This is a genomic window from Cytobacillus sp. EB106-05-05-XG126, assembly GCF_058791715.1.
On record NZ_JBYTDU010000001.1, the window covers coordinates 1,783,719 to 2,014,404 of the forward strand.

Annotated in this window: 220 protein-coding genes, 2 tRNA genes, 1 pseudogene, 2 riboswitches and 1 other annotated feature (2 of these 226 only partly in view); of the genes and pseudogenes, 76 read left to right on the forward strand and 147 right to left on the reverse strand. The window is 40.8% G+C overall.

Going from position 1 to position 230,686, the window contains the following annotated elements; genetic code table 11:
* Positions 1–138: the final stretch of a CPBP family intramembrane glutamic endopeptidase gene (locus AC3WTL_RS08855; RefSeq protein WP_248346814.1), read on the forward strand. The gene continues 474 nt to the left of window position 1, outside the view; only the last 138 of its 612 coding nucleotides appear in the window; its start codon lies beyond the left edge, outside the window; the stop codon is at positions 136–138.
* A gap of 292 nt (positions 139–430) precedes the next feature.
* On the forward strand, positions 431–1,114 hold the full coding sequence (locus AC3WTL_RS08860) for a DUF8580 domain-containing lipoprotein (RefSeq protein WP_492369294.1): 684 nt from the start codon (positions 431–433) through the stop codon (positions 1,112–1,114).
* A 44-nt stretch (positions 1,115–1,158) separates the two neighbouring features.
* Here the strand turns inward: AC3WTL_RS08860 and AC3WTL_RS08865 are convergent, their stop codons facing one another.
* Complete coding sequence (locus tag AC3WTL_RS08865; protein ID WP_048008075.1) at positions 1,159–2,217, reverse strand: YkvI family membrane protein; 1,059 nt, start codon at positions 2,215–2,217, stop codon at positions 1,159–1,161.
* 197 nt (positions 2,218–2,414) lie between these two features.
* Between AC3WTL_RS08865 and AC3WTL_RS08870 the strand changes: the two genes are divergently transcribed.
* Complete coding sequence (locus AC3WTL_RS08870; protein WP_248346811.1) at positions 2,415–4,565, forward strand: ATP-dependent Clp protease ATP-binding subunit; 2,151 nt, start codon at positions 2,415–2,417, stop codon at positions 4,563–4,565.
* Positions 4,566–4,611: 46 nt separating this feature from the next.
* Here the strand turns inward: AC3WTL_RS08870 and AC3WTL_RS08875 are convergent, their stop codons facing one another.
* The 3 genes from AC3WTL_RS08875 to AC3WTL_RS08885 form a co-directional block, all read right to left on the reverse strand.
* Complete coding sequence (locus AC3WTL_RS08875; RefSeq protein ID WP_248346809.1) at positions 4,612–6,306, reverse strand: M3 family oligoendopeptidase; 1,695 nt, start codon at positions 6,304–6,306, stop codon at positions 4,612–4,614.
* A 137-nt stretch (positions 6,307–6,443) separates the two neighbouring features.
* A complete protein-coding gene (locus tag AC3WTL_RS08880) occupies positions 6,444–6,899 on the reverse strand; it encodes a MarR family winged helix-turn-helix transcriptional regulator (protein WP_048008072.1) in 456 nt (151 codons plus the stop codon).
* A 101-nt stretch (positions 6,900–7,000) separates the two neighbouring features.
* A complete protein-coding gene (locus AC3WTL_RS08885; RefSeq protein WP_197214743.1) occupies positions 7,001–8,584 on the reverse strand; it encodes a bifunctional metallophosphatase/5'-nucleotidase in 1,584 nt (527 codons plus the stop codon).
* A gap of 131 nt (positions 8,585–8,715) precedes the next feature.
* Here AC3WTL_RS08885 and AC3WTL_RS08890 point away from each other — a divergent pair, with 131 nt between their 5' ends.
* Positions 8,716–10,215, forward strand: a complete 1,500-nt coding sequence (locus AC3WTL_RS08890) for an ATP-binding protein (RefSeq protein ID WP_492369295.1) — start codon at positions 8,716–8,718, stop codon at positions 10,213–10,215.
* A 35-nt stretch (positions 10,216–10,250) separates the two neighbouring features.
* On the opposite strand, the gene AC3WTL_RS08895 is transcribed toward AC3WTL_RS08890, so the two are convergent.
* Entirely contained in the window at positions 10,251–11,243 is a 993-nt protein-coding gene (locus tag AC3WTL_RS08895) for a phosphotransferase enzyme family protein (protein ID WP_492369296.1), read from the reverse strand.
* Between the two features lie 144 nt (positions 11,244–11,387).
* Here AC3WTL_RS08895 and AC3WTL_RS08900 point away from each other — a divergent pair, with 144 nt between their 5' ends.
* A complete protein-coding gene (locus AC3WTL_RS08900; RefSeq protein ID WP_048008068.1) occupies positions 11,388–12,623 on the forward strand; it encodes an MFS transporter in 1,236 nt (411 codons plus the stop codon).
* Positions 12,624–12,934: 311 nt separating this feature from the next.
* Here the strand turns inward: AC3WTL_RS08900 and AC3WTL_RS08905 are convergent, their stop codons facing one another.
* Positions 12,935–13,456, reverse strand: coding sequence for a hemerythrin domain-containing protein (locus AC3WTL_RS08905; RefSeq protein ID WP_492369297.1), 522 nt, complete (start codon positions 13,454–13,456; stop codon positions 12,935–12,937).
* Between the two features lie 204 nt (positions 13,457–13,660).
* Between AC3WTL_RS08905 and AC3WTL_RS08910 the strand changes: the two genes are divergently transcribed.
* A complete protein-coding gene (locus tag AC3WTL_RS08910) occupies positions 13,661–13,981 on the forward strand; it encodes a hypothetical protein (RefSeq protein WP_197214738.1) in 321 nt (106 codons plus the stop codon).
* A 425-nt stretch (positions 13,982–14,406) separates the two neighbouring features.
* Here the strand turns inward: AC3WTL_RS08910 and AC3WTL_RS08915 are convergent, their stop codons facing one another.
* The 10 genes from AC3WTL_RS08915 to AC3WTL_RS08960 form a co-directional block, all read right to left on the reverse strand.
* Positions 14,407–14,691 carry a ferredoxin family protein gene (locus AC3WTL_RS08915; RefSeq protein ID WP_019381639.1) on the reverse strand — a complete coding sequence of 95 codons (285 nt, stop codon included), beginning with the start codon at positions 14,689–14,691 and terminating at the stop codon, positions 14,407–14,409.
* Entirely contained in the window at positions 14,691–15,986 is a 1,296-nt protein-coding gene (locus AC3WTL_RS08920; protein WP_197245587.1) for an FAD-dependent oxidoreductase, read from the reverse strand. The genes AC3WTL_RS08915 and AC3WTL_RS08920 overlap by 1 nt, the downstream gene beginning before the upstream one ends.
* A complete protein-coding gene (locus AC3WTL_RS08925) occupies positions 15,979–17,004 on the reverse strand; it encodes an electron transfer flavoprotein subunit alpha/FixB family protein (protein ID WP_197245585.1) in 1,026 nt (341 codons plus the stop codon). The genes AC3WTL_RS08920 and AC3WTL_RS08925 overlap by 8 nt, the downstream gene beginning before the upstream one ends.
* Positions 17,005–17,015: 11 nt before the next feature.
* The gene (locus AC3WTL_RS08930) at positions 17,016–17,843 is read right to left on the reverse strand and encodes an electron transfer flavoprotein subunit beta/FixA family protein (RefSeq protein ID WP_197214735.1); all 828 of its coding nucleotides are present in this window, start codon (positions 17,841–17,843) and stop codon (positions 17,016–17,018) included.
* A gap of 231 nt (positions 17,844–18,074) precedes the next feature.
* Positions 18,075–18,308, reverse strand: coding sequence for an aspartyl-phosphate phosphatase Spo0E family protein (locus AC3WTL_RS08935; RefSeq protein WP_197214734.1), 234 nt, complete (start codon positions 18,306–18,308; stop codon positions 18,075–18,077).
* A gap of 288 nt (positions 18,309–18,596) precedes the next feature.
* Positions 18,597–19,130 carry a 1,2-dihydroxy-3-keto-5-methylthiopentene dioxygenase gene (locus tag AC3WTL_RS08940; RefSeq protein WP_222497203.1) on the reverse strand — a complete coding sequence of 178 codons (534 nt, stop codon included), beginning with the start codon at positions 19,128–19,130 and terminating at the stop codon, positions 18,597–18,599.
* Positions 19,131–19,184: 54 nt separating this feature from the next.
* Positions 19,185–19,820 (reverse strand): methylthioribulose 1-phosphate dehydratase, encoded by a 636-nt coding sequence (locus AC3WTL_RS08945; RefSeq protein ID WP_048008061.1) that lies wholly within the window; start codon positions 19,818–19,820, stop codon positions 19,185–19,187.
* Positions 19,817–20,479: a 2-hydroxy-3-keto-5-methylthiopentenyl-1-phosphate phosphatase gene (locus AC3WTL_RS08950; RefSeq protein ID WP_197214732.1), complete on the reverse strand. Its 663-nt coding sequence runs from the start codon at positions 20,477–20,479 to the stop codon at positions 19,817–19,819. Before AC3WTL_RS08950 ends, AC3WTL_RS08945 begins: the two co-directional genes overlap by 4 nt.
* Complete coding sequence (locus AC3WTL_RS08955; protein ID WP_492369298.1) at positions 20,472–21,704, reverse strand: 2,3-diketo-5-methylthiopentyl-1-phosphate enolase; 1,233 nt, start codon at positions 21,702–21,704, stop codon at positions 20,472–20,474. The genes AC3WTL_RS08950 and AC3WTL_RS08955 overlap by 8 nt, the downstream gene beginning before the upstream one ends.
* An 85-nt stretch (positions 21,705–21,789) precedes the next feature.
* Positions 21,790–21,893: riboswitch (SAM riboswitch) on the reverse strand.
* A gap of 87 nt (positions 21,894–21,980) precedes the next feature.
* The gene (locus tag AC3WTL_RS08960) at positions 21,981–23,153 is read right to left on the reverse strand and encodes a pyridoxal phosphate-dependent aminotransferase (RefSeq protein ID WP_261391092.1); all 1,173 of its coding nucleotides are present in this window, start codon (positions 23,151–23,153) and stop codon (positions 21,981–21,983) included.
* 144 nt (positions 23,154–23,297) lie between these two features.
* Here AC3WTL_RS08960 and AC3WTL_RS08965 point away from each other — a divergent pair, with 144 nt between their 5' ends.
* Complete coding sequence (locus AC3WTL_RS08965) at positions 23,298–24,086, forward strand: carbon-nitrogen family hydrolase (RefSeq protein ID WP_492369299.1); 789 nt, start codon at positions 23,298–23,300, stop codon at positions 24,084–24,086.
* Positions 24,087–24,116: 30 nt separating this feature from the next.
* Here AC3WTL_RS08965 and AC3WTL_RS08970 read toward each other — a convergent pair whose 3' ends face one another.
* The 4 genes from AC3WTL_RS08970 to AC3WTL_RS08985 all read right to left on the reverse strand — a co-directional run bounded on the left by AC3WTL_RS08970 (position 24,117) and on the right by AC3WTL_RS08985 (position 29,110).
* On the reverse strand, positions 24,117–24,698 hold the full coding sequence (locus AC3WTL_RS08970) for a DUF2087 domain-containing protein (protein WP_222497207.1): 582 nt from the start codon (positions 24,696–24,698) through the stop codon (positions 24,117–24,119).
* Between the two features lie 111 nt (positions 24,699–24,809).
* Positions 24,810–25,310, reverse strand: coding sequence for a methylated-DNA--[protein]-cysteine S-methyltransferase (locus AC3WTL_RS08975; RefSeq protein WP_197245577.1), 501 nt, complete (start codon positions 25,308–25,310; stop codon positions 24,810–24,812).
* A gap of 16 nt (positions 25,311–25,326) precedes the next feature.
* Positions 25,327–27,141: a PAS domain-containing sensor histidine kinase gene (locus AC3WTL_RS08980; protein ID WP_492369385.1), complete on the reverse strand. Its 1,815-nt coding sequence runs from the start codon at positions 27,139–27,141 to the stop codon at positions 25,327–25,329.
* Positions 27,142–27,307: 166 nt separating this feature from the next.
* Entirely contained in the window at positions 27,308–29,110 is a 1,803-nt protein-coding gene (locus AC3WTL_RS08985; RefSeq protein WP_261391093.1) for a methyl-accepting chemotaxis protein, read from the reverse strand.
* A gap of 497 nt (positions 29,111–29,607) precedes the next feature.
* Between AC3WTL_RS08985 and AC3WTL_RS08990 the strand changes: the two genes are divergently transcribed.
* Positions 29,608–30,648, forward strand: coding sequence for an acyltransferase family protein (locus AC3WTL_RS08990; protein ID WP_163142899.1), 1,041 nt, complete (start codon positions 29,608–29,610; stop codon positions 30,646–30,648).
* A 265-nt stretch (positions 30,649–30,913) separates the two neighbouring features.
* Positions 30,914–30,987: transfer RNA gene (locus AC3WTL_RS08995), tRNA-Arg, on the forward strand.
* Positions 30,988–31,477: 490 nt separating this feature from the next.
* Here AC3WTL_RS08995 and AC3WTL_RS09000 read toward each other — a convergent pair.
* The 6 genes from AC3WTL_RS09000 to AC3WTL_RS09025 form a co-directional block, all read right to left on the reverse strand.
* Positions 31,478–31,747, reverse strand: a complete 270-nt coding sequence (locus AC3WTL_RS09000; RefSeq protein WP_197214727.1) for a DUF3986 family protein — start codon at positions 31,745–31,747, stop codon at positions 31,478–31,480.
* Between the two features lie 14 nt (positions 31,748–31,761).
* Positions 31,762–32,349 carry a hypothetical protein gene (locus AC3WTL_RS09005; protein ID WP_222497214.1) on the reverse strand — a complete coding sequence of 196 codons (588 nt, stop codon included), beginning with the start codon at positions 32,347–32,349 and terminating at the stop codon, positions 31,762–31,764.
* A gap of 9 nt (positions 32,350–32,358) precedes the next feature.
* On the reverse strand, positions 32,359–32,508 hold the full coding sequence (locus AC3WTL_RS09010; protein ID WP_222497217.1) for a hypothetical protein: 150 nt from the start codon (positions 32,506–32,508) through the stop codon (positions 32,359–32,361).
* Between the two features lie 120 nt (positions 32,509–32,628).
* Positions 32,629–33,348 (reverse strand): LutC/YkgG family protein, encoded by a 720-nt coding sequence (locus AC3WTL_RS09015; protein WP_222497218.1) that lies wholly within the window; start codon positions 33,346–33,348, stop codon positions 32,629–32,631.
* The gene (locus tag AC3WTL_RS09020) at positions 33,345–34,775 is read right to left on the reverse strand and encodes a LutB/LldF family L-lactate oxidation iron-sulfur protein (RefSeq protein WP_248346763.1); all 1,431 of its coding nucleotides are present in this window, start codon (positions 34,773–34,775) and stop codon (positions 33,345–33,347) included. The genes AC3WTL_RS09015 and AC3WTL_RS09020 overlap by 4 nt, the downstream gene beginning before the upstream one ends.
* 38 nt (positions 34,776–34,813) lie before the next feature.
* On the reverse strand, positions 34,814–35,530 hold the full coding sequence (locus tag AC3WTL_RS09025) for a (Fe-S)-binding protein (RefSeq protein ID WP_222497226.1): 717 nt from the start codon (positions 35,528–35,530) through the stop codon (positions 34,814–34,816).
* Between the two features lie 206 nt (positions 35,531–35,736).
* Here AC3WTL_RS09025 and AC3WTL_RS09030 point away from each other — a divergent pair, with 206 nt between their 5' ends.
* Complete coding sequence (locus tag AC3WTL_RS09030) at positions 35,737–37,482, forward strand: B12-binding domain-containing radical SAM protein (protein WP_492369300.1); 1,746 nt, start codon at positions 35,737–35,739, stop codon at positions 37,480–37,482.
* A 34-nt stretch (positions 37,483–37,516) separates the two neighbouring features.
* Here AC3WTL_RS09030 and AC3WTL_RS09035 read toward each other — a convergent pair whose 3' ends face one another.
* Entirely contained in the window at positions 37,517–37,672 is a 156-nt protein-coding gene (locus AC3WTL_RS09035) for a protein YkzE (RefSeq protein WP_197087781.1), read from the reverse strand.
* Positions 37,672–37,833, reverse strand: a complete 162-nt coding sequence (ykzP, locus tag AC3WTL_RS09040; protein ID WP_166672519.1) for a protein YkzP — start codon at positions 37,831–37,833, stop codon at positions 37,672–37,674. The genes AC3WTL_RS09035 and ykzP overlap by 1 nt, the downstream gene beginning before the upstream one ends.
* Positions 37,834–38,001: 168 nt before the next feature.
* Here ykzP and AC3WTL_RS09045 point away from each other — a divergent pair, with 168 nt between their 5' ends.
* A complete protein-coding gene (locus AC3WTL_RS09045) occupies positions 38,002–38,349 on the forward strand; it encodes a DUF3905 domain-containing protein (RefSeq protein ID WP_076256918.1) in 348 nt (115 codons plus the stop codon).
* 102 nt (positions 38,350–38,451) lie between these two features.
* Here AC3WTL_RS09045 and AC3WTL_RS09050 read toward each other — a convergent pair whose 3' ends face one another.
* A complete protein-coding gene (locus AC3WTL_RS09050; protein WP_197214712.1) occupies positions 38,452–39,816 on the reverse strand; it encodes a TrkH family potassium uptake protein in 1,365 nt (454 codons plus the stop codon).
* 137 nt (positions 39,817–39,953) lie between these two features.
* Here AC3WTL_RS09050 and AC3WTL_RS09055 point away from each other — a divergent pair, with 137 nt between their 5' ends.
* The 4 genes from AC3WTL_RS09055 to AC3WTL_RS09070 all read left to right on the forward strand — a co-directional run bounded on the left by AC3WTL_RS09055 (position 39,954) and on the right by AC3WTL_RS09070 (position 44,224).
* Positions 39,954–41,072: a sugar diacid recognition domain-containing protein gene (locus AC3WTL_RS09055; protein ID WP_248346760.1), complete on the forward strand. Its 1,119-nt coding sequence runs from the start codon at positions 39,954–39,956 to the stop codon at positions 41,070–41,072.
* Positions 41,073–41,177: 105 nt separating this feature from the next.
* Positions 41,178–42,590: a glycolate oxidase subunit GlcD gene (gene glcD / locus AC3WTL_RS09060; protein WP_248346758.1), complete on the forward strand. Its 1,413-nt coding sequence runs from the start codon at positions 41,178–41,180 to the stop codon at positions 42,588–42,590.
* Positions 42,587–43,912, forward strand: coding sequence for a (Fe-S)-binding protein (locus AC3WTL_RS09065; protein ID WP_248346756.1), 1,326 nt, complete (start codon positions 42,587–42,589; stop codon positions 43,910–43,912). Before glcD ends, AC3WTL_RS09065 begins: the two co-directional genes overlap by 4 nt.
* Positions 43,913–44,023: 111 nt before the next feature.
* Positions 44,024–44,224: an alpha/beta-type small acid-soluble spore protein gene (locus tag AC3WTL_RS09070; RefSeq protein WP_048011658.1), complete on the forward strand. Its 201-nt coding sequence runs from the start codon at positions 44,024–44,026 to the stop codon at positions 44,222–44,224.
* A 52-nt stretch (positions 44,225–44,276) separates the two neighbouring features.
* On the opposite strand, the gene AC3WTL_RS09075 is transcribed toward AC3WTL_RS09070, so the two are convergent.
* From AC3WTL_RS09075 to AC3WTL_RS09105, 7 genes are all read right to left on the reverse strand, one after another.
* Entirely contained in the window at positions 44,277–45,428 is a 1,152-nt protein-coding gene (locus AC3WTL_RS09075) for an anti-sigma factor domain-containing protein (RefSeq protein WP_492369301.1), read from the reverse strand.
* On the reverse strand, positions 45,425–46,171 hold the full coding sequence (gene sigI / locus AC3WTL_RS09080) for an RNA polymerase sigma factor SigI (protein WP_048011656.1): 747 nt from the start codon (positions 46,169–46,171) through the stop codon (positions 45,425–45,427). The genes AC3WTL_RS09075 and sigI overlap by 4 nt, the downstream gene beginning before the upstream one ends.
* Before the next feature lie 117 nt (positions 46,172–46,288).
* A complete protein-coding gene (locus AC3WTL_RS09085) occupies positions 46,289–47,572 on the reverse strand; it encodes a DUF5667 domain-containing protein (RefSeq protein WP_492369302.1) in 1,284 nt (427 codons plus the stop codon).
* Positions 47,573–47,778: 206 nt separating this feature from the next.
* Positions 47,779–48,255: a hypothetical protein gene (locus AC3WTL_RS09090; protein WP_492369303.1), complete on the reverse strand. Its 477-nt coding sequence runs from the start codon at positions 48,253–48,255 to the stop codon at positions 47,779–47,781.
* A 155-nt stretch (positions 48,256–48,410) separates the two neighbouring features.
* Complete coding sequence (locus tag AC3WTL_RS09095) at positions 48,411–51,695, reverse strand: efflux RND transporter permease subunit (RefSeq protein ID WP_492369304.1); 3,285 nt, start codon at positions 51,693–51,695, stop codon at positions 48,411–48,413.
* Positions 51,696–51,881: 186 nt separating this feature from the next.
* Positions 51,882–53,261 (reverse strand): Na+/H+ antiporter NhaC, encoded by a 1,380-nt coding sequence (nhaC, locus tag AC3WTL_RS09100; protein WP_492369305.1) that lies wholly within the window; start codon positions 53,259–53,261, stop codon positions 51,882–51,884.
* Between the two features lie 393 nt (positions 53,262–53,654).
* Positions 53,655–55,232 carry a peptide chain release factor 3 gene (locus tag AC3WTL_RS09105; protein ID WP_197214703.1) on the reverse strand — a complete coding sequence of 526 codons (1,578 nt, stop codon included), beginning with the start codon at positions 55,230–55,232 and terminating at the stop codon, positions 53,655–53,657.
* A 189-nt stretch (positions 55,233–55,421) separates the two neighbouring features.
* Here AC3WTL_RS09105 and AC3WTL_RS09110 point away from each other — a divergent pair, with 189 nt between their 5' ends.
* Together AC3WTL_RS09110 and AC3WTL_RS09115 are read left to right on the forward strand one after the other, a co-directional pair.
* Entirely contained in the window at positions 55,422–56,297 is an 876-nt protein-coding gene (locus AC3WTL_RS09110; RefSeq protein ID WP_248346748.1) for a metal-dependent hydrolase, read from the forward strand.
* Positions 56,298–56,491: 194 nt separating this feature from the next.
* Positions 56,492–57,709, forward strand: a complete 1,218-nt coding sequence (locus AC3WTL_RS09115; RefSeq protein WP_252221368.1) for a NupC/NupG family nucleoside CNT transporter — start codon at positions 56,492–56,494, stop codon at positions 57,707–57,709.
* A 145-nt stretch (positions 57,710–57,854) separates the two neighbouring features.
* Here AC3WTL_RS09115 and AC3WTL_RS09120 read toward each other — a convergent pair.
* From AC3WTL_RS09120 to AC3WTL_RS09145, 6 genes and pseudogenes are all read right to left on the reverse strand, one after another.
* Positions 57,855–57,983: pseudogene (locus tag AC3WTL_RS09120) on the reverse strand (transposase); the annotation flags it as partial.
* A gap of 311 nt (positions 57,984–58,294) precedes the next feature.
* Entirely contained in the window at positions 58,295–59,980 is a 1,686-nt protein-coding gene (gene treC / locus AC3WTL_RS09125; RefSeq protein WP_248346746.1) for an alpha,alpha-phosphotrehalase, read from the reverse strand.
* Positions 59,981–60,301: 321 nt separating this feature from the next.
* Positions 60,302–61,978, reverse strand: coding sequence for a glycoside hydrolase family 13 protein (locus tag AC3WTL_RS09130; protein ID WP_248346745.1), 1,677 nt, complete (start codon positions 61,976–61,978; stop codon positions 60,302–60,304).
* Positions 61,979–62,068: 90 nt separating this feature from the next.
* Positions 62,069–63,472, reverse strand: a complete 1,404-nt coding sequence (gene treP / locus AC3WTL_RS09135) for a PTS system trehalose-specific EIIBC component (RefSeq protein ID WP_248346743.1) — start codon at positions 63,470–63,472, stop codon at positions 62,069–62,071.
* Positions 63,473–63,751: 279 nt separating this feature from the next.
* On the reverse strand, positions 63,752–63,922 hold the full coding sequence (tatA, locus tag AC3WTL_RS09140; RefSeq protein ID WP_248346742.1) for a twin-arginine translocase TatA/TatE family subunit: 171 nt from the start codon (positions 63,920–63,922) through the stop codon (positions 63,752–63,754).
* 91 nt (positions 63,923–64,013) lie between these two features.
* The gene (locus AC3WTL_RS09145; protein ID WP_492369306.1) at positions 64,014–64,748 is read right to left on the reverse strand and encodes an NAD-dependent deacylase; all 735 of its coding nucleotides are present in this window, start codon (positions 64,746–64,748) and stop codon (positions 64,014–64,016) included.
* Positions 64,749–64,895: 147 nt separating this feature from the next.
* Between AC3WTL_RS09145 and AC3WTL_RS09150 the strand changes: the two genes are divergently transcribed.
* The 7 genes from AC3WTL_RS09150 to AC3WTL_RS09180 all read left to right on the forward strand — a co-directional run bounded on the left by AC3WTL_RS09150 (position 64,896) and on the right by AC3WTL_RS09180 (position 70,085).
* The gene (locus AC3WTL_RS09150; RefSeq protein WP_163142747.1) at positions 64,896–65,309 is read left to right on the forward strand and encodes a YkvA family protein; all 414 of its coding nucleotides are present in this window, start codon (positions 64,896–64,898) and stop codon (positions 65,307–65,309) included.
* Between the two features lie 79 nt (positions 65,310–65,388).
* A riboswitch (TPP riboswitch) is annotated at positions 65,389–65,497 on the forward strand.
* Positions 65,498–65,609: 112 nt separating this feature from the next.
* Complete coding sequence (locus AC3WTL_RS09155) at positions 65,610–66,614, forward strand: ABC transporter substrate-binding protein (RefSeq protein WP_492369307.1); 1,005 nt, start codon at positions 65,610–65,612, stop codon at positions 66,612–66,614.
* Between the two features lie 13 nt (positions 66,615–66,627).
* Positions 66,628–66,921, forward strand: coding sequence for a thiamine-binding protein (locus AC3WTL_RS09160; protein WP_048009122.1), 294 nt, complete (start codon positions 66,628–66,630; stop codon positions 66,919–66,921).
* The gene (locus AC3WTL_RS09165) at positions 66,918–67,685 is read left to right on the forward strand and encodes an ABC transporter permease (protein WP_048009121.1); all 768 of its coding nucleotides are present in this window, start codon (positions 66,918–66,920) and stop codon (positions 67,683–67,685) included. Before AC3WTL_RS09160 ends, AC3WTL_RS09165 begins: the two co-directional genes overlap by 4 nt.
* On the forward strand, positions 67,682–68,416 hold the full coding sequence (locus AC3WTL_RS09170; RefSeq protein ID WP_222497276.1) for an ABC transporter ATP-binding protein: 735 nt from the start codon (positions 67,682–67,684) through the stop codon (positions 68,414–68,416). Before AC3WTL_RS09165 ends, AC3WTL_RS09170 begins: the two co-directional genes overlap by 4 nt.
* Positions 68,417–68,427: 11 nt before the next feature.
* A complete protein-coding gene (locus tag AC3WTL_RS09175) occupies positions 68,428–69,195 on the forward strand; it encodes a TatD family hydrolase (protein WP_222497278.1) in 768 nt (255 codons plus the stop codon).
* A 149-nt stretch (positions 69,196–69,344) separates the two neighbouring features.
* Positions 69,345–70,085, forward strand: a complete 741-nt coding sequence (locus tag AC3WTL_RS09180; protein WP_248346741.1) for a hypothetical protein — start codon at positions 69,345–69,347, stop codon at positions 70,083–70,085.
* 35 nt (positions 70,086–70,120) lie between these two features.
* Here AC3WTL_RS09180 and AC3WTL_RS09185 read toward each other — a convergent pair whose 3' ends face one another.
* From AC3WTL_RS09185 to AC3WTL_RS09205, 5 genes are all read right to left on the reverse strand, one after another.
* A complete protein-coding gene (locus AC3WTL_RS09185; RefSeq protein ID WP_222497288.1) occupies positions 70,121–70,990 on the reverse strand; it encodes a carbohydrate ABC transporter permease in 870 nt (289 codons plus the stop codon).
* A complete protein-coding gene (locus AC3WTL_RS09190; RefSeq protein ID WP_315900290.1) occupies positions 70,987–71,967 on the reverse strand; it encodes a carbohydrate ABC transporter permease in 981 nt (326 codons plus the stop codon). Before AC3WTL_RS09190 ends, AC3WTL_RS09185 begins: the two co-directional genes overlap by 4 nt.
* A 61-nt stretch (positions 71,968–72,028) precedes the next feature.
* Positions 72,029–73,321 carry an ABC transporter substrate-binding protein gene (locus AC3WTL_RS09195; protein WP_248346739.1) on the reverse strand — a complete coding sequence of 431 codons (1,293 nt, stop codon included), beginning with the start codon at positions 73,319–73,321 and terminating at the stop codon, positions 72,029–72,031.
* Positions 73,322–73,525: 204 nt separating this feature from the next.
* On the reverse strand, positions 73,526–74,134 hold the full coding sequence (locus AC3WTL_RS09200; RefSeq protein WP_222497291.1) for a hypothetical protein: 609 nt from the start codon (positions 74,132–74,134) through the stop codon (positions 73,526–73,528).
* Positions 74,109–74,645 (reverse strand): RNA polymerase sigma factor, encoded by a 537-nt coding sequence (locus AC3WTL_RS09205; protein WP_252221360.1) that lies wholly within the window; start codon positions 74,643–74,645, stop codon positions 74,109–74,111. Before AC3WTL_RS09205 ends, AC3WTL_RS09200 begins: the two co-directional genes overlap by 26 nt.
* Before the next feature lie 689 nt (positions 74,646–75,334).
* On the opposite strand from AC3WTL_RS09205, the gene AC3WTL_RS09210 reads away from it, so the two are divergent.
* Positions 75,335–79,630 (forward strand): S8 family peptidase, encoded by a 4,296-nt coding sequence (locus AC3WTL_RS09210; protein WP_248348147.1) that lies wholly within the window; start codon positions 75,335–75,337, stop codon positions 79,628–79,630.
* Positions 79,631–79,683: 53 nt separating this feature from the next.
* On the opposite strand, the gene abc-f is transcribed toward AC3WTL_RS09210, so the two are convergent.
* The 6 genes from abc-f to AC3WTL_RS09240 all read right to left on the reverse strand — a co-directional run bounded on the left by abc-f (position 79,684) and on the right by AC3WTL_RS09240 (position 84,713).
* Complete coding sequence (gene abc-f, locus AC3WTL_RS09215; protein WP_248346734.1) at positions 79,684–81,441, reverse strand: ribosomal protection-like ABC-F family protein; 1,758 nt, start codon at positions 81,439–81,441, stop codon at positions 79,684–79,686.
* 336 nt (positions 81,442–81,777) lie between these two features.
* Entirely contained in the window at positions 81,778–81,978 is a 201-nt protein-coding gene (locus tag AC3WTL_RS09220) for a hypothetical protein (protein WP_492369308.1), read from the reverse strand.
* Between the two features lie 192 nt (positions 81,979–82,170).
* Complete coding sequence (locus AC3WTL_RS09225; protein ID WP_076256871.1) at positions 82,171–82,293, reverse strand: YjcZ family sporulation protein; 123 nt, start codon at positions 82,291–82,293, stop codon at positions 82,171–82,173.
* Between the two features lie 45 nt (positions 82,294–82,338).
* Complete coding sequence (locus AC3WTL_RS09230; protein WP_076256869.1) at positions 82,339–82,443, reverse strand: YjcZ family sporulation protein; 105 nt, start codon at positions 82,441–82,443, stop codon at positions 82,339–82,341.
* Between the two features lie 176 nt (positions 82,444–82,619).
* A complete protein-coding gene (gene floT / locus AC3WTL_RS09235; protein ID WP_222497300.1) occupies positions 82,620–84,176 on the reverse strand; it encodes a flotillin lipid rafts scaffold protein FloT in 1,557 nt (518 codons plus the stop codon).
* 15 nt (positions 84,177–84,191) lie between these two features.
* Entirely contained in the window at positions 84,192–84,713 is a 522-nt protein-coding gene (locus tag AC3WTL_RS09240; RefSeq protein WP_248346732.1) for an NfeD family protein, read from the reverse strand.
* Between the two features lie 293 nt (positions 84,714–85,006).
* Between AC3WTL_RS09240 and AC3WTL_RS09245 the strand changes: the two genes are divergently transcribed.
* Entirely contained in the window at positions 85,007–85,309 is a 303-nt protein-coding gene (locus tag AC3WTL_RS09245; RefSeq protein ID WP_048009108.1) for a hypothetical protein, read from the forward strand.
* 82 nt (positions 85,310–85,391) lie between these two features.
* Complete coding sequence (locus AC3WTL_RS09250) at positions 85,392–86,198, forward strand: glycerophosphodiester phosphodiesterase (RefSeq protein ID WP_252221358.1); 807 nt, start codon at positions 85,392–85,394, stop codon at positions 86,196–86,198.
* A gap of 41 nt (positions 86,199–86,239) precedes the next feature.
* On the opposite strand, the gene AC3WTL_RS09255 is transcribed toward AC3WTL_RS09250, so the two are convergent.
* Complete coding sequence (locus AC3WTL_RS09255; RefSeq protein WP_222497303.1) at positions 86,240–87,700, reverse strand: UDP-N-acetylmuramoyl-L-alanyl-D-glutamate--2,6-diaminopimelate ligase; 1,461 nt, start codon at positions 87,698–87,700, stop codon at positions 86,240–86,242.
* A 224-nt stretch (positions 87,701–87,924) separates the two neighbouring features.
* Positions 87,925–88,665 carry a TGL-type protein-glutamine gamma-glutamyltransferase gene (locus tag AC3WTL_RS09260; protein WP_197214681.1) on the reverse strand — a complete coding sequence of 247 codons (741 nt, stop codon included), beginning with the start codon at positions 88,663–88,665 and terminating at the stop codon, positions 87,925–87,927.
* Between the two features lie 228 nt (positions 88,666–88,893).
* Between AC3WTL_RS09260 and AC3WTL_RS09265 the strand changes: the two genes are divergently transcribed.
* The 3 genes from AC3WTL_RS09265 (at position 88,894) to AC3WTL_RS09275 (ending at position 90,904) form a co-directional block, all read left to right on the forward strand.
* Positions 88,894–90,330, forward strand: a complete 1,437-nt coding sequence (locus AC3WTL_RS09265; RefSeq protein ID WP_222497305.1) for a carbon starvation CstA family protein — start codon at positions 88,894–88,896, stop codon at positions 90,328–90,330.
* Between the two features lie 169 nt (positions 90,331–90,499).
* The gene (locus AC3WTL_RS09270) at positions 90,500–90,622 is read left to right on the forward strand and encodes a 3-methyladenine DNA glycosylase (RefSeq protein ID WP_222497307.1); all 123 of its coding nucleotides are present in this window, start codon (positions 90,500–90,502) and stop codon (positions 90,620–90,622) included.
* A 15-nt stretch (positions 90,623–90,637) separates the two neighbouring features.
* On the forward strand, positions 90,638–90,904 hold the full coding sequence (locus AC3WTL_RS09275; RefSeq protein ID WP_315900291.1) for a YczO family protein: 267 nt from the start codon (positions 90,638–90,640) through the stop codon (positions 90,902–90,904).
* 89 nt (positions 90,905–90,993) lie between these two features.
* On the opposite strand, the gene AC3WTL_RS09280 is transcribed toward AC3WTL_RS09275, so the two are convergent.
* A complete protein-coding gene (locus AC3WTL_RS09280; protein WP_248346730.1) occupies positions 90,994–91,563 on the reverse strand; it encodes an HAD-IA family hydrolase in 570 nt (189 codons plus the stop codon).
* Between the two features lie 191 nt (positions 91,564–91,754).
* Between AC3WTL_RS09280 and AC3WTL_RS09285 the strand changes: the two genes are divergently transcribed.
* Together AC3WTL_RS09285 and AC3WTL_RS09290 are read left to right on the forward strand one after the other, a co-directional pair.
* Positions 91,755–91,988, forward strand: a complete 234-nt coding sequence (locus AC3WTL_RS09285) for a helix-turn-helix domain-containing protein (RefSeq protein WP_061793064.1) — start codon at positions 91,755–91,757, stop codon at positions 91,986–91,988.
* Between the two features lie 153 nt (positions 91,989–92,141).
* On the forward strand, positions 92,142–92,474 hold the full coding sequence (locus tag AC3WTL_RS09290; RefSeq protein WP_048009100.1) for a hypothetical protein: 333 nt from the start codon (positions 92,142–92,144) through the stop codon (positions 92,472–92,474).
* Positions 92,475–92,776: 302 nt separating this feature from the next.
* On the opposite strand, the gene AC3WTL_RS09295 is transcribed toward AC3WTL_RS09290, so the two are convergent.
* Genes AC3WTL_RS09295 through AC3WTL_RS09305 form a run of 3 tightly spaced genes read right to left on the reverse strand, consistent with a single transcriptional unit; the run spans position 92,777 to position 95,792 of the window.
* Positions 92,777–93,505 carry an exonuclease domain-containing protein gene (locus AC3WTL_RS09295; protein WP_248346729.1) on the reverse strand — a complete coding sequence of 243 codons (729 nt, stop codon included), beginning with the start codon at positions 93,503–93,505 and terminating at the stop codon, positions 92,777–92,779.
* On the reverse strand, positions 93,505–94,488 hold the full coding sequence (locus AC3WTL_RS09300; protein WP_248346727.1) for a DUF294 nucleotidyltransferase-like domain-containing protein: 984 nt from the start codon (positions 94,486–94,488) through the stop codon (positions 93,505–93,507). Before AC3WTL_RS09300 ends, AC3WTL_RS09295 begins: the two co-directional genes overlap by 1 nt.
* 35 nt (positions 94,489–94,523) lie before the next feature.
* Complete coding sequence (locus AC3WTL_RS09305; protein ID WP_248346725.1) at positions 94,524–95,792, reverse strand: ammonium transporter; 1,269 nt, start codon at positions 95,790–95,792, stop codon at positions 94,524–94,526.
* Positions 95,793–96,060: 268 nt separating this feature from the next.
* Between AC3WTL_RS09305 and AC3WTL_RS09310 the strand changes: the two genes are divergently transcribed.
* Positions 96,061–96,255 carry an alpha/beta-type small acid-soluble spore protein gene (locus tag AC3WTL_RS09310; RefSeq protein ID WP_076256841.1) on the forward strand — a complete coding sequence of 65 codons (195 nt, stop codon included), beginning with the start codon at positions 96,061–96,063 and terminating at the stop codon, positions 96,253–96,255.
* A gap of 81 nt (positions 96,256–96,336) precedes the next feature.
* On the forward strand, positions 96,337–96,462 hold the full coding sequence (locus tag AC3WTL_RS09315; protein WP_258750025.1) for a hypothetical protein: 126 nt from the start codon (positions 96,337–96,339) through the stop codon (positions 96,460–96,462).
* A gap of 49 nt (positions 96,463–96,511) precedes the next feature.
* Here the strand turns inward: AC3WTL_RS09315 and AC3WTL_RS09320 are convergent, their stop codons facing one another.
* The 5 genes from AC3WTL_RS09320 to AC3WTL_RS09340 form a co-directional block, all read right to left on the reverse strand.
* Complete coding sequence (locus AC3WTL_RS09320) at positions 96,512–97,420, reverse strand: COX15/CtaA family protein (RefSeq protein WP_248346723.1); 909 nt, start codon at positions 97,418–97,420, stop codon at positions 96,512–96,514.
* Between the two features lie 211 nt (positions 97,421–97,631).
* The gene (gene menC, locus AC3WTL_RS09325; protein WP_248346722.1) at positions 97,632–98,741 is read right to left on the reverse strand and encodes an o-succinylbenzoate synthase; all 1,110 of its coding nucleotides are present in this window, start codon (positions 98,739–98,741) and stop codon (positions 97,632–97,634) included.
* An 18-nt stretch (positions 98,742–98,759) separates the two neighbouring features.
* Complete coding sequence (locus AC3WTL_RS09330) at positions 98,760–99,566, reverse strand: GNAT family N-acetyltransferase (RefSeq protein ID WP_248346721.1); 807 nt, start codon at positions 99,564–99,566, stop codon at positions 98,760–98,762.
* Positions 99,567–99,601: 35 nt separating this feature from the next.
* A complete protein-coding gene (locus tag AC3WTL_RS09335; protein WP_248348146.1) occupies positions 99,602–100,984 on the reverse strand; it encodes a YjiH family protein in 1,383 nt (460 codons plus the stop codon).
* 49 nt (positions 100,985–101,033) lie between these two features.
* Positions 101,034–101,888, reverse strand: a complete 855-nt coding sequence (locus tag AC3WTL_RS09340) for a MurR/RpiR family transcriptional regulator (RefSeq protein WP_248346720.1) — start codon at positions 101,886–101,888, stop codon at positions 101,034–101,036.
* A 490-nt stretch (positions 101,889–102,378) separates the two neighbouring features.
* Between AC3WTL_RS09340 and AC3WTL_RS09345 the strand changes: the two genes are divergently transcribed.
* Positions 102,379–104,019 carry a PTS transporter subunit IIBC gene (locus AC3WTL_RS09345; RefSeq protein WP_492369309.1) on the forward strand — a complete coding sequence of 547 codons (1,641 nt, stop codon included), beginning with the start codon at positions 102,379–102,381 and terminating at the stop codon, positions 104,017–104,019.
* A gap of 2 nt (positions 104,020–104,021) precedes the next feature.
* On the forward strand, positions 104,022–104,807 hold the full coding sequence (locus AC3WTL_RS09350; RefSeq protein WP_222497325.1) for an endonuclease/exonuclease/phosphatase family protein: 786 nt from the start codon (positions 104,022–104,024) through the stop codon (positions 104,805–104,807).
* Positions 104,808–104,847: 40 nt separating this feature from the next.
* On the opposite strand, the gene AC3WTL_RS09355 is transcribed toward AC3WTL_RS09350, so the two are convergent.
* From AC3WTL_RS09355 to AC3WTL_RS09365, 3 genes are all read right to left on the reverse strand, one after another.
* Positions 104,848–105,312, reverse strand: coding sequence for a GNAT family N-acetyltransferase (locus AC3WTL_RS09355; protein WP_222497327.1), 465 nt, complete (start codon positions 105,310–105,312; stop codon positions 104,848–104,850).
* 119 nt (positions 105,313–105,431) lie between these two features.
* Complete coding sequence (locus AC3WTL_RS09360) at positions 105,432–106,406, reverse strand: proline dehydrogenase family protein (RefSeq protein WP_248346717.1); 975 nt, start codon at positions 106,404–106,406, stop codon at positions 105,432–105,434.
* A 196-nt stretch (positions 106,407–106,602) separates the two neighbouring features.
* Positions 106,603–106,675 (reverse strand) — tRNA-Val (locus tag AC3WTL_RS09365).
* A gap of 247 nt (positions 106,676–106,922) precedes the next feature.
* On the opposite strand from AC3WTL_RS09365, the gene AC3WTL_RS09370 reads away from it, so the two are divergent.
* The 4 genes from AC3WTL_RS09370 to AC3WTL_RS09385 all read left to right on the forward strand — a co-directional run bounded on the left by AC3WTL_RS09370 (position 106,923) and on the right by AC3WTL_RS09385 (position 109,500).
* On the forward strand, positions 106,923–107,687 hold the full coding sequence (locus AC3WTL_RS09370; RefSeq protein WP_248346715.1) for a SurA N-terminal domain-containing protein: 765 nt from the start codon (positions 106,923–106,925) through the stop codon (positions 107,685–107,687).
* 128 nt (positions 107,688–107,815) lie between these two features.
* Positions 107,816–108,430 carry a YczE/YyaS/YitT family protein gene (locus tag AC3WTL_RS09375; RefSeq protein ID WP_222497330.1) on the forward strand — a complete coding sequence of 205 codons (615 nt, stop codon included), beginning with the start codon at positions 107,816–107,818 and terminating at the stop codon, positions 108,428–108,430.
* 109 nt (positions 108,431–108,539) lie between these two features.
* The gene (locus AC3WTL_RS09380) at positions 108,540–108,758 is read left to right on the forward strand and encodes a hypothetical protein (RefSeq protein WP_048009084.1); all 219 of its coding nucleotides are present in this window, start codon (positions 108,540–108,542) and stop codon (positions 108,756–108,758) included.
* A 157-nt stretch (positions 108,759–108,915) separates the two neighbouring features.
* Positions 108,916–109,500, forward strand: a complete 585-nt coding sequence (locus AC3WTL_RS09385; RefSeq protein ID WP_222497331.1) for a hypothetical protein — start codon at positions 108,916–108,918, stop codon at positions 109,498–109,500.
* Positions 109,501–109,621: 121 nt separating this feature from the next.
* Here AC3WTL_RS09385 and AC3WTL_RS09390 read toward each other — a convergent pair whose 3' ends face one another.
* The 3 genes from AC3WTL_RS09390 to AC3WTL_RS09400 form a co-directional block, all read right to left on the reverse strand.
* Positions 109,622–111,580 (reverse strand): TRAP transporter permease, encoded by a 1,959-nt coding sequence (locus AC3WTL_RS09390; RefSeq protein ID WP_048009082.1) that lies wholly within the window; start codon positions 111,578–111,580, stop codon positions 109,622–109,624.
* A complete protein-coding gene (locus tag AC3WTL_RS09395; protein WP_222497332.1) occupies positions 111,570–112,100 on the reverse strand; it encodes a DUF1850 domain-containing protein in 531 nt (176 codons plus the stop codon). The genes AC3WTL_RS09390 and AC3WTL_RS09395 overlap by 11 nt, the downstream gene beginning before the upstream one ends.
* A 138-nt stretch (positions 112,101–112,238) precedes the next feature.
* On the reverse strand, positions 112,239–113,231 hold the full coding sequence (locus tag AC3WTL_RS09400) for a TAXI family TRAP transporter solute-binding subunit (RefSeq protein WP_222497333.1): 993 nt from the start codon (positions 113,229–113,231) through the stop codon (positions 112,239–112,241).
* A gap of 229 nt (positions 113,232–113,460) precedes the next feature.
* Between AC3WTL_RS09400 and AC3WTL_RS09405 the strand changes: the two genes are divergently transcribed.
* The 4 genes from AC3WTL_RS09405 (at position 113,461) to AC3WTL_RS09420 (ending at position 116,142) form a co-directional block, all read left to right on the forward strand.
* Positions 113,461–114,183 carry an alpha/beta hydrolase gene (locus AC3WTL_RS09405; protein WP_222497335.1) on the forward strand — a complete coding sequence of 241 codons (723 nt, stop codon included), beginning with the start codon at positions 113,461–113,463 and terminating at the stop codon, positions 114,181–114,183.
* Positions 114,184–114,372: 189 nt separating this feature from the next.
* Positions 114,373–114,891, forward strand: coding sequence for a YjcG family protein (locus tag AC3WTL_RS09410; protein WP_222497337.1), 519 nt, complete (start codon positions 114,373–114,375; stop codon positions 114,889–114,891).
* Positions 114,892–114,895: 4 nt separating this feature from the next.
* Positions 114,896–115,318: a GNAT family N-acetyltransferase gene (locus AC3WTL_RS09415; protein ID WP_197207630.1), complete on the forward strand. Its 423-nt coding sequence runs from the start codon at positions 114,896–114,898 to the stop codon at positions 115,316–115,318.
* A 149-nt stretch (positions 115,319–115,467) separates the two neighbouring features.
* Positions 115,468–116,142 carry a DUF421 domain-containing protein gene (locus AC3WTL_RS09420; protein ID WP_048009076.1) on the forward strand — a complete coding sequence of 225 codons (675 nt, stop codon included), beginning with the start codon at positions 115,468–115,470 and terminating at the stop codon, positions 116,140–116,142.
* 31 nt (positions 116,143–116,173) lie between these two features.
* On the opposite strand, the gene AC3WTL_RS09425 is transcribed toward AC3WTL_RS09420, so the two are convergent.
* Positions 116,174–116,458: a hypothetical protein gene (locus tag AC3WTL_RS09425; protein ID WP_222497346.1), complete on the reverse strand. Its 285-nt coding sequence runs from the start codon at positions 116,456–116,458 to the stop codon at positions 116,174–116,176.
* 357 nt (positions 116,459–116,815) lie between these two features.
* Here AC3WTL_RS09425 and AC3WTL_RS09430 point away from each other — a divergent pair, with 357 nt between their 5' ends.
* On the forward strand, positions 116,816–119,134 hold the full coding sequence (locus tag AC3WTL_RS09430) for a UvrD-helicase domain-containing protein (RefSeq protein WP_222497348.1): 2,319 nt from the start codon (positions 116,816–116,818) through the stop codon (positions 119,132–119,134).
* Positions 119,135–119,172: 38 nt separating this feature from the next.
* Here AC3WTL_RS09430 and spoVIF read toward each other — a convergent pair whose 3' ends face one another.
* The 7 genes from spoVIF to AC3WTL_RS09465 form a co-directional block, all read right to left on the reverse strand.
* On the reverse strand, positions 119,173–119,427 hold the full coding sequence (spoVIF, locus tag AC3WTL_RS09435; protein ID WP_076256981.1) for a sporulation-specific transcription regulator SpoVIF: 255 nt from the start codon (positions 119,425–119,427) through the stop codon (positions 119,173–119,175).
* A 538-nt stretch (positions 119,428–119,965) separates the two neighbouring features.
* Entirely contained in the window at positions 119,966–120,079 is a 114-nt protein-coding gene (locus AC3WTL_RS09440) for a YjcZ family sporulation protein (RefSeq protein WP_019381501.1), read from the reverse strand.
* Between the two features lie 161 nt (positions 120,080–120,240).
* Positions 120,241–120,597, reverse strand: a complete 357-nt coding sequence (gene spoVAE, locus AC3WTL_RS09445) for a stage V sporulation protein AE (RefSeq protein WP_048008282.1) — start codon at positions 120,595–120,597, stop codon at positions 120,241–120,243.
* Between the two features lie 13 nt (positions 120,598–120,610).
* The gene (spoVAD, locus tag AC3WTL_RS09450) at positions 120,611–121,624 is read right to left on the reverse strand and encodes a stage V sporulation protein AD (RefSeq protein ID WP_248346705.1); all 1,014 of its coding nucleotides are present in this window, start codon (positions 121,622–121,624) and stop codon (positions 120,611–120,613) included.
* Positions 121,624–122,097 (reverse strand): stage V sporulation protein AC, encoded by a 474-nt coding sequence (spoVAC, locus tag AC3WTL_RS09455; RefSeq protein WP_197214659.1) that lies wholly within the window; start codon positions 122,095–122,097, stop codon positions 121,624–121,626. The genes spoVAD and spoVAC overlap by 1 nt, the downstream gene beginning before the upstream one ends.
* Positions 122,098–122,112: 15 nt before the next feature.
* Complete coding sequence (locus tag AC3WTL_RS09460; protein WP_048008285.1) at positions 122,113–122,586, reverse strand: YhcN/YlaJ family sporulation lipoprotein; 474 nt, start codon at positions 122,584–122,586, stop codon at positions 122,113–122,115.
* Positions 122,587–122,922: 336 nt separating this feature from the next.
* A complete protein-coding gene (locus tag AC3WTL_RS09465; protein ID WP_222497352.1) occupies positions 122,923–123,276 on the reverse strand; it encodes a DUF1360 domain-containing protein in 354 nt (117 codons plus the stop codon).
* A gap of 136 nt (positions 123,277–123,412) precedes the next feature.
* Between AC3WTL_RS09465 and AC3WTL_RS09470 the strand changes: the two genes are divergently transcribed.
* A complete protein-coding gene (locus AC3WTL_RS09470; protein WP_048008286.1) occupies positions 123,413–123,916 on the forward strand; it encodes a CotY/CotZ family spore coat protein in 504 nt (167 codons plus the stop codon).
* Positions 123,917–123,977: 61 nt separating this feature from the next.
* Here the strand turns inward: AC3WTL_RS09470 and AC3WTL_RS09475 are convergent, their stop codons facing one another.
* From AC3WTL_RS09475 to mgtE, 4 genes are all read right to left on the reverse strand, one after another.
* A complete protein-coding gene (locus tag AC3WTL_RS09475) occupies positions 123,978–124,514 on the reverse strand; it encodes a CotO family spore coat protein (RefSeq protein WP_492369310.1) in 537 nt (178 codons plus the stop codon).
* Between the two features lie 113 nt (positions 124,515–124,627).
* On the reverse strand, positions 124,628–125,398 hold the full coding sequence (gene fabI, locus AC3WTL_RS09480; protein WP_197207641.1) for an enoyl-ACP reductase FabI: 771 nt from the start codon (positions 125,396–125,398) through the stop codon (positions 124,628–124,630).
* 140 nt (positions 125,399–125,538) lie between these two features.
* Positions 125,539–127,398, reverse strand: a complete 1,860-nt coding sequence (locus AC3WTL_RS09485) for a monovalent cation:proton antiporter family protein (RefSeq protein WP_222497356.1) — start codon at positions 127,396–127,398, stop codon at positions 125,539–125,541.
* A gap of 12 nt (positions 127,399–127,410) precedes the next feature.
* Positions 127,411–128,790 carry a magnesium transporter gene (mgtE, locus tag AC3WTL_RS09490; protein WP_048008290.1) on the reverse strand — a complete coding sequence of 460 codons (1,380 nt, stop codon included), beginning with the start codon at positions 128,788–128,790 and terminating at the stop codon, positions 127,411–127,413.
* 600 nt (positions 128,791–129,390) lie between these two features.
* On the opposite strand from mgtE, the gene prpE reads away from it, so the two are divergent.
* Entirely contained in the window at positions 129,391–130,125 is a 735-nt protein-coding gene (gene prpE / locus AC3WTL_RS09495) for a bis(5'-nucleosyl)-tetraphosphatase PrpE (RefSeq protein ID WP_222497358.1), read from the forward strand.
* A gap of 611 nt (positions 130,126–130,736) precedes the next feature.
* Here the strand turns inward: prpE and AC3WTL_RS09500 are convergent.
* The 4 genes from AC3WTL_RS09500 to AC3WTL_RS09515 form a co-directional block, all read right to left on the reverse strand.
* Complete coding sequence (locus tag AC3WTL_RS09500; RefSeq protein WP_492369311.1) at positions 130,737–131,639, reverse strand: RluA family pseudouridine synthase; 903 nt, start codon at positions 131,637–131,639, stop codon at positions 130,737–130,739.
* A gap of 39 nt (positions 131,640–131,678) precedes the next feature.
* Entirely contained in the window at positions 131,679–132,473 is a 795-nt protein-coding gene (locus AC3WTL_RS09505) for an NAD kinase (RefSeq protein WP_009331194.1), read from the reverse strand.
* 26 nt (positions 132,474–132,499) lie between these two features.
* A complete protein-coding gene (gene yjbM / locus AC3WTL_RS09510) occupies positions 132,500–133,138 on the reverse strand; it encodes a GTP diphosphokinase (protein ID WP_048010943.1) in 639 nt (212 codons plus the stop codon).
* A 119-nt stretch (positions 133,139–133,257) separates the two neighbouring features.
* Positions 133,258–133,635, reverse strand: a complete 378-nt coding sequence (locus tag AC3WTL_RS09515) for a UPF0738 family protein (protein ID WP_048010944.1) — start codon at positions 133,633–133,635, stop codon at positions 133,258–133,260.
* Between the two features lie 197 nt (positions 133,636–133,832).
* Between AC3WTL_RS09515 and AC3WTL_RS09520 the strand changes: the two genes are divergently transcribed.
* The 5 genes from AC3WTL_RS09520 to AC3WTL_RS09540 all read left to right on the forward strand — a co-directional run bounded on the left by AC3WTL_RS09520 (position 133,833) and on the right by AC3WTL_RS09540 (position 137,095).
* Positions 133,833–134,423: a CYTH domain-containing protein gene (locus AC3WTL_RS09520; protein WP_222497361.1), complete on the forward strand. Its 591-nt coding sequence runs from the start codon at positions 133,833–133,835 to the stop codon at positions 134,421–134,423.
* 32 nt (positions 134,424–134,455) lie between these two features.
* Positions 134,456–135,097 (forward strand): lytic transglycosylase domain-containing protein, encoded by a 642-nt coding sequence (locus tag AC3WTL_RS09525; RefSeq protein ID WP_197214652.1) that lies wholly within the window; start codon positions 134,456–134,458, stop codon positions 135,095–135,097.
* 247 nt (positions 135,098–135,344) lie between these two features.
* Positions 135,345–135,749, forward strand: coding sequence for a globin domain-containing protein (locus tag AC3WTL_RS09530; RefSeq protein ID WP_222497363.1), 405 nt, complete (start codon positions 135,345–135,347; stop codon positions 135,747–135,749).
* 2 nt (positions 135,750–135,751) lie between these two features.
* Positions 135,752–136,621 carry a ClpXP adapter SpxH family protein gene (locus AC3WTL_RS09535; RefSeq protein WP_048010986.1) on the forward strand — a complete coding sequence of 290 codons (870 nt, stop codon included), beginning with the start codon at positions 135,752–135,754 and terminating at the stop codon, positions 136,619–136,621.
* A 330-nt stretch (positions 136,622–136,951) separates the two neighbouring features.
* The gene (locus AC3WTL_RS09540; protein ID WP_492369386.1) at positions 136,952–137,095 is read left to right on the forward strand and encodes a hypothetical protein; all 144 of its coding nucleotides are present in this window, start codon (positions 136,952–136,954) and stop codon (positions 137,093–137,095) included.
* Positions 137,096–137,138: 43 nt separating this feature from the next.
* Here AC3WTL_RS09540 and pepF read toward each other — a convergent pair whose 3' ends face one another.
* The 5 genes from pepF to AC3WTL_RS09565 all read right to left on the reverse strand — a co-directional run bounded on the left by pepF (position 137,139) and on the right by AC3WTL_RS09565 (position 143,109).
* Complete coding sequence (gene pepF, locus AC3WTL_RS09545) at positions 137,139–138,956, reverse strand: oligoendopeptidase F (RefSeq protein WP_048010949.1); 1,818 nt, start codon at positions 138,954–138,956, stop codon at positions 137,139–137,141.
* 123 nt (positions 138,957–139,079) lie between these two features.
* A complete protein-coding gene (locus AC3WTL_RS09550; protein ID WP_248348144.1) occupies positions 139,080–140,243 on the reverse strand; it encodes a competence protein CoiA in 1,164 nt (387 codons plus the stop codon).
* Positions 140,244–140,650: 407 nt separating this feature from the next.
* On the reverse strand, positions 140,651–141,316 hold the full coding sequence (gene mecA, locus AC3WTL_RS09555) for an adaptor protein MecA (protein WP_048010951.1): 666 nt from the start codon (positions 141,314–141,316) through the stop codon (positions 140,651–140,653).
* Positions 141,317–141,663: 347 nt separating this feature from the next.
* Complete coding sequence (spxA, locus tag AC3WTL_RS09560) at positions 141,664–142,059, reverse strand: transcriptional regulator SpxA (RefSeq protein WP_009331204.1); 396 nt, start codon at positions 142,057–142,059, stop codon at positions 141,664–141,666.
* Positions 142,060–142,533: 474 nt separating this feature from the next.
* Positions 142,534–143,109 (reverse strand): GNAT family N-acetyltransferase, encoded by a 576-nt coding sequence (locus tag AC3WTL_RS09565; RefSeq protein WP_197214649.1) that lies wholly within the window; start codon positions 143,107–143,109, stop codon positions 142,534–142,536.
* A gap of 244 nt (positions 143,110–143,353) precedes the next feature.
* Here AC3WTL_RS09565 and AC3WTL_RS09570 point away from each other — a divergent pair, with 244 nt between their 5' ends.
* The gene (locus tag AC3WTL_RS09570; RefSeq protein WP_076256698.1) at positions 143,354–143,542 is read left to right on the forward strand and encodes a hypothetical protein; all 189 of its coding nucleotides are present in this window, start codon (positions 143,354–143,356) and stop codon (positions 143,540–143,542) included.
* Between the two features lie 113 nt (positions 143,543–143,655).
* Here the strand turns inward: AC3WTL_RS09570 and AC3WTL_RS09575 are convergent, their stop codons facing one another.
* The 6 genes from AC3WTL_RS09575 to AC3WTL_RS09600 form a co-directional block, all read right to left on the reverse strand.
* The gene (locus AC3WTL_RS09575) at positions 143,656–144,825 is read right to left on the reverse strand and encodes a putative glycoside hydrolase (RefSeq protein WP_492369387.1); all 1,170 of its coding nucleotides are present in this window, start codon (positions 144,823–144,825) and stop codon (positions 143,656–143,658) included.
* Positions 144,826–145,223: 398 nt separating this feature from the next.
* Entirely contained in the window at positions 145,224–146,159 is a 936-nt protein-coding gene (locus AC3WTL_RS09580) for an ABC transporter ATP-binding protein (RefSeq protein WP_048010955.1), read from the reverse strand.
* A 2-nt stretch (positions 146,160–146,161) separates the two neighbouring features.
* Positions 146,162–147,229, reverse strand: coding sequence for an ABC transporter ATP-binding protein (locus tag AC3WTL_RS09585; RefSeq protein ID WP_048010956.1), 1,068 nt, complete (start codon positions 147,227–147,229; stop codon positions 146,162–146,164).
* A gap of 11 nt (positions 147,230–147,240) precedes the next feature.
* Positions 147,241–148,158, reverse strand: a complete 918-nt coding sequence (locus tag AC3WTL_RS09590; RefSeq protein WP_492369388.1) for an ABC transporter permease — start codon at positions 148,156–148,158, stop codon at positions 147,241–147,243.
* Positions 148,158–149,093: an ABC transporter permease gene (locus AC3WTL_RS09595; protein WP_048010958.1), complete on the reverse strand. Its 936-nt coding sequence runs from the start codon at positions 149,091–149,093 to the stop codon at positions 148,158–148,160. Before AC3WTL_RS09595 ends, AC3WTL_RS09590 begins: the two co-directional genes overlap by 1 nt.
* A gap of 95 nt (positions 149,094–149,188) precedes the next feature.
* A complete protein-coding gene (locus AC3WTL_RS09600) occupies positions 149,189–150,835 on the reverse strand; it encodes a peptide ABC transporter substrate-binding protein (RefSeq protein WP_048010959.1) in 1,647 nt (548 codons plus the stop codon).
* A 611-nt stretch (positions 150,836–151,446) separates the two neighbouring features.
* Positions 151,447–151,664: a binding site (T-box leader), on the forward strand.
* A 110-nt stretch (positions 151,665–151,774) separates the two neighbouring features.
* Between AC3WTL_RS09600 and trpS the strand changes: the two genes are divergently transcribed.
* Entirely contained in the window at positions 151,775–152,764 is a 990-nt protein-coding gene (gene trpS / locus AC3WTL_RS09605) for a tryptophan--tRNA ligase (RefSeq protein ID WP_248346693.1), read from the forward strand.
* 24 nt (positions 152,765–152,788) lie between these two features.
* On the opposite strand, the gene AC3WTL_RS09610 is transcribed toward trpS, so the two are convergent.
* The 10 genes from AC3WTL_RS09610 to AC3WTL_RS09655 all read right to left on the reverse strand — a co-directional run bounded on the left by AC3WTL_RS09610 (position 152,789) and on the right by AC3WTL_RS09655 (position 163,109).
* Positions 152,789–153,535, reverse strand: a complete 747-nt coding sequence (locus AC3WTL_RS09610) for a YjbA family protein (RefSeq protein ID WP_048010961.1) — start codon at positions 153,533–153,535, stop codon at positions 152,789–152,791.
* Positions 153,536–153,662: 127 nt separating this feature from the next.
* Positions 153,663–153,878, reverse strand: coding sequence for a YuzI family membrane protein (locus tag AC3WTL_RS09615; RefSeq protein ID WP_076256683.1), 216 nt, complete (start codon positions 153,876–153,878; stop codon positions 153,663–153,665).
* A 158-nt stretch (positions 153,879–154,036) separates the two neighbouring features.
* Positions 154,037–154,957 carry an oligopeptide ABC transporter permease gene (gene opp4C, locus AC3WTL_RS09620; RefSeq protein ID WP_035327219.1) on the reverse strand — a complete coding sequence of 307 codons (921 nt, stop codon included), beginning with the start codon at positions 154,955–154,957 and terminating at the stop codon, positions 154,037–154,039.
* Between the two features lie 12 nt (positions 154,958–154,969).
* On the reverse strand, positions 154,970–155,935 hold the full coding sequence (gene opp4B, locus AC3WTL_RS09625; protein ID WP_048010963.1) for an oligopeptide ABC transporter permease: 966 nt from the start codon (positions 155,933–155,935) through the stop codon (positions 154,970–154,972).
* A 97-nt stretch (positions 155,936–156,032) separates the two neighbouring features.
* Positions 156,033–157,763, reverse strand: coding sequence for an oligopeptide ABC transporter substrate-binding protein (opp4A, locus tag AC3WTL_RS09630; protein ID WP_048010964.1), 1,731 nt, complete (start codon positions 157,761–157,763; stop codon positions 156,033–156,035).
* A 35-nt stretch (positions 157,764–157,798) separates the two neighbouring features.
* Positions 157,799–158,815, reverse strand: coding sequence for a dipeptide ABC transporter ATP-binding protein (locus AC3WTL_RS09635; RefSeq protein WP_248346689.1), 1,017 nt, complete (start codon positions 158,813–158,815; stop codon positions 157,799–157,801).
* Positions 158,815–159,840 (reverse strand): ABC transporter ATP-binding protein, encoded by a 1,026-nt coding sequence (locus tag AC3WTL_RS09640; RefSeq protein WP_048010966.1) that lies wholly within the window; start codon positions 159,838–159,840, stop codon positions 158,815–158,817. Before AC3WTL_RS09640 ends, AC3WTL_RS09635 begins: the two co-directional genes overlap by 1 nt.
* 147 nt (positions 159,841–159,987) lie before the next feature.
* Positions 159,988–160,653 carry a DUF2268 domain-containing putative Zn-dependent protease gene (locus AC3WTL_RS09645; protein WP_261391110.1) on the reverse strand — a complete coding sequence of 222 codons (666 nt, stop codon included), beginning with the start codon at positions 160,651–160,653 and terminating at the stop codon, positions 159,988–159,990.
* A 238-nt stretch (positions 160,654–160,891) separates the two neighbouring features.
* A complete protein-coding gene (gene fabF, locus AC3WTL_RS09650) occupies positions 160,892–162,130 on the reverse strand; it encodes a beta-ketoacyl-ACP synthase II (RefSeq protein ID WP_222497374.1) in 1,239 nt (412 codons plus the stop codon).
* Positions 162,131–162,176: 46 nt separating this feature from the next.
* Positions 162,177–163,109 (reverse strand): beta-ketoacyl-ACP synthase III, encoded by a 933-nt coding sequence (locus AC3WTL_RS09655; protein WP_222497376.1) that lies wholly within the window; start codon positions 163,107–163,109, stop codon positions 162,177–162,179.
* Positions 163,110–163,324: 215 nt separating this feature from the next.
* Between AC3WTL_RS09655 and AC3WTL_RS09660 the strand changes: the two genes are divergently transcribed.
* The gene (locus tag AC3WTL_RS09660) at positions 163,325–163,711 is read left to right on the forward strand and encodes a hypothetical protein (protein WP_492369312.1); all 387 of its coding nucleotides are present in this window, start codon (positions 163,325–163,327) and stop codon (positions 163,709–163,711) included.
* A gap of 55 nt (positions 163,712–163,766) precedes the next feature.
* Here AC3WTL_RS09660 and AC3WTL_RS09665 read toward each other — a convergent pair whose 3' ends face one another.
* The 4 genes from AC3WTL_RS09665 to AC3WTL_RS09680 form a co-directional block, all read right to left on the reverse strand.
* Entirely contained in the window at positions 163,767–163,955 is a 189-nt protein-coding gene (locus AC3WTL_RS09665) for a ComZ family protein (RefSeq protein ID WP_197245493.1), read from the reverse strand.
* 29 nt (positions 163,956–163,984) lie between these two features.
* Positions 163,985–164,941 (reverse strand): BMP family ABC transporter substrate-binding protein, encoded by a 957-nt coding sequence (locus AC3WTL_RS09670; RefSeq protein WP_048010972.1) that lies wholly within the window; start codon positions 164,939–164,941, stop codon positions 163,985–163,987.
* A gap of 109 nt (positions 164,942–165,050) precedes the next feature.
* A complete protein-coding gene (locus tag AC3WTL_RS09675) occupies positions 165,051–165,878 on the reverse strand; it encodes a hypothetical protein (RefSeq protein ID WP_492369313.1) in 828 nt (275 codons plus the stop codon).
* Between the two features lie 80 nt (positions 165,879–165,958).
* Positions 165,959–166,696, reverse strand: coding sequence for an alpha/beta fold hydrolase (locus AC3WTL_RS09680; protein WP_248346682.1), 738 nt, complete (start codon positions 166,694–166,696; stop codon positions 165,959–165,961).
* A 181-nt stretch (positions 166,697–166,877) separates the two neighbouring features.
* On the opposite strand from AC3WTL_RS09680, the gene AC3WTL_RS09685 reads away from it, so the two are divergent.
* Complete coding sequence (locus AC3WTL_RS09685; protein ID WP_048010975.1) at positions 166,878–167,069, forward strand: DUF2929 family protein; 192 nt, start codon at positions 166,878–166,880, stop codon at positions 167,067–167,069.
* 69 nt (positions 167,070–167,138) lie between these two features.
* Here AC3WTL_RS09685 and clpB read toward each other — a convergent pair whose 3' ends face one another.
* Together clpB and AC3WTL_RS09695 are read right to left on the reverse strand one after the other, a co-directional pair.
* Positions 167,139–169,736 carry an ATP-dependent chaperone ClpB gene (gene clpB, locus AC3WTL_RS09690; protein WP_222497382.1) on the reverse strand — a complete coding sequence of 866 codons (2,598 nt, stop codon included), beginning with the start codon at positions 169,734–169,736 and terminating at the stop codon, positions 167,139–167,141.
* 151 nt (positions 169,737–169,887) lie between these two features.
* Positions 169,888–170,067 carry a YjzC family protein gene (locus AC3WTL_RS09695; RefSeq protein ID WP_048010977.1) on the reverse strand — a complete coding sequence of 60 codons (180 nt, stop codon included), beginning with the start codon at positions 170,065–170,067 and terminating at the stop codon, positions 169,888–169,890.
* 171 nt (positions 170,068–170,238) lie between these two features.
* On the opposite strand from AC3WTL_RS09695, the gene AC3WTL_RS09700 reads away from it, so the two are divergent.
* Positions 170,239–171,051: an undecaprenyl-diphosphate phosphatase gene (locus AC3WTL_RS09700; RefSeq protein WP_396021329.1), complete on the forward strand. Its 813-nt coding sequence runs from the start codon at positions 170,239–170,241 to the stop codon at positions 171,049–171,051.
* A gap of 36 nt (positions 171,052–171,087) precedes the next feature.
* On the opposite strand, the gene argF is transcribed toward AC3WTL_RS09700, so the two are convergent.
* The 10 genes from argF to AC3WTL_RS09750 form a co-directional block, all read right to left on the reverse strand.
* Entirely contained in the window at positions 171,088–172,044 is a 957-nt protein-coding gene (gene argF, locus AC3WTL_RS09705) for an ornithine carbamoyltransferase (RefSeq protein ID WP_197214638.1), read from the reverse strand.
* Positions 172,041–175,166, reverse strand: a complete 3,126-nt coding sequence (gene carB, locus AC3WTL_RS09710) for a carbamoyl-phosphate synthase (glutamine-hydrolyzing) large subunit (RefSeq protein WP_492369314.1) — start codon at positions 175,164–175,166, stop codon at positions 172,041–172,043. Before carB ends, argF begins: the two co-directional genes overlap by 4 nt.
* Positions 175,159–176,238, reverse strand: coding sequence for a carbamoyl phosphate synthase small subunit (locus tag AC3WTL_RS09715; RefSeq protein ID WP_492369315.1), 1,080 nt, complete (start codon positions 176,236–176,238; stop codon positions 175,159–175,161). Before AC3WTL_RS09715 ends, carB begins: the two co-directional genes overlap by 8 nt.
* Before the next feature lie 77 nt (positions 176,239–176,315).
* Positions 176,316–177,473, reverse strand: a complete 1,158-nt coding sequence (argD, locus tag AC3WTL_RS09720; RefSeq protein WP_492369316.1) for an acetylornithine transaminase — start codon at positions 177,471–177,473, stop codon at positions 176,316–176,318.
* Entirely contained in the window at positions 177,470–178,243 is a 774-nt protein-coding gene (argB, locus tag AC3WTL_RS09725; RefSeq protein ID WP_252221287.1) for an acetylglutamate kinase, read from the reverse strand. Before argB ends, argD begins: the two co-directional genes overlap by 4 nt.
* 12 nt (positions 178,244–178,255) lie before the next feature.
* Positions 178,256–179,485: a bifunctional ornithine acetyltransferase/N-acetylglutamate synthase gene (gene argJ, locus AC3WTL_RS09730; protein ID WP_492369317.1), complete on the reverse strand. Its 1,230-nt coding sequence runs from the start codon at positions 179,483–179,485 to the stop codon at positions 178,256–178,258.
* 13 nt (positions 179,486–179,498) lie between these two features.
* Complete coding sequence (gene argC, locus AC3WTL_RS09735; protein ID WP_252221283.1) at positions 179,499–180,530, reverse strand: N-acetyl-gamma-glutamyl-phosphate reductase; 1,032 nt, start codon at positions 180,528–180,530, stop codon at positions 179,499–179,501.
* A gap of 186 nt (positions 180,531–180,716) precedes the next feature.
* Positions 180,717–181,436, reverse strand: a complete 720-nt coding sequence (locus AC3WTL_RS09740) for a YwiC-like family protein (RefSeq protein ID WP_252221281.1) — start codon at positions 181,434–181,436, stop codon at positions 180,717–180,719.
* Positions 181,437–181,746: 310 nt separating this feature from the next.
* On the reverse strand, positions 181,747–182,283 hold the full coding sequence (gene mobB / locus AC3WTL_RS09745) for a molybdopterin-guanine dinucleotide biosynthesis protein B (protein WP_252221279.1): 537 nt from the start codon (positions 182,281–182,283) through the stop codon (positions 181,747–181,749).
* Positions 182,271–183,536 carry a molybdopterin molybdotransferase MoeA gene (locus tag AC3WTL_RS09750; RefSeq protein ID WP_248346668.1) on the reverse strand — a complete coding sequence of 422 codons (1,266 nt, stop codon included), beginning with the start codon at positions 183,534–183,536 and terminating at the stop codon, positions 182,271–182,273. The genes mobB and AC3WTL_RS09750 overlap by 13 nt, the downstream gene beginning before the upstream one ends.
* A gap of 514 nt (positions 183,537–184,050) precedes the next feature.
* Between AC3WTL_RS09750 and ric the strand changes: the two genes are divergently transcribed.
* A complete protein-coding gene (ric, locus tag AC3WTL_RS09755; RefSeq protein WP_222497402.1) occupies positions 184,051–184,743 on the forward strand; it encodes an iron-sulfur cluster repair di-iron protein in 693 nt (230 codons plus the stop codon).
* Between the two features lie 112 nt (positions 184,744–184,855).
* Here the strand turns inward: ric and moaA are convergent, their stop codons facing one another.
* A complete protein-coding gene (gene moaA, locus AC3WTL_RS09760; RefSeq protein WP_222497403.1) occupies positions 184,856–185,872 on the reverse strand; it encodes a GTP 3',8-cyclase MoaA in 1,017 nt (338 codons plus the stop codon).
* A 285-nt stretch (positions 185,873–186,157) separates the two neighbouring features.
* Between moaA and AC3WTL_RS09765 the strand changes: the two genes are divergently transcribed.
* A complete protein-coding gene (locus AC3WTL_RS09765; RefSeq protein WP_197214628.1) occupies positions 186,158–186,859 on the forward strand; it encodes a Crp/Fnr family transcriptional regulator in 702 nt (233 codons plus the stop codon).
* A gap of 31 nt (positions 186,860–186,890) precedes the next feature.
* Here the strand turns inward: AC3WTL_RS09765 and AC3WTL_RS09770 are convergent, their stop codons facing one another.
* The 3 genes from AC3WTL_RS09770 to AC3WTL_RS09780 all read right to left on the reverse strand — a co-directional run bounded on the left by AC3WTL_RS09770 (position 186,891) and on the right by AC3WTL_RS09780 (position 189,335).
* Complete coding sequence (locus AC3WTL_RS09770; RefSeq protein WP_163143761.1) at positions 186,891–188,018, reverse strand: TIGR04053 family radical SAM/SPASM domain-containing protein; 1,128 nt, start codon at positions 188,016–188,018, stop codon at positions 186,891–186,893.
* A 169-nt stretch (positions 188,019–188,187) separates the two neighbouring features.
* A complete protein-coding gene (locus tag AC3WTL_RS09775; protein WP_048011912.1) occupies positions 188,188–188,496 on the reverse strand; it encodes a metal-sulfur cluster assembly factor in 309 nt (102 codons plus the stop codon).
* Between the two features lie 71 nt (positions 188,497–188,567).
* Complete coding sequence (locus tag AC3WTL_RS09780; protein WP_197214627.1) at positions 188,568–189,335, reverse strand: alpha/beta fold hydrolase; 768 nt, start codon at positions 189,333–189,335, stop codon at positions 188,568–188,570.
* Positions 189,336–189,614: 279 nt separating this feature from the next.
* Between AC3WTL_RS09780 and AC3WTL_RS09785 the strand changes: the two genes are divergently transcribed.
* From AC3WTL_RS09785 to AC3WTL_RS09795, 3 genes are all read left to right on the forward strand, one after another.
* Positions 189,615–190,433 carry a Cof-type HAD-IIB family hydrolase gene (locus tag AC3WTL_RS09785; RefSeq protein ID WP_048011910.1) on the forward strand — a complete coding sequence of 273 codons (819 nt, stop codon included), beginning with the start codon at positions 189,615–189,617 and terminating at the stop codon, positions 190,431–190,433.
* A gap of 123 nt (positions 190,434–190,556) precedes the next feature.
* Positions 190,557–190,709 carry a hypothetical protein gene (locus AC3WTL_RS09790; protein ID WP_174750431.1) on the forward strand — a complete coding sequence of 51 codons (153 nt, stop codon included), beginning with the start codon at positions 190,557–190,559 and terminating at the stop codon, positions 190,707–190,709.
* Positions 190,710–190,711: 2 nt separating this feature from the next.
* Positions 190,712–190,897, forward strand: coding sequence for a DUF3813 domain-containing protein (locus AC3WTL_RS09795; protein WP_248346666.1), 186 nt, complete (start codon positions 190,712–190,714; stop codon positions 190,895–190,897).
* A 35-nt stretch (positions 190,898–190,932) separates the two neighbouring features.
* Here AC3WTL_RS09795 and AC3WTL_RS09800 read toward each other — a convergent pair whose 3' ends face one another.
* Positions 190,933–191,682, reverse strand: a complete 750-nt coding sequence (locus AC3WTL_RS09800) for a BsuPI-related putative proteinase inhibitor (protein ID WP_197214625.1) — start codon at positions 191,680–191,682, stop codon at positions 190,933–190,935.
* Positions 191,683–191,701: 19 nt separating this feature from the next.
* Entirely contained in the window at positions 191,702–192,532 is an 831-nt protein-coding gene (locus AC3WTL_RS09805; RefSeq protein WP_048011907.1) for a YitT family protein, read from the reverse strand.
* Positions 192,533–192,657: 125 nt separating this feature from the next.
* Here AC3WTL_RS09805 and AC3WTL_RS09810 point away from each other — a divergent pair, with 125 nt between their 5' ends.
* Together AC3WTL_RS09810 and AC3WTL_RS09815 are read left to right on the forward strand one after the other, a co-directional pair.
* Positions 192,658–193,512 (forward strand): DegV family protein, encoded by an 855-nt coding sequence (locus AC3WTL_RS09810; protein WP_492369318.1) that lies wholly within the window; start codon positions 192,658–192,660, stop codon positions 193,510–193,512.
* 109 nt (positions 193,513–193,621) lie between these two features.
* A complete protein-coding gene (locus AC3WTL_RS09815; RefSeq protein WP_009331260.1) occupies positions 193,622–193,753 on the forward strand; it encodes a DUF3941 domain-containing protein in 132 nt (43 codons plus the stop codon).
* 52 nt (positions 193,754–193,805) lie between these two features.
* On the opposite strand, the gene AC3WTL_RS09820 is transcribed toward AC3WTL_RS09815, so the two are convergent.
* Entirely contained in the window at positions 193,806–194,669 is an 864-nt protein-coding gene (locus AC3WTL_RS09820) for a CvfB family protein (RefSeq protein ID WP_492369319.1), read from the reverse strand.
* Between the two features lie 157 nt (positions 194,670–194,826).
* Between AC3WTL_RS09820 and AC3WTL_RS09825 the strand changes: the two genes are divergently transcribed.
* Positions 194,827–195,318 carry a YajQ family cyclic di-GMP-binding protein gene (locus AC3WTL_RS09825; RefSeq protein ID WP_035327116.1) on the forward strand — a complete coding sequence of 164 codons (492 nt, stop codon included), beginning with the start codon at positions 194,827–194,829 and terminating at the stop codon, positions 195,316–195,318.
* A 446-nt stretch (positions 195,319–195,764) separates the two neighbouring features.
* On the opposite strand, the gene AC3WTL_RS09830 is transcribed toward AC3WTL_RS09825, so the two are convergent.
* Positions 195,765–195,965 carry a GNAT family N-acetyltransferase gene (locus AC3WTL_RS09830; protein WP_492369320.1) on the reverse strand — a complete coding sequence of 67 codons (201 nt, stop codon included), beginning with the start codon at positions 195,963–195,965 and terminating at the stop codon, positions 195,765–195,767.
* A 128-nt stretch (positions 195,966–196,093) separates the two neighbouring features.
* The gene (locus AC3WTL_RS09835) at positions 196,094–196,267 is read right to left on the reverse strand and encodes a hypothetical protein (protein ID WP_492369321.1); all 174 of its coding nucleotides are present in this window, start codon (positions 196,265–196,267) and stop codon (positions 196,094–196,096) included.
* A gap of 119 nt (positions 196,268–196,386) precedes the next feature.
* Between AC3WTL_RS09835 and AC3WTL_RS09840 the strand changes: the two genes are divergently transcribed.
* Entirely contained in the window at positions 196,387–197,256 is an 870-nt protein-coding gene (locus AC3WTL_RS09840) for an SDR family oxidoreductase (protein ID WP_095243880.1), read from the forward strand.
* A gap of 396 nt (positions 197,257–197,652) precedes the next feature.
* Here the strand turns inward: AC3WTL_RS09840 and AC3WTL_RS09845 are convergent, their stop codons facing one another.
* The 6 genes from AC3WTL_RS09845 to AC3WTL_RS09870 all read right to left on the reverse strand — a co-directional run bounded on the left by AC3WTL_RS09845 (position 197,653) and on the right by AC3WTL_RS09870 (position 206,348).
* Positions 197,653–198,699: a LacI family DNA-binding transcriptional regulator gene (locus AC3WTL_RS09845; RefSeq protein WP_076261251.1), complete on the reverse strand. Its 1,047-nt coding sequence runs from the start codon at positions 198,697–198,699 to the stop codon at positions 197,653–197,655.
* Positions 198,700–198,741: 42 nt separating this feature from the next.
* Positions 198,742–201,105, reverse strand: coding sequence for a glycoside hydrolase family 31 protein (locus AC3WTL_RS09850; protein WP_252221262.1), 2,364 nt, complete (start codon positions 201,103–201,105; stop codon positions 198,742–198,744).
* A 71-nt stretch (positions 201,106–201,176) separates the two neighbouring features.
* Positions 201,177–202,721 (reverse strand): alpha-amylase family glycosyl hydrolase, encoded by a 1,545-nt coding sequence (locus AC3WTL_RS09855; RefSeq protein ID WP_252221260.1) that lies wholly within the window; start codon positions 202,719–202,721, stop codon positions 201,177–201,179.
* Positions 202,722–202,796: 75 nt separating this feature from the next.
* Complete coding sequence (locus AC3WTL_RS09860) at positions 202,797–203,639, reverse strand: sugar ABC transporter permease (RefSeq protein WP_061794119.1); 843 nt, start codon at positions 203,637–203,639, stop codon at positions 202,797–202,799.
* Positions 203,640–204,944, reverse strand: a complete 1,305-nt coding sequence (locus AC3WTL_RS09865; protein ID WP_386852630.1) for an ABC transporter permease subunit — start codon at positions 204,942–204,944, stop codon at positions 203,640–203,642.
* Between the two features lie 126 nt (positions 204,945–205,070).
* Positions 205,071–206,348 (reverse strand): sugar ABC transporter substrate-binding protein, encoded by a 1,278-nt coding sequence (locus AC3WTL_RS09870; RefSeq protein ID WP_061792812.1) that lies wholly within the window; start codon positions 206,346–206,348, stop codon positions 205,071–205,073.
* A gap of 311 nt (positions 206,349–206,659) precedes the next feature.
* Between AC3WTL_RS09870 and AC3WTL_RS09875 the strand changes: the two genes are divergently transcribed.
* On the forward strand, positions 206,660–208,429 hold the full coding sequence (locus tag AC3WTL_RS09875; RefSeq protein ID WP_492369322.1) for an alpha-glycosidase: 1,770 nt from the start codon (positions 206,660–206,662) through the stop codon (positions 208,427–208,429).
* A 125-nt stretch (positions 208,430–208,554) separates the two neighbouring features.
* A complete protein-coding gene (locus AC3WTL_RS09880; protein WP_252221256.1) occupies positions 208,555–209,904 on the forward strand; it encodes an MATE family efflux transporter in 1,350 nt (449 codons plus the stop codon).
* Between the two features lie 37 nt (positions 209,905–209,941).
* On the opposite strand, the gene asnB is transcribed toward AC3WTL_RS09880, so the two are convergent.
* The gene (gene asnB, locus AC3WTL_RS09885; protein ID WP_335450118.1) at positions 209,942–211,789 is read right to left on the reverse strand and encodes an asparagine synthase (glutamine-hydrolyzing); all 1,848 of its coding nucleotides are present in this window, start codon (positions 211,787–211,789) and stop codon (positions 209,942–209,944) included.
* A gap of 157 nt (positions 211,790–211,946) precedes the next feature.
* Here asnB and AC3WTL_RS09890 point away from each other — a divergent pair, with 157 nt between their 5' ends.
* A complete protein-coding gene (locus tag AC3WTL_RS09890) occupies positions 211,947–212,510 on the forward strand; it encodes a DUF2777 domain-containing protein (RefSeq protein ID WP_048008486.1) in 564 nt (187 codons plus the stop codon).
* 49 nt (positions 212,511–212,559) lie between these two features.
* On the opposite strand, the gene AC3WTL_RS09895 is transcribed toward AC3WTL_RS09890, so the two are convergent.
* From AC3WTL_RS09895 to AC3WTL_RS09915, 5 genes are all read right to left on the reverse strand, one after another.
* The gene (locus tag AC3WTL_RS09895; RefSeq protein ID WP_492369323.1) at positions 212,560–215,481 is read right to left on the reverse strand and encodes an EAL domain-containing protein; all 2,922 of its coding nucleotides are present in this window, start codon (positions 215,479–215,481) and stop codon (positions 212,560–212,562) included.
* Positions 215,482–215,672: 191 nt separating this feature from the next.
* On the reverse strand, positions 215,673–216,029 hold the full coding sequence (locus AC3WTL_RS09900; protein WP_076261232.1) for a YisL family protein: 357 nt from the start codon (positions 216,027–216,029) through the stop codon (positions 215,673–215,675).
* A 476-nt stretch (positions 216,030–216,505) separates the two neighbouring features.
* Positions 216,506–217,414, reverse strand: coding sequence for a fumarylacetoacetate hydrolase family protein (locus AC3WTL_RS09905; protein ID WP_492369324.1), 909 nt, complete (start codon positions 217,412–217,414; stop codon positions 216,506–216,508).
* A gap of 66 nt (positions 217,415–217,480) precedes the next feature.
* Positions 217,481–218,668, reverse strand: coding sequence for a DUF418 domain-containing protein (locus AC3WTL_RS09910; protein WP_492369325.1), 1,188 nt, complete (start codon positions 218,666–218,668; stop codon positions 217,481–217,483).
* A gap of 142 nt (positions 218,669–218,810) precedes the next feature.
* Positions 218,811–220,403 (reverse strand): long-chain-fatty-acid--CoA ligase, encoded by a 1,593-nt coding sequence (locus AC3WTL_RS09915; protein ID WP_492369326.1) that lies wholly within the window; start codon positions 220,401–220,403, stop codon positions 218,811–218,813.
* A 200-nt stretch (positions 220,404–220,603) separates the two neighbouring features.
* Here AC3WTL_RS09915 and AC3WTL_RS09920 point away from each other — a divergent pair, with 200 nt between their 5' ends.
* The 6 genes from AC3WTL_RS09920 to AC3WTL_RS09945 are packed head-to-tail and all read left to right on the forward strand — an operon-like array spanning position 220,604 to position 222,525.
* Complete coding sequence (locus AC3WTL_RS09920; protein WP_082139024.1) at positions 220,604–220,825, forward strand: spore germination protein; 222 nt, start codon at positions 220,604–220,606, stop codon at positions 220,823–220,825.
* A gap of 13 nt (positions 220,826–220,838) precedes the next feature.
* Positions 220,839–221,063, forward strand: a complete 225-nt coding sequence (locus AC3WTL_RS09925; protein ID WP_048011210.1) for a spore germination protein GerPB — start codon at positions 220,839–220,841, stop codon at positions 221,061–221,063.
* Positions 221,064–221,101: 38 nt separating this feature from the next.
* On the forward strand, positions 221,102–221,713 hold the full coding sequence (gerPC, locus tag AC3WTL_RS09930; protein ID WP_492369327.1) for a spore germination protein GerPC: 612 nt from the start codon (positions 221,102–221,104) through the stop codon (positions 221,711–221,713).
* Positions 221,710–221,886 carry a spore germination protein GerPD gene (locus tag AC3WTL_RS09935; RefSeq protein ID WP_048011204.1) on the forward strand — a complete coding sequence of 59 codons (177 nt, stop codon included), beginning with the start codon at positions 221,710–221,712 and terminating at the stop codon, positions 221,884–221,886. Before gerPC ends, AC3WTL_RS09935 begins: the two co-directional genes overlap by 4 nt.
* Before the next feature lie 6 nt (positions 221,887–221,892).
* Complete coding sequence (locus AC3WTL_RS09940) at positions 221,893–222,279, forward strand: spore germination protein GerPE (RefSeq protein ID WP_226619902.1); 387 nt, start codon at positions 221,893–221,895, stop codon at positions 222,277–222,279.
* Between the two features lie 27 nt (positions 222,280–222,306).
* Entirely contained in the window at positions 222,307–222,525 is a 219-nt protein-coding gene (locus AC3WTL_RS09945) for a spore germination protein (protein WP_226619901.1), read from the forward strand.
* Positions 222,526–222,559: 34 nt separating this feature from the next.
* Here the strand turns inward: AC3WTL_RS09945 and hlpB are convergent, their stop codons facing one another.
* The 3 genes from hlpB to addB form a co-directional block, all read right to left on the reverse strand.
* The gene (gene hlpB / locus AC3WTL_RS09950; protein WP_492369328.1) at positions 222,560–222,871 is read right to left on the reverse strand and encodes an HNH nuclease-like protein HlpB; all 312 of its coding nucleotides are present in this window, start codon (positions 222,869–222,871) and stop codon (positions 222,560–222,562) included.
* Between the two features lie 148 nt (positions 222,872–223,019).
* On the reverse strand, positions 223,020–226,778 hold the full coding sequence (addA, locus tag AC3WTL_RS09955) for a helicase-exonuclease AddAB subunit AddA (RefSeq protein WP_492369329.1): 3,759 nt from the start codon (positions 226,776–226,778) through the stop codon (positions 223,020–223,022).
* A complete protein-coding gene (addB, locus tag AC3WTL_RS09960) occupies positions 226,756–230,262 on the reverse strand; it encodes a helicase-exonuclease AddAB subunit AddB (protein ID WP_492369330.1) in 3,507 nt (1,168 codons plus the stop codon). Before addB ends, addA begins: the two co-directional genes overlap by 23 nt.
* A gap of 146 nt (positions 230,263–230,408) precedes the next feature.
* Between addB and AC3WTL_RS09965 the strand changes: the two genes are divergently transcribed.
* Positions 230,409–230,686, forward strand: the 5' portion of a protein-coding gene (locus tag AC3WTL_RS09965; RefSeq protein ID WP_492369331.1) for an MFS transporter. 874 nt of this gene lie beyond the right edge of the window; the window shows 278 of its 1,152 coding nt (coding positions 1–278); it begins with the start codon at positions 230,409–230,411; the stop codon falls past the right edge of the window.

Consider the following 230,686-nt stretch of genomic DNA (forward strand, 5'->3'; position numbering starts at 1 on the left):
TGGATGCTCGCTTTTGCAGCATTAATCGCAGGTCTCTTCTGGGGATGGCTATATGCCTGGAAAAGAAGCATTCCCTTAGTAATCGTCTCCCATCTTATTTTTGACTTGTTATTATTCGTTCTGCTCCCATTTAATTAGAATTCCACAGACGCAGAGATGATCAGACAATTCTTCAAGAATTGTCTTTTTTTAAGCTCTTTTCTTATGAATTGTTGTTATTGACCTATAATGTTGTCCGTTAATTTCCACTCCAATCAACTCAGCAAATAATACACAAAAAGCAAACAGTCTTTTTTCAATTCTTGTTGAGCGTTGTCGATGTTTTACATAAATGGTAATGTACAAGTAAATAGGAATTTATATGTAACTCTTTCACTTCAAATACGTCTAATAATGCAAAAGCGCTGAGACAACGGGAGGATGGAACAAGATGAAAATTTTGGCGAAATTTATGCTAATGCTGGGAGTTGCAGCTGCTATCCTGGCAGGTTGCGGAACAGCTCAGGATGATTCTGGCAATGGAGCAGGATCTGGGCAAAATGAAGAAGAAACAGGTTCGGAAGGACAGGATGGACAAGAACAAAGTAAAGAAGAAGAATCATCAGAAGATGGCACAGATGGAGAAGGAAATAGTGTAATAAGGATCCTTGAGCAGAATATGACTTATACAGTTGAGGGTGAAACGAAGGAAGACACAGCCTTCCTGAAACATAGTGATAATCAAAATTATTCGATGTATGTTCTCCCGGAATATGAGCTCACTGCCGAGGAACCAAATAAGGATGTATTGTACCTCTCGGAAAATGATCAGATATTCATGCGGATTGAACTCCTTCCGAATGATGCAGATTGGGATATGATTGAAGAAAACACAAAAGCACAGCTTGAAGCTGTCAGCGAAAACGTACAAACATCCAAAGCTCCTTCAGATGATTTTTACAAAAATGCCTCTGTAATGAAAGCAGAAGGAAACGGCGAGAAGGTTTCTGCCTATCTTATGAAAAATGATAATCTTTCTCTTAAGCTCACCATATTCAATAAAGAAGACGCTGACCATGAAGATGCTTTCCTTCAGATGGCGAAAACCATTATGAAAGAGAAGCCGCAAGAATAATATAAATCGAAAGAGATCCATGGAAAAGGATCTCTTTTCTTTTTTCAGGCTTTTTTCCCCTTACTTCCATCATCAAACGGTTTCATCCAAAGAAGAATAATAAAGGTCAGACTTACATATCCAAATAGCGGATATAAGTAGGATAGCAATGTCCCATAATTGATTAAACTGATAAAGTAACAAACGAGAAAGATAAAGCCCACAATAATAATACTTGGTACGGAAAAGTGTTTTTTCACCTGTCTCTCAATTCCAAACACATTCCCAATAACAGATGTGAAAATCTCTCCATAGATGACAAACACAAAAATCCAATAGAACGATGATGCCAATGTCTTTACAATAGCGGCCATCGGGATATCATATGCTTCCAGATTAGGCAGCATCATCAGTGTTAAATGGCTGGAAAGCAGGATGAGTGTCAGCGCAGCTCCCCCAAGGTATCCTCCCCATTTAATTGTCCGGTCATCATTTATTTCAGAAGCCACAGGCACCAGGACTGCCTGCGCCAATGTTAAATTCAGGGCAGTATAAGAAAACGGAGCCACAACTGCCTTCCATCCATCTTCGGCATAGGGTATAAACAGAACCTGTTCTGCAAAATCAGGAAGCTTCATGCTTATAAACAATAAAATAAAGCTAAATGCAATCATCATCGGAACAACAAATGTATTAACAGCAAATAATCCGCGAATACCCACTATCATTGTAATGATTGTTAACCCTATCGTTACGAGCAATCCTGCAGTCTTGCTGATGCCAATCTGTTCCTCAAACACGGCTCCTGCACCTGACAGCATAACTGCGCATACGCCAAGGAGCATAAACAGCATCAATATATTAATGGCAGACCCAAAAAATCTTCCAAATAAATACTCATTTAATTCCTGATAGGATGCTGCCTTTATACGTGCAGAGATTCTCATTAATTTGGAGCCGAGAAAAATAAAGATATAACCGCTCATCAGTATCCCAATTAAACCGATAAAACCAAATCGGGAAAAAAACTCTACAATCTCCCTGCCAGTGGCAAAGCCCGCTCCCACCACGGTTCCCACATAAACGGCAGCGATCTGGAAAGCTGCCCCCCAATTCGTCTTCACTTAATCTCCTCCTTCCTTTCCAATATATGTAGGCTAGTACAAACAAAGACGAGCTTTTTTGCAATAAGGCTAAACTTCAATTTTGGGTAAAAATACCAAAACAAATTACTTGAAAGTCAAAGAAGGTCAAATTATAATGCGGATATAAGGTCAAATATAGTCAAAGTCAGACCGAACTTTTAATGGAGGTATGCAAAATGCTTTGTCAAAAATGTCAAACAAAACAAGCAAATGTACAAATAAGACTGAAATTGAACGGAAATGAACGAGATCTAAACCTATGCCATAGCTGTTATCAAACTGAAAAGCAACATAGCCTTACTTCCTTTGGGCCTGCTTTGAGTGGTATTTCAGGTTTTGGCCAACTGCCTTTAGATGATTTCTTCAAGAAGCTGGCTGCCTCTCAAGGAAATGAAAATTATGGTCTAAAAGAAGCGCCTGGACACAATCATGGCAACGGCGGATTTATTGATCAATTCGGACGAAATCTTACACAGCTTGCAAAAGCTGGTTTAATTGACCCGGTCATCGGACGGGACGAAGAAATAAATCGTGTGACAGAAATATTAAATAGAAGAAGCAAAAATAATCCTGTCTTAATCGGTGAACCAGGAGTAGGTAAAACAGCTATTGCCGAAGGACTAGCCATTAAGATTGCCGAGGGAAATGCACCAAAGAAACTTCAAAATAAAGAAGTCTATTTGCTGGATGTGGCATCCCTGGTTGCAAATACAGGCATTCGCGGCCAATTTGAGGAACGCATGAAGCAGTTGATCTCAGAGCTTCAAACCCGGAAGAACATTATTCTCTTTATAGACGAAATCCATTTGCTTGTCGGGGCAGGATCAGCTGAAGGGTCGATGGATGCCGGCAATATACTAAAGCCTGCCCTTGCACGGGGTGAGCTGCAAGTAGTCGGAGCCACCACATTGAAAGAATATCGCCAGATTGAAAAGGATCCGGCGCTTGAGCGCAGATTCCAGCCTGTACAAGTAAATGAACCGACTGCTGATGAGGCAGTTGACATCTTAATGGGGCTGAAACAAAAATATGAAGACTATCACGAAGTTTCTTTTACAGAAGATGCCATAAGAGCGTGTGTGCAGCTGTCAAGCCGCTATATTCAGGACAGGTTCCTTCCTGACAAAGCTATTGATCTAATGGATGAAGCAGGTTCAAAAATGAATCTTCAGTCAGGATATATACCGGCAGAAGATATTGAAAAACAGCTGAAAGAAATCAGCAGGCAGAAAGAAATTGTCTTAAAAGAAGAAAAATATGAAGAGGCTGCAAAACTCCGTGAAGAGGAATTAAAACTCCAGCAGGCATTAAATGGAGAAAACAAGGCTGAAAGGCCAGTTATCGAAACAAGCCTTATTCAGGAGATTATTGAGAAAAAAACAGGGATTCCCGTCGGAAAATTAGCTGAAAATGAACAGGAGAAGATGCAAAACCTAGAGGAAAATCTTGCACAAAAAGTAATTGGACAGCGCGAAGCCGTACAAAAAGTTGCAAAAGCCATCCGCAGAAGCCGTGCGGGACTTAAATCCAAGCACCGTCCAATTGGATCTTTCCTATTTGTCGGGCCAACAGGTGTCGGGAAGACTGAATTAACCAAAACACTTGCGGAGGAGCTGTTCGGGTCAAAAGACAGCATGATCAGGCTAGATATGAGTGAATATATGGAAAAGCATAGCGTGTCTAAAATTATCGGTTCCCCTCCGGGATATGTAGGTCATGAAGAAGCAGGGCAGCTGACCGAGAAGGTGCGCAGAAATCCTTACAGCATTATTCTGCTTGATGAAATAGAAAAAGCACATCCAGATGTACAGCACATGTTCCTTCAAATACTGGAAGATGGACGCCTGACAGATAGCCAGGGCCGCACTGTCAGCTTTAAGGATACAATCATTATCATGACAAGCAACGCAGGAGTTGGACAAAAAGAAGTCCATGTTGGATTTGGTGCAGCAGATGCCGTCAAAGAATCCAATATTCTGGACTCGCTCGGCAGCTTCTTTAAGCCGGAATTTCTGAACCGATTTGATAGCATTATTGAATTTAAAGCTCTGGAAAATGAGCATTTACTAAAAATTGTTGACTTAATGCTCAATGAGTTGCAGGAAACATTAAATGATCAGGAGCTTGAATTGACTATTAGCCAAGAAGTTAAGGAAAAATTTGCAGAAGACGGATACCACCCTGCTTTTGGCGCAAGGCCATTAAGAAGAATCATCCAGGATGAACTGGAAGACAAAATTGCAGATTTCATCATCGACAATGGCGGGAATAGCCATTTACAGGCTGAGCTGGAAAACGGCTTAATTGTCATTAAACCAATGCTCTAATAGGATGGAAAAGAGCCGGAGTTCATGACCGGCTCTCTTTTTTATTTTATAAACCTTTATCAGTCACTGAATTCAGCCAATTCTCAATTTCCCCGATAACTGACTCGACACAACCCTCTTCAAAAGGAGAAATCAATCCAGCTTCTTTTACAAGTCCAGTAAACGGCTTGCTGCCGCCAAGCTGGCATAGTTTTAAATAATCCTTCCAAGCCTCTTCCTGATTCTCCCTGGATCTTTTCCAAAATTGGAATGCACAGATTTGGGCCAATGTATAATCAATATAATAGAATGGTGAATTGTAAATATGACCCTGGCGCTGCCAGAATCCTCCGTTCTCTAAATACTCGTTGCCATCATAATCTTTATGAGGCAAGTATTTCTTCTCAATCTCTCTCCAAGCCTGTTTTCTTTCCTGCGGTGCTGCTTCCGGATTTTCATACACCCAATGCTGGAATTCATCAACTGATACGCCATAAGGCAGGAAAAGAAGTCCCCCGCTCAAGTGTGAAAACTTGTATTTTTCCGTATCCTCTTTAAAGAAGCCTTCCATCCAGGGCCATGTGAAAAATTCCATGCTCATGGAATGAATTTCAGCTGCTTCATAGGTTGGCCAGTTATATTCAGGTATTTCAAAATGTCTGCTTGAATAGACCTGGAATGCATGTCCTGCTTCATGGGTAAGAACATCAATATCTCCTGAAGTCCCATTAAAATTAGAGAAAATGAATGGGGATTTATAGTTTTCAATGTAAGTGCAATAGCCGCCCCCTGCTTTTCCCTTTTTGGCTACCAGATCCATAAGATTATTTTCTCTCATGTATGAGAAAAATTCACTTGTTTCACCGGATAACTCATCATACATTTTTTGGCCATTTTCAATAATCCAGTCAGGATCTCCTTTTGGTATGGCATTACCCGTTTTAAATTCAAATCCTTCATCGTAAAATTTGAGCTTATCAATGCCAATGCGCTCTCTTTGCCTTTCCTTAAGCCTTGTGGCGATTGGAACGATGAAATCCTTCACCTGCTTACGGAAATTTGCAACCATTTCCGCGTTATAATCGGTCCGGTACATGCGGAAGTACGCCAGTTCAACGAAATTCTTGTATCCAAGCTTATGGGCGATCTCTGTTCTAACACTGACAAGCTCATCATATATACGGTCAAGTTCATCTTCATTTTCAGCCAGAAAACCAAAGCGGGCCTCACTTGCTTTTTTACGCATTTCACGATCTGTAGATTGTGTGAATGGCTCCAATTGGGCAAGTGTGCGTTCTTCACCTTCAAAATCAATCTTGGCTGAAGCAATCAATTTCGTATATTCAGAAGAAAGCTTATTTTCTTTTTGCAAAAGCGGAACAATCTCTGGCGAGAACACCTTCAATTGGGCTTCCGCAAGTGCAAACAGCTGATTCCCCCAGCGCTCTTCAAGCTCTGCCCTGAACCTGGAATCAACCAAAGCCTGATAATACTTTGTAACAAACCCTTCTACTTCAGGCTGAATCTCATCCATATAATCCTGTTCTGCTTTGTAAAATTCATCATTCGTATCTACTGAATGCCGGATATAGCATAGGTTGAACATGGTACCGACATCATTGCGAATATCATTAATTTCTTTCATAGCCTGATTTTGCTGTTCTGCAGAAGCTGCATCTTCGAACTTTTCAAGCGCTGCTTCAAATTGCCCCTTTATTTTCTCAAGATTCGGACGAACATATGTATAGTCTTCAAATCTCACATTACTGCCCCCTCGTGTATATGTATATCGATTTATAAACAAACCACTAAACTATTTCGACAATATTTGGATAATTCCTTCCCTAAACATATCTTATCTTTCACAAAATAAAAAACAGCCAATCAAGGCTGTTTTGATTAATTCCCCCCATTTTTGTCATGGGAGATTGAAAGTCCAAGCTTCTTTAATAGACCAATGGCTGCAGCTTTTTCTTCTGAAGTCAGCTCGTTCATAAGTGAATGTATATGTTTTTCATGGTCAGGAAAGATATTTTCAATAAATGCTTTTCCCTCATCTGTAATTTGTGCAAAGGTAACTCTTCTGTCAGTCGGGCATGCGACCCTTTTTAACAGGCCTTTCTGCTCAAGCTTGTCCACTACATATGTGATGCTTCCGCTGGCCAATAGTATTTTCCCGCCTATCTGCTGCAGGGGCTGGTCACCTTTATGATACAGAAGCTCCAAAACTGCAAATTCAGTTGGGTTTACTCCGTAAGTTTGTATTCGTTTATTTACATTTTCATTTATAGCCCGGTATGCCCTGGACAGGACGATAAATAATTTCAACGATTGGTCAATTTGTTCAGAACCCATTTTATCCAATCCCTTTACCATTTATTGAGTAGCGTTTACATCAATCAATTCTCAATCATTATAGAAAACAGTAAGAAAGCTGTCAATTTAACAAATCAGGATCATTTGCCGGCTGAAACCTCCCAATTGCAGTTCAGTGTCGGGATTACCTTTCCCTTTTCAGAAAAATAGCCGGCAATCAATTCAGTCATATCGGTTAATATTTCTTTTTCTACGGGTTTGTCCTTAAACATATAATATCCTCCGCCTCCTGCTGCCCGGTAATTGTTCATTACTGCATGGTACTCGCCATCCTCCCTGATAGGATGTCCCTTATAAAGAAGCTCGGTGATCCGGCTGCCCTTTGGGCGTGAAACATCTATTTTATATTCAATTCCTTCCCACATGTCGTAATTATAATGTTGTGGCTTCGGATATGAAAATTCAGGATTCACTATAATTCCCCCATCACTGTTCAATTCAAAATAAGATGCTGACCGCTCTAAAGCATCCTTAATGTCCTTTCCGAAAATTCTTAGGACGCATAGCGAATTAGGATATATATAATTAGAAACAATTTCTCTCATCGTTACTTTAGATTTGAAACCTGGTGCTCCCTCATGAAACAGCGCCGTACAGGAAATATCAGCACCAGAAGCTTCCATTTGCACTTTATTAATGAATTCAATCAGTGGATGCTCCTTAAGGCGCGCTTCGAAAATATCGTCAATCACCATGTCTCCTTCAATTTCACCTATAACTGTATCAAGCCAATTTTGGGTTTTGGATTCATAATACCCGGCAAGCTGAAGGACCTCATGATCAGGCATGATTCCATTGGGGTAAATTAAGGCAGATTTTTTTTCATCAATCAGCCAATCATTGTGTTTTTTTCTGAATTTTACTGTAACCTTTGCAAGTGCCTGGCCGTTAAATCCCGGCTGGACAATAGATACACCATTCACTTGCTCCCCTTCAATAAAACGGTGCTGGTGCCCGGTAATCAGAACATCAATACCCGGGACATCTGTACAGATTCTGTATGCTTCGTTTTCTCCTGTTTGTTCTTCCGTCAGTTCACCTGTTTTTATATCCTTTTCAAAGCCCCCATGGTATGAGACGATAATCAAGTCCGGCTTTTCTTCCTCCTGGATATAGGAAACCCACCTTTTTAAACTGACCACCGCAGATTCGAATGAAAGCTGCTCAATATGCTGCCTTTTCTCCCAATTTGGAATATACTGTGTCGTGACACCTATTACCGCAGTTTTCAAACCATTTGCAAAGGTTTTTATTTTATAAGGAAGCCCGAAATAAGTTTCTTTTGTTGAATTGAATAAGATATTAGCCGAAAGCCAAGGAAAATTTGATTCACTGACCGCTCTTGCAAGTGTACTCTTTCCATAGTTAAATTCGTGATTTCCGATAACAGCTGCATCATATTCAAGTTTATTTAAAATCTGGATCATAGGATTTTTTTGATTTTTCAGGTTTCTGGAATAATAATAAGTAAGAGGAGTTCCCTGGATCAAATCACCATTATCAATAAGAATGGATATCTCAGATTGTTCCTTTTCTCTCTTTATTAACGCTGCAAGCTTGCCCAGACCATGCTCAGCGTTTTCATCCGTTCCATAAAAATATGGATAAACATGTCCGTGGACATCACTTGTAGCTAAAATGGTGAGTAACGCTTCCGATTTCATCAAAACCCCTCCTTACATATAAAATAACATTCCTTTGAAAGAATTAAACCTCTTTTAACACATAATGGTATAATATTGTTAATGTCAGTTAGCTAAGGACAAATTAACCTAATTAATCTGGAGTTAACCTCATGAACAATCGAAACAGAAACTTCCTGCTTTATTTATTCGCAGTAATTATTCCCACTTTAGCCGGCAGCATCTTTTTGTTTATGGATTCTGTTAAACAAAATGATATGGAAAGACTTGAAGAAGCAAAATGGATAGGCTCGATACACCAAAGAAGCTGGGACCAGTTTATTTCCGAGACCGTGACCACACTTGAGATGCTTTCGCTGACTGCTGGAAGTGCTGACACACCTTCCGAAAAGCTTGAGCCTCTGCTCCAAAAAGCCAATCAAATGGATCCTCGTTATGGAGGAATTTACCTTCTTGATCCCAGCGGAATGGTTCTTACAGGATCAAATCAATTCTTAGCAAACTCTGATTTATCTGAAAAGAAATTTCTTAAAGAGATATTGGTAACAAAAGATATTGTTATTTCCAATACTCCTGAAACACTGACAAATGGACAAACAGTCGTTGGGATAGGAAAGCCGGTACTGAATGACGATGGAGATGTAATCTCTATTATTGTGGCTCATATGAGAGTGGATTACGTACAAAATATTATGAGGCTTCTCACTCCTGATGCCCGGCTTTCCGTTCTTAATTCTAAAAGAAAAACGATTATGGACATCAATATGAATGGAGATTCCTCATTTTCCAGTCAAAATAGCATTACAATCCCGATTGACAGGCTGCCCTGGAGTGTAAAAGTGGAATTTCCGCCAAGAGACATGCTGAAAATTATTAAGGATGCTTTTCGGGCAATCCTGGTTTTAACGATTATAATCCATATTTTATTTCTCTTCATAAAATATTTAAGGCTAAAAAAACAAGCTGAAAAGGAAAAAAAGGAAAATGAACTGCAAAAACTTGAACTGGTAGGTACCCTGGCTGCCAGCACAGCCCATGAAATCAGGAACCCTTTAACAGGAATAAAAGGGCTTATACAGCTATTGAGTGAAAAATATACGAATACTCATGACCAGTATTATTTTTCGGTCATAAATGATGAGATAATCAGAATTAATGAGATTGTCAGTGAATTTTTAATTCTGGGTAAACCCACTGCTCAAAAAATGGAAGCTATGGATTTGAGAAGTGTTATAAAGGAATTAGAACCTTTAATACTCTCTGAAGCTAATTTACACAATGTCACTTTTGAATCTGTTTTTTCAGATGAACCCGTCATAGTCGATTGCACGAAAGATCAGATGAAACAAGTGATCCTGAATTTAACGAAAAACGCTTTTGAATCAATGCAGGGCGGCGGAAAGCTAACAATAAAGCTAAATAAACTGCAATCCAGGTGTCAGCTTAAAATCGCGGATACAGGCTCCGGCATTCCAGAAGACAAAATAGAACAAATATTTCATCCATTTTATACTTCAAAGGAAATGGGTACAGGGCTTGGGCTTGTGGTCTGCAGGCGCATTGTGCATTCTTTTGGCGGTGAAATATTTATTACAAGCGAAGAAACAAAGGGTACTCATGTAGATATTTTTCTGCCGATCAAAAACCCATAAAAAGGGAAGGTGCGTGATCCCAGGCACCTTCCCTTTTAGCCTAAGTATATTGGAGAGTTTCTCTCAATTCGATCCTTTATCGACTTCATCATTTCTAATAGCTGAGGATTCCTGTCCACAGGTGCGATTTTTTTATGGAGAACGGAATACAGTGTGATATCCCTTAGCCTCAGGAATAAAGGCAGCTGTTTTTCCAGGTCACCGGGAATTTCATTCTCCAGCTGATAACCATCCAAAAAGGGGGCCAGGAATATCCTGCCAAAAATATTTAGTTCTGCCGGGTCAGCTTCTTTAAACTTATATAAAATTGAATAATACAGGGGAATGGCGATATCAGACGCGAACCAATGATAACAGCAGTCATCAAAATCAAACACTTGTACATCTTTTCCGTCATAAAAAAAGTTTCCGGAGTGTATATCCGTATGAATAAGACCATAGTTGTCTATATTCTTTGGCAATGTATGAAGCAGATTCAATAAATCCTTCGTATTCTTAACGATTAATTGATCTTCTTTAGGTATATATTTTTCAACAGTCAGGAGCTCTTCTTCCTCCCATTGCATGCGCTTTACAATGCCAGGAGAAGGAACATATGATTTTGTGGCTGCATGCATTTTCCCCACTGCTCTTCCCCATGCATGAAATAACTCCTGATTGAATTCCGGTGTACGAACACTGATTGGTTTTCCCTCTGCTTTTGAAAACAGGCTTGCATAAAAGACAGAGCCATCACCTGCTTCCAAGGCTTCAACCTCATTCTCATTTTGTGAAGGGATTACCTTTGGAACCTTCACACCTTCTGATCTTAAATAACTCATCCAGTCAACTTCAGATAAAAGCTCCTCCAGCTTGCGATGTGTCGAATGGGTAATTCTCAAAATTAGCTCTTTCCCATCTTTCGAAGCTAGAAAGACATAGTTTTCAAAGTCACCCAGCTTTTTATAATTCACGGTATTCAAAGAATAGATACTTAAGAAATGATGGAGGACATTGTCCGTCATTAAAGCATCAACTGCTTTTTCCATTAGCTCCCCTGCTCTCGTCTTTATTCTGAATAATGTAAATTATATAATATTTAACAGATTCAAAATAGCTATTTTGATAAACTCGTGAATAAGGTACACTATATTTAGTTTCACGAAATGTTCAGAAAGAAGGAGACTTACATTATGAGTGCTACCGCTGCTACAATCAAGCCAAATTCTGATCCGCAGCAGAAAACAGCCTATCGGATATTATTCATCATTGGCCTTTGCCACCTATTGAATGATTCCATTCAATCCGTTATCCCAGCTATGTTTCCGATTTTGGAAAAGTCTATGGGGCTTACCTACTCACAGCTGGGAATGATTGCTTTTTCGTTAAATATGGTTTCTTCCATCATGCAGCCTGTCATTGGGATGGCCACTGATAAAAAACCGTTCCCTTTTGCCTTGCCAATCGGCCTCACCTCAACTTTATTTGGTGTATTAGGCCTGGCTTTTGCTCCAGATTATAAATGGATCATTCTTTCAGTTCTATTCATTGGTTTGGGTTCGGCTGTGTTCCATCCTGAAGGTTCAAGGGTAGCCTATATGGCAGCAGGCCAGCGCAGGGGTCTTGCTCAATCGATTTATCAAGTTGGCGGCAACACCGGACAGGCACTTGCTCCCATCATTACAGCCCTCATACTTGTTCCGCTGGGCCAAATAGGGGCTGCCTGGTTTACCGCAGTTGCGGCAATTGCAGTTGGACTGCTGATTTATATTGCATTCTGGTATACAGGACGTCTTCAGCAGGAACTGACCGCCACTAAACCGCGGAAAGATTCAGGTGCTCACCAAAACAAAAGAATTCCCAGAAAGGTGTGGGGAGCCCTCCTCCTGGTTCTTTTTTTGATATTTGCCCGTTCATGGTATATCTCTGGGATGACAAATTTCTATGCTTTTTATGCCATTGAGAAATATTCTTTCTCTATAAGTCAGGCACAGATCTTCTTATTTGCGTTTTTAGTATCAGGTGCGCTGGGTACGTTTTTTGGCGGACCGCTCGCAGATCGGTTTGGAAAGAAACAGATTATTTTTCTTTCAATGATCCTTACTGTTCCCCTTTCCCTCCTGATTCCTTTTGTGCCTTCCGCTATTGCATTTATCATGCTGGTGGCGGGTGGATTTATACTTATGTCAAGCTTTTCTGTGACTGTTGTATACGCACAGGAACTCGTTCCCGGGAAAATCGGCACAATGGCTGGACTTACAGTAGGGCTGGCATTTGGCATGGGGGCGATAGGCTCCGTTGCTTTGGGCTATCTAGCCGACACTCTTGGACTGGCCAATATGATAATATTTACAGGGTTTCTTCCCGTTTTGGGATTGCTGACTTTATTGCTTCCGGCTGATGAAAGGGTTTCTGAGTGGAATAAATAAGAAATGCGTAAGCGCCTTGCCCACCTAAGAAACGCAGACTAAGAACGCCACATCGCACGACCAAAAGCTGTCCTTTTGGTCGTGCGATGTTTATGCTGACGAAGCCTTCCTTGTCCTGTTGGCCTCAAGCACAAGATGAGCCCTGCAAGAAGGTGTTCTTTCCTTCTGGAAGGGATTGGCTAGTCTTTCGTCCCTAGGAGCCGAAACAAGACAGACTTGTGACCTCGAGGGGGCAGGCGCTTAAGCTAGACAGTCTCTAAGTTTATATGATTCTTTCTTATATTAAAAAAAAGAGGAGGTGCCCCCTCCTCTTAAATTTGCTGAATTTTAATATATAACTCTTCTTTCTCGTCTTCAGTAAGAAGATTTTCTGCCATAGGAAATAGGACGTTTTCTTCTTTAGAAAAGTGCTGTGTCAGAGTATAGTATGCCTTTTTAATCAGCCCGGAATGTTCGGCCATTTCTCCTTCAGTCAACTGCTCTTTTCCTTCCGCTGCTCCTAAAAAAGCTTTAATACAGCTTTTAGCCTGGTCATGCTCATACTCCATAACCGCAATAGGGCCTGTTCCTTTTCCAAGGTATTGTTCCATCATTCGGAAAAGCACGCCTTCCTCCCTTTCTGAGTGTGGATCCAGCTTACTGCAGAAATATCGTACATGTTCAGTTAACTTTTGAAAAAGAGCTCTGTCTGGAGATTCCTCCATTATAATTGTGATCTGAAGCAGCTCTTCAAGCATTGCCAAAAGAGGAGGATGCTCCTCTTTCAGCTGTTTCAGCCCTTTGCTAAGCTTGATTGGTCCATTTCCCATCATGGAACTCATACAGCCTTCCATCCCTAAACCCCTCCTATCTATTATAGGTTCAGTATAAAAAATGGCAGTCAGGATTGTTGTGATGCCCATCACTTTTTGCATTTCTAAAAAATTTTCTAAAAATTTAAATAATTTTGCAATCTTCTCGTTTTTTGCCATATAATAAAGGTAAGTTATCTTTATATCGGCGCAGCTAAACCCTGTAAATTGTTAGGAGGGATTAAAATGCATCTGCCAACTTTCTATGATTTTTATCAAAAGTGCCTCATTCCGGCCAATTCAGAAGACTCATACCTTTCCACGGGGCACACCCATTGGCTTATCGCTCTGGAAGGACAGCTTAAAGAACAGGAAAAAGAGTTTTATTGCTGGAAAGTAACCATTTATCCATCAGATTCGGAAGGGTGCTTTTCATGGAATGAAGTACTATATTCTTCATCCCTTCATGAATGCATCCACAAAGCATTTGAACATGCCAGAGAAATTGAAGCCAATGTCAAAGATTCACAGTTCAATTTTTTAAATAGACAAGAAAAAATCAGCTAGCCTCAAAAAAACATTCTCCTTCGCTCCATCTTTTTTTACCCTCGCATGTGAAATAACATACATATAGGTAAATTCTACTTCTAAACAAAATCCAATAATAAAGCATTCTGAATGCAATAAAAAAAAGAGCCTAGAAAAACTAAGCTCTCCAGATTATAGGGGGTCAACTATAATAGTTCGACCACATTTAGTTTAACAAATTATTCCTGAAAAATTAAGTTACTAAAGCACTATTACTCAAATGCATTAACGCGTCAGATTAGAAAACCCTTTTAGAATTCATAGTTTATATATACCTTGTTAACAGTTTCTTAATATTTTAAATTTATAATGTGCATGTACCGAAAGATAAAGCCTTTTTCATACCCCCCTTTTCAAAACCGGCCAATTCGATGGCCGGTTTTTGTATGTTCCTGAGGGCTGATTTATGCAAGCCTGAATACTATTCCATGGCCGCCTTTCGGATATTCCCATTTAATATTCTGATACGGGCATCCTATCCTGCAGCTGCCGCACTCGTGACATCCTTCGTAGCCGACCTGCATTCTTAACCCTTCCCACTTATAGACCTCAGCCGGGCAGAAAATGGTGCATATTTTATCGGGGCATTTTGTCATACAGATATCATGATCCAATACGGTAAGATGCGATTTTGTATCTGCCTTAAAACGAACTAAATATTGCTTTTCTTCGATCGTTTTCGTTGACATTATTTCACCGCCTTCCATGCCCTGTACATGTCTTGAAGCACACGAATTGTCCCGCGTTCACTGGTGAAGCTCTTCATAATTTCTTTTTGCTTTTCTTTCTTCGGAGTTCCATCAACGGTAAAGAATTTGTTCGCTGCCCTGTTCAGCATTGGAACATATTCCTTAAAATACTGCGGGTAGTGTTCAAACGTGTGAGCTGCATCTTTATATTTTTCCAGGTCCTTAATTATAAAGCTTTGATACAGTTTTTCCCTGTACTGATTCAAGCTGGTTTCGCTAAAATCACCCCGTTCTTTGGCTGCAATGATGGTCTCTGCAGCCATCGTTCCGGAAGCCATGGCCATATTGGAGCCCTCCCGGTGAATGGCATTAACAAGTTGTGCCGCATCACCTGCAAGGAGAACACCATTACCGGCCACTTTCGGCACCGAATGGTACCCGCCTTCAGGAATTAAATGAGCCAGATATTCAGCGGACTCTCCCCCTTCTATTAAAGGTCTTACCATAGGGTGTGTTTTTAAATAATCCAGCAGGTCATATGGTTTAAGCTTTGCCTTGATCATGCTTGAGAGCGTTGTTCCTACACCAATATTGATACTATCTTTATTGGTGTAAATGAAAGCTGTACCGAGATTGCCTTTCGTGGAGTCCCCGAAAATTTCAATCGTACATCCCTGGTTGTCTTCCAGGTTGAAGCGGTCATTAATTTTGTCTTTAGAAAGATTAATGACTTCCATTACTGTCAGCGCCACTTCATCAGGACGGAATTCTTTATGGTAGCCAAGCTGCTTTGCCAGCAGTGAATTCACACCATCTGCCAAAACCACTACATCTGCATATATATCCCCATCCGGACGGTCTGTTCTTACCCCAACCACTTTTCCATTCTCAGTCAGACACTCAAGCACGACCGTCTCATTTATTAATAGAACGCCCTGCTCAACCCCTTTCTTTGCAAACCATTGGTCAAAAGGTGCGCGGAGCACTGTGAAATTATTATATGGCTCCTTCCCCCACTCAAGACCTTTATAGCCAAAACTTACTGCCGATTCTTTATCCATCATCCAGAATCGCTGTTCTATGACTGGCCGTTCGAGTGGTGCCTCATTCCAAAACTCAGGAATGATTTCCTCCATTTGTTTGCGGTATAACACACCGCCCATTACGTTTTTGCTGCCCGGATATTCTCCTCTTTCAATTTGCAGGACTTTTAGGCCGTTTTTAGCACAGGTGTAAGCACAGGAAGTTCCTGCAGGCCCTGCACCGACCACAATGACATCAAACTTTTCAGACATAGCTCATCTCACCCCCTCTTTCTCTTGCTTCCTTGAACTCTTTAATCAGCTTCGGAACAATTTCAAGTGCATCACCTACGATACCGTAGGTTGCTACATCGAATATAGGGGCTTGCGGATCCTTGTTAATCGCAATGATAAACTCTGAATTTTTCATGCCTACAACATGCTGAATTGCCCCTGAAATCCCAATAGCAAAATAGATCTTTGGTGTAATGGTTTCTCCTGTCTGTCCCACCTGCTGTTCATGCGGAAGCCATCCTGCCTCCACTACATCCCTTGTACCCCCTACGGTCGCTCCAATAGTGTCAGCCAGCTCATGGATCAGCTGGAAGTTTTGAAGATCACCCATTCCTTTTCCGCCTGCAACGACAACATGGGCTTCAGCTAAGTTCACTTTTTTTGTGACATCTTTCACAATTTTAATCACCTTTGTGCGCATGTCATCTTCTCTAAGGGTAATCGGTTCCTCTATAACCTCACCATGCCTATCAGGATTCGGCTCCATTGCCTTCATAACTTTAGGGCGGACAGTAGCCATCTGCGGCCGGTGTTTTTTGCATAGGATGGTTGCCATTATATTTCCGCCAAAAGCCGGGCGGCTTGCTTCAAGCAGCCTTTTTTCCACTTCGACATCCAGCATGGTTGTATCCGCTGTCAATCCAGTACTGAGATCTGTAGCAACCGCGCTGGCTAAGTCTTTACCATTGGAGGTAGCCCCATAGAGAAAAATTTCAGGTTTATATTTTTCGGCAAGATGGATAACTGCCTTCATATAAGATTCTGTCCGGTAATCCTTCATTACTTCGTGGTCAATTACATAAACCTGATCAGCACCATAGGCGATGACCTCCCGGCTTAAAGACTTAATTTCATACCCAAGCAGCACACCGGAAAGAGGCACCTCAAGTTTATCTGCCAGCTTTCTGCCGGCCCCGAGCAATTCAAGGGAAACCCCCTCAATTTTCCCATCATTTTGTTCTATGAATACCCATACTCCCCGGTACTCATCCATCATGTAAATCCCCCCTATTTATTACTGTTTGGCTGCAAAAGCTCACTTTTATCATTAAGAAGCTCCATCAGCTGCTGAATCTGTTCGTCTGCATTCCCTTCCAGTCTTTTTCCGCCTTCCGGCTTTGGAGGGGTAAACATTTTACCCACTATCGTAGGAGATCCCTTCAACCCCAGCTGTGTCCGATCCACACCTTCAAGGTCATTAACAGACCAGATAACCGGCTCATATCTGGCAGCTTTTATCATATTAGGCATAGGGGAATATTCTATGCTATTAATCTCTTTTTCAACGGTCAGCAGGCAAGGGATTTGAGCTTGAATTAATTCATATCCGTTCGTGATTTTCCTTTTGATCAGAATCGTCTTTTCACTTTCATTAACTTCAGCTACTTCGATCACATTGGTGACAGGCGGAATATCGAGCCGCCTTGCTATACCTGGTCCAACCTGGCCGGTATCTCCATCAATGGCATGCTTTCCGCATAGAATTAAATCCACAGGCATATCTTTTGAAATACGTTCTAAAGCTTTAGACAGAGCATAGCTTGTTGCCAGTGTGTCGGCACCGGCAAACGCACGGTCAGAAATTAAAAATCCGCGGTCCGCCCCAATTTCGATACTTTTCTTAATAACTGCCACGGCCTGTGGAGGTCCCATGGATAAGACTGATATGGTGCCTTTTCCCAGGGCCTTTATAATTTTCACAGCCTCCTGCACTGCATGAGCATCATAAGGGTTCAAAATGGCAGGAGCACTGCGCCGGTCAAGGGTATTGGTTTTGGGATTGATTTTAATGATTTTTGTATCAGGCACTTGCTTGACACACACAACTATGTGCATTTTTTACTTTCCCTCCTCTTAACTTAAAGCTTGTATGAGTATTGAGCACTTTAAGAAATAAAAAAAGCTTTGTATTACGATATATGATTCTCTAAAGAGGCATAGTACTTCTTTAATGAATTAATATGTTTATTACTAGAATTGCAGCAGACTGAAAAAAAAAGAACCCTTCACGGATCCTTTTTGACTTCCTTTTTATATATGCTCAATAAATATACTCAGTTATTTTAATTATACAACTGCTTTCTTCCATGATAGAATCATTTCCCTGAATGAAACTCTCATACTTTTCTTTTGTTCCTTCTCCCGTTTAATAAAGCATTGATATTCAAAAATCAATTGATCGAGTTCCTGGCTGCAGCGAACCGTTTCCTGGCTAGCCATTCCGTTTCTCCTGGCCGTTTCTATCATTTTTTCCCTTTTTTGCTGGATTTCAGTCAGCAGCTGTATTCTTTTATAGCGCAACTTTCTTCCTCCTAATCCTATCCCTTTTATCCGATATAAATGTGTCTACTTGAAGCATTATTACAAGAATTTCTATAAATGTAAATAGATTCGCAATATTAGACAATCTTTTTCCCAATTAATTTTAATCGACAATAATCTCATATCAGCCCTATTGGTTTTCGACACCTTCTGCTAATTAAAACTACTTAAACCAACAGTATTTGATAAAAAACTTGATGTAAAAAAAATCCATTTATTATAGCGGAAAAATAAAAAAACCCAATGCCGGAGCAATGGGTCAACAGATTATTGATGAACTTCCTTTTCTTCATAAATTGGCACCCATCCTTCTGCAGATACAAAGATTCGGATGGCTACTACCTTTCTGTCATCCTGCAGAGTAAAATAATGACGAATGTTTTCAGGAACGGATATTAAATCGCCGGGATTCAGGAATACCTCAAAGAATTCCCCATCTTTTCCTTGTATAATAAAAACCCCGTGGCCGCTGACAATAAATCTCACCTCATCGTCTGTATGATGGTGTTCCCGCTGGAAATTTTGAAGAAGCTGTTCCAAATTCGGCGTATTGTCTGAAAGGGAAATGACATCCTGTGCCCTGTATCCTCTTCTTTCTGAAATATCCTTAATTTCTGCAGCAAACGTATCCAGGATTTCTTGTTTTTCATCATCGGAAAGCAAATATCTCTCCCGGAGGCTTTCAGGCAATTTATCTATTGACCATTGCTCATAAATAACCTCCTGTTTTTCCAGAAAAGAAGCAACTTCTTCCTGATTCCTGATTTCTTTTTTTGAATTTTGAAATACGATATATGCCAAACTGATCAACCCTCTCTATTAAAATTTTTTTCTGCATTATTTTGAACTATTGAATTACACTACTTTTGATAATTGTTTGGCTCTATGTTCCAGAAGCTTGAGCTGATATCGGAACAGAAATTCTGAAGCCTCCAGGATCTTTTTAGCCTCAAAAGAGGTTTTGCCCCATACTGTAATTCCGTGGTTTCTAATTAAAATTGCACCTGAATCTTCATGTACATGGGAAGAAAAACACTTTGCCAGCGCAGGAATATGCGCATAATTAGGAATAATCGGAATCCTAAGGACAGCATCCTCTTCCCATTTATCAAATGCTTTAATGAGCTCTTGTCCTTTAAAGGTTACTGCCTCCTGGTCGCCATAAATTTCTGAGATGACGTTATTATCAATTGTATGTACATGGAGACTGCATTCAGCTTTTGTTCTTCTGTATATTTCTGTATGCAGAAGTGTTTCAGCGGATGGCTTTAAATGGGTTTCGCCCACCGGCCGGCCAAATTCATCCACCAGCAGAAAGTCTTCTGCAGTCCGTTTCCGCTTATCCTTTCCGCTTGCAGTTACAAGGAATTGAAGCGGGCTTGCGCTGACTTTAATAGCCAGATTTCCGCTCGTTCCCATAAACCAGTCCCTTTCCGCGAGCTCCGCTTTAATATCTGCAAGCTCATTCCATTTTTCCTCAAGTCTGCTCATACTCTCACCTCATTCAAATTTTTTAAGACTTCAATGCAATCATAGAACGTATCAAAAGAATTATGTTTAAGGTTCATTTCTTTGCTTTTCTCCAGCAGCAGGTCTCTTGCTATGACAAAGTCCGCCTGTTTTGCAGCCTCAAGGTCAGTTACAGAATCTCCGATTACCACTTTAAATGTGTCCTCATCCTCTAATTTTCTCATAATGGAAGGCTTGCAGCAGCCGCAACTATTTTCACATTTTTCATCACAGCTATGGGGCCATAAAATTTTTATTGTTTCCCCGCTAAAATCTGAACCATTGCAGAACACTGCTTCAAAGGGTCCATACTTATCCAAAACGGGAGCTACAAAAAAGTCTATTCCCCCGCTTACTATATAAAGCGGTATATCTTTTTCTGCCAGATAATTGACAAACGGCTGGAATCCCTCTCTTATCTTTGCATTTTTTAAGGTGAAATCAGTAAGATCACTTTTCAGATTGCTTGGGAGAAGGGAAAACATCTTTCCTACTCCCTCTTTAATAGAAATTTCCTGCTGCAGGACTTGATTTTTTATCCCCTCCCACCCAGAAGGAGCAAAATGCTTCATAATATTGATGATGTTATCTTTTTCGGTAATAGTTCCATCAAAGTCGCAAAATACCGCTATTTTAGCCATTGTGTACATCCGCCTTTTTGTATCCCCACAAATCAATCGCTTTTTTTAATTCAGGGAAGTCTGATGGAGCATCGGCTAAAGAAGCTCCCTTTAAAGTTAAATCAATCGCCTGGCGGAATGCCAAACCGCCTCCTCTTGCCCCATCCGGATGCCCGTGTACGCCGCCTCCGGCATTGATGACACTGTCTATTCCGAAGTCTTCGAATAGCAATGGCACTAAACCCGGATGGATGCCGGCTGAGGGTACCGGAAAAGTTCTTTTGCAAAAATCCTTCCCAGTCAGGCTATCCGCAATTGATAATGCCTGTGTTTTTTCAAGGGCTACTGACCCATAAGGTGATGGGAAAAGAGACAAGTCTGCCCCTGCATACCTGAGCAGTTTGCCTAAAAGTAAAGGATAGGAGATCCCATAAACACTTGAAGCTGAAAGGGCTCCGCTGACTGCAGGATGTGCCATGATTGGCAGTTCAATCTCATCATCTTCCCTCAAAGCCTGCAATACATCGAGCCCATAAGAGAATACATTGAAAAGAAGAAGATCAGCCCCAAGAATGGATGCCTTTCTTGCCTTATCTCTTAATTCAAACGACCTGCCTGTTAAATTTACAGCATATAAGGTCCGATGGCCCGTTTCTTCATAAACCTGTCTCAACACCTTTTTTCCTTCCTTTATCCGCGCTTCTGACGGTGTAAGGCTGTTTTCAAATAAAATTTCATCGTCTTTTACAAGGTCTATGCCGCCCATAGCCTGTTCCCGCAGCTGTGAAGTCAAAAAATCCATATCTTTGCCGAGCACTCCTTTGAAGATGCTCATCAGAAGAGGCCTGTCATATACATTCAATTTTCCCCTTAACCCTTCAATCCCAAATCGAGGTCCGGGGAAAAAATTTTTTAGTTCATTGGAAAACTGTAAATCCAAAAGTTTAATCTTTCCGTCGAGAGACAGTTTCCCAAAGACTGTTGTTAATATTGCCGGTAAATCCGGACTAAAATTTACAGCAGGATAGGCGATCTTAATAATTGCTGCTGTTTCCTTACTTTTTGCATCTTTTGTAACGGTTTCAACAGAAACGACCCTGCCTTTATGCTTCGCCATCTGCTGCTTTTCAAGCTCCGGCAGATGGGTCCATGATCCCACCGTTAAACCTATAGCAATCTCCTCCGCTTTTTTCTCCGGATTATGTTTTTCATCATGTATTAGGTACACTGCAATAATTTCGCTCATGAATCTTCTTCCTTTCAATATCAAAGAATGAGAAAAATAAAAAACCTCTTCAAATAAGAAGAGGTTAGCATAGCAATCTAACATCTTCTTATCTTTCAGCTATAAGCTGCAAGATTTAGCACCGTGCTTAAGTTTAAGTCGGTTGCCGGGCTTCATAGGGCTAGTCCCTCCGCCTGCTCTTGATAAGAAAACGAAATCTATTATTCAGTTAATTTAGAAATTTAATTAGAATTATGACAGTGCTTAATACTTTTGTCAATTTAATTTTTGAAAAAATTAAAATAGGTCTAATTTTTGCATTCGCCTTACCGCTTCTTTAAGTCTTTCTTCAGATGTCAGCAAACCGGCTCTCACAAATCCTTCTCCAAATTGGCCGAACCCATTGCCTGGTGCAACTGCAATATGCGCTTTTTCCAGGAGATACTCAGAAAACTCTTCAGATGTAAATGATTCCGGGACCTTAAGCCATGCAAAAAAGGAGCCTTGAGGAGCTTGTACATCCCACCCGATTTCCCTGAGACCGGAAATGAATGTATTTCGTCTGGATTCGTAGATCGAATTCAACTCTTTTACACAATCCTGTGAGCCTGACAGAGCAGCTGCCGCAGCTTCCTGAACAGCTCCAAACAAGCTGACGTAAAGATGATCCTGCATCAGGTTCAGTGCTGCAATAACGCTTGCATTTCCAGCGGCAAACCCTACTCTCCAGCCAGCCATATTAAAGGTCTTTGAAAGAGTATAAATTTCAATTCCGACCTCTTTTGCCCCTTCTGCCTGAAGAAAACTTACAGGTTTTTTTTCATCAAATCCAATACCGCCATATGCAAAGTCATGAACGATGCAAATACCATGCTTTCGGCTCAATTCGACTGTTTCCTGAAAAAAATCAATGTTTGCCACTGCTCCAGTAGGGTTATTTGGATAATTAAGAAACATTAATTTGGCTGAATTAAGCTTTTCAGCAGGCAACTCACTGTAAACAGGCAAGAAGTTATTTTCCTCTCTCAGAGGCATTGTTACCATTTTTGCTTTAGCAAGCGCAACTCCTGACCAGTAATCAGGATATCCCGGGTCGGGAACCAATACGCTGTCCCCGGGATTTAAAAGGCATTGAGGAATTTCAACAAGCCCTGCTTTTCCTCCAAAAAGGATGGCTATTTCAGTATCGGGGTCCAAATCCACATTATATTCCCTTTTATAAAAGTCAGCTGCTGCCTTTTTAAAATACGGGTAACCCTGAAAAGGAGAGTACTTATGGTTTTGAGGGTTTTCGGCTGCACTTTGAAGACGCTTGACAATATGCTCCGGGGTAGGCAGATCAGGATTTCCCTGTCCCAGGTTGATGACATCATGACCCTGTTCAAGCTTTTTCCCCACCTTAGCTGTCAATGAGGCAAAAAACTGTTTTGGCAGACTTTTTAATAGTTCTGATTGCGAATAATTAATCAAATTGATCACCTGCTTAAAAAAAATGATTGAAAATATAGTCACAAATGATATAACGTAAATGATAAGTTGTAAAGTAAAATTTAGAAAATTTCTATCTATCGGACTAATCATAACATAAGGAAAAGATGATTGCGGGGGAGTTAAATGAAATTAAAGGTTGCCTGTTTACAAATGGATATTGCCTTTGGAAAACCTGAGAAGAATTTTATAGCGGCTGAAGCCATGATTCATAAAGCGCTCAAGTCTAATCCGGACGTTTTGGTTCTTCCGGAGCTTTGGACGACAGGCTATGATTTGACCAGATTGGATGAAATTGCGGACCAGGATGCAGCCTTCGCACTGGCTTTTTTGAAAGAGATTGCTCAAAAAAATAAGGTCCATCTGATTGGCGGTTCTGTTGCAAAGAAAACAGCTGAGGGCATTTACAATACGCTGCTGATTGTAGATAACAATGGAGACCTTATACATGAATACAGCAAGCTGCACTTATTTAAGCTTATGAATGAGCATCTCTATTTGAAAGGAGGGTCAGCCAGAGGAGAATTTTCTCTGGACAATAGGAAATTTGCAGGAATGATCTGTTATGATATCCGTTTTCCTGAGTGGATACGGTCCCATACAGCGGAAGGGGCAGAAGCTTTATTCGTAGTAGCACAATGGCCATTGGCCCGGCTTTCCCATTGGCGTACACTTTTGATTGCGCGCGCCATTGAAAACCAATGCTATGTCATTGCATGCAACCGTTCCGGCTCTGATCCTGCTAATGTCTTTGCAGGCCATTCGATGATTATAGATCCTTGGGGTGATGTGCTTGCTGAAGGCTCTGAAACCGAAGAAATCCTGCATGCTGAAATTGACCTGGATAAAGTGAAGGAAGTCCGCAGCTTAATTCCGATTTTTGATGACCGCAAACCGGATTTTTACCGTGGATGACATTGCAGAGGGCCCTGTCAGGGCCCCTGCTTACCCTTCTATTTTTGCCCACATTTCAGGAGGGTTTAACTCGTAAATTCCATTTTCACGGTACATATAATGGTTGATTATAAATTCTCTGCGTATAGTAGCATAGTCTTCATGATATTGTTTGATATATTCGTTAAGCTCTTTTTCTTGATATTTTTTGCCCATTTTCAACCCTTTAATTAAGTGCTCAAAAACCATAAGTTTCTTCTTTCTCTGGGCTGGAATGTTCTTCAGCTTTCCATCCCGTGTAAAGAAATTTTCAATAACCTTCTGGTTTTCTGAATTTAGTTCCTCCATTTTTTTAACCTCCTCTTTGTCTGCCAATTTTTCAAGAACACCTGACTGTTGTTTCAGTACAGATTCGTTCAGGTAAAAATAAACAGTATTTTTATCTCTCCTTTGATAAACAAGGTTTATTTCCCGCAGTTTATTTAGGTGATGCGTAATAGTTGGCGGAGTTAAGCCAAGCTTTCCGGCTATCGCCTGGCCATGCAGCGGCCCTTTGGCAAGGAGAAATACAATCCGGATTCTGGTGGGGTCTCCCATAGTTTTATAAAAAGCTACTAAACGATTTAATTGCATAATGCAGCACCTCATTTCGATTGTCATCTAATTAGATACTAATCGAATACATTTCTCTCGTCAACAAAATTTAAAAAACAAAAAAATCACCTTAAGGGGTGATTTTGACAACTATTTTGCATAATTAGCCCCTTCAAGGGATAATAATATTTCTTTAATTTCTGTCCTGCTTCCTGCATACCCGGTTAGAGATTTATTTTTGCCGATAACTCGATGGCAAGGAATAATAATTGGAAGGCGATTGGCCTTATTTGCCTGTCCAATGGCCCGCACAGCTTTGTCTTTCCCTATTTTAACAGCAATGTCCTGATAGCTTCTTGTCTCGCCAAATGGGATGAGGCAAAGCTCTTTCCATACTGTTTTTTGAAATTCAGTGCCATGAGGCTCTATAGGGATATCAAACTCTTTCCTATATCCGTCAAAATATTCCTCAAGCTGGAGAGCGCACTTTTTTAACAAAGAGTCAGAGGGATTAAGATGCAATGATGAGACCTCTTCCCCTTCCAGAAAATCAGCTTCCCCCATGTATAAAGCCAAAAGGATTCCATTTTGTGCTACGATGTAAATGTCTCCAGCCGGTGTCATTTTTTTAGAATACACTCTGCCTGTCATTTCATTCCCGCCTTTATTATATGGGCAAATAAATGTGGAAAACAGTTCCTTCACCCAGTTTGCTTTCCACTTCAATTGTGCCCTTGTGTTCTTCTATAATTTTATATGTAACCATTAAGCCAAGTCCAGTACCTCTTTCCTTTGTAGTATAGAAAGGCTCACCTAGCTTTTTTATTTTATGTGCAGGAATTCCAGTGCCTTCATCCCCTATGGATATGTGAATTCTTTGTTCCGATTCTTTTTGAATGGATACTGTAATATATCCACCCTTAGGCATGACTTCAATTGCATTTTTTATTATATTGATAAAAACCTTTTTCATTTGATTGGATTCACAGAAAACCCTGGGCAAATTCTGTTCATAATAAGTTCTGAATTGAACATTGTGCAGCACGGCTTGGGCACTAAGGAGATCGACTGTTTCTTTCATGATTTGTGATATGTCTTTTTCTACAAATTTGACAGCTTGAGGCTTTGCAAGAATAAGAAATTCATTAATAATTGAATCTATCCTGCTGAGCTCTGTGGTTATCACATTGAAATACATCGTATGATCTTCTTTTACACTGCCCTCCAAAAGCTGTATGAAGCCTTTAAGGGCCGTCATCGGATTTCTGATCTCATGTGCAATCCCCGCTGCCAATTCTCCAATGACATTTAAGGTATCTGATTTCCGAAGCTGTTCTTCCATTTCCAGCTTCTCAGTTATATCTTTAAATGTCGTCATACTGATATTAGAAAAAATATTCAGCTTGTTGGAAAACTCGAAGAATTTCTTTCTGCCTGATTTTAGAGTAATGGAAAGGTTCCCGTCTGATTGCCCATCTGAGTGTATGCTTCTTATCTGCTCTTTTAACTCATCATCAGTTATATTGCAGTCATTCAAAATACTGTGAAGTGATATCCCTACAAGATCTTCTTTTGACATCTGCAGCATTCTCTGGCCTGATTGATTAATATCGACTATTTGAAATTGATCGTTCCAGAGAAGAATACCTTCAAGAGCCCCTTCAAATACCATCCGAAATTTTTGCTCGCTTTCCCTTAAGCTTTTTTCCATGGCGTGGCGCTCACTGACATTTCTGAAGATGGTCATATGGTAGCCTTCAACAGAGTTCAATTTCACTGTAAATTCCAAAGATTTAAACTGTCCGTTTGGCATTAGAAAAACAAGCTCATCCCTTATTGAGCCTTTAATGAACATCTCTTTAACAATATTTCTGTATCTTTCCGATTTTTCATAAACAAAATCTTTTACCTGTCTTTTGATCAGTTCATCATGTGTACATTCAAAAATTCGGCAAGCAGCCTCATTAGCATCGATGATTTCGCCATTACTACACCAAAAAATGATGCCATCCAGAGCTTCTATAAATAGGTCCGCATACAGCTCTTCATTCTTTTTCACTTTCCGTTCAAGGCGCCGCTTACTCGTGACATCTCTTAATATACACATAAAAAGACCGCTCTCATTAAGAGTGCTGGTAGCAAAATCAAACTCTATAATACTACTGCCGCTATATACTGGAAGGATGCCCCTGACACTATTATTCTTTTTCAATAGCTCCTTTTGCTTTTCTAGCTTGAAATGCTTATTATCCGGCACGATTTCACACAGGCTCCTGCCTATCAGCTGCTGTTTATCCATCTTTATACTCTCAGCAAATGATGGGTTGACATCAACTATTGTCTCCTCGCTGTCAAAAATTAAAATTCCATCTTTTGAGTGAGAGAATAGATCCAATCCAGATGAATTGCCATTAGCCAATATATTATTTTCCTTTTCCAAAGTCTCAATCCTGGCATAGAGTTTCCTGATTTCCTGATTCATAATGACCACTCTATTTCCTCCTATTGGGATTTGCAATTAATTAAATATTTCTACAAAATTAGACTAAAACCTTTAAATCTCAGGGAAAACTATCTTAAATTATTTTTTATATAAGTGCTCTGGATAGAAAGGAAGAGGCATACCCTATCAAGAGTATGCCTGGATTTTACAGTTTGAATTTTGTAATCATTTCATTTAACTGTTCTGCCAATTCCGACAGAGACAGTGCATTATCTGAAATTTCCTCCATTGAATGGTTAGTCTGAGCCATTGATGCACTCGTTTGTTCGATGCCTGCAGCAGATTCCTCAGATACTGCAGCAATATTGCCAATAGACTGGTTCATATGTGAAGAGTTAATTGATACCTGCTCTAGGCTGCGGGAAATATCGCTGACATTGGCAGACATCGAGTTAATTGCCTCATAAATTTTCTGGAATGTTTGTCCTGTCAGTTGGATTTGCTCCGTTCCCTTTTCAACCTGAACATAGCCTGCTTGAAGTGACACGGCTACACTGTTAGACTCTGCTTGAATACCTCCGACAATCTTGGTGATATCCGATACTGAATAGGATACCTGCTCAGCCAGCTTCCTCACCTCATCTGCCACAACTGCAAAACCTCTTCCGTGCTCACCGGCTCTGGCAGCTTCAATTGCTGCGTTTAATGCGAGCAGGTTGGTCTGGTCAGCAATTTCCTTGATAACTTTAACCAGCCTCGAGATTTGTTTGGTCTGATCATCCAGCCCATTAACCTTGTCCACAGACGACTTCATAATCCCATTAATTAATCCCATTTGTTCCTGGGATTTTTTCATAAGCTTGTTTCCATCCTCAGTAAGCGATAACACCTCTGTAGAAGCACTCTTAATTTCATTCCCGCTGTATGCCGCTTCTTTCACTTTTTCCAGGTACTCGTCCATCAATAAGGACAAACGTGTTGCAGATCCAGCCTGATCTTCAGCCCCTCCTGAAAGCTCCTGCATGGTTGAAGCAACCTGCTGACTGGCTGCTTTTACTTCATTTGCCGCAATATTCAGTTCTCCGCTTCTTTCTGTAACATATCCAGAAACTGCATTAATTTCCTGAATCATAGTCTGCAGTTTTTCTTTCATGGAATTCATGGCTCTGCTAAGCTGTGCCACTTCATCATTACCCTCATATACTACTGAATCTGCATTGAGGCTTCCTTTTGCAATTTCATTTGAGAACTGTACGATTGAAGTTAACTTTTTTGAAATAATACGTCCTATAAAAACAATACTTGCGACTCCAAGAAAAGCGGAAACGATGATTGAAATGCCAAGTGCTATCAAAGTTAGGATCAGACTGGATTTAGCAGAAGATACAGCTTTTTGCTGATCCTCTTTCATCATGCTGCTAAGGGTATTCAATTTCTCAACCGTTTCAGAAATAATATTATCTGCCTGCAATTTCCCAAGCCTATATTCTCTTTCATGCTGAAGTTTGACTTTTGGCTCAATGACATCATGAAATAAACTGGTGATTTTTTGATCATTTTCATCAATTTGCTTAAAAAGATCTTTGGATTTTGTATTTCTAAGATCCGGAGAAATTTCCTTCTTTAATTTATTAAATTCCTCTGTCAGCTGGTCAAATGTCTTTAAATGTTTTGGATTGGAGTCAATGATAAAGTTTCCAATCGTGCTCCCTTTATGATGGAATGTGACCGCTGATTCAGTAATTTTAATGGCTTTTTCTCCTGAATCCCTAACAGTCTCCATTTTTGAATTGGCAATTGTAAGCAGAAAAAAAGTAAGGACGGTTGAAACTGTGAATAGACCAATGGTCACAAAAAGCGCGACCCCATATTTCTGTCCAAGCTTCAGGTTCTTCCACCAGCTTGTGCCGGCCATTTTATTAAAAAACTTGCCTATATCAGGCTTTTTAGACTTTGATGAAGCTTTTCGTTCCTTCTTTCCTGATATGAATTTCCTTACCCCTTTCAATATACTTCCCCCTTTGTGATTTAACCGGCTGCAACAATTGAACTAGATTAATTCCTAATTCTTTTTTACTATTCTTTCAATTCATTATAATAGAACAAAAAAGACATTTGAAGATTATTTTTCCAATTTATTTTTAACTGGCAATTCTCCGGGCTATTCCCATTAGGATTTCTTTCCTAGGGAGTGCATCTATTTATGGCTTGGCAGACTATACGTACTGCTACCATTTATCTGAAACAAAAGTGACAATCAGCTCAAAAATTTTGAAACAGGCTTGCAAAAGGTATTTTCATCCTTATAATATATGAGTTGGTTGGCCGATTTTTTTATACAACAGAGTTTTAATTAGTATGTTACAGCCATTTAAAAAAAATTTTTAATTTACTTTTTCTGTAAATAAAACCTCCTATTTACACGAGAAATGAAGTTTGCTTCATGTTAAAGTGGGTAAAGACAGATAGAGTATTTTTTTGGGGGTCTTTAATAGAGGAGGACATATGAAACAACGTGACTATTACTTCGACAATGCTAAGTTTATCCTGATCTTCTTTGTCGTTTTCGGGCATTTGCTCCGCTCTTTTATTGAAGATAATGAGACAATTTATACAGTATATAAAGTGATTTATACGTTCCATATGCCGGCATTTATATTGGTATCCGGTTTTTTTGCAAAAGGCTTTTATAAAAAAGGCTATATAAAGAAAATTGCCAAAAAACTTATACTGCCATATATCATTTTCCAGGTTATTTATTCTGTTTTTTATTACTTTTTATATAATAAAGGCACCTTTGAGCTGGATCCTTTTAACCCGCATTGGTCATTATGGTTCCTGATCAGCATGTTCTGCTGGAATATCATGCTTTTATTCTTCGCAAAGTATAAAGCGGTTTACTCCCTGGCAGCTGCTTTTATCATAGGGCTTGCTGTCGGATATGCTGATTGGATTTCAAACTATTTAAGTTTATCAAGGACGTTTGTCTTCTTCCCTTTATTTTTATTGGGATATTATTTAAAGAAAGAGCATTTATATGCTCTATTCCAGCCGAAGTTCAGGATTAGTGCATTTGCTATTTTTGCTGTCGTCTTTATCGGCTTTTACCTTTACCCTGAAGTGGATTACAAATGGCTGCTTGGATCGAAGCCATATACAGAAATGGGGGCAGCATCCATTGGAGCAGTCTTTACGAGATTGGGCTTTTATATCCTAAGCTTGATCATGGTATTTAGCTTCTTTGCTTTTGTGCCGCGCAAACAATATTTCTTTACTAATTTAGGAAAGAATACACTTTATGTATATCTGCTTCACGGGTTCTTTGTACGGGTATTCAGAGAAAGTGAAGTACAGGGTTTCTTCACTAAACCTGAAAACTTTCTGCTGCTTGCCGGTATATCGCTGCTGCTGACCTTGCTTCTCTCAAGCAAATTGATTACTTCATTTGCACAGCCAATCATTGAACTGAAGACTTCACAGCTAAAGAAGCTGAAAGATAGATCAAGGGCTTATGCAAGATTTTATCGTAAAAAACTAACTAGTTAGATCGGAAGCCGGTCATGTATTATTGGCCGGTTTTTACTGTTAGGCATAACCATTGACCATTTTTGATTATGCGGTTATAATAAGTAACTGTGTTACCAATTTAATTATGCCATCATGTCTCAGTAGCTCAGCTAAGAGTAAACTTCACTGAAATACATCTCTGCAGCTTTGTTTCGACGCATTTGCTCCTTGTATAGGCTTGCAGAGGAAGAAACAGGATATGCTAATCATATTTGTACTGCAACCAATTTAATTATTCCAACATGTCTCAGTAGCTCAGCTGGATAGAGCGACAGCCTCCTAAGCTGTAGGTCGTGAGTTCGAATCTCGCCTGGGACGCTACAAAAGAAAAGCGCGAAACCCATGTATATCAAGGGGGTTCGCGCTTTTTATTTTATTCGATTTGTTTATCCATAATCTTTAAAACTCCTAGTTTGGGGTCGGTTTGGGGTCGAATCGATTTTATTTATAATTTCATACCTCTATTCAGGCAACTTCAAATCAGTGAATTCTACCCTGTCAAAGTGGCAAACAGTCACGGAATCAATAAAGTTATTATGGAAAATCTCTTATATGTCAAGGTTTCAGAAGGAATAAAGTTTGTTCCTACAAGTTTAAAAAGGACCGTTATTGACTTTTTTCGTCAACAGTTCGTCAACACATCAAAATTTAAACATAACTTTAAAGTTAAATAATTATCTAATTTTATGTTAGTAATATAAGAAAAAGACTGTCACCTTTATATAGGTGTCAGTCTTTTCAGTTAGGATCAATTATACAGAAAATGTAAATGTACTTAATACTCATTTCCGAGATGCAGTTAAAGATTTTATATGACGTTTTCCTCTATTAAAAAATCCTTAAGTAGTTGTGAACCTTTTTCAAAAGTCAAATCATCATTAATATGATACTCTCTTACGAGTAGACCAAAGCCCTCATAAAACTTATAATCCTTATTATTAAGAATTTTTTTATAATAATCATTATCGAAAAACAGGCACCATTTCTCTCCGTTTTTCTCTTTCATAAAAATACCTTCTATATCATGTCCATCTTCATAATAACCTACATGTAAATGGTATCTGTCATCAAAAATCATATTATCCCTACCCTTTAGAATTTAATTACATGATGATCTTTTAAATTAGGTGGTACATGGTAGTGAAGTACAGGATCTCTGCCATGTTTTATTGGGGCATAATCAAGCCTGAATAAAGTAGTTGAGCCTTTCTTCCTTAGCTGAATAATTCTTCCCCCGCTACCAGGACCATCCAAGTCATACTTTGATGGTGCATCTACAAACTTCTTTACATACGGTCTTGCTAATGCCCACCCCTTTTCCATTCCTTTTTTACCAACTTTCGATGTAAGAAGTCGAATTGCAGCAGCTGCAACAGGAATCCACTGACCGCTTACACTGTTATCTTCAATAGAAACATCTTGATCAGTAAGGATAAAATGTTCTTCCATCTCCATAAAAATAGGGTCGTTTACTAGAAAGTCAAAATCTTCTTCATATGTAGTTAAATCTTGCCCTGTTACATCAATTCCTGTAGTTTCAGTTATTTCTTCTACTACAGTATCTTCTAATACTAATCCTTCATCTACAATAACTTCTGATGTCTCTGCTCCTGAAATAGTAGGGGACAGGATAGAGAAAAGCATAACAAATGTCAATACAATGGTAACAAATTTTTTCATTACAATCTCCTATTCTTCTTTTAATAGCATATCGGGCTTGAGAATTAAGTACTCTTCAACTCTATCATTTTCTTCCATAAATTTCCATATTTTTTCATTCATTTTACTTTCATTTTTAGATTTATTGGTTTGTACATATAAAGAGGCTAACCCAGCCATATAAGCTGAAGCCTCCTAAGCTGTAGGTCGTGAGTTCGAATCTCGCTTGGGACGCTGCAAAAAAACGCCAACAAAAGTTTGGCGTTTTTTCTCGTTCTTATGATGCCAGGTGCTCAGGCATTATAAATCATCTATAACAATATAAGCAGCCTTTACAGGCCCATGGACTCCCACAACGAGGTTCATCTCAATATCTGCTGAATTGCTTGGTCCGGTTATGAAATTAATGCATGAAGGAGCCAGCTCCCCTCTGCTTACTCTTTCCCTGATGATCCTTGCAGCCTGTGTCATGCGCGGAACCAGGGTGCTTTTCGGAATAAGGATAATGGAAGCAGCAGGCAGAAAACTGACTGACCGTCCATGGTCTCTGCTGCTGAACAGGACTGCTGTTCCGGATTCAGCCAGAGTAATTTCACTGATGGTGATGCCGATATTTGCCTTTTCTGCGTAATCAACATTAGTTTCTCCAGCAGAATAATCCCATTCATATACTTCCACATTCTCTTTTGGCCAAATTTCCTCAAATAGCTGCGTAAGCCCAAACTGTCTATAACGGTCATCCTTCCAGGTTACTACTGGACCGCCTCCGTACTGGGCTGCAATCTCTTTAAGAGTATCCGGCAAATTGGCGGCTTTTGTTACAAGAAGGTCAGTGTGAATTTTCGTGCACTGTGTTTTTAAAGCTTCAAGAAGCTCATCTGCATCTGCTTCTTTAAAGATGGCGTCTTGAGGATTATAGCTCCACTTTGGCCTTTCAGCTCCGGAAATTCTCTTTTCCCTTCCCAGTCTGCCTGCAATTTTATTTAAAAAAGCGTCCCGATTCTGAATAGTTCCGTTCACTGCTGTCCGCCTCCTTTTGGCCGGTTGTTGAACCAATCACGAAATCTTTCTTTATTAGGAGCTGGAAAATCCCTGATTTCTGTCCATGCCTTTAAAGGGCCGGGCCCCTTTGTAATTTTGTCGCCAGCTGTAAATGGATTCATGGCTGCCGGTGCCAGTTTAGAACCCAATTTATAAAGGGAAGGTGAAGCTGCCCCCAGTCCAAAGGCCTTCATCGTCATCTTTTCCGATATTGGAGCCCTTCCTTCTTTTTCGACAATTACCTGCCGGTGTTTGTGAAGCAGCTCATGCAGAGGGATTTTGACTGGACATGCTTCTGTACAGGCCCCGCAAAGGGTTGATGCATAAGGCAATTCTTTATAATCATCATAGCCGCCTAAAAGGGGTGACAGAACCGCTCCGATCGGGCCTGAATAAATCGATCCGTAGGAATGGCCTCCAACATGCCTGTACACTGGACAAACATTCACACATGCAGCGCAGCGGATACATTGCAGAATGGACTGAAACTCCCCTCCTAATATCGATGAGCGGCCATTGTCTACAATGACAAGGTGGAATTCCTCGGGTCCATCAACATCAAGTTCTTCTTTTGGACCAGTCAAAACAGTTATATAACTCGTTAGCTTTTGTCCAACCGCGCTTCTGGTCAGCATGCTGACTAACACTTCCATTTCCTCGTAAGTCGGGACCAGCCTTTCCATGCCCATTACCGTAATTTGTGTCTTAGGCAAGGCAGTCACAAGATCTGCATTGCCTTCATTAGTCACTAATGTAATTGAACCTGTTTCAGCCACAGCGAAGTTGCAGCCCGTAATGCCAACATCAGCGGTTAAGTATTCGTGGCGAAGCATTTCTCTCGCATGCCAAGCAAGCTCTTCCGGCTTTTCTGTGTTCTGATAGTTTAGTTTTTCTGTAAAAACATCCCGAATCTGCTCTTTATTCTTATGAAGGGCAGGCGCCACAATATGTGATGGGGGATCATGGTCGTCCACCTGAAGAATGTATTCTCCCAAATCTGTTTCAATGACCTGGCACCCCGCCTCTTCCAATGTGGCATTTAAATGAATCTCTTCGGTTACCATTGATTTTGATTTAACCACTTTTCTTGCATTCTTCTTTTCAATTACTTCCCGTATATAAGCAGAGGCTTCTTCAGCAGTTTCAGCAAAGTAAACGTGCCCTCCCCTTTTAGCTACATTTTCGCTGAGCTGGTATAAGTAAAAATCAAGATTTTCAAGTACATGCTGGCGAATTTCTTCTGATAGCGAACGCCATTCTTCCCAATTTCCAAGTTCTGCGGCAGCATCAAGTCTTCTAGTCTGAAGCCTTTCCTGTGCACCTGACACTGCCCCTCTCATAAAGGAATTGTTTATTCCGGAATCTACACGATCCTTAAAGTCGTTTGTTCCTATTTTCATAGCCATAACTATTCCTCCTGTAACATAGCATGTCCATTAATTTCTCAGCGGCAATTCAACACTTCAGCAATATGCATAACTCTTATGGGTTTTCCCTGCCTTCCAATCCTGCCTCCAATATTCATCAGGCACCCTGCATCAGCTCCAATAAGAATTTCCGCTTCAGTCTCCTCTATATGCCCAACCTTTTCATCTACCATTTGTTCCGATATTTGTGCCATTTTCACGGAGAAAGTACCCCCAAAACCGCAGCATTGCTCTTTGCCTGGAAGCTCTTCAAATTCAAGGCCCTTCACATTTTTCAATAGTCTCATGGGAGCTTCTTTAACTCCAAGGAGCCGGGTCATATGGCAGGATGTATGATAGGTGGCCTTCCCTTTTAAACTTGCCCCGACGTCGTCCACGTTTAGAACTTCAACGATAAATTGAGTAAGTTCGTATGTTTTCTCTGCCAGCTTTTTTGCTTTGGGTTCCCATACAGAGTCTCCTTTAAAAACATACGGATACTCATGAAACATATAGGCGCAGGATCCGGAAGGGGAAACAACATATTCTGCATGTTCAAATGCCGTGATCATCCTTTTCATGGCTTCCTTTGATTCCTTCACATACCCGCTGTTGTAGGCAGGCTGGCCGCAGCAGACCTGTGCTTCGGGGAAATCTATTTCACACCCCAGCCGCTCGAGCAGTTCAACTGCTGCCTTGCCTGCATTTCCCTGAAACATATCTACCAGACATGTTGCAAAAAGACTTACCTTCATCTCTATTCCCTCTCCCAGCTAATTATTTTATTTTCTATTATCTTACTATAGTTATAATGCGAATTGTTGTATTTTTATAAATATTATAATAATTGGTATAGTTTATCTTCTTTAACATATGTCAATGTTTTACTTCCTTTTTTTCAGTCAAAAATATGTTACAATTATATGATGTTTAAGTTGCTAACAAGGGAGTTCAGAAATAAATGAAAGTTATCGCCAGTACGCTTAATGCCAAATATATTCATACAAATATAGCGATCCGGTATCTCAAGGCATACGCTCAGCCTGATTTCGATGTGGAATTAGCCGAATATACAATTAAAGATCCGGTAATGAATATCGTTACAGATCTGGTCCGCAAAAAGCCTGATGTGATCGGATTCAGCTGTTATATATGGAATATCGAGGAAACCATTAAGGTCATTAAGATGATTAAAAAGATTGATCCCTCCATTTATATTGTAGTCGGAGGACCAGAAGTGACTTATGATGTTGCAGATTGGATGAACAATATACAAGAATTTGATTACATTGTGATCGGAGAAGGTGAGGAAACCTTCAAACAGCTGCTGACGGAGCTGAACAGCACCATGAATATGGAAAATGTGCATGGTCTTGCTTTCAGGGAAAACGGCCAGGTTCGCATTAATCCACAGCGGAATAAGCTGGACTTGCGCGATCTGCCTTCACCGTTCCGCTTTGAAGAAGATATTCCCCACCTTTCTAAACGTGTCACTTATATAGAAACCAGCCGGGGATGTCCATTCAGCTGCCAGTTTTGCCTTTCCTCTATTGAAGTAGGTGTGCGGTACTTTGACAGGGAAAAAATCAAGAACGATATCCGATATTTAATGAAGAATGGTGCAAAAACCCTAAAATTTGTGGACCGCACATTCAACATTAGCCGCAGTTATGCCTTGGAAATGTTCCAATTTTTGATTGATGAGCATCTGCCGGGAACTGTCTTTCAATTTGAGATCACCGCAGATATTATGAGACCTGAGGTAATTGAATTTCTGAATAAGGAAGCACCACGAGGATTATTCCGATTCGAAATTGGCGTACAGTCGACAAACGACTATACAAATGAATTGGTCATGAGGAAGCAGAATTTTGACAAGCTTTGCCGAACAGTCACAATGGTAAAGGATGGAGGAAAAATCGATCAGCATCTCGACTTAATTGCCGGACTGCCTGAGGAAGATTATGATTCCTTCAAAAGAACATTTAACGATGTATTTGCCATGCGGCCGGAAGAGCTCCAGCTCGGCTTCTTAAAAATGCTGAGAGGCACGGGACTTCGCTTAAGAGCAGAAGATCATCAATATATTTATATGGACCATTCACCATATGAAATATTAGGAAATAATGTTTTGTCCTTCGATGACATCATTCGCATTAAACAGGTCGAAGATGTATTAGAGAAATATTGGAATGACCATAGAATGGATGCAACTGTTGAATATTTGGTTACAAAAGTATTTCCGACTCCCTTCGATTTTTTCCAGGAGTTCGGCAGCTATTGGGAGCAAAAAGGCTGGTCCCGAATTGGGCATCAGCTTGAGGATTTATTCAAACGACTTTTTGAATTTCTTCAAACAAAAGAAATTGCTGATTTGGATATAGCCGAAGGACTAATGAAGTTTGACTATATTTCAAAACAAAAATATAAGCCCAGAAAACCATGGTGGCAGCCAAGCTTTGAAAAATCCGAAAGATCAAAGCTTTACCAGTCTCTGCTCGAAAACCCAAACCAGCTGGGAGAAAGCTTCTTAAATCTTCAGCTGAATGAAAAAGAAATATACAAACATACCTTAAGTGAAAGATTATCCTTTGATATCGAAAGGTATATTAACGAGGGATTAATTGAAAAGAAAGACTCTGTTCTGCTTGCCTATTTCGATTCAAGCTCTGAAGAAGTCTCTATCTTTTCGGGTCCTTTACAATAATGAAAAAAACCGGCAGAAAAAAACTGCCGGTTTTTTAGCATTTATCCCGATCTTTCTTTTTATCTTTATCACGGTTCATAAAGGGCAGCTCATAAAATTTTCCGGCATTTATATCACCAAACTCCATGCCGAATTCTACGTTGGCAGAGTCATTCTGCCGGCTTGTTTTTCGTGGTTTATTTTGATCCACTAAGCTCTTCCCTCTCTCCCATGTTTGGAGTTGCGGTTAGCCATTTTCATGGGATTCTCTCCCTGGCTGAATTCTGCTGAAAACTCCGATTCCTGAAGGTTCTTCTTAGGAGTCTTACTGTATTTTTCAACAGCATTATACTCAGCTTTTCGTTTTGCCATCCCAATCTCCTCCTGACAAAATTTTTCCGTGTTAAATTAATTTTCAGTTTTAACACAGGTTTATTTTTAGTAAAATAAGCGGTTTCATTCCTCACTGTGCCTTCCTTATTTTGCATTCATAAATTTTTCTTCAGAACAAAAAATAGAGTAAAAAGGAATGAGCCGCTTATGACAAATGAAAAGAAGTTAAATAAAAGCATTGGCATTGACGAGACACTTCCACATCAAATTGAAGCTCCGAGCTTTAAGGACACAGGCATGAAGCTTCAGCCTCCTTTCAAAAATTCTTTTGGCGTAACGATCGGGGACAGTCATTATTCCTCAAACAGTTCACCGCTGGAAAACTGGAGTGATGAAACAGATCCTGCAGTTATGGCTGGAGACGAATGGATTCATCCTACAAATGATATCGGCTGGAATACAACAGAAAACAAAGAACTCCTTGAAAGCAAAAAGCCGCCTCAAGCCTACCCTTTCATGCATCCGACTAAGGATGTCAGCCGCGGAACAGATTGAAAATAGGGAATCGCTTTGACTCAAAAGATCGGAGCGTACTTACCTAACTGCAGGAAATTCTAAAAAAAAGCAGGCCGGAAAAAAATATTCCGGCCTGCTTTTTTAGCCAATGATAACTCGCTCTTTTGGATAATGGTAATTTGGCTGTTTTTCTTTTCCGCCTATAATAAATAAGAAAGAGGTTAATCCAATTCTTCCAATAAACATTAAGGCCATTATGATACATTTCCCAATCATTGATAAATCAGGTGTGATTCCTAACGAAAGGCCCGTAGTACCAAAAGCTGAACAGACCTCGAAAATAATTTCAATAAGCTCCATCTGCTTTTCTGTAATGCTTAGAATGACTACAGAGAAAAAACACATTCCAATAGCAAGCAGTGTGATGGCAAGAGACTTCAGAATATCATCTTCATGAATTTCTCTTTTAAATATTTTTATATCCCTGTTTCCTTTTGCAAAGTGATAGATAAAAAGGATATTTACAGCAAAGGTAGTCGTCCTGATGCCCCCGCCGACAGAACTGGGTGACGCCCCGATGAACATTAAAATGCTCATTATGACGAGTGTAGGCATTGTAAACTCGTTAACATCCATGGTTGAAAGACCGCCGCTCCGGGTGGTAGCGGATTGGAAGAATGCATAAAAGAAGCTCTCATGCCAGTTCATGCCTTTAAAATATTGATTAAATTCCATGATAAGCAAAATAACCGTTCCAAACACAAGAAGAGCTGCATACGTAACAGTCGTCAATTTTGAAAATAAGGAGAATCGAAAAGATGGCTCCTGATCCCATTTATTCCGAAATAGAAATTGCTTTAATTCGATGAGGACAGGAAAACCAATAGCTCCTAACGTAATCAGAATAATATTGATCAGCTGCACGAAATAATCGCCGGCATAAGGTTTAAGAGAGGCTCCCGTTATATCCATGCCACCGTTAGTTGTTGCACTGACAGATGCGAACAGCGCGTGCAGGAATGCATCATCCCATGCCGGATAATATTTAAGAAAATGAAAACCCAATATGAGTGCACCCAGCGTTTCAATCACCAATATTATTTTAATGATTTCTTTGACTAAATTTACTAGTCCTGACAAGGCATATTGATTATGATCGACCATTATGAGGCGGCGCCCTCTTAAGCCAATCCTGCGGCCCAGCAGGAGCCAAAAGAAGGTGCCCAGCGCCATGATCCCTATTCCGCCAAACTGAAGGATGAACATTATGACAAAATAACCAAAAACACTGTATGTCTCTGATATATCCACCACTGTCAGACCGGTAACACTGACTGCACTTACAGCAGTGAAAACCGTATCAATAAATGCAACCTCCACTCCCGGCTTATGTACAGCCGGTATTCTTAATAAAAGTACCGATACAGATACTGCCAATAAATAATATCCGGATATTACTTGGGCAGGTGTTAGTTTATCAAGCCAGCTTCTTACGTCCTTCCACATATCATACCTGTCCCCTTCAAAATTTTTCTAACCCTTATCATAATGAATATACCCGGTTTTTAAAAGGGATATTAGAAAATTCGCAGGAAGTTTTTTATTTATATATAATTAAATCAAAAACCAAAGGGAGATTTAATATGCTGCTGCCTGATCTGGCTGAAAAAATCATAGCTGAAGTGCGTCAGTTTCTTCAGGAAGATATCATAGTTGCCAATACCTGCGGAGTGATCATTGCAAGCACAGACGCCGGCAGAATAGGCAATTTTCACGAAGGAGCATTGCTTACTATAAAACATAAAGAAAAGCTGATTATTACCAGGAAGGATCAATCACGCCTTCAGGGTGTAAAAGCTGGCATTAACCTGCCGATATTTTTCAAAGGGGAAACTGTTGGTGTAATTGGCATTACCGGTAATCCCGATGAAATATCCCCATTCGCAGAAATCATCCGCAAACTGACAGAGTTGTTTATCAGCGAAAGTTACTTTGCTGAGCAGCTCGATTGGCAGGCCCGAGCAATGGAGGGTTTTATGTTTGACTGGCTGCAGACTAAGGAGTGGGATCCCGCATTCAAAGAACGGGCCCATCTGCTGAAAATAAACCTCTCAGTGGATAGACAGGCATCTATCGCAGAATTCAGGCAAAATAGCCAGTTGCTTCATCGTGATCTTTGGAACAGAATATTATCCTGGAAGGAAGCAGGGCCCAATGATATTCTGATTCGCTGGGGCAATGATCGAATTGTCCTTTTAGCAGGGGTTTCTTCAGCAGAAAAAGATCGCAGCATAAGGGAAAAGATCACACGATTCCATCGTTTTCTGGAAAACCTGCTCGCTGCCAAAGTAAGTATCGGCACCGGAAAACCATTGCCTCCCATCAGTCTGTCCGAATCATTTATGCAGGCAGAACGAGCTTTAAAAATCGCAAAAGACCGGGGCAACATCATATTTGATCAGGATTTGACCATTGAAATGATATTTGATGACCTTTCTCCGGAAACTAAGAAGGACTTTATAGAAAGAACCATCGGCACTTTTATGTATGAAGAGGATCTTATGGTTACTCTTAAGGAGCTATTCAGGCAAAATCACTCTTTGAAAAATACTGCTGAGGCCCTGCATATACATATAAACACCCTTCATTACAGGCTAAAGAAAATATCAGAGCTTTCAGGACTGTATCCTTCAAATTTGAATGATTTAATGAAATTATTCATTGCTGTAAAGCTTTTGGAGGAAGGCACAAAAAATAATTAAAATACACCTTAATATTTGTATAATTATCTATAGCAGGGTGCTCCCTGCTTTTTTTATACTTAAAGAATAGATATTGCCAGCCTGCTAGTAAAGGAGAGGATCTATTTGGTTGACGTTCAAATAAAAGAAAAATTTGTCGCCATTGTTGGCGCAAAAAATTATGATGACTCAAAAGCCGGGCGCCTCGTTTATTCTTATGATGCAACTCCCAATTTCCAATCGATGCCCGATGCGGTGATCAGTCCGCGAAACGCTCAGGAAATTTCCCAAATCCTCAAAATTTGCAGCAGCAGAGGAATTCCAATCGTACCAAGAGGATCAGGCACCAATTTATGTGCAGGCACCTGTCCTACAGAAGGCGGAATTGTTCTCCTGTTTAAGCATATGAATAATATTATTGAAATCGATGAAGAAAACCTGACAGCTACAGTGCAGCCGGGTGTTATCACGCTTGATATGATTAATCAGGTTGAAGCAAGAGGGCTTTTTTATCCCCCTGATCCAAGTTCAATGAAGATAAGCACAATCGGCGGAAACATCAATGAAAATTCGGGCGGACTGCGCGGATTAAAATATGGTGTTACAAGGGACTATGTGATGGGACTGGAAGCTGTACTAGCGAACGGAGACATTATCAGAACGGGAGGCAAGCTTGCAAAGGACGTGGCAGGATATGATTTTACCAGGCTGCTGGTTGGATCTGAAGGAACTTTAGGAATTATTACAGAAGCCACATTAAAGTTAATCCCGCTTCCTGAAGCAAAACAGACAATGCTTGCTCTCTTTCAGGATCTGGAACAAGCTGCGAAATCCGTCTCAAAGATCATCGCTGACAAAATCATTCCGGCCACGCTTGAATTTTTAGATCAGCCAACACTAAAAGCAGTAGAAGATTTCGCACAAATCGGTTTGCCGACTGATGTTAAAGCTGTACTTCTTATCGAACAGGATGGGCCGGTTGACGTTGTGGAAAAGGATATGCAAAAAATGGCTGAAATCTGTCAAAAGCAAGGAGCTGTATCGGTACAGCTTGCAAAATCTGAACAAGAAGCCGAAGCCTTAAGGACAGCAAGACGTGCCGCCTTATCGGCTCTTGCACGCTTAAAGCCGACAACCATTCTTGAAGATGCTACAGTGCCAAGATCTGAAATTGCCAATATGGTAAAAGCCATAAATGAAATTTCCCAAAAATACGGGCTCTCCATCTGTACCTTTGGCCATGCGGGTGATGGAAACCTTCATCCGACATGCCCTGCAGATGCCCGGGATAAAAACGAAATGGAACGGGTTGAAAAAGCTTTTGAAGAGATTTTTATCAAGGCGATAGAATTAGGAGGAACTATAACAGGAGAACATGGAGTAGGAGTCATGAAAGCTCCTTATCTGGAACTGAAGCTGGGCCAGGCAGGGATCGATGCCATGAAGGCTGTAAAGACTGGCTTAGACCCCAATAATATTCTTAATCCCGGCAAAATTTTTGCCAAGGACAATAGAAAACGTGTGGTGGTTACACAATGACAACATTAAAAGAACAGACAGTCATTCAGGAAGAATTTGAGAAGCGAATGGATGAAGATGAGCTCCTGAATTGCATGCGCTGTGGGTTTTGTCTCCCTTCATGCCCTACTTATGTCGAGTCAGGCTTTAAAGAAGCGCACTCTCCAAGGGGACGGATTGCATTAATGAAAGCTGTTGCTGACGGATTGATTGAACCGGATGAAGATGTTGAGAGATCTCTTGATCTTTGCCTTGGCTGCCGGGCATGCGAACCTGTATGTCCTTCTGGGGTAAAATATGGACACTTGCTGGAAGAAGCGAGGGATATTATTAACCAGAATAAGAAACACTCACTTCCGGTCAGAGCGGTTCGCAATTTGGTCTTTAATGGGCTTTTCCCCCATCAGAACAGAATGAGGGCAGCTGCAGGGCTGTTGGGCTTTTATCAGCGTTCAGGCCTGCAATCGGCCGCCAGAAAAACAGGGATGCTGAATTGGCTTCCAAAAAACTTCGGTGCAATGGAAAAGGTACTTCCTCAAGTACCAAAATTAAAAAAAATGAAAAATAGACCATCCTATTTCCCAGCAGAAAAGCCAGTAAAGAAAGCCGCTTTTTTTACCGGGTGTTTAATGGACACGATGTTCCTTGAAACCAATAATGCAACAATAAAGCTTCTCCAGCTTGCCGGATGTGAAATTCATATTCCTCAAAATCAGGCTTGCTGCGGTGCTCTTCACGGTCATAGCGGTGAAAAGCAGACAGCTAAAGATCTGGCAAAGCGGAACATAGAAGCTTTTGAAAAACTGGACGCAGACTATATCATCACAAATGCAGGAGGATGCGGTGCATTCCTTATTGACTATGGCCACCTGCTTAAAGATGACCGGGAATGGCATGAAAGAGCTGTAAAGTTTTCGGAAAAACTCAAAGATATCAGCCAAATTCTATATGAACTTGAATTTCATAAAAAAGTTCAACTTGAGCTTCCGGGGCAGGTCGTAACCTATCAGGATTCCTGCCATTTGCGCAATGTCATGAAAACCTCCATAGCACCTCGTACGCTTCTGAATTCAATCAGGGGCATTGAATTCAGGGAAATGAAAGATGCGGACAGATGCTGCGGTTCTGCCGGTATTTATAATATTGTTGAATCTGAAATGTCTATGCAAATACTTGATCATAAAATGATTCAGGCCAAGTCAGCAAATGCTGCAGTGATCGTGACCTCTAATCCAGGCTGTCTTCTGCAGATGAAGCTGGGGATCGAACGGGAAGGTTTGCAGCATAAGATTAAAGCAGTTCACATCGCAGACATCCTATTAGAGGCTGCCTGTGCAAAATAGCTATGCTGCTTATGCCGAAATATTACCACTTATGAAAACTCCTTTTTAATTCATACTACAAATACAGAGGGATGGTAACTCTGTAAGACCAATAAAAAGGAGTTGAATACAATGGCAAGAAGCAGCAATAAGCTTTTAGTTCCTGGCATTGAACAATACATGGACCAGGTTAAATATGAAATTGCCCAGGAATTTGGTGTTCAATTAGGCTCTGATACAGTATCCCGGGCTAACGGATCTGTAGGCGGAGAAATTACTAAGCGGCTTGTCCAGCAAGCTCAAGCCCAAATGTCCGGCCAGAATAAACAATAACAACTTCATATAAATGGAAAAAGTCCGGAGCCTGCTCCGGACTTTGATTTTATCATTTTCCTCTATCATCATGCTTCCCTTGATTGTTTCCGCTGCCTTTATTGGAATTGTCACTATTCTTCTGGTTTTTCTCATGACCTTTCCAGCCTCTGTTTTTCCCATTATCATGTTCTTTGGAACTTCTCTCAGGATTATTTCTATTTTCAATACCCTTGTTATTTTTTTTTTCGCTTGGATGATTCGGATGTTCTTGGACTTTTATCTTATTTCCCTGATCATTCTTTCCATCATGATCGTGTCTTTTTTCATGATTATTTCCATTGTTTTTCCCGCTGTTATTCTGCTGTTTTTGCTGGTTCTCAGATTTCTTTAATTGCCCCGGAACAGCAGGTTCTTCTTTATTAACTCCTTTATTCCCCTGCTTTTTTAATTGGCTTTGGGTATTTTCTGCAGGTTTTGGAGGAGATTGTGTTTCTTTATCTGCCTGTTTATTAGGATTTACAGGTTCAGAATATTCCTTCCTGTCATCGTCAGCCTTTAATTTACTTTCTTTATATATCCCGGCTGACAGTCCTTTTTCAATAGCGGCTTCTCTTTCCTCTTCACTTGCTTCCAGTAAAGTTACTTCAAGCTGCTCTTTTTGTGCAGCTTGTTTTATATCTGCTAACTCTTTCTGAATGTGCTCATCCGCTTCTTTAATCTGTTCTGTATAAACGGCTGCAATGACTATTTCGTTATTTTCCTTTAAATAGCCCTGCTTCTTTATCTGAAGGAGAATTTTGTCAGCCACTTCATGAATGCTGTTCTTTTTCCAGTTCTTGATGTTCTGGATAATAAGTTTTCCTTCTTCATTATAAGGAATGAGTTCTACTACCTGATATTCCTGATTGACCCCTAATTCAATACTCGGATTGACGTCTATTGACATATAAGCGTACACTTCGTCGTTTTGCAAAAACGGCAGAAAAGACACGATTGCGAGCATCAACGCAAATGCTGTTGCCATTAATCCTTTTCCTCTGGACAATCTAAAAATTAATAGAGGACGCGACAACTTTCCGTCTTTCAGTTCTATTGGGAAGAAGGCAATTTCCTGGCCTATTGCGTATGCCCGATCTTGTTTTCGGGCACGCAGAAATTCTCCTTCCGGGGTTAATAGTGTTAAAAAACGTTCGTTTATTTCCATGATTATACCTGTTTTCACGTTTCCAACACCCCTTTGATATAATCCTTTAAAAAGACATAATCGCCAGTTAATATCAGTGATATGGCAATTATATATTTTCTATTTCTCTCTATTGTTTTTCTGCTTAAAGATACATAACCCTCCAGCTGCTTTATTGGCAGCTTTTTTTTGTCAAAAAGAATACTTTTGAGTTCTTCATTTTCAACCAGAATTTTGGCTACAGTCATCGCATTTTTTCGTGCATCCGCATGTTTTGGGGATTGTTCGATCAGATCGCTGAAGGTAAGGCCGAATTCCTGAAGAATCTGTGTAAACTGGAAAATTTCTTCTTTCCTCAGTTCTTCATCTGTTTTTTTTCTGTAATCTTCAATGGACAATTCGTCTTCTATTGCCGAGCTGGCCGTATCATCATCTTCCAGTTTAGAGACTCCATTAAAGCTGAGATTTTGAAATTTGGATTGCTTACGGATATAATCAATAACCCGCCTTTTAATAAGTACTTCCGAAAAACTGATCAATGAACTACCCTTATCAGGACTGTACTTTTGAATAGCTTCATTAAAGGCTATGAGGCCAATGCTAAATTCATCATCAGATTCATGAATATATCTCTTGCAGACTGATGATACTGTTTTAGCAATAAACGGCTTATATGACTCTATTAGCTCATTATTTAATGCTGTATCTCCCTGCTGTATTAACTCTACCGTTTCTTCGAGCGATTTCTTCCGCTTCTTCGCCATAAACAATAAGCTTAGCAATAGCCCCACCTCTTTTCAAAACACATTATACCATACGGTGTCCAGATTATTTTTTTTTGGGTGGTTTTATTGGCTAAGGAAAAGAAAGCCTTGCAGTGCTTTCCTTTCCAGATAAAATTAGTTGCCTTTATTCTCTTTCCCTTGACCTTTTGCCTGTTCAGCTCTCTCTTTTCCCTTGCTGGCATGGCTTTTTGCCTCAGTCTGCTTTTCTTCAACTTTCTTTGCCTGCTGTTCTTTTGCTGCTTTTCTAGCTGCCTCACGTGCTTCTCTTTCAGCTTCTTTAGCTGCTTCGCGTGCTTCTTTTGCTGCTTTTCTAGCTTCTTCACGTGCAGCCTTTGCTTCCGCTCTCTTATTGGCTTCTAAAACTTTTGCTTCTTCATGTGCCTTTTTCTTCTCAGCCTTGGCTGCATTTTTTGATTCTTTAGACACCTTCACGGGAACTGCACGTGTCACAGCTTCTTCTTCAGAAGCTGATTCATCAATTTCTTTCGCTGAATCGTCTGCTGATTCCATTTCTGAAAAAGCTTCTTCAGATTTAACTGGTTCAGGCTCTTCTGCAGCCTGCCCATCCTGGTCATTTCCTGCATATCCTTTTTCCAGGCCGATCAATTGGTCAGACCATTTTTCAGAGAACTTAGCAATGTTCTTTTGCATCGCTAAAATAGCAGGATGATTTTCATCGAACCTATCTGAAAACTTAGCCAGATTTGCCTTTAGGGTAATGATATTTTGAGCAAGGATTTCTTTTACTTCTTCTTCCGTTTCCTTGTCCACTGTGTCATTATCAGAATCAAGCTCATCATCGACATCATCCTCAGCCTGAACATCCTCTTCAGATGCCTCATCCTCAGCTGATTCGTCTTCGCTAATTAGATCACTGCTGTTCTCATCATCTGATTTAGACTGTTCAGAGTCTTCATTAGCTTCTTCAACAATGTTTTCAGCATTTTCCATTTGTTCTAATGCTTTTTCTATTGCTGCTAATGCTTCTTCTTCCTTTCCTTCAGCAAAAAGGGCTTCTGCTTCAGCCATACGCTCTGCAGCATAACCGGCAAGCAATTTTGCCTCTTTAACATCATCAAAAGTTAGAGCAAGCTTTACTTTTTCCAAAGCCAGCTTCGCAAAGTAGAAAAAGCTTCCAGGCAATAAAGATGGTGTTTCTGATTCAATCTCATCAAGCTTTTCTGTAGAATCGTCAATGGCTTCTGCTTCAACATTATTTGTTTCAGCTATCGCTTTGGCTGATTGGTCATTTTTTAATTCAACTGTTTCAAAATCTGCTTCTTCGCTATTTTCACTTGCAAAGGCTGCTGTTCCTGAGAATGTGAATGCTCCTGCAATCACTACTGCCAATGTACTCTTTGCCATTTTATTCATTTCTTTGCCGGATAAAAATTTCAATGATTTCACCTCATGATTTAATCACAAGCGGCCGCTTTGTTCATTACAACTGTACGGATTCATGGAAGAGATTTTTGGGGGTTCTAGAAAATTATTTATTAAAAAAAGAAAAAAAGCTTTAACAAACACTAAATTGATTAGTGTGCTAAAGCTTTTTTAAATTAAGGAGTCAAATGGTTACCGTCTTTATATAGGAATGTGCCGCCTTAACTTTGTACCTGATGCTTTCTCCATTTCAAAATGACCCACCTGATCAAAAGACCGGTTACTACACCTGGAATAACAAAGATCATAGGAAGAAAGACCGGCCCAAAAAAAATCCCAAACAATTTGAGTTTTGTTGAGTACATTAGACCTACTGTGACAAAATAGGCACTGAATACAAAAGGAAGGAATGATAATTCTTCCTTTTCCGGCATAGCACTGCGGTATGCATCCCACATTGCAAACATGTAAAGACAAGGATAAAACATGAGCCACTGATAATTAAGGACATGAACAGCTTTATCAATTTCGCCCATGAAACTGTACATGATGGCCGAATTAAAATGGCTGTAAACATTAATGATAAATTCAAGGACGACAAACAATGTCCCCTTCCACAGCTGCCCCGCCAATAATTGGCTAAAACCCGGCAATGCAATACTCCAAAAAACCGCTTCTAATTTACTGAGTTTTTTCATTTCATTACCACCAGCTACAAGTCGATGCTTTTATTGTGCTCTGAAAATTGGTCAATTATCAATTTATTTTCCAGATTTTTTCCTGAAACACCATCTAAAAATTAGGCTTCAGTGCAAAAATAAGACCCCTTCATTAGAAGGAGCCTTTATCAGATCTAGAAATTATCATCCCGTTTCTGGTTTTTCTTATCATCATCATCCCTTTTTACAATTTTTAACAACTCCTCCAGCATGGCTGCCATATCATCTCTGCTGTAGGATTTAGCCTCAGAGGATTGAAGCTGTTTTTTGTCTTCGTCATTATCGTGATTCCAGTTTTTGTCCACTCTTTCTTCAAGCAGGTAAGCTGGCACTAAGTGTCCATCCGGTGTTGCATACATTTTATTTAATCGCCGTGTATCCTTGTCAAAAAAGCTATATACAACTGGTATGACAAATAGTGTCAGGAATGTACTGCTGATCAGCCCGCCAATAAGAGTAATTCCCATGGGCTGGTTAATTTCTGTTCCTTCTCCAATGCCAAGTGCTAAAGGCACTAAGCCAAGTATAGTAGTTAAGGCCGTCATGAATATTGGCCTTGCACGGTCCTTAACTGAAATAATTATGGCATCGTAGCTCTTAAGACCCTGCTCTTTCTTTTGGTTAATATAATCGACAATCACTATTGCATTATTAACTACAATTCCTGCAAGCACAATAATCCCGATTATGGCTGTTAAACTAATAGGTGTTTGGGTTGCTGTAAGAGCAATTGCCACGCCTATCACCATGAGCGGCACAGTAAACATGATAACCAGCGGATACTTAAGCGACTCAAATTGGGCTGCCATGACAAGATAAATAAACACGATTGCCAGTACAAATGCCAGAATCAGGTCATCAATGGATGATTCCAGCAATTCTCTGTCACCGCTAAAAACGATTTCTGTTTCATCCGGCAATTTCAGATCGGCAATTTCTTTATCCACTTCTTTTGACATGGCACCCATGTTTGTTGAAGATTTGTACTTTAATGTAAATTGGACAGCATCCTGCTGATTAATGCGCTGAATATTTACCGGTCCTTCTCCTCGCTCAATATTGGCTACATCACTCAGAGCGGCATAATTGCCATCAGGTTTTTTAATAAGCAATTTCTTCAAATTCTCTATATCCTGTGTGACTTCCCGATCGTACTCAACAAAAACGCCATAGATATTCGATTCATCATCTATCATTTGTGTAGCCCGATTGCCCCGGGTTACATCATTTACTGCCATGGCTACCTGGGCGGGAGCCAGACCCTCTTCAAGAGCCTTTTCACGGTCCACAGTAATTTGAATTTCTTCAACAGTATCCATGAGATCAGTCGATAATTCGGTTACATCCTCAAGGTCTTTCAATGCATTATAGATTTTATCAACATTTTCCTTTAGTCGGTTGGGATCTGTTTCCCTCACACTGAAGGTCAGTGTATTCGGTGATGTACCTGCTGTAGACTGTGTATTAAATGAGAGTTCTGCAGTTTCATTAACCTTTGATGCAGCACTTTCCAGATCCTTTTTCACCTCATCGACAAATTCAAAAGTAGACCTTTCCCTCTGGTCCAGCTCTTTCATTTTGATATACAATTCAGCGATATTGGCATTTTTCGAGCCCCGGAAGGACCCTTCCTGTGTAGTTCCGATTAGACTGACAAAGGTATCAACTTCTTCTTCATCCTTTAGTTCATCCTCTAAAGCTGATACAGCCTTTTCTGTTTCTGAAAGTGCAGTGCCGTTCTCAAGCTCCATACGCACCGTAAAAAAGCCCTCATCTGCATTTGGCAAGAATTGTGTGCCTACTGTGGTCAATCCAAAGCTGCCCGCTGCCAATAACAGCATGGTAATAGCTATTACCGCTGCACGATTCCGCAAAGACCACTTGATCGATTTTTCAAGTGATCGCATTAAGCCTGTTTCCTGCCTTTTTGCCTCCGTGTTTGTTCTTGGAGACTTCAGAAGCCTGCTCGCAAGCATTGGCACTATTGTCAGGGCAACAACCAAAGATGCAAATAAGCTAAAGGAAATGGTCAGGGCAAACTCCTTAAACAATTCTCCGATTATTCCAGTTATAAATACCACTGGGAGGAATACTGCAACTGTTGTCAGGGTGGAAGCCGTAATTGCACTTCCTACTTCTTTTGCCCCAACACTTGCCGCCGTTTTCGGATCTTTTCCCATTGATAAGTGGCGGTATATGTTCTCAATAACCACGATGGAATTATCCACCAGCATGCCTATTCCAAGCGCCAATCCGCCAAGAGTCATAATATTTAAGGTGAAATCGGAAAAATACATTAACACAAATGTGAAAATAACTGAATAAGGAATAGAAATTCCGATGATGAGTGGACTTTTGACATTTTTCAAAAAGAAAAACAGCACAATCATAGCAAAAATACCGCCGAGAATCAGTGAATTGGAGATATTTCCTATTGCAAGACTTATGTAATCCCCCTGGTCGAAAAGAATTTCTGATTCAATATTTTCAAACTGTTCCTTTTCAAGAAGATTATCCAATTGCTTTATAAATTGGTCTGAAACCTCTGCCGTATTAGCATCGGACTGCTGGAGGACACTCAGTAAGACAGATGGAGCCTGGTTTGTGCGTGTAATGGTTCGATCATCCTGGCTGGCCAGCTGAACCTCTGAGATATCATCAAGGCTTACTTTATTGCCTGTTGCAGGATCAATTGTTACCGTAAGTTTTTTCAGTGTATCGAGGGAATCAATGGAGCTGATAATTCTGGTTGTCAGCTCTTTTCCCTCAGTCAAAACAGGATCACCCGGCATTGATATATTATTGGATTCAACTACATCCACAACATCAGCCTGGCTAAGTTTGAAATCTCTCAGCTTTTCCTGGTCCAGCTCCACTCTTACTTCCTTAATCGCAGTTCCGGAGAGATTTACGCTTGCTACTCCTTCAACTTTAGACAGCTCGAGGTTCAGTTCTTCAGCAAGCCTTCTTAATGCTTCAGGCTCCTCATCTGCACTAAGAGATAATTGAATAATCGGAAACTGAGCAGGATCGAACTTCATAAATCGCGGTTTATCAGCTTCTTCAGGAAGCTGTGTCTGATCCAGTCTTTGAATGACCTCACTTTGTATTTCATCAATATCTGTAGTCCAGGAAAATTGCATCAAAATGAAGTTTGCGCTCTCCTGTGAGGTAGAAGTCAAGGTTTTAATCCCCGGCAATGTTGCCAGATTTTCTTCCAGCGGCTTTGTTACTTTTTCCACCACTTCATCGGGACTTGCTCCAGGATACGAAGTGACTACTACTCCTACAGGAGGATTAAGATCTGGTATAAGTTTTAATGGAATATTTAAGAGGGAGACTACTCCTAAAATAAGCACTAAGAACATCGTAACCAATGTAAAAATTGGCCTTTTGATTGAAAAATCGCTTATTCGCACACATTCTGCTCCTTTCAATGACTGGATGAGATAATCTTGGGATCGATGGATGTAGAAATTAACACATTTTAACTATATTAAAGCAGCTATTGCGATGCAAGCAATCAGTGTGCTGTCAATTATAATATGAAAAATTACAGCAGCTCCTAATCCACAGAAAAAAGCAGCCTAAGCAGCTGCTTTCCTCTATAATTTTTCGATTTTCAAACCAGTAAATCCATAGATTAAGGTGATTACAGGACTGAGCAGACAGAATAATGCAAATGGCATATAAGCTGTTGTTTCTACACCTAAAACACCTGTCAGAAATACTCCGCAGACACTCCACGGAACTAATGGGTTTACTACCGTGCCTGCATCTTCAAGGATTCTGGAAAGATTCTTTGGGTGCAGCCCGGCTTTTTCAAAAGGCTCTCTGAAAGCATTTCCTGTTAGAAGAATAGACAGGTACTGCTCGCCAAGGAGGAAATTAATCCCAATCGCTGTTCCTGCTGCTGCCGCCACTAGAGCTGATATCCGATTCAAAAACCCTTTGACCCCTTCCAGAAGAGCTGGAAGGATTCCAAGCTTAAAGAATAAACCGCCCATAGAAAGCGCGAGTAATACCAAAGAAATCGAAAACATCATGCTCTCCATGCCGCCTCTTGATAAAAGGGCGTCAATTTCCTCTGAACCGCTATTTGAAGCATATCCTGAAAACAGCAATGTCAAAACTTTTTGTAAGCTGAAGCTGCTTTGAACGATAACGGCAAAGATTAATGCAGATACGATGCCAGCAGATAGCGTAATAATTGCCGGTACTCTTTTAATGGCCATTATAGTCAAAATGGCAAATGGAATGAGGGAGTACCAATGCACCAGTCCCTCATCCAGCAAAGTTTTTTTCAGCTGGGCAATCTTTGAGAAATCAGATGCTGCCTCCGATGGTGACAGGAAAGCAAAGATTGCCAGAGAAATGATAAATGAAGGAATTGTTGTCCAGGCCATCGTCTTGATATGCTCAAATAAATCCACCTTAACTGTTGATGATGCCAGGTTGGTTGTATCGGATAGGGGGGACATTTTATCGCCAAAAAATGCGCCGGAAATAACTGCACCTGCCGTAATTGCATCCGAGAGCCCCAAAGCAGAGCTGACTCCCATAAAGGCCACTCCCAATGTAGCAGCTGTTGTAAGTGAGCTTCCTATACTCATGCCGATCACTGATGCTACCACAAAAACAATGGCATAAAAGAACTCTCCATTAACAACTTCCAAAGCCATGTAAATGAATGTAGGAATCGTGCCGCTCGCCATCCAGCTGCTTATCAGCATTCCGATTAAAAAGAAGATGAAAATAGCCCCTAATCCGGACTGGGCACCTTCAATAAGCCCCTTTTCCAGCTGTGTTATAGATACTTTTCTTATTAAACCGTAAGCTATTAACCCCATTATCGCGAAAACAACCGGAATATGAGGAACTGCCCCGGCAAAAATAATCGAGTAGCTGATTCCGCCTAAAATGATGAAAGTGACAATGAGTGCCTCCAGGGGCTTTAAATTTAATGCTGACTGATCATGATGCATAATGTATTCCTCCTAAATTTGCCTGTAATTTTATACAAACAAAAAGAGCCCTCTCGCCTATAGGGACGAAGGAGCTCCGCGGTACCACCCTAATTGATAAGCTAATGCTGCTTACCCACTTAAAAAGTATTGTCCATATTGAATGCAGTTGTATTTCGACCATTGCTGCCTGGATTTTCATCAGCCATCCAGTTTCTATTTGCTGCCGGCAATTACTCTACTTATGCTGCGGACAAGATCTTTGATTGAGATTACACTTTCTGCTTTTTAACTTAAACGCTTTTTAGCGTTAAAGTGTGCGTGTTACTACTATATTATCAATTGATAGATATGTCAATAGTAATGAGAAAGGAATAAATGGAAGCTAAAACGGCCCATAAAGGGCCGCCAGCTTTATTCCGAGTCCATCGGATTATATAATTTTACATCAGGATTCTTTTCCTGGAACCATCTGAGTGCAAAGTCATTTTCAAATAGAAAGACATTTTTGCCGTAACGGTCTTTAACCAGGAGGCTTCTTCCGCTGGAAAGGTTTTCGTTGACCTCATCGCCTTCTACCCAGCGTGCGATCTTGGAGCCCTGTCTTTCCATATATACTTCTGTGTTATACTCATTTTTCATGCGGTGTTCAAAAACTTCAAACTGCAGCTGCCCCACTGCACCCAGGAGGTATTCTTCCATTTTGACTGTCTTAAACAGCTGGATGGCACCTTCCTGAACCAGCTGCTGAATGCCCTTATGAAAATGTTTTTGCTTCATGACATTTTTTGCTGTTACTTTAACAAAAAGCTCAGGTGTAAATTGAGGAAGACGCTCATATTGGAAGTTATTTTTTCCGGCTGTTAATGTATCGCCTATTTGATAAGTTCCCGGATCATAAATTCCGATGATATCTCCGCTGACTGCAGAATCAACTGTACTTCTGTCATCAGCCATGAATTGAGTGGACTGCGCAAGCTTAATGGACTTGCCGATTCTTGGTATATTCACAGCCATGCCCCGCTCAAATTGGCCTGAACAAATTCTTAAGAATGCAATCCGGTCGCGATGTGCAGGGTTCATATTGGCCTGAATTTTAAATATAAAGCCAGAAAATTCTTCTGACAGCGGATCTATTTCCCCTGCAGTCGAATTTCTCGGCTGCGGCGGCGGTGCAAATTGCAGATAAGACTCCAGGAAAGTCTGTACACCAAAGTTGGTCAGCGCGCTTCCAAAAAACACAGGAGTCAGTTCCCCATTTGCAATTCTCTCTCTTGAAAACTCATTGCCCGCTTCATTTAACAGCATAATCTCTTCAAGCGTCTGATCATATAGGCCAGAATCCTTAATGGAATGGTTCCCCTCTATTTCACCTTCCTGATTTAAAGAAATAAAGCGGTCCTCTTCCTCTACTCTAAATTGCTCAATTCGATTATTAAACCTATCATAGATCCCAAGGAATTCTTTTCCCATCCCGATTGGCCAATTCATTGGGTATGATTCAATTCCCATAACTTCTTCTAATTCAGCAAGGAGCTCAAGGGGTGCTTTACCCTGACGGTCAAGCTTATTCATAAAAGTAAATATCGGAATTCCTCTCATGCGGCAGACCTTGAATAATTTAAGTGTCTGCTCCTCAATACCTTTAGCTGAGTCGATGATCATAACGGCACTGTCAACGGCTGTCAGCGTGCGATACGTATCTTCACTGAAATCCTGGTGACCAGGCGTATCAAGAATATTAACACGCGCTCCCTCATATTCAAACTGCATCACGCTGGAGGTTACTGAAATTCCGCGCTGCTTCTCAATCTCCATCCAGTCACTTGTCGCATATTTGCCTGTCTTCTTCCCTTTAACTGTACCTGCATCACGAATGGCACCACCGAACAATAGGAGCTTTTCGGTAAGCGTCGTTTTACCGGCATCCGGATGGGAAATAATCGCAAACGTGCGGCGGGATAAAACTTCTTCATTAAAATTTTTGGGCATAGTAGTTCCTCACTTACTTATATGAAAATTTGTTGATCAAGCAATCAATGCGTCACTTAATTATTGCAATACCTTCAATTTTATCGCTCTCAAGTCAAGTTTGCAACGCATTTAAGATTGCATATTTCTTTTTATTACTCTTTTTGAGGCTTATAATAGGGAAACTAAATGTAAAAAGGGAGGTTAAAAATGGACACAATTACTCATACTTTATTTGGCTTGAGCCTATATGGTGCAGTTGATAAACAGAGGATGGATAAGAACTCCAGGAAAGCGTATCTGCTTACCGCTGTAGGGGCAAGTCAAATTCCCGATATTGATGTCATCTCGCGCTTCTGGGATACAGAAGGACTTTATCAGATGTGGCACAGGGGGATTACCCATTCTGTTTTCCTGACTCCGGTGTGGGCTCTGCTGTTTTTGCTGCTGTCCTTCCTGCTTTTCAGAGTCAAGGATAAGAAGCTTTTCTTGCTGGGATGGCTTGCAGTTTTCATACATAATACAAGCGATTTATTCAATGCATGGGGCACAGGTTATTTGGAGCCATTTTCAACTATGAGAGTTACTTTTGGTACGATTCCAATTGTTGATTTAGTATTTTGGATCATAATGGGAGCAGCCTTTTTCTTTACAAAAAGGAATAAATCAAAATCTCCCTATTATTTTAAAATGGCTTGGGCTTTTATGCTTCTTCACGTGGTAATCCAAAGCACACAGGGATACCTCATTTATAAGCAGTATAACGATCACTATGAACAAGTTGCCCTATCGGCAGAGTTTATACCATGGACTTATTCGGTTATTACAAAGAAAGATGACGAAGTGACCATATTCAATGATACTCTTTTCACCGAAAAGAAGGCCCAATATGTGCTTCAATCAAAAGAAGCTGCGGATTTGGACAAATTGTTTTCTGAGCGTCCTGAAGCTAAAACCCTTTATGAATGGTCTCCATTTGTCGTTCTAGTTGATGATGATGAAAGGCTTGGACTCTACGATCCCCGGTTTTACAGGAACGGCCAGTCATTTTTATTCGAGTATATTGAAAAAAATACGGAAAGATGAGCGCCGTGCTCATCTTTTTCCGTTTATCCCCATTATTTTCTTCATGCATAGTATTTTCATGAATTTATTCCTTTTGCACATAATATAACTATTGAGCTTTACAAGCAGTTTCATAAGGGAATAGGATTACTGGTCAGAACTCTCCCTGCTGATTTTTGCCGGGAAAAACTACTACATATTGAAGAGGTGTAAACATGAATTTTATTTGGGGGATATTCGGTATTATTGTCGTTTTAGGGATAGCCTTCCTGCTTTCAAGCAATAGAAGGGCGATAAGTTTAAGAACAGTAGCGGGAGGGCTTGCCATTCAGCTGATTTTCGCCTTTCTCGTTTTAAAGTGGGAAGGCGGCAGAAAGGGATTGGAATGGCTCACAATGAAGGTAAACGACATAATCAATTACGCCAATCAGGGTATAAATTTTTTATTTGGCGGCCTTTTTACAGATGAATCGGGCATTGCCTTCGTTTTCGCATTTCAGGTTTTGCCTGTTGTAATCTTTTTTTCATCACTGATTTCCGTCCTCTATTACTTAAGGATTATGCAGTTTTTCATTAAAATCCTCGGCGGGGGACTGGCTAAGCTTCTCGGGACCAGAAAAGCGGAATCCATGTCGGCAGCAGCCAATATATTCGTGGGCCAAACGGAGGCACCGCTAGTGGTCCGCCCTTATATTGCTAATATGACAAAATCCGAGTTATTTGCGGTCATGACCGGAGGCCTCGCTTCTGTGGCGGGATCTGTTTTAATTGGGTACTCTTTATTGGGAGTGCCTCTCGAATACCTTCTGGCTGCAAGCTTTATGGCTGCACCCGCTGGATTGATCCTGGCCAAAATAATGCTTCCTGAAACGGAAGATAAAGAAGAGCCTAAGGAATTTGATATGGAAGTCGATAGCGATTCTGCAAATGTCATTGATGCAGCCGCAAAAGGAGCAAGTGTCGGACTGGAGCTCGCTTTAAATATCGGCGCGATGCTGCTGGCCTTTATTGCTTTAGTTGCTTTAATTAACGGGCTTCTTGGATGGGTTGGAGGGTTATTTGGGTTAGAAGGATTGACACTCGAAATCATACTTGGATATGTGTTTTCTCCACTCGCGTTTGCTATAGGAGTTCCATGGTCAGAAGCCGTACAGGCAGGAAATTATATTGGCCAGAAGCTAATATTGAATGAGTTTGTTGCTTATTCTGCTTTTGCGCCGGATATCCCGACTTTATCTGATAAAACGGTGGCGATCGTAAGCTTCGCCCTTTGCGGATTTGCCAATATTTCTTCATTGGGTATTTTGCTGGGAGGACTTGGCGGATTGGCTCCGAACCGCAGGCAGGACATTGCACGGCTTGGCTTGAAGGCAGTTGCTGCAGGTGCCCTGGCATCTATGCTAAGTGCCGCCATAGCAGGAATGCTGTTTTAATGAGCTATGGAATATGGAAAATCCTCCCGTATACCGGGGAGGATTCAGTTTGTCGACAAAAGGGCTTCGGAATGGTCTCATTCCGAAGCCCTTTTGTGAATTTCACTCATTTTCCTTTATATACCGATCTTCCTCTGGCCTCCTTCTAGACCTTTTTAGGCTCCGTCCATGTCCAGCTGGCCATCTTTTTTAAATTGATGGTAGCGAAAGTAAGCATCGCCTGCGCCGACAATTTTTTAAGCCCTCTCAGGGTTGTCCAGCGCATGCCATGCTTTAAAAGCATCTTCTTACCTCAAGCAATTGATATTCCTATTCTATCAAGACTTGGAGAACATGCGATACAAAATTCAGAAAGCCTGTTGATTGGAGTGGAAGGCGCGAAGACTCCCCGGGAGTGCTGGACAGGTGAGACCCCGCAGGCGCGAACGCGCCGAGGAGGCTCAGCGCCGGCCCGCAGGAAAGCGAAGCGCCTGGAACGGAAATCAACAGCCTCGATTACACGCTAAATAAAAAAACTGCAGACAATCTCGTTTTTCATCGAGTTTGTCCACAGTCTGAACCCTCCCGTATACCGGGGGGATTTTTCTATTTCTTTAAATAATAGATAACGGATTCATATGGCCTTAACTGGATGGTCTCCGCAGCTGAAGGTGACTGCTCGTAATTGGCAAGTAAAATTTCTCTTATATATTCATCTGCTTGAATGTGTTCAGGAAGGGTAAATGATGTTTCTTTCCCATAAAAATTATTTACGACCAAAAGTTTTTCATTATCACCATTTCGAACATAAGCAAATACATCAGGATGATCTTCAGAAATCAGTTCATAATCACCATAGGTAATTATATCGTACTGCTTTCGAAGCTGGATCAGCTTTTTATAATGATAGAAAATAGAATTCTCGTCCTTCAATGCGTTTTCGGCATTGATTTTCCTGTAATTGGATGCGACAGGAATCCATGGGGTTCCATCGGAGAATCCGGCATTTTCAGTACTATTCCACTGAACAGGCGTCCGGGAATTATCGCGAGATTTGCTTTTAAGAATGTTAATTATTTCTTCCTCTGTCATTCCTTTTTCCTTAAGAATAGAATAAACATTCAGTGATTCTACATCTCTGTAGTCTTCAATCCTCTCAAAGCCGGGGTTTGTCATGCCAAACTCTTCACCCTGATAAATATACGGAGTTCCCTGCATCATATGAATGGCTGTCGCCAGCATTTTAGCAGATTCACGATGATAATGTTTGTCATCTCCATATCTTGAAACAACCCGGGGCTGATCATGATTGCACCAGAATAAAGCATTCCAGCCTCCCCCAGTGTGCATTTCAGTTTGCCATTTTGATAAAATTTGCTTTAATGCCGTAAAATTAAAATCAGCGAGTGCCCATTTCTCTCCATTAGGGTAGTCCACTTTTAAATGATGAAAGTTGAAAGTCATGCTTAATTCTTCCCGCTCGGGGTTGGAATACTTTATACAATGATCAATTGTAGTGGATGACATTTCCCCAACTGTCATACTATCGTATTTTGAGAATACTTTATCATTCATTTCACGCATAAATTCGTGTACACGAGGGCCGTCGGTATAGAATTTTCTGCCGTCACCCGGAGGTACAGAGCCGTCATCATCCGGAAAATCCTGATCTTTGGAAATCAGATTGATTACATCAAGCCTAAAGCCATCTACACCTTTTTTAAACCAGAATTCCATCATGTCATACACTTTGCGGCGAAGGCCTTCATTTTCCCAATTTAGATCAGCCTGTGTAACATCAAAAAGATGAAGATAGTATTGGCCTGTTGCTTCATCATATTGCCATGCATTTCCGCCAAATTTGGATTCCCAGTTTGTCGGCTCGCTTCCATCTTCCTTAGGATCTTTCCAGATATAAAAATCCCGGAATGGATTGTCTTTTGATTTTTTTGCTTCCTGGAACCATTGATGTTCGGTGGAAGTATGGTTAACAACGATATCCATAATAATTTTAATGTCCCGATTATGGGCTTCTTCAAGGAGCTTATCAAAGTCTGCCATCGTTCCATATTCCTCATGGATGCTGAAATAGTCGCTAATGTCATATCCGTTATCCCGCTGTGGAGATCTATAAATGGGTGTCAGCCAGACGACGTCCACACCTAATTCTTTTAAGTAATCAAGCTTGGCAATAATTCCAGGAATGTCTCCGACTCCATTTCCTGTCGTGTCGTTAAAGCTTTTCGGATAAATTTGATAGACTACTGCTTTTTTCCACCACGGTTGTTTCATTTAGAATCACCCTGTTTAAGTATTTTTAGATGTTTTTCCAGAACTGTTGGCTTATAAATTAAGCACAAATGCTTGTATTCTGCCCGTTGATTTCCGCTTCAGGCACTCAGCAAACCCGCGGTGCGGGCGGTGAGCCTACTCAACGCCCTGCGTCTGCGGGGTCTCACCTGTCCCGCTGCTCCCGCAGGACACTGGATAAGCTCCTTAGGATGTGCACCGCACAAAGAAAATGCGAAAGCATTTTCGAGGATCTCGCGCCTTCCGCTCCTATCAACTCAGTAAAGTATTTAAATATGGGTAGCGTTTTACAAAACTCACATTTTAACCGTTAAAGAGAAGCACTTGAGCTTCATATGGACGAAGTTTCATTGTTCTGCTGATTTGTATATCTTTATAATTCCCAATCAGCAATTCGAATTTTTTCCCCTGGAGGTTTGCAGGGAGTTCTGCTTCAGTGTTTCCGCCATAGAAGTTGCACATGACAAGAAGAGTCTGATTGCCCAGTGTTCTTGTATAGGCGTAGACTTCAGAATGATGATCAAGTATAAGGTTATATTTTCCGTAAATAATAATTTCATTTTTCTTCCTAAGTTCAATAAGCTTTTTATAATAATGAAAGACAGAGTCAGGGTTTTCCATGGCCTTTTCGATATTAATATCTTTATAGTTAGGATTCACTTTTATCCATGGGGTTCCTTTCGTAAACCCTCCGTGCCTGGAAGAATCCCATTGCATTGGCGTTCTTGCATTGTCACGCCCTTTTGCATAGATGGCCTTCAGTGCCTTTTCCTCTGTCCAGCCATCGTTAAGAGCTTCTTTATAAAAATTAAGTGTTTCTATATCTCTGTATTCATCAATGCTTGAGTAACGGACATTCGTCATTCCTATTTCTTCGCCCTGATAAATATATGGAGTTCCCTTCATCATATGCAACAATGTTGCCAGCATCTTTGCTGACTTATCCCAATACTCTCCATCATTCCCGAATCTTGAAACAGAGCGGGGCTGATCATGATTATTAAAGTAAAGGCTGTTCCAGCCAACCTCATCCAGTTCATTTTGCCATTTGGTCAGATTTGTTTTTAAGTCAAATAGATTGAGGGGTTTGAGGTCCCATTTGCCATTTGGCCCGTTATCGAGGCTAACATGTTCAAATTGGAAGACCATATTCAGCTCATTGCGTGATTCCCCCGTATACTGCCGAGCCCACTCCGGATTTACACCAGGCATTTCGCCGACAGTCATCACATCATACTTCGATAACGCCTTTTCATTCATCTCCTGCAGGTATTCATGAATTTTCGGGCCGTTTCGATAATACTTGCTTCCAGAAGCATATTTCTTACCGGGCTTTGGTTCATCATCAGGAAGTCCCTCCACTTTGGAGATAAAGTTGACTACATCCATTCTGAACCCGTCAATCCCTTTTTCAAGCCACCAGGTCATCATGTCGTATATTTCTTTTCTCAGTTTCGGATTCTCCCAGTTTAGATCAGGCTGTTTTTTTGAAAACAGATGCAAATAATATTCTCCTGTACTTTCGTCAAACTCCCAGGCAGATCCCCCGAAATTACTGCCCCAGTTATTCGGTTCCTTTCCATTCTTTCCTTCACACCATATATAGTAGTCCCTGTATGGATTATCTTTCGATTTCCTTGCTTCTGAAAACCAGATATGCTCGTCTGAACTATGGTTCACCACCAGATCCATAATGAGTTTGATGTCTCTTTTATGCAGCTCTCCAAGAAGCTGTTCCCAATCCTTCATAGTTCCAAACTCACGCATAATTTCCTGATAATCACTGATATCATAGCCATTATCATCATTTGGTGATTTATAAACTGGAGAAAGCCAGACCACATCAATTCCAAGCTCTTTCAAGTAATCAAGCCTTGAGATAATTCCCTGCAGATCTCCTATTCCATCTCCATTGCTGTCCATGAAGCTTCGAGGGTAGATTTGGTAAACTACACTCTCTTTCCACCATTGCTTCTTCATAATGCAACCTCCGGTATAATAAAATATTGAGCAAGCCTAAAAATGGCGATACCATGGAATCATAGAACTCCATGGCATCAATCATTTTATTTAAGCTTTTTTAAATTTCGAGAAAGCTAGAGTTAATACGAACGGCACTACAAGTGCAATTCCCATTCCAATAAAGAAAGCACCCCAGTTTTCCGCAAAGATGGAGAAGAATGCCGGCAAGCCGCCTACTCCAATTGACGGTGCCTTAACTCCATTAATAGTGATGAATATGCCTGCTGCAGCTGATCCAATAATCGCTGCAAAGAACGGATACTTAAAGCGAAGATTAACCCCAAACATCGCCGGCTCCGTTACACCCAGCCACGCTGAAATGGAAGAAGTGAGCGCAAGCCCTTTCAGCTTTTCGTTCCCTTTGCTTAACAGCATCATGGCAAAAGCGGCTGAACCCTGTGCAATATTGGATAGTGCCACCATCGGCCACAAAAACGTGCCGCCAATGCTGCCGATTAGCTGAAGATCGACTGCCAGGAATGTATGATGCATGCCAGTGATAACAAGAGGTGCATATAATCCTCCGTAAATCAAACCTCCAAGGGCCGGAACAGCATCAAAGATTCCGACAACTCCATTTGTAATCCAGCTGCCGATCGTGAATGTAATTGGTCCGATGGCAATAAAAGAAAGAAATCCAGTAATAAGCAAAGCGATTGGCGCGACAGTCAGAAGCTGAAACGCATCAGGAATTCTTTTTCGCAGAAATACTTCTATCTTGGCCAATACATATGAAGCAAATAATACAGGCAACACCTGGCCCTGGTAACCTACTTTTTCAATTTCAAAACCAAATAAATTCCACTTCGGAACTTCCTCTGCTGCACCATAGCCCCATGCATTTAAAAGATCTGGGTGCACCAGCATCAAACCAAGTACCATACCAAGTAGCGGACTGCCGCCAAACCGGTTTACAGCACTCCATCCAATCAGGCCTGGAAGAAATACGAAAGCAGTATTGGCAATCAGGTTAATGATGCTCGCCAGATCAGCCCAGTTTGTATAAACTTCAACAAACGACTTATCATCGAAGAAAATATCCGGCGCTGTCATAATGTTGTTGATTCCCATCAGCAAACCAGCTGTTACGATAGCCGGAAGGATTGGAATAAAAATATCAGCCAGTGTTTTAATTCCACGCTGCAGGGGATTTAAGTTTTCGGCAGCTGCACTTTTGGTTTCTTCTTTTGACGATTCGCCAATACCGGATGCATCTGTCATTTCTTTATATACTTTATCAACGAGTCCTTGTCCAATTACAACCTGGAATTGTCCATTGGTGGAAAATGAACCTTTTACAATATCAATATCTTCGAGCTTTTCTTTATTGACTTTTCCTTCATCTTTTAATGCAAAACGCAGCCTTGTTACGCAATGAGTGGCCGCAGCGATATTATCCCTTCCCCCGATAGCTTCTACGATTTGCTCTGCTGACTCTTTATTTGTGGCCATTCTACACTCTCCTCCTGTTACCGTTTTCATATTAAAGAAAAAAACAGTTATAAGGTTCTTATTATCGTTCTCGATTTTTATAAATCTATCCATTACACACAAACTAACTTGTATATACATGAACTGTTTACGCTTTCATTCTATCTTGTATATACATGTTAGTCAACTATTTTTTCTTTTCCTTTTTTTCTATACCCATTCACTCGGTTCGAAGCCAAAAAGTAGAAAAACCGGCTTCGAAGACTAATCGTCTGCAAAGCCGGTTTCTAAACCAGTAGGCTATTTTCTTTTATCATCATCATCTTTAGTGAGATCACGGGTAGATTTCTTAAATTCTTTTAAGGTCTCCCCGAATGCTCTCCCTATTTCAGGAAGTTTTTTAGGACCAAAAATAATAAGAGCAAGAACCAGGATGAGAATTAAGCCTGGAATACCGATGTTTGATAACATGCTGAACACTCCTTATATATCATATCGCTTGAAACAGCAGTAATCATGTTCATTGTCCATTATAGGGGATTGGCTCAAAAAATCATAGTTTTTATAATTTCTCATTCTCCCGCTGCATTAAGGCACGATCAAGTTCTTCGAGAACTTCACCAATTTTGCGCTCATGGATCACTTCATCAGCATAAAAGTCAAAATCAGTGGGTTCCATATTAATAATCACCAGTTTTGCTCCGTTTTGTTTTGCTATCAGCGGAAACTGATTGGCTGGTGTCACAGTCAGGGATGATCCGAGAACAATAAATAGTTCTGCCTTTTCTGATTCTTCCGCTGCAAAATCTAAAGCCTGCTCAGGCAGCATCTCCCCAAACAGAACTATTGAAGGACGAAGCAGCCCCCCGCAATTACATTGAACGTGTCCATGCAAATATCCCTCGCTTGGGAACTCTTTTTTGCATTCCTGGCAATGGAGTGTCTGCAGATTCCCATGAAGCTCTGATACATTTTCACTCCCTGCCAGCCGATGAAATCCATCCACATTCTGGGTGATAATACTCTTTAAAATGCCTCTCTTTTCCCAATCAGCAAGAATATAGTGGCCTTTATGAGGGCTGCACTCCTTGAGCCCGATTACCCGGTGCCGATAAAATTCTATAAACTCCCTCACATTTTCATTCAATGCTTCAGTACTGGCAATTTTCCCAGGGTCTTTCCCGTTCCATAAGCCATCATTGGCTGACCTGAAATCAGGCAGACCGCTTTCAGTTGACATACCTGCTCCAGATAGTATTACTGTATAATTTGATTCCTTCAGCCATTTCTCAAGCATAAATACCAGCTCCCACTAAAATATTTTCACAGGTTTGAAGGCTATTTCCATTTTTTTCTCCTGGTTAAATGTTTATGTCATGTCAGGTATGCGGTAAATAATAGATTATAACTGTTTTTACGAATTATCAATATAGGAGTGATGGCTATGCCTGAAATAGAAACGAAAGATTATAAGGACGGCTATAAAAAATTTTCTTCCAGGGCACAACGCTATGCGGATGATCCCGAAAAAACAAAAGGCCTGCTAAAAAAAGCTACACTTAAAGCTGAGAAAAACAAATCTTCGTTAAGTGATATATGGGAAAAGTTTCAGCTGCTGATCGATTTAGTTAAGGCATGGTCAAAAGGCGATTACCGGCATATCTCCAAAAAATCAATTATCTTTATTATTGCATCCATCCTATACTTTGTCTCTCCTATCGACCTGGTTCCAGACTTTTTGATCGGAATGGGTATCCTTGATGATGCAGCAGTACTTGGTTTTGCCGTCAGCCAGATTACAGGTGAAATTGAGAAATTCAAAACCTGGAAAGAGAGCCGGACTATTGAAATGAAATAACGTTCAAAATGATGTCCATTTTGATATTGTCTGCTATAATAAATAATGGAAAGTATTCATGCCTGTTAAAATTAAATAGCAAGAAATGTAGGGGAACCGGTGTGCCGGTTGAGACTTCATCCTTAAGATGCTGACCCTTTGAACCTGATCTGGCTAATACCGGCGTAGGGAACATATTCTTAAACATAATAAAATGTTTTTTTATATGCGTCCCGGTATTATGCCGGGGCGTTTTTTATTTTTCAGGGCAGACTAATATCAACTTTCCTTATTACATAAAGGTTTTTAGGAGGATTACTTATGAAAAAGTGGATTGCAGTTATCTGTACACTGCTGCTTCTTTCAGGCTGTGCCGGTAATGGAACGGATAATCAGACTGGAGGCAAAGATGCAGACAGCAAAGAAGGTTTGAAAAAAGTTACTGTTGTATTGGATTGGACACCCAATACCAATCATACCGGCTTATATGCCGCAAAGGAAAAAGGCTATTTTAAAGAAGAAGGGCTCGATGTCGAAATTATCATGCCAGGTGAAGCAGGTGCAGATCAATTGACTGCATCAGGCAAGGCAGATTTCGGTGTCAGCTATCAGGAAAGCATTACGGAAGCCCGTGTACAGGGTGTGCCTCTGGTTTCAATAGCAGCTGTTATTCAGCACAATACTTCCGGCTTTGCATCCCCTGCTGAAAAAAACATTGAATCGCCGAAAGATTTTGAAGGGAAAACTTATGGCGGCTGGGGAGCTCCTGTAGAAAAATCGGTAATAGACTCCCTAATGAAGAAGGAAAACGCCAATGTTGATAAGGTCTCAATCGTTAACATGGGGGATGCGGATTTTTTTACCGCTGTTAAAAGAGATATAGACTTCGCATGGATTTATTACGGATGGACAGGTGTAGAAGCTGAGCTTCGGGGGGAAAAGATTAATATGGTCTACCTCACAGACTACTCAGAAAAACTGGATTACTATACGCCTGTTCTGGCAACGAGTGAAAAAATGATTGAAGATGATCCGGAAACTGTTAAAGCATTTGTAAATGCTGCATCCAAAGGATATGAATTTGCAATCGACCAGCCTGAGGAAGCAGCTGATATCTTGTTAAAGAATGCTCCCGACCTGGACAGCGAATTGGTCAAAAAGAGCCAGGAGTGGCTATCACCGCGCTATCAGGATGATGCTGCCAGATGGGGAGAACAAAAGCTTGAGGTCTGGGAAAACTATGCAGACTGGATGCATGAAAATGGTCTTTTAGATAAAGAATTAGATGCCGGCAAAGCATTTACAAATGACTTCCTGCCGGAATAAGGAGAGTTATTAAATGGCAAACGCACTTGTAAGCATTCAAATCATACCAAAAACAAAAGATGGGGAAAATGTTATACCATACGTTGATGAAGCAATCAGTATCATTCAGCAATCCGGTGTTAAGTACGAAGTGCATCCCCTTGAAACAACGATGGAAGGCGATTTAGAACACTTATTGAAAATCATTGCTGACATGAACAGAAAAATGATTGAAAAAGGCAGCAGCAACGTAATCTCACAGGTTAAGATTCTCTATCAGCCCGCTGGAATTGAAATGAGTGATTTAACGGAGAAGTACCGTCCATGATCAATGTATTCAGAAAAGGGTGGAGGCCGGCTGCGGTTCTCCTCCTTTTATTCATTCTCTGGGAGATGGCGGTAAATCTGGCAGAAGTCCCTGCTTGGCTCCTGCCTCCCCCGACAGATATCATTCAGGAGGCAGTTTTGGGCTGGGAGGGCTTCCGCCCGCATCTTCAATCGACAGTCCTGCTTTCACTATGTGGATTTGCCATTGGCACTGCCATCGGATTGCTTACAGCTGTTATATTGCACTTATTGCCTTTTATAAGAGAGTCTGTTTACCCGCTTCTCATCCTTTCACAGAATGTGCCAATAATTGTTCTGGCTCCTTTACTGGTTGTATGGTTTGGATTTGGCATACTTCCAAAACTTATTGTCATTACGCTGGTATGCTTCTTCCCCATTACTGTTGCAGCATTGGATGGTTTTCGGCAAACTCCAGGAGATCTCAGGCATTATATGCTGATGGCTGGAGCCGGCAGAGGACAGCTGTTTTGGAAGCTGGAGCTTCCCCATTCCCTTCCATCTTTATTTTCCGGGCTAAAGATCTCTGCGACCTATAGTGTGATGGGTGCTGTAATATCTGAATGGCTCGGAGCCAAAGCCGGAATAGGGGTTTATATGACTCTAGCGTCTTCTTCCTTTCGGACAGACCGTGTTTTTGTAGCCATACTTGCGATTATGCTGTTAAGTTTGCTGCTTTTTGGAGGTATATTACTTTCAGAACGTTTGCTTATTAAATGGAAGTCCAGGGAGAGTGGGAGGAAATGATACAATTATCGGTTAATTCTCTAACGAAAAATTTTGATTCAAATCAGGTTTTAAGCAATTTGAGTTTTCAAGTAAATGAAGGGGAGTTTGTTTCGATTTTAGGGCCATCAGGCAGCGGAAAGAGCACTATCTTTAACCTGATTGGCGGGATGCTACTGCCTGATGAAGGGTCCATCATGCTAGGGAAGGCCGAAATCAGCGGCAAACGCGGTTCAATTAGCTATATGCCCCAGACACCTTCCCTGATGCCTTGGAGAACTATCCTTCAGAATGTACTGCTTGGCCAGGAAATTATGGGGAAACCCGATCCCGAAACAGCCAGAAAAATGCTTCAAAAAGCCGGACTCGGTGACTATGAAAATGCGTTTCCGCATGAATTATCAGGAGGCATGAAGCAAAGGGCCGCCTTCATCCGGGCACTATTAAGCCCGCAGCCAATCATACTGCTGGATGAACCTTTTTCAGCTTTGGATGAGCTTACCCGTCTTGATATGCAAAAATGGCTTCTCAATATTTGGAATGAACATAAGCCGACGATTCTGTTTGTCACTCACAATATCGAAGAAGCCATTTACCTCTCTGATCGAATATTAATACTCGGCAGCAAGCCTGCTAGAGTGGTTCAAGAATACAAAATGCCTTTTGGGCGGCCGCGAATGGAGGAAATTTTCCTGGATGAAAATTTCCTTGAATGCAAAAGAAGCATTCATCATGTGCTGAAAAATCATTAGGAGGCAGCAGCATGGATAATTATATTGATGCCCATATTCATCTTGATAAGTACAGCGATATTGATTTAGAAAAAATGTTTCATAAATTGCCGTTTAAGCTTTCACTGGTTACAGTTTCAAGCGATTTAAACTCCTGCAAAAGAAACCTTGCTCTTGCAGAAATCTATCCCTTTGTTAAACCTGCCTTTGGTTTTCACCCTGAACAGGTACTGCCCAATGATCATGATATTTCAGATCTTTTCAGCTGGATAAAGATTCACACAGAGCAGATGGCTGCTATTGGCGAGGTTGGCCTTCCATACTATTTGAGACCTAAGGGGAGCAAGATCCCAGGCGGATATATTGAACTTCTCGAAGAATTCATAAAGCTTGCAAAAAAACAGGATAAGCCCATCGTCCTCCATGCAATTTATGATGATGCACAGATTGTGTGCAATTTATTGGAAAAGCATTCGATTAAAAAGGCTCATTTCCACTGGTTTAAAGGTGACACTGCAGCAGCAAGCAGGCTGATTTCCAATGGCTATTACATATCCTTTACTCCAGATATCGTGTATGAAAAAGAAATACAGGGCCTCGTACGGAATTACCCGATGGATAAGTTGATGGCAGAAACAGACGGCCCATGGGAATTCGAGGGCCCTTTTAAAAACAAACCTACCCACCCTTCCATGATGGCCCATTCCATCAGTGCCCTTGCTGAACTAAAAGAAATATCTTTCAGCAGCGCCCTTAAGAAGCTTTATGATAATACAAAAAGCTTCTATAATATTGATTAATCTGCCTAAATAAGGCTTTTACCAAATAGGCAGTTTTTTTATTTAGATTAGATAAAATATACTAAATAAATATAATCACATCGCACCATTCCTAATTATGGAAATATAGGTTAATCTTATATTGGACAATACTTTTTAGGAGGCATGTGATGAAAAAGTATATTTTCTTATTATTGACTATTTTACTAGTTTTCTCAGGCAATGTTTCTGCACAGCCCAAAAGTAATTCGGCTGGTTTGACTGAGAAAGATTTCATGAAAGCCGTGTTAAAATCTGATGAGTTTAAGGAATTCAAATCTTCTATATTAAAAGATGCCTCCACCCAGCCAAAAGCTCTTATTGATGAAAAAGGAAAACAATATGGCTGGACAGTGCAATATGAAATTGAATACAACGAAAAAAACATTTCCTTAGATGAAAAAGCTCTCGTAAATTTCTCGTCCCTACTATCTTTCTCATTTGAGTCCGGGAAGGAATTAAAAGTGCGGCTGGTTGATTTCAGCAGGCTTATTGAGGATCAGGCTTTTTATGTAAAAGACCTGAAATCTGAGGAAGAGACCAAAATAGATATCTCAAAAGACAGCACCTTTACTGATTATTTAGCAGAAGTAGAATTGAAAAAAACACAGCTGATTAAAGAAGCGGCTAAAAGCAATGCAGTCTCTTCCGATAAAGCCACAGCATCCGGCCAGCTATGCTACTACTGTACAAAGTATGAATGGCGCGGAGGGTATCCCTGCTCATCCGCTAACACTGAGTCCGAAGCTTCAGTATCATCCCAGCTTGAAGAAAACGGGCTGAATCCGGATTCTGTGATCATTGAATGCTATGTTCCCCGCCATAAGGTGTGTGTTGACGGGGAATGGAGAACCTACTGCCCTATACAATGAAAAGAACGGCTAAGCGAATGGCTTAGCCGTTTTTGTTATCCTTTCGTGCCCGATGCGATATTCGAACCTTCTATAAAGTGCTTCTGGAAGAAGAAAAATAACAGCACTACTGGCAATAATACCATGACTGACATGGCCATCAGGTAATGCCATTGTGTCTGTACAGTTCCTTTGAAGGTTTGAAGACCGATTTGAAGAGTGTAGAGACTTTCATCATTTAAATATAATAACGGGCCAAGAAGATCATTCCATGCGCCATTAAATGAGAAAATGGCTACAGTAATAAGCGCCGGCTTCGTCAATGGCAGCATGATATGCCACCATATCTGAATATGATTAGCACCGTCCAGAACAGCTGCTTCAATAAGTTCATTCGGAATGGTCATCATAAACTGGCGAAGCAGGAAGATGAAAAAGGCACTCCCTAAAAAGGCCGGAACAATCAGAGGCAGATACGTATTTACCCAGCCAAGCTTGGAGAATAAAATGTACTGAGGCACCATGGTGACAAACCCTGGGATCAGCATGGTTGATAACACAACTATAAACAAAGCATTCCTTCCTTTAAAACGGATCTTTGCGAATGCATAAGCAACCAGCGAATTGACAATAACGCTTCCCGCCATTCCGCAAAAGGCAATAAAGAATGTATTCATAGCCCAGCGGGTAAACGGTGCTGTTTTCCAGGCGTCAACATAATTGGAAAAATGGAATTCTTTTGGCATAAAGGTCGGCGGATATTGAGCTATCTCTGCAGGGGATTTCAAAGAAGTCGAAATCATCCACCAAAGCGGAGATATTACCAGTACACTTCCTGCTAATAAAACGATGAAAACAATCGCCTGCTTTACTTTATCTTTGAATTTTTTCGTCTCATAAAACTTCGGTGCTGCAGCAGTTCTCATTTATCATCTCCTCCCTCATAATAAACCCATTTTTTACCAATTTTCATATTAATGATTGTCAGTATCATAACGACAATAAACAGCAGCCAGGCCATTGCAGAGGCATAGCCCATGTCAAACACCTCAAACGCATTATTCCACATATGAAGATTATAGAACAGAAGTGAATTTCCAGGTCCGCCGCTTCCATTCTCCGTCATGACATAAGCCTCCTGGAAAATTTGAAATGAACCGATCGTACTTGTCAGCACATCAAAGAAAATGATCGGCGAAATCATCGGCAATGTGATATAAAAAAATTTCTGCATTACACCGGCCCCATCCAGATCCGCTGCTTCATAAAGAGAATTTGATACCCCCTGCAGACTTGCCAGATATAGAAGCATACCTCCGCCGACACTCCACATTTTCATCAAAAGTAAAGCAGGCTTTGTCCATTCAGGGTCAAACAGCCATGCTGGCCCCTCAATTCCAAACCATGCCAGGAACGTATTAACCAGACCTGTTGACGGGCTCAGCAGCTGCATCCATAAAAAGTAAACTGCAACACCTGAGAGGATAGCAGGCAGATAATAAAGTGTGCGGAAAAATTTCATGCCTTTTACTTTCTGATTTAGAAGAACCGACAGAAAAATCGCCCCTGCTGTGGTCAGCGGGACAGAGAATAAAACGTAATATAACGTGTTCCATAGTGACGTTTTAAATAGGTCATCAATCGTAAACATGCGTTTGAAATTATCAAGGCCGATAAAATTCATTTTTGAAGTGATATTATAGTCTGTAAAACTGGCAAATAAGGAAAATAATAACGGGCCAAGTGTCAGTCCCAGAAATCCGATTATCCACGGGCTGATAAATAGATAGCCAAAGATATTTTCTCTTGTTTGGCGTGACAGCCGTCTGTGTGATGATGCCTTCCCTTTTTTTCCTGCAAAATCTGCTCCCCGGCGCTCAATCGTTGTCTCATATGATTTCAACCCTTACACCTTCTTTTTATAGTATTTATAAAGAGAGAAGGATTGCCCTTCTCTCTTTGTTCTAATTTTTCTTTAGTTTTTCAACATCTTCTTCTGCTTTTTCCAGCGCTTTTTCAGGCTTGGTTTTACCTAGCAGAACATTGTCTATATGGGGATTAATGCGATTCTGGTAATCGGGATACTCTGTCGGGACTGGGAATAATTGTGTCTGATCCAGGTTTTTCACAGTCGCTTCATATACATATTGATCATCACCTTTAAGTTCCTTTACCACGGCCTCTGCAGCTTCTTTATTTGCGACATTATCATAATTTTTCATAGCCCAATATTTTTGAGCTTCTGGACCTGTAAGATACTCGATAAACTTCATAGCTTCCTCAGGGTGTTTGGCTCCTTTAGGAATTTCAGCTACGAACCCACCTCCATCACTCCAGTTCCCGGAACCTTCTTTATATGCAGGAATCGGGGCAACCCCAAAATTTATATCATTGCCATAATCACGAATTTGTGTGTAAAATGTACCGATATCCACCCACATTGCCACTTTGCCGGCAATGAACGGATTTGACTGTTCACTTCCAAATTCAGCTTCAAATGACTGAACTGTTTTCTCGCCGAGACGCTCCTTCCATCCCAGCAGCCATTGAAGCGCTTCCTGCTTTTTAGGAGTATTGATATAAAGCTTGCCATCTTGAATGAATCCTTTTCCGCCATCAGCGCTTGTCATCCAGCTTGCTGCACCGATACTGCCCCAAAGCGGGTAAAAGCCAACCCGCTCATAGCGATCTCCATTTTTAACATCCAGCTTCTGAGCATACTCCTCCAGTTCAGCCCATGTAGCAGGCGGCTTTTCCGGGTCAAGGCCTGCTTCTTTGAAAGCATCTTTATTGTAAAATAGCAATCTGGTATCTGTATTAAATGGAACTGCATAAGCCTTGTCCTCGTACATTACCGTTTCCCATAAATGCGGGTAAAACTGGTCTTTAAACGAATCATCGATATACTTGCTCAAATCTTCAGATTGTCCATTTTCTGCCCGCTGGCCGACCGAATTAATATCGTTAATGATAACATCAGCAGGGTTACCGGCAGCAACGGATGCCAGGTTCTTTGTCCAAATATCTCCCCAAGGCAAATATGTATGCTTAACAAAAACCTCATCCTGTGATTTGTTAAAATCATCTATGATTTTTTCAATAATTGGCCTTCTTGTTTCTGAACCCCAAAAACTCCAAAAATCAACAACAACCTTTCCATCCTTCGTCTTTTCTGCCTGAGCACTTTCCCCGGAACAGCCTGCTAATGTTCCAATAAGCAGGAATGCGGAAATAATAAAAAGAAGTCCTTTTTTCATGATGCTCCCCCTAATATTTATAATTTTCAGCTTTAATCTTCTGCCTATTCCCTGCCTGCAGGAATCAAGCGAATAAAAATTTTTATTAACTAAGTAAGTACTACCCTTTTAATCTGGGATAAAACATTTATTTGAAAAAATTCTCGATATTTGTCAAAATCCAACCCTTTCAGCCTAAAAAAATGACCCCTTACAGGAGTCAAATTAAGGAGTATTTTGAATGCTTTGTGCGATTGCCTTTATATATTCAATAAATATAGAGCCCTCCGCAGGAGGAACTGAATAAATTTCTTCACTGTCAATTAGCTTAAAGTAAACTTCGCCTTGCTCGTTCCAGACTTTCATCTTTACCGGTTCTTTTCCCTTTAAATTAAATTGGATATCATAGGTTGGTTTGGCATCAATGACTGCCTCTGAAGGGATTGCCGAATTTATGGCATTTCTTGCCGTGTTTTCCCACTTTGGATCTTTTACAGTCGCGATTTCAGCCGAATACTTTCCATCGGCAGAGAAGCTTTTCTCGGTTTCTGATATAGCAATAGTTGTTTGGCTTATAAAGCTATTCCCAAGCATCTCTGAACTGCTGCTGCCATTGGTAATAGTATCCTCAGAAAAAATAATGAAAGCGAACATGACACAAGCAGCCATTACAGCGGCAGCAGATAAAAATCTCGGGAAAATAGCTTTCTTTCTTTCAGGTTTTTCCTCTATGCTCCTCAATATTTTTTGCAGACTCTCCTGCTTTTGCTTTTGAGACCGCGGAATTCGTCCTAATTCTCGAAAGGAATTATCGGATCCGAATGAGCTCTTCATGGACTTCCCCCCTTTTCTGCAATTCTTTTTTTAGCGCTGCGAGTGCCCTGGAAGTGGTGATTTTCACTTTATTTTCAGACCAATTCAAGATTTCAGCCGTTTCCTTAATGGAAAACTCCTTTATTTTTCTCAAAATCAGCACTTCTTGATAGCTTAATTTCAAATGGCGAATTGCTTCATATAAGAGTGTAACTTTTTCACCCTTAATTATTATCTCTGTAGGAGTATCTTCATCTGATTGGAGTTGGAATTTTTCTATAGAGAAAAATTTGAATCTGCTTTTTTTGCGCAAATAATCAATGGCTACATTTCTGGATATCCGGACAAGCCACGTAAAGATCTGGGACTCCCCATTAAATTGATTCATATATTTGTAGGCTTTGATAAAGGTGTCTTGTGTCAGATCTTCCGCCACTTCCTTATCATTTACGAGAAGAAATATGTATCCATAAATTCGATCGCTGTACTCGCTGTATATATCTTCAAACGCTTCTGCCGTTATTCTCTCCATTGTGGCGCCCCCTCGCATATTATTAGACGAATAAAAATCAGAAAAGAAACACTTTTCTATTGTTTATGTAAAACATTTGGTAAAACCATAATCCAGAACCTGTTCATTTATCCTATATTTTAAAACAATCTGATTCCTTAGCATCAAATTTGAGAAAAATCCGAGAAAGCGCCTTTTTAACCGTAACTTTTTTCAATCTCTTTTCACCTGTAAAAAGATGAATAAAGTTACACCCCAGACTACCCATCTTCGATTCATTTTTTGCAATTTTGAGTAAAGGTTTCCTTTATGTTCTCCACCCTTTTAATTTATTTTATCATTCTGTGAAAATACTTCCTCCCCCCTTTTCCTTATTTTTTCCAAGATTCATTTGACTATATGGAAAAATAATACTTTTACTCTATTAATAACCATAAAAAGTTCATTCTTTAAGCCTGTAACCCTTATTGACCTATGAAGCCTTATAGCCATTTTCATAAAAGCACTGCAAAAAACTTTATTTTTCGACAATCTCCAACCTTTAATTTAGCTAAAGTACAGGGTAACGGCAGGGTTTTCCATTTTTGGAAAGTACCCATAGGAGGTGGTTGAGTTCTTCATTGCAAACTAGCAGTTTAAATGAATTAACAAAACAAGGAGGGAATTTTTTGAAAAGAAAAAGAAAATCATTGAATCGCATTCTTTATGTGATGCTGACAGCTTTTCTGATTTTGCCGCTGATGTTCCCAGGCATGGGCTCGGCAGAAAGCAAGAGCTCTCCGCATACTTCAGTTAAGAAAGCTGCTCCTCAGACAGCAAAAAGCAAAATTAACAGCTCACTGCTTAAACAATTTGATAAAGAAGATAAAGTAACATTCCTGATTAAATTCAAAGAACAGGCCGATACTTCAGCAGCAGTCAAGAAGGCTGAAAAAGCGGCTGCATCACAAAAACTGACACCCTCTAAATCAAAATACATGAAACGCTCTGCAGTCCTATCCTCACTAAGATCTACAGCTATTGAAACTCAAGGCCATGTCGCCGACTTCCTTCAAAAACAGGAAAAAGACGGCAAGGCAAAAGATGTTCAATCCTTCTACATCGTCAATGCAATTGCAGTAACAGCTACAAAAGACGTTATGGAGCAAATCGCAGTATTCCCTGAAGTAGAAAAGATTCTTCCAAATGAAACAAGACAGCTTCATAAACCTGTTAAAGAGGCTGTAAAATCTCTTAAAACACAAGCAGAAACCAGCTCGATCGAATGGAACATTGACCGCGTCGGAGCTCCTGCTGTATGGGAAATGGGAATTGACGGATCCGGTACCGTCGTTGCATCCATTGATACAGGTGTTCAGTGGAATCACCCGGCATTAAAAGAAAAGTACCGGGGCTATAACCCTGCACAGCCTGATTCTCCAGTACATGAATTCAGCTGGTTTGATGCCACTGCAGGCCAGACAGTTCCTTACGATGATCAGGGTCACGGAACCCACGTAACTGGAACTATGGTTGGTGCCGAGCCGAATGGAGGCAATCAGATCGGTGTTGCACCTGGTGCGAAATGGATCGCAGTAAAAGCCTTTACTGCAAACGGCGGAACTGATGTAGACCTTCTTGAAGCCGGTGAATGGATCCTGGCTCCAAAGGATGCTGAAGGAAATCCCCATCCTGAGAAAGCGCCTGATGTTGTCAATAATTCTTGGGGCGGCGGACCTGGACTGGATGAATGGTATCGTCCAATGGTGCAGGCATGGCGTGCAGCTGAAATTTTCCCGGAATTCTCTGCAGGAAACACTACTTTGTTTAATCCAGGCGGACCTGGTTCAGTTGCAACCCCTGCAAACTACCCGGAATCATTTGCTACTGGTGCGACTGATATTAACAATGGCTTAGCAAGCTTTTCACTGCAAGGGCCATCTCCATATCAGGAAGTTAAGCCTGATGTATCTGCACCAGGCGTTAACATACGTTCCTCAGTTCCCGGAAGCGGATATGAAGGCGGCTGGAACGGAACCTCCATGGCTGGGCCGCATGTTTCTGCGGTTGCCGCGCTGCTCCGCCAGGTTGACTCAAGTCTGACTGTTGAAGAAATGGAGGAAATTCTGCTGACCACCTCTACTCCTTTGACAAATGGTACTTATCCTGAGACACCAAATAATGGATTTGGCTACGGACTCGTAAATGCCTTTGATGCGGTTTCTTCCGTACTGACCGGTCTTGGAAAAATCAAAGGGCAGGTTGCAAAAGAAGGAGATGACTCCGAAGCTCCTGAAGCCAATCATGAAGCACCTCAGGAAACATATGCAGGAATGGATCTAGCACTTGAATTGACTGCATCAGATAATGTAAGCGTCACAAGAGTGGATCTTGAATACTTAAAAGCTGACGGCAGCTGGGCCGCTATTAAGGCCGAAAGAACATTAGGCAACTATAAAGATGGTACGTATCAGGCAGTTATTCCTGGAGAAGACATCGCCGAACCTTCTGTAACTTATAAATGGAAGGTCAATGATTTTGGCGGGAATTTAACTGAAACAGACTCCTATGAAGTGGCAGTAAGACCAGGAATCAGCATTGGCTATTCTCAGGACTTCGAATCACAGCCGGCCGGCTGGACTTCGTATGGACCGGAAAATAGCTGGGAATGGGGAGTTCCATCTTCAGGTCCTGGCAATGCAGCATCCGGGGAAAAAGTATATGCAACTAAACTTGACGGCAACTATGCAAATAGAGCAAACATGAATCTCCAGATGCCTCCTATCGACCTGCCGGAAGGAAATGCCTACCTTCAATTCAAGCAATGGCACGAGCTTGAAAACCGTTATGATTATGGTCACGTTTTTGTATCAACAGATATGGAAAACTGGGAACAGGCTCTTCGCGTAAACGGCAATACAACAGGCTGGGTTAATGGAGAAGTAGATTTAAGTGCGTATGCTGGACAGAGAATTTATGTAGCCTTCAATGTGACTACCGATGGCTCTGTTCAGAAGCAAGGCTGGTATATTGATGATGTAAGGTTATCTGATACTCCAGCAGAACCTGCAGGCAAAGCACAGCTTGGTCTCAGCAAGGATAAACCTTCTGCAGAATTAAAGAAGGAAAAGGTAAATCCTGATAAAATTGTTCCTAAAAAGGATAGTCTTGCAAAAGATGATGAAAAACAGCAGCAGCCGGCCCCAGTGCTTCTTCCGCTTACTGCCGAAGTAAGTGTGCTGGAATCAGGCAGGTCTGTATTTACTAATCCTCAAAACGGATCTTTTGAGATGACACATGCTTCAGGTGATTTCACTGTAAAAGCGGAAGCTTACGGCTATCGTTCTCAAACACAAAATGTAAATATACCGCAGGATGGAGAAGCGACTGCAAATTTCGTCCTTGAGGAAATACCAAAAGGCACTGTCACAGGTGTTGTGACAAATGAAGCAACTGGAGAGCCTGTTGCAAATACTACGCTTCTTTTAATTGAAGATGCGGCAGTACAGCCAGTAACAACAAATGAAAACGGTGAATATACACTCACAGCCTACGAAGGCACATACACTTTAAAAGCAATGGCACCTTCCTACTACAGCAAAGAGCAGAGCATCATGATCGAAGGCGGCTCAACTCTTGAGCAAAACATTGAGCTTAAGCCATTTATCGGTTATCCGGGTGAAATCGGATATGACGATGGTACAGCTGAAAATGCACGTGCATTCTACGATGCCGGCAATGGCTGGGCAGTTAAGATGTCCCTTGCATCCGGCCATGACAGCGCAATGGTTACCGGCGGATTATTCCGCTTCTGGGATACAAGCTGGCCGACTCCGGGCGGTACAGACTTCAAAGTGGAAGTATACGATGCAAGCGGACCGGATGGAGCCCCAGGCAAGAAACTTGCAGGCCCATTTGAAGCGACAGCATTAAGAAACGGCGAATGGACACATGTAGATCTAAGTGACGAAGGAATCGTTACAAATGGAGACTTCTATATGGTCTATATCCAATCATCACCAAATCCTAATGCTCCTGGTCTTGGCACAGATGAGGATGGAGAGAATGCAGGACGCAGCTGGCAGCTTGTAGGCGGAGCATGGTCACCGTCGCCTGAAGATGAAGGAAACTATATGATCCGCGCGACAGTCAACTATGAAGTTACAGCACCTGTCATTACTTCTCCTTCGGATGGAACATTTACGAATCAGGGTAAAGTTACAATTGAAGGTACTTCCGCTCCTACCACAACTGTAAAAGTATTTAATAATGGAGAAGAAGTCGCATCGGCTGATAGTACAGACGAAGGCACTTTCTCAGCAGAGATTTCACTTACTGAAGGGGAAAACACACTTACTGCCAAAGCATCAACAGAGTCAGGGTCCACAGATGCTTCTGAACCTGTAAAAGTAATATATGATAAAACAAAACCGGAACTGTCCATTACAAGCCCTGCAGATAAATCCAAAACAAATAAAGAAACAGTCACTGTTAAAGGAACCGTTTCTGACGATAACCTTGATTGGGTAAAAGTAAACGGCCAGACAGCTAAGGTTACAGACGGTGAATACTCTCTTCGCATCCTGCTGGATGAAGGTGAAAACACCATTACGGTAACAGCACAGGATAAAGCGAAAAACAGCGAAGAGAAAACAATCACAGTGGATGCTAAATATACCGCTCCTTCCATAGAAAATCTTCTTCCTGCAGAAGACAAGGAGCTTAAAAAAGGCGAATCGGTAAAAATCCAATTTGATAGTGAACCAGGGTTAAAAGCGACCTTTGCCATCAGAATGCCTTTAACAAATGCTGGCGGCCAGCTGAATAACGCAACTGAGCTTCCAATGATGGAAACTTCCCCGGGCCATTATGTCGGCTACTATACTGCCACTTCAAATGTAAAAGCACCTGGTGCCGAAATTGAAGTGAAAGTGATGGATGACTACGGCAATGAAGCCCGCAAGACTGCAGATGGAAAACTGTGGATTAATGCAAAAAAGAAGAATAATAACAGCACTAAAAAGTAGTAAAATCAGATGTAAAGGCAGGCCCGTTATTATAGGGGCCTGCCTTTTTGCACTTATTGATTTAACAATGTTCTTTTTTCATTTACTAATCCATTAAACTCCTTATCCAATTGGGCATATTTGCTGTCACCCGGAACAAGCAGACTGAGTTCTCCAAGTATCGCATTGATGCGGTTATCAATCACCATGATCTGGTCTTTTGTGGAATCATGAGCTTTTTCCTGCTGGGACCTTCTGGATTTCATACGATATTCCTTAAGATTCATATCAAATCTGGTGATTTTATTTTTTTCAAATACAAGCAATCTTGTGCTTAACTTTTCCAAAAAGTATAAGTCATGCGAAATAATGATGAGTGTTCCTGAAAATTCCCTGAGCGTTTTTTCAAATTGCTCCCTGCTCGGCAAATCCAAGTGATTAGTCGGTTCATCTAATATTAAGACGTCGTATTCCTTTAAAAGCATGTCTGTAAGCTTAACCCTGATTCGCTCTCCCATGCTCAGCTGTCCAATCGGCCGCTTTAACTTCGCTTCCTTCATACCCAGGTTTGCTAATAGGGTCCTCGCCCTGTAAATCTGCTCCCGTTCGCTGAGATCAAGTGCTTCAAGGGCGTTTTTTGTTAGCGGTAGATCATTAATATCCTGGTTTAAATAGGCAATCTTTAAAGTGCTGCTAATCCAAAGTTCCCCATCTGAAGGGGAAATCTCTTCCAGCAGCATACGGATAAAAGTGGTCTTGCCAGTCCCGTTGGGTCCAAGAATCCCAATTTTTTCGCCATGCTTTATATAAAACTGGCTATCCTTGAAAAGAGTCCGGTCTCCAAAGCATTTTGAGAGGTTTTTAGCTTCAATGATCCTTTTTCCCCGTTTGCCTGATGAATCGAATTGAAAGTGCACTTTTGCCTCTTCTGCCGGCTTCTCAATTTTATTCTTATCCAGTTCCTGCTGAAGCCTTTTCATTTTTGACTTCACCTGCTGATCCATCTTTTTGGCTTTTACTCTGTGGTATTCTTTAAAGCCCATCTGCCTATTCTCAGAAGGACTTCCTCCTTTAGTTGATTCCCTGTGAGCTTTTTCAGACCATTTTTTTAAATTGGCCATCTGATTTTCGATCCTATCAATTTCTCTTTGCTGAACATTAAATTGATGAAGCTGATCGTCATAATTTTTCTGTTTTTGCTCCCGGTAGGCTGTGTAATTCCCGTCATACATGGTTAAAGTGCCCTCCTGCAGTTCAAAAATCCTGCGGACAGCCTGATCAAGGAAGTGACGGTCATGGGAAATGATCATGACAGGACCGCTGAATTGGCCAATCTCCCTAATAAGCCACTCGATTCCCTGTAAATCCAAATGATTGGTGGGTTCATCCAAAATCAGCATATCCGGTTTTGATGACCAAACCTTGGCTAAGGAGAGCTTCAATCTTTCTCCCCCGCTTAAAGAATCAAGCCTTTCCGGTTTCCATTCATGGAGTTTTGAGAGTCCTAATCTGCTTGCCTGATGGAAAATTTCTTCTTCCGGGCTTTGGTCAGGAGCATGAATATCACTCACAGAATAATCTGCTGACTGGTGCAGATAGGCGATTCTATATGGCTCCTTCATCCGCTCGATTGTCCCTTTATCCGCCTGTATACTGCCGAATAAAATATTGGCCAATGTAGTTTTCCCCGTGCCATTTAAGCCAACAAGACCAATTCGATCCTGCTGATAAATATCGAATTCCAAATTAGAAAAAACCCTTTTATCTCCGAATGACTTTTGAAGATCTCTGGCCATGATAACCGGTATACTGCTGATTTTATTTGCACACATAAAAAAACCTCCCCATACCCGGAGAGGACTGTGCACCCATCATTGGAAATGGTGCAAACACATAAAAAACGCGCGCCTAAATAAAATCTAAACCGCTTAAAGACAAATAAGCAGACATCACTTCCGATAAGGAATGATTAAAAAAGGGCACACTAATCCTATGTTCTCCGGGTTAAACTTTTTAAATGTAAAAAGATACCAGAAAAAATAAGATTATAACTTCATGCCCCTAAATCATCCTTTCAACCTGTTTGATTGTAGTATATAAGCTTCTGGCTTTTATTGTCAATAGGCTTATGTTCAGCAATCGAATACATGCATCTGCCCAGGATATCCTTATTCAATTCGGATATGCTTATTGGTAAGCTCCTTGAGCATATTTAATATCGTAGCTCTTTCCTCCAGATTAAAACCGCTTACCCATTCCGAAACAAGCTTGTACTCCTTTTGATGCATTTCCCGCTGAAGTCCGCCCTCCAATATGGAGTAAATTTCCCTCATTGTGTTTTCCCGATCCTGTGTTTTTAGTTCATCCATTTTGCAACCCTCCCTATTTCTTGTATGCTGCTTCTTTTCCCCATTTGGCACATTTGGAAACACACGATCAAAGTTTAGTACGCTAAAGGGAATTCTTTTGTGCGCGGTGAGGATTCCCATCTTTCAGGCACACTTTAAATTATGTATGCATACAAAAGAAAAGCAGGTTCCCCTGCTTTTCTTTTTAATCTATTACCACTTAAAGCAAGAAGCACCTACGATAATCAATAGAATGAATAGAACCACAATTAGCGCAAAGCCCCCGCCGTATCCAGCACCACCGTATCCGCAGCCGCCATATCCGTAGCCATACATTATAAAATCCCCTCCCTTGCCAATTAAATGTGTCTGCTTGTTTTATTAGTAGAATCCACCGTAACCCCAAGAAGCACCGATAATAATCAGTAAAATAAACAATACAACTAAAAGGGCGAAACCGCCGCCGTATCCGCAACCGTCTGACATAGTCAATTACCTCCTTTGTTTGATTCAATATATCCTATTCAATTTACCCAGATTGTGCGATAGACAAATACACAGTTTTCTGCGCAAAAAAGAAGCCTTCGGTGTGAAGGCTTCGGATTTTTGTTGATATAACGGCATTTCCAGGTTATCTCCCCAGATAAAAATAGGCAATTTCATTATTTCTTATCAGCCAGAGTGGCCTGGATACCTTTAGAAGGCTGGACGGGTTCTTTTTCTTTTATTTCCTCAGTCAGCTGCTCCAGGCCTTGGCGGACGTTTCCTTTGCCTGAAAAGTTTTGGAGAAGCTCCTTCACATCAATGCCGGATGAAGCTTTCAGGCTTTCCTGCATCGTGGACATCAGGTTGGTGGCATAACCGGTTACTTTATTGGCACCGCCATTAGTGCTGTCACTCCCTGTATCAACCACTGTAATCTTATCAATATTCGATAACGGGCTTGCAAGCTGTTTCGCATATTCCGGAAGCATGTTAATGACCATATCCATCATAGCCGCCTGGCCATACTGTTCAAATGCCTCGGCGATTTTTCTCTTTGCCTCTGCTTCCGCCAGACCTTTTAGGCGAATGATTTCGGCTTCAGATTCACCTTGGGCGCGCTGTGAATCAGCCTTGGCCATCCCATCTGCCCTAACCCTTTCAGCTTCTGCACGGGCCTGTGATTCAATCCTATATTGGTTTGCATCCGCTTCCGCAATTTGCTTTTTCTTTTCTGCCTCTGCTGCCTGCTCAACAGCATATCTGTCTGCATCTGCTTTTTTCTTCACTTCGGAATCATATTGGCGTTCTCTTCTTAAGATTTCTTTTTCTTCAAGCTCAATTTGCTTTTGGCGTTCTATAATCCTGATTTGCATTTCATGCTCGGTAACTTCCTGCTTTGCTCTGGCTGTCTCAAGATCATATGCCTGGTCAGCCCGTGCTTTAGCAATATCCTGTTCCCTTCTGTAGTCAGCCATTTTCATTTGATTTTCTTTCTCGGCTTCAGCTATTTCAGTTGCCCTTTCAAGTTCTGCCTTTTGGGCATCCTTTGCTGCTTCTGCCCGTTTAATCCGGGTTTCCTTTTCAGCTTCAGCCGTGGCAATATCCGCATCCCTCTTAACCTGCGCTATTCTTGGCCTTCCCAGTGAATCAAGATATCCATTTTTGTCACGGACATCTTTGATTGTAAAAGAAACAATGATCAAACCCATTTTGGCCAGATCCTGTGACGCTACCCTTTGAACCTCCTGGGAAAATTTATCCCTGTTTTTATATATTTCTTCGACCGTCATAGATCCCAGAATTGACCGCAAATGTCCTTCAAGAACTTCTTTCGCTTCATTTTCCCGATCTTCCTTAGATTTACCAAGGAACTGTTCTGCAGCAGTAGCAATTTCCCCAATACTTCCGCCGATTTTAATAATTGCAGTTCCATCTGCCATAACAGGAACTCCCTGTTCGGTATATACTTCCGGAGTGGTAACCTCCAGTTTGCTTGACAGGAGGCTCAAGGGCTCTGCCTGTTGAAAGACAGGAAGTACAAATGTTCCTCCGCCTCTGATTATTTTTATCTTATTTCCTGATTCGTCCACATGGACATTTTTACTTCCCAAGTAACTGCCAGTTACAATTAACGCTTCATCCGGCCCTGCAGTCCGATATTTTGTAATGAACACACCTAGCAGAGCAATCAGCAAAAATGCTGCGATTCCAATTACAACCCAAACCATTAACATATTGTGTCCCCCTGTCTATAATTCTTTATAATCAATCACTTTAATAACTCCATTTGCGACTTCAACAATCAGCACTTTGCTTCCTTCTGGTATGACCGTATTTTCATAGCTTGAAGCAGACTTGGATATTCTCCCGCTTATATTTTCAATTAAAACCTCACCGAAACCATTCTCCGGTATAGGAATTAATACCGTACCTACTCTCCCCCTTAAGGATTCATCTGTGTAAACGAGAGATTCTTCAGCAGAAGCTAATGGTATAAGAACAAAGATATTCAGCAATATATCCAGCAAAACCGCAATAACAGCCGCTATCAAAAGAATGACTGAGCTATTAAGAGAGGTTGTCATTTCAAAGATATAGCCTGCAGCGGAGAGAAAAGTAATAAATGCCAGAATCAGTACTGGATTTAGAAAGCTGCCCTCCCCAATTCCGTCTGCCATATCTCCAAAAAACACATACAAAATAATTAAGATACCAGAAAAAATAAGTGTGCTTAGATAAATTGTCTGAATAGGCAAACCAAAAAATTCCATAAAATGCACCCTATCCATTTTTATAGTCAGGCTATCTATCCCGTGCCTCCTTCCTTTTTTACTATTAAAGCTTAAATTATATACGGACAGAGACCAGTAATTGTTTCATTTTTCTTAACTTTCTCTAAATCAATACTGCTGCTTCTTCAGCTTGTCTAACTTTCACCCTGTTATAGTCATTTTCATAACTATTCCTGCATACCATATTTGAGGATTTAAAATCCTATTTAGGATTAAATGGTGAAAAATGGTGGAATAGACCAATATATCTGGTTAGCGGAGGGATAGGAATCATGACAAGATCTGAATTGCATATGGAGAAGCCTAAAAGCAAATTTATGCTGGTGTCAATTGTCCTATTGGGATGTTTAGCTGCTATCTTTACAGCATTATATTTTTATTCTCAAAGCCTCATTACTATAGAAGCCCCCAAAAAAGAACTGGGTGAGAAAATTATCATCCAGCTTCCTTCCGGAAAGAGTGTATTTACATATGAAAACCTTATAGTTGAAGAAGAAGGAAAACTTTTTTATAAAGGAGAAAGAAATACCCTGGATTTGACTGGCGGTACAATTGTTTATGAGGATTGGGAATGAACAGGGATCAAAACTCGTTAATCCTCTGCAGTTGACAAAATGTTTTCACATCCTTTAAGATGAGCAAAAATGGCGAGGAGAAATGACTTTGAAGGTAATAAAAAATGTGATTTTTACAGCTTTAGCTACAGTTATTTCATTTTTCGGCATTAAGAAAATAGCAAATAATTCACATAAGATAAAAAGAATTGGCCATCGGGGAGTTGCCGGCTACTGCCCTGAAAATACTTTTCCTTCATATGACCGTGCAGTCGAAATGGGAGCAGATTATCTGGAAATTGATGTGCAATTAAGCAAGGATGGAAGGCTGGTCGTGATTCACGATTCCCTTGTAGACCGCACAACCGACCATAAAGGAAAAGTCTCTGACTTTACCTTTGATGAGCTCAGAAAAATGGATGCCGGCAGCTGGTTTTCTACAAAATTCAGCGGTGCCTGTATCCCTTCATTTGAAGAGGTCTTGGACAAATATGCGGATCGTGTCGGGCTTTTAATTGAGTTAAAAAAACCGTCCCTATATCCGGGCATTGAAAAGATGATCGCCGAGGAACTAAAAAAAAGAAAGCTCGATTCAAAAGGTAAAGACCATATTATTGTGCAGTCATTTGAAACAACTTCAATGAGATTATTTCATGAACTGATGCCGGAAATTCCTGTCGCCATCTTAATCAACTATCCTCCTGACAAAATGGAGATAAAAAATATTGCCAAATATGCAAGCTACCTGAATCCTAAGTGGACAGTGGTTAATAAGCGGGTGATCGATCTAATACATGCGAATGGCATGAAAGCAATTGCCTGGACTGTGCGTTCAAAGAAAGAAGCAGATAAATTAAAGCATTATCCACTGGATGGAATTGTAGCTGATTATTTAGACCTTATTGAATAACAAAAAGGGTGCAGTCCGAGTCATGGTCTGCACCCTTTTTGTTATAAGACTGCCTGTTTTCTTCCGGTTTTCAGCAGCTTTAAGGTTTCCAAATCATTATCTGCCGGTAAAGCAAATGACTGTTGATAAGCTTCAGGCCCCTTCCCTGTAATAAAGATCCAGTCATTCTCTTTTGCTTCAGCCCAAGCTTTCCGGATAGCCAATGTCCGGTCGGGGATCACTTCACCCTTACCGTCTCCATATTCATTATTCAGAGAGATTAATTGGCTTAACATTTCATTTTCACACTCATCGTTGAGGTCATCAGCGGTCAAATAAAATTTATGGCAGTATTTTGCCGAAACTTTAATCATATCCACACGTTTTGATTGATCTCTTCCGCCCCGGAATCCATAAATTTGAAAGATTCTTTCAGCCCTCTGCTGCTTCGCTGTGTCCAGACAATATTCAAACGCATCCACTGTATGAGCATAATCCACGACAAATTTAGCTCCTGATGGATGAATAATCATTTCAAAACGGCCAGGTATACCCGGAAATGAAGCCAAAGCCTTTATCATATCTTCCGGGTCTATCCCTAAATCAATACCTGTCAAAAAAGCCATTGCTGCATTATAAACATTGTGGTGGCCCGGAAGAGGAAATTCAATTTCAAACGATTTCCCTCTCACCTCGAGAATAAAAACAGTCTTCCCATTAATAGCAGTGTCTTTTATTGAACAGCACTTCTCATCACCCAGCATAATCAAAGGTATCTTTTCATTTTGCAGATGCTCTGCCATTTTTTCTCCCCATGAATTATAAAGATTGACGACTCCTTTACCGTTTTCTTTTAACAAGGTAAAGATCTTCTTTTTATCATAAAAATACTGATCCATACTGTCATGATAATCCAGATGGTCATGAGCCAGATTAGTAAATAGCCCGTAGTCTAATTCCAGACCTTCAGTTCTTGACTGTTCCAGCGCATGAGAAGAAATCTCCATAACTACAAACTCATCATGGCTTTTACTCAGCATTTTTTGAATCTGAAGGGCATCCGGTGTCGTGTTGCAGGTCTTATATTCCTTGTTATTAATAATGTTTGAGACAGTACCCAAGAGGGAGCAGGTCCTGCCTGCAGTCTCCAGTATATGCTTTAAAATATAGGCAGTGGTCGTTTTCCCATTAGTTCCTGTAATACCTATTATTTTATGCTTTCTTGATGGGCGATCATAGAAGCAGTTCGCCAGTTTCCCCAGACTGGTTCTGCTATCCGTTACTTTTATGTAAGGCACATTTAACTCAATTGCTTCCTCACCCACTACAGCAGCCGCACCATTTTCAACAGCTTGTCCAATGAAATCATGCCCGTCTGCCTGAAAACCTTTAATTGCAACAAAAAGGCTTCCTTTCCCCACTTTGCGTGAATCCATTTCGATCCCTGTAATATCAGGATCGCCTGTAAGTACACCCATCTCCCCGCTATCCTTTAGGCAATTAATAACCTGGGATAATTTCATATTTCTGTCTCCTTTAATGTTTAAACATCAAGTAATTTGGTGTATATATCTATAATCATTATCTTTTGTTTTCCCACATTCACAGGAAATATGCCTTCTTAAGGATACAAATATCGGGGTATGCAGAAAATCGTCTTAATATACTAGAATTGAGGATAAAATTGGGTGAATGGCTTCTGAAAAATAAGCGATTCACCCTATTGATATGTCAGATTAATTGCGTTTTACACTATAGACAATGGCCGCTTGGCAAACTGGGATAGATACTTCACATTCAATCGGCTATGCTGTGAAATAAGATAAGCATCTCTTGTAGCACCTGGCTTTCTAAGCGTGTTAAGAGCTCTTATCATCCCTGCTTCGCTTTCCATTCCTACCCCATGCCCAAAGAACATGCCCCCGCCCAAATAAACGGAATTCTCACCTGTCCAAACTGGATGATCATAATCAGGATTGTAAAAATAAACGACGTCTCCAGGTATGAAATTCCGGCCTCTTTTTGTAACAATCGACAGGTCATGATCATAATTCCAGTCCCAAACAAGAAGTCCCTGAAATAATGTATTGAAGCGGCTGACAGAAATGGAGTCCAATACAGCTTTATAAAAAATCAGCACAATGGCTGTTGTACATTCAAAAGCATATTCCCAGCTGTTCGTGAACACATCCATGATTGCATCTGACGGTAAAACAGATGGATCAAGCAGGTATCCATATTTTGTCCTTCTCCATATGCGCGGATTGAAGCGTGATGTGTTAAAGGGTGCAAACTCCACACGGCTCCCATGAAGCTGCCTGGCTGCTTTAATAATATTCTCCCTCAAAAGGATATCAAATAGCAGTTCATGCATTGAATCGTATTGATGAGTTTCAGGACTGCTCTCCAGCGCCAGATATATCTCACGCTGAACTCCAAAAAAGCTGGAAGCCCCCGGTTTTTTCTGATTATTCGAAAGGATAATCATTGTCTTCCCCCCTTCAAATGAACTTATAGTAGCTTATGGTTTCATTTGCAGGAGGGTTCCTTCAATATTTGACCCTTCACGGTATCCAATCCGAGTTATTTATTATCGGAAAATATCTTTTTTTCTGAAATAAGCTTGCTTTTAATTCCAGTTTCCCTGTACAATATTCAACATATTCTTAAGTTTCAGACTATACTTATATTTATTTTACAACAGGGGGATTTTTTCATGGCGACTTTTCTAGGTTCAATTGTTTTGCTGATTGCAGGTTATGCCATTTATTCCAAGGTAGTCGAGCGTATATTTGGTATAAATGACAGCAGCCCTACACCTGCTTATACGGAAAAAGACGGAATGGACTTTATTCCGATGAGCTGGTGGAAAGGCAGCTTGATTCAGCTTTTGAATATTGCAGGTTTAGGTCCCATTTTCGGTGCAATTATGGGCGCATTATACGGGCCTGCAGCTTTTATCTGGATTGTTGCCGGTTCCATTTTTGCCGGGGCGGTTCATGATTATTTTTCAGGAATGCTTTCTCTAAGGCATAAAGGAGAGCAATTTCCAAGCATTGTCGGAAGATATTTAGGAAAACCAGCCAAAACGTTCATTAATTTATTTTCAATACTCTTAATGGTTTTAGTTGCCGCAGCATTTACTGCCGGTCCGGCACAGCTGATTTCAAGCATAACTCCATTAAGTTTTATGGCATCCTTGCTCATTATTTTTGCTTACTTTATCCTGGCAGCAGTTTTGCCTGTAAACCGTATAATCGGTAAGATTTATCCTCTATTTGGAGCAATATTAATCTTTATGGCAGTTTCCATTGCAGTCGCAATGCTTTTCAGCGAAAAATCCATACCGAATGTAACACTGTCTAATCTTCATCCCGGTGAACTTCCAATCTGGCCACTACTGATGGTCACCATTTCATGCGGAGCGATCTCAGGTTTCCATTCAACACAAAGTCCGATTGTCTCACGGACATTAAAAAAGGAAAGTGATGGAAGAAAGGTTTTCTATGGCGCCATGATTGCCGAAGGGATTATTGCCTTAATCTGGGCAGCAGCGGGCATGACCTTTTTCGGTGGAACAGGAGGGCTTCAAGATGCATTAGCGGCTGGTGGTCCAGCGGGAGTGGTTAATGAAATTTCCGGAAGCCTCCTTGGTACGCTGGGAGGAATCCTTGCTATACTAGGTGTAATCATCTTGCCGATTACTACTGGAGATACCGCCCTTCGTTCTTCAAGAATGATGCTGGCAGAATCACTTTCATCTATAATAAAAATGGATGGGAAATGGAAGGCTGTCATCACCACTTTACCTGTGGCTCTCCCTACTTTATATCTGGCAACAATCGATTACTCATTCCTTTGGCGATATGTCGGATGGACAAATCAGGTTACAGCGGCGGTCATGCTTTGGACAGCCACTATGTATCTTTTGAAAAATAACAAATTCCATTGGATCAGCGGTGTTCCTGCATTGTTTATGACCGGTGTAGTATCCACCTATATCTTCTATGCCCCTGAAGGCTTTCAAATGGATTATCAACCATCAATGATGATCGGATCATTCATTACACTCTTAATTACAGGCTGGTATGTTTATCAAATCGTTAAACAAAAGCAGCTGCGTAAGAATAAACCCAACCTAAAAGCTGCTTAAAGCGTTAAAAAATGCACCTCACATAATAGTGAAGGTGCATTTTTTTGTGGTCTTACAGAGCAATTTCTCCTATTTCAGTTTAAACCGTTAAACTCTTGCAATCCGTCATTTAGGTTTTGCTCCACTGCCAGAGGGTAATGAATACTAACAGTTTAAGGAGGGTTTAACTATGGCGGATAATAACAATTCAGAAAAAAATAATTCGATAGAACAAAATAATAAGAAAGAAAACGATAGAGATATCGAACCCCAAAGAGAACCTGAGAAACCTCAGGAAGAAAACAGGAAATAAGGAGGAGGAATAATAGTGGCTGACAAAAACATTCAGGATGGAAAGATGGATAATCCCGAACAATATAAAACCGAGAAGGAAAGTTTATTTGATAAGTATGAGAGCGAAAGAAATGTTGATCCTTTACCAATAGAAGACTTAAAACAGGAGAAGGAAGAAGAAAAAAATGGATCAAAAATAAAGAGCAGTTCTTCAACAGAGGAAAAGTACAAAGCAGACTTTGAAACAATAAAAAAGAAAAAGCTGTTTGGCGATAAATATGACGATGGAACAAGAACATAAAAAATGCATGATACTATTAATGACAAAATAAGCGTTAAAAGAAATATGCAAATTAAACTCCTGGCACCCAAAAGTGCCAGGTTTCTTTTCTAATATGGCTTTATTGTCTTATTAAAATCCTTATAGTGGTTCAGATAGTAATCTGCTCCCGGGGTTTCATTCTGAAAAAGACAAGTCCTGATGCCAAGTTTCTTTGCCGGCAAAATGTCTATTTTCCTGTCCCCTATTGCTAAATCCACCTTATGCTTTTCATGCAGGAATTCATAAGAAGCTGTGTGAGGCTTGCGCGGATAGCCATCGTCTCCTGCTACCATATCGGTAAAGTATCCATCTAATTTATGAAAGGTTAATATAGAAAGAACATCATCTCTTTCCTTGTGAGTCATGATCACATTCTTATCAGCCTGCTTTAATACCTGCTCCACATCAGGAAAAGGCTTTAGATCATTTGGACGCAGCTGTCTCGCCCTCATCCTTATTGTTTTTATTTGTTCTTCATTTAACTTGAAATGTTGAAAAGCATCGCTGAAAGAAACCTTTAGCTGACAAAAAATCTCTTCATCCGAAACCTTTTTATCATTCATAACCCCTCTGACGATCGCCGTATAAGCTGGATATGTATCAAATAAAGTGCCATCAAAATCCCAAAGTATATTCAACAGGCAAAGCTCCCTTCCATTTTCTTTTTATCCCCTTATATTAGTTATTATACTTCCAGCCAATCTATTAAACTGCTTTTCCATTGTCATTAAATTACTTTGACAAAGCTATAGCACAATGCTAATTTAATAGCTATAAGACAAAAACATAGCCCTGAGAAAATGGGTGAATTGTTAAAGGATGAATAAGAATGAACAAAGAAATTATTAAGTTAATCAGAAAGAGCTACAACATGACACAGCGCGATTTCGCAAGAGTTGTCAGCTGCAGCTTCTCTTTAATAGCTCTGGTTGAGGTGGGCAAGAGAAGAGTAACAGCTGATCTGGAAAACAAGATTAAAATTGCTTTTGACCTCGATGACCAGCAGATGCAGTCACTTTCTTCTCTTGTTTCAGAAATCAGCAAAGTTCCCCCTTTTATGTAAACAGAGGCAGCCGTTTTAAGACCTTACCTTCTAAGCTAAATCAACCACAAAGTAGCAGCCCGCCATTAAAATAGGCATTTGCCGTGTCTCTCCGCCCATTTATGCATAGATTATAAAGAGTTTTAGGATTTTTGCATAAAAGGAGAGTGCCCAATGTATCCATATGGCTATTATCAAGGTTATCTTCCTCAGCCAGCAGCCCACTTCACCCCAGAATATGAAATTCAGCAGTTCGAACAATATGATACTGACAGACAGCCCCCGCAGCTAGAGAGAAGAGTTACCGCTTTGGAAAGGCAAAATCAGGAGCAATCCAGAGAGATTACCCGCCTTAACAGGCAGCTGGTCAATTTGACTGACCAGGTCAGAATGCTAAATCAGACCGTTGACCGCCATACACGAAGGCTGAACCGGCTAAACCAAAGACTAAGAGCAGTTGAGAATAGACTTAACATTCCTTTTACTCCATTTGACGGGGAATTCTAAGGGGGAATTTTGTACTTTTTGCCCTGGGATTTAGGATACCAAATTTGCCCCAATCTTATCGTGATTGGGGCATTGATTTTGATTAAACGGAAGGGTTTTTGTGACTGCCAGGGGTTCGGACTCAAACTCCTTTACAATCAGGTTTCTGTCCGAAGTTGCCCCTGCTTCAGACTCAAACCTCCTTTAACCTTTGATTTGTGTCCGAAGTTCATCCTGCTTCAGACTCAAACTTCCTTTAACCTTGATTTGTGTCCGAAGTTACCTCAGTTGGCTTCATCTTCTCCCGTCCAACCTTCCTTGTGTTACCTTAACCTGGCCAGGCGCTCGTAAACCTCTTGTAAGTTTGAGCACCCTGATTTATGAACTTCCTCGATTAAGCAGCACCACAGGAAAGCTGTCAGTTTTGCATCTCCCAGAGCATGATGGCGGCCCTTAACAGGGATGCCATAAAATTCACAGAGGTCTTCTAATTTTCTTAATGGTTTATTAGGATCGGCTATTCTATAAAGGAAGGAAGTATCTAATATCCTAAGCTTAAATGGCGTGCGAAAAAGCTTCCAGCTGCTATACTGCATAAAGCTTTTCTCGTGGTTCGCATGATGGGCAACCAGCGGCATTTCCTTTACAAATTCAAGAAAGTTAATCAATACCTCCGAGAGGGGAGGAGCTTTTTCTAAATCAGCCTCAGATAGACCTGTCAGCTCCTTTATTTCACTTGACAGAGGCTTATCAAAATAAACAAGTGAATAAAAACTGTCTTCACTGACTTTCCCGCTAATAATTTTAACCGCACCAATCGAAATAATTTGATCCCCTTTATCCGGATAAAATCCAGTTGTCTCAATATCAAAGACAGCCACATTCAAATTCCCTAAGGGGATAGGCATTAAATCAGCATTCTGCAGCTCCCTCTGCATTTGTCTAATAAATGCTATATGATGCGGATTTTGACCATTCATTCCACCTAACATGTTAGTCTGAAGTTTGCCCTGAATACCTCTGACAAATTGGACAAAAGGATGGAACCTCATTAACCTGCACCCTTTTGAATGGTCCTGACCACAAATTGATGAAGCTTTTTGGCATCCTTTAAAATATCCTTCAGTTCATTTCGCTCTGATATTGATAAGGTTTTAAGCTGAATGTAGTGAGTATCATCATAGGCATCTGTTTGCCTGTATGACTGAAGCCTCCATTTTAACAAGACAGCAAAATTATTTCGATATTTACCTAATCCCCCATAGCCATTTATGTTCATAATCTTATTCATTCGGGCAATAGTAGATGTGTCCAGGATTCCTTCCTTCACAGCAAGAATTCTTACCGCATTTACATAAGGTATAAATGCAGCGTATTTTAGATCCAGCTCCCCTTGATGGCTTCCCTTTTCCTCTGCCAAAAGCTGGCCAAATGGACCTACTGATTTTTTCATATGCATGCTGGTCTCCACCATTCTGGTAAGCAGATGCGGGCTTTTTCGGAGATTCACGTGAATAAAGGATTTCAATTCTGCTATATACCCTTCCTCTCCTGCCAGCACTCTGCTGTCATAAAAAATGTGGAGATTCCTGATCGTCTGCAGACTTTCCTCCTGCATCCATACATGGATTTGTTCTTTCCATTCAGAAAGTGATTTGCACCATAGCGGATTAGAGCTCATCACATTCCCTTCGCAAAATGGATAGCCAACAGCCTGTAAACCTTTTGAAACTTCCTCCCCCAGCTCTAAAAAATACTTTTCCGCTTCAGCAGCCCCTGATTCAAACACCAATCCGTGATCCTGGTCACTCAGAAAGCCCTGCTCCCTTCTCCCCGAGCTTCCCATTGTGAACCAGGCAAATTTCCATGAGGATGGCCTTTCAATTTTTTTGGTTCTTTCCAACGCCATACGAATAACAGCTTTCATGATCATGTCGTGAAAATCATTCAGCGCACTGATATCTGAGCGGTATTTTAAGATCTGTTCCTCTTTCCACTTTTTTAGGGATTGATAAGAGTTAAATGTTGATTCCATCCAGGCACTCCCTTTAAAAGAAGCTCCAGTCTTGCTTACGAGCTTAACTTTTTGTTTTCATCAGCCATAAAGACTTCGGGATATCCATAGCTTCCATGTTCACTTAAATCCAATCCCATAATTTCTTCTTCCTCTGTTACCCGAAGTCCATTCAATACCTTCTTGGCAGCTGCCAAAATTATGAAGGATACAGCAAAAGCATAAAGGCCGGAAACAGCGACACCCATAAACTGTACTCCCAGCTGTTCAAAACCTCCCCCATAAAACAGCCCAGGATTACCGACTGATGCCAATTCAGGTGTAGCAAAGAATCCAGTTGATAATGTTCCCCATACCCCGGCAGCACCATGAACAGATAGAGCAAAGATTGGATCATCGATTTTTCGCTTTTCAAAGAAACGCACACTATAGAATACAAGGATTCCTGATACAAACCCTATAACGACAGCCGCCCATGTATCAACAAAAGCACAGGAAGCTGTAATTGCGACCAGACCTGCCAGGGCACCGTTAAGCATTGTCGGAACATCGGATTTACCCATAACCATCCATGAAATAATCAGGGCAGCAACTGCTCCTGCTCCGGCAGCAAGATTTGTGTTAAGAGCTACAAATCCAAAAAAACCATCTTCCACTGTCAAGGTACTGCCGGCGTTAAACCCAAACCAGCCAACCCACAGAATCAGCACACCCAAGGCTGTATATACCTGGTTATGGCCATAGATATTGTTAGCGGAACCATCTTTATTAAATTTTCCAATTCGGGGCTTAAGTAAAATGGTAGCTGCCAACGCTGCCATAGCACCCGTTAAGTGGACAACTGTTGAACCAGCGAAGTCCTGCTTGCCGTGTTCAGCAAGCCAGCCTCCTCCCCAAATCCAATGTGCGACGACAGGATAAACAATAGCAGAAAACAGTACGGTAAAGATGAGGTAAACGGAAAGTTTTGCACGTTCAGCAAATCCGCCTAATGCAATCGTAATGGAAATACCGGCAAATGCCATCTGAAATACGAAGAATACAGAAGAAGATAAGTTCATTCCCTCAAGCTCAGCACCTGAGTAAAAGAAATTTGATAACCCAACCAATATATTTGCTTGATCGCCGAAGATGAAACCAAAGCCAATGGCCCAAAATACCAATGATGATAAACCAAAGGTAAAAATCGTTTTACCGGCAATATGCCCCGCATTTTTCATCCTGGTCGAACCTGCTTCGAGCATAACGAAACCGCCAAGCATAAAAATGACTAAAATGGCTCCCAGCATTACCCAAAGACTATTCATTAAAAATGTGGCATCCAATTGTAATTCCTCCCTTTCTTGATTAATGTAAGGTTAATATTTAAATTCATGTTATATTTCCTTACATCATATAAATTTAATCTTTATTTTACTCTTTTTTACACTGATGTCAATAAGTTTTTTGAAAATTTATAACTTTTATGTTATAAAACCTTACATAATTAGATTATTTGGATTGGCAATTTTATAGTTGCATCTGCTGTTCTTTAATCGGTTAAGTTAAAAACGAGCATTTATTTGCTCAAATCATCGTCGGGAGTGATGTATCATGGCAAGAAACAAACTTTTGGTACCCGGTGCAGGAACTGTATTGGATCAAATGAAACAGGAAATTGCCAATGAGTTTGGAGTTCAGCTTGGTGCTGATACAACCGCACGAGCAAACGGTTCTGTCGGCGGGGAAATGACAAAGCGCCTTGTCGCGATGGCAGAGCAGCAGCTTAAAAACCAGCAAAATCAGTAAGATTGCTTGCTGGGATACCGGCCCTGCCCTAGGGCCGGTCTTTCACTCACCTAAACAGCACATTACAATGGAGGCATACCTATGACCAACAAAAATGACAACCGCGAAAGAAAAAACAAATATCCAAATAATAAAAAGCAGGATGCAGAGTTCTCAAGAGAAGCAGATATCCGAAGCGAAATTACTAAAAAAGATCTGCAAAAATAACAAAAAACAAAAAGGCATGTCACCTGACTGCCTTTTTTAAATATTGCTATTATCCGTAATAAGGATTACTGCTCTTTTCCTCAAGCCTGCTGATCCTGCTAGATGAGGAGGCAAATACTCCCGCCTCACAAATAATTGCAAATAATGCTGTTCCAAAAGCAAGATGGAGAACAGCCCAGGATATTTCAATGTAACTTATAATTATCAGTATACCGATAATGATTTGCCCTAGTACCAGCAGGGAGGCAGCCATAAGCCGATTTTGCAATCCAGCCTCCCATCTATTCTTTAATGAAAGATATGTAAGAATAAATATGTAAAAAGCCAAAAACCCGGCCGCAAGCCTGTGTCCAGTCTGGATTATTTCCGGAGAAGATACTGGCATAAAGCCATTTGTGCATTCAAGCCAGCTGCAGGCCAATCCGTATGATTGGTGTTTAATATAAGCACCAAGAAATAAAGTAATAAGCAGCAAGAGCAACACTACTCTAAACTTACTTTGAATACTCTGGTCTTTTCTTGTTTTAGTCCGCGATGGCTGTTCATCAGCACGTCGCCAGATCCAGATTAGCACAGCAAGAAAAACCATCGCCACCATAAGGTGAACTGACACAATTATAGCAGGCAAGTCCAGCCAAACCACAGCCGCCCCCAGTAAAATTTGAACTAATAAAAGCAGAATCATCACCTTAGAAGCTTTATCAAGTTCCCGCACCGGATTTGATTTTTGAATTCTAAAGTACAATACAGCTGTCATTATTCCAAGTACTGCACCAATGACTCTGTGAGCAAATTCAATTAAGGTATCTCCTTTCAATACCGGGATCACCAGCCCATTGCATAATGGCCACTCCGGCCCGCATCCCATGCCAGATTCCGAAGATGCGACATACCCGCCAAATACAATTAAAATATAGGTAAGGATAATGGTTAATAACGCCTGACGTTTTACCTTCAAACTGCACACTCCTTATATTGCAAGATTCTAAATTTTGCAATCAGTTTATCAGAACCCCGACAAACTTTCGGTGATATGTATCACAATACAAAAATATAGGGAGCAAGTTGCAATTCACACAGTAAAACGCCAGAGTTCCCTCTGGCGCTGAATGGTATTTTATCGCAGTCTAAAGGGCAGTAACACCCACACTGGTTGAAGTTTCACTTTATTATTTTGTAAAAGTCCGGCTATAAAGAGTTACATCCTCTATTTTAGAGCGATTAGGCTCATAGCCTATTCCTGGGCCCTGAGGCACGAATATAAACCCATCTTCCATAGTGACTTCAGGATCGATGATATCTTTTTTCCAATAGTGGGAAGACGGGGCTGTATCACCAGGAAGTATAAAATTGGATAGAGAAGTTATGGCTATATTATGTGCACGTCCTATTCCAGCTTCAAGCATTCCTCCGCACCACATCGGAATGTTATGATCTTTGCAAAGGTCGTGAATTTTTCTTGACTCTGTAAGCCCGCCAACCCGGCCAATTTTTAAGTTCATGATTCTGCAGCTTCCAAGCTCGATCGCCTTTCTGGCATCCTCAAAGGTATGTATACTTTCATCCAGGCAAATTGGTGTTTTCAAATGGCTTTGAAGCTTGGCATGGTCAATAATATCATCATGATCCAAAGGCTGCTCAATCATCATTAGATTAAACTCTTCCATCCTTTGAAGGTGACCAATATCATTAAGTGTATAGGCGCAATTAGCATCAGCCATAAGCTTAATATCAGGAAACTGGGCTCGGATGGCTTTTAAGATATGCACATCCCAGCCAGGCTTAATTTTCACTTTGATCCGCTGGTAGCCCTCTTTTACATATCCTTCAATTTGTTTAAGCATCTTTATTTCTGACTCCTGAATGCCGACACTAACGCCCACTTCTATTTTTTCCTTTTCTCCGCCCAGAGCTTTTGAGAGCGAGACCCCTCTCTCCCTTGCATAAAGGTCCCAGACAGCCCCCTCCAGCGCTGCTTTGGCATTAAAATTTCCCCTGATTGGCCTGAAAGCCTCTGAAACATCATCAGGGTGACGAATCTCTGAGGCAAAAAGGATCGGTATTAAATGATCACTCATAATATGCCAATTTGTTTTAACTGTTTCTTCATTGTAGATTGGCTCCATAATGGAAACCGACTCCGCCCAGCCGGACTGCCCGCTTTTTGATTTTACTTCAACCAGAATAAAGTCCTTATCCACTTCTGTTCCGACACTTGTAGTAAACGGATTCAGCAGCTCCATTTTCACGTGCCTTAAAATGACGCTTTTAATTTCCATATTCCCATTCTCCCGGCATTATCTCTTTTCCAAGAGATATAAGTATTGGTTTTCCGCAGCCTCGTGCTTTATAAGATCTGTTACAATCCAGCCTTTGCTGAGATAATGAGCAAACGCTTCTTTCGTGCTCTTTCTCCATTTCAGAGCCAATTCAAAATCCCGCTTTTTTATGTCCTGAAAATTCCCTGGGACCGGTATAAGAATTGTTTCATTTTCATAGTCTAAATTTACTTTTTCAGGGACTGCCAAACCATAAGCGGCCCCTGTTTCTATTGCCCTTGGCAGAACTTCAGCAGACAATTGGCGCACAGGAACCTCATCTTGAATTTGCCACTCCACTAAAAATCGATCAGATGGTATGCCTGCATTCATATGGTCTGACATTTCACCATAAGCATTTTCTATATATTGAGTGCATACAGCCCCGAGCTTATGGAGATTGAGATTCCCATTTACGGTTTCAAGAGGGTCGTATGTCCAGGAAATGAGATCATAGCCTTTTTCAAGTGCAGTCTGTTTTTGCGCATTTTTCAGCTTTTCACCAATCCCCAACGCCCGGTAATCCGGGTGAATCCCCAGGCTGTGGGAGCAAAGATATACCTTTGTGCCGTCAAAGCCGGGAAAGCTGTATTGAAAACCGATCAGTTCCTCTCCCAGGAACGCACCTAACACAAACCCTCCATTTTTAACCGTTGCAACTGTATGATTAACCGGCACAGCTTCTTCCACACTCCATATTCTGGCTTCAAGTTCGTATACTGCTTCGAGATCCTTAACTGTGTGAAGGTTTTTAATGGCCAGTGATGTTAATGCTTCTTGCTTCATAACCTTCCCCTTTCCCTAAAATTGCGATTAAACCCCTAAAATATAATATGAGCTACAGCAGCTACAATCGGCAGCGTGATAATAGTACGGAGAAGGAATATAAGAATTAAATCCTTTATGCTGACAGGGAGATTTGACCCTAAAAGCAGGCCGCCCATTTCAGACATGTAAACGAGCTGTGTTACAGAGACACAGGCAATGACAAATCTCGTCATTTCACTTTCAATGCCGCTGCCGATGACTGCCGGAAGGAACATGTCTGCAAATCCAACCACCATTGTCTGGGCCGCTTCTGCCGCTTCCGGAATTTGCATTAGAGCCAGGATTGGCTCAAACGGCTTGCCAAGAATCGTAAAAGCTGGGGTGAATTCAGCAATCACGAGGGCAACCGTTCCAATTGCCATAACAATCGGCAGAACTCCCATCCACATGTCTAAGACATTCTCCAAACCTTCTTTTACAACAGCGACTGCACTATTATTTGTACGCGCTTTCTTAATAGCATTATTTAATCCCCATTTAACAGGTGTAGTATGTGAAGGAATAGAAGTTTCCTCTTTCATCACTGTTCCTTCATAAGCAGTATCAGCTTTTCTGGACAATGGCGGAATCCGCGGCATTACTACAGCTGCCACCAGACCAGCAAAGATAATTGTTAAATAGTAATGTATGAAATATTGCTCTAAATTTAAATATTGAATAATGACAATCGTAAACGTTATGGAAACAACCGAGAAGGTAGTTGCAACAACTGCTGCCTCCCGCTTTGTATAATATCCTTCTTCATATTGTTTTGTCGTTAGCAGGACTCCAATTGTTCCATCACCTACCCATGATGCCAGACAATCAAGCGAAGAACGTCCCGGCAACTTAAAAACAGGTCTCATCACTTTAATCAATAATGCACCAAAAAATTCAAGCAGGCCAAAATTTAATAAAAGCGGCAGCAATAAACCTGCCAGAAGAAAGGTAGTAAACAAGATCGGAATTAGATCATAGATTAAGAGTGCGCCAGTGTTCTCTGAATATACTGGTTCCAGACCAATCTCAAATAAAGTAATAATAGCAAAGACTGTTCCAAGCAAACGGGCTGCTACCCAAAATTTACTTACATTTAGCAATTTGTTCAAATAAGGGCTGTTCAAGATAAAGCCCGGTTTAAAAGCTACTGCTATCAGTGAACCAATAACTGATAGAGCCATTATAGTAACAGTAATCGCAGGTATGGAAGCACCCAGCAGCCCGTTAATTTGATTTGCTAAATATGCAACCGGGATTGTAATCCCTTCTTCTCCTTGAATCGGCACCATAAATAGTAAAACCCCGATCAGAGAAGGAATTAAAAATTTTAAATAGTCCCCGGTTGTGTAGGCTTGCCTTTCCTCCTGCTGAATTAATTTCTTTGAAAGACTGCTCATACGTATGCCCCCTTTTATTTTTCTGATTTTAACACCCTGCTGTTCAGCTTTATTCAACAAATAACTCCTGATCAGCGTATAAGATTTCCAGTTCCTGCTGTCTCTTGGCAATCCTTTCACGATCCTGTTCATCGATACCCGCGATCAGCACTTCCAGTAAACTAATAACCGATGCAATTGAATGATGTCCGGTATCCATTAGTTCATCAGTAGTAAGTGTGACTGCAGCCATCTGCCCAATTGGCGAAAGCTGCCTGTCTGTTATGGCAATCATCCTGGATCCCTTCCTCTCAGCGAATGAGGCCAGCTTTATGGTTTCCTTTCGATAGCGAGGGAAAGAAAAAATGACAACTGCTGACTGTTCTGTCAAATCACACACATCCTCAGGAAGAAAACCGTGAGGGCCAGAGATATAAACATTTACCCTCATTTGTTTAAGAGTGTAATAGAACCAGTATGCGGCCGCAAAAGAGCTGCCAAAACCCCCAATATAAACCCTGTCTGCCTGAATTAAGGCATCAATTGCTTTCCAAAGTTCTCTTTCATCAACTTGATCAAGCAATTGCCGAAGTATTTTCCTCTCTTGATCAATGACTCTCTTAAACAGGTTCTCTTTCGCTGCATTTATTATGTAAGAGTCATTTTCCTCTGCAGCCTGCTGTTTCCCTGCTAGCCAGTCTTTTCTGATTTGTTCCTGCATTTGGGAATAACCGCTGAACCCAAGTGCATATGCAAGCCGAATGACCGTTGTCTCACTGACTCCTGCATTTCTGCCAACTTGAAATGCGGTTAACAACACCGCCTCATTAGCATGCTCCATAATAAATTCAGCTGCTTTCCTCTGTCCTGGCGAGAGGGATGAATAGCTTTCTTTAATCATGTGGTTCATTGTTTTCTTATCCATGCCGTCTCCTCATGAATAGTGAAGGAAAAACTTCTTATGCAAATTATAAAGCATGAAATGCTTCTCAAACAAGAAGATTTTCTACTATTCAAAATTATTTTTATTTAAATTTCGTTTAGAAATCCACTCTATTATGTGAAGGTAATCCTTCTTTTAGTAAATTCTAAAGGATGAAATACTTCTTTAGCAAGAGAAAAATGTATTTTTAAAAATAAAAATTTATTTTTATGCATAAACCATATTTCCTTATGATGTATGACTTATAAAATATTTTTCAATGCTAACCTTTGATATACTTAAACGTCTAAAATAATTTTTAGGCAAACGGTTGCATCATTTTCCCGCCCGTGTTAACTTAAGATAATAATTAAACTAAATAGTATTTTCATAGAATAAATTCATGCATTCATCGATATTTTTTTCGTGAAATTATGGGAATGCTTTTTTAGTCCACATAATGAAAGCCCATACAATAAGGGAGAGAAGAACAATGAAAAAATTATTTTCTTTTGATTTCTGGCAAAAGTTTGGAAAGGCATTACTTGTAGTAGTGGCTGTAATGCCAGCTGCAGGTATTATGATTTCACTTGGCAAGCTTGTTGGCATGACAGGTACTGACATAGCATATGTGCAAGCGATTGCACGAGTTTTGGAGGATATCGGCTGGGCCATTATTACAAATCTTCATATCTTATTTGCAGTTGCAATTGGCGGTTCCTGGGCTAAGGAGCGTGCAGGCGGAGCGTTTGCAGCTCTTATTGCTTTCATTCTGATTAATAGAATTACAGGCGCCATATTCGGAGTAAAGTCCGACATGTTAGGTAATTCCGGGGCCACGGTAAAATCCCTTTTTGGACAAGATCTTATTGTCCCGGACTATTTCACTTCTGTTTTAGGTGCACCAGCATTAAATATGGGAGTATTCGTCGGGATTATTTCAGGTTTTCTTGGCGCAAATTTATTTAACAAGTATTATAACTATGATAAATTGCCAAATTCACTTTCCTTTTTCAATGGAAAGCGATTTGTACCCTTCACTGTAATCGGCGGCTCTGTTGCAGCAGCCTTGGTCTTATCAATTGTTTGGCCATTTATTCAAGGATTATTAAATGATTTCGGACAATGGATTGCTACATCACGGAATACAGCACCTGTTATCGCTCCATTTGTTTTTGGCGCACTGGAAAGATTGCTTCTTCCATTTGGATTGCATCATATGCTGACAGTCCCAATTAATTATACAGAGCTCGGCGGAACTTATAAAATCCTTACAGGCTCTAATGCAGGTTCAACGGTCGCTGGACAAGATCCGCTATGGCTCGCATGGATTGCCGACCTGAATAACTTTTTGGCTGCAGGAGATACAGAAAGCTATAAGCAATTGCTGAATGACGTTACCCCTGCCCGCTTTAAAGTTGGCCAAATGATTCTGTCCGCTGCTGCCTTAATGGGAATTGCGCTTGCAATGTACCGCAATGTAGATCCTGAGAAAAAGAAGAAATACAAATCGATGTTCTTCTCCGCTGGTTTGGCAGTATTCTTAACTGGAGTAACAGAACCGATTGAATTTATGTTCATGTTTGCTGCTCCACTTCTTTATATCGTGTATGCAGTTATGACAGGTCTGGCATTTGCAGTCGTTGACATTATTAATATCCGTGTTCATTCTTTTGGCATCATTGAATTGATTACAAGAACACCAATGATTATAAAAGCTGGCTTATGGCTGGATCTTGTAAACTTTGTAATTGCCTGCCTCGTATTCTTCGGACTAAACTTTTGGGTTGCCAATTTTATGATCAGAAAATTTAACTTCCCTACACCAGGACGCAATGGAAACTATATTGAAGAAGAAAATAATGCTTCATCTTCAGAAACTTCAGTCAAGAAAAATTCACTAGCTCCTGTGTTAATCGAATTATTAGGCGGAAAAGAAAATATTGAAGACGTTGATGCCTGTATGACCCGCTTGCGTGTCACAGTAAAGGACACTGCATCAGTTGCTGGTGAACAGGACTGGAAGAAGAATGGAGCTTTAGGTCTTATCGTTAAGGACAAAGGCGTTCAGGCAATTTATGGACCAAAAGCAGATGTCCTTAAATCTGATATCCAAGACCTTCTGGGAGCTTAACAATGAAATTATTAACTCTAAACTGTCACTCATGGCAGGAGGAACAGCAGCTGGAAAAAATCAAAATTCTTGCTGAGGCTATTAAGGAGAACCGCTATGATGTCATCGCTCTGCAGGAGGTCAGCCAGCATATCAAAGCCCCTTTAATAGATGGCCATATTAAAAAAGATAACTATGCACTGCTGTTAATTGAAGAATTGAGAAAAATAGGTGTGGAAGATTACGTTTTTAAATGGGATTTCTCACATATTGGATATGATATTTACGAAGAGGGTCTTGCCATATTGACAAAGCATGAAATAAAGGAGGATTTTTCCTTCTTTATTACCCAAAATAAAGACCAGGCACACTGGAAGACACGAAAAATTATTGGTGTTAAATTAGTTTACAAAAACAGACCAATTACCTTTTATTCTTGTCACCTTGGCTGGTGGGATGATGAAGAAGAATCCTTTAAGTTTCAGGCTGAATCTCTTCTTGCACTTGCATCTAAAGATGAACCCGCCATCTTTATGGGTGATTTCAACAGCTCGGCGTATGTCCGCAATGAAGGTTATGACTTTCTCATCGGCAAAGGGCTTTATGACACTTTTGAATTAGCAGACAAGCAGGATTCAGGAGTGACGGTTAAAGGCAAAATTGCCGGCTGGGACGAAAATAAACATGAGATGCGCATCGACTTGATTTTATCATCGTATCCGATCCATCCAAAATATTCACGAGTTATTTTTAATGGCATAAACAAACCCATCATTTCCGATCATTATGGAGTGGAAATTGAAATTTAGCCATAAAGAAAATCCCTGACAATGAAGTCAGGGATTTTCTTTATACCGTCAGCCTGTAAACCGGTTCGGGATGAAAGGCCTGAAAAATCTCCCCTGTCGGTTCAAAACCAACTTTCTCATATACACGAACAGCCGGCTCGTTCTCCTTGATGACAGATAGGTAGATTTCATGGCACCCATATTTCTCTTTCATTTCCTCAATTACAAGTTTAATAGCCGGTATGCCATAGCCTTTCCCCTGAAATTGATGTCCAAGCATCAGACTGACAAGTTCATAGCGGCCATGCTCTTTATCCAGACCATGAGTCGCAAAGCCAATTAATGATTCGCTATCGTATATACCTTTACATGTCCAGCCATTGACTGAAGCCAGAGCAATGAAAAAAGCATTGGAACCGACAAACCTTTCGAAAATTTGAAACTTCTTTTCCTGCTCTTCTTCAGATTTCAAATTTATAATCTCAAAAAAATTTTTCTCTGTAACAGGTTTCAGTTGTAAATCCATGTCATCTTTCCTCTCATTCCAAATCATTCCTAAAAATAAATTCGCAGCCATAGCCAAGAATTCCTTTATAAAAAGATAAAAAGCCTCCCGTTAAAATTTATAGGGAGGCTCCTGCATTATTATTTTTTCCGTTTCTTTGTCAATCTGCCTAATAAGAAAGCTCCTGCTGCAACACCAATGACTGTATTTGTTTTCTTGGTAAATACCTGCTTGGCCACAAGGTTTAAGTTCTGCGGCCGTTCTGCCAGGCGTCTCATGAAGTAGCCATACCAGTCATGTCCAAAAGGAACATATGTGCAGAAATTATAGCCTTCACCAGCAAGCTTCAGCTGCATATCCTTGCGGAAGCCATAGAGCATTTGGAATTCAAATTTATCTTTAGGGATATTGTTAGCCCTTACAAAATCTTTTACATGATTAATTACATTATGGTCATGTGTTGCAATAGACGTGAATTTGCCATTCAACAGATGCCATTCTATTAATTTAATAAAGTTAGCGTCAATGTCATTTTTGTCCTGATAAGCAATTTCTTCAGGCTCCTTGTAAGCACCTTTGACAATCCGCAGCCGGAAATTCTGATATTTCTTCAGGTCTTCTTCAGCATCCAGGAAATATGCCTGAATAACTGTACCGAAGTTATTGTATTCCTTAGATAATTCATCCAGAATGTCAAAGGAAGGCTGCAAGCGCTTGGAGTCTTCCATATCCATATTCACAAATATACCATACTGGCTTGCTCTCTCTACTATCTCCCTAACATTTTCCAGGCAGAAAGAGTAGTCAATATCAAGGCCTAATTGAGAAGGCTTTAAAGAGATATGTGCATCCACCTGATTTTCATGAATCGCCTCTATCACTTCTATTATTTGTTTTTTCGCTTCTGCCGCCTCTTCTTTTTTATATACAAATTCCCCGAGGTTATCGACAGTACAAGAGATGCCATGAGCATTAAGCTCTTTTATGCTCTGAATAGCTTCTTCTAAATTTGTCCCCGCAACTACATTCTGCGCACCCAATTTCAATCCATATTTCTTTGCGGCACTATTCAGAAATTCGTTTTGGGAAAGGCCTATAAACAGATCTTTCAACATAGAAATATCCCCTAACTCTTGTAATTTCACAATAAAATTATAGCATAGATTTTCAATAAAAATTATTTTGTGAATTTTTATATTTTAACGATTCCCTATCACTGTTTCGTTAAAACATCGGGGTAGTTCTCAGTTCAAAAACAAATTTCCTATCAACAAAAAAATGCCTGGCTACGGCAGCCAGGCATTTTAAGTATGATTCCGACTGGGTTCGAACCAGCGACCTCTACCCTGTCAAGGTAGCGCTCTCCCAGCTGAGCTACGGAATCGTTATGAATATTGCCCTGTATTGGGGACAATATAAAATATACTTCTTTCCAACATAAAAGTCAATACCTATATTTCATCCATAGACTATAAAGTTAGCAGCCGGGAAGCTAGATTACATTCCCATTACAATTTATGCATTTATGCCTTAAAGGTATCTTTTTGAGAATTTTTGCTTTATAATGCCCTCTATATGATTCATTTGTTAGTTGAATCAAACTATACAGGGTTACGGAAGGAGAAATATCAATGAAGAAACTAATGTATCCCTTTTTACTAGTATTAATATCTGCTGTTTTAGCTGCTTGCGGAGCTGACGATAAAAGCAAGAGTGCAGATAAAAAAGAAGAGCCGAAAACAGCTGAAGCCGATCAGCAGGACCAGCAAAAGCAAATGGAAGAAATGCAAAAGAAAATGGATAAGCAAAAGCTTGATGAAGAAAAGACAGTTGCAATTGTGAATGACCAGGAAGTTCTTGGACGTGAGTATAACAGTGTCCTTACTTCTTCACAAATGATGTATCAGCAAATGGGACAAGACCCTACTACAAAAGATGCTGCCGAGAAAATTAAGAAGCAGACACTTGATAGTCTTGTGGGCCAGACACTCCTTCTCCAGGAGGCTGATAAAAAAGGCTATAAAGCTTCTGATGAAGAAGTCAAAAAGCAGCTCGAAGAAACAAAAGGACAATTCAAAAATGATAAGGAATTTGAAACAGCAATGAAACAGGCTGGCCTTAATCCCGATTCATTAGAGAAGGAAATTGCCAACAATATTAAATATACGAAATACATCGAAGGCGAGATTAAACCTGAGAATGTTACAGATGCTGAAATTCAAAAATTCTATGAAGAATATGCAAGCCAGGGTGGTGCTGAAGGACAGGAGCCCCCTAAATTGGAAGAAGTAAAACCGCAGATCAAACAGCAGCTCGAACAGCAAAAACAGCAGGAAATGCTCGTTAAGCATGTAGAAGATTTGAAGAAAAATGCAAAAATTGATATTAAAGTATAATTATCATTGAGCAGCTCCCATTTATGGGAGCTGTTTTTCTATGTTTATTCATCATGGAATCTATTGGATATCTTCTTCCCCTTGAGTAATTATTTAAATGCTGTAATATGTATTGGGGAGGATTCTACATGATTAAACACACTACATTCATTCAAATAATTGCAGGTTATTTAATTCTCACTCTTGGTGTTTCACTAATCATCTTATCCAATCTTGGTGCAGGTGCCTGGGACACTGTTTATGTTGGGCTTTTCAATAAATTCGGTCTTACCATTGGAACCTGGTCATTCCTGGTTACGGCTTCCCTTATATTTTTCAATGCCATACTTTCCTGGGAAAAGCCGCAGTTTAAATCATTTATTGGAACCATTTTAGCGAGTCTGGGGATCGATTTTTGGATGGAGCTTGTTTTTAGCGGCTTCACCGTTACACACTATCCCTATCAGATACTTGCCTTCTTTACTGGTATTATACTTCTGGGCTTCGGAGTATCTATCTATATCCGACCGCAATTATTCAGCGGCCCCATTGATGGATTAATGATCGCAACTGCCAAAAGGCTCAATATCAGTATGAAGACTGCACGTATTATTAATGAATTTTTAGCACTGGCCATTGGCCTTCTCTTAGGCGGTCCGGTCGGAATGGGTACTTTGTTAGTAGCCATCTTTTTAGGCTATGCCATACAATATGGGACTGTCCTTCTAAATCACTTAAAAGATAAGGGATTAAAGATTATTTAAAAGACTTCATTTATGAGGTCTTTTTTTATGCGAACAAATTTTCGCATTCCACTTGATCAGGAACGCACGTTCGTTTATAATGTAAATAAAAGTAAGGAGGGGTTTCTCTATGAAAGGAATTCTTTATCGAGCTATGGAAGAGAGAAAGCCTGTGGAAATCATTTATCTCTCCAAACGCAATTCATTTTCACAAAGAAAAATATTAATCAAAGAACTTCGAGGCAGCACGATTTTAGCCTATTGTTTATATAGAAAACAAATGCGTATCTTTAATTTGAATCATATCATGTCCATTTTACCCGAAAAGAAGGCTCGCCAGATAAGCTAAAAGACCAGTTCACTTCATTCATCAAGGCTGTATTTCACAAAAGAAGTACGGCTTTTTATTATGCCTCCTTCCCGATTATCCTGCTCCCTTTGGGGTATATATTCTCTAACTGGGAATGGACACTAAAATTCCCCATGATTAGGAAAGGAAGGATGTTATGAAAACTAACTCTTTAATTACTGCATTGTTTGCAGGCAGCCTTTTACTGGCAGGCTGTAATCAGACTGAAGAGCAAATTGTAGAGGAGGAAGACAAAAACAACCCTTCTACGGAAGAACAGCGGGCAGAAACGGAGGAAACACCCGAAGAAAACAAAAGAATAACTGAAGAAGTTGGCTTGGGAGACACTCGAGACCTTTTCACAGAGGCTTATGGTGAAAATAAAAACAACGAGGAGATAGCCCGCTTTAATGGAGACAGTATGCTGGTAGAGTTTAAAACCCATCGCGCAGTTAATGTTGAGCTGCAATTTGAAGATATGGAAAAAGATATGAGTAATGAAGAGGCTCTTGCATTTATCGAAAAAAGGATTCCGAAAGATGCTGAGGAAGTTAACAGAGTTAAAGATGATAATAACCAGCGTGAAATCATTGAGTATAAAAGCAAACTATTAAAAGAAACCCTCAGTGAAGAAGTATATGAAGGTGATGAACCCGGTACATTCACTGTTCTATTAACAAGCAGCGGAGAAGACTATGTCAGTGCCACACTTTCTATCGGCCATAGCGACCAAGGAGCTTGACATCCCCAGCAAACAGAAGCAAAAAGGAAGGATCTCATATGAGCATCCTTCCTTTTTTTCTGTAAATTATCTTTGTACTTCGGGAAATTCCTGATCAAGCGCGTGAGCTTTTTTTAACAAATTAAGCTGTTTGCGGCTTGGCCTGATCGTCTTTTTTTATGAAAACCTGCAATGCAATTAACAGGATAAAGATACATAATCCTACAATATCAGTAACCCCTTCAGGGTAAATAAGCAGCAGGCCTCCTGCAATTCCAAGCAGTCTTTCAAAAATATTCAATTTACGCAGCCAGTAGCCAATTACACCCGCGCCAATAGCCATCATACCTGCCAAAGCGGTGAATACTACCCAGATTAAGTAATACCAAGTGGTGTCGATCATCAATAACTCCGGTGACAGGACAAACATGTATGGGATAATAAAAGCTCCGATGGCAAGCTTGGATGCTGTTACTCCTGTCTTTATCGGATCTCCGCCGGATACTCCAGCTGCAGCAAATGCTGCAAGAGCAACTGGAGGTGTGACATCTGCCACAATACCGAAGTAGAATACAAATAAGTGAGCAGATAAATCAGGTACGCCCAGGAGAATGATTGCCGGGGCGGCTATTGTTGATGTAATAACATAGTTTGCCGTTGTAGGTGATCCCATTCCAAGGATAATTGCTGCAACCATTGTCAGCATCAAAGTAGGAATCAACAGCCCTCCGGAGAGATCAAGAAGGCCATTCGCCATCTTTAATCCAAGACCTGTCTTTACAACTACCCCAACAATAATACCTGCCGCAGCTGTTGCTGCAGCAACGCCCAAAGCTGTGCGTGCACCATCAACTAAAGCATCGATTGCATCTCTGAATCCAATACGTGTTTCCTTGCTAATCATACTTACCGCAACCGTAATGACAATTGACCAAAGAGCAGCACGAATTACGCTCATTCCGCTCATCAGCAGGATGATAACTGCTAAAATCGGCAGCAGCAGATAAATTTTCTTCATTACTTCTTTGCGGTTAGGCATCTCTTCGTCTTTAAGGCCCCTAAGACCTACACGTTTCGCTTCAAAGTGAGTCATGATCCAGACTCCTGCAAAATATAGAAGAGCAGGAATTGCAGCTGCCTTTGCAATATCCCAATATGTAATTCCGCCGCCAATAAACTCAACCATGAGGAATGCAGCAGCACCCATAATTGGAGGCATTATCTGGCCGCCAGTTGATGCAGTCGCTTCAACTGCGCCAGCGAATTCTTTTTTGTAGCCAAGCTTTTTCATCATAGGGATGGTAAAAGAGCCTGAAGTTACTACGTTAGCTACAGAACTTCCGCTAATCGTTCCCTGTAGTGCACTTGAGAAAATGGCAACCTTCGCAGGTCCGCCTGTTCTCTTTCCAGCGATGGATACGGCCAAATCATTAAAATACTGGCCAACCCCCGTTTTTACAAGGAACGAACCAAATAACAAGAATAGGAAAATAAACGTAGCAGATACGCCTAAAGGGGTACCCAGGATTCCCTCGGTCGTAAAGAACATGGTCTGCACCAATCTTTCTAAATCAAGACCCCGGTGCGCCAAAAATGCCGGCATATATGGCCCGAACATTGCATAGGCAAGAAAAATGACGGCAATAATGGTGATGGGAAGACCAACCGCACGCCTGGTTGCTTCCAGAACCAGAAGAACTGCAATTAGACCAACATAAAAATCAATCTCGGTCAGACGCCCGGCCCTCATGACAATTTCATCAATAAAAAGTGGCCAATAAGCTCCTACAGCAATACCCAGTATAGCTAAAATGATATCATACCAGGCAACCTTATGCTTTCGTCCCCTGTCTTTCTTCCTTGCAGGGAATAACAGAAAGATTAAGGCTAATGCAAAACCTAAATGAATCGAACGCTGCAGTTGGGCTGTAAGCATCCCGAAAACCCCTGTATATAAGTGGAAAAGCGAAAATGCTAAAAGCCCAAAAAAGACGATCCAGCCTAATACTCCTCCTAATTTCCTTGTACCAGCCTCTGGATCATATTTCTCCAGCAATTTCTGCTGTTCCTCAAGAGATAATGTTTCCCCTTTATTTTCCAAGGATATTCACTCCTTTCAATACCTCGAATAAGTTTATTTTTTTTGCCTTTATTCTTACCCATGTACCGGGTTCGATATAATCTGTAAGGACATATTCCTGGCCTTGCAAAATCAATCTGTGATTCGCTCTGACCTTACCCAGCCTTAAGTCAAATGAAGGAAAAACCCTATTCATATTCTTAATATAATATTTGCCGTTCTTTTGTTCAAATGTTTCTCCATCTGAAGCATTTTCAGGCATGCCAATGGCAAAATCCTCATACATGAGTTCGAACAATTTAATACTTCCATCTCCGGTTATAGTATAGCTTTCTACAACATCCGTAAGGTGGATGGAATGTGTATACTTTATCTTAAATGTTCTGTTCTCTTTAATCGGGAAATAAGCAATCACCTTTCCTTTGTTTTGATACTCAAAAACACCTGCCTGCTTAATGGGTATGAAGAACATGATTGCGATGGTTATGATTACGAGGAGTGCCAGGACCGCCTTTTTATACCCTGGCTTATTAAAGTTCATGAAACCTCCGCCTAAAAAAATTTGTCAGCTTTTACAATTGATTGCCACTTCATTTAAAAAAATTAATTGACCGGCGCAATAACCTTATCAGGTTTTACAGCCGGCCAGATTTCATCATTTGATTATGTTAGTGAAAGGTTATTCAGCTTTAAAGCCTTTTTCGTCAAAGTACTTTTTAGCACCAGGGTGCAGTTCAATACCAGTACCTTTAACAGCATTTTCAGCCTTAATCATTTTTCCTTTGGCATGTGTAACTTTATCAAGGTTCTCAAAGATTGCTTTCGTAACATCGTAAACTACATCCTCTGAAAGGTCATTTGAAACAACAAGCATTGCCTGTACTGCTACTGTCGGCACAGCTTCTGCAAGCTTATATGTTCCAGATGGCACTTCATCCTTCACATAGTAAGGGTATTTCTCAATTAATGCATCGATTTTATCCTGCTCAATCGGAACAATCACAACGTCTTCAGTTGCAGAAAGTCCTTCTACAGCACCTGTAGGAGTTCCTGCTGTAACGAATGCTGCATCAATAGTGCCATCCTGAATTCCGGCAGTTGACTCATCAAAAGAAAGATCCTGTTTTTGGATGTCATCCAATTTGATTCCATGCACTTCAAGAATCTGTTCTGCGTTTGCAGCAGTTCCTGAACCAGGTGCTCCGATTGAAACTTTTTTGCCTTTTAAGTCTTCAACAGATTTAATGCCAGATTTTGCAGTAGTAACGATCTGGATCGTTTCAGGATAAAGTGTACCGATCGCACTTACATTGTCAACTGCTGCACCTTCAAACATTAATTTACCTTCTTGCGCATATGAAGCAATGTCAGTTTGAGAGAATGCAATCTCTGCATTGCCATCTTTCAGTGTGTTCATGTTCTCTGCAGATGCACCTGAAACTTCAGCATTTGTATCAATGCCTGTTGCATCAGAAATAATCTCAGCGAATGATCCGCCCAGCGGATAGTATGTACCGCCTGTTCCACCAGTCACGATGCTCATAAACTTAGGCTTGTCTGCTCCGCCTTCTCCATCTCCGCCGCCTTCATCTTTTCCGCCGCCGCAGGCTGCAAGAACCATAGAAAGCGCTAACAGCAGAGCTGTGGCCAGGAATATACTTCTCTTTTTCATCCTATTTCCCCCTTATAAAGTTTAGATTTTATCAATTATATACTAACATAAACCTTATTAGAATTGTCAAATGATTCCTAGCTGCATTATGATATAGAAACTTACTTACTCCAATAAAATTGTATCCCGGTCTATGAATGAGAATGCAAGTAAAAAGCAATTCCTATATATATATGATAAAATCATCATGTAAACTCTTACATAAAGACTAAACGGAGGAACAGACATTATGGATTACCCTAGAGGATCAATACAGGATATCAGGATTCAAAGCAAAGAACTGGGTGAAGAAGTTGAACTGCTCATTTATTTGCCCGCTTCCTTCTCACCTTTATATAAATACACTGTTGTTATAGCTCAGGACGGGAAGGATTACTTCCAGCTGGGAAGAGTCGGACGCATCGCAGATGAATTATTAGATGGAAAAGAAATCGAAAACATCATTATTGTTGGTGTCCCTTATAAAAACGTCAAGGACAGATGGGAGAAATATCATCCGGACGGTGGACAGCATAATGCATATATCCGTTTTCTTGCACATGAACTTGTTCCATATCTTGACCGTGAATTCCCTACCTATCAAATGGGAATGGGACGAGCACTTATGGGAGATTCCCTTGCTGCAACTGTTTCCTTAATGGCGGCCCTTCAATACCCTAATACTTTCGGGAGGTTAATTCTTCAATCACCTTATGTTGATAACTCCGTTTCAGTAGCAGTAGAGGAATTTACGCATCCTCACCTTCTTAATATTTATCATGTTATCGGGAAAGGCGAGACATCTGTAAAAACCACAGGAGGGGAAGAGAAAGATTTTCTTACTCCAAACCGGGATCTTTCCAATTTGTTTAAGCAAAGGAAATTTCCTTACTTCTATGATGAATTCGATGGAGATCATACCTGGACATACTGGCAGCCTGATTTAAAAAGGGCATTAAAGTTTATGTTTTAACTGGAAATTGAGTGAAAAGAACTATACTCCGCTATAAAAAGATTACCTAAGCTCACTGCTTTTTATTGTGAAAAAAGGTATAATTATATAGTGAATTTCGAAAATTTGCTATAATAGTTCAACAAAGTGTTTTTCATTTAAGTTAACCTGCAAATTATAAAAATTATTAATAAACATGGAGGTTGTTGTATGGAGACTAATTACGGCATCGTTATTTTCCCGTCAAAAAAGCTGCAGGATTTGGCCAATTCTTATAGAAAGCGGTATGACCCGCATTATGCTCTAATTTCTCCGCATATAACTTTAAGATCGCGCTTTGAAGCATCTGAAGAAGAAATAAAGCGGCTGACAGAAACGCTTTATGAAATTGCTAAGAAACACGAACCATTTCAAATAAATGCATCAAAAATCAGCTCTTTCCAGCCTGTCAACAATGTGATTTATTTCAAAATTGAGCCTTCAGCACAGCTCGAAGAGTTACATGTTGAACTAAATGATCATATTAGCGGAGAAACACCCGAGTATAATTTTGTCCCACATATTACCATCGGGCAAAAACTCTCCAATGATGAGCATTCAGATGTTTATGGAAGCTTAAGGATGCAGCCCGTGAATCATGAAGAGGTTATCGATCGTTTTCACCTTCTGTATCAGCTGGAAAATGGTTCTTGGACCGTTTATGAAACATTCAGGCTAGGAAAGGAATAGTGAAATGGAAGTAAAAGTTGTATCATCTGAGCAAGAACTGCAAGATGCTTTCTCAGTAAGGAAACACGTTTTTGTCAGCGAGCAAAATGTTCCTGAAGAAGAGGAAATCGATCAGTTCGAGGACGAAGCAGTCCATTTTGTACTTTATAATAATGGCATGCCTGCAGGTGCCGGAAGGTTTCGTACCGTTGACGGCAATGGCAAAGTGGAAAGAATTTGCGTATTGAAGGAACACCGCAAGAGCGGATCCGGAAAAGCAATAATGGATAAAATTGAGGAACATGCTTTGAAACAGGGATTGTCTGCCTTAAAATTAAATGCCCAGACTCAGGCCATACCTTTTTATGAAAAACTGGGCTATAAGGTGATCTCTGAAGAATTTATGGATGCCGGAATCCCGCACCGTACAATGAAGAAAACGATATAACGGACAAGCTCCTGCCATGATGGCGGGAGCTTTTTTGATGCCTCATCCCAGACAAAACGCGTTAGAAGCTGCTTTGAAAGTTATTTGCAATAATTATCGGGCTTTCTGCAAACACTATTTGGGATACAGCATTCTAAGGAGTGGTTTGAATGGAATATTTACATATCTTAAGTGTACTTGTGGTAGGATATATTTTCTTGTTTATTATGGCAAAACTCCTGGGAAAAACACAAATTACACAAATTACTCCTTTTGATTTTATCTCAGCCATCGTGCTAGGCGAGCTGGTTGGCAATGCTTTATACGACCAGGAGACTGGAATACCCGAGATTTTCTTTGCTGTTACAGTATGGGGAACTTTAATTTACGCGACGGAAATCATTACTCAGAAATATAAACGGGCACGCAAGCTTCTTGAAGGTGAACCCTCAATAGTTATAAAAAAAGGGAAAATTATTTACGAAGAACTGAAGAAAAATCATCTTGATATCAATCAGCTTCAGCACCTCCTCCGATCAAAAGATGTTTTTTCAATCAGGGAATGTGAATATGCCATTCTGGAAACAGATGGAACGGTCAGCGCATTAAAAAAGCCGCTTTTCGCAGCACCAACCATTCAGGATTTAAATCTCCCAATAAATAATGCAGAACTGCCTGTAACATTAATTTTAGACGGAGAGGTGGTTTGGGATAATCTGAAGAGCATTAATTGGGACGAAAAGATACTAAAGAATGAAATAAAAAAATTGGGAGCGAGCGGTGTCAAAGATGTTCTGTATGCTGAATGGAAAAAAGGAGAGGCATTGCACGTGCAAACGTACTAAGCCTCTCCTTTTTCTGCCTGATGGCTCTTTCTTATATGCATTCACTAATAAAACGCCCTTTTCCTGTCAGCTCTCCATATGTTTCTTCTGCTATTTTCCTTGTGTTGCGTGTTTGGGTGTTTTCCCGCTCCTTAGTAATTGATTTAGTTGACCTTCTTTGAAAATCAAGGGGAAGTTCGTGGCGGAAAGCTTTTTCATTGGATTGTGCTGATATCCTGGCAACTGGCACGAACCGAAAAGGATCATACTTTGTGCCAATCTCTCTTTCTGCATACTGATTATATTGATATGAAGCTACAGGCAGAATATAGCCCATGAAGACTCCCCTTTCGATTATGTATTTATCGCAGTCTAACGGGCAGTAAGACCCCCACTTCATGACTCAGAGGAATCAAAGGAGGATAAGTGGGGCTCAAACTGCCCGTAAAGGCCCGATTGGTTCAACTAACAATCAGTGGGGGATAAGGAAAACCCCCACTGATTGAAGTTTCACTTTATCTGATTATTAAGAGAATACGTAACTATTTTTCATTTTATGTACCCGTTTCCATGAAATTTTAAACAGAAAAGCACTTTAGAATCCTCTACCGGTTTGTTATGATTAAATTTGTCTTGTTGTTAAAAAGAAATAATATTGTTAAACTCGGCAATTTATATATAATGGGGTATTTTTATGAAAACAGCAAAGTTACATAATAAGACTGTGAATCTGGAACAATTGAACAGAGAAAGTTTTCAGCATATTTATGAAGAGGGCAAAAAAGGAAAGCTGTTCTGCCCTGAATGCGGAGCTTCTGTCCGTTTGTATTTGGGAATTCTTGATGAACCTCATTTTTATCATATTCATCAAGACAGCAGAACGTGCAGAGATATAATTCTTAACCCCGAACCAGTCCAGACTGAGAATGAAGAATATATAGAAAGAAATGGGTTTAAAATTCCTGTTTCGAGGTCAATTGCTTCAGCCGCAATAAAGGAAACCGAATCAGCCTTTAAAAAAGCTCAGCCGGTAAAAAATATCCCCCCCTATAGAAAAGAAGGTACTGCCAGTCCCAGTTTCCCTGATGAATACCTAAAGTCCCTTTTACAGGCAGGTGTATTCTTGGATAAACAGCAGGCAGCGGCTGTGTCTCATTTAGATGGCCCGCTGCTCGTTCTGGCAGGTGCAGGCAGCGGCAAAACCCGTGTTTTAACAACACGGACTGCTTTTATGCTTCGCGAGAAAAATATCGACCCTAAATCCATTATGCTTGTTACATTTACAGCTAAGGCTGCTGCTGAAATGAAGGAGCGTCTTATCCAATACCCCGGAATGGATTCCCGAAAGGTTAGGCAAATCGTTTCAGGCACTTTTCACAGTTTATTCTATCGGATACTTTCCTTCCACAATCCCAATAAATGGACTTCAGGAAAGCTCCTTAATAAAGAATGGCAACGGGAACAGATTATTAAAGAATCCAGCAAAGACTTAAAACTCGATGAAAAGGAATTTGCCTTTGATCTTGCCCTCCAGCAAATCAGCTATTGGAAAAATTCTCTTATCGTACCTGGCAAGGTTAACCCAAAGAATGATTGGGAGGAACAAACTGCGATTCTTTATCAAAGGTATGAACAAACTAAAACAAAAAAAGAATTATTTGATTTCGATGATATGCTCACAGGCTGCCATGCCCTTTTTCTGGAAGAACCTGAGATTCTGGAACAATATCAAAACCGCTTTCATTATTTCCTGATTGATGAATTCCAGGATATTAATAATGTTCAATATGAGCTAATGAAAATGCTGTCTGATAGAACTAAAAATGTCTGTGCCGTGGGAGACGATGATCAATCTATATATGCCTTCAGAGGAAGCGATCCCCAGTATCTTTTGGATTTCGAGAAAGATTTCCCTGGTGCCAAGGTAATAACATTGAATCAGAATTACCGCTCTGCTCATGAGATTGTATCAGCTGCAAACAAAATTATTTCTCTGAATAAATTTAGACGTCCCAAAAGCATGAGTGCTCAATTTTCCGGTGGACAGCACCCCTTCCTCTTTTTTCCTTATGATGAGGAAGAAGAAGCTACGATGATCCTGACTGATATCCGGGAAAAAATTGAAGAAGGATATGAACCGGGGGATTTTGCAGTATTATTCCGTACCCATACCGGGAGCAGAGCCATTTTTGAGCGGCTGGCTAATTCCAGCCTTCCTTTTAAATTGGATCAAGATGCCGAATCATTTTATGATCGATTTATTGTTCGAAGCATGCTTGCTTTTCTAAAGCTATCGGTAAATGAGGATGACCAAAATGCTTTAAAGGATATGCTGCCTTCATTGTTTATTAAACAATCCGTCCTTCAGGATATTAAGGCAGAAAGCATCTTACAGGATTGCTCATTGCTGGAGAGCCTGAAGTTTATAAAAACAGGCTTTGCTTTTCAGGAAAGCAAATTGAAAAAAGTGATCCCTGTTACAAGATCAATCTCAGGGCTTACTCCAACCACCGCAATTGAAACGGTTGAAAAAGAATTGGGATTTCAGGACTTTATAAAAAAACGAGGCAATGAAGGCAATAAAATGGATAAAGGCTCTGATGATATAAAAGATTTGAAGGTCGCTGCACGTAATTTCCAGTCTCTTCAAGAGTTTCTGGAGCATACTGAACATATGAAAGCCATGAACAAAGAAATCAAGCGCCTAAGCAGAAATAATGATAATGCCGTTACATTAAGCACTATCCACCGTGCAAAAGGGCTTGAATATAATGTGGTATATGTGGCCGGTGCAGTTGAAGGAAACCTTCCGCATGACCATGCTTTGGAAGCTTACCGTTCAGGTGAGTCTGCCCCTTTAGAGGAAGAAAGAAGATTAATGTATGTTGCTGTAACAAGGGCCAGGAAGGATTTGTATATATCTGTTCCGGAAAAAAGGCGTGGACGGAAGGCATATCCATCAAGGTTCCTTGCCCCCATCACAAGAAGCGGCAGAAACAAAGACGAAAAATAAACAGAAGACCTGGCTGCTAACCCGGCCAGGCCCTTCTGTTATTTTTTATTCATCATCTGGGAAATGGTATTAAAGTCAAGCTGCTTACCATCAGCAACGATCGATTTGACAATCTTATCTTCCATATCCTTAGAGACGGGTTTGTTTGCAATCTGCGAAACCCTTTTGATTACATTTCGCACTGTTTTCTCATCTTTAAAATTTGCACTCTGCAAAGAGCCGGCCAGTTCAAATACATCCTTCATATTTACGCCTGTTTTCTTTTCAAGGTTTTTAAAAAAGTTGTTATCCATGCTGCTCAATCACGCTCCTTCATTTACTCTTTTATATCTTATGAAGGTGGGCGAAAAACGTGAAATGTATTAATCATTTATCGCAGTCTCACGGGCAGTAAGACCCCCGCTTCAAGATTCAGAGGAATCAAAAGAGGATAAGTGGTGGTCAAACTGCCCAATCCAGCTGCGGCTCCTAGGGGCTCGCTTGTCACCCCTGGGCAAGTCGCCTCGCTTGATAATGTAAAGGCCCGAAATAAGGACAAAGACTAAGAACGCCACGTCCTCCCAAAAGCTGCCGCTTTCGGTCGTGCGATGTATTGCTGCCGCAGATTCCCTTGTCCTGTGGCAACGTCTTTGTGACCCGCTTCCTCCCAAAAGCTGTCGCATTTGGTCGTGCGATGCTCATGCTGACGAAGCCTTCCTTGTCCTGTGGGCCTCAACTAACAATCAGTGGGGATAAGGAACACCCCCACTGATTGAAGTTCACTTTATGTACATTATATGCAAAAAAGCCGACACAAAACCTGCTGCCGGTTCTGAGTCAGCTCTTTACAATCTAGTTGTAGAAACTTGCTCCGACGATAATGAGTAAAATGAATAGGACGACGATTAAAACAAACGTATTTCCATAGCCCCCGCCATATCCGCAGCCTCCATAGCCATAGCCCATGCCTCTCACCTCACTTGGATTTCTCCCTACACAATATGTGATAAATAAGCAGGGTGTATGGGCAAGCTCCCAAGACGTGCTTGGTTTATTCATTCAGATTGGAATAAGGGGCTTGTTTTATATAACTAAAATAGCATTCCTGTGTATTTTCCTAATGTCATTTAGCCTTTCGGCTTGAAAATTAGTGCACCAATAAAGCCGAAGATTATCGCAGCTGAAATACCGGAGCTGGTCACTTCGAACATTCCTGTTAACACGCCGACCAGCCCATGTTGATCAGCTTCCTGCAGGGCTCCATGAACAAGGGAATTGCCAAAGCTTGTTATCGGGATGGTCGCCCCTGCCCCGGCAAAGTCAGCAAGCGGCTCATACAGGCCAATTCCATCAAGTACAGCTCCTAATACAACTAAAAGACTTAAAGTATGGCCTGGTGTCAGCTTAAAAACATCAAACATTATTTGGCCAAATACACAAAATAGGCCACCAATTACAAAAGCCCAGAAAAACATAGGCAGCATTCAATTTCCTCCTCTAATTCATTTCGATAGATACAGCATGGGCAATACAGGGAATACTTTCACTCTGCTGGAATGTCAAAGGCGATAATAGCGCACCCGTTGCGACCACAAGGATTCTTCTATAAGCCCCTTGCTTCATTTGATTTAAGAGATGACCGTACAAAACAGTAGCCGAGCACCCTGCACCGCTCCCGCCGGACTGGACTGGCTGATCATCTTTATAAATCATTAATCCGCAATCTTTAAATTTTTCTCTGTCTATTTTCAACCCATTATTTGTGAGCAGTTCATAAGCCGTTTCCTGGCCAATTCTGCCAAGGTCCCCTGTGACAATCAAATCGTAATGGGATGGATCGAGCTGCATGTCCTTAAAATGTGCAGTAATGGTATCGGCTGCTGCAGGCGCCATTGCTCCTCCCATATTAAAAGGATCTGTCAAACCCATGTCGATTACTTTGCCGATGGTGGCTGAAGTGGTAACCGGCATATTGGGTCCGGCTGCTTTCGCGGATACCAGAGCCACACCTGCACCAGTTACTGTCCATTGGGCTGTTGGCGGCTTCTGGCCTCCGTATTCTGTTGGATATCTAAATTGCTTTTCAACAGCGGCATTATGACTGGAAGCTCCTGTCAAAACGTAATCTGCACCCCGGTAATTGACAATGAAGGACGCCAGAGCAAGTCCTTCCATTGAAGTTGAACAAGCTCCAAAAATCCCGAAATAAGGGATTTGAATTGTTCTTGCACTTAAACTTGAAGGTGTTATCTGATTAATTAAATCCCCTGCAATATAAAACTGAACATCCTCCTTTTGGACATTTGCTTTATTTAAGGCCGTTTGACCGGCCTCTTCCAAAAGGATCCGGTGTGCTTTCTCATAAGAATCTTCACCCATCCATAAATCATCATGAAGAACATCAAAATCCTCTGACAGATTGCCATTTGCCTCAAAAGGCCCGCCTGAAACACCGGCTGCTGCGATGACGGGGAGATTTTGAAAGACCCAGGATTGTTTTCCTTTTAGCATTAAATAACCCCCCAAATAATTAATAGCGTTTTTATCAGGGCTACTACAAAAGCCGAAAATACCCCAAAAAGAATAACTGAGCCAGCGAGCTTAAACATATTCCCGCCAACACCCAGCACAAATCCTTCGGTGCGGTGTTCAATAGCAGCTGAGATCATAGCATTTCCAAATCCTGTAACAGGAACAGCACTCCCAGCTCCGGCGAACTGGCCTAAACGGTCATAAACCCCAAAACCTGTCAGCAGCATGGATATAAAAATCATGGTTGCAACAGTGGGATTTCCGGCTGTCTGTTCAGTGAAATTAAAGAAGTAGATATAAAAATACGTTATTGCCTGTCCAACGATACAGATGAGACCTCCCACCCAGAAAGCACGAATACAATTTTTCAGGACCGGGCGTTTAAGTTCATGCTTTTGCTCAAGTTTCTCATATTGCTGCTGTTCAGGGGTTTTATTACTTTTTTTGCTCATGATTCCCGCTCCCTTCTATGTCATTTCATTTTTAAGTTTAATGATTTTATCAAGCTTCTTTTTTGCCTTTTTGTCTGTAAAATCGGGATCTTTCATTTTTTCCTGAAGTTCTACTGCCTCTATAAAGATTTTATAATCGCTTGAAACAATGAAGTTCTCATCCGGGTATTTCTCCTCAAGCATTTTTGTCATCTTTTTTTCAATTTTTTTCATGTGGAATCGCTGCAGGTGCTTCACTTTATAAGCAACTAGTGTGTCCCCATTGCTCTTAACAACTGCAACATCATATAGTTCTTTCATTTTTTCGACGTCATGCTCAATGTTTTCAACTAAATTCAAATTTTCCTTTGTATTTTTATCAATTAATACTGCTGGGGGATTAGTCGTTTTGAGGAGTGCAAGGTCGCTGTCCGTCACCTCTCCATCACCGCTGCATCCTGATAATAAGATCAGTGAAAATGCAATAAACAATAAAAGTTTCTTTTTCATAATAGTCCCTTCCTATGTAAAATCTTTAATTATATTGTCCTCGAAATGTTTTAGATTTATGAACATTAATATCCATCCTATTTTTTCCAGAAGAACCCCAATAAAAAAAGCCGGAAACACCGGCTCCTGATTTTTTATCGTTTTTTTCCGCAGCCGCATCCCTTTTTCTTCTTCTTTTTCTTGCTGACCGGCTGTGATTTTTCCGTTTGCTGATCTTTGTCCTTATTTAACATTGATGAGGCCCTCCATTTACAATAATTTTCCTCTAATTAATTTATGCAGAGCCTCAGGAGCTTGTGTAAATCAAATGCCCAAATAAATATAAATAGACATAAGCTAATCAATCAGCTTTTGCATAAGAGTTTCTATAATGGCAGCCAGTCCGGCAACCGCTAAAATGAGCAGCACCGGAGCTGCAAAGGATGCATAGAAGTAATAGGAAGCATATAAAAATAAGGCACTCCACATGCCAGTACACCAATAACAGCTTAGAAGCTCCCCGAAGAATCCACGCACCCTTCCTTCTTTCACAATCCAATAAACTTCCATTTCCCCGTTCTCATCTGTTTCTTCCACTTCTTCCAAAAAAGGCTTTCGCAAAAAAACAGTAATTTTATCAAATACAATCAGTCTGGTCAGTCTGAAGCTTGCAAGAGCCAAAATCAGCAGCTCCATAGGTGTTATGTCCATTTTTTTCATTTCACCTCAAATGTAAAAAAATAGCCTATTTTTTGAAAAAACAAGGCGTTTGTCCGTAACCCATAGGGCACTTCGGCAATATGTTAGTAGTGTAGACCACAAGAAACAAACAAGGAGGAAAACAAAAATGGGTTGTGGAAAAAAAGACGACTTCAAAGGCAAAAGCTGTGTATGTGAAGTAGTTCGTGCTATAAAAGATATTCAAGATAACGCAGAAGATGTGTGCGAATGCCCTTCAAACTGTTTCCTGGAGCCGCTTGGAGCGATTTCACCTTCAAACAGAAAGCGGCATAAGCGCCCGGATACACGCGTATTCACACTAAAAACAGCAGATGGGTCACCATTCCATGCATTCTTTACAGGAAATGACTGTGCTTGTGTATCAATCTTCTTTAGAGTAGAAGAAGTATTTGATAACTGCTGTGCAGTGCTTCGCGTTCTAGAGCCAATTAACAGAAAACCTGGCCCGGACAAAACAGTAAACCTTGTTGATGACTGCTGCATCGACTTGAAAAAGGTTTGCGAAGTTGACTACTTCCGCAGTACAAATGACTGCGTAACTGTTGACTTAACATGCTTCTGCGCTGTTCAATGTATTGCCGATGTTGACCTGGATATTTGCGAAGACTAATCAAAGAGGCCAGCCGAACCATTCGGCTGGCTATTTTTTGGCCTGCCTCCCCGATTTCAGGTTACCTTCTTAGGCCGATCATTTTGATTGCATTTAAAGATTGCAGATTTATTTTCTCAATACGTTCATCAAATAACTTTACCTCAATCCATTCTTCATTTTTTGAAACAAGAAATCCCCTTATTGCCTTTTCCCCTGTTTCAAATGTGCATGGTATGGGCGGAAGCTGTTTTGGGAAATCAATTAAATAATCCAGACGCTCAAGTGTGTCCATTTCCTTAAAACTCTTTACTCGATTGAAAGATGGTTTTCTTTTTTCTGTCGTAAAAGCAAAGGATGCACCTTTTTTCTCTTCTCTCCCGGATTCAAACTCTTCAATTGCTTCCTGCACCTCCATTTGCCCAGCAGTCTTTTCGACTTTTTCTTCCGGCACATTTTGTACCTCTTTAGGGACAGCGAAATCAAGCAGGTTTTCCTTTTGTTTTCGTTCCTGCCCTGCTTTCCTGCTCGAATAGATTGTTTGCATCCTGTTTTCAGGAATTTGAAAATTAGGCTGCTGTATATAGAATAGCGGCTCCTTTTCTCTTTTCTCAGTCACTATGCCCACCTCCGCAATCGTTATGGTTCGTCGTATTATATGTATGCAGAAAATGGGCTTTCGTTTCTGAGGAAATAAAAAAAGCCCGCTCACATTGGAGCGGACAAATTCTATTAAATGATATGATAACCGGAGTCTACGTGGATATTTTCACCCGTTATTCCTCTCGACAGACTGCTGAATAAGAATAGAGCAGTATCTCCTACTTCTTCAGGAGTTGTGGTTTTGCGGAGCGGAGCTTTTTCTTCAATTTCTTTAAGAATCGAATTAAATTCGCTTATTCCTTTAGCAGAAAGAGTCCTGATTGGACCGGCTGAAATGGAATTAACCCGGATTCCATCCTTTCCAAGGTCGTTAGCCAAATATTTGACGCTTGCATCAAGGGATGCTTTTGCCACACCCATAACATTATAATTCTTCACAACCTTTTCCCCGCCAAGATATGTAAGAGTCACAATGCTTCCGCCTTCTGCCATTAATCCCCTTGCTTCCTTTGCAACAGCAGTCAGCGAATAAGAACTGATATTGTGGGCCAACAGGAACCCGTCTCTTGTTGTGTTCATGTATTCTCCCTGAAGCTCTTCCTTATGGGCAAAGGCGATGCAATGGGCAATCCCATGAATTACACCTGCTTCTTCCTTAATTGTGCTGAAACATTTAGCGATGTCATCATCACTTGTTACATCACACGGAAGCACTAATGAATGTGCATCCTCCAATGATTCAGCCAATTCACGAACACTTTTCTCCAGTCTTTCTCCCGCATATGTAAAGATTAAACGGGCACCGGCATCATGAAGGGATTTGGCTATTCCCCATGCAATGCTTCTTTTATTAGCTACACCCATTACGACGAATGTTTTTCCATTTAAAGAAAGAGTCATTATTAAATCCTCCTGAGTTTATTATTACATGTTATTAGTACCTAGTACTAATTGTACATCAATTCGCTGCAAAAGAAAAGCCGAAAAAAATCCTCTTGTCATTGAAGGATTTTTTTCGGCAAGATGATGTCAATCAGATTCTAACACCATTCACAAAATTCAAGTTCCCGTTTTAATTCATCAACGTATTCCTTAGATCCTGTAACAATCAAGCGATCATTGACATGAAGTTCAGTATCTCCGTGAGGAACAATGGAATCCTTTCCTCTAAATATCCGGACGAATATTACATCCCCCGTAAACGGGAATCTCCGAAGCATCATGCCTTCAAACTGCTCATTCATCAATCGGATTTCATATAAAGCAGTCTCCTGGTTCGTTAATATGTTCACCACGCTTGGTGACTCAATTAATGCACGAAGCAGCGCCTTAGAGGAAAGAATAGTTGAAAACAATTCAATGTCATGTTCCCGAAGCGTTTCTTCCATATCAGGGCTTTCCATCCGGCAAATGACCCGGTCCACTCCCTTATCTTTAAAAGCTATGGATAATGTAGCATTTGTCTCTTCATCCCCTGTGGAGATTACAACAATATCAGACTCAAAAGCCTCTGTTCCTTCGAAATTTTCAATATCAAACTCATCAACTTCAATGATGTCGAACAAAGAGTCAGCTATCTGCTTTTCCGCCTTTTCCTGTTTCTTATGATATAAAGCCGGCTCGTAAAGGGATGACTTAAGCTCATTATAGATCGGCATAGTCATTTGGTTTGCACCAATAAAGGATACTTTAAACTTCTTCTCCTCAGCAGCTTCCTGAGGAAATAGCTTTTTAAAGACAACGGGTGTGAATATACTTGTTATGACAGCGACCAAAATTAATGTGCCGCTCATCTCTGCAGTTATAACATCCATTCTTTCACCTATTGTTGCTGCAGCAATTACAAGGGAAAGAGTTGACGTTAACAAGAAACCTGAGGCGATAACCGTTTTGGTGTCATACCATCTTTTTAAAATATATATCGGTATAAGCTTTGACAGCAGCAGAGCAATCAGCAGCAATGGTATAAGCATAAGCATCTTGGGGTCTCCAAACAAAGTCCATACATCGAGCTCTACCCCTACCATTACAAAGAAAATCGGTATAAGGAACCCGTATCCAAAAGAATCCAGCTTATGGATCATTTCCTGATTTGGCGCCAGCAGTGATACAAGAACCCCAGCAAGGAATGCACCTAAAATATTTTCTGCTCCGACTGTTTCTGATAATGCCACAAGAAAAATAATTAGTGCAAATACTGCTCTTGTTCCAATCTGAACTGTTCCTGTCGACATCGCTTCAAGAAAATTAAGGTTCTTAAACCTTCTGCCGAGGAAATACAGCAATACGCCTACTCCAAATAAGATTAGGAGCAGCCATGTATTACCTCCGCCTTTATCATTTAGAGATACAAATACAGCCAGTAAAATCATTGTAGCCAAATCTGCAATAACTGCGATTAAAAGAATAATTTGGCCAATGCCTGTTTTCATTAAGTGTGCTTCCTTAAGAGTAGGAACCACAACTCCCAGAGAGATGGTGGATATAATTAAAGTCATTAAAAAAGCATTATCAATGAATCCTGCCCAGACAAATAAATAAGACAGTCCTAATGAAACAAAAAATATACCTATAAAAACAATTGAAGACACTGCAAATGAATTTGGCTCAAGTTTTCCGCTGGGCAGCTTTTCTCTCTTCTTTGAAGAAGAAAAAGCTGTAAAGTCAATCTCAAGTCCGCTCAGGAACATTAAAAAAATAAATCCAAGTGTCGAAAGAGTTTCAAGCCACATATCCTCATGGACAATATCAAAGCCGCTTTTACCGATAATTAAACCAATAAGAATCTCGGCCACCACTACCGGTATAAAATTAACCTTCAGCCGATGCAGTATAATCGGCGTTATAAAAGCGGCAAGAATAACAATGACAAGCGATGCTACTGATGCGCCATGTTCCATAATATAACCCCCTTAACCTGTTAAATAACTCATAAATAATGTCGCCATTCCAAAATAAATTAAAATACTGATCAGATCATTAATGGTTGTAATAAATGGACCTGACGCCACTGCCGGATCAATTTTCATCCTGTGCATTAGTAAAGGAATCAGTGCACCTGCCAGGGTGGCAACGATCAATGTAAACAAAATTGAGACGCCAACTAAAACACCCAGAAAGAAATTTCCTTTCCAGAAATAAACAATGAAAGTAACAAGAATACCGCAAATACCTCCATTGATTAAGCCGGTCCCTGCTTCCCTTATCACCAATTTCCATTTGTTTTCTTTCTCAAGGTCTCCAGTAGCAATTCCCCGGACAGCAACGGCTAATGCCTGAGTCCCGGTATTTCCGGCCATCCCTGCAATAAGAGGAATGAAAACAGCCAGTATGGCCACCTTATCCAATGTGTTCTCAAACCTTCCGATAAGGCTTGCAGTTAACATACCCAAAAACAGCAGGATGATAAGCCATGGAAGCCGTTTACGCGCAGCTGAAACTGGATTCCGGTCAATATGATCCATATCTGATACGGCAGCTAATTTGGAGTAATCATCAGATGCTTCTTCTTCCATGACATCCATAACATCATCAACTGTAATAATACCCAGCAAGTGATTTTGAAAATCGACAACCGGAACAGCCAGGAAGTTATAGTCCTTAATTTTTCTTGCGACTTCTTCCTGATCTTCACCCACAGATACGGAAACTACTCTGTCATTGGTGATTTCTGAAATCATCGTGTCATCGTCACTTACTATTAAATCCCTTAATGAAATGACGCCAATAAGCTTCTTTTCGTCATTTACAACGTACACATAATAAATGGTTTCAGCCCTTGGCGCTTCATTCTTTAAGATATACATAGCAGAACGAACCGTCTGATTGGCTGACAGAGAGACAAATTCAGTTGTCATAATACTTCCTGCTGTATATTCTTCGTAATGAAGCAAATCCTTAATTTCTTTTGCCGATTCATCATCCATAATTGTTAAATAGCTGACAACCTGGTCTTTATCAAGTTCATTTAAAACATCAACCGCATCATCGGCATACATTTCTGAAAGCATATCTGCTGCATAGTGGGGATTCATCTCGGCAAGAACGTCTTTATAATCTTCTTCCTCAATCTCCAGGTTTTCAAAAAGAGCCGCCATTTCTTCTGGAGATAGATAAAGATAAATTTTTGCACGGATGTCCTCATCCAGATCTTTAAAAAATGAAGCCTGATCATATGGGTGCATATCAAGAAATTCATTTCTGAAGATATCAATTTCTTCATTTTGTAAAGATTGGATTAAAAGACTGGCATTGATTTGAGATCCTGATCTTTCCTCTGCATGATCTTCCATACAAAATTAACCTCCTCTCATAAAGCATCCATACCCTGTTGGCTAACAGGAAAATGTACTTAACTATACTAGCAAATCTTTGTTTTTTTGTCGTCTCTGAGCAATCCATAAAGTGAAACTTCAATCAGTGGAGAGTGATTTTCTCCCCGCTGATTATTAGTTAAGGGCCACAGGACAAGGAAGGCTTCGTCAGCATGAGCATCGCACGACCAAATGCGACAGCTTTTGGGAGGATGTGGCGTTCTTAGTCTTTGTCCTTATTTCGGGCCTTTACATTATAAAGCGAGGCGACTTGCCCAGGGGTGACAAGCATAAGACGGGCAGATGGCGGGAAGTGCCTTTCTTCCCAACAGCTAATTGACTTAGCCCCTAGGAGCTGCAGCTAGTTTGGGCAGTTTGACCCCCACTTATCCTCCAGTGGTTCCTTTGGTTCTTTGAAGTGGGGGTCTTACCCTGCCCGTTAGACTGCGATAAATTTAATTTTCCCATTCTTTAAACTTAAAATCGTTAAAGCTTTATCTGCTGCGGAAAAATAATGCGTTATGATAAATATTATGAAAATTGATATGATAACAGTAGAACTTTAAAGGAGCCTAAAAAATGAGACTAGATATTATCGGTGATATTCACGGCTGCTTTGCTGAATTTAAGGAGCTGACTTTTAAACTGGACTATATCTGGGAAAAGGGATTTCCTGTCCATCCAAGCGGCAGAAAACTGGCCTTTGTGGGAGACTTAACTGACAGAGGCCCAGATTCACTTGCAGTCATTGAAGCAGTATATAACCTTGCAGCAAACAACTTGGGATACTATGTCCCGGGCAACCATTGCAATAAACTCTACCGCTTCTTTTTAGGGAATAAAGTGCAAATTACACATGGACTTGAAACAACAGTCGCTGAATATGAGCAGCTGTCTCCCAAAACACAGGATGAGGTCAGACAGAAATTTATGGAGTTATATGAAAACGCACCTCTATATCATGTAATCGATAATAACAAACTGGTTATCGCACATGCTGGAATTAAGGAAAGCTATATTGGGAAGCATTCTTCAAAAGTAAAAACTTTTGTTCTGTATGGTGATATTACAGGAGAAAAAAATCCGGACGGCACACCTGTAAGACGTGATTGGGCAAGAGAGTATAAGGGCGAAGCTGTAATCGTCTATGGCCATACTCCCTTAAAGGAAGTGAGGAGAATTAATAACACCTATAATATTGATACAGGCGCTGTTTTTGGCAATAAGTTAACCGCGCTTAGATATCCGGAAATGCAATTGCTATCTGTCCAATCCCGCATGCCTTATGTTGAAGAGAAATTCAGGAAGATGTAACCAAAAAAGCCGGCAAATGCCGGCTTTTATAAAGTGAAACTTCTATCAGTGGGGAGCTCTTTATCCTCCACTGATTGTTAGTTGAGGCCCACAGGACAAGGAAGGCTTCGTCAGCATGAGCATCGCACGACCAAATGCGACAGCTTTTGGGAGGAAGCGGGTCACAAAGACTTTGCCACAGGACAAGGAAAGCTACGGCAGCGATACATCGCACGACCGAAAGCGTCAGCTTTTGGGAGGATGTGGCGTTCTTAGTCTTTGTCCTTCTTTCGGGCCTTTACATTATAAAGCGAGGCGACTTGCCCAGGGGTGACAAGCATAAGACGAGCAGATGGTGGGAAGTGCTTTTCTTCCCATCAGCTGATTGGCTTATGACCTCGAGCCCCTAGGAGCCGCAGCTAGATTGGGCAGTTTGACTCCCACTTATCCTCCTTTGATTCCTCTGAGTCTTGAAGTGGGGGTCTTACTGCCCGTTAGACTGCGATAAAGTGAAACTTCAATCAGTGAGGGGGCTTTATCCCCCACTGATTGTTAGTTGAACCAATCGGGCCTTTACGGGCAGTTTGACCCCACTTATCCTCCATTGATTCCGCTGAGTTTGAAGCGGGGTCTTACTGCCCGTTAGACTGCGACAAAAGACAATTCATGTCTTCCGGAAGCGGTTGATCAAATATAAGGGGTTTGTGCAGGAATGGATGTTCGAAGGAAAGGCTGCAGCAGTGCAGCGCCTGCCGCCTGATGAACCGCCTTGTGCCCCCGTATAATTCGTCACCTGCAAGAGGAAAACCAAGCCATGCCAAATGAACTCTGATCTGATGAGTTCTGCCAGTTTCAAGTTTCAGTTTTACGTGTGTAAATTCTTTATGCCGGCCGATGACCTGATAATGTGTACATGCATATTGGCCTTCCTCACTGACTTCCCGCTCAATTATACTGTCTCTCTTTCGAGCAATCGGCTGTTCTATTGTTCCTGCATCCGGGCAGATTGAGCCTTCAGCAAAGGCTTGATACATGCGATGGATTTTTCGTGAGCGCTGCTGTTCACTGAACAAATGATGTACATGCCTGTGTTTAGCAATCAGAACCAGGCCAGATGTATCTCTATCCAGTCGAGTCACAATATGGGCAGCAGACTTTAAGCCGATTCGCTGATAATATCCAATCAGCCGATTAGCCAGACTCCCGGAAGGATGTTCTCTAGAAGGAATGGAATTCACACCTGCGGGCTTGTTTACTACAAGAAGATAATCATCTTCATAAAGAATATTCAGGGGCAAGTCTTCCCCCTTCATGCCTTCACTTGGAACTTCTTCAGGGAATCCAACCTGAAGAACATCACCTTCTCTTAACACATAACGGACATTTACTTCCTGACCATTCACCTGAATAAAGCCGCCGTCAAATTTTATATCTGTCAGTGCAGTTTTGGAAATATGATTGTCTTTTAAAAACTCCCTGATTAATAAGCCCGCCTCCCGGGCAGTAATTTTCCATTGTAATTCAAAACATGCCATGAGCTGCAGGCTCCTGTTCTGTCATATGGTGACCTTTCTTCAATCAGCAACAAAAGAATCGTGGACCCTTTTCCAGAATGGAAATGGCCTGAACCTCGCAAAACGGATCTTTTCATCTGCCACTCTGAATTGAATTGACTTTACATCTTTATGAAGAAGTGTCAAATGATCAATAGTAATTTGGAAATCCGGTTCATTCACCGGCTTCAGCATGCATGTATGGTGGGCCGGCAGTACGAGCGGCGAGCCCACTGTACGGAATACCTTATTATTAATGGAAGCCATTTCAGCAAGCTGGATGGCAGGCAAAGAAGGGTGCAGAATTGCCCCTCCAAGCGCCTTATTATATGCTGTGCTTCCTGATGGTGTAGAAACACACAGGCCATCTCCGCGGAACCGTTCAAAATGCTGGCCTCGTATTTCCACATCCATAACTAAGGTACCTTCTACAGCCTTGACCGTAGATTCATTTAATGCAAGATAACGGGTTTCTTTGCCGCCATGCTGGTAGCGGATAATCACTTCAAGGAGCGGATATTCAATTACCTGATACGGGGTTTTGGCAATTGCAATGACAAGCTTTTCGATTTCCTCCGGAACCCAGTCTGCATAAAAGCCAAGATGGCCTGTGTGTATACCAACAAAGGCGGTCTTGTCCAGGCGGCTGCTGTATCGGTGAAAGGCATAGAGTAAAGTGCCATCCCCGCCTACCGATATGACTATATCAGGCTCTTCTTCATCATATGTAAGCTCGAAGTCCAATAAATAGGTTCTCATTTTGTGCATGAGTGTATTCGATTTTGAATCTCCTTTTGAGGTAATGGCAAATTTCATCTTATCCAAGCTCCTCTTTTATACTGTTAGTTTTCTCCCTTTTGCTGTTTTTCTTTTTTTCTTGTAAAGAATGCCTGGGCATCCTGGATTTCACCGCGAATGAGTGACATTTCTTCATCAAGCCTGAAAGCAGCCTCTGCCGCCCGCTGAAGCCTCATCTGAATATCCTCAGGAAATTGGCCCTTATATTTGTAGTTCAGGGAATGTTCAACCGTGGCCCAGAAATTCATGGCAAGAGTTCTGATCTGAATCTCCGCAAGTATTTTCTTTTCTCCCTTGATCGTCTGAACTGGATAACGGATCACGACGTGGTAAGAACGATAACCGCTTGCTTTTTTATGAGATATATAATCTCTTTCTTCAACAATTTCAAAGTCATTTCTTTGTCTTAATAGTTCAACCACTCTCTTAATATCATCAACAAATTGGCACATCATTCTTACACCGGCAATATCCTGCATTTCTGATTCCAATCTGTCGAGTGGAATGCCTTTTTGATTTGCCTTATCTAAAATGCTGGCAATTGGCTTTACCCTTCCGGTAACAAATTCAATCGGAGAATGGGAAGAATCCATTTCAAATTGGCTTCTCATGCCTTTTAGCTTTATTTTCAACTCTTCAACCGCCTGCTTATATGGCGCCAAAAATAAGTCCCAATGCTTCACCTGCAACACCACCAAATATCCGAAATAAAAAAGACGGCAACCGTACTGCACCTGTAAATCAGCAAAATTGATCTCTGTTCAAATACATAGCCTATCTCTATATCCAAGTATTAAGCCGCTTAAACATTCAGCTGGAATACATTCTCTACTTTTTCTACCATTTCATTTCCGTAATTGCTGTTCCCTCGGATATTTTCGATTAAGTCTCCTAATTCCTCATGAAATCCTGCAAGCTCAAGGCGAGCTTGATTAATGTCAGAAGCATAAACCCTCATGTGGCCATCAAGTGCCTTTTTTAATTCCGGCCAGACTGTTTCCGGAAGGGAAATATATGTATAGTCATCGTTTTTCTCTGCTATATAAATAAATGAAAGATTGTCGGAATCAGCTAATATTTGCTGCATAGCGGTTAAACCTGAAACGGTCCCAGACTCTATTCCCAAGATTAATTCATTTCCTATCCATTCTGCATTTACAATTGTAAGTTTCTGTTTCATTTTTCTACCTCCATTGTCATATCTATTCTATCGCAGATTTTATGGACAGTAAAACCCCTGCTGCAATTTTTACAGCAGCAGGAAGCAAACTCCCCTGAATGAATTTATCACAAGCCTAAAAAGATCTTCAAAGGATTGAAGTCCATGCTTAATAAGGAGATAATACAGATAATTACTTATAGCTGAGGTGTACAGGCTTGTCTAATAAAAATATTGAAATCGAATTTAAAAACATGATCACCACAGATGAATTTACCGCTTTAATGAATTTTTTGAATCTAAGAAGTGAAGATTTTTTGGAACAGGAGAATCATTATTTCGATACACCTGATTTTTTATTGAAGGAAAAAGGAAGTGCCTTAAGGATCAGGCAGAAGTACGGCTCGTTTGAATTGACTCTTAAACAGCCCCACCCTGAAGGGCTGTTGGAGACGAATGAAGATCTTTCTGAGTCCGAAGCAGCAGAGATGATTCAGACCGGGAAAATCCCAAGGGAACAGATAAAAAAGTCCTTAGAAGAGCTTGGCATAAAGACAGATAACCTTCGATACTTTGGCACTCTCACAACAAAACGTGCAGAAAAGGAATACAATAAAGGATTGGCTGTTCTTGATCACAGCCGCTATTTAGATAAGGAAGATTTTGAGATAGAATTTGAAGTAGATGATCGGAAGGAAGGCCAATTGGTTTTTCTTAATTTACTTCAGCAGCTTAACATTCCTGTCAGGAAGACCGAAAATAAAATTAAGAGGTTTTATAACGAAAAATACAGACAGCAAAAGGCCTAATAGAAACTGGCCTTTTGCCAAGGAGCAATACAATGAACATAGATCAGCTAAAACTATTGATGGAGCTGCAGGCACTGCAAGGATTAAATAACTCTAAACAAACAAATGCTTCTAACCCTCTGTTTCAAGAGCTGCTGGCAGGGCTGGTTTCGGAAAACAATGGTTCATCACATCAAACCACCGGCGGACTTGGAGCAGTTGCGTCTTTAAAGCCTTATATTAGCGCTTTACAAACCGATTCTCCTGCAGCTGCTGCTCTACCGCCTGTTAAGCTAACCAAGTTAGCCGAATCTTCAAAAAGTGATTTTGATGATCTGATTCAAAAAGCATCAGATATGTTTAATGTACCTGTTAATCTGATTAAGTCAGTCATTAAGCAGGAGTCAAACTTTAATCCGAATGCCGTCAGTCATGCAGGTGCTTCCGGCTTGATGCAGCTAATGCCGGAAACAGCCAGGGGGCTTGGTGTTAGAAATATCTTCGACCCTGCAGAAAATATTTTTGCAGGAGTCAAATATTTACGGCAAATGATGGACAGATATGGGGATAATGTAGAACTGGCACTGGCAGCTTATAATGCCGGACCTGGAAATGTGGATAAATACGGGGGTATACCGCCTTTTAGAGAAACCCTAAATTACATAAAGAAGGTTACCACTTCGTTTATGGCTTAAGCTTCCTGACTGCCGCCCGATTTACCGGGCGGCTTTTTCATGTGCTTTTTTAGAAAATGTTCCGGATTGACAGAAAGGGCTTAACCCATACTAAAAAATAAGCTGGCCAAGGAAACGTTAATAGGGCACAGTAAGCTATTTGTTTGAGATATAAATCCCTCATTGATAAAATAAAAAGAGATTACAGCAATTAATATTAAATAGGAAGTTTTTTTACAATGATTAACTCATAAAAGGAGTTTTAAATATGGCCGAGAAAATGCACACTCCCTTCGACGCTATTGGTGAGGAAAAGCTTCACCAGCTAATTGACGCTTTTTACCTGCGCGTAGGACAACATCCTGATCTCGTTCCTATTTTTCCAGATGACCTGACAGAAACAGCCAGAAAACAAAAACAATTTATGACTCAGTATTTAGGGGGACCTCCTTTATATACTTCAGAACATGGACATCCTATGCTTCGTGCGCGGCACATGCCATTTCCTATAACAGAAACCCGGGCAAGGGCCTGGCTTTCATGCATGAATGAAGCGATGGACCATATCGGGCTGGATGGACAATTGAGGGAAGACTTTTTCTCCAGGCTTGTGCTCACTGCTCAGCATATGATCAATACACCCGAGGACGGAGTGAAAGGTGATAGCCCGTGAATATGCGAGAATCCAATGAAAGCAAGTTCACGTCACCACATTGCTATGGCAGTGAAAAAAAACCCATAGAAGTTTATATGTTTGTTGACCCACTTTGCCCTGAATGCTGGGCTCTGGAGCCAACCTTAAAAAAGCTTCTGATTGAATACGGCCGCTATTTCTCCATAAAGCATGTATTAAGCGGCAGACTGGCAACTTTAAATATGGGGAAAAGACAAAACTACGAAAACATTGCTGATTTGTGGGAAAAAACCGCAAGCCGCTCTGGAATGTCATGTGATGGAAACCTCTGGTTCGAAAATCCAATTTCTTCCCCGCATCTGGCTTCAGTTGCAATTAAAGCGGCTGAATTACAGGGGAGAAAAGCTGGCATCAGATTTTTACGCAAGCTCCAGGAAGTTTTATTTCTTGAAAAGCAGAATGTGTCAAATTTTGAGGTCCTAAAGGATTGTGCTAAGGAAGTCGGTCTTGATGTAGTAGAATTTGTTTCTGATATTCATTCAGATAGTGCAGCCAAAGCTTTTCAATGCGATTTAAAAATAACTTCTGAAATGGATGTTCAAGAAATACCAACTCTTGTCTTTTTCAATGAAAACATAGAAGATGAAGGCATCAAAGTAACCGGGTATTATCCTTATGAAATTTATGAACAGATTTTGGAAGAAATGCTGCCTGCTAAACCTGAGCGTGCTCCTCTTCCGCCCCTGGAATATTTCTTAAAATATTTTAAGCTGGTGGCCAGTAAGGAGATCTCCGTAGTATACGATATGACAGACAGCGAAGTGAACAAGGAAATGAAAAAGCTTCAGCTAAAGCAAATCGCTGAATATGTACCTGCAAAATATGGTAATTTCTGGAGATATTCCGGGTAATCTCAAAGCTGTGCAAAATGCACAGCTTTATTTTTTTCATGAAAAAACCATGCAGTCTAATGCACGGTTCTTTCACAATATATTTTTTTACGAACAAAGGGGATGGGAGAAATTTTTCACGTCCAAACAAAAGGGGTAAATGCTTGAATGTGATCAACTTCACATCTGTACTATATCATGACGAAAATGAACAAGGCAATTAGTTTGTGCCCTTTTTCACAATATTGTCAAAATCAAGTCATGACACTCTGGACAACCGCATAAAATAGTTGTAAATAAGCACAAGGAGGAGACTGCAAAATGAAAAAGCTGCCTGTATTTCTGATGCTGATGCTCATTTTAGTCTCCTTTATTTTGAATATTTTTGGCCTCATGAAGCTTATTCCCCTTTTCATTACGTCACCTATTCTATTTATTTCACTCCTGGTCTTATGTTTATATTTAAATGACCGAAGGAGATTTAAGGGTTTTTAACATCAAAAAAGGTGCCGGGCAATATAGCCTGGCACCTTTACTGTTAAGAAAGCAAGTTTTCCATTTCTTTAAGCTTTTCTTCAAATACTTTGCAGGCATCCTCAATCGGCTTGCTGCTCGTCATATCTACACCGGCTTTCTTTAGTACTTCAATTGGGTAGTCCGAGCTGCCGGATTTCAGGAACTCAATATATCTGTCAACTGCAGGCTGGCCTTCCTGGAGAATTTGCTTGCTTAATGCCGTAGCCGCACTGAAGCCTGTTGCATATTGATAAACATAATAATTATAGTAGAAATGCGGGATTCTGGACCATTCCAGGCCGATTTCCTCATCAATTACGATATCTTCATCCCCAAAATACTTTTTATTAAGTTCATAATATTCTTTAGTCAATGAATCAGCAGTCAAGGCTTCATTGTTTTGTGCCTTTTGATGAATAAGATGTTCAAATTCTGCAAACATGGTCTGGCGGAAAACAGTGCCTCTAAAGCCTTCAAGATAGTGATTAAGCAGATACAGCCGCTTCTTATCATCATCAATTGTTTTTAGCAGATAATCGTTTAAGAGGGCTTCATTACAAGTCGAGGCAACCTCTGCAACAAAAATTGAGTAGTTTCCATAAGGGTATGGCTGATATTTTCTTGTGTAATAGCTGTGTACCGAATGGCCAAATTCATGAGCAAGAGTAAATAAGTTGTTCACATTATCCTGCCAGTTCATTAGTATATAAGGGTTGGTGCCATATGTTCCCGAAGAATAAGCACCGCTCCTTTTGCCCTTATTCTCATGAACATCCACCCATCTATTTTCAAAACCCTCTTTTAAAATATTTAAATAGTCTTCACCAAGCGGCTTTAATCCTTTTAAAATCAGATCTTTTGCTTCATTATATGGTATCTCCATTTTTACTTCCTTCACTAAAGGAGTGTAGAGATCGTACATATGAAGCTCCTTTACCCCAAGAACCTTCTTGCGGAGTTTGACATAGCGATGCAGCAAATGCAGGTTATCGTTAATGGTATTGACCAGATTTTCATAAACACTTTCAGGAATATTGTCCGCAGAAAGGGCAGCATGGCGCGCGGAGTCATAATTCCGGATCTTAGCGTTGAAGTTATCTTTTTTTACGTTTCCGCTTAGAGTGCTGGCAAATGTATTACGAAACTTCCCATAAGTCTCATATACAGCTTTGAAAGCATCATGCCGGACACGCTGCTCGTCACTTTCAAGAAAACGGATGAATCGTCCGTGAGTAATTTCGACTTCTTCCCCATTTTCATCTTTAATGGACGGAAACTCCAAATCCGCATTATTCAGCATTCCAAATGTATTACTGGAAGCCCCAAGCACCTCGGAAGCCTGAGCAAGCAGGGATTCCTGCTCAGCAGATAATACATGAGGCCTTTGAAGATTAATTTCCTCCAGTGAATGTTTATATAATTGCAGCTCGGTTTTTTCCTTCAAATAGCCTGCAATCTTCTCTTCATCTTCAGCAAGCAGCTCAGGAACAATATAAGCAAGTGCACTAGCAGCTTCCGAATACAAATTTTTAATTTTGTCATCCATTCCCTGATAAAATGAATTTGTTGTATCCTGGTCATAACGCATATGGGCATATGTATAAAGCTTCCCAAGGCGCGAAAGTAAATGATCCTGGAACTGAAGCGCTGCATATAATGTTTCAGCACTTTCTCCGAGCCTGCCCTGATACTTACCTGCATCCGGAATCAGCTTCTGAACTTCACTATATTCCTTGTTCCACTCATCATCAGAAGGGAAAATATCCTCCAAACGCCACGTATCTTCAGGTGAAATCTCATTCCTTGCCGGCAGTTTCTTTACAGTCGTTTCATTAGCCATACATTCATCCTCCATTCAAAAGTCCCATTACACTATCTTCTCCTTGAAGAAAAAAATTCCTGCTTTTTTAAATAGCAAAAGTGGAAGTCGTTGATTATTTTATGTTAAATAAGACTTTTTCATTTATTTGCCCTGCAAAATCCTTTGAGTGATGCCTCTATAAAAATCGTCCTCTATTTGGATTATACGGGAGTAATGCTCATGCTCACCGCTTAATGCAGTTTTTTTGTATAAACCATTTTCTGCATGTTTAACAATGTTTAAATTAATAAGGACATCAAGATATTCTTTAATCGCATGGATTTCGGAGCCGGTTTGAACAAGCGGGATTGACCTGATTTTTATATCGTTATTCTTTACCCTGCTGCGAAAGGCTGCAATCATCTGCGGAAGTGAGAAGGGCCTCTCTTTGCCGACTATATCCATAAACAAATAACTCTGCCACTGTATAGGTGAGGTTTCTATATATGGAGAATGACGTACAGGAAGGCCAATTTCAGGCGGGAGGAACGCTGGAGCAATTGAGCGGAAGTATAAATCCTGAAGAAAGTTATTTCTAATAGCACCGCTATTTTGTGAAAGGGAATTCTTTATTTTCCGAACTTCTCTTTTCCATTCATCTAGATTTATATCATTTTTAAAATATGGATTAAATAATATAGCTGGATCTGCTTGGAAAATTGGTTTTACATCATAATGCGCGCAGGCATTTCTGACTGTAAGGGGCTGGATATGGTGGATATTGATAAAAGACTTTGTAGTGGGGCAAAAAGAAGGGATTACCCAATGGCCTGAAGCTGCTTGCCGAAGAAATAGGTATTGGAAACCAGATAAAGAAATCTTTGCTTTGCCCATACGCTTAATACTTTTCCCTGCCAGTATCCAAATTGGAACGATACCTGTCTTAAGGTAGGCTTCTGTCCGTTTTATAAATAACTCCTCCGAAATGTTTGAGCATTGATATTCAAGAGCATAATGTACACCTTCATAATGGACATCAATATCCGGCCGCTGTGATATTTCCGGATAAAATGGTTCCAGAATTGGATTTAAACCTTTTTTCTTTAGCCATTGAAACAATAACACCTTTCCGGACATATGGTATTCTGTTTCCCTTTCATACCTTTCCGGACATTCAGAACCCTTTCTGTGGCTGAAATGCGGGACTCTTTTCTTTCCGATTTTCATTATTACTTTCTCTTTGCATTCCGGGCAGTAAAAGTTGTGATTTTTCCTGTACTGCTGTAAAACCGGGATGCTGTGTGAACCTATGAGGCTTATTCGCACTCCATTCTCTGTTGAGGCAACTAACAAGTGACCATCTCCTTTCCTCCTTATTCTTCTATTCTTAATGGTTAAATTCCTTTTTATCTGATGTATTCTCTTACAGTTTTTTGCTTAGGCTCTTTTTCAAATATCAATGTTTCTTTATTTATGAATTTAGCCCGCTGATTTCCGCTGCAGGCACGCAGCGAACCCGCGGAGGAATGTGAGCCTCCTCGAATGAAGACCGCACGAGGAAAATGCGTCAGCATTTTCGAGGATCAAGTACCCACAGCGAAGATCAACTCAGCAAATTTAACTAAGTTAAAATAGCAACAAACTATACTAAAAAGCTTAAGCTTATTGATTGCTTCTATGAAACAGTTCACATACAAAAAAGCCGATTTCAAAATGAAATCGGCTTTTCTTTACTATTTAAAATGTTTTCTCAGATTTTCAAAAACATCATTTTCTATAATCAATTTACCATATTCCATTACACGGTGAATAGTTGTACTTGTTTCGTGCCCGTATTCAAGAAGAATACTCAGCATGTTATCTATGTCATCCTCTTCAAAAAGCTCTTCAGGGAACTCTGCGAATAAATAGTATTTCCCTTCAAAGGAATATAGCCTTGTAGTAATGGAATCAAGAATTGACCGCTTTGATAATGAAATAATGTCTTCGAAATCTTTAAATGTTAATAGGAACTCAAGATCTCCTTCATATCCGTTATCATTATCATCATCGGATTTACGGAAATGATGATCAAGCATTTCCTCTATATGTTCATCCACAGGCAAATCTTTCACTTTTTCATCCGGGACAGGAAGCTCAAACTTTTGACCATCCTTTGATAGCTGAGCTTTTGTTACAAGAACCTCCAAACCCTTATCCAACGCTTGAACCTGTATCCATAAAGGGCCTTCAACAAGAAATTCTTCCTCCTGATGGACTTCATCCATCATTTCCCAAAAGAGTTCCTCACTCCGCTCACGATTGTACCAAATCTCTTCACGGTCAAAGCCTCTTTCTTCTATATCAAGATAAGAAATATAAAATTTAACAGTATGATCATTAATACGTTCGATTTCCATGCAGCAACTCTCCCTTCTGGCTATGATTGAAGGGACTAAATACCCCCAGCAGTCATGTGTTATCCATTTACCCGTAAATCAATTGGTTAATCCCCGATTAACTTGAAGGTAAAATGTATTTTGTACCTTGTACTTTTATTTTATGACAAATTGAGCATAAAGGGAATTAAAAAGTCGTATGTTTAAAAAAACCGTTAAATGCCTATATTGTCCCAGTTGGTTCATCTCATTGGCTTAACTAAGTATTCTCTTATTATATCCATTTTCCTTTTTCTTTTTCACATAAAGGACAAAAAGACCTTCTTCTGTTAAACAGAAAGAAGGCCTCTCAATTTTAAGTATATTTGTTAATTAACCATACGCTGTGCTTCACGCAACTGGTAAGTACGGACTTTTCTTGGAAGGAAACGTCTTATTTCGTCCTCATTATATCCCACCTGCAAACGTTTTTCATCAAGAATGATTGGACGTCGAAGCAGCCCCGGGTTTTCCTTGATTAGCTCAAATAAATCTTGGAGAGGCATTGATTCAAGGTTTACATCAAGCTTTTGGAATGTCTTTGAGCGAGTTGAAATAATTTCATCTGTTCCATCTTCAGTCATACGAAGAATTTCTTTAATTTCATCAATCGATAGCGGTTCTGAAAAGATATTTCGTTCTTTATAGGCAATTTCATGCTCTTCCAACCATGATTTAGCTTTCCTGCAGGATGTACAACTTGGTGAAGTGTATAATGTGACCATTTTACAATTTCACACTCCTTAAATTTAGACATATATGAAACTATCAGAGATTATATTTGTTTAATCAAATATTTCTAGAGTGTTCTAGATTAAAATAACTTTAATCAAGGAATTTATATTATTAATTATACACTAAACAATATCTATTTGGTATAACTTTTTATAAATATGATAAAAGTATTAAACATTCATTAAACAAACGGATTAAGAATTAGAATCTACTTAATAAGACGAATGAACAAGCAAAAAGTTTCATTTTTTTATATGTTTTTTGTTATAATTCCTTCCATAAAGTTTCTTTAGCCTAAACCTAAGGAAATTTTATGTATGAATTTTTTTAGTTCATTACTAAATTATTCTTTATATACCCTTGTTAATTTTTAATAAACCAAAATGCTTATTAATATTTTCTCAATTAATTAATGAAAATGAAAACACAGCCATTTACAAAAATGGCCGTGTTTTTCCAAATCCTTATAAATCCTCTAAGACATCCGTTCCATTTTTATCTTCTTCATAAGTCAGAACCTCATCTACTGGCTGATATGACTTTCCATAAAAATGCGAATCTTTATAAGTGTGAATCATTTCATAGGTTTTCTTCATGGCTTCATAAATCATTTCTTCACTTTCGTTCTCTGGGGACCAATATAGAATTTCCATTGTATTGATTTCATTGGTCGCAAGAGACCGGCGGCTGTACCCGATTGATTGGGCATGCTCAAACCCTTCTCTTTTATAGAACTTAAGACGCTTTTCAGTATCCGTGTCTTCATAATCAACCGGCTCCACTTCCAATATGATCGGTTTGCCTTTGGCTTTAAGAGTTTGAAGTAGTTTATGGCCAAGTCCCTGTCCTCTGGATTCCTTCGAAACAAACAGATAATCAATAAAAACAAAGTTATCCAGTTCAACATACATAAGCACATGATGTGGACCTTCTTCTTTATGATAGATGTCTGACCGTTCCTTTAATAAGGTTTCCATATGCTCTCTTGATTTCATTTCTTCAATCGGGAAATATTGATTCAGTTTTTCATACCAATGCATGGATCTTCTCCTTTTTTGCCCGTAAACAAAGTATTGTTTTAAGGGCATGAATATTTATTCCAGCATGATAAGCTCCCAGCTTTCCTTTCCACTTACTTACTTAGTCTGATATTATTTCCAATCAATTTAAGTATTTGTGGAATTTCCCCTTTTAATACTGGAAAATTTCGAATAAAATATGATTAGGGATGTTTAAACACTAACTAATCACAGGAGACTGTGAAAAGAAAGATGGAGGTTTATCATGGTTGGTTACATAACTGATTTAACAATTGTTGCATTGCTTATAATTGGATTTACTGCCTTGTTAGGTGTACTAACTAATGGTATTGGAGAAAAGATTTTTGGCGGTAAAAATAAATCCGAATTCGTGGATCAATCCGCAAGAGTGCAGACTGGATGGAAAAGCGTAGGCGGACAAAAAAAGCAATAGCCTATGCCTCTATACTATGATACCGTATACAAAATTCGTGTCAAATAATATGTAACTTAATTAATTGATATACAAAGCAAAAAGAGACCGAAATAATCGGCCTCTTTTTGCTTTCATGGTGTATAATCCACATTTTGTGTATACGAATTACCTGCATTCCATAAAAGGAATTCATTAATTCCCTGTTCTTTCAGTGCCTTTATTTGAGCTTCAACTTCCGCTCTTCCATACTCCTTATAGTTTCCTGCTCCTAAATAAGAGGCTGTAAAGTCCTGTAGCCATGGTCTGGATACAGGAGGACTATCTAACTCTCCCAACTTTCGCTTCTCAAGTTTAGCATATTCAGAAACCAGCTTATAAGGTTCCAGGTCCGGCTTGGCAATGCCGAAATAAGATGTCCAGTGGCTTGGATAAATCATAGAAGAAATTACATCCACATGTTCTGAGATCTTAGAGAAATTTTGGCCAATTCCCGGTGCCTCAGGAAGGGTCGCCGTGTAGCCAAAGATATCGACCGAGACCTTTACCCCATATGGCTCGAGCTGCTTCCTGGCATACTCGACAAAATCAGTAACCGCACTTACACGCTTTTGTACATTTTCAATTTTAAGACCTTCGTATTCACCCATACTATATTTCAAAGAGCTGTCACGGTGTTCAAACCCCTCAGGAAATCGGACATAGTCAAATTGAATCTCCTGAAACCCCATTTTTGCAGCTTCGATTGCAATTCCAATATTGTAATCCCAAACTTCTTTTAAAAATGGATTTACAAAGGATTCACCTCTGCCATTCTTCCATACTGTATTTCCTTCTTTATATGACCATTCAGGCTTTTTATTCGCCAGAATAGAATCCTTGAAAACGACCACCCGGGCAATCGGATAAATTTGCTTTTCTTCCATGGTTTTCAAGACTTTTTTAGGATCCTTTATGTAAGGCTTGCCGATATCGGTATAGGGTGATTTTTCTTCTGGAATATACGTTAAGTTCCCCCAATCGTCCTTAATATCGATTACCATCGCATTCAAATCGGTTTCATCCATCATTTTCACTAATTTATTAAATTTTTCTCCCCCTGCTGAGTGGCCCGTGACATATATGCCCCTTACAGCATCTGGATATTGAAAATGAAAGCCAGAATCAAATTGAAAACGGCTTACTTTTTCTGGGAGAGTTTTCACAAGCGAAACATGTTCCCTTTGGGGGTTTTGTCCTGCTTCCAGATTTTCCTGTTCTTTTGCCTCACTTGGATTGACTGTAAATATAGCTGACACTAACATTAAGGCAGCAGCTAACTTTAATGACTTCACATGTTATGCCCCCTTTTCTAATCATTCTCTTGCTACCTCCATTATAAATTTTTTCAAAGAATTAAGAACTATCATTATACTAAATTATCTTTTTAAGTACTCTTTAAACCAAATTTAATTAAAAAATATGAAATTCATGTTTAAATAAACAAAATGACGGAAAAATAAAAATAATTGAAAATTCTCATAGTAATATTCCGGAAAATGAGGTATTATATATAAAAGCACACATTAGCGGATAAAAGTGTTAAAGAGAATTTCCACTCTCTCCATATGTGACTGGGCAATTTACATCTTGGTAATTCCTTTATAGCGAACATTTACTTTTCCAGGATGTAAAAAACGATCTCAGTAGAGATCGTTTTTTGTTATTTGGCATATTTAGCTTTTAATTCGTTATACTCTTTTTCAGAGCAATAAACAAAATGACCAGCTGTTATTTCGCGCATTTCCAGCTTTTCATTGTCAGCGTAATTGTGAACTGCCGGATCATAAGATTTTCTTCTGCGGGACCGTTCCGTTTCAGGATCTGGAAGCGGAATAGCTGACAGCAGTGATTGAGTATAAGGGTGCATTGGATTATTATATAAATCTTCTGCTGGTGCAAGTTCAACCAGTTTACCGAAGTACATAACACCAATGCGGTCACTGATGTATTTTACCATAGATAAATCATGTGCGATAAACAGATATGTCAATCCTTTTTCACGCTGCAGCTTTTTCATAAGGTTTACTACCTGTGCCTGAATGGAAACGTCCAATGCTGAAATGGGCTCATCGGCAATAATGAAATCCGGGTCAACTGCAAGAGCGCGCGCAATCCCGATTCTCTGTCTCTGCCCGCCAGAGAATTCATGAGGGTAACGGTTAGCATGTTCTTTGTTCAGACCAACAGTGTCCAAAAGTTCGTATACCCTCTCCATACGTTCCTTTTTGCTCTTTGCCAAACCGTGAATATCGATTCCTTCAGCAATAATATCGGCAACCGTCATACGAGGGTTTAAGGAAGCATAAGGATCCTGGAAGATCATTTGCATTTTCCGGTTAAACTTTTTCAGTTCTTTTGCAGATTTTTTGCCGTGAACATCTTCACCTTCAAAAAGAACCTGCCCATCAGTTGCATCGTATAATCTGATAATTGTTCGTCCAGTAGTTGATTTACCGCAGCCAGACTCACCAACAAGTCCAAGGGTCTCACCCTTATAAATATCAAAAGTAATCCCATCAACTGCTTTCACCATATTCGGACGGCCAACATTAAAATGCTGTTTTAAGTTTTTAATTTCAAGCAATTTTTCTGCCATTACTATTTTCCCTCCTTGACTAGTACAGGCTTTTCAAAAGTGGAGGATAATTGGCGCATACGTTTTTTTACTGCTTCCGGCGGCTCAACCTTAGGAGCATCCGGGTGAAGAAGCCATGTTTTTGCAAAATGTGTTTCTGAGATTTGGAACATCGGCGGCTCTTCTTCAAAATCAATTGCAAGTGCATATTGATTTCTTGCTGCAAACGCGTCTCCTTTTGGAGGATTCGTCAGATCCGGGGGCGTCCCTGGAATAGCAGCTAATTCAGCTTTCTCATCATTTTCTAAGCTTGGCATGGATGCAAGCAATCCCCATGTATAAGGGTGACGCGGGTCATAGAATATTTCATCTACAGTACCCATTTCAACAATCTGGCCAGCATACATTACAGCTACCCGGTCCGCAACATTTGCTACAACACCGAGGTCATGCGTAATAAAGATAATGGATGTATCCATTTTATTTTGCAGATCTTTCATTAGCTCCAGAATTTGCGCCTGAATCGTAACGTCAAGTGCAGTTGTCGGCTCATCAGCGATAAGCAGCTTGGGATTGGCTGCAAGAGCGATCGCAATCATCGCACGCTGTCTCATACCGCCGGAGAATTCATGCGGATATTGATTTACCCTTTTCTCAGGCATCGGAATACCAACAAGTCTCAGTAATTCTATTGCTCTATTTTTGGCATCAGTTTTAGACATATTCTGATGTTTAATCAGCACTTCCATTATCTGTGTTCCAACTCTCATCGTCGGATTCAATGATGTCATTGGATCCTGGAAGATCATACTGATTTCTTTGCCGCGGATCTTTTCCATTTGTTTTTCTGTTTTGGGCACGATGTCATCACCGCTAAGCAGGATTTGCCCGCCTGAAATTTGGCCTGGCGGCATAGGTATTAACTTCATAATAGACTGGGAAGTAACACTTTTGCCTGACCCTGATTCACCAACAATCGCAAGCGTCTCTCCCTTATGAAGGTCAAAGCTGACTCCACGGACTGCTTTTACTGTACCTCCATATGTTTGGAATGAGACTTCTAAATTTTTTACTTCAAGTAATTTTTCCATGTTCTCACTCCTTATTTACGCATTCTTGGATCTAGAGCATCACGCAAGCCGTCACCAACCACGTTAAATGCAAAGATTGTTAAGCAGATAAACACAGCAGGGAAGAATAAGCGCCATGGGTAGTACCGCATAGCCGCAAGTCCATCATTGGCCATTGTTCCCCAGCTCGCAATCGGCGGTGTTAGCCCAAGACCAATAAAGCTTAGGAATGCTTCAGTGAAAATAGCAGATGGGACAGTCAGCGTCATGGTGACTAGGATAGGCCCCATTGAATTTGGAATTAAGTGTTTGCCCATAATCCTGCTTGTATTGGCACCAAGCGTTTTGGCAGCCAGTACATATTCCTGATTTTTAAGAGATAACACCTGACCACGGACGATTCGCGACATATTGATCCATCCAGTTATGGACATGGCTATAATCATTGTCGACAATCCCTGTCCAAGTACAACCATTAACAAGATTACTAATAATAGATAAGGTACACCATATAAAATATCGGCAAATCGCATCATTCCTTCATCTGTGCGTCCGCCTTTATAACCGGCAATACCTCCCCAAAGCACACCAATAATCAAATCAATTACAGCTGCTGCAACTCCAATGAAGATGGAAATTCGTGCACCTTCCCATGTACGGGCAAACATGTCACGACCAAGATCATCCGTTCCAAACCAATGTTCAGAAGAAGGCGGCTGGTTTTTGTTGCTTAGATCATTTGATGCATAATCATATGGAGTCATATATGGTCCAAAGATTGCCATGAAGATCAGCAGTCCTAATAATACTAATCCAAACAGGGCAAGCTTGTTTTTTCGAAATCTAATAAATACATCCTTCCAGAAAGAAAGACTTGGTTTTGAAATTTTCTCAGCTTCACCAAGCTGTGTTCCGACTAATTTAAATTTATCTTTCGAAATCTGCATAATTACTCTCCTTTCTTCCCGCCTGCAAGTTTGATGCGTGGGTCGATGATTCCGTATGCAATGTCAACAAGGAGAATAGATACAAGCAACAGAATACTGTAGAAAACGGTTACACCCATTATGACCGTATAGTCACGGTTGTTGATACTAGTTACAAAGTGCGCACCAAGTCCAGGAATACCGAAGATTCTTTCAATAACGAAACTTCCTGTTAAAATACCCGCTGTCAATGGCCCCATATAAGTTACTACTGGTAAAAGGGCATTACGAATCGTATGTTTTACTGTAATTACTCCCCTGCTTAAACCTTTTGATTTAGCAGTCTTAATATAATCATTCGCCAGAACTTCAAGCATGCTCGAACGGGTTAACCTCGCGATAAACGCCATTGGTGTTGAAGCCAATGCCACGGCTGGCAGAACGCTGTGCATAAAAGTTTCCCACCGTGCTACAGGGAAAATACCCATTTTTATTGCCAGGAAATATTGCAGGAATGATGCCATGATAAAGGAAGGTACTGAGATACCTAATACAGCCACAATCATTGCTGTGTAATCCGGCCATCTATTGTGCTTTAATGCCGCAATAATTCCTAAAAGAACCCCTACTGCAACGGCGATAAAAATGGCTTCCATTCCAAGAAGAAATGAAACAGGGAAACCTTCATTAATCAAGTCGTTAACAGTTTGACTTTTATATTTAAATGACGGGCCGAAATCCCAATTCACGATACGAACAAGATACTCCCAATATTGTGCATACCAAGGCTTGTCCAAGCCAAAATGAGCATTCAGGTTAGCTTCAATTTCGGGAGGAAGTTTTTTCTCAGATGCAAAAGGGTTTCCGGGTGCAATGCGCATGAAGAAAAAAGTTGCCGTAACGATCATCCATAAAGACAGAAGCATGTACAGCAAGCGTTTTCCAATATATTTCGCCATTGTCAAACACCTCCAATTTATTACTATGCCTTAATCAGAAACGAAGGTATATGGGACAATTAATCCCATATACCTTTCGTCTTAATCAATATTTTTTATTCAAAGTGTGCCCACTTGTACTGAACATCACCAAGACCAGATACAACAACATCTTTTAAGTTATCAGCCTGTACCCAGTTATTAGTGTAGAAGTAAATTGGTGCTACCGGCATATCTTCCATGAAGATTGCTTCAGCATCTTTTAATAGCTGCTGGCGAGCTTCAGGGTCTGTTTCAGTTGAAGACTTAGCAAGCAGATCCTGGAACTCTTTGCTTTCCCATCCAGTATTGTTATTTCCGCCATCAGCGTCACGATACATTTCAAGGAAGTTCATTGCGTCGTTAAAGTCACCTAGCCAGCCCATACGTGCCACTTGGTAATCCATTTGATTTACCTTATCAAGGAATACATTCCACTCAGCATTATCTAGGGTTACTTCAACACCAAGATTTTGCTTCCACATATCCTGAATTGCCTGAGCAATCTTTTGGTGTGCTTCAGAAGTGTTGTAAGATAGCGTTACTGCTGGAAGCTCAGAAGCATCTTTATAGCCAAGCTCTTCAAGACCTTTTTGTAAATACTCTTTTGCTTTTTCTACATCATTGTCAGGGAAATAACCTTTTTCATTTTCTTCAAACATTGATGGAGGAACAATCGCCATAGCTGGAAGCTGTTCACCCTGAAGGATATTGTCGATGATTTCCTGACGGTTGATCGCGTGTGCAAACGCCTTACGAATATTAACATTGTTGAAAGGTTCAACAGTTGTATTGAATTTGTAGTTGTAAATACCTGCAATTGGGTTTGTTACTAAACGGCCATCATCTTTAAGAGCCTGCATAGCATCAGTTGGAAGTGCACCAGTAGGAGCTCCAGCCCAATCTAGTTCTCCATTGTCAAACATTGATAATTCAGTGTTCGGATCATTGATCATGATCATTTCAATGCTGTCCAGCTTAACTGATTCAGCATCCCAATAAGTTTCGCTCTTTTCAAGAACGATTTTATCGCTGTGAGACCATTCTGTTAAATGGAAAGGTCCGTTAGTTGTATAGTTTTCACCAGCATCAGTTGCCCACTCTGGATTAGCTTCTGCAACTTTGCTGTTAACCGGCAGGTAAGTATAGAAAGCTGTCAATTCCAAGAAATATGGAGTTGGGTTAACAAGCTTTACTTCAAGAGTTTTGTCATCTACTGCTTTAACGCCTACAGCATCAAGTGAGCCTTTGCCAGTGTTGGCTGCTTCAGCACCTTCGATGTAGTAAAGCTGGTATGCATATGTTGAGTTGTTAGCTGGATCAAGTGCCCACTTCCAAGCATATACAAAGTCATTAGCAGTTACAGGGTCTCCATTAGACCACTTTGCATCACGGATTTTGAAAGTGTAAGTCTTTTGGTCATCAGAAACCTGAACATCTTCTGCCATTGCATTTTCAGGCTTTCCTTCTTTGCCAATACGAGTCAAACCTTCAAGAACCTGGCGAAGAACTGTACCAGATGTGGCATCCTCTGCTAAGCCTGGGTTTAATGATGGTGGTTCAGTGTTGATATTTACTCTTAATTCCTGCGGTACATCAGACTTTCCGCCGTCATCTCCGCCTTTTTCGCCGCCGTCAGCATTGTCTCCGCCGCCGCTGCATGCAGCAAGGAACATACTTAGCACAAGCAGCATGCTAAAAAAGATCGATAATCTTTTGTTCACGGTATTAACCCCCTATTAATTTCCTCAAACAATCCCCTTACCATTTGTCTTTCACAAAAAACACAACTGTGCGCCCCAGATATATTACTTAAATAGTCTGTTAATTCAATTTAAAAAATTTGCAGACTATTTAAAAGGCAACAAAAAAAGCAAGTTTATATTCTCTTAACGATAGATTATCCTTATATTCTGATAATTCAGATTAAATAGATTAACCTATAATATGTAAGCTATAAACTTACTCAATATGCACCATATTCTCGCAATCTGGAGTGATATAGTTTTGTTTTAAATGTAACAAATTCGTAAAGTTATGTTTGTTACGTTTATTATAAATAGTTTAAAAACTTATTGCAAGTGGCTTTTTGTACATGCAATTCCTTGAAGTGCGACATTTTTCGTCAAAAAGTCTTATAAATTAAGATTTTTGAGATAATAAAAAAAATTTTTTTTTTAAGATATTTTGCTATTTTACCAGGTTTTTCAACCATATATTGGTAAAACATCTCCTTGAACTACAGGCATGAACGCCCTTTAATTTCTTATTCTGTGCTTGATTTTTGTGTCCGAATAGTTTACCTTATAATATAATACGAAAAAAATAAATGATCTTGTCGGCAATGAAAAAAGAGTAGTACATTTACCCAGGGTTAGCAGAGAGTCTGTGGATGGTGCAAACAGGCAGCCCGGTAAATCGAATGGACTTTTGAGCCTCTGATTTTTCAGGCGCTTCCCTGCGTTATCGGGGACCTATGCGTTTTTCTGCATAGGGCAGAGTGACTCAGTTTTTGAGTAATTAGGGTGGCAACGCGGACCATTCGTCCCTATTTTATAGGGATGAATGGTTCTTTTTTATGCCATTTTTTATAATTACATGACAAACTTCACTTCAACACCTGACAATTCATGATCTTTTAAGCCGATTAAAGGAGGAAAAACATGAAAACTATATTTTCCGGCATCCAGCCCAGCGGCACAATTACTCTTGGCAATTACATTGGTGCAATGAAACAATTTGTTGAACTGCAGAATGACTACAACTGCTATTTTTGCATTGTTGATCAGCACGCCATAACTGTTCCCCAGGACAGACTGGAATTGAGGAAAAACATTCGAAGTCTTGCTGCCCTATATTTGGCTGTTGGAATCGACCCTGAGAAATCCACCCTGTTCATCCAATCGGAAGTTCCAGCCCATGCCCAGGCAGGCTGGATGATGCAGTGTGTTTCTTACATCGGTGAGCTCGAGCGCATGACTCAGTTCAAAGACAAATCAGAAGGTAAAGATGCCGTATCTGCAGGACTGCTGACCTATCCCCCTTTGATGGCTGCAGATATCCTTCTATACAATACAGACTTGGTTCCGGTTGGAGAGGATCAAAAACAGCACTTGGAATTAACCCGCGATCTTGCTGAGAGATTCAATAAGAAGTACAATGACATCTTCACTGTTCCAGATGTCAGAATCGCCAAAGAAGGCGCAAGAGTAATGTCACTTCAGGATCCATTAAAGAAAATGAGCAAATCTGATCCAAATAAAAAATCATTTATTTCATTATTAGATGACCCAAAACAAATTGAGAAGAAAATAAAAAGTGCCGTAACAGATTCTGAAGGCATTGTTAAGTATGATAAGGAAAACAAACCAGGAGTATCTAATCTCCTTTCCATTTATTCAATACTTTCAGGTAAAACCGTTGCAGAAATCGAAGGAGAATATAAAGGCAAAGGATACGGGGAATTTAAAGCCGGCCTTTCTGATATTGTTATTGGAACAATTAAACCCATTCAGGATAAATACTATGCATTAATGGAATCTGAAGAACTTGATCTTGTACTTGATCAAGGAGCTGAAAAAGCTAATAAAGTCGCATACAAAATGATTAAAAAAATGGAAAACGCCATGGGACTTGGCAGAAAGAGAAAATAAAAAAACAGCCTTGGGCTGTTTTTTTTAATTTACTTTTGGACCATGCTCCATTTCCCACAACTTCTCAAAAAACGGCTGTCCTTTTATTAAGTTTTCACAAAACTTTTCATGTTTACTTGACCAGCCGTATTTACTTTCATCAAATAATTCATACCAGGCCTCTTCAAAATTCATTGATTGTATTTTCGTATAACGTTCAGGGCTCCACTCCGTATACCAATATCGGATTTCAGCATCATTTTTGGAGGAATGAAGCTGATCCAGCGCCATAAACAGAAGCTGTTTAAGCTGTCTTTCTTTTCTTGTCAGTCCTGCCATCAAATCCGGAGAAGGAGAAAGAATATGGAATTCCTTCAATGCGGTTTGATCATTAAAAGAGTAATTAGCCGTTTCCTGATTTTCCAGCATTTCATATGCCAGCTGCTCCTGCCTTGGTATTAACCTGCTTTTTCTGATTGGAATATTGTAGCCGATTGTATCTACAGCCAGTATGCCTGTCCCATCTGATACAACAAAGCAATACTCCAATTGGATGCGTTCATGATTTTTCCTTAAGTAAGCTTTTTGATAAATGTCATCTAGCAGTTGTTGTGGCAGCTCAGAAAGATCATTCTCAATATAATTAAAAAGGACCGGGTCAATCTTCAGCAGCGGAACCTGGTCAAGCAGTTCTACCCCATCATCTTTTCTCCATTCATGAAAATGGCATACATTGTATCCATTTTCTTCTCCTTCAAACCAATTCACCCAAACATCATGAAGATACAACATTTTTCAACCCCCACTTCAACAAACTATTTGTCACTCAGTATGGGCAGCAGGCAGTAAATTTATTCCTATATTGCACTCACAATCCATTTTTTGTAATTAGCAAGCATTATTTTGATGAGATACTCTTTTAATCATCCTCATTTGAATAGGGAAGATATATGCTCAATGTAATGATAATTATTCCAATCGGAAGCAAATAGCATTCCGGGCGATAGGTGATAAAATGCAAATATTCTTTGAAGGTTTGTCCAGTTGTAAGCAAATTCAAGTACCCTATGACACTGACTCCTCCCGAAACAGAGACTCCAAACCCCGTTAAAAGCCAAAATGCCCTAAATAACATGTTCTTTACTATATTTGTGAGTCATAAAAGGTTTTATTGCTGCCATAAACTCACTCCCACTATCTTTTTTACATGTATATGAAGGCATTTGTTTAGATATGTACAAGCTATAGGCCACAAGACAGCAAAAAAACGCCTTATTAGAGGCGTTTTTTTTGCTATCTGTTGGATTTAGGGTTGAAGGCATCTTTCAAGCCTTCCCCTATGAAGTTGATTGATAGGATTGTAAACGTCAGAATCGCAGCAGGCGGAATCCAAATCCACCATTTACTTGTTAAAACATCAGGACTTCTTGCTTCCTGAAGCATGTTCCCCCAGGTTGGAATGTTGATTGGTACACCAAATCCGAGGAAGCTTAGGCCTGTCTCAGCTACAATCATCGCTGCAAGAGTAATGGTTGCCTGAACAATAATGGTTGACATGACGTTCGGCAGCAAGTGTTTAAAAATGGTTTTTGGTGCAGAGCATCCAATGGATACAGCACTCATAATATACTCATTTTCCTTCTCAGCCATGACCTTGCTTCGCACCAGACGTGCCGTTCCTGTCCAGCTTAGTACACTTATTACAAATATGAGGGTTCCTGTACTTGATTCGATAAAAATGGATTTCAATACGATAACAAACAGCAGGAATGGAAAGTTCATCATAAAGTCTGTAAATCTCATCAGGGCATTATCGACCCAGCCGCCAAAGTATCCGGCAGTAGCACCAACTAGAGTACCAATGGTAATAACAGCCAGCGTGATAGAGAATGCAAGCAAGAGTGATGTCTTGCCGCCGTGAAGAGTTCTGGCAAAAACGTCCCGGCCAGACTTGTCAGTGCCGAAGTAATGGTCAGCAGATGGTTCTTTGCTCATTTGTGTTAAATTAATCTTAGCTGTCTCCTCAACCGGCATAGTCAGCGGCTCAGCTAATATGGACATTACACAGACCAGCAGCAGGAAAACAAGACTGATCATTGCTGCTTTATTGCGCAAAAACTTGCGGCGGGCGAGAGCCCATGGTGATTGACTCTTCGGCGGTTTAACAGGCTCTGCTAAACCAGGCGAAGTTTGCTGTGAAATTGATGGTTCCATACTCTCACCTACCTAACTTAAACGAATACGCGGATCTACTAATCCATATAGTAAATCTGCAACTAAATTTCCAATTAGTGTTAAAATAGTCAGCATCATGGCAATAGCCATCATGACTGAATAATCACGTGAATTAACTGATTCTACGAATAAATAACCGATGCCAGGGTATGTGAAAATGGTTTCTGTGATAATTGCCCCTCCAAATAGGTTGGCAATATCGAATCCAAGTAAAGTAACAATAGGTATGATTGAGTTTCTTAGAATGTGCTTATTATAAATCGCAGATTCTTTCGTACCTTTAGCTCTTGCTGTACGAACATAATCTTTGCGAGAGCTTTCGATCATATCATTTCTCAAGAACTGTGTATAAGCGGCTGTAGCCATGGCTCCAAGTACTATAGCCGGCAAGACTGTATGTTTGGCTTTACTTAAGTAATATTCCAGTGTCCCTGCTTCTACCCCGCTGCCGATACTTCCACTGGCTGGAACCCATCCAAGATTGATGGCAAAAACATAAATGGCAACTAAAGCTGCAACAAAGCTTGGAATTGCAAGTGCTAGATAGTTAAACGCTGATATTAAATAATCTCCAATGCTATAGGCAAACCGCCCAGAGTATCTTCCCATTAAAAAGGCTAAGAAATAAGTAATTAATAGAGCTGATATTCCTAAAATAATCGTGTTCGGCAAACGGTCACCAATTAATTCCATAACCGGGCGCTTATGAACAAATGAATCTCCAAAATCCCCTTGTACCACACCACTCATCCAGCGGACATACTGCACAGGAATAGGATCGTTCAATCCCATCTGCTCACGCATTTCTTCAATATATTCCGGATCTGAGTTTAATGGGTCAATTTTTCCAGATAGTGCATCACCAGGCATAAGCTTTGCCAGGGTGAAAACCACTACCGAGATAAGGAAAATTATGGGAATCATACCTATGAGTCGTCGAATTGTGTACTGTAGCATTTCCATTCCCCTTACCAAACAAAAATTTATTCGCTGGTTAAACTTGTATTCCTTGGAGGAGCAACTCCCCCAAGGAATACAGGTTCCTATTATTCTGTTACTCTACAATGTGCCACTTGTGGAACTCATCTGTTCCAAATGGTGTTACTTTAACTCCGCCAACACGCTTGTTGATCGCCCATGGATCTACACGCTGCTCGAAGAAGATGATAGGCAATTCTTCATTAACTAGCTTTTGCCATTCATTATAGACTTCCTGACGGTGTTCAGTAACATCTTTACTTGCATCTTCAGGGAATGCAACACCCTTCTTAATTAGCTCATCAGACTTTTCATTGTACCATCTCCACATGTTCCACTTATCAGTAGATAACCAGATTCCAGCTGGATCTGGATCATTTGCAAGTCCCCATGCACCCATGAATGTTTCAACAGATGGATCATCTGCTTCGATAGTGTCATAGAAAAGGTTGAAATCTTTTAATGAACCGCCGTTAAGCTTTGCGTTTAAGCCAACTTCCTGCCAGGATTGCAGGATGAATTGAGCACGTGCCTCTGAAGTTTCAGCGCCTGCCATTGCATCAAAGTTAATTGTGAATGGCTTTCCTTCTGGATCTTCACGGAAGCCGTCGCCGTCTTTGTCCACATAACCTGCTTCGTCAAGTAATTTCTTTGCTTTTTCAGGATCATACTCATATGGATTGATTTCTGAATCATCAATCTTAGCCCATGATACTGAAGGGAAAGGAGTGTTTAATGGTTTTCCTAAGCCGTTTGCAAAACCATCGATAAATGCCTGACGGTCAATGGCATGTGCCATTGCATGGCGAAGGGATTTGTTCTGGAACTTCTTATTATCAGATACTACTACACCTTTTTTAGTGTCATAGTGCCCCCAGTCAAAAGCAATATAGCTGTAAGACATAGCATCTGCTTCTACAGGATTTACATTATCAAGAGCTTTAATAGCTTCCCACTGATCTTTTGGAGCTTCAATAACATCAATTTCTCCGTTTTGTACCAAACCTTGCGCAAGAGAACCATCAATGATTTTGTAAACTACGCCATCCAATTTGGCTGGTCCCTGCCAGTAATCATCAAAACGCTCAAATTCGATCATTTCGCCAGGTACGATGTTTTTCACTTTAAAAGGACCTACACCGATTGGAGCTTTACGAATTTGATCGGCATCCGGAAGCTCTTTAGAAGAAATATCTCCGTAGTAGTGCTTTGGCTCAGGATAAATCCAAATATTTTCCAACAAGTTAACAGAAGGCTCAGTTACTGTTACCTCAATTGTATAATCGTCTACTACCTTGATACCTTCAATTTTGTCAGCTTTACCATCTTTATATTCTTGAGCACCTTTGATCATTGCTACGTTAGCAAAACGAGCACCTTCATAAGTTGGATCTGCAATTAAATACCAAGCAAATTCCATATCTTCCGCTGTTAATTCTTCACCATCATGCCATTTAACACCTTGCTTAAGCTTGAAGGTTAATTTAGTATTGTCTTCAGATAACTCATAGTCTGCCAAGTTCGGTTCAGAAATAAGCTCATCATTTACTTTGAGCAATCCTTCATGCATAAATTGAAGGGCATTTGCATCATCTTCACCTTCATAATAAGCAAAAGATAAAACGCCTTTAAATGGCTGTGTGTAACCGAATGTTACTGTGCCGCCTTCTTTTACTTCTCCAGATGCTTTCCCATCATCTTTTGGTTCCTTTTCAGTGTTCGCTTTTTCTCCGCCGCCAGAACATGCTGCAAGGAATACAGACATGACAAGCAGAAGCGAAAGCAGCCAAAATGCTGATTTCTTCATTGTTTTCCCCCCGAAAAATATTTTTTGACAAAGCCTTATTTATATAAGTGACAAGCGACTCTATGCCCAGGCTTCACCTCCTTTAATTGCGGTTTTACACTCTGGCATTCCGGCATTGCATGTGCGCAGCGCGGATGGAATGTACATCCTTTCGGAGGATCAATCGGGCTTGGTACATCACCCTCTAATATGATTCTTTCTTTTTTCTTGCGCGGATCCGGTTCAGGAATCGCGGAGATCAGAGCCTGAGTATATGGATGCATAGGCTCTGCATAGAGGCTGTCCTTTTCAGCAACTTCAACAAGGCCTCCCAGATACATAACCCCTATCCGGTCACTCATATGTTTAACAACACTCAAATCATGGGCAATAAATAAGAAAGTAAGATCAAATTCATCCTGCAGCTCTTTTAAAAGATTCAATACCTGTGATTGGACTGAAACGTCAAGTGCTGAAACAGGCTCATCCGCAATTATCAGCTTAGGCCTTAAAGCCAGGGCTCTTGCGATTCCGATACGCTGTCTTTGCCCGCCGGAAAACTCATGCGGATATTTATAGTAGGCATCTTCAGGCAGCCCAACTTTCGCAAGAAGATCCATTACTTCCGGCTTCAGTTCCTTTTCGGATTTGCTGTTGTAATTTCTGATTGGCTCCGACACAAGGTGTCCGACCATCATCGTAGGATTTAATGAAGCATATGGGTCCTGGAAGACCATCTGGAAGTCCTGGCGGATTTTCCTCAGGCTGGTTCCTCTTACATTTGTGATATCCTGTCCGTCAAAGATGATTTGCCCCTCAGTCGGTTCCAGAAGTCTGAGTATTGTCCTGCCTGCTGTTGATTTTCCACAGCCTGATTCTCCAACCAGGCCTAATGTCTCCCCTTTTTTAATTTCAAAGGAAACATCATCGACAGCCTTAACGACAGCTACAGTCCTTCTAAGGATTCCGCCTTTTATCGGGTAATATGTTTTTAGGTTTTTAACCTCTAATAGCACTTCATTGCTGCTTTTATCCTTTTTTAGAACAGCTGTATTATTATGTTCTGTACTCATTATGCGTTCACCTCTTGTTTCGGCTGGCTTGTCTCGTAAAGCAGGCAGGCAACCTCATGTCCTTCTTCATTTTCTGCCAATTGAGGTGTAACTGTCAGGCATTCTGGCATTGCCTTAGGGCAGCGTGCCGCAAATTTGCAGCCTGTTTTAGGCATATTTTTTAATGAAGGTACAATTCCTTTTATTGTGCTTAGCTTTTCCACTTCTTCATCCATTTTCGGAATGGCCCCCATCAGGAGCTGAGTGTATGGATGCTTTGGATTGTGAAATAAAGAATCTACATCTGTCCGCTCTGCTATTTTCCCTGCATACATAACAATTACTTCATCGCACATCTCAGCCACTACACCAAGATCATGAGTAATCAGAATGACGGACATATCATTGACTTCCTGGATTTCTTTTAAAAGCTCAAGAATTTGGGCTTGTACAGTCACATCCAGGGCAGTAGTCGGCTCATCAGCGATCAGCAGCTTCGGCTGGCAGGCAATGGCTATGGCAATCATGACCCTTTGCCTCATACCTCCTGAAAGCTGATGCGGATATTCATCTACAATTTTTTCAGGTCTTGAAATTCCTACACTTTTTAGAAGTGCAATACTTTTAAGCCGTGCTTCTTTTTTGGAGATCTTCATATGATTGAATAATACTTCCTGCAGCTGGAACCCGATCGAGAAGACAGGATTTAATGAAGTCATAGGTTCCTGGAATATCATCGCGATATCTTTTCCCCTGATCTTATTAATCTCTGAATCTGTCATGTTCTCCAAATGTACACCGTCAAAGAGAATTTCACCGTTTCGGATCTTGCCAATGCCTTTAGGCAGGAGTTTCATAACAGAGAGGCTCATTACAGATTTTCCACACCCGGACTCTCCCACTATTCCAACTATTTGCCGGGGTTTCACTCGGAAAGAAACATTATCAACTGCGTTATAGTATGTACCATCTATGGAAAAAGCCGTTTCTAGATTTTTCACCTCTAGTAAAGGTGCGTCTTTATGCTGACGGGGATTTGCGCTCATAGGACACCTCTTACATTTTTAATTATTCTGTCAATTCATTCTATTTGTCTAAAATATTATTACAAACTTATTACAATTGCAAGATTTTTTTAAAATTTATTAAAATTCATTTTTCTATATTAAAAAAAAAGCCCACATTTTAGGACTTTAAAGCGAATGTGAATCCAGTTTATATAAAGTTTGATCTACAAAATATTCGGACGGCATACTAAAAGAAGTTTTTGTAGAAAAACTTTTTTTCTCTTTGAATTCCTTTACAATTTCGTAGCCGGCAGCATAACCAAGTAATAGAGGATAGGGTCTCTCACCATATAATATCTTTTGATGGAGCCTATCATTCTTTTTTAATTTCAGGTTCGGTTTAATCAATTTATCCCAAAAATTCCTGATCTCCTCTTTCGAATACCGGGTGCACCAGGATCCTCTGAACTTCTTTCCACAGTGTATTTCTACTGAATGTTCGGCAAGCCCTTCCAGTATAATGGAATCTAGCAGCGTAAATTCTTCAAGCTTTTTTTTCTGCGAGTTAATTCTGCAGACATGGTGATATTCATGCACAAATAATGCCTCTAGTTCAGCTTCTTCTATTTCAGAAGGAAGAAACAGAAAGAGCATATTTGCAAAGGATACACCTGATTTCCCAGAATGCCGCGAAAAAAGTCCGCCTCCACCAGACGGGAAAATGTAAACATTAATGTCAGGTCCCGCCCACATCCTCCTATATTTTAAGTGAATGTTTTTTGCCAGATCCCACACTTTCTTTTCTTTTAACTCCTTGAAAATATTCCTGCTGAACCGGTCAGGTGTATACATGCCGAAGCCTGTTAGGTACTCGTATATTTTTCGGGGATTATCATCATTGAAGGGTTCGGTAAGCTTTTCACATATTTTAAGGGGTTCTTTAAAACCTTCCTCTAGCCATAAATCTGTTCTAACTATCCCATTTCTGCACCTCCTTATACTCGATAATATGTAGGTATAAGGATTTGGTTAATCAAAAAAGCTGATTCAAAGGAGGTTTGACTTCCCTTAAATCAGCTTTGTTTATTTCTTATTCATATCTTTTAAAAACAATGGTTGCATTGTGGCCGCCAAAGCCCAGTGAATTGCTCATTGCAGCTGTTATTTCTTTTTCCCTGGCCTTATTTGGAACATAATCCAAATCACATTCAGGATCCGGACTTTCTAGATTAATGGTTGGCGGCAGGATTCCTTCCTTCATTGCCAGAACTGTGAAAATGGCTTCAATTCCGCCTGCAGCTCCCAGAAGGTGACCTGTCATTGATTTAGTCGAGCTTACTGCCAAATTATAGGCATGCTCTCCGAACACCTCTTTGATTGCCAACGTTTCAAACTTGTCATTATAATCGGTACTTGTGCCATGAGCATTAATATAATCGATATCATCCGGCTTTAAGCCGCCATCTTCGATTGCCATTTTCATAGCTCTTGCTCCGCCTTCTCCTCCTGGAGCAGGTGCAGTGATATGATAGGCATCCCCTGTAGCACCATAGCCCACTATTTCTGCATAAATTTTGGCGCCGCGGGCAAGTGCATGCTCAAGTTCTTCAAGTACTACAATTCCAGCACCCTCTCCAATAACAAACCCGTCACGATTTTGATCAAATGGACGGCTGGCCGTTTTTGGATCCGGATTGGTTGAAAGCGCGGTGTTTGCACAAAATCCGGCTACAGACATTTTTGTTATTGGTGCTTCTGCCCCGCCTGAAATCATCGCATCGGCATCGCCGCGCTGAATAACCTTGAAGGCATCTCCGATTGAGTTTGTACCAGTGGCACATGCAGTCACTGTACATGAGTTAAACCCTTTTGCCCCCAGGTAGATCGAGACTTGGCCAGTTGCCATGTCCGGAATCATCATTGGCACGAAGAATGGGCTGACTCTTCTGTATCCACGTTTCATAAATATTTCATATTGATTTTCAAATGTTTCCATTCCGCCGATGCCTGAACCAATCCAAACACCGATGCGATGAGCATTTTCATCTGTAATCTGAAGGTTTGCATCTCTAACAGCCATCATGGATGAAGCAACAGCGTAATGTGTGAAGCGGTCCATTTTTCGGGCATCTTTTTTATCAAAAAAATCTTCCGGATTGAAATCCTTTACCTCAGCAGCTACTTTAGCCGGGTACTCATCTGCATTTAATCTAGTCAGCGGCCCAACCCCTGAAACACCTGACTTAATATTATTCCATGTCGTTTCTGTATTATTTCCAAGCGGTGTTACAGCCCCAATGCCTGTAACAACAACCCTTCTTTTATTCATAAGATTGCAGCTCCTTTTATATTATCATCATATTTAAATGAGGTTCTTATCTTCCCCATCTTATCGCAATGGCTCCCCAGGTTAGTCCTCCCCCGAAGCCGACCATCACAAGCAAATCATCATCTTTAATTTTTCCAGCTTCCAGCTCTTCCACCAATGCAATCGGAATAGATGCAGCAGAAGTATTTCCGTATTTATCCACTGTTTTGGACATCTTTTCAGCAGGAAGTTCCAATCTTTGACGGGAAGCTTCCATGATGCGGATATTAGCCTGGTGAGGGATTAAAAAATCCACGTCTTCTTTGGATAATCCAGCTTTCTCAAGTACGTTGATGCAGCTTTCACCCATTTGACGGACTGCAAATTTGAACACTTCACGCCCGTTCATGATGATATATTCGTCCTGGTATAGATGTTTTGCGCCCGTTCCATCTGCTCCTAATTCAAATGATAATATTCCCCGGCCATCCGAGACTTGCCCAATTACAGCTGCACCTGCTCCGTCTCCAAATAAAACGGCAGTATTACGGTCATTCCAGTCTGTAATTTTTGAAAGCTTTTCTACTCCTACTACTAAAACATTTTTATATGTCCCAGTTTCAATAAATTGTTTTGCCGTTATGATACCATACATGAATCCTGCACATGCAGCACTAACATCCATTGCCGCCGCCTTGCTAGCTTTTAGCCTCTCCTGGAGCATGCAGGCAACAGATGGAAAGGGGTTATCCGGTGTAACCGTTGCAACTAAAATCAGATCTAACTCCTCTGCTTCAATGCCTGCATTATCCAATGCCTTTAATGCCGACTCATATGCCATATCTGATGTATCTATGCTGTCATCCGCAATTCTTCTCTCTTCAATTCCAGTTCTGGTCCGGATCCATTCGTCAGAAGTATCAACTATTTTCTCCAAATCAGCATTTGTTACCACTTTTTCAGGAAGATATCTTCCGATTCCTATAATTCCAGCATTCATGGAGCCCCACTCCCTTTCATATTTACAAACCCATAAGTATTCTCTATTTAAATATTATTATCAATTATTATGACTTGGTACTAATTTTATCAAAAGTTTATACAATAACGCAACACTTTTTACCTTCCCGTACTTTTACTCCACAAATGTCTATACCCGGTCAACTTTTCTTCATATGCTGATAATATAGGCATCTGGAAGGAGGGAACTGGCATATGCTTAACAAGGATGAAAAAGACAGGGGAAATACAGAAGACCCTTTAACCCATTTTTTATTTGGAGATAGAGTCAGAAACCATAAGCCAGCTGAAGGGAAAATTGAATTTCACAGCAGTGCTGAAGAATTTCAGGGGAAAGACGAATGGCTTTTCGGAGGCAGAAGCAGAAATGCTCATGAAGCTGACGACTGGCTCTTAGGGGGAAAAAGGAGAGAAACTACTGAAAGAGAGAGTTCCGGCAAAGAAAATGAAAACAATATCCTGAACAACATAAACGTAGAGGAACTCATGGGCAACATTGATACGCTGATGTCTTCAGCTCATCATTTAAAGCCGTTGCTGAAAAAAGCGGGTCCTTTACTGGAGATGTTTTGGAAGAAGTAGGGGCAGAGTTTCCCCCAAAACAACAAAAACCAGCCCAAAAGGCTGGTTTCCCAAATTATTCACTCTCATTCAAAGCATCCGTTTTGCCCATTTCATAGGCTTCGTTCATGACTTTGGTGAATAGGTTCATGAATGGCTGGATCATTTCCATAGATAGTTCGATGCCAGCTTCGTCAAGCTGCTGTTTGGCTTCTGGCAAGTATTTCATTGCGATTTGCATGAATTCCATGTTTTTTTCGTTCATCTTGCAGTACCTCCTATGTATGGTAATTACTATTCAGGCAATTTGCCTGTTTTTTTGTAATTCTCAATGACTGCGTTTAGTTCTTTTTTGAATTCTTCGTCAACGTCAGGGCTGAATTTCCCAAGTGAAATCACTTCATCCTCGAAATCGAAGGATAGATTTCCTGATTCAAGCTCGCCTTCGTTATATTTTTCTGCCACTAGTTCATATAAAACATCTACATGCTGAATTGTACTGGTCAGGACGACTGATTCACCCAAATCGGACTGATCGGAAATATATCCGATGGCGTAGAGCCCTTCTTCTTTCAGCTTTTCGATAACAGGAACATTATACCCATCTCCGGCCGGATATACAACATCTGTCTTATTGGCAATAAGTTTGTCCAAAAGAGCGATGGCTTTGTTATCATTGTCCCAGTTGCCGACATATTGGATCTGCACGTTTACATTATCATTGATATAGTTTGCACCTTCATAAAAACCTTCTACTTCCGGCTGCCATTCAAAAGCAGCCAGTATTCCTACATTATTCGTTTTCGTCATATGTCCTGCAACCATGCCTCCGAAGAAACCCATGGCATATGCTTCAAAGTTCAAACTGGTGGTGTTTTCATTTTGGGCGTCACCATTAAAGCTGACAAAGTGAATGTCAGGATATTTTTTTGAGATGTTATTAAAGTATGCAGCGTATTCATTGCCATGTCCAAAGATCAGGTTTACACCTTTTTGGTCAAACTCTTTAACTGCTCTTTCAACAACCATCTCTGAATTCATTCCTTCTTTATAATAAACCTCAATATCATAATGGGATTGAATCTTTAGCATGCCTTTATAGCCTTTGGTCCCCCATACTTGGTCATTGACAGTATCGGGCACTAATAATCCAGCTTTCTCAAGTTTTCCTGCAGACATCGGCTGTCTGCAGGAGGCCAATAAAAGAAGGCACAAAAGAAGGATCCCTAATTTCTTTAATGTCTTATGCATCTTCTTTTTCTCCGCCTCTCTGTCTTTCGCTTCCTGCTACCGGTTTAATTTACCAGACTAATTCAATTCTACCTTTTCTTTATCTCAAATGGAAAGATTTTTTTCCAATTTACCAGTCATCCGGGTTTCCTAATGAAATGAAATGTCTTCTTTGTTTTTCGAGACCATCGGAGAATTTTACTGAACACTGAATCGTTCTTTCAGTTACTTTCCCTATTGCCAAATCGGGACATTTCCAATTTTCATTATAGTCAAAGGAAAGATAGTCAGCGCATTTTCGCCAGTGCCCGGTGATACTGCTTTTTAAAAGATAGGACTCATCGAATGGCCTATCTGCATAACTTGATAAGAAATTGATGAAATCATCAATATAGATAGCATCATGTATCCATTCTCTTTCACTTATCATTACTCTTTCTTTCGCAATAGATTGATGAAAACTAAATTCCTTAGGCTGCCAGGGGCCATAAATAACAGGCAGATAAAAGGATGAAACTGAAATATTGTTTTCTTTAAGAATTTTAATAGCATCTTCCAGCCGGCTGTGTGTTCTGCTGATGTCTTTAAGCCACTGTATGGGGAGCAAAAATGCAATTTTCACTTGAAGGCTCTGGAATATAGACAGGTTTTCCAAAAGAAATCCTTCAATAAGCTCCTTCTCCCTTAAAGCGGCAAGCTTATTCCTAATATACAAGTCGTATATATCTATAAAAATCATGTCATTTTTTAGTATTTTTCCCGATTTAATCCATGCAAAATATTTTTTTTCATTGAAATTGGCATTCCGTCCGATCGTCAGACGTTTTTCGTGAATTAAAGCGTCATCTTTTTCTTTGTCGAAATGAATTCCATCTATCTCGCAGCCCTGTTCCAGAAGATGCTTGCACAGGCTGAAACCTATAAATTCAAATGTCCCTAAAATGACTGCCCTGTCCATCTTCACCCCTCCTTGAAAGCATATTAATGTATACTATGCTCAAAGGATTGTCTTTATTTCTTTGCGGAATTTAAGCAGATTTACAGGACTTTTTCATATTTTCTAAAGAAGCTTGTCATTTGAGAAGAAATTCGCTGTTTTTTATCTGGGAGGATATAAAACACTGAGATAGGGCTATTTTCATTTTCCCATTGTATGGATCGTTTCTTTAAATAATCCGATTGCTTGTAAGCTCTTCCGCCGGCCAGAACCTGAATGATTCTGACGGGGACTTTAAGGCCGGATGTGAGGTTTTTTTCATGTTTGCTCAGCTGTTCTGCTATGTTATCCTTTTCTATTTCATAGGAAGCTGCCAGTTCTTTTAATAGTTTCTTATAAAAGAACTTATGCTCTTTTTCCTGGTCGAGATGATGCTTTAGTGAAAGAATAGGATTTATTAATACGGCTGAACGGATTAAATCACTCATTTCATGCAGCAGCCTAAGGGCAACCAATGCTCCCATGCCCTCAGCAATAATATGGATCTTTTCGTTTATAATTTCTGTACGCATGATATGTTCATACAAGTACTTAGCCTTCTCAACAGCCCGATCGCTTCCCCAGTGCCTTCCGTATAAATTTGAATAAAAGATCGTATAGCCATCTTGTCTTAGTTTCTTAATTAATGAATATTTCCCTTCATTCTGAGTCCAAAAACTGCAGTTTCTATCAACAAAGTGCCGATCATCCCCAATTATCAGAATACCGAAACCACTTGGTTTATCTGGGTAATGAATCATGCACCATTCTGTATCCAGCTGGAAGTTCCGGCTTTCCATAGTAAAACTCCTTTGCAAGTTTGTTCATAATATAATGTATGTAAATAAACTTAAAATGAAAGGGAGATTAGCCTAGTTTTAGACAAGTTCATCAATGGGCTGAAAAGAGAAAAAATAAATTTATTTCTTTAATGGCTTATGCTAATATGAAAAGGGATTAATTATGTTAGAGGTGAAATAGATGAGATTCTTTTGGACATTCTTCTGGACTTTCCTTCTTGTTCAAATGTTAACGTACGTAGTTTCCTCAATGCTTGGAGCGCCATACGATTTTGTAACCGGCACCATTCTGGCGGTTGGGACAACTGTTTTAATTTTTGTTGTCGCTTCCATCATTCCTGAAGGTCCTGTTGAGAAAGAAGGAATTCATTAATCTGCAGCTTTTGCAGGAAATGAAAAGAGTCATCCTGTTAATTCAGGATGATTCTTTTCATTTGTGGCTTTATTTTACCAGCAGTTCAATTCTGCCGTTTTCTGCTGATATAATAACTTCACTTTGATCTTTAATTTCTCCTGCGATTATTTTGCGGGCGAGTGCTGTTTCTACGTTCCTTTGGATAAACCGTTTGAGCGGCCTGGCGCCGTATACAGGATCAAATCCGTTTTCTGCAATATATTCTCTCGCATCATCATTTATACTTAACTTAATATGCTGATCTGATAATCTTGCTTGAAGCTGAGTAATTAATTTTAATACAATACCCTTTATTTCATTGAGAGCTAAAGGCTTAAACAAGATAATTTCGTCCACTCTGTTTAAAAACTCAGGACGGAAATGGCTCCTCAGCTGTCCAAGTACTTTGTCTCTGGTCTCTTCAGTTATGTCTGCCTCATTGGCAGAGCGTTCCAGAAGAAAGTGGGAGCCGATATTGGAAGTCATAATGATAACCGTATTTTTAAAATCAACCGTGCGGCCCTGTGAGTCAGTGATCCTTCCATCATCAAGCATCTGCAGGAGGATATTAAATACTTCTGGATGAGCCTTCTCAATTTCATCAAGCAGGATTACTGAGTATGGCTTCCTTCTGACAGCTTCTGTCAGCTGACCGCCTTCCTCATAACCTACATACCCCGGAGGAGCACCAATCAATCTTGATACAGCATGTTTTTCCATATATTCGGACATATCAATTCTGATTATTTGTTCCTCACTATCAAACAGTGACTGTGCAAGTGCCTTAGCCAATTCTGTTTTTCCCACTCCGGTTGGACCCAGGAAGAGGAAAGAGCCAATCGGGCGGTTCGGATCTTTAATGCCTGCTCTTGCTCTTAGGACAGCATCTGACACAAGCTGCACCGCTTCGTCCTGTCCAATCACTCTTTCGTGAAGGATATTTTCAAGGCGAAGAAGCTTGTCACGTTCACCTTCAACAAGTTTAACCACGGGAATACCTGTCCACTTTGCCACAATGCCAGCAATCTCTTCTTCTGTGACTTCCTCTCTCAGCAGCCGGTCCCCTTGATTCTCATTAACTGCTTTTTCAAGCTCTTTCAATTCTTTCTCCAAAGCCGGGATTCTTCCATGGCGAAGTTCTGCTGCTTTATTCAAGTCATAATTATTTTCGGCCTCCTCAAGTTCACGGCGCATTATCTCAAGCTGCTCCCGCTTTTCCTGGACTTTTTGGATTCCTTCTTTTTCAAGCTGCCATTTAGCTTTCATGCTATTTGCCTGATCCTTTAGTTCAGCCAGTTCTTTTTGCAGGTCTCCGAGTCTCTGTTTGCTTGCTTCATCACTTTCTTTTCTTAGTGCCGCTTCTTCTATTTCCAGCTGCATGACCCTTCTTGTGACTTCATCCAGCTCAGATGGCATTGAATCAATTTCCGTCCTGATCATAGCACAGGCTTCGTCAACCAAGTCAATCGCCTTATCAGGGAGGAAACGGTCTGTAATATACCTGTCTGATAAGGTTGCGGCAGCCACTAAAGCACGATCGTGGATGTTGACTCCATGATGTATTTCAAAGCGCTCCTTCAGCCCTCTTAGAATAGAGATTGTATCCTCTACATCCGGTTCCTGCACCAATACCTGCTGAAAACGCCGTTCCAGCGCAGGATCTTTTTCGATATATTTGCGGTGCTCCTCAAGTGTGGTAGCTCCTATACAGTGCAATTCTCCCCTTGCAAGCATAGGTTTCAGCATATTCCCTGCATCCATGGCTCCTTCTGTTTTGCCCGCACCTACAATCGTGTGAAGTTCGTCAATAAAGAGAAGAATTCTGCCTTCGCTTTTCTTAACTTCATTTAAAACTGCTTTCAGTCTTTCCTCAAATTCACCCCGGAATTTGGCTCCCGCAATTAAAGCGCTCATATCAAGGGCAAAAATGGTTTTATCCTTAAGGCCTTCAGGCACATCTTTACGGACAATTCTCTGTGCCAAACCTTCGACTATAGCGGTTTTCCCAACCCCAGGTTCGCCTATTAAAACCGGATTATTTTTGGTTTTCCTTGAAAGGATGCGAATGACATTCCTGATCTCGCTATCCCGGCCAATTACAGGATCAACTTTTCCCTTCTTTACCTCTGAGACAAGATCCCTTCCATACTTTTTTAATGCCTCATATGTTGATTCAGGATTTTGCGATGTCACTCTCTGATTCCCCCTAACTTCTTTAATCGCCTGCTCCACTTGCTTATTACTAATACCGTATGATTTTATAATTGCTGCCGTTTCGGTTTCCGTTGCTGCAGCAGCCAGCAATACATGCTCCACTGACATGAAATCGTCCTGAAAAGTCTTCATATAATTTTCTGCTTCGGCCAGCAGCCTCTGCAGTTTACCGGTAATATACAGCTTCCCTTGTTCTGTTCCTGAACCGGATACTTGCGGTTTTTTTCTAAGTGCTTCCTGCATTTTATTAGAAAAAGAATCCGCTTGAATATGCACTTTTGACAGGATTAATGACACAAGGCTGTTTTCCTGTTCCAGTAAAGCCAGGAATAAATGGGCTTCATCCACCTCCTGATGCTGTTCGCGAATAGCTATTGTCTGTGCATTCAATAACCCTTCCTGAAGCCGCTCTGTCATCCGATTTACATCCATTATGCAACCTCCTTTTGACCTTTTTTGACCTTTAGTTTTTATTATAAGTCAATCTTTTCATATGTAAAGTTTTCAGCTTTTTCCATATCTAAAAAGCCATCCGTTATTGGGATGGCTCCATTTCCTATTTCCCCTATTTACATTTAATTAATCAGGGCTTTCTTTTATATGTCCAAATCCGGTTATGATTGGATGTTTCCGGAAATTGGTCTCCAGCTCTCATTTTAAGCATTTGCGGATTATTGACGTTGCTTCCCGTTTCGCCAATTTCTATATAAATTCCATTATTAGGCGCTTTCTGGCCAGGCTTAAATTGTCTGTTTTGCCCCATCCAAATACCTCCTTTAATCGTAAATCACTTATTATTATTTCCACTCTTGCATCTCTCATAAGGGAAACTATTGGCATTCCCCAAAAGCAATGAACAGGATATTACTTTACTCTGCCGTCCTTTTTATTGTTAAATGGGGAGGTGTGAGATTTCAATATGGAGGATTTAAATGTGACTGATTTTCTGGCATTGCTTAAATACTTGTTTTTAGGTTTGTTTCAGGGATTTACAGAGCCTATTCCCATTTCATCGAGCGGGCACCTGGAAATTGCGCAGCACTTTTTCGATCTGGACATTACAGGTCTTAGCTTTGCCCTTCTTGTAAATACAGCCTCTTTATTAGCAGTTCTGCTTATATACAAAGAGGATATTATAAGACTGATTCGAAATGGACTTGCATACGCTGCAACCAAGGATAAACAGGCTGAATCAGACTTCCGGTTTATCATTTACTTGATTATCGGTACCATCCCTGCCGGTGTTGTTGGCATTTTGTTTGAGGATTTTATTGATGATCATCTTGCCAATATTAAGACAGTAGGGATTACTCTTATCGTAACTGGACTTGCCCTGTGGCTGATCCGGAATTTACGAGGACGGAAAAATGATGCTGAATTATCTTATAAGGACGCAATCATTGTAGGTCTTGCACAGGCAGTTGCCCTGATACCGGGAATCAGCCGTTCAGGTGCTACCATTGTCGCCGCTATGGGACTTGGGATGAAACAGGAAACAGCCTTAAGGTTTTCTTTCCTTTTATATATCCCCGTAAGTGCAGGCGGAATGATATTGGGTTTCAACGACATTTTAACAGATCCCAATTTATCTGAATTGGCTTTGCCCTATACTATAGCCTTTTTTGCCTCACTGATTGCATCTTACTTTTCCCTGAAATGGTTCATGAATATTATGGCTAAAGGGAACCTGAAGTATTTTGCGATTTATTGTTTTATTGTTGGGCCGCTTGTTTATTTCCTATCTTAATGAAAAAGCCTTCTCTGCGATGAGAAGGCTTTTCCATTATAATATCTCTGAAAGAATGGCTTTTTGAACATGAAGTCTGTTCCCAGCCTGCTGAAACACAGCGGAATTGTTTCCATCAATGATCTCTGCTGTAACTTCCTCACCGCGATGGGCAGGCAGACAATGCAAAAAGACGTAATCATTTTTGGCTTTTTGGACAAGATATTGATTAACCTGATATTCAGCAAAGTCTTTGAGCCTCTTGTCATTCTCTGCTTCCTGGCCCATGCTCGTCCAGACATCCGTATAGATGGCATCGGCATTAGCAGCGGCTTCTTCAGGATCCGATGTGACGATTACCTTTGAACCGGTTTGTTCGGCAAACTCTTGTGATTGCTGGAGAACAGATTGATCCGGTTCATATCCTGCAGGACAGGCAATCGTGATATTTACCCCCATCTTGGCAGAAGCAATCATTAATGAATGGGCCACATTATTGCCATCGCCTATATATGCCAGGTTTTGGCCTTTTAACTCCCCATTTTTCTCTTCGATTGTTAGAAGATCTGCAAGAGCCTGGCATGGATGATAAAGATCTGTCAGGCCGTTAATAACCGGGATGTCCGCATGATAAGCAAGTTCCTGGATCTTCTCATGGGAGAACGTGCGGATCATAATCGCATCAACATACTGGGAAAGCACTTTAGCTGTATCCGCAATGCTTTCTCCTCTTCCGAGCTGCAGGTCCTGGCTGTTTAGATATAAGGCATGGCCCCCAAGCTGAAGCATCCCTGCTTCAAAGGAAACCCTTGTACGCGTAGATGACTTTTCAAAAATCATGCCAAGAATTTTCCCTTTTAGGAAAGATGTTTCTGCCCCCTGCAGATAAGCTTCCTTTAATTGCTTTGCTTTTTCCAAAAGCCCCTTTATTTCGTCTCCTGAAAAGTCTGCAAGTGTTAGAAAGTCCTTCCCTTTAATATTTAAGCTCTTATCCGCTGCCTGAATTGAAATCATATGACGCCCACTTCCTTTTCTGCCTCATTATTTTTTATACCCTGCCAATCTTCAATGGATTTAACATCCAATTCGCCTGCCGTCATTGATTTTAATAATGCAATAAGCGTTTCCTTCTCACTGAAAGTCAAAATTCGGTTTTTGGTTCCCATTTCTCTCATTTTTTTATCTTCTTCACTCATTCCGGGATTATATAAAGCAAAGGTTTCCTGGGAATTCCAGTCCATATTGTCTTGAGACAGGAAAACAGGCACAGCTTTCGCCTGATTAATATAATGTGTTAATTCGTCTGTTTTTGGAGAATTTGCTATTACCACACATTTACCCTTAACACCATTTAAACCAGCGTGGAAAGACTTTCTGACAGCTTCCTCATAATTGGGTGCCAGTGAAATGCCCTCACCTGTTGATTTCATTTCAGGACCTACTTTGCTGTCCAAACCCTTTAAAGCATAATTCGAGAAGACCGGGAATTTTACACATACAAACGGGAGTATCGAATCAGCTGGAATTTCATCTTTCGACAAATTATATTTCCCAAGCAATATTTTTGTCGCAATCTCTACCAGCTGCACACCTGTGACCTTGCTGATAATAGGCACCGTTCTGCTTGCACGGGGGTTAATTTCAAGAATATATACCTCTTCACCATTCACGATATATTGAATATTCATAAGTCCTTTATAATTGAGCTTTTGCACAATCGCTTTTGCATAGGCCAGCATTTTATTCTGGACTTTCTCTGAGAGATTTTGCGGCGGGAGAACGGACATGCTGTCCCCTGAGTGCACTCCGGTTTTTTCAATATGCTCCATAATTGCCGGTGCACAGATATAATTTCCGTCTGCTGCCAGATCAAGTTCCGCTTCTAAAGCATGCACGAATTGATCAATTAAAATTGGATAAGGGACATCACCTTTCGTTAAATAACTCTCCAGCTCAGATGATGAAGAAATACGTTCCATTCCTCTGCCGCCTATAACATAGGATGGGCGTACAAGAATGGGGTATCCAATGTTTTCAGCTGCTTCTTTTAGCTCTGCTTCTGAGTGGACAACATCTCCTTTTATCCTCGGGATATTTAAATCATCCAATAGCTGATAAAAAAGCTTCCGGTCCTCTAATGCATCAATTGTATTTGAGTCAGTTCCAAGCAGGGTAACGCCATAAGCTTCAAGATCAGATGCCAGATTCAGAGCTGTCTGCCCGCCAAGCTGCACAATGACTTCTGAAACTCCTTCTGCTTCAATCACATTCAGGATATCCTCAAGGATTAACGGTTCAAAATAAAGCCTGTCAGCGGTTGTATAATCCGTACTTACCGTTTCAGGGTTGTTATTTATCATGATCGTCTCAATGCCTTCATCTTTCAGCGCAAACACTCCCTGAACAGAGCAATAGTCAAATTCAATGCCCTGGCCAATCCTGATGGGGCCGCTTCCGATAATCAGGACTTTCCTCTTATCACTCTTCACCTGTTCATTTTCACCAAAATAACTGGAGTAATAATAATTAGATTGTGCTTCAAATTCAGCTGCGCATGTGTCGACCATTTTATAGGCCGGAAGAATGCCAGCCTCTTTCCGTTTGTCCCTGACTGCTTTCTCCGTTACATCCCATTCGAATGCAAGAAATTTATCACTGAAGCCCTTTTCCTTAAAAAGCTGCAGATCTTCTTTTGTTGCTCCATCAAGTGTTAAGGAAGAAATGTGTTTTTCCAGTTCCACCATTTCACTGAGTATGTGGAGATAGAAATAATCAATTTTTGTGATAGAGTGTAATGCTTCTAATGAGTGATTTCTCCGCAGCAATTCAATCACGGTAAAAAATCTTTCGTCAGTCTGCTTTAATAGCAGTTCCTCCAGTTCATCTGCTGATTTAGCAGATAAGACTGGTGATATTAAATCCATTCCCTTCACTTCAAGTGAATGGATTGCTTTTAAAAGAGCCCGTTCCAGATTCCGGTCAATACCCATTACCTCTCCGGTGGCTTTCATTTGTGTTCCGAGCTTGCGGTCTGCTGAAGGAAATTTATCAAAAGGCCATTTTGGAAATTTAACAATGACATAATCCAGAGCTGGTTCAAAGCTTGCGAATGTGTCTCCTGTTACAGGGTTGATAATCTCTGATAAGTTATACCCGACTGCAAGTTTTGCAGCCATTCTGGCAATTGGATAGCCTGTTGCTTTGGAAGCAAGGGCAGATGACCTGCTGACTCTGGGATTTACTTCAATCAAGTAATAATTCCTGCTATGCGGATCCAGGGCGAATTGAATGTTGCATCCGCCAATAATGCCAAGCTCTGAAATGATCTTAATTGATGCTGATCTCAGCATCTGATACTCATCATCTGTTAAGGTTTGTGAAGGTGCGACAACAATTGAGTCACCGGTATGAACCCCCACAGGATCAATATTTTCCATATTGCAAATCGTGATGCACGTATTCTGGGAATCCCGCATGACCTCGTATTCTACTTCCTTAAATCCTGCTATGCTTTTTTCAACCAGGCATTGGCTGATCGCACTCTCTTTTAAGCCGCCCTGCACCAAAGTCGTCAGTTCATCGAAATCTCCTGCTATGCCTCCGCCTGTTCCGCCAAGAGTATAAGCTGGACGGACGATAATAGGAAATCCAATTTCGCGGGCAAATTGGATGGCTTCTTCCACTTCATGGACAATGATGCTTTCAGGAACAGGTTCGTTAAGCTCATGCATCAGCTTACGAAAAGCTTCCCGGTCTTCACCTTTCTTTATGGATTCAATACTGCTTCCCAAAAGCTTCACTCCATAACGTTCAAGCACACCTGATTCACTAAGTTGAAAAGCAAGATTCAACCCTGTCTGGCCTCCAAGTGTGGCAAGCAGGCCATCGGGACATTCTTTTTTTATAATTTTCTCAAGGCTGTCAGCTGTCATCGGCTCGAAATAGACTTTGTCTGCAAAAGCTTTGTCAGACATGATGGTAGCCGGATTGTTATTCACAAGGATAACCTTATATCCTTCTTCCTTTAATGCTGCGCAGGCCTGTGTTCCTGCATAATCAAATTCTGCTGCCTGCCCGATGACAATCGGGCCTGAGCCAATTACTAATATGGATTGGATGCTGGTGTCTTTAGGCATAAGCGAAAACTCTCCTATTCTCCTCTTGAATCATGTTCATAAACTCATCAAAAATATAATCACCATCCGCCGGCCCCGGATGGGCTTCCGGATGGAATTGCACCGTATGAATTGGCAGGACCTTATGCATCAGTCCCTCAATTGACTGGTCATGAAGGTTTACATAGCGGGTTTTAAACCCTGTATCTTTTAAGCTTTCTTCATCAACCACATAGCTATGATTTTGTGATGACATAAAGACTGTGCCCTTTTTCATGTCCGCAATCGGGTGGTTGGCACCCCTATGGCCAAAGGACAGTTTCTTTGTATTGCCTCCAAATGCTAATGCTGCCAGCTGATGGCCAAGGCAAATTCCCAATGATGGATACAGCTTAAGCACCTTTTTTATTTCCGGGAGTATGCTTTTTAATTCTTTTGGATCTCCAGGCCCGTTTGAAAGCACCACACCGTCTGGATTTAGTTTTTTTATCTGTTCAAAGTTTGTATTATATGGAACAGATGTAACCTTGCACGCTCTTTTCAGCAAAGAATCCACAATTGATTTTTTAGCGCCAAAATCCATGACAACTATATGAATGTTGCCCTCTCCAAAGCACTCCATAGCTTGTGAAGATACTTTACAAACTTTTTCATCCTTTGGTAGCAGCAAGCCGTCAGCTGCCGTTTCCGAAGAAGACATTTTTGCCGGCATGCTGCCTTCTGAACGGATTTTCTTCACAATGGATCGGGTGTCCATATGCCCTAATAAGGGAATATTCCATTTCTGAAGGTATTCCTGAAGCGAATAAGCCGATTTGTAATGCGAAGGATTTCGGCTTCCTTCATATACAATAACCCCGGCCACATGAGGTTTCTTGCTCTCAAAATCAGACTCATTTATTCCGTAATTTCCGATTAAAGGATACGTAAATACAATGATTTGGTCCTTATAAGAAGGATCTGTCAATACTTCCTGGTAGCCTGTCATTCCTGTAAAAAAAACGATTTCCCCTTCTATTTCCTTTTCAGGCTGATCCGTCAGCCATTGGCCCTTATAGGAATGGCCGCTATTTAAGTGAAGGTATCCTTCCATTATCAACACCTCGAAGCAATCTGTATATTTATATAACTTTGTTAATTTTTATTCATTTATTTGAAAAATAATACAGCTTACACAGCTGATTTTGAAAATTCCTTTATTATGGATTGAAGAATTTGTACCGCTTCATCTATTTCAGATCTGGATGCTGTCAAAGGAGGCAGCAGCCTCAAAACATTTTCCCCTGCAGGCAATGCCAGCAAGCCCTTGTCTCTTAATTTCTTTAACAAAGATGGAAGGGGGATATCTGATTCAATACCGACCATCAAACCAAGATAGCGAATCTCTTTAACAGCTGAAATCTGTTCAAGCGATTCTGCCAATTTTTCAGCAAGATACTCACTCATTTCCTGAACGTCCTGCAAAAAATCATCATTAAATATTGTCTTCATTGTAGCAATAGCTGCAGCAATGCTGATCGGGTTCCCGCCAAATGTTGATCCATGGCTTCCTGGTCCAAACACCCCTTCTAATGCTTTTCTTCCAATTACAGCGCCTATTGGCATTCCGCTTCCCAGGCCTTTAGCTGCGGTTACGATATCGGGAGCAAGGTCAAAATGCTGAAATCCAAAGGCTTTCCCCGTCCTGCCAATGCCGGTCTGAATTTCATCTACTATCAGCAGCGCACCGTATTCTTTGCAAAGCTTCTCTGTTTCTGCAAGAAACTCCTGATTGCCAATGTGAATCCCGCCTTCACCCTGGACAATTTCCAGCATTACAGCGGCTGTTTCCAAATCCATCTCATCCTTTAATGCATTAATATCATTAAAAGGAACATATTTAAACTTTTCCAGCATGGAACCATAGCCACTTTTTATTTTATCCTGGCCTGTTGCAGCCATAGTGGCGAAGGTCCTCCCGTGGAAGGATTGCTGAAAAGTAATGATTTTTTCCCGTCCGGAGGCTTTTCTGGCAAGTTTGATCGCTGCTTCATTTGCTTCTGCTCCACTGTTGGCAAAGAATACAAGGTCCATGCCCGCGGCTTCAGAGAGAGCTTTTGCTGCATTTTCCTGCTGATCCTGTATGAACAAATTGGAAACATGCCAGAATTTATTCAGCTGTTCGTTAATAGATTTTTGGACAGCTGCTGGACGGTGACCCAGATTGCAGACTCCGATTCCTGAGGTGAAATCCAAATAGCGCTTTCCGCTTTTATCAAAAAGATAACTTCCTTCTGCTTTTTCCGGCTCGACTTCCCACCGGGCATATGTTGGAAATAGGTTACTCAAGTTAAGACCTCCTTCTTGGCAGATACGTTCGTCCCGATCCATATGCCATCCTCATAAAACTTTTCTTTACCTGATACAATCATTACGCTATTTAGTCCTTTGCTGATTAGGCTCAAGGCAGAGGTAACTTTTGGAATCATTCCGCCAGTAATTTTTTTATCGTTTATATGCTGCTCAATTTCATCCGCATCAAGCTGGGGGGCGAGATTACCGTCAATGAAAATTCCTTTTACATCCGTTACAAAGATGCAATGTTCAGCTTTAAGGGCATTGGCAACAGCTGCCGCAGCATAGTCGGCATTGATATTCAGTTTCTTGCCGCCTTCTGAAGCTGCAATAGGAGTAATGACAGGGACCAGGTCTTCGTTAAATAACATTTTCAGTACTGACTGATTAACAGACGTTATTTCTCCAACCAGTCCAAGCTCATCCTGATTGATGCATTCTGCCTTTAGTAATCCTGCATCACTGCCATTTACGCCAAAACTTCTCAATCCATGCAGTTCGATCATTGAGGTAAGTTTGCGGTTTGATTGTCCTGCCAAGACCATCTCTGCTACCTCCAGAACTGCCGGAGTCGTCTTTCTTAGCCCATTGACAAATTCATGAGGGATATTATAAAGTTCCAGCATGCTGTTAATTGCCGGACCGCCTCCATGAACAAAAACAATCTGGTATCCTTCATTCTTTAACACTAAAAGACTATCAAAAAAGTCATCTCCCAGTTCTTCCATAACACTGCCGCCGCATTTAATGACTATACTTTTCAAATAGCTTCCCCCTCAGGTACGATAGCTTGCATTGATTTTGACATAATCATAGGATAAGTCACATCCCCAGGCCTTCCCTATGCCAGCTCCCTGATGAAGATTCACAGTAATCTGAATGGCAGAATTGGATAAGTACTCTTTTGCTTCTTCTTCTGAAAATGCCAAAGGAACACTATCTTTCAGCATGACTATAGGTCCGATTGCGATATCAACCGAAGACGGATCAATAGCCGGCTTGCCCTGACCGATTGCCCCGATAATTCTGCCCCAATTGGCATCTGCTCCATATATAGCAGTCTTTACAAGGTTCGAGCCGACAATCTGTTTAGCGATCACTCTTGCATCGTCATCGGTTTTCGTCCCCGATACCTCCACCTCGATCAGCTTTGTTGCTCCCTCACCATCTTTTGCGATTTGTTTGGCAAGACTTTCACATGTTTTGGAAATCAGCTGTATAAATACATCCCAATCTGGATGATCCGGCGAAAGTTTATTGGTACCGCTGGCTCCATTGGCCATGACCATTACCATATCATTTGTTGAGGTATCCCCATCAACGGTTATCTGATTGAACGTTCGATCGGTAACCTGTTTTAAAGCAAATTGCAAATCAGAGCTGGCTATATTCGCATCCGTTGTGATAAACGCAAGCATGGTTGCCATATTGGGATGAATCATTCCTGAACCCTTAGCAGACCCGCCCATCGTGACTGTTTTTCCATCAATAACTGCAGAATAGCAGCACCTCTTCATCACTAAATCTGTTGTTAATATGGCTGTCTGAAAATCGTCTGAGTGTAATGCCTCATTGCCGGGCTTCAGCATTTTAATACCCTCTTCTATCTTATCCATCTGCATATACTCGCCAATGACACCGGTAGAGGCAACCGCCACATGCTGTTCCTTTATATTGAATTTATCTGCTGCTGATTTTCTCATTTGATAAGCATCTATTAGCCCCTGTTCCCCAGTACATGCATTGGCACATGCACTATTTACAATGACTGCCTGTATGAGCCCATCTGCTGCAATGCTTTCCTGTGTCACTTTTAGAGGAGCCGCCTGAAAATGGCTGGTTGTATAAACTGCTGCACAATGTGCAGGAGTCTCACTTAAAATAATCCCTAAGTCCTTTTTGGAATAGCGCAGTCCGGCATGAACACCAGCTGCTGTAAAGCCTTTTGGTGTGATGATGCTTCCGGCGGGCAGTTCAGTTACTTCAGCTTGAGATACTAATTGCATTTATCTTTCCTCCTTATGGATAGAGCGGAACAAATCCGAGACCCGCTGCTTCATCACATCCGCTTATTATATTGGCATTTTGCACCGCCTGACCGGCAGCGCCTTTCATTAAGTTATCAATCACTGAAACGATTGTCAGTCTGCCCGTTCTGGAGTCCATATGGATACCTATGTCGCAAAAGTTAGAGCCTGCAACCTCTTTTACAGAAGGAAAAGTATTTTCCGGACGAATCCGGACAAATGGCTGGTTTTCATAGACTGATTGATAAAGTTCAAGAATTTGAGAAGAAGTGTATTCCTTGGTCAGCTGAACATAACTGGTTGTCATAATGCCCCGTGTTATCGGAAGAAGATGGGTCGTGAAGGTGATAGGCTTCATTTCGGAATTCCACTTCATCAGCTGCTGTTCGATTTCCGGTGTATGCTGATGCTGATTTACCTTATAAACCCGCAGGTTTTCATTTGCTTCAGCATAGCTGGTTGTTCTCGAAAGCGCCCTTCCTGCCCCGGACACTCCGGATTTTGCATCGATGACAACACTATCTGGTCTTATTAAATTTTCATTTACAACAGGTGCAAGACTTAGCAAAGAAGCTGTTGGATAGCACCCAGGATTAGATATGATTTCTGCGGATGCTATTTCTCTGCGGTGCCATTCAGGAAGACCATATACTGCTTTTTCTACGAGTGATTCGTTTGCAGGAGCGTGTTTATACCACTCCTGATAGGCTTGAGCCGGAATTCGAAGGTCACCGGATAGGTCAATTACCTTAACGTCTTTACCTGAAAAATCTTCAGCAAGTTTTCCCGAAATCCCGGATGGTGTAGCCAGAAAAACAATATCAGACTGTGAAGCTATTTGATCTGAATCTATTCCCTGTAAATTTTCGTCTAATATTCCATATAGATGCGGATATTCATTCCAAATGGGGATGTTATCTTTAGTAGAATGAATCGATTTAATGTTAAATTCCGGATGCTGCTTGAGGATACGGAGCAATTCAGCACCCCCATATCCGGTTGTTCCGATTATTGAAACGTTCATAATTACTCCTTTCATGCCTTATTGTATATTTAATCATTTATATACATATTTATGAATTAATGTTTCTCTTATTATAGAAACTGGTTTGAAAAATTGCAACCTATTTTACTGAAGTTTTAAAGATTTCTAATATTAATTATCCGATTTCTTGATAAATTGAAAAAACCGGCCTGTTCAGGCCGGTTCTCAAGTGTGCATGGCAAATAATAGCATAAAGAAGAATATGGAAGCATTAGCAATTTCATAAACGCCAATTTTTTTAGGTGTAAATGACTTCCCATAAAATACAACCGACCTGAAAAGGCTGGGAAGAAACGCAGCAGATACAAGCCATCCGCCCGCCAGCAGCCAAATTATCGGTACCGCAGTATGAAAGATCCATGAAACCCATTTAAAGGAACTATTTTTCTTTTCCCTGATCATTGATTTTACATAGAAGGTGCTTCCTGTAAAAAATAAAACAGATGCCGCAAACACAGTCCAGGCCATTGGCAGGATTTCCCCCTGCGGCAAGTAGCTGCTCGCAAGACCTGCTATTGAAAATGCACAAATAGCACTAAAGTCATTGCCCAATGCTCTATCTCTGTTTTTGGAAGAATAGAGCGCATTAATCATAAAAAAAGGAACCATAAGAAGTCCGAAAATGATAATCGATGGCCTTTCCAATAAAGGAACTAAAAGGAGTAAAATAGCCGGAAGCAGATAAATGGCCGTCCATTTAGAGTATAAAGCCATTCTTTTTCTTTTAAATAGCAGAAGGCCTGGATAAGTGGCCAGATATAGTAATATCCATCCTAAAAAAAACGGGATATGAGACCAAATAATATCAGATGCAGCTGCTCCGAGCCAAAATGGCAGAATCAGCATTGCCCAGGCACCATGCTGTTTTGGCATAAATAACTTCATCTATAATACCTCCCCGCTGCTTTCTGCCTATAATATATAATCTTCTGGGTAAATAGAAAGTGAAGATTATCACTGATACACGCAACGCCACAAAACGTTCAATTTTGAGGATATTAAAAACAGCCCAAAATAGAATTGGGCTGTTCTGCTTTTATCTTTATCGCAGTCTAACGGGCAGTAAGACCCCCACTTCAAGACTCAGAGGAATCAAAGGAGGATAAGTGGGGGTTAAACTGCCCATAAAGGCCCGATTGGTTCAACTAACAATCAGTGGGGGATAAGGAACCCCCCCACTGATTGAAGTTTCACTTTATTTCATTCTTTCGCTCACTAAATACTCAACAATCCAATCAGGACCTTTGGGATCACCAATGCTGAAAAACGGCGCTTCAAAATTTGCATCGTTTGGTTTTATAACGTTATCATCCCAGCTGATCACTGTACAGATATTTGTCAATTCGTTCATAAGGTGCATATCTTCATCACTTCTTAGCAAGAGAGCCTTAGAAAAAGATGCCTTTTTATGACCTTCAATAAGCACGACGTCCGGCTGCAGCTGCAGCACAATCCTTACCTGCTCCTCCAGGCTCCAGCTTTTCTTCTCGGCATGCATAAGCAGTCGGCCTCCCCCTTCTACAAGAGAAGCGGCAGCCCCTGATTCAATATGGCTTGTAGAATCCTTTCCTTCCGGGGTTTCAGGTTTGCCGCCATGACCATGATGTTTAATAGTAATGGCAGAAAGCCCCTTCTCTTTTAATCCTGAAATTAATTTATTTATCAACGTTGTTTTTCCGCTGTTTTGATAACCGGCTACCTGAAAGATAACAGGATCCTTTACCATGGCCATTCGCTTCCTTCATGGTCCTCAAGCAATAGCACTTCAACTGTGTCCCCCATGCCATAGCCTCTTGTTCCGCCTGGCAGAATCATTAGCGAATTCGCACCGGCAAGACTCATCACAATGTTTGATTTATCCACTCCGCTTGGTGCTGCCACCAGTCGTCCTGACAAATAATTAACAGACGTCCTGACAAATCGTGTAAACGGGTTTGCTTTTGGAAATTCTGCCACTAGTTCAGCAGTTTCTTTCCTTAAATGCGGTTTCTCAGAGAACAGCATTTTTCGGACGACTGGTCTTGTAAAAAGTTCAAACCCGACATAGCAGGCAGAAGGATTTCCCGAAAGTCCAAACAGAAGCTTTCCTTCATGCTGGGCAACAGTCGTCACACTGCCTGGCCTCATGGCAACTTTATTGAAAAGCACCTCAGCCTCAAGCTTTTCATAAATGCCCGGCAGATAATCAAAATCGCCCACAGATACACCGCCTGTAGTGATCAGCATATCCACATTGTTCAATGCTTCTTTCACAGCATTAAAACATATATCAAATTCGTCAGGAAGCTTTCCATAATAAATAACTTCCGCGCCGGCCCGTTCAATTTGCGCTGTAATCATATGAGCATTGCTGTTTCTTATTTTCCCCGGCTCCAGCGGTTCATGGACTTCCAATAGTTCAGTTCCTGTTGCAAATAATCCAATAACAGGCTTTTTGGCAACAGGCACTTCTGCATAACCAAAGGTTGCGAGAATGGCCTGAATTCCGGGATTGATCTTTGTCCCCTTTTTAACTAAAGAATCTCCTTTTTTTGCATCTTCTCCTTTGAAAGAAACATTGTCTCCTTGTTTATAGGATCGCTTTATGGACATAAAATTCTTACCGTCTTCTTCATATGCTTTTGCCAGTTCAAGCATTACAACTGCATCACATTCCTGAGGCATTTGCGCACCGGTCATGATCCTCACAGCCTGGAATGGACCAATGTTTTTAGAAGTCACATGCCCCGCCCCAATGTGGTCTACCACCTCAAATACGACGGAATTTTCCATTGAAGCTTCCTTTGTATCTGCAGAACGGACAGCAAAACCATCATATGGTGATCGATCAAAATGAGGGACATCATTTGTTGCTTTTAAATCTTCTGCCAGAAAACGGCCATTGCTTTCATTAATGGATACGTATTCTGCACTTCCGGTTAATTGATATGCCATGATTTTTTCAACTGCTTCAGCAACAGGAATGGGAGTTCTTTTTTCCAGCATGATATCAGCTCCTATGTACTTTTCTAAATGTCTTCTCTAATTCAATTATTATAAACGTACATGAAAATCCATAACATGACAATCGTCACACTTTCTGTTTTCATCTGTGCAGGGTTTACCCAAAGGCTGTTTTCGTAAGGTTTGTTGCTTTTTGTATATTATTTACTGAGTTGATTGTAGCGGAAGGTGCGAGATCCTCGAAAATGCATTCGCATTTTCTTCGTGCGGTGTTTACTCAATGGAGCTTATTCAATGTCCTGCGGGAGTAGCGGGACAGGTGAGACCCCGCAGACGCGGAGCGTTGAGGAGGCTCACCTCCCGCCCCGCGGTTCGCTGAGCAGCCTGGAGCGGAAATCAACGGAAAACATTGATAGGCGAAGAATAACAATTTATGCGAAAAGAGCCTACCCAAAAAACTTTATAAAAAGCCTGCAAGTGTGATGCCCATCACCAAATCAAAAAGGGAATTCGTATATTCTTTAGATAGTTCACAAGATAGAAGGAGGAAAATACAATGACTATACAAATTACAGAAGATCTTCTCGTAAAAGATATCGTAAATGAATTTCCAAAGACAAGTGATGTTTTTAAACGTCATCGCATTGATTTTTGCTGCGGCGGAAATATTCCGCTGGCGCGTGCTGTTTCAGAACAGTCAGCAGATATGAACGTCCTGATTAACGAATTAAACGAAGTAATTCAAAAGGAAAACCAAACTGATAATTTAGAGGTTTGGACAGATAGTACATCAGAAGACATTATTGAACATGTCATTAATCGATATCATCGTCCTCTTGAAGAAGAACTATCGCAATTAAGCCCATATGTAACAAAGGTGTCAAGAGTTCATGGAGAAAGCCATGAGGAGCTTCTTAGAGTCCATCAATTATTCTATGAATTGAAGCACGAGCTTCTTGAACATACTTCCAAAGAGGAAGAGTCAGTTTTTCCACTTCTGCTGAAGCTTGAAGATCCTAAAGTTGAAAATCGCGAAGAAATCATCAGCTATATCCGGGAGCTTGAGAAGGAGCATGATCATGCAGGTTCCATCTTAAAGGAATTGAGGGAAATTACCGCTGGTTTTATTCCTCCAGCTGATGCATGCGGTTCTTACCGTCTTGTATATAAGCGGCTTGAAGATTTGGAAAGCCAAACGTTCATGCATGTTCATCTGGAAAATAATATTCTTTTTCCTCGATATATATAAACACTCATTATCTGCAGCCAATATCGGCTGCAGATTTTTTGTGCATTCAAACGGTAAAAATAAAAGCCTGCCCGCTATGTCCATTTTTCATGACACAGCAAAACATGCTTTTTCATCCCCCAATATAGGACATTTCAATCTTTTTCCTGTTTGCAGCGGTTTCTTCTGTCCGTTCGTCTGAGTACCTGTCTTTTCTGCCATTCCAAATCTTAATAATCCGATCGGTAATTTCTTCGTCAGTAGCGCCTTTTCTCATAAATTCCTTTAAATCGTGCCCTTCACCATTAAATAGGCATGTGAAAATTTGGCCATTTGCTGACAATCTTGAACGAGTGCAGCTTGAACAGAAGGATTCAGAAACAGATGTAATAAACCCAACATCCACATCGGTGCCTTTATAGCGGTACCGCTTGGCCACCTCTCCGAAATAATCCGGATCTACCGGCTCTAATAAATAGTGTTCCTTTAAGATCTCATAAATCTCTTTTTTAGTTACAACCTCATCCATTTTCCAGCCGTTTGTGCTGCCGACATCCATGTATTCAATAAAACGGAGCTGTAAGCCGTTATCTTTACAAAACTTAGCCATCGGGACAATTTCAGAATCATTCAGGCCTTTTTTGACGACCATATTAATCTTCACGCCAAGTCCTGCTTCTTTTGCTGCTTCAATCCCTTTAATAACTGGTTTGACACCCACATTGCGTCCGTTGATTTGTCCGAAAAGCTCATCATCCAGACTGTCAAGACTGATGTTAACCCTCAACAGTCCTGCTTCCTTTAAGTCCTTCGCATGTTTGGGAAGCAATACTCCGTTGGTGGTTAGTCCAATATCTTTTAATCCCTCAATGTCTGAAAGCATTTTAACAAGTTTAGGCATGTCCTTTCTCATAAGGGGCTCCCCGCCTGTTAACCTGATCTTCTCCACTCCAAGGCTTACGAAGATTTTAGCCAGCCGTTCAATTTCTTCATAGCTGAGCAGCTCGCTTTTTGGAAGAAAAGCAAAATCAGGACCGAAGATTTCTGCCGGCATGCAATATTGGCAGCGGAAATTACAGCGGTCAATGACAGAAATGCGCAGGTCTCTTAAAGGTCTATTCAATTTATCTTTAATAATTATTTTAGCCATTCCGTTCAACTCCATTTAAAGAGTGACTTTATTAAGCTTTCTATACAGAGGTATATTTTAGCCTTTCCCTTAAAATAACAGAAATAACCCAGTATCTCAAATTAAGGGCTTTTACTATTAGAACATACAATCGCTGTAATGTTAATAGGGAATTGCTGTTTATTAGTTAAGACTGACCATTTCTATAGAAAATGCCACAATAAAGACACAAAAGCCGGCAATGTTTTCACTATACAAATGATATTATTGTGAGAAAAGACAGTTGTTATATGAAGGAGGATTCCCATGGCTCATACAGCCATTAAACAGACACATTCCATTGAGATTAAAGAGCTTCTTCATTTCGCTGACCGGCATATGAAAACACAGAAAGGGGCTTATATTTTTCAGGAAGGCATGGATGCTGATGAGCTATATATCATCCTTTCCGGCAAGATTCAAATCAGCAAGATAACAGCGGACGGCAGGGAACTCACCTTCAGGCTATGCGGGGAAAATGAAATCATTGGTGAGCTGACCTTATTTACCAGCGATCCTAAATATTTATTGAATGCTTTAGTTCTTGAAGCTGGTGAGGTAGCTGTAATAAAAAAAGATGTCCTGGAAAAGGAGATTTTTAAAAATAGTACTCTGGCCTATGAATTTATGAAATGGATGAGCGACCATTTCCGCAATACACAGACCAAATTCAGAGATCTCGTGCTCAATGGAAAAAAAGGTGCCCTGTATTCAACTCTTATCAGAATGACTAACAGCTATGGAATAAAAGTAAATGACGGCATACTCATTGATCTGCCACTTACGAATCAGGAACTTGGAAATTTCTGCGGCACCTCCAGAGAGAGCACCAACCGGATACTGGGCGAACTGAAGAAGGACGGCATTATTTCAATAATAAATGGAAAAATTACAGTTAAAGATCTAGAGTATTTAAAAAATGAAATAGGCTGTGAAAATTGCCCTGCCGTATACTGCAGCATTGAATAGGAGTGCAGTCATGATGCACTCCTTTACTCCTTTATGCTTTTGCTGCTTTCGTTCTAAGTGCCTTAGGAATATATACACAAAACGGCTCGCTTTCCATATAATCCCCTGTCATGGCAAATGCACGTGATCTCGATCCTCCGCAAACATAACGGAATTCGCATTGGCCGCATTTCCCTTTATATTTATCAGGATTTCTGAGATCTTTAAAGATGGGTGATTCCCTGTATATTTCAGCGAGCGGCTGTTCCCTTACATTTCCTGCTTTAACAGGCAAAAGCCCGCTTGGATAAACGTCCCCAACGTGTGAAATGAAAACAAACCCGTTTCCGTCATTTACTCCTTTAGGCGCCCTGCCTAAACCATCTATAGAACCCGTCAGCCCTTGCTGTGTAAGTGCATCGAGATATTGAATATCCTCATTTTGATCTTTTGCTTCCTTCATTTTTTGCTGAATGACAACTCGGCGATAATGCTGGGCAGCTGTTGTCTTAATATCGAAGGAAACCTTTTTGCTTAAGTTATACAGCCATGTAAAAACCTTCTCATGCTCAACCGGTGAGATCATATCCTTTTCCTGCCCTCTCCCTGTTGGGACGAGGAAGAACACACTCCAAAGAACACATTTGAGTTCTTCTACAACCTGTGCCATTTCCTCAAGGTAATCGATATTATAACGTGAGATCACTGTATTAATCTGGACTGGAATTTCAAGCTCGTGCAGATATTTAATCCTTTCAATCGTTAAATCGTAGGAACCGGAAGTCCCTCTAAAGTGGTCGTGAATTTCTGCATTTGGCCCATCAAGGCTGAACGCCCATCGAGCTAAACCGACCTGTTTGGCTTTTTCAATAGCTTCTTTCGTTACATTTGGTGTCGCACTGGGCGTCATGGAGACACGAACGCCCTTTTTCACTGCATATTCGGCAATGTCGAATACATCCTGCCTCATTAATGGATCTCCACCCGTAAACACAAGCATAGGATTATTCATTTCCCTGATTTGGTCAATCAGGGCCATTCCTTCTTCAAAGGAAAGTTCTCTCGGATCTCTCCTATATTGTGCCTCCGCACGGCAGTGCAGACATTTTAGCTGGCATGCCCTTGTTAATTCCCATATCACAATAAAAGGGTCTTTATTAAAATCTCTATCAAATCCCATTAGTAATGCCTCCTTAATGGCCTTACTCCCTGCCATTTGTCAACGCAAAGCAACTATATTTTGTCTTTCCATTGTTATTATAGGATAATCGGCATGTGAAATAAGTGAACTACCTCACAAGGGCACAAAAAAACAGCAGGAAATACTCCTGCTGTTTTGAGCTTAAATTTTATCGTACGCCAAGTGCAATTTTTGCATAGCGGGACATTTTGTCCTTGGACCAAGGCGGGTTCCAGACAATATTCACTTCAGTGTCTTTTACTTCAGGGATATCTGCCAGCGCTGACTTTACTTGTTCAACAATTGTGCCTGCCAAAGGACAGCCCATGGAAGTAAGAGTCATATCAACTATAGCTTTCCCTTCCTCTTCCATTTTCACATCATATACCAAGCCTAAATTTACAATGTCTATCCCCAGCTCAGGGTCTACTACAAGCTCCAGTGCACCCATTATGCTGTCTTTTAAATCCTGATCCATATCTGCAGCACTCCTTCATTATTTACTATCTTTATCTTAACAAAAATTTAAATGAATTGAAAAAATACAGGTTATAAATGTTCCTCAAACCATTTAACTGTTTCAAGCAGCCCCTCCCTGCTGACTTTATGCCCCGCCTGTTCATCTGATATAAACAGGAGGTTTTCAGGTGAGTCACTATACAGGGGCTGGATGGTCTCATAAAATTGGTATGTATAGGAATAAGGAACAACCGGGTCCTTCTTGCCATGCCAGAACATGAGCGGCCTTCCGCCAAGCTTTTCTGGCTGAAGGCTCAGATCACGCTCCCTAAGGATTCTCAGAAGATCTGCAAGTTCTTCATTTGTGAGCGGAACCTTAATATTATTTTTCTTAAGTTCATCAAGCTGAAGCTGAGCAAACTTTTCATAATATGGCATACCCATAAGGCTAACTGCAGTTTTGACCCAGTCATACTGTGTCAGGGCGCCCAAAGTGACTATTCCCCCCATGGAGGTGCCCACAAGCCCTATTCTTCCCTGGTCAATCAGGTCCCTATCCTCATAGACATTCCTGATTATGTTCAATTCCGCAATGGTATTCAGAACAATATCCCAAAGCTTGAAGTTTAAATCGCTGCCTGATAAGCCCTCGGATCTTTCCCCATGAAATAAGGTGTCCGGCAGCACTACCCTAAACCCCTTTTCTGCAAGCAGATAGGCATAATGCAGATTATGTTCTTTGGCACTCGTAAACCCATGAACAAAAATGATAAAAGGCAGGGGTTCCCCTTTTATTTCCTGTCTGGCAAGTTCAAGAACAGGAATTTCTCTGATAAGCTTACGCTCAATAACAACCACATTTTTTCCTCCTAAACCTGTTGTACCAAGATGAATTTTTTTACAAAATTATTATAATATTGATAACATATATGTATAAAATGATTTTGTAAAAGCTTAAGCTCTTGTCTTATGTAAATTCTTTCTATATTTTCAGTTTAACATGTGGACTTTTCTTTTCCAAAACCTTTACACTTAAAAGAAAAGCGGGGCATACTTCAATATAAGCAATGCGCTGCAGTCCGCTGGCTGCAATTACATTATTATTATAAAAGTGCTGAGCGCTTAGAAGGAGATCTTATGGCAGAAAAACATTTAATTGCATTGGACCTTGATGGCACATTATTAAAAGATGACAAAACCATCTCGGCTAAAACTAAAATGATTATTCAAAAGGCACGTGAACAAGGGCATGAAGTAATGATTGCCACTGGAAGGCCATTTCGCTCGAGTGAAATATACTATCGTGAAATGGGTTTGACTACGCCGATTGTCAATTTCAATGGTGCATACATACATCATCCTAAAGACCATAATTGGGGTGTTTACCACACACCACTGCAAATGAACGTGGCAAAGGAAATTGTCGAAGCCGTTAATAGCTATACTATTCATAATATCGTGGCAGAAGTTATTGATGATGTTTATTTGCACTACCATGATGAGAAGCTTCTCGACATCTTCGGTTTTGGCGATCCGAATATTACGACCGGAGATTTGCGCAGTTACTTAAAAGATAATCCGACAAGCATGCTGATACATACTGATGAGGAACATGTAAAATCCATCAGAAATCATCTTTCCGAGGTCCATGCCGAAGTAATTGACCACCGCAGATGGGCGGCTCCCTGGCATGTCATTGAAATCGTGAAAACGGGACTGAATAAAGCTGTTGGCCTCAAAAAAGCAGCTGATTATTTCCAAATACCGCCCGAGCGGATCATTGCTTTTGGCGATGAGGACAATGATCTCGAAATGCTTGAATTTGCAGGCTACGGGATTGCCATGGGCAATGCGATCGACCAGGTGAAAAATATTGCCAAAGAGGTCACATTAACCAATGAGGAAGATGGAATCGGCATTTATCTAAATGACTTATTAAATCTTAAAGCTCTTTAAGCAGCTGACCAAAAGGAATTAAATTGAAACCATTAAATCCCCTTTTTAAATCCTTCCTTTAGAGCATACTAAAGATGAAGCAGCCCAATTGCGGCTTCAAACTCTTTCATGGAGGGGATTCGAATGGGTAAACGTAATAAATCAAAACGCTTCGTTCAACAGGGTGCTGATACTGTTAGTAAGCATGATGAGCGTATCCCGTACCACATGACCTATGCTGAGGCGGAAGCCCAAAAACTAGCTAATGTGAAAGAATCATCCCTCGGAGGAATATAGCGATGGGTAACAGATTATTTCAGGAAGCCAGAAAATATGTGGAAATAGCCAAAAATTCTGCAGGCGAAGAAACTGTTTCCCGGGCGAAAAATGCTTTAAGTTCTGCATTTGCCAACTCCACAGCGGCTGAACAGGCTCAGCTCCGGGAGATGCAGCAGGAACTTGAAAAATATTCGCAGTATCGCTAAAAAGAGCTGGCGGCCTCAATGGCTGCCAGCTCTTTTTAATTGCTTTCCAGTATAACAGGATAAGAATTCATAATATCTCCGTCTTCATCTTTTTCATATAAATGCAAAACCACTGTTCCGTTTTCAGGTATGTTTTCAGAAGGAAGGCTTATCTTTATCCTAAAGCTCTTCCAATCATTTGATGAAGCCAATATGGTCTTTTCAGACTGCAGCTCATTATGGCCGTCTTCAACTGTATACCATAGCTTTCCGCTTTTTGGCCGAGCTTTAAATAATATGATATATTCGCCGTTCCTGCCTGTAACCTTTGCCTGGCTAATGGAAGGATTTTGGCCAGGGATATAAACAGATGCTTCAGATTCAGGTTTTGTCTCCAACTTTTTGCCATTTAAGTTTGATGCCAGAAGCCTGGCTTTTACTATGTACTCTCCCTCCTTAACTCTATTCCCTTTATACCTGTAATCCCACTGCTCTTCCCATACCTTGCTTTCATCCGGTTTGACGGCAATGGTTTGAATTGCTTGTAAAAATGCTTTTCCTTCTGAGGAAGAATATACCTTTTCGCCTTCTTGACTGAAAATCTCCACTTCATAAAACTGAGAGGATCCAAACTCAAAGCTCAGCGGATAATTGGCCTTATTCCTCAGAAGCAAATCGATCTTTAGTGTTTCCTGTCCTGCTTGAGGCATTACATTAAAATCAAAAGGCATTTCCTTAATAGAAGCTTCAAAACTTTGCATAGGCATAGTGAGGATAATTACAGCAGCAGCCAAAAGCCGAAGCATCCTTCATCCCTCCATTCATTTAATCCCTGCGGAAGAAACCATATACACCAGTGGTTTGAACAATATTTGTAAAAGCATTCGGATCCACTTCTTTTATGATCCTTTCAAGGTCAAATAACTCATATCGGGTGATGACAATCATCATCATTTCCTTATTTTCATTTGTAAAAGCTCCCTTTGCAGGGAAAGTTGTTATTCCCCTGACAAGATGGTCATGGATCGCTTTTTTCATTTCTTCGGATTTTTTCGTGATAATCAGAGCTGTAAGTTTTTCATGTCTGGTATGGATGGCATCAATAACCCTTGTAGAAGCATAAAGGGTTACAAGGGTGTATAGTGCTTTTTCCCAGCCATACAAAAAACCGGCTGTTATAATAATAATGGCATTAAGAGTGAAAAAATATGTACCGACAGGTTTGTCTTTCATCCTGGACAAGACCATCGCAATGATATCCATTCCTCCTGTGGAAGCCCCCCATTTAAGTGTAATCCCTACACCTACAGCTGCTATGACACCTCCAAAAACGGCATTAAGCAGAATATCCCTGGATACATGGATTACAGGTATCACTTCCAGGAAGAAAGACATCAGGAAGACGCTTAGAAAACTATAAATCGTAAACGAACGGCCAACCTTTTTCCAGGCCAATATGGTAACAGGAATGTTTAGAATGAACAGCAATATCCCTGTTGATCCGAAATCACCCAAAATACTTGATAAGAGCTGTGCCACCCCTGTAAAACCGCTTGCATATACATTAGCGGGTATCAGAAAAAAATTCATCGCGATAGCATTCAATACCGCGCCAATCAAAACAATAAATACCTTCTTAGTTTCTAGCCAAACCATTTTTTACCCCCTGAATTTTTATAGTTTCTTTACCCCAATAAGGTGCATTTTCAACACAATTCATTGTTTTTTCTCCTTGATTTCTATAAACTTAATTCATATAGTTTGAAAGCAGGTGAAAGATAATGTCAGTAAAAATTCTAGCTGACAGTGCGTGTGACTTGCCGCTTAGCTTTTATAAAGAACATGGCGTCACACTTTTCCCGTTACAGGTCCAACTGAATGATGGAGAATATGAAGATTTAGTCACCATAGAACCTAAGGATGTTTATAGAGCTATTCGGGAAGGCCAAATGCCTAAAACATCTCAGGTATCCCCTCTTCTTTTTGAAGAGACGTTCAATAAAATGGCAGAGAACAATGAAGACGGCATTTATATTGCTTTTTCCTCCGAACTTTCGGGTACATATCAGACCGCTGTCATGATCCTGGAGCAAGTAAAAGAGAAATATCCCGATTTCCAATTAACCATAGTCGATTCCAAGGCTGCTTCATTGGGATATGGATTAATTGTGAAGACTGCTGCAGCTGCAGCGCAATCAGGCGCATCCAAGGAAGACCTCCAGAAAGTAATCGAATTTCGCTGCCGAAACCTCGAGAGCTTATTTACGGTAAATGATCTTGAATACCTCGCAAAAGGCGGCCGCGTTTCGAAAGCCTCGGCTTTTTTGGGCGGACTTTTGAATATTAAACCTCTTTTAACAGTAGAAGATGGCAAACTTGTGCCGATTGAGAAACTGCGCGGCAAGAAAAAGCTGCTTCGCCGCATTATTGAGCTGATGAAAGAAAATGGGACTTCCATTGAGATGCAGACTGTCGGCATCAGCCATGCTGATGATGAAGACACAGCTCTTGAAATGAAAAAGCTGATACTGGACGAGCTTAATGCCAAAGAAGTCTATATTACTTCCATTGGCTCAGCAATCGGGGCTCATACAGGCCCAGGGTCTATAGCGATATTCTACTTTAAGCAAATTTAAACCATAAGTGCAGGATACATACTCCATTTCATTCTGACAGACAATATGACTGTACTTCAGTTATATTCCTGAAGGCTAAACCCATCAGTATGAAAGGAGTATTTTTATTATGCCGCATACTTCCGATAATGATAAGAAAGCGAAAGACAATAATGCGCTTCTCCACGAAAAAAATATGATGCGCGAGAAAAACCGCAAAGCCGGGAAAAACCAATATTCGAAAAAGACAGATCATCTTTAATAATAAAACGGGCAAGCATTGGCTTGTCCGTTTTATTATTTTTTGCAGTTGATTAGTCTTTCTTAATATATGTCCATCCTTCTTCCTGATAAATCCTGCCTTCCTTCATAAGCCGGCCCAAAGCTCTTTTAAATGAAGCTTTGCTTAACTGAAAACGCTCCTGGATATCTTCCGGGGCACTTTTATCGCCATATGGCATCGCACCGCTTCGGCTTTCAAGATAAGAGATGATTTTTTCGGAATCATCATCAAGTGCTTCATGCTTTCTTGGAATAAGAGAAACATTCACTGTCCCATCTTCTTTCACATCAACTATGCGGCCTTCCACTTTCTCTCCAAGACGGGGCTCTCTTTTTCGCTGGGATTCATGGATAAAGCCTTTAAAGCCCTCAGCTGTATAAATCCAGCTTCCCACCTTTGCGGTTCTATAAATATGTCCGTGAATATTCTTATTAAAGTCACTTTTGGATGCTGTAATTGAAATATCGGTAATGACAGGATCAGTAGCCATTTTCACATAAATTCTGTTATTCTTATTTACCCGGAGTGTAATATATAATCTATCTCCTTCAATCGGCCACACAGCTTCATGGACAGGAAGATCCTCCTCCCCAAGGAGCATGTCTTTCTGAATGCCAATATTGATGAATACACCGATGCCGGGCTTTACATCGCTTACATGTGCCCATCCATATGTACCCGCCTGAACCTCGGGAATGACAGTTGTTGCTGCGATTCTTCCCTGTGAGTCCATGTAAAGGAAAGCCTCAACCTCCTGCCCTTCTTCGAGCTTTTCATCCGTCTCATTCTGATGAAGAAGAACATCCTCCTCTCCATCTGTCAAAAAATAGCCAAATGCTGCTTCCCTTGAAACGATCAGCTTAACAGCACGGCCCAAATTCTCTTCTATAGCCATCTCTTTTCCTCCTTCTCAGCAGTAAACAGCAAATATTCATTATATTAAATCTTTCCCAAAAAAGATCACATAACTCCTAAAGTTGTTTGAACTGCTATATTTTACTATAATAAGGACAAGAAGTGAAACTTAAATTGTAATCGCCAAGGAGGCTGTCATGTCTAAAGAAAGCTCATTTGATATTGTATCTAAAGTTGACTTTTCTGAAGTAACCAATGCCATTAATATTGCCATGAAGGAAATTTCCACCCGCTATGACTTTAAAGGCAGCAAAAGTGATATAAAGCTGGATAAAGAGGAGCTTGTGCTTCTATCTGATGATGAATTTAAGCTTGACCAGCTTAAGGATGTTTTATTAGGCAAGTTAATTAAACGGGGCATTCCTGTAAAAAATCTTGATTACAGCAAGATTGAGGGAGCATCAGGCGGAACGGTCCGCCAAAGAGCAAAGCTTGTCCAGGGTATTGATAAAGAAAATGCCAAGAAGATTAATACCCTGATTAAAAACAGCGGATTAAAGGTGAAGAGCCAGGTTCAGGATGATCAGGTACGTGTAACCGGCAAAAACCGCGATGACCTGCAGAAGATTATTGCTGCTGTTAAAGAGGCAGATTTGACAGTTGATGTTCAATTCGTTAACTATCGCTAAAAAAAGCAAACGGAAAACTCCGTTTGCTTTTTTGTTTGTTTAGTTTATCGCAGTCTAACGGGCAGTAAGCCCCCCCTTCAAGACTCAGAGGAATCAAAGGAGGATAAGTGGGGGTCAAACTGCCCAATCTAGCTGCGGCTCTTAGGGCTCGAGGTCATAAGCCAATCAGCTGGTGGGAAGAAAGGCACTTCCCTCCAGCTGCTCGTCTTATGCTTGTCACCCCTGGGCAAGTCGCCTCGCTTTATAATGTAAAGGCCCGATTGGTGAGATACAGTGAAACTTGCCGACGCGCAGGCAGAGGCTTAGTTGAACCAATCGGGTTCGTAGTGTCGATTGATCGAAGCGCTAGCGGAGATCTTAGCGACACTAGAACGCGACTAACAATCAGTGGGGGATAAGGAAAACCCCCACTGATTGAAGTTTCACTTTATCCATTCACGCTGCAGCTATTTAACAAATTTATACATTAATAGTTCATCTGCATAGGTCCCATCTTTTCTTTTTATATGTTTGACTTTGCGGCCTTCCTCCTGAAATCCGAATTGCCTGTACAGGTGGATAGCCCTTTGATTATATGCAAAAACCTCAAGACATATTTTTTCCAGACCAGGTTCTTCTTCCGCCCATTCCAGGAATTGTTTAAGCATTTTGCTTCCCAGCCCCTGGTTGCAATGCTTCTCCTATATGGTGATGCCGAAATAACCCAGATGGTTCACTTTTTTGCTTTTTGACCGCCGAAAGTTCAGCATTCCAACCACTTCGTTGTCAACTTCCGCTATAAAATAAGATTCCCAGTTCTAATGCTCCGTTCAATCCACGCTTCTTCTTCTGCAATTGTTAAATTAAACTCATCCGCCTCGGTCATTAAAAAATCTGTTTCTCCAAAAGCCTTCCGGCAATGAGCGAGAATGGCTTCCGCATCACTTTTGGCAGCTGATCGAATCTCCAATTCCTGTTCCCCCACTCTTTTTAAATCCATTATATAAGAGCGATGCAAATAATTTCCATGTTTTTTTATCATAATAAAATGGAATTAAAAGAGTATTAATGATTTGGAGGGATATAGTAATGTCTAATACTCAAAACAATCCACAGGAATTTCCGCCTCAGCATCAGGATCATCAGCCCGGGACAGAGGCGCCAATGCAGCCTGAACCCCAAACGGTGGATCCAAATTATAAAGGGTCTGATAAATTAAAAGGAAAAGTTGTTTTAATAACAGGCGGAGACAGCGGCATCGGTAAATCAGCCGCCATTTATTTTGCCAAAGAAGGAGCCAGCGTCGCGATTGTCTATCTGGAAGAACATGAAGACGCAGAAAAGACTAAAGAGGCCATCCAGGCTGAGGGCCAGGAATGCCTGCTGATCTCCGGTGATATCGGAAGCGAAACATTCTGTAAGGATGCAGTCAGTAAAACACTTGATAAATTTGGGCAAATCGATGTACTGGTGAATAATGCAGCCGAGCAGCACCCTCAAAAAAGCCTGCTTGATATCACTGCTGAACAGCTTGAAAAAACATTCCGAACAAACATCTTTTCATTTTTCCATCTGACAAAGGCAGTACTGCCACACCTGAAAAAAGGAAGCTCCATCATCAATACTGCATCAATAACCGCTTATGAAGGAAACGAACAGCTAATCGACTATTCTTCTACAAAAGGTGCGATAGTCTCCTTCACACGCTCATTGGCCAAATCGCTGGCTGGACAGGGAATTCGCGTAAATGGAGTGGCTCCGGGACCTATTTGGACACCGCTTATTCCATCTACATTCACAGCCGATAAGGTATCAAAATTTGGATCAAATACTCCAATAGGCCGAGCAGGACAGCCTTATGAATTGGCTCCGGCCTATGTCTATCTTGCCAGTGATGATTCATCTTATGTGAGTGGCCAAATGATCCATGTCAACGGCGGAACAATTGTAAATGGGTAAAGCAGTGGGGGTTCTCTTTATCCCCCACTGATTGTTAGTTGAGGCCCACAGGACAAGGAAAGCTACGGCAGCGATACACCGCACGACCGAAAGCGGCAGCTTTTGGGAGGACGTGGCGTTCTTAGTCTTTGTTCGTTTTTCGGGCCTTTACATTATAAAGCGAGGCGACTTGCCCAGGGGTGACAAGCATAAGACGAGCAGATGGCGGGAAGTGCTTTTCTTCCCATCAGCTGATTGGCTTATGACCTCGAGCCCCTAGGAGCCGCAGCTGGATTGGGCAGTTTGACCCCCACTTATCCTACTTTGATTCCTCTGAGTCTTGAAGCGGGGGTCTTACTGCCCGTTAGACTGCGATAAACATTACGAAAGGGAAGCCTGCCGCAGGCTTCCCTTTTTTTATGATACTATCTCTGGATCTTCAGTTAGCGGGCTGCTGCATGAACAGCGTTTTACGATTTTATGTGGAATAATAATGCGCTTTACTGGCTCCCGAGGGTTTTCAATTCTGTATATGAGACTTCTGGCAGATTCAAATCCCAAATCGAAAATGTTGATATCGACAGAAGTCAGCGGGGGTCTGGACATTTCAGCTAACAGCACGTTATTAAAGCTGATGATTGACATATCTTCAGGAACTTTTATTCCCAATTCATCCAATGTATTCAGGACGCCTAATGCCATTAAGTCGTCGGCAACCACAAGGGCGGTTGGAGGTTTATCAAGGGAGATGAGGCCTCTGACAGCCTCCTGGCCTCCTTCTTTTAAGAACTCCTCATGAACAATATATTCATTTACAAGTTCAATGCCAGCATCCCGTAAAGCTTTTTCATAGCCAAGAAGGCGTTCAACTGTAACGGTTAAATTCAAATTCCCTCCGACAAATGCGATTTGCTTATGGCCGAGCTTAATCAAGTATTCCGTTACCTCTTTGGCTGCACGGAAATTATTATTATCCACGTAAGTGATTTCTTCTTCATCTGAAAACGGCTTGCCTATAACCACAAACGGGAAATCTCTTTCCTTTAAGAAGGCAAGGACTTTGTCCTCCACTTTTGAATAAAGCAAAATTACTCCATCTACCCGGCCGCCCTGTACCATCTGGATGACGCCTTCATAGATTTCATCATCCGTTTTTCCGGTTGTCATATGGAGGGCATAATGCCTTTCATGCGCACCCTCACTCAGACCTCTAAGTACAGTAGGGAAGAATGGATTCTGAAATACAACATCTGTGGAACTGGGCATTATCAGTCCAATTGCGCGGGTTGACTGGCTTGCAAGACTGCGGGCAATAAAATTCGGATGGTATCCTAATTGTTCCATTGCCTCTCTGACTTTTTGCTTGGTTTTCTCGCTAATGCGAGGATTGTTGGCAATAACCCTTGAAACAGTAGAAGGCGCTACTTTTGCCATCTTTGCAACATCTTTAATTGTGACTGCCATAGAATCACCCTCTCTGCAGAGCCGCTTAATAGTTAATTATTATTATAAAACAAAAGTATGAATTTCTCCGTTTCTATTCTGCAATTCCTTCTCTTCACCGTTAATAATAAGTGAAAAATCTTCATTTGCACCATGAACAATCAGTTCAATTTGCGTCCAATCCGGCTTGTAATTTCCTGATTTCTCAATATCCAGACGTAATTGATTAGAGCCGCAAACGGCATGGAATGTCTGGAGAAGAAATTCACCTTCTTCATAATTAAATGTATTTCCATCATCATCATAGAGAGTAAAAGTTGAATCCACGCCAACTTCAAAGTAATAATGAAGAAATAGTTTAGCATCAGGTATGTTTGTGGACTGCTTAGTTTCTCCTAAAACAATAAAGGATCCTGATTTAATAAACAGTGGAAGTATATCCAATTCAGCTTCTATTAAATGATATTTTTGCCCTTCCAGTATTTCACCAGTCCAATAATTAACCCATTTGCCTTTTGGCAAATAGATTGATCTGTGGGTTTGAGATGGCTGCAGGATCGGAGCACAAATTACATTGTCCCCTATCATGAATTGATCTGATAAATTATAAGTATTCTTATTAAATGGGTACTCCATAAAAAGTGGACGCATAATCGGCAAACCTTTACGACTCGCTTCTGCAAAAAGATTGTACAAATGAGGCAGCCATTGATATCTTATTTCGATATATTTCTTAATAATTTTTTCATATTTCTCTCCAAAGGACCATGGCTCCTGCCGTATAAATCCAAGAGCACTATGATTACGGAAATAAGGCGTAAAAGCTCCCACCTGAGTCCATCGCGCCAGAAGTTCTCCATTGGAATCATGGGCAAAACCTCCAACATCCGGACCGGAAAAAGGAATACCTGACAAGCCTAAGTTCATGACCATTGGAAGTGACATCTGCAAATGCTCCCAAAATGAACGATTATCACCTGTCCATACAGCTGCATACCTTTGAACACCTGAATATCCTGCTCTTGTCAAAAGGAATGGCCGCTTCCCATTTAAAAGGTCCTTCATCCCGCTATAAGTTGCTTCACCCATATACAGGCCATATAGATTATGAAGCTCCCGGTGAGTTTTAGGTTCACCGTCATTCCGATGCATCACTTTTACATCCATTGTCTTTGACTCGTTGAAGACAGCCGGTTCATTCATATCATTCCAGATGCCTTCAATTCCTAAATCACTGTAAAATTTATGCTTAGAGCCCCACCAATCGCGCACTTTGGAATCAGTAAAGTCCGGGAAGGCACTGTTGCCTGGCCAAACATCACCGAAATAGATATTCCCTTCAATATACTTGCAAAAATGGTCTTGCATGATTCCTTCCTGATATACGTAATATTCAGGGTCTTCTTTGACTCCTGGATCCACAATAGGCACAATCCTGATTCCCATGGCCTTTAAATCCCGAACCAACTTTCGAGGATCAGGGAAGCGATTTTTATCAAATGTAAAAACTCTGTATTCATCCATATAATGTATATCCAGATATATTACATCAAGCGGAATGCCTTTTTCCAGGAAGGAATTTGCTAGCTCCCTAACTTCAGTTTCTGATTCATAACTGTATCTAGACTGGTGATATCCAATTGCCCATTTAGGAGGCAGAGGCATTCTTCCAGTCAGATAAGTGTATTGCTCCAGAACATCCTTTGGCGAAGGCCCAGCCATGATAAAGTAATCCATATTTCCGCCTTCAGCAGAAAAGGAGTAGACGGTTTCTTCGGTTTGCATATCGAATGTGCTTTTGAACGTATTATTGAAAAATAAACCATGTGCATAGCCGTCTCTAAGTGTCATAAAGTATGGAACCGACTGGTATAAAGGATCGGTCTCAGGGTTATGGGGGGCATAAACATCGCTATTCCACATGAAAAGCTTTTCTCCCCTTTTATTTAAAAAGCCCGTTTTTTCACCAAAACCATAAAAAAAGTCGGCTTGGTCCATTTCTTTAAAACAGATCACTTCTTTGGAAGCTTTTTTGAACCCCATCCCTTTTATGCTTTCATTTACCAGCGAGCGACCTGTCCGGTCTAAGACATTAATTCTGATCGGAGATTTGTTAATAATAATATTTAATGCATCAGTTGAGATTCGAATAACATCAGCTTCTTCAACTGCTGTAAACACAGTATTAACAGGTTTGGAGACGATGGCAGGGCTGTTTCCCTGCTGTGTCTCACCAAAGAAATTAATGTTAAACCTAACAATGTCTTCTCTGTAAAACAAAACTTTCAATTCCCCTGAATCAGTTGAAATCCCTACTCCATTTTCTTCTTTATTTAAAGAGATGAATTTGCCGATATCCTGAAACCCCGACTCCAATATCTTTTTCTCATTATCTGGATGAATCGCAAAACTTGTATCTTCGAGCATAAAAGGGCTCCTTCCATTTACCAAAAAGACGCTAATTGGTTCATGTTTTATTGACTTTTAATACAGAACCACTATTCTTTCTTGGCATTTCTATTTTTAGACCGCTTCCATATTAAATATATAAAAATCATAAATGCTGTATAGACAGCAGCAATTGATACAATATAGGGTATGTTAAGTCCGGTCTTTTCCTTGAGGACATACACTTCTGCTTCTTCACGGTCAAGAATCAATGTATAGCTGCCATCCTTACTGGATACCAGATCTCCTGCAAGCATCCCTTGAAGTTCTTTGCCGTCTTCCAATACGTCACTATCAATTACTGCTTTCTGTGATTCGGTTGTATTATTGATAGCAACAATGGCTGTTTCATCTTCAAATTGACGTTTATATACTGCGAAGCCATTGTCTTCTTTTATCAATTCCATAGTACCTCTTGTCAGAGAAGGAAGCTGCTGCCGGACTTCACCTAGCTTAGTAATATAGTCGATTAATTCTTTATCTGTACGGAAATCCATTTGTCTTCTGTTATCCGGATCATTGCCGCCGTCAAGAGCAATCTCACTTCCATAGTACATAATCGGAATTCCAGGGCTTGTATATAAATAGGTTAATGCCAGTTTCCACCTTGGTCCCGGGTGCTGGTTTTGGCTTATTGCATCCCTGGTAAAGCGTACAGTATCATGGTTATCCATAAATGTCCCCATTAGATAAGGATTTTCATAGATGGATTTATTCCTATCCCAGGAAGTGAAAAGCCAGCTCAATGATTGATCCGGTTTGGCAAAAGCAGGACGCAGAAAATCATTCAGAGGATAATCAACAAAACCATCAATACCTGTCTCCTCATACTGCGCTATATATTCAGGACTGTCAGACCACACTTCCCCCAGCAGATAAAAATCTTCTTTTTCGCTTTTTACTTCCTTTGAAAATTCAGTCCAAAAATCCTTGGAAACATGTTTAACAGTATCTAACCGAAATCCATCAATATCAGTTTCTTTAATCCACCATATAGCTGCATCAATAAGATAATTTTTAACCTCAGGATTTTCCTGGTTTAAATCAGGCAATCCATAGATCCACCCATTTTCCAGATCGGTTTGGTTTTCCCAGTTTTGGATATCCTGTTTTTCATGAAACCATTCGTTTTTCTCAGGATCGTTCAACCATTCGTGATTGTAGCCAACATGATTAACCACAAAATCCAGAATCACTTTCATATCCCTCTTATGCGCTTCTTTTACAAGGGATTTAAATTCCTCGATGGTTCCAAAATGTTCTTCAGTATTGTAAAAATCCTTTATCCAATATCCATGATAGCCTTTAGATTCGTTATCAAAGACTGGCGTTAGCCATATGGCAGTAAAGCCCATATCCTTAATATAATCCAGCTTATCGGCGATTCCTTTAAAGTCACCGCCATGATAGGCTTTTGGATCTTTAACATCAACCTCATAATCGTTATTGGAATCACCATTATTAAAGCGATCCACCATTAAGAAATAAATTGATTCATCTTGCCATTTACGCTCTTCTTTTTCAATTGCTCCGACAGGCAGGGCATAAAAAAGAAGAAACGGGATTAAGATGAAGATGGATACTCCTTTTTTCATCGCCGCTCCTCCTTTGTATTTTCAGGCCGTTTCAATTAAATAAAAGCGGGCCCATAAAGTTTCAGCCCTTTAAGATTAGCCTTTTGTTCCCCCTGCCGTCAAACCAGACACAAAGTACTTCTGAAATGATAAGAAAAGGATTGAAATTGGGATAGCAATTAACACAGAACCAGCTGCAAAAGTGGTAAACTCTGCGCCATATTGTCTGGAAACAAGTTCATATAATCCAACTGCCAATGTGTAGTTCTCCGTAGATCTCAGCATTACTTTTGCTAAAATGAAATCCGTAAATGGTGCAATAAATGTGAACAAAGCAATTACCGCAACTATGGGTTTTGCAAGCGGCATAATGATCTGCCAGAAAATTCGGAAGTGGCCGGCTCCATCCATTCTTGCGCTTTCATCCAGTTCTTTAGGTATGCTGTCCAAATACCCTTTCATTAGCCATGTATTCATCGGAATGGCACCGCCGACATAGATCAGAATAAGCCCAAAGTGTGAATCTAAGAGACCTGTAACCTGAGCCAGTACAAAGATTGCAATAAGCGCAGCAAAGTTCGGAACCATCTGTAAAATTAAGAAGGTGGTCAAGCCGTTTTTCCGGCCAACAAATCTGTACCTTGAAAATGAATAAGCCATCAGGCTAATGACAATTACAGAAAATGTCATTGTAATAAAAGAGATTTTCAAAGTATTCCAATACCAGATTAAGTAGCTGCTCTGTTCGGGATCAAAGATTGTACGATAATGATCAAATGTAGCATTCTTTGGGATTAGAGAGGAGTTCGTTAAACTTGTTCCTGGTGTTAAAGAAGCTCCAATTGCCCATAGAATTGGATAGACGATGATCACTGTCATAAACAAAATTACTAAATAAGTCAGTGACAGCCTGATGAATTTCTGCCTTTTTGTGCTCATTTACATCATATCCTCCTCTTGGAATGCCTTTGTTCTCTTGAATTGCCACAGTGCCACTGAAATAACAATAGCTGAGAGAATCATAGTGATTGCGGCAGCCATTCCATATTCCGATTTCGTAACTGTCAGGTTATAAATCCAGGAAATTAAGATATCTGTTCCCCCTGCATTTTGACCCGAAATTGCAGGACCTCCCATATTGAACAAATAAATAATATTAAAGTTATTAAAGTTAAAGGTATATTGTGTGATAAGGATTGGTGCAATTGAGAACATGATCAGAGGGAACGTAATGTTTTTGAACTTCTGCCACGCTGTTGCCCCGTCTACAGTTGCAGCCTCATACAGTTCATCCGGTATAGCCTGAAGGACTCCTGTAACCATTGCAAAAATAAACGGAAAACCAAGCCATGTCTGTATCATAATCAAAGCTGCCCTGGTCCAAAAAGCTTCTGTCATCCAAGGAATAGGTCCAATTCCGATTGCATCAAGAACCACATTATTTATAGCTCCAAAGGTTTCATTAAATAATCCAGAAAAAATCAAAATTGATACGAAAGCAGGAACAGCCCAGGGAAGAATCAGTATAGTTCTGATAATGGCTTTTCCTTTAAGATCTTTTTGATTTACTAAAACAGCCAGGAAAATACCCAGCGCAATTTGGAATGTTGTTGCGCCAAATGTCCAGATGACAGTCCAGGCAAAAACACTTACAAACGTTTCTCTCCAAATATCAAGGGTTACCAAACGTGTAAAGTTGTCTAAAGCTACCCAGTCCATCAGCTTTGCTGGCCATTGGTGATATAGGTTATAGTTTGTAAATGACAGCAGCAAAACGAACACGATTGGCAAAATAACAACGAAAACCAGAAGGAAAAATCCCGGAGTAATCATCAGATAAGGGAAACCTTCATCAATTAATGTATGATATTGATCTTTTATCGAGCTTAAAGGCTGGTTTAAGTCTCGTTTTTTTCCATTTTTATAGGCATCACGCAGGCTGAAAAGAACAAACCCTGCTGCAAAGAAAATCAGAATCACTGAAATGATTCCATAAACTAGTAAAAATATAGAGTTATCACGGGGCAATTTTTCCCCAAGGGTTACCAGACCCCATAATCCAATATTCAGGAAATCTTTAAAAGCTATGACAAATGAAAACGATAATATTAAAAAAGCAATACCTTTAATAAATTGTCTGTTGTATATCTGGCCGAGACCAGGGATGATCGATAGCCAAGCAGCGATCTTTCTGTGATTAGACTTGTATACTTCTTCCATTGAAAGGATTCCCCTTTCTGCCATTTCCCTTAAAGGGGTATATTTTTTACATCATCATACTATTCCAAAAATATATCGGTAATAAAATGGAAGCAGTACCCCGATGACTGGGAGTACCGCTTCTTTGGGTTTTTACTGAATACCAGCAGATTAATTTCCGCTGTGATTAGCTTCTATCTGCTGTTCGATTGTTTTAACTGCGTTATCCAGAGCAGGTTTTGGTTCTGATTTGCCGGTTACAATCGTTTCAACAGCTTTTTTCATAGGATCCCAAACCTCTGCCATTTCAGGAACACTTGGCATTGGCACTGCATACTGGGATTGCTCCATTACAGCAGCTGCACCTTCGTTATTCTTAACGAATTCAGGATCTTCCATTAGTGATTTCAATGGAGGAATTTCTCCAGTTAATTCAAAGCGTTTCTTTGCATTTTCTTCGTTTGTAATATATTCAACAAACTTTTGGGACCAGTCAGGGCTTTTGCTGAAGTTTGTTACAAACCACCCTTTAACACCCATGAATGTTTTAACAGGCTCGCCATTAGGAAGTTTCGGCATTGCCGCAACCCCATAGTTTACGCCTGCATCACTGTAATCCTTAAAAGCCCAAGGACCATTTTGCACAGCAATAGCTTTTCCTTCTTTGAAAAGACCATTCATATTATCATTAGATTTTTCTCCAATGATTCCTTTCGGGAAAAGGCCTTCTGCGTACCACTTGTTGATGTAATCTGCTGCTTCTACAGCTGAATCGTTATTTAAACCAATATCCGTTACATCAGTTTTTCCGTCTTTTTCACCAAATACATATCCGCCGAATCCAGCGAACACCCCGTGAGCATGGTAGAAATCATCCCAGATTGCAAGGAAACCGTAGTTTCCGTCTTTAGTAACTTCTTTTGATTTAGTGTATAATTCTTCCATTGTTGCTGGAACTTCAGGAAGCAGATCTTTATTGTAAATAAACACTGGTGTTTCAGTAGCTTTTGGAAGCCCGTATAGTTTTCCTTCATATTTAAGAGCGTCTACAGAAGAATCTGTGAACTGTCCTAAGATTTCAGAATCAACTTCCAGTTCTTTAATGTAGCCTTTAACCATTGCCGGTCCTACACCGTCATGTGACATTGTTACAACGTCTGGTGCATTTTCAGTGTTGCCGTCAAGAGCAAGGTTTTCTTGCATCTTTGTAATGTTTAATTCTTTAAACTCAATTTTTATTCCATGCTCTGCTTCAAATTTTTCTGCAGCATCTTTTAAGGCTGATCCTTTATCTGTATCTTCCCAGACAATCAGCTTTTCAGGTTTTGAAGATTCCCCTTCAGTTTTGCTGTCATTGCTGCCAGTCTCTTCTTCATCTTTTGGACCGCACGCAGCTAAAACTCCGAATACCAAGACGATCATCATAAATAATGATAATGCTCTTTTCATTCTTGACCCTCCTATAATAGTGATCCTTTTTGAAAAAAGTACAACCGTTTGCACAAAAGTGTAAACGCTTAATCTATTTCTCTTAAACAAGCGCTATCAACTAAACTATTAATCAATGAAACCGCTTAATGAAAACGATTGCACAATTTCTAATTTTTATTATACAAGGTTTTTGGGCTTTTACAACTATTTTTTTCTAATATTTTTACTTTGGAACAATAATAATTTAACACACAGGCATATGATTTATACATTTCCACTTCTTTCATATGGTATAATGCAAGCGATTGCACTTTGAAAGGGGAATTTTAATGGAAAAGGCAGCCATCATACACTACCCTACTGATCATTTTGTTTATCCTATCAACAGGGAAACCTTACATATTAGACTGCAAACAAAGAAAGATGATATTTCTGAAGTCACTTTACTGCACGGTGATCAGTACTTATGGGCTGATGGTAAATGGCAGTATGAAAAAACAGGTATGCAGAAATCAGGTTCTGATGGGATTCATGATTATTGGCATGCCTATATTAACCCGCCATTTAGAAGATCCCGATACGGATTTCACTTAAAGTCCGGTGAAGAAGAATTGATTTTGACTGAAAAAGGCTTTTACGAGGAGGCTCCTGCTGATTCAGGTTATTATTTCAACTTTCCCTACCTGCATCCTCAAGAAGTATTTCAAGCCCCATCCTGGGTGAAGGATACGGTCTGGTATCAAATTTTCCCGGAAAGATTTGCTAACGGAAATCCGGACAATGACCCCAAAGGTGTTCTTCCCTGGGGAAGTGAGGAGCCTTCTAAGAATAATTTTTTTGGCGGAGATTTTGAGGGTGTTATTGAACATCTGGACTATCTCGTGGAACTCGGCATTACCGGCATCTATTTCACACCTGTTTTTAAGGCATTTTCCAACCATAAATATGATACAATAGACTATCTGGAAATTGATCCCCAGTTTGGTTCGAAGGATACTTTAAAAAGACTGGTAAAAGAATGCCATGATCGGAATATAAAAGTCATGCTAGATGCCGTTTTCAACCATAGCGGATACTATTTCCCCCCATTTCAGGATGTGCTTGAGAAGGGAGAAAAATCACCTTATAAAGATTGGTTCCATCCACATAGTTTCCCTCTGAGAGGCGGGGAGCACCCTAATTATGAGACCTTCGCTTTTGTAGAGCAGATGCCAAAACTGAATACAAAAAATCCAGAGGTAAAAAAATATTTGCTCAAAGTGGCCAGATACTGGATTGAAGAGTTTGATATAGACGGCTGGCGGCTGGATGTGGCAAATGAAGTTGACCATCAGTTCTGGCGTGAATTCAGGCAGACTGTAAAAAACATCAAACCAGACCTCTATATATTGGGTGAAGTCTGGCACAATTCAATGCCATGGCTGCGCGGAGACCAATTTGATGCTGTCATGAATTATCCTTTTACCACAAACCTGCTAAACTTAATTGCAAAAAAATCCATAACCGGCAGTGAGTTCGCCAATAATATGACCGCTGAAATTCACAGCTATCCTGCCAATGTCTATGAATCTGCATTCAATCTGGTTGGAAGCCATGATACACCGAGGATCTTAACGGAATGTGAAGAAAATAAAGACAGGGTAAAGCTAATTTACACACTTTTATTCACCTTTATGGGTTCACCATGCCTATATTATGGAGATGAAATTGGGCTAAGTGGTGTAATGGATCCCGGATGCAGAAAATGCATGGAATGGGATGAGGCAAAACAGGACCGTGAATTGTTTTCTCATATTCAAAAACTTATTAAGGTTCGGAAGGAAGAAAAGCTGCTTGCAAATGAAGGACAATTTGAATTTGTTCAGACAGATCCTAATATAGTTGCCTACCGAAAATACGATGATGAAAAAACAATTATAGTACTCGCCAACCCTGCGGATGAAAGCGCGGAATTTTTATTGCCTTATCCGCTTAAGGGTGTTAAGGTAACGAATATGCTTACAGACAAAGAATTTGCAGCTGAAGCGGAAAACCTTAAAGTTCAGCTTGATGGCTGGGGGTTTGAAATCCTGTCCTTCCCTGCAAGCTTCACTAAATAGGAAACCTGATTGAAATAAGGAAAAGTTTTTAAGGGCAAGACCTTAAGGCTTTTCTTTTTTCGTTTATATATTGTCGTGGGTCCCTCCTATTTACATGAAATCATTTACAAATAGGGAGAATAACCATGACTAAAAACCAGAAAAAAATGACATTATTTGCTCTAACCTGGCCGATTTTCATTGAAATATTGCTTCATATGCTCATGGGGAATGCCGATACGCTTATGCTTTCGCAATATTCGGATGAATCTGTGGCTGCCGTTGGGGTGTCAAATCAGATCCTTTCACTTGTAATCGTCATGTTTGGATTTGTAGCGACCGGGACATCCATCCTAATTGCCCAAAATCTCGGCGCGAAAAATAATAAAACGGCTGGTGAAATTTCGATTGTCTCCCTGGGGGCAAACCTGGTATTTGGGGTATTCCTCAGTATTATTTTATTCGTCTCAGGCAAACCGCTGCTCCGCATGATGGATTTGCCTGAGGAGTTATTGAGCCAGGCAAATGCCTACTTAGTCATTGTTGGCGGCTTCTCCTTTGTTCAGGCATTGATTATGACAATTGGTGCCATCATCAGAAGTTACGGATTTACAAGAGATGTTATGTACATTACTATCGGCATGAACATTTTAAATGTGATTGGCAATTACTTTTTTATTTTCGGCCCATTCGGTTTTCCGGTATTGGGTGTAGAAGGAGTGGCCATCTCTACTGTCGTCAGCAGATTGATCGGATTGGCAGCTGCTGTCGCCGTCCTGCTTAAAAGAACGGATAAAGCACTTCCGTTCCGATTACTTTTCCGCTTTCCAAAGGAACATATCAAAAACCTTTTAAAAATCGGGATCCCTTCAGCGGGGGAGCATTTATCCTATAATGGATCGCAAATGGTAATTACGATATTCATCGCTGCTCTCGGAACAGAGGCTTTAACTGCAAAGGTGTATACGCAGAATATCATGATGTTCATATTCCTGTTCAGTGTCGCCATCAGCCAGGGCACACAAATCCTGATAGGCCACATGGTAGGCGGAAAGGATTATGAAGGAGCCTATAAAAGATGTATGAAAAGCCTGCGCTTAGCCATCATTATTTCATTCGGGACTGCGGTTCTTTTCTCCCTGTTCTCAGAAAAATTGATGGGCATTTTCACTTCTAATCCAGATATCATAAAGGTTGGCAGTGTTCTCATTCTTTTGACCATCCTTCTGGAGCCAGGCAGATCCTTTAATTTAGTCGTCATCAACTCCCTGCGTGCAGCCGGGGATGTAAAGTTCCCCGTTTATATGGGGATCCTTTCCATGTGGGGCGTAAGCGTTACCCTTTCCTATATTCTGGGAATTCATTTTGGACTGGGTCTTGCCGGCATTTGGATCGCCTTTATTGCCGATGAATGGCTTAGAGGATTGCTCATGTTATGGCGCTGGAAATCCAGAGTCTGGGTGAATAAATCATTCGTGTCTTCAAAAGCGGTATAAATAAGAAAAGCGGCAGTTACGGCTGCCGCTTCTTTTTTCATTCTGCAATATTTATATTATAATCCTTAAACCACACATGAATCTGTGCAAGGTGTGCTAACAGCTGGGGACCTGTCATGAGCTGCCCAAACCATGGTTCCCGGAATGAGTCACCTCCCGACTCAATAATATCCCTCAGCTGGCCGCTGTCAAAAAATTCATACAATGCGGATGAGCGGTCCTCCAGGTATCCATTAAGCATCTTCTGGACTGCAGCTGTATATGCTGGATTATGGGTTTTAGGATAAGGACTTTTCTTTCTGTATAACACTTCATTCGGCAGTATGCCTTCAAGTGCTTTGCGAAGGATTCCTTTTTCGCGGTTTCCATGCATTTTGATCTCCCACGGAATATTCCACACATACTCCACAAGCCGATGATCGGCAAACGGCACCCGTACTTCAAGGCTGGCCCCCATACTCATTCTGTCTTTACGGTCCAATAAGGTCGTCATAAAGTAAATCATATTAATATAGAAAAGTTCTCTCCTGCTCGCGTCCTCCCTGCTCTCCCCGTCTAAAGCAGGAGTTTCGGAGATTGCCTGAAGATATTTTTCCATAGCGTAATCTCGAAGGCTCAGTTTCTTCCTCCAATTTTCTCTCAACAGGTCCTGCCTGGCTTCGAGTGACCTCATCCATGGGAATCCCTTCCTCTTCAAGTCTTCCTCTCTATGGAACCATGGATAGCCGCCAAATATTTCATCTGCACATTCCCCTGACAGACTGACAACAAAGTCCTTTTTTATTTCCCTGCAAAACCATAGCAGGGAGGAATCAACATCAGCCATACCAGGAAGATCCCTTACATGCACAGATTCGATTAATTCCTCTGCCAGCTGCTTCTGGGTGATTATACTGCTGTTATGTTTCGTATTAAAGGTCTGGGACATCTTCTGTATAAATGCTCCATCAGAATTAGGCTGAAACTCATTAGCCTTGAAAAACTCGTCATTTCCCTCATAATCTATCGAATAAGTGGTGAGTTGGCCCTTACCGTCCTTTTCGTAAGCTTTTGCAGCGATAGCTGTAATCGCACTGGAATCCACTCCGCCGGAAAGGAACGTGCATAACGGAACATCCGAGACCAGCTGCCTTGTCACAGCATCCGTAAATAGGTCTCTGACGCGCTCAGCCGTCTCCTCAACATTATCCTCATGTGGGGCACTTTTCACATTCCAATAACGCCATGCCTTCAGTCCATTTCTCGAAAAGATAAGCGCATGAGCAGGCCTTAATTCATCAATGCCTCTGAAAACACCCGATCCCGGAGATCGTGATGGCCCCAGTCCAAAGACTTCAGCCAAACCTTCCCTGCCGACTTCTGCTTTAACTTCAGGGTGGGCTAAAATAGCTTTTAATTCAGATCCAAATAATATGCCCTGTTTCGTTTCTTTATAAAATAATGGTTTTACCCCTAAACGATCCCTGCCAATAAATAATTGTTCTTTCTTCTCATCCCAAACTGCAAATGCATAGATGCCATTCAAATATTGAAGGCAATTTTCTCCCCATTCTATATAAGAAGTCAGCAAAACCTCAGTGTCAGAATGGCCCTCAAACGAATATCCTTTTATAAGGAGTTCTTTACGGAGATCTTCCGTATTATAAAGCTCTCCATTATAGCAAATCGTATAGCGGTTTTGATGTTTTTCCCTAGTCATTGGCTGTTTTCCGCCTGCCGGGTCTACAACGATTAGCCTTTTATGGCCCAATCCAGCATGCACATCTGTCCAAATGTTTGTTTCATCTGGACCCCGCTTTGCCAGCGTATCCGCCATTTTGCCAATTGCAGCCGTTTCTTTTCTCAAATCCCTTTGGAAATCAATCCAGCCGGTAATTCCACACACATTACATCATCCTTTCAAAGCGGAATCGCATGGGCACATTTTTCATGATGCTATTGTATGCTGGGCCAAGAAAAAAGTTAATTGTCCACATTCATGCGGTTATAAAAATCGCCAAAACTGTCTAAAAAGAAGTTGAGGAAGTTAATGGAGGTTTTATATGAATAGACAGCAGCGAACAAAGCTTATCGAATATCAATCCCGTGCTTTTACAGAAGGCACTGTAGAGTATATCAATGATCAATGGGTATTTTTTGACCATGAAACAGATGAAGCATCCATATTGGACGAATTCCTCCATCAGGAAATGGAAGTGTTCCGCTTTAAACGCTGGAAAAAGGGCATTTTATTCGAGGATGGCAAGGTGGCTTTTGATGATGAAACGTTTCACTTGAAGAACCAGGATTCAATTCGCATTCGAAAGCATCTGGTTTTCTCCCTTGAAAGATTATTGGAAGAAATGAATGATGACGCCTTCTACCAGTTCGTAACCACTCTAAATTCCATGCAATTTTCGGTCTATGACTGCATTTACTGCTATAACCAGCTCGCATTTTTTAATGATAAAGACAGGAAAAGCGGTGTTAATTTCATCGTTTTTGATAACCAGGATCATATATGCAATGTGCAGCATCATTTTTGCTATTATGAAAAAATGAGTGACCGGTTTGAATTCACCTTAAACAGCGGAAAAAGAATGGTAATTGAAAAGATATCATCATAAAGAAACAGCAGCCTGCCTTTAATGGCAGTGCTGCTGTTTCTTTATGGCGCTAGCTGTGCGTTTGAACGTATTTTGATAGACCTTCCTCAAAATCTCTGGTCATAAGCGGCTTATGTATATAGAAGCCCTGTGCATAATGGCATTTCAATTCCTTTAAAAGCTCAATCTGCTCCAGTGTTTCCACCCCTTCAGCCACCACCTTAACGGAAAGTCCATGTCCCATTGTGATGATGGCTTTTACAATAGCAACATCAGAAGTATTTAATCGAAGATTATTGATAAACGACCGGTCAATTTTTAATGTATTGATTGGAAGATCTTTCAAATAACTTAATGAAGAATATCCGGTTCCAAAATCATCAATGGAAACCTTGACGCCGATTTCCTGCAGAGACTGCATAACTTGTATACTGTACTCAACATTTCTCAGCATCGTGCTTTCCGTAAGCTCCAATGTTAAATATTGCGGCTCCATACCGGAGAGCTCCAATGCCATTTTAACTTCCTGGAGAAATCCCGGCTGCTGGAATTGATAGGCAGACACATTCACAGAAATGGAGAGAGATTCATAGCCGAGCATTTGCCAGCGCCTATTTTGCTGACAAGCCGACCTCAATACCCAGCCGCCAATATCCCCAATGAGTCCAGTTTCTTCTGCAAGAGGAATAAATTCACCGGGTGAAACCAGGCCAAGTTTTGGATGATTCCAGCGGATCAGAGCTTCGCTTCCGTATAAATTGCCTGTTTCAAGGTCGATTAATGGCTGATAGCATAAATAAAATTCATTTTTCTGCAAAGCTTTTCTTAAGTAGCTTTCAAGCTCAAGTCGGACCTTTGCCTGTTCATTCATTTCCATTGAGAAAAAAGTGACCCTGTTTCCTCCCTGCAGCTTGGAGCGGTTCGTGGCAATATCTGCGTTTTTCAGCAGTATGTGCTCGTCCGGTCCATCGTCAGGATATAGACTAACACCGATACTCGCAGTAACAATAAACTCCTGATCCGACTGAAATAAAGGATGAGATATTTCATCTAATATCTTTTGGGATGCTTTCATAACTTTTTCAATGGTTGCTTCCCTCGATAATACCAGAGTAAACTTATCCCCGCTGAACCTTCCCAAATAAGAACCGGAAGGCAAGACCCTCTCAATTCTTTCGGAAATTTCCTTTAATACCATATCCCCGGCAAAGTGCCCGAGACTGTCATTTATGATTTTAAAGCGGTCAATATCAATAGAAAGAACGGCAATTTTCTTTTCTTTCTTCCTGGCTCTCTTTAATTGCATTTCCAATTGTTCTGTAAACTTCATTCTGTTTGGCAGCCCTGTATCCCTGTCAAAAAAAGCCAGTTCTGTTATCTTCTCTTCAATTTTTTTCTGTTCTGTAATATTTCTGCCGATTCCATAAATGCCTACACATTCCCCGTTAACCGTAATCGGAATATTTTTCAGCTGAAAGAGATTCTTCTCGCCGGTTTTTGAATCAATATAAACATTATAATATTGCTCCTTTCCCCTTAATGCCCGATAAAAGTGCATCCGGACCCTTTGTACATCCATATCGCTCACATAGGAAAGAGCTGTTTTTCCGATTATTTCTTCCCGGCTGTACCCGAAGGTTTTCTCAAATGCCGGGTTAACACTTGTGAAATTCCCCTTCAGATCAGTTGAATAAACAAAGTCTGCATTATTATCAAATAGAGATTTATAATATTGTTCTGACATTTTAAGACTGCTGTTTAATGCTTTAATATCATCCTGAGAAGCATGCATTAAATGAGTTAATGAAGTAATCGTATTAAATTGGGCGGTTTTTTCATAAACAAATTCATTATGCTGTTCCTTCTTTGATTCAGCACTATTTTCTGATAGAGCAAGGTATGTAAGAGAATGGCCGACCATCTGTGGAAGTCCGCCTTTACGGCAGGAAATTTCTCCATAAGAGAAGAAGCCGTTAGATGGAGCTATTTTCTGGAACATTGCCAGTTCTTTTTCCGTAAAGTCTCTTGCAAATTGCTTCCTGGCCATGCAATTGTATATAAATATGCTTTCAGGAGAAACCTGGTCAAGCTGTTTTAATTCCTTTAAAGACCGGTCAATAATGTCCTCCAGATTTGCATAAGCAAAAGTAAGTGTATCTCCTGCCTCAACCCTTCTGTTTACTTTAATTGCACCATTTTCAAGTAATTTTATAATAAAAACAGATACCTTTTCTCCGTGGTACTGTAAAAGGAACGGGAATTCAGTACCTGACTTCGGCAGTTCCTTAATAAAAGCCTCTCCCAAATAGCGTTTTAGAATAGTTAAAGGCCTCTTATCGTCCAGGGAGTAGATGATAGATCCTTCGGCCTTTGTGACAGTAAAGCTCTTTCCAATCTCCTGCCACTGATAATTTTCAAAATGACGCACTGACAGATGGCCGCTTTGAAGTGCAACTGCCGCAAGCCCATCGCTGGTGATTCCCTCTTGAGTAAAAGAAAAACCCTCCTGGAATAAACCATTATCACCGGCAAGGCCGCCGGAAATCACCATATCGGGCTGGGTTTCATTTATTCCCTCCAGGAGATCAGTAGAATCGACATCAAATCCTGCAGGAAAGATAATTACAGCTTCTGTATTGAAGAGAGCAAGTTCCCGTGCCAGGGTTTTGCCCATTTCATAACTGTCCTTAAAATCGCTCCTGTTTAACAGGAAAGATTTTAATTCCGTTTTTTCGAAAACAGTAAAGCAAATGATTGTTTGTTTTTCCGTAATGCGCCCTTCATGAATTTCACCGGAAGTTGAACAGCCTGCTATATGTGCAAGTGGAAGCTTATTTTTCAGTTCCTTTTGAATTTCTGCGATAAATAGGCTTTCAGGAGTCCCTGTAAAGACCTGCACAAGCAAATTCGGGTATTCAGTCAATTCATTCAAGTCTATAAAACTATTAAGCTCGCTAATATTCTTATATAAACATGTAATCGTCTGTGCCATAAAAACCCACCATCATAGTAAGATCATTAAACCCGCTGAAAGGATTGCTCCTTACACAGCTGAGGCTGCAGATTCTAATTTTTTATCATATAGTTAGCTATAGTTATAAATTACCATATTTAGTGAAGTCATGACATGACAAAATTAGAAAAAGCTGCCTTTTCGGCAGCCTTTTCTATAAATATCCATATTTACGTCATAAATGTTAATGGCAATTTAACAAAGCCTAAATATAAAACCAGAATTAATGCAACAATAAACTGGCCCCATAAAATAGAGGTTTTTTTCCCTTTGACAGTGCGGATGATAATCATTTCAAACATAGCAATTACCCAAACGCCTACTAATGACTTCAACACATAAAGAAGGTCGATGCTGTTAAGGCTGCTTAAAATCCAAACTCCTGTTCCAATGATCAGAAGATAAAATAATCTCAAGATCATGTGAACCACTTTTAAACCTTTTTGTTTGCCGCTTTTATGCATTATAAGGGCAATAATAAATAGAACAAGTGCTAATAACCATGTTGTTATATGGGCATGTATCATTCCAGTGCCTCCTAATGTAAATTCGATATCATCATACCATATTGGCTTTGAAATTCCTAAAGTTAAGATGCAGAAAAAGATTATATAAAGGCAAATTTGTGAACTATTTATGACAAAGTGTGATATATCTCATTGACAAATTAATACTAAAAAGCCTGTGTATGTGTACACAGGCCATCTTTCTTTTTATTTCTGGCTCTTTTTGTATAAATTGTTGTTTTTCGCTTTTCATTATTGTCCGTTGATTTCCGCTCCAGGATGCTCAGCGAAACACGGGGCGGGCGGTGAGCCTCCTCGACGCTGCGCGTCTGTCGGGTCTCACCTGTCCCGCTACTCCCGCAGGACTTTGAATATGCTACCTTGAGTAAACACCGCACGAAGAAAATGCGAATGCATTTTCGAGGATCTCGCACCTTCCACTACAATCAACTCAGTAAATATAAATATGAATAGCAACAAACTTTGAGAAAACAGCCTTATTTTTCTATAAAATTCGTCAGAGTTCCTATATTTTCTACTGTAATTTCCACTTTATCTCCCGGCTTAAGAAAGCGTGGAGGCTTAAAGCCCTTGCCTACCCCTGCAGGAGTACCAGTAGCAATAATATCTCCAGGCTCAAGTGTCATGCCTTTTGACAGAACCGAGATGATTTCATCGATTGGAAAGATAAAGTTTTCAGTATTTGAACTTTGTCTGATCTCTCCGTTTACCTTTGTTTGAATGTCAAGCTGATTCGGGTTTTCAACAGCAGAGGAATGGACAATCCATGGACCCATCGGGCACGTGGCATCCAGGCTTTTACCGATAAAAAATTGCTTATGGCGGGACTGCAGATCCCTTGCTGTCACATCATTAATGATCGTGTAGCCAAAAATGTGTTCCAATGCTTTTTCCTTTGGAATCGCCCGTCCTTTTTTTCCGATTACAACGGCAAGCTCTCCCTCATAATCAAGCTCTGCAGTGACATTCTTGTGATTTAATACTGTTGCATCTGGTCCTATTACCGTTGTTGGCGATTTCGTAAAGACCATTATGTGCTCTGGAATATCTTCTTTGCTCCCCATCTCAATGGCATGCTCGGCATAATTCTTGCCTACACAAAAGATATTCTTATCCGGACGGGGAATCGGCGCTTCCAATGCAACGGAATTGAGCGGGCGAAAGAGTTCTTCCCTTGCAGGATTGCTGCTTAGCCAATCTGTTAAACTATGTACTTTATCAATGAACTTATCCCCTAAAGCAATACATTCCTTCAAAGTCGCCGGCAACTCACTTTTGTTTTCCATTTTTTCTAAAGCTGCTTTTAGTGGAAGCACCTTTGTCCTGGTCTCGTCCAGTAAACCCACGCCGCTTCCTGTTCTATCCTTAAAAGTAACAAATTTCAATCCTATCACCTCATTCTATTTTTCACTTTTTTAGTATAATATAAATTTTCAGTTTTTTGGACAATTTTAACCTTTTCTCTTCCAATTAGGGATCTTCAAATAAGTGAAACTCCTCCAGAGCCATTCGACCGGTCCATAATAATAGCGGGCAATCCAGAAGCGGCTGATAATGATCTGGAAAGCGAAGATGACCATAACTAAAAGTGTCCCCCAAACTGCAGAGACCTTCCCATAGAACCCTAAACCATAACTGTAAAAAATAAAAGTCGAGATAATCGACTGGAAAAGATAATTTGAGAGCGACATTTTCCCCACATATGAGAGCGGCAGCAGGAATCCTGGTCCATGACTATTGTTTATCATCACCGCTATCCCTAAGCCATAAGCAATTGCCAGCAGCGGACCTCCAAATATGTCCTGCATGTAATCCAATCCCAGGTTGCTTACCGTTATGTAAGGAAGCAATTTGAACAATAACCCTGCAGCCAGAGAGATCAGCATAATTTTCATAAGGAATCCCCGGTTTTTTACTGGTTCCTCTAGCCATCGCAGCTTGGCTGCTCCTCCCCCTATTAAAAATAAAGGAAAAATAGATGCCAGCATGATAGGCAGTGAAGCAAGATTGTTAACACCGGACCAATCCTGGATACGCTGTGAGGCAATCTCGGAAAAGCTTCCATTTTGATAGGCCTGTAAAGAAGCTAATGCGGCTTCTTGGTCATAGATTGACAGATCTTCAGGCGGAACAAACAGAACTGTTGCAAATAATAATAGAACAAATAGCAGATTGGGAATGATATAAAGCAATATTCCAGTTAAAAGCATATGTTTTCCGGACATTTTTACAAACAGTAAAAAGATAAAGCCAAAGATTGCATAGTTTATTAAAATATCCCCATGCCAAATAAGAACAGCGTGAATGATGCCTATCAGCAGCAAAAGGGAAAATCTCCTTGCAGCCATTCCTCCAAAACCAAGGCCCTTTGCCATTGCCCTCTCCCTTAAAATGACTAACCCATAACCGAACAACATTGAAAACAAAGGATAGAAGCTTGCCTGCACAAAGATATCGATAAACGCATAAGCCCCTTTATCTGCCGGACTGTCCCACCATTCAAAAGGATCAATGTACAGATATGGTGAATGGAAGGAAAGCATATTAACTAAAAAAATCCCGAGAATGGCAAATCCTCTCATAATATCCAGCGAAATGATCCGATCCTTCTCCAGAACCGGGCTGACCTGCCTGTCCATAAAGCGCCTCCTTCTATGTAAAGAAAATCTAATCTTAATGATAGAGAGCTATATTCTGCTTGTCCAGAAAAGAAATGCTCCAGCGCATGTAAGTAGGCGCTGGAGCTGGACTGATAAAACATTGAAAAATTCCCGCTTTCATTTAATTAACAAAACGGCCTGTTTTCCCTTTCGATTCCCAGTAGCTGTTCCGAAGGTGGATTTTTTGAATTTTCCCTGAAGCCGTTTTCGGCAGCTCTTCGACAAAACTCACTCCCGTTACTGCTTTGAAGTGGGCCAGCTTCTCCCTGGTGAAACTGATAATCTCTTGCTCAGTGAGTGTATTCCCATGTCGCACGACTACAAAGGCATGAGGCGTTTCCCCCCACTTTTCATGAGGCACTGCTATGACAGCTGCTTCCGAGATGGCAGGGTGCTCGTATAAAACCCCTTCTACTTCGATGGATGAGATGTTTTCCCCGCCGCTGATAATAATATCTTTTTTTCGGTCAACGATTTCTATATTGCCATATTCATCTACATTTCCCATATCACCGGTATGAAGCCAGCCGTCCCGAATCGCTTCCATTGTTGCCTCTTCATTTTTCCAATAGCCTTTCATGACCCCGTTGCTGCGGACAACTATCTCACCGATTTCTTTGCCATTATGGGCAACTTCTTCACCGTGTTCATTGATTACCCGGACTTCACAGCCAATCATCTGATGTCCTGCCTTCGCTTTCATCCGGTACTGCTGGTTAAGCGGAAGTTGTTGAAGATGAGAACGAATCGTTGATACAGTGCTTAATGGAGATGATTCGGTCATGCCATATACCTGTATGAACTCCCAGCCGAGCTCCTTTTCCACTCTTGTTACAAAAGCTGGCGGAGGGGCCGATCCAGCTATAACCACCCTGACATCCTGCTCAACAGAAGGAGCAAATTGTTCATAATGCTGCATCAGCGAATTCAGTACCGTAGGGGCCATATGCATGACTGATACTTTATGTTCCTGAAGGGCATCAAATATCTTTTCCGGCGTGGCTTTTCTCATACACACCTGAGAAGCGCCATTTGCCGTGTAATAAAAAGGCGAACCCCATCCATTCACATGAAACATCGGCAGGACATGCAGCAATACATCCTGATCGCTAACTCTCAAATGATGCATAGTTGACAAGGCATGCAGGTAATTGTTGCGGTGGGTAAGCATGACACCTTTAGGATTGCCGGTTGTACCGCTTGTATATAAAAGGCTGCAAACGTCATTTTCGTCGAGGACCTCTCTTTGAAATGGACTGCTGTCCTGGCTGCTGAGCCATAAATCATAGCCGGTTTCTTCTGTATCTTCCTCTTTATAATGCACGAAGATTTTTTCCACCGTTTTCAGCTGATCTCTTACAGGAAGTATAAGATGGTAAAGGTCCTGATCTACAAACAGGATTTTGGATTCGCTGTGATTCAATATGAACAAATAGTCTTCCGGCTTCAGCCTGATATTCAGCGGAACCATTATTCCGCCCAGCTGAAAAACTCCATAAAACCCCTCCAGCATTTCAACTGAATTGGGTGCCAGGTAAGCAATACGATCCCCTTTTTGAATACCTGAAGCTTTTAAACCATAAGAGAGCTGATTAACCCTTGTGTTCAATTCCTCATATGTAAAAGTTCGATCATCTGCAAAAATGGCTTTCTTAGAACCGTAAAGGGATACAGCACGGTCTAAAAACTGCGTAAGTATTAATGGAACATTCATTTTACAACACCTCACAGAAAATTTTGTTAATTTTATATTATCACAAAAATTAAAACAGTTTCATCCTAATTTTGTCTGTTATATAACATTTTATCGTCGCCTTGAATTAACATACAACTGAGATATTATTGGGCTGATTAATCACATTCAGCAATTAGGCACATACGATATACAAGAAATCATTTTAAAGGGTGTTATGTATGCCAGCTATTGTGGGAGTCGTACAGGTCATATCAATCGGAAGCAGTTCTGTCTTCAACATTGGGGATGTCTATAAGATCATGCCTGTTTCTAACGCTAAGACCTTTTCAGGCGCTGGATCGTTTAATACAGGGGATGGCCTGAATGTTTACAATCACCGGAGCACAACAAACACTTATGATTGTGATGGCGTGGATCAAGGCAATTATTTTAATGCTTAAAACGGGTGATACTATGAATTTTTATATACAGCAATCCATTCATATTAATTTCATAAAGATCGGCGGGATTACAAACTCTTCCGTCATGCAGATTGGAAGTGCAGGCATCATAAAGCCGGCGTCTTATTTGTATAACACTGGCGGCTTTACTGAACCTGCACCTGAAGCGGAATTGCCAACGCCGGCGGGGCCAGCAGGGGGGAGTGTTTTTCTGGGGCCAGCTGTACCCCTGACATGAGGGCAGAAACAATAAGTTCATTTTAATAAAGCGAGGTGGTGCGCTTGAATCAGCAACTAAATACCTATCTTCAGCAATTGCATGCTTTTGTAGAAGCACAGGAAAAACGAATACGGAGACTTGAAGCTGCGGTTAAAAAACTTCAGGAAGAAACTGAAGTTCTGAAAAGCCGTCCGCCAATGCAGGTGGATCGGATTGAGTATAAATTTGACCAGCTTAAGGTTGAGTCTCTTGAAGGTACTTTAAATATTGGCTTAAACCCTTCTGAGCTGCAAAACATTGAAGATTTTGCCGTAGATAACAAAAACATTAAAGCACCTGTTTCGCCTAAAACCCAGATGAAGAGAACGATGGAAATTGAAGACGCCATTTATCAATATTTAGAACGGGAACTTCCGGAAATTACAGCTTCTGCCCAGAAGAAATTAAATGTCAATGTGGATGACTCGTATATTGAGTTTATCAAAGAAGATATCAAAAAGCAGCTGCCTAACCGGATTGACTTCTATACCCAGCAGCAGGCATCGAATCGCTCCGGGCAGGAAAATAACGAAGAGATTATCGAGCTGATAAAGAAGGAGATTCACAATGGGGTCTATGCCTTTATCTCGCATTTGCCAGAGAATATGAAGGGAATGAATAAGGAATGAACTATCAGGTATACAACAGAGATTTATGTGTTGGGAGCATAAGAGTGCTTGGTGTATCCAGTTCATCTGTTTTAATGGTTGGCGATACACAAACGATCCAGCTTGCAGCAGCTTTTGATACACCTCCTGAATCACTTCTGATAGGGCCTTTTGTGCCTCTGACACCGGAGTAAGCTGCTATGCTGCAAAGAACTTCATCCGTTAATAGAATCAATATTGACACCATTTCCTTTTCTTCAGTATTTGAAATTGGGGACTCTTGTTTTATTAAAGGATTCTCCAGAGCAATTGCCGCTCAGCGTGAAGTTGAATATTTTAACGCAAAGGAAGGGAATTTTTCAGTCTATCCCGTATTCAGGGAACCCATTCCTATAATCCCTATTGAAGAAGATATAAGCATGCAGACTGCACAGCTAAATCCAATCATTAAGGTGCATAACATTGATATTGTCGGGGTTTCCTCCTCATCTGTCATTCATATTGGAAACAGTGGAGATATTTCAATGGAAGCCCGAGTCAAGCATATCCGTCAGGTTTATCCCAAAAACAGCAATTCTCAAGGCTGAAAAATTTTTTCATAAAGGATGTTTTACATGCCAGCTATTATCGGACCGGTACAAATCATCAATGTCGGCGGGGGGATTGTGCAGTTTGGAGACTCCCTGTACATCTCTCCAAAAAGCAATTCCAAATCAACGACCGGACAGGGTGCCGCAAATTCGGGCGGCTTCATCATTACAAACAATGGCCTGAGTGCCAGCAATGTGCTGGATACCAGTCTGGTTGATCAGCCAAATATCGGCAATAACTAATTGATTGAAAGTATAATGGACGATAGCGCCTTCGTTATCGTCCTTTTGATTTTCGTTCATTCGACTTCCTTGCTTTCGTCAGCTTACATGAAGGCTGCTTCCTGATCCATTTCAAATATTTCCGGATTTTATCATCCTGCTGTAATAACTGGATTGAATTCAGCCATACAGCAAGCTCTGCATTCGTATATAAAGCATGAATCTGCTTATGGCAGGGTATGCATAGTTTAGCGGTCGGCAGGAAGGTGCCTCCCATTTCTTTTGGCGTTAAATGGTGGACTGTTATATCAGTATACTCCCTCAGGCATAATTCGCAGGTTCCGGTTTCTGTGCGCTTTTTTCCCATGCTAAGCCTCCTTTATCTTTACATTACCCTTTATTTTGGGACTGTAGTAATGCGCGGGGATGTTTCGGCTGTGCGGGCCTTTTCAGCTGATGTTCGCAACACCTCCTGCACATACACGAAAGCCGGCAAGTTCCCTTGCCGGCTTTTCCTATAACTTAATTGTATGAGCTCCATCAAAGAAAAATAGGTATCTTTCATTGACTTCCCTTTTTAAAAACTGCTCCAATGCTCTGGTGTACATATCAATTTGTACTTTGTACCTGTTTTCAAGAACGGGTTTGGCTTCAGCAAACCCTCCCTTATAACGGCCGCTGATTCCATCCGTTTTATAATCCAGGAGCACCAAACCATGCTCATCTTCGAATACACAGTCCACAATCCCCTGAATGAGAACAGGTTCATCTTCACCCTGCCAATCTGAATAAATATCCCGGGCAGGGAAAGATAAACTGAATGGGATTTCTCTGCGTACCGATTTAGCCTGAACCATTCTCTGTCCCAGTTCAGTTTCGAAAAAATGCACAATCAGCTGTGGCTCAATGCTGGCACGCTGCTCTTCCGTGAGCAATTCTTTCCTGACCATCTCATCCATTTTGGAGGATATCGTTTCCAGTGATGCAGGCCTGCTAAAATCAATATGCTGCATGACAGCGTGCATAGCAGTACCTCGTTCAGCTGGAGAAAGTGATTTTTCCTGCATAAAGCGAGGCCGGCTGAGCATCGGTTTACTGATTTTACGGATTAATTCAGTACCGCTGTCTTCTTCAGAAAAAATCTCCCGCTGCCTCTTCACTTCCGAAACCGATTGTTTAGATCTGGCTTGAGCTGCCTGCTTAAAGGAATATTTCCAGGAAAGCTGTTCCTCAACTTTATCCTTATAAGCCGATTCTGCGGGAACAGTTTTTCCTTCATAAACCAATTTCAGCAAATCCGTTTCGCCCTCATTGGCTTCTTCCGGAAGAATAGCAGCTTCTTCGCTTTTAATTATGGTTATATTCCAGCAGGAAGGGTGTTCAAGTATATCACCCGGGACGAGAGGATCCACCGGAACTTCCCCTCTCAATGCCTCACACTCCCGATGCCGGACAAGAGCCGGACCAATCCAGTCCAGATAACTGTTCGCAGAAGCCCTGTCATACTCACTCAGGAGCCAGTCTTTATGTTCGGATGCCTGCAGCCACTTATTTAACTTTTTATCTGCACTCTTGACAGACGAAACCAGGTACAGTTTTTCCTTCGCCCTCGTTAAAGCAACATATAAAACCCGCATTTCTTCAGCCAGCATTTCCATTTTCTTTTTTCGTTTAAAAGCAATTTGCGGCAGAGAGGGATACGAAATTCTCTTCTCGGCATTTACATATTTTGCAGCGAATCCAAATTCCTTATCAAGCATATATGCCTTTTTCAAGTCCATCGTATTAAAGCTGCGGGCAAGCCCTGCAATAAAAACAAAAGGAAATTCAAGACCTTTGCTGCTGTGGATCGTCATGAGACGGACAACATCTTCCTGCTCACCTAAAGCGCGGGCAGCACCAAGGTCATCGCCTCTGTCCCGCATTCGTTCTATAAACCTTAAAAAGCGGAATAATCCTCTGAATGAGGTTGCTTCATACTGCCTGGCTCTGTCGTACAATGCCCGAAGATTTGCCTGTCTTTGTTTTCCGCCTGGCATACCGCCGACAAAATCATAAAATCTGGTTTGTCTATAGAGATGCCAGATCAGCTCCGAAAGGGAACCCTGCCGCGCCATTACACGCCATTCTTCAAGAGCATCAAAAAATGGCCGGACCTTTTCATTTAATTCTCCCGTTTCAAGGGTTGGGTGATTCCGGCAAAAAGAAGTTAATGCTTCATAGAATGAACCCCTTTTATTCTGGATTCTGATTTGTGCAAGCTCTTCTTCGGTCAGACCCAAAATAGGAGATCTTAGAACCGATGCCAGCGGAATATCCTGAAACGGATTATCTATCACTTTTAGAAGTGACATCATTATCGCTACTTCTGTTGCTTCAAAATAACCGCTGGAAAGGTTGGCATAGACAGGGATTCCCTGCTGTTTGAATTCCTCCATAATCTGAGGAGCCCATGTCATGGAACGAAGCAGGATGACAATATCCCTGTACTTGGCTGGCCGCCCGGAATGAGTCTTTGTGTTGTAAACTTCTTTCCGATTCCCAATGATTTCTTTAATTTTAGAAGCCATATATCTGGCTTCGAGCTGTGACTGGGCTAAATCTTCGCTGTCAAAACCCTCATCTATGGATTCAGGTTCCGGTTCACTCTTTTCATTTCCCTCAAGGTCAATAATAGCAAGCTCAACAGGCTGCTCCTGATCCTCTGAATAGGGAGCTCCTTTAATAAGTTCAGCTGCCTGGTCATACTCAATTTCACCGACAGACGTCCCCATAATCTGCTTAAAGATATAGTTGGTCCCATGCAGAACTTCTTTACGGCTTCTGAAATTTCGCGCCAGATCAATTCTGAGCCCTGCTCTTTCTCCATCCTGGTCAAACCGCGTGTACTTGCCCAGAAACAGATTAGGCTCTGCAAGGCGGAAACGGTAGATCGACTGCTTAACATCCCCTACCATGAATAAATTCCCGTTCTCTTCTGTATCTGCCGTTACCAGCTGCAAAATAGCTTCCTGAACCATGTTGGTATCCTGATACTCATCAACCAGAACTTCTTTGAACTGATTTCTGCAGACACGAGCCGCTTCTGAAGGCCAAAGCCGTCCCTCCTCATCTGGTGATGAAAGAATTTCAAGGCAATAATGCTCAAGATCAGCAAAGTCAACAAGCCCTTTTTCAGTTTTAACCTGATTAAAGCGAATCGAAAATGCTTTAACTAACGAAACAAGCTCTTCGATATGGGGCTTCATTTCCGCCATATCACGCATGAAGCTTTCCTGTCTGCGGAGAAACAGTTCTTCCTGCAGGCCGGTTATGATTTTCTTGGCCTGATCCCTGAGTTTTTTTGCTTTTTCGACCAGTCCTTCATCATATTCATCGCCCTTACATGTTTTGGCTCTGCCAAAAGACCATGATTGCATCGCTTCATACAGCATCGCCCATGAATCATTTTTCGCTTCAATTAGTGTATTTACAACATGGAGATCTGCGATAAAGTTCTCTGCTCTCGGAGCAGGTCCCCCTGGAAGCTTGGTCAGCTCAAGCCCATATTCAAGCAGCTGTTTGGCTCCTTTCAGCTGAAGATCAATATCCTCCAAAAGCGAACGGACAAATGGAAGCTGCTCAAGACTGCTGACTCCGTCCACATTATACATCTCAACAATTGAATCAAGATATTGATCAGGCGAAGGGTTGGAACAGGCAAAATCGTATAAGTCCCTTATTATATCCTGAAGGGCAGTGTCACTTCTGTCATTTGTAAAAGTGTCAACAAGTGCAAAGAATCCTTCATTTCCCTCTTTGCCGTATTCATCTTCAAAAAGTTCTTCGAGTACTTCATCCCTCAAAAGCTGTGCTTCAGTTTCATCAGCGATCCGAAACCCCGGATCAATATCGGTCATGTAGTAATATTTGCGTATCATCTCTAAGCAAAATGAGTGCAGAGTCGAGATGGATGCCCTGTTTAATAAGCTTACCTGTTTTCTGAGGTGAGCAGATCGCGGATTATCATTTATAGCTTTTTCAAGAGCCTCGCCGATTCTGTGCCTCATTTCTGCTGCCGAGGCATTTGTGAAGGTCACAACCAGCAGTTCATCGACATTAATAGGATCTTCATCCGCGATAATCTTATTGATAATCCTTTCAACCAAAACAGCGGTTTTCCCTGATCCGGCTGCTGCAGCCACCAGGATATCCTGGCCCTTGGCCATAATCGCTTTCCATTGGTCATCAGTCCAGGTTGCACCTTCCGGCTTAGGCGGTATGGTCATTTTCATCTCCCTCCACCTCCTTCTTGATGATTTCAATCATGTCTTCTTTTGGCTTAGGAGTAAATAATCTGTAATCATTTGTTTCAAGAGATTCATCAAATTGGCATACAGATTTATAGGCGCAAAATGTACATGGTGTTTTTTCCTTCATTTTATATGGGGCAATATCAATATTGCCCTCTGTAATCTTATTGCCTGTATTCCTATACATCTTTCTTACATAGCGGCGCAAATAATCAAACTCCTGCTTGCTTGCCACTTTGGACCGCTTCGAAAGGGTACCGTCCTTTTTGAACCCCGCTGAAATAATGGATGAGTCGCCTGTCTCAATAGTCTGGTCCATTAACTTGATTACATTTTCTTCTCCAAGCAGGAGGCCATTCATTTTGAATTTCTTATAGAGTTCCTGTTCGATATCCTCCAATGTCAGCATTTTTGATGTGCTGACGATTGGATTATGGACATGGAAGTAAAGGACTCCTGCCGGATCGGCTTTTGTTCCAATTAAAGAGCTGGAATGGGCAATTATGATGTCCAGATATGTCAGCATCTGCAGAGCAATGCCATAGTAAACCTCACTTACATTCAGATCCTTGGAGCTGGATTTATAGTCAATTACCCGTAAAAATGTCCCGTTGGCATCCTGAGCCTTGTCTACTCTGTCAATTCTTCCGACAAGCTCCATTTTACCCCCGTTTTTAAGAGGAAAAGCAAGCGAAGGAAGCTCTTCTTTCGGCCCAAACCCCAGTTCAAGGCCCACCGGCGAGAATCCGCTTGATTTGGCATGCTCGCTGATGACATAGGAAGCCCTGCTGATAATTTGCTCAAGCTTTCTCTTAATATAGTGATGCCTGTTCGAGCTTAAGAGAATTTCATTTTGAAGTTTAGGAGCAAGCATTTCAACTGCTTCTTTTGCAAGGATCTCACACTGTTCCCTCGTCATATCTGTCCATGAAAGTTTCTGAGTCATAACTGTTTCTGCAATAAATTTTAAAGCAGCATGGAAAAGATCCCCGATATCCGGTGCCTCCAGGCGGTATACCTGCCTTTCCCGCAGCCTTAGTCCATGCTGTGCAAAATGGGAAAATGGACAGCTATGGAATAATTCCATTCTCGAAACACTCGCCTGAATATGGTCGCCATATAATTCCTTACTGACGTCCTCACCAAGCTGAAGTGTCCTGTTTTCATAATTAAGGCTGGAAAGCACCTTCAATGCAGGCCTTCTCCACTGCTCATTTTTAAGGTAATAGTTATAAACATCCCACCAAAGGTCATAGATTGGATAGCTGCGTTTTTTGAGCTGAAGCTGTGAAGTCAAATACGATAATGCTGTATTAAGGTTATCAGCATACTCCAGCTGCTCTGTTTCCGGCAGCTCTGCCGGATCAGACATGAAGGAATGACGCCTGCAATCAGGAAATAAATCTCCCAATCTTTTAATATAAGGAGACGGCATAAGTGCTTTACCTTCTTCATTTGCCAATGGATAGCTGATATAGAGTTTTTCTGATGGAGTAACAAACGCTTTATAAGCTATAAATTCCTCATCAAGCAGACGTGTGCGGCTTCCCGGCGCCAGTTTCATTCCGTTCGTGTTCAGCATTTCCCTGTCGTCATCCGCCAGCACACCATCCTCCGAGAATTTGGCAGGAAGTACTCCTTCATTAAGCCCAATGACAAAAGCAGCTTTAATATCGGTTAGCCTTGATCTTTCCAAATCGGCCGCCATGACCTGATCAATGGCAGGCGGAACAAGCGTAAAGCGAAGCGACTCCAATCCGGCATCAAGAATGGATGCAAAACGCTTAAGGCTCACTTCTTCTTCACCAAGCATTTCCACATATTGATCCAGAAGCTCCATAATGGCATTCCATGCTTGTCCATGTTCCCTTGACTTAACAAGGTTCCCTTTATCCTCCTGAGCAGTTTTCCACTTTTCAATCTTCAGAGGAACATCCAATTCTTCCATATATAAGAATAAAGCTTCACACAAGCTGCGGCCACCAGCAGCCTTTCTTAAGCGCCTGTGCAGCCTTACTATTGGGCCTGTAATCATTTCGCGCAGATCATTTAACTCATCTTCTACTTTTTTCTCGGCATCAGTCTGGGCAACTGCTTCAAACTCGAGCCCCCTGATTCTTCTGTATGTCCATCTCTTCTTCTTCGTCCATTTGTCTCCCTGAATGCCATAGGCAAGAACATAGTTCTCAAGTCTGTCCATTTGCTCACGAAGCTTTCCGGGGTTTAATCTGGACGGAAAAATCAGCTCTGTTTTTATAGCTCTGAAAATCGGTTCATATCGCCAATTCCCATTGATTATCTCAAGTGTTGACCGGATTAACTCAACGAGCGGGTGATTCAGCATGGTTCTTTTCTGATCAATAAAAAATGGGATATCATAGTCACGGAACACTGTTTCAATCATGTCATGATAATCCTGGCCGTTTCTTGCCAGTACGGCAATATCACGGTAGCGATAGCCATCTGTGCGAACAAGCTTGTTAATTTCCCTGGCAACGCCCTCAATTTCAGCCCTCCTGCTGACAGCCTGTCCAATGTGAATGTCCGCTTCCCCTGTAAATGCCTCTGCAGGCCTGCTGTCAAAATGTTCCTCAAGATGCTTAAGTGAAGGCTTGATCCACCTTTTTTGCTCGGAAAGGAGCATCTCTTCCACATCCAGCCTGTTGCGGGAAGCCATTTCTTTGATTGTCTGATAGTTCTCTCCCGGCATTCTGAATAAATGAAGCTCATCAGAAGCATTATTCTTAAACGGCTGGTCAAGCGTTAATGTGATTGTGACGTTTTTACACTGCTTCATCAGCTGTTCAACAATTGCATATTCCTGTGGTGTAAAGCTGTAAAACCCATCTATATAAACCTCGGCATTTTTTAGATACTCTGAATGGGAGGCTTTTTCCACAAGCAGGCGGAAATAATCCTCTGAATCTGTATATTTGCCAGAAAGGGATTCCTCGAAATTTTTATAGATTATCTCAAGATCATGCAGCTTATCCTGGAGTGCCTTATTTGACTTCCCGTTTACCGAGAGCTGATATTGCCTTTCCGCCAGTTCGTCGGGAGCTACACAATATCGTTTGAATTCGGTCATGATTTGTTCTACTTGCTGAATAAAGCCATTTTTGTCTGCGGCCCTTTGAAAAAGCTTAAGATCATCCTTTTTATCTTCAATGATTTTGCGGATTAGCATGCTGATGCCTACACTATTAAGATGGTATCTGCTCATGCCTCCCGTTTCCTGAAGAATTCTCCAGGCCAGACGCGTGAAAGAGTATACCTGGCTGCGGATCATTCCGCCAAGGTCAGGTGTTGTAATTAATTTATATTCTGAAAGGAACGTCATTTGTTCCGGCACTAAATAAATGATTGGATCTCCATCCGGATTAAACCGCAGTTCATCACGGATTTGGTTAAGGCAGTATTCCGTTTTACCGCTCCCGGAACGGCCTATCAATAAACGTACGGTCATATTTTTCCTCCTAACAAAGGTCTCTTTCTATCATTATTTTATCATATAAGCTGTTCAATTTTTCGAATGGGGCTTTTCAAAATGATGGGAATGACAACTTTCCTCTATAGTGGTTAGTGCATAAAGTATAGCGGCAGGTGATATGGATGATTTCAAAACGGGTCTTGATTGCAACTTCAGTCATTTTGACAGTTACAGGCATTTTTGTTGCCAGCAATATTTATACACTGATCCCAATTTACGGGGAAATTGCAGATACATTTAAAGTAAATGAAAATCATATTGTGGCCGGGGGAAGTCTTTTTGCATTTTTTTATGCTGCTGGCCTATTATTCTTTGGACCTGCTTCCGATACATTTGGCAGACGCAGAATTATTATTTCAGGTTTGCTTGCCTCTGCATTATCTACTTTTGCCGTCGGGCT

Coding starts and splice junctions, on each gene's coding strand:
- AC3WTL_RS08860 (WP_492369294.1), top strand. CDS start 431: ATGAAAATTTTGGCGAAATTTATGCTAATGCTGGGAGTTGCAGCTGCT.
- AC3WTL_RS08870 (WP_248346811.1), top strand. CDS start 2,415: ATGCTTTGTCAAAAATGTCAAACAAAACAAGCAAATGTACAAATAAGA.
- AC3WTL_RS08880 (WP_048008072.1), bottom strand. CDS start 6,899: ATGGGTTCTGAACAAATTGACCAATCGTTGAAATTATTTATCGTCCTG.
- AC3WTL_RS08885 (WP_197214743.1), bottom strand. CDS start 8,584: ATGAAATCGGAAGCGTTACTCACCATTTTAGCTACAAGTGATGTCCAC.
- AC3WTL_RS08890 (WP_492369295.1), top strand. CDS start 8,716: ATGAACAATCGAAACAGAAACTTCCTGCTTTATTTATTCGCAGTAATT.
- AC3WTL_RS08895 (WP_492369296.1), bottom strand. CDS start 11,243: ATGGAAAAAGCAGTTGATGCTTTAATGACGGACAATGTCCTCCATCAT.
- AC3WTL_RS08900 (WP_048008068.1), top strand. CDS start 11,388: ATGAGTGCTACCGCTGCTACAATCAAGCCAAATTCTGATCCGCAGCAG.
- AC3WTL_RS08905 (WP_492369297.1), bottom strand. CDS start 13,456: ATGGAAGGCTGTATGAGTTCCATGATGGGAAATGGACCAATCAAGCTT.
- AC3WTL_RS08910 (WP_197214738.1), top strand. CDS start 13,661: ATGCATCTGCCAACTTTCTATGATTTTTATCAAAAGTGCCTCATTCCG.
- AC3WTL_RS08915 (WP_019381639.1), bottom strand. CDS start 14,691: ATGTCAACGAAAACGATCGAAGAAAAGCAATATTTAGTTCGTTTTAAG.
- AC3WTL_RS08920 (WP_197245587.1), bottom strand. CDS start 15,986: ATGTCTGAAAAGTTTGATGTCATTGTGGTCGGTGCAGGGCCTGCAGGA.
- AC3WTL_RS08925 (WP_197245585.1), bottom strand. CDS start 17,004: ATGATGGATGAGTACCGGGGAGTATGGGTATTCATAGAACAAAATGAT.
- AC3WTL_RS08930 (WP_197214735.1), bottom strand. CDS start 17,843: ATGCACATAGTTGTGTGTGTCAAGCAAGTGCCTGATACAAAAATCATT.
- AC3WTL_RS08945 (WP_048008061.1), bottom strand. CDS start 19,820: ATGAGCAGACTTGAGGAAAAATGGAATGAGCTTGCAGATATTAAAGCG.
- AC3WTL_RS08950 (WP_197214732.1), bottom strand. CDS start 20,479: ATGGCTAAAATAGCGGTATTTTGCGACTTTGATGGAACTATTACCGAA.
- AC3WTL_RS08955 (WP_492369298.1), bottom strand. CDS start 21,704: ATGAGCGAAATTATTGCAGTGTACCTAATACATGATGAAAAACATAAT.
- AC3WTL_RS08965 (WP_492369299.1), top strand. CDS start 23,298: ATGAAATTAAAGGTTGCCTGTTTACAAATGGATATTGCCTTTGGAAAA.
- AC3WTL_RS08970 (WP_222497207.1), bottom strand. CDS start 24,698: ATGCAATTAAATCGTTTAGTAGCTTTTTATAAAACTATGGGAGACCCC.
- AC3WTL_RS08975 (WP_197245577.1), bottom strand. CDS start 25,310: ATGACAGGCAGAGTGTATTCTAAAAAAATGACACCGGCTGGAGACATT.
- AC3WTL_RS08980 (WP_492369385.1), bottom strand. CDS start 27,141: ATGAATCAGGAAATCAGGAAACTCTATGCCAGGATTGAGACTTTGGAA.
- AC3WTL_RS08990 (WP_163142899.1), top strand. CDS start 29,608: ATGAAACAACGTGACTATTACTTCGACAATGCTAAGTTTATCCTGATC.
- AC3WTL_RS09000 (WP_197214727.1), bottom strand. CDS start 31,747: ATGATTTTTGATGACAGATACCATTTACATGTAGGTTATTATGAAGAT.
- AC3WTL_RS09005 (WP_222497214.1), bottom strand. CDS start 32,349: ATGAAAAAATTTGTTACCATTGTATTGACATTTGTTATGCTTTTCTCT.
- AC3WTL_RS09010 (WP_222497217.1), bottom strand. CDS start 32,508: ATGGCTGGGTTAGCCTCTTTATATGTACAAACCAATAAATCTAAAAAT.
- AC3WTL_RS09020 (WP_248346763.1), bottom strand. CDS start 34,775: ATGGCTATGAAAATAGGAACAAACGACTTTAAGGATCGTGTAGATTCC.
- AC3WTL_RS09025 (WP_222497226.1), bottom strand. CDS start 35,530: ATGAAGGTAAGTCTTTTTGCAACATGTCTGGTAGATATGTTTCAGGGA.
- AC3WTL_RS09030 (WP_492369300.1), top strand. CDS start 35,737: ATGAAAGTTATCGCCAGTACGCTTAATGCCAAATATATTCATACAAAT.
- ykzP (WP_166672519.1), bottom strand. CDS start 37,833: ATGGCAAAACGAAAAGCTGAGTATAATGCTGTTGAAAAATACAGTAAG.
- AC3WTL_RS09045 (WP_076256918.1), top strand. CDS start 38,002: ATGACAAATGAAAAGAAGTTAAATAAAAGCATTGGCATTGACGAGACA.
- AC3WTL_RS09050 (WP_197214712.1), bottom strand. CDS start 39,816: ATGTGGAAGGACGTAAGAAGCTGGCTTGATAAACTAACACCTGCCCAA.
- AC3WTL_RS09055 (WP_248346760.1), top strand. CDS start 39,954: ATGCTGCTGCCTGATCTGGCTGAAAAAATCATAGCTGAAGTGCGTCAG.
- AC3WTL_RS09065 (WP_248346756.1), top strand. CDS start 42,587: ATGACAACATTAAAAGAACAGACAGTCATTCAGGAAGAATTTGAGAAG.
- AC3WTL_RS09070 (WP_048011658.1), top strand. CDS start 44,024: ATGGCAAGAAGCAGCAATAAGCTTTTAGTTCCTGGCATTGAACAATAC.
- AC3WTL_RS09090 (WP_492369303.1), bottom strand. CDS start 48,255: ATGAAAAAACTCAGTAAATTAGAAGCGGTTTTTTGGAGTATTGCATTG.
- nhaC (WP_492369305.1), bottom strand. CDS start 53,261: ATGCATCATGATCAGTCAGCATTAAATTTAAAGCCCCTGGAGGCACTC.
- AC3WTL_RS09105 (WP_197214703.1), bottom strand. CDS start 55,232: ATGCCCAAAAATTTTAATGAAGAAGTTTTATCCCGCCGCACGTTTGCG.
- AC3WTL_RS09110 (WP_248346748.1), top strand. CDS start 55,422: ATGGACACAATTACTCATACTTTATTTGGCTTGAGCCTATATGGTGCA.
- AC3WTL_RS09115 (WP_252221368.1), top strand. CDS start 56,492: ATGAATTTTATTTGGGGGATATTCGGTATTATTGTCGTTTTAGGGATA.
- treC (WP_248346746.1), bottom strand. CDS start 59,980: ATGAAACAACCGTGGTGGAAAAAAGCAGTAGTCTATCAAATTTATCCG.
- AC3WTL_RS09130 (WP_248346745.1), bottom strand. CDS start 61,978: ATGAAGAAGCAATGGTGGAAAGAGAGTGTAGTTTACCAAATCTACCCT.
- treP (WP_248346743.1), bottom strand. CDS start 63,472: ATGGCCACAAATAAAGAGTCAGCAGAGCAAATCGTAGAAGCTATCGGG.
- tatA (WP_248346742.1), bottom strand. CDS start 63,922: ATGTTATCAAACATCGGTATTCCAGGCTTAATTCTCATCCTGGTTCTT.
- AC3WTL_RS09145 (WP_492369306.1), bottom strand. CDS start 64,748: ATGCTTGAGAAATGGCTGAAGGAATCAAATTATACAGTAATACTATCT.
- AC3WTL_RS09150 (WP_163142747.1), top strand. CDS start 64,896: ATGCCTGAAATAGAAACGAAAGATTATAAGGACGGCTATAAAAAATTT.
- AC3WTL_RS09155 (WP_492369307.1), top strand. CDS start 65,610: ATGAAAAAGTGGATTGCAGTTATCTGTACACTGCTGCTTCTTTCAGGC.
- AC3WTL_RS09160 (WP_048009122.1), top strand. CDS start 66,628: ATGGCAAACGCACTTGTAAGCATTCAAATCATACCAAAAACAAAAGAT.
- AC3WTL_RS09165 (WP_048009121.1), top strand. CDS start 66,918: ATGATCAATGTATTCAGAAAAGGGTGGAGGCCGGCTGCGGTTCTCCTC.
- AC3WTL_RS09170 (WP_222497276.1), top strand. CDS start 67,682: ATGATACAATTATCGGTTAATTCTCTAACGAAAAATTTTGATTCAAAT.
- AC3WTL_RS09175 (WP_222497278.1), top strand. CDS start 68,428: ATGGATAATTATATTGATGCCCATATTCATCTTGATAAGTACAGCGAT.
- AC3WTL_RS09180 (WP_248346741.1), top strand. CDS start 69,345: ATGAAAAAGTATATTTTCTTATTATTGACTATTTTACTAGTTTTCTCA.
- AC3WTL_RS09185 (WP_222497288.1), bottom strand. CDS start 70,990: ATGAGAACTGCTGCAGCACCGAAGTTTTATGAGACGAAAAAATTCAAA.
- AC3WTL_RS09195 (WP_248346739.1), bottom strand. CDS start 73,321: ATGAAAAAAGGACTTCTTTTTATTATTTCCGCATTCCTGCTTATTGGA.
- AC3WTL_RS09200 (WP_222497291.1), bottom strand. CDS start 74,134: ATGAAGAGCTCATTCGGATCCGATAATTCCTTTCGAGAATTAGGACGA.
- AC3WTL_RS09205 (WP_252221360.1), bottom strand. CDS start 74,645: ATGGAGAGAATAACGGCAGAAGCGTTTGAAGATATATACAGCGAGTAC.
- AC3WTL_RS09210 (WP_248348147.1), top strand. CDS start 75,335: ATGCTGACAGCTTTTCTGATTTTGCCGCTGATGTTCCCAGGCATGGGC.
- abc-f (WP_248346734.1), bottom strand. CDS start 81,441: ATGTGTGCAAATAAAATCAGCAGTATACCGGTTATCATGGCCAGAGAT.
- AC3WTL_RS09220 (WP_492369308.1), bottom strand. CDS start 81,978: ATGGATGAACTAAAAACACAGGATCGGGAAAACACAATGAGGGAAATT.
- AC3WTL_RS09225 (WP_076256871.1), bottom strand. CDS start 82,293: ATGTATGGCTACGGATATGGCGGCTGCGGATACGGTGGTGCTGGATAC.
- AC3WTL_RS09230 (WP_076256869.1), bottom strand. CDS start 82,443: ATGTCAGACGGTTGCGGATACGGCGGCGGTTTCGCCCTTTTAGTTGTA.
- floT (WP_222497300.1), bottom strand. CDS start 84,176: ATGTTAATGGTTTGGGTTGTAATTGGAATCGCAGCATTTTTGCTGATT.
- AC3WTL_RS09240 (WP_248346732.1), bottom strand. CDS start 84,713: ATGGAATTTTTTGGTTTGCCTATTCAGACAATTTATCTAAGCACACTT.
- AC3WTL_RS09245 (WP_048009108.1), top strand. CDS start 85,007: ATGACAAGATCTGAATTGCATATGGAGAAGCCTAAAAGCAAATTTATG.
- AC3WTL_RS09250 (WP_252221358.1), top strand. CDS start 85,392: ATGACTTTGAAGGTAATAAAAAATGTGATTTTTACAGCTTTAGCTACA.
- AC3WTL_RS09255 (WP_222497303.1), bottom strand. CDS start 87,700: ATGAAATTATCCCAGGTTATTAATTGCCTAAAGGATAGCGGGGAGATG.
- AC3WTL_RS09260 (WP_197214681.1), bottom strand. CDS start 88,665: ATGATTATCCTTTCGAATAATCAGAAAAAACCGGGGGCTTCCAGCTTT.
- AC3WTL_RS09265 (WP_222497305.1), top strand. CDS start 88,894: ATGGCGACTTTTCTAGGTTCAATTGTTTTGCTGATTGCAGGTTATGCC.
- AC3WTL_RS09270 (WP_222497307.1), top strand. CDS start 90,500: ATGGCGGATAATAACAATTCAGAAAAAAATAATTCGATAGAACAAAAT.
- AC3WTL_RS09285 (WP_061793064.1), top strand. CDS start 91,755: ATGAACAAAGAAATTATTAAGTTAATCAGAAAGAGCTACAACATGACA.
- AC3WTL_RS09290 (WP_048009100.1), top strand. CDS start 92,142: ATGTATCCATATGGCTATTATCAAGGTTATCTTCCTCAGCCAGCAGCC.
- AC3WTL_RS09295 (WP_248346729.1), bottom strand. CDS start 93,505: ATGAGGTTCCATCCTTTTGTCCAATTTGTCAGAGGTATTCAGGGCAAA.
- AC3WTL_RS09300 (WP_248346727.1), bottom strand. CDS start 94,488: ATGGAATCAACATTTAACTCTTATCAATCCCTAAAAAAGTGGAAAGAG.
- AC3WTL_RS09310 (WP_076256841.1), top strand. CDS start 96,061: ATGGCAAGAAACAAACTTTTGGTACCCGGTGCAGGAACTGTATTGGAT.
- AC3WTL_RS09315 (WP_258750025.1), top strand. CDS start 96,337: ATGACCAACAAAAATGACAACCGCGAAAGAAAAAACAAATATCCAAAT.
- menC (WP_248346722.1), bottom strand. CDS start 98,741: ATGGAAATTAAAAGCGTCATTTTAAGGCACGTGAAAATGGAGCTGCTG.
- AC3WTL_RS09330 (WP_248346721.1), bottom strand. CDS start 99,566: ATGAAGCAAGAAGCATTAACATCACTGGCCATTAAAAACCTTCACACA.
- AC3WTL_RS09335 (WP_248348146.1), bottom strand. CDS start 100,984: ATGAGCAGTCTTTCAAAGAAATTAATTCAGCAGGAGGAAAGGCAAGCC.
- AC3WTL_RS09340 (WP_248346720.1), bottom strand. CDS start 101,888: ATGGATAAGAAAACAATGAACCACATGATTAAAGAAAGCTATTCATCC.
- AC3WTL_RS09345 (WP_492369309.1), top strand. CDS start 102,379: ATGAAAAAATTATTTTCTTTTGATTTCTGGCAAAAGTTTGGAAAGGCA.
- AC3WTL_RS09350 (WP_222497325.1), top strand. CDS start 104,022: ATGAAATTATTAACTCTAAACTGTCACTCATGGCAGGAGGAACAGCAG.
- AC3WTL_RS09355 (WP_222497327.1), bottom strand. CDS start 105,312: ATGGATTTACAACTGAAACCTGTTACAGAGAAAAATTTTTTTGAGATT.
- AC3WTL_RS09360 (WP_248346717.1), bottom strand. CDS start 106,406: ATGTTGAAAGATCTGTTTATAGGCCTTTCCCAAAACGAATTTCTGAAT.
- AC3WTL_RS09370 (WP_248346715.1), top strand. CDS start 106,923: ATGAAGAAACTAATGTATCCCTTTTTACTAGTATTAATATCTGCTGTT.
- AC3WTL_RS09375 (WP_222497330.1), top strand. CDS start 107,816: ATGATTAAACACACTACATTCATTCAAATAATTGCAGGTTATTTAATT.
- AC3WTL_RS09380 (WP_048009084.1), top strand. CDS start 108,540: ATGAAAGGAATTCTTTATCGAGCTATGGAAGAGAGAAAGCCTGTGGAA.
- AC3WTL_RS09385 (WP_222497331.1), top strand. CDS start 108,916: ATGAAAACTAACTCTTTAATTACTGCATTGTTTGCAGGCAGCCTTTTA.
- AC3WTL_RS09395 (WP_222497332.1), bottom strand. CDS start 112,100: ATGAACTTTAATAAGCCAGGGTATAAAAAGGCGGTCCTGGCACTCCTC.
- AC3WTL_RS09400 (WP_222497333.1), bottom strand. CDS start 113,231: ATGAAAAAGAGAAGTATATTCCTGGCCACAGCTCTGCTGTTAGCGCTT.
- AC3WTL_RS09405 (WP_222497335.1), top strand. CDS start 113,461: ATGGATTACCCTAGAGGATCAATACAGGATATCAGGATTCAAAGCAAA.
- AC3WTL_RS09410 (WP_222497337.1), top strand. CDS start 114,373: ATGGAGACTAATTACGGCATCGTTATTTTCCCGTCAAAAAAGCTGCAG.
- AC3WTL_RS09415 (WP_197207630.1), top strand. CDS start 114,896: ATGGAAGTAAAAGTTGTATCATCTGAGCAAGAACTGCAAGATGCTTTC.
- AC3WTL_RS09420 (WP_048009076.1), top strand. CDS start 115,468: ATGGAATATTTACATATCTTAAGTGTACTTGTGGTAGGATATATTTTC.
- AC3WTL_RS09425 (WP_222497346.1), bottom strand. CDS start 116,458: ATGGGCTATATTCTGCCTGTAGCTTCATATCAATATAATCAGTATGCA.
- AC3WTL_RS09430 (WP_222497348.1), top strand. CDS start 116,816: ATGAAAACAGCAAAGTTACATAATAAGACTGTGAATCTGGAACAATTG.
- spoVIF (WP_076256981.1), bottom strand. CDS start 119,427: ATGGATAACAACTTTTTTAAAAACCTTGAAAAGAAAACAGGCGTAAAT.
- AC3WTL_RS09440 (WP_019381501.1), bottom strand. CDS start 120,079: ATGGGCTATGGCTATGGAGGCTGCGGATATGGCGGGGGCTATGGAAAT.
- spoVAE (WP_048008282.1), bottom strand. CDS start 120,597: ATGCTGCCTATGTTTTTCTGGGCTTTTGTAATTGGTGGCCTATTTTGT.
- spoVAD (WP_248346705.1), bottom strand. CDS start 121,624: ATGCTAAAAGGAAAACAATCCTGGGTCTTTCAAAATCTCCCCGTCATC.
- spoVAC (WP_197214659.1), bottom strand. CDS start 122,097: ATGAGCAAAAAAAGTAATAAAACCCCTGAACAGCAGCAATATGAGAAA.
- AC3WTL_RS09460 (WP_048008285.1), bottom strand. CDS start 122,586: ATGAAAAAGAAACTTTTATTGTTTATTGCATTTTCACTGATCTTATTA.
- AC3WTL_RS09465 (WP_222497352.1), bottom strand. CDS start 123,276: ATGGACATAACACCTATGGAGCTGCTGATTTTGGCTCTTGCAAGCTTC.
- AC3WTL_RS09470 (WP_048008286.1), top strand. CDS start 123,413: ATGGGTTGTGGAAAAAAAGACGACTTCAAAGGCAAAAGCTGTGTATGT.
- fabI (WP_197207641.1), bottom strand. CDS start 125,398: ATGACTCTTTCTTTAAATGGAAAAACATTCGTCGTAATGGGTGTAGCT.
- AC3WTL_RS09485 (WP_222497356.1), bottom strand. CDS start 127,398: ATGGAACATGGCGCATCAGTAGCATCGCTTGTCATTGTTATTCTTGCC.
- mgtE (WP_048008290.1), bottom strand. CDS start 128,790: ATGGAAGATCATGCAGAGGAAAGATCAGGATCTCAAATCAATGCCAGT.
- prpE (WP_222497358.1), top strand. CDS start 129,391: ATGAGACTAGATATTATCGGTGATATTCACGGCTGCTTTGCTGAATTT.
- AC3WTL_RS09500 (WP_492369311.1), bottom strand. CDS start 131,639: ATGGCATGTTTTGAATTACAATGGAAAATTACTGCCCGGGAGGCGGGC.
- AC3WTL_RS09505 (WP_009331194.1), bottom strand. CDS start 132,473: ATGAAATTTGCCATTACCTCAAAAGGAGATTCAAAATCGAATACACTC.
- AC3WTL_RS09515 (WP_048010944.1), bottom strand. CDS start 133,635: ATGAAACAGAAACTTACAATTGTAAATGCAGAATGGATAGGAAATGAA.
- AC3WTL_RS09525 (WP_197214652.1), top strand. CDS start 134,456: ATGAACATAGATCAGCTAAAACTATTGATGGAGCTGCAGGCACTGCAA.
- AC3WTL_RS09530 (WP_222497363.1), top strand. CDS start 135,345: ATGGCCGAGAAAATGCACACTCCCTTCGACGCTATTGGTGAGGAAAAG.
- AC3WTL_RS09535 (WP_048010986.1), top strand. CDS start 135,752: ATGCGAGAATCCAATGAAAGCAAGTTCACGTCACCACATTGCTATGGC.
- AC3WTL_RS09540 (WP_492369386.1), top strand. CDS start 136,952: ATGCTCATTTTAGTCTCCTTTATTTTGAATATTTTTGGCCTCATGAAG.
- pepF (WP_048010949.1), bottom strand. CDS start 138,956: ATGGCTAATGAAACGACTGTAAAGAAACTGCCGGCAAGGAATGAGATT.
- mecA (WP_048010951.1), bottom strand. CDS start 141,316: ATGGAAATCGAACGTATTAATGATCATACTGTTAAATTTTATATTTCT.
- spxA (WP_009331204.1), bottom strand. CDS start 142,059: ATGGTCACATTATACACTTCACCAAGTTGTACATCCTGCAGGAAAGCT.
- AC3WTL_RS09565 (WP_197214649.1), bottom strand. CDS start 143,109: ATGCATTGGTATGAAAAACTGAATCAATATTTCCCGATTGAAGAAATG.
- AC3WTL_RS09570 (WP_076256698.1), top strand. CDS start 143,354: ATGGTTGGTTACATAACTGATTTAACAATTGTTGCATTGCTTATAATT.
- AC3WTL_RS09575 (WP_492369387.1), bottom strand. CDS start 144,825: ATGTTAGTGTCAGCTATATTTACAGTCAATCCAAGTGAGGCAAAAGAA.
- AC3WTL_RS09580 (WP_048010955.1), bottom strand. CDS start 146,159: ATGGCAGAAAAATTGCTTGAAATTAAAAACTTAAAACAGCATTTTAAT.
- AC3WTL_RS09585 (WP_048010956.1), bottom strand. CDS start 147,229: ATGGAAAAATTACTTGAAGTAAAAAATTTAGAAGTCTCATTCCAAACA.
- AC3WTL_RS09595 (WP_048010958.1), bottom strand. CDS start 149,093: ATGGCGAAATATATTGGAAAACGCTTGCTGTACATGCTTCTGTCTTTA.
- trpS (WP_248346693.1), top strand. CDS start 151,775: ATGAAAACTATATTTTCCGGCATCCAGCCCAGCGGCACAATTACTCTT.
- AC3WTL_RS09610 (WP_048010961.1), bottom strand. CDS start 153,535: ATGTTGTATCTTCATGATGTTTGGGTGAATTGGTTTGAAGGAGAAGAA.
- AC3WTL_RS09615 (WP_076256683.1), bottom strand. CDS start 153,878: ATGTTATTTAGGGCATTTTGGCTTTTAACGGGGTTTGGAGTCTCTGTT.
- opp4C (WP_035327219.1), bottom strand. CDS start 154,957: ATGGAACCATCAATTTCACAGCAAACTTCGCCTGGTTTAGCAGAGCCT.
- opp4B (WP_048010963.1), bottom strand. CDS start 155,935: ATGCTACAGTACACAATTCGACGACTCATAGGTATGATTCCCATAATT.
- opp4A (WP_048010964.1), bottom strand. CDS start 157,763: ATGAAGAAATCAGCATTTTGGCTGCTTTCGCTTCTGCTTGTCATGTCT.
- AC3WTL_RS09635 (WP_248346689.1), bottom strand. CDS start 158,815: ATGAGTACAGAACATAATAATACAGCTGTTCTAAAAAAGGATAAAAGC.
- AC3WTL_RS09640 (WP_048010966.1), bottom strand. CDS start 159,840: ATGAGCGCAAATCCCCGTCAGCATAAAGACGCACCTTTACTAGAGGTG.
- AC3WTL_RS09645 (WP_261391110.1), bottom strand. CDS start 160,653: ATGTATACACCTGACCGGTTCAGCAGGAATATTTTCAAGGAGTTAAAA.
- fabF (WP_222497374.1), bottom strand. CDS start 162,130: ATGAATAAAAGAAGGGTTGTTGTTACAGGCATTGGGGCTGTAACACCG.
- AC3WTL_RS09655 (WP_222497376.1), bottom strand. CDS start 163,109: ATGAATGCTGGAATTATAGGAATCGGAAGATATCTTCCTGAAAAAGTG.
- AC3WTL_RS09660 (WP_492369312.1), top strand. CDS start 163,325: ATGCTTAACAAGGATGAAAAAGACAGGGGAAATACAGAAGACCCTTTA.
- AC3WTL_RS09665 (WP_197245493.1), bottom strand. CDS start 163,955: ATGAACGAAAAAAACATGGAATTCATGCAAATCGCAATGAAATACTTG.
- AC3WTL_RS09670 (WP_048010972.1), bottom strand. CDS start 164,941: ATGCATAAGACATTAAAGAAATTAGGGATCCTTCTTTTGTGCCTTCTT.
- AC3WTL_RS09675 (WP_492369313.1), bottom strand. CDS start 165,878: ATGGACAGGGCAGTCATTTTAGGGACATTTGAATTTATAGGTTTCAGC.
- AC3WTL_RS09680 (WP_248346682.1), bottom strand. CDS start 166,696: ATGGAAAGCCGGAACTTCCAGCTGGATACAGAATGGTGCATGATTCAT.
- AC3WTL_RS09685 (WP_048010975.1), top strand. CDS start 166,878: ATGAGATTCTTTTGGACATTCTTCTGGACTTTCCTTCTTGTTCAAATG.
- clpB (WP_222497382.1), bottom strand. CDS start 169,736: ATGGATGTAAATCGGATGACAGAGCGGCTTCAGGAAGGGTTATTGAAT.
- AC3WTL_RS09695 (WP_048010977.1), bottom strand. CDS start 170,067: ATGGGGCAAAACAGACAATTTAAGCCTGGCCAGAAAGCGCCTAATAAT.
- argF (WP_197214638.1), bottom strand. CDS start 172,044: ATGATTTCAATTCAGGCAGCGGATAAGAGCTTAAATATTAAAGGGAAG.
- carB (WP_492369314.1), bottom strand. CDS start 175,166: ATGCCTAAAGACACCAGCATCCAATCCATATTAGTAATTGGCTCAGGC.
- AC3WTL_RS09715 (WP_492369315.1), bottom strand. CDS start 176,238: ATGGAAGGATACCTTCACTTAAATAGCGGCCATTCCTATAAGGGCCAA.
- argJ (WP_492369317.1), bottom strand. CDS start 179,485: ATGCAATTAGTATCTCAAGCTGAAGTAACTGAACTGCCCGCCGGAAGC.
- argC (WP_252221283.1), bottom strand. CDS start 180,530: ATGAACGTTTCAATAATCGGAACAACCGGATATGGGGGTGCTGAATTG.
- AC3WTL_RS09740 (WP_252221281.1), bottom strand. CDS start 181,436: ATGAAGTTATTTATGCCAAAACAGCATGGTGCCTGGGCAATGCTGATT.
- mobB (WP_252221279.1), bottom strand. CDS start 182,283: ATGGCCATGGTAAAGGATCCTGTTATCTTTCAGGTAGCCGGTTATCAA.
- AC3WTL_RS09750 (WP_248346668.1), bottom strand. CDS start 183,536: ATGCTGGAAAAAAGAACTCCCATTCCTGTTGCTGAAGCAGTTGAAAAA.
- ric (WP_222497402.1), top strand. CDS start 184,051: ATGACTATACAAATTACAGAAGATCTTCTCGTAAAAGATATCGTAAAT.
- moaA (WP_222497403.1), bottom strand. CDS start 185,872: ATGGCTAAAATAATTATTAAAGATAAATTGAATAGACCTTTAAGAGAC.
- AC3WTL_RS09765 (WP_197214628.1), top strand. CDS start 186,158: ATGGCTCATACAGCCATTAAACAGACACATTCCATTGAGATTAAAGAG.
- AC3WTL_RS09770 (WP_163143761.1), bottom strand. CDS start 188,018: ATGGGATTTGATAGAGATTTTAATAAAGACCCTTTTATTGTGATATGG.
- AC3WTL_RS09775 (WP_048011912.1), bottom strand. CDS start 188,496: ATGGATCAGGATTTAAAAGACAGCATAATGGGTGCACTGGAGCTTGTA.
- AC3WTL_RS09785 (WP_048011910.1), top strand. CDS start 189,615: ATGGCAGAAAAACATTTAATTGCATTGGACCTTGATGGCACATTATTA.
- AC3WTL_RS09790 (WP_174750431.1), top strand. CDS start 190,557: ATGGGTAAACGTAATAAATCAAAACGCTTCGTTCAACAGGGTGCTGAT.
- AC3WTL_RS09795 (WP_248346666.1), top strand. CDS start 190,712: ATGGGTAACAGATTATTTCAGGAAGCCAGAAAATATGTGGAAATAGCC.
- AC3WTL_RS09800 (WP_197214625.1), bottom strand. CDS start 191,682: ATGCTTCGGCTTTTGGCTGCTGCTGTAATTATCCTCACTATGCCTATG.
- AC3WTL_RS09805 (WP_048011907.1), bottom strand. CDS start 192,532: ATGGTTTGGCTAGAAACTAAGAAGGTATTTATTGTTTTGATTGGCGCG.
- AC3WTL_RS09810 (WP_492369318.1), top strand. CDS start 192,658: ATGTCAGTAAAAATTCTAGCTGACAGTGCGTGTGACTTGCCGCTTAGC.
- AC3WTL_RS09815 (WP_009331260.1), top strand. CDS start 193,622: ATGCCGCATACTTCCGATAATGATAAGAAAGCGAAAGACAATAATGCG.
- AC3WTL_RS09820 (WP_492369319.1), bottom strand. CDS start 194,669: ATGGCTATAGAAGAGAATTTGGGCCGTGCTGTTAAGCTGATCGTTTCA.
- AC3WTL_RS09825 (WP_035327116.1), top strand. CDS start 194,827: ATGTCTAAAGAAAGCTCATTTGATATTGTATCTAAAGTTGACTTTTCT.
- AC3WTL_RS09830 (WP_492369320.1), bottom strand. CDS start 195,965: ATGCTTAAACAATTCCTGGAATGGGCGGAAGAAGAACCTGGTCTGGAA.
- AC3WTL_RS09840 (WP_095243880.1), top strand. CDS start 196,387: ATGTCTAATACTCAAAACAATCCACAGGAATTTCCGCCTCAGCATCAG.
- AC3WTL_RS09845 (WP_076261251.1), bottom strand. CDS start 198,699: ATGGCAGTCACAATTAAAGATGTTGCAAAGATGGCAAAAGTAGCGCCT.
- AC3WTL_RS09850 (WP_252221262.1), bottom strand. CDS start 201,105: ATGCTCGAAGATACAAGTTTTGCGATTCATCCAGATAATGAGAAAAAG.
- AC3WTL_RS09855 (WP_252221260.1), bottom strand. CDS start 202,721: ATGAAAAAAGGAGTATCCATCTTCATCTTAATCCCGTTTCTTCTTTTT.
- AC3WTL_RS09860 (WP_061794119.1), bottom strand. CDS start 203,639: ATGAGCACAAAAAGGCAGAAATTCATCAGGCTGTCACTGACTTATTTA.
- AC3WTL_RS09865 (WP_386852630.1), bottom strand. CDS start 204,944: ATGGCAGAAAGGGGAATCCTTTCAATGGAAGAAGTATACAAGTCTAAT.
- AC3WTL_RS09870 (WP_061792812.1), bottom strand. CDS start 206,348: ATGAAAAGAGCATTATCATTATTTATGATGATCGTCTTGGTATTCGGA.
- AC3WTL_RS09875 (WP_492369322.1), top strand. CDS start 206,660: ATGGAAAAGGCAGCCATCATACACTACCCTACTGATCATTTTGTTTAT.
- AC3WTL_RS09880 (WP_252221256.1), top strand. CDS start 208,555: ATGACTAAAAACCAGAAAAAAATGACATTATTTGCTCTAACCTGGCCG.
- AC3WTL_RS09890 (WP_048008486.1), top strand. CDS start 211,947: ATGAATAGACAGCAGCGAACAAAGCTTATCGAATATCAATCCCGTGCT.
- AC3WTL_RS09895 (WP_492369323.1), bottom strand. CDS start 215,481: ATGGCACAGACGATTACATGTTTATATAAGAATATTAGCGAGCTTAAT.
- AC3WTL_RS09900 (WP_076261232.1), bottom strand. CDS start 216,029: ATGATACATGCCCATATAACAACATGGTTATTAGCACTTGTTCTATTT.
- AC3WTL_RS09910 (WP_492369325.1), bottom strand. CDS start 218,668: ATGGACAGGCAGGTCAGCCCGGTTCTGGAGAAGGATCGGATCATTTCG.
- AC3WTL_RS09915 (WP_492369326.1), bottom strand. CDS start 220,403: ATGAATGTTCCATTAATACTTACGCAGTTTTTAGACCGTGCTGTATCC.
- AC3WTL_RS09920 (WP_082139024.1), top strand. CDS start 220,604: ATGCCAGCTATTGTGGGAGTCGTACAGGTCATATCAATCGGAAGCAGT.
- AC3WTL_RS09925 (WP_048011210.1), top strand. CDS start 220,839: ATGAATTTTTATATACAGCAATCCATTCATATTAATTTCATAAAGATC.
- AC3WTL_RS09935 (WP_048011204.1), top strand. CDS start 221,710: ATGAACTATCAGGTATACAACAGAGATTTATGTGTTGGGAGCATAAGA.
- AC3WTL_RS09940 (WP_226619902.1), top strand. CDS start 221,893: ATGCTGCAAAGAACTTCATCCGTTAATAGAATCAATATTGACACCATT.
- AC3WTL_RS09945 (WP_226619901.1), top strand. CDS start 222,307: ATGCCAGCTATTATCGGACCGGTACAAATCATCAATGTCGGCGGGGGG.
- hlpB (WP_492369328.1), bottom strand. CDS start 222,871: ATGGGAAAAAAGCGCACAGAAACCGGAACCTGCGAATTATGCCTGAGG.
- addA (WP_492369329.1), bottom strand. CDS start 226,778: ATGAAAATGACCATACCGCCTAAGCCGGAAGGTGCAACCTGGACTGAT.
- addB (WP_492369330.1), bottom strand. CDS start 230,262: ATGACCGTACGTTTATTGATAGGCCGTTCCGGGAGCGGTAAAACGGAA.